This is a genomic window from Paenibacillus sp. FSL R7-0312 (assembly GCF_038004445.1).
GTDB lineage: Bacteria > Bacillota > Bacilli > Paenibacillales > Paenibacillaceae > Paenibacillus_AQ.
The window spans coordinates 1,553,816-1,784,501 of the sequence record NZ_JBBORE010000001.1; the positions used below are offsets into that span (position 1 = coordinate 1,553,816).

Genomic DNA, 230,686 nt, shown 5'->3' on the forward strand with positions numbered 1-230,686 from the left:
GTAAAAGGCAGCTCATCCGTTCTGAAGATAGGCACTAAGGTGAAGAACATCCGGCTGGTGGAAGGCGACCATGATATCGACTGCAAAATCGACGGGTTTGGTGCGATGAAGCTGAAGTCGGAGTTTGTCCGTAAAGCATAAAACAGAAGGACCGGTATCCGAACCCCAGCGGGCAGCAGATTCCGGTCCTTTTATTTCTTGGTAGAGGAGTAAGAATGTACTTGATGTTATAGAATTCTGCGGGCGGTAACGAAACGTTTCTTCCACTGGCTGCCGAAGGCCTCGATATGTACACCCAGCTCTTTGGAATAGGTATGCAGCATTTGATTATTTCCGGCATAGATAGCCACATGTCCTATATCCAGCCCCCGGGCGCTGAAGAACAGCAGATCTCCCGTGCGCAGCTCGTCCACTCCAACCTCAGTACCTTCCAGCGCCTGGTCATAAGACACGCGGGGAAGCTCAACCGACAGCGTGTCCGCAAATACCCGTTTCACAAAAGACGAGCAGTCGAACGTATCGGTCTGATCCGGCGAAGCCCCGAATACGTAAGGCGCATTCAGATATTTCTTCCCGTAGGCAATCAGTGCGTCCCCTTGCTTCTGCAGCAGAGAGGTGCTTCTGTAATCCGTATATTTCGGCTTGGAGGACAGATATCCGGTCACATGATCTTCCGTCCGCACCTCCAGCCAAAGGGCATTCACTTCGCGGATGACCTGGATTTTGCTGCCTGCGGGCAACAGACCAAGATTGGTGGCTTCACTCTCTGAGCCGGGGGAGCTGCGCAGATTAACCCCCCAAGTAACCGAGGTATTGTAGGCTGCGGCTGAAGAGATTAAGACGGAACCTGTGGCTGCTTCCCAGGTGACGGTGCTGCCCAGGGCTTCACTGACGAAGCGCAGGGGAATCATGCTGTAACCCTGCGACAGCTGCCCCGGTACGCTCAGGGCAAGCGGCTGTCCGTTCAGCCGGGCAGCGGCTGAACCAAGGGTATAGGTCAGGGTAGTGCCGCCTTTGGTTGCCGTCACGGTCTTGCTTGTATTATTCCAGGAGAGCTCGGCACCCTGGGCTTCAAACAGGTTACGCATGGGTACGAGCACCGTACCGCTGATATTCAGCGGCCGGGCTTCGGGCTGAAGCTGCTGCCCGTTCAGATAGATGGAAATGGGCTTGGGCGCAATTGCTGCATCTGCATGGACAGAGGCCGGGGCTAACAGGGTCAGCCCAAGCAGGGATAGGAATACAGTTCTTCTAGTTGTCATCGATGATCACCTTTTGGATAGATTTAACTCTATACATTGGACGTTGCCGGGGCGAAATGGTTCTGTGCCAATTGTTGGAAGGGAAGGCCGGGCCAAGGTGATTGGGCCAGGCTTAAATGAGTTGCTCTTGACTTCTGCCAGAATTCATCATAAAATCTAACCAGTTAGTTATAAATGGAGGTGGCAAGTATAGTATCATCAGAAAAAAAACGGAGTCCCAAAATTTACGATGCTGCCCGAACCAGAGGGATTATTCTTGATGCAGCCGAGAAGATCTTTGCCGAGCTTGGCTATTCAGCGGCACGGATTGATGTCATTGCGAAGGCGTCCGGGTACAATAAAAGTCTGATTTATCAGTATTTTGGCGACAAACTGGGCCTATATACAGAAGTCGTCAAACGCGCGGACCAGATTGGCGAACAGATTACAGGCGCGGTCATTAGCGGATTATTGAAGAATGAGAAGGTTGTATCGGACCCTGCGGCGTTCAGGAGCTTCCTGGAATCTTGGACCCGGGAGACGGTGTCCTTCCTTCTGGAGCACCGGAGTTACCTGAAAATTCTATTCTGGGAGGCCGCTGAAGACTGGAAGACCTGGAACCAGATCACCTATCGTCCGGACGATGCTATTCAAATGCATGAATTGGCCTTAGCTGCACAGAAGAACGGAATCCTCCGCCAGGATCTGGACCCGGCATTGTTTCCGATTCTGATTATGAATGTGACTACAGCTACCCTGCAGTCTTCTTCACGGTTTGAACATTTGCTAGGGACACTGGATTCCCCGCAGATGAGAGAAGAGACCACCCGGCAGATCGTGCAGTTTATTATCCATGGTGTTATGGAGCCGTCTTTGCTGTAAGAGACGGCTGTTCTTTTGGACAAATTATAAACAACTAGTTAGTTTTAAATTAGGAGCAGGAGTGATGTTTATGACCGCAATGATTCAGACTGAAGGGTTAACCAAGCATTTTGGCAGCAATCATGCTGTGAACGGACTGTCGCTGGAGGTGAACCAGGGCGAAATCTACGGCTTCCTGGGACTGAACGGTGCCGGCAAAACAACAACCATCCGTATGCTGCTAGGCATGATCCGCGCTGATTCCGGGTCCTCCTATGTATTCGGACAGCGAGTGGATGCGGGCAGTCATAAGCTGTGGGCGAAGGTAGGGTACATGGTCGAGACGCCCTACTCCTATCCTGAGCTGACCGTCCGCGAGAATCTGGAGATTATCCGCAGGCTGCGGGGTATCGCAGACCGCAGGGCCATTGACAGCATCATCGATAAGCTTCAGCTTACCGCTTACCGGGACCGCAAGGCGGGGACGCTCTCCCTCGGCAACGGGCAGCGGCTGGGACTCGCCAAGGCCATGCTGCATCATCCGCAGGTGCTGATTCTGGATGAGCCGACGAACGGGCTTGATCCGGCCGGGATTGTAGAGGTGCGGGAGCTGCTCCGGGAGCTTGCACTTCAGCACGGCGTAACGATTTTTATCTCCAGCCATATTCTCGGTGAGGTCTCCAGGCTGACGACGCGGATTGGCATCGTGCATCAGGGCCGGCTGCTGCAGGAGGCGGATGTGAAGGAGCTGCAGCATCTGCTCCGCAAGCGCCTGCTTGTGCAGACCCGGGACACGGCCAGTGCCCGGAAGAGGCTGATCCAGGCCGGATATACTGTGCAGGGAGCCGGACAGGGAACGCTGCTGCTTACGGATGACCGTGCTATCGCGAACCCGGACCACATCTCCAAGCTGCTTGTGTATGCGGATATGCCGCCCACGCTGATCCAGGTGGAGGAGGAGGATTTGGAGGCTTATTTTCTAAGAATGATTGAGGCTGAAGGAGGAATGAAAGGATGAGTCAATGGATATCGGCCTTGGGGGTAGAGGTGCTTAAGCTTCGCCGTTCCAGGCTGTTCTGGATCTCGCTTGCAGCCAGTATGATGGTGCCGGTCATGATCGGGCTGGTCTTCTCGGGGACGATTGGCTCCCAGAGCAGCTTCGAGGGTGAGATCAATATGGAGGGACTCCTGAAGGAGCTTGGTATTGTGATCTCTATGGGGGGCCTCATCGGATTCGGGTTTGTGTTCAGCTGGATATTCGGCCGGGAATATTCCGACCGCACGCTCAAGGATCTGCTGGCCCTGCCGCTGTCCAGATACGGGGTGGCTGCCGCCAAGCTGCTCGTTGCCGCAGTCCTCAGCATGGGGCTGGCGCTGCTGGTATTCATCGTCGGCTGCGTAACAGCAGGGCTTGTCGGCTTGGACGGATGGAGCCTGGAGGTCATTCTTCATGGCTTCGGCCGTTACGCGGAGGTCAGTCTAATGGTGATCTGCCTGAGCATACCTGTGGCGTGGATGGCTTGTATCGGCCGTGGTTATATGACTCCGCTCGGCGTGGTCCTGCTGACCATTGTAGTTGCCCAGTTCGGCGGGGCGCTCGGTATTGTGGAATATATTCCATGGGCTGTTCCCGGATTGTTCAGCGGCGCTTCGGGGGAGGAGAGCTCCCATCTGGAGGCGATTAGCCGTATGCTTCCGTATCTAACCGGCGGCATTGGCGTAATAGGCACTCTTGCCTGGTGGCGTTATGCCGACCAGACATAGAACAGGCGGATTTTTAGAAGATAATCAATACGTATCAATGGAGGGAAACTAAATGGAGAAGATACCAAAGGGAACCGTACTAATCATGGCTATTCTAATTATCGGGACTATGCTCGGGCTGCTGAATCAATCTTCACTGAATACAGCACTGCCGAATATTATGGGCGATTTCCAGGTGTCCACGAGTACTGCCCAATGGCTGACAACGGCTTTTGCACTGGTTACAGGCATTGTGGTTCCGATCACGGCTTTTCTGATTCAGAGGTTTACAACCAAGCAGGTCTTCGTCTTTGCCATGGGTATGCTGACCGCGGGAACGCTCCTGTGTGCGGTCTCGCCGAATTTCGGACTGCTGCTCACCGGAAGAATCGTGCAGGCCGTCGGAGTGGGCATCATGCTTCCCCTGGTGCAGACGTTAACGTTCATCCTGATCCCGGTTGCTAAGCGGGGGTTCACGATGGGGATGATCGGGCTTGCAATTAATTTCGCCCCGGCCATCGGACCTGTATTGAACGGCTGGCTGGTAGAGGATCATTCCTGGCGCTTGCTGTTCTATGTTCTGGCTCCTTACTCCCTGCTAATCACTGTCATTGGAGTCTTTCTCGTTAAGAATGTTACCCCGCAGGTGAAAAGTAAGGTGGATGCGTTATCCATGACGTTATCCTCGCTTGGCTTCGGCGGCGTATTATATGGATTCAGCGTCTCCGGCAGCAGAGGGTGGGGAAGCACGGAGGTGCTGTTCTCCCTGGCGATCGGGTTCATTGCGCTGGGCCTGTTCGTCTGGCGGCAATTGACCATGGAGAATCCTCTGCTGGAGCTGCGGGTATTCACCAGTCCTGCCTTTACGATGGCTACAGTGATCAGTATGATTCTGATGATTATCATGCTGAGCGCCCAGCTGCTGCTCCCTATCTACATGCAGACCATGCTTGGTTATACCGCGCTCAAATCAGGTCTCATGCTGCTCCCCGGTGCGATTCTCATCTGTATAATGTCGCCCATAGCGGGCAGGCTTTTCGATAAAATAGGTGCCCGGACGATGGTCATCACCGGACTCGGCTTGACGGTCCTCTCTGCCTTGCTGTTCTCGAATCTGACAGAGCATACGACCTATACGTTCCTGATGGCCGGGTACTCTCTGCGGATGGTCGGCGTCAGCCTGACCTTGCTGCCGGTCATCACCAGCGGGATGAATTCCCTGCCGCCTGCCCTGATCCGGCATGGGATTCCCGTGAACACCACGCTGCGGACCGTTGCCGGTTCCATCGGCACAGCGCTGCTGGTCACCATAATGACTCATAGCGGCGGCGGCCAGCAACCAACGGGAGATGTCCACAGCTTAATTCACGGGATGAATGTGGCTTCTATGGTAACAACAGGAGCCGCAGTAACTGCGCTGATCCTGGCCTTCTTCATCAAACGCAAGGAAGCCCCCGCTGAGATTCCGGCGAAGGGCGTGGCTGTGAAATAACCATTGTTGGAATGGGGATAGGATAGCCCTGGCTTAATAAAATACTTTGTGCTGCAAGAGATCGAGCGCCTGCTCGATCTCTTTGCGTTCTGCTGCCGTTATACCCGCAATACGCTGCTCGAACCGGGCTGCAATCTGCTGAAAGGCTTCATTCATCAGCGCTTCACCTGCGGCAGAGAGCGTGATCCCCTGCTTGCGGCGGTCATCCGGGTCAGTGATCCGGGTACAGACGCCCTTTTCGCTGAGCTTTTTCACTTCACGGCTCGTATTGGGCATCGACATCTGCATACAGTCACTGACCTCGCTGAGTGTTACCGGCTGGCTGACGGCGATGTATTCGAGAATTTTATATTGCAGCGGCGTTAAGGCCTCTGATTTCACATCTTTGGTTATATCGTTTGTTATTTGATGGACGGCAGCACTGAAGGCTACGAATTTCTGGAACAGCTGGTTATTGTCCATAAGATCACCTCAGAGGAAAACATACCAAATTAATTATCAAAAAACAATTATCATTTGACAACTAAAATAAATCTATGCTATGTTTTTGTTATCAAATGATAACTAAAGGGGAATACACTGATGAACACACTCGTTATTTATACACATCCGAACCACCGCAGTCTCAGCTATGCTTTTCTGCAGGAAGTGCTGCGCGGCAGCAAGGAGAATACGAAGATTAACGAAGTCAAAGTGCTTGATTTGTATGAGGCCGGATTTGATCCGGTGCTCGTGTTTAATGAGAATAAACGCAGACGCGATATGTACCGTGATCCGGAGCTTGAGGAATACAGGGAACAGCTGCTCTGGGCCGATCAGATTGTGCTGGTCTATCCGATCTGGTGGGGAAGACCGCCAGCGATGCTGATGGGGTACATTGACCGCATGTTCGCTTCAGGCTTCGCGTACCGAGATAAGGGAGGACTATTGCCGGAGGGGCTGCTCAAGGGGAAGAGCGTTATCTGCATCTCCAGCATGAAGGGGCCGGCCCACTATCCGCTGCTGTGGCTGAATAACTCACACAAGGCGCTGATGCGCAAGGCCCTGTTCAATTTTGTGGGCATCCGCAAGGTGAAGTTCTTCGAGTTCGGCAGCATGGAGAGTCCGAAGGGCAAGCAGAGCCGTAAGCTGGAGCAGATTTACCGCTATTTCAAGACGGTAGGCTGAATCGGGTCCCGTCTATAATTCCTTGTCCGCAGCTGCACCTGACTCAGAGTGCTGCTCTACGACCCAGTCGATGATTTTGCGGGCGATGCTGACCGGCGGCGGAATAACGGGTAATTGCTCCGTAGGGAACCATGCGGCATGATCAAGCTCTTCGCCGTCAACTGTTATTTCTCCGCTCTCATACTCTGCAAGGAAGCCTACCATCAGAGAATTGGGAAAAGGCCACTGCTGGCTGCCGAAATAGGTTATATTCTTGACCTTCAGGCCGACCTCTTCCATAGTCTCACGCCGCACACAATCCTCCAGGGTCTCACCCGGCTCGACAAAGCCGGCAATCAGCCCGTACATCCCGTTCTGGAAATGCGGAGCATGGGCGAGCAGAAGCTGATTATCTTTCAGAATTGCTGTAATGACGGCAGGCGCAAGCTGCGGGTAACTAACCAGCCCGCACTGAGGGCAGATCCGGGACCGCTCCGTCAGAGAGTGTGCGGTTTCAGTTCCGCAACGGCCGCAGAACCGGTGATTGCCGTCCCAGACCAGCAGCTGGAGCGCTTTGCCGGCAAGATGGAACAGGTCTTCCTCCAGCACTTCATATAAGGAGCGCAGCGGACGGAAAGTGAGGCCCGGCGGCTCGGGAGCTTCCGCGCTTACCTCTGAGGCATAGCAGGGGAGACCCTCGAAGGTGCCTAGGTAGAGTATGCGCAGCGGCGTGACCGCCAGCTCTTCAAGGGAGCGGGCCATAGGGATGCCGGGAGGGGAGGAAGGCTCCGTAACAAGCAGCTTGCCGGATTGGAAGATGAGCTGGCAGGCCTCGCCGGTGAATTCAGATTCCGGAGTCAATCCCGGAACATAGCGTGTATAGATGCTTTCTCTCTGTTTCTCCATTATGCAGAACCTTTCTGAAAGGGAATTTGTCTATTAAGAATAGCATGATAAGGGAAGGCTAACCATTCAGCGTTATGCGCATTCCATACCTGTCATCAGCTGATGAAACAATCCATTTGACATTTCGCCAACGTGTAACTACAATAGTTACAGGAGAGCAAATCACCTATGTTTACGGGAAATAACAACTGCTATTCAAATAAAAGATACCCATAATGGAGGAATTGAAATGAAAATCGCATTAACAGGAGCAACGGGTCAATTTGGTTCCATCGTAGCAGAGACATTACTGAAGACTGTACCGGCTGAGAATATTGTAGCCAGTGTCAGAAACCCGGAGAAGGCTGAGCAGTTGCAGGCACAAGGCGTTGATGTCCGCCATGGTGATTTCGATCAGCCGGAGACGCTGGATGCAGCGTTTGCCGGAGTCGACCGCCTGCTGATCGTCTCTGCAGATGGCGATAATGATACCCGGACCCGCCAGCACAAGGCGGCTGTGGATGCCGCTGTCCGCGCAGGGGTAGGCTTCATCGTCTACACCAGCGTAGCTGATGCCGATAACAGCTCCCTGTTCCTTGCGCCGGTACACCGTGCCACGGAAGAATTCATCCGTGAATCCGGCATTCCGTATGCCTTCCTGCGCAACAACTGGTATCTGGAGAATGAGGCAGGCTCCATTCAGGCTGCTAAGGCCGGCGCACCTTGGGTGACTTCCGCTGAAGGCGGCAAGGTTGGCTGGGCCACACGCAGTGATTATGCCCAGGCCGCGGCCGCCATACTGGCCGGTGAAGGCCGTGAGAATGTTGTGTATGAATTGTCCGGCGCACCCGCGACCCAGGCAGAGCTTGCTGCCATAGTCGGTGAAGTGCTGGGACAAGAGGTGAACGTGCAGCAGGTTGACGACGCAACCTACGCGAAGATCATGGCCGGTGCAGGCGTGCCCGAATTCGCGCTGCCGATCGTAGTTGCCATTCAGGGCGCCATCCGCGACGGTGCGCTGGGCATTGAGAGCAGCGATCTGGAGAAGCTGCTGAACCGTCCGCTTACCCCGCTTAGTGAAGGTGTACGCGCGCTGCTGGCTTGATTTCCTATCCGGGACGCCTTACTTTCAAAAGCATCCCCACTTGCTGATTACAGCGAGCGGGGATTTTTTGTGATCCAATAGTGATCCATACCTGAACTGCCCCCGTAACACTCATAACACTAACCTAAGGAGTGAAGCGAGATGAAGATGAAAAAATTAGTCGTACCCATGTTAAGCTTAACCTTAATGATGCCAGCACTTGCAGGTGCAGCAGAACCGACAACAGGGGCCATGAAGGCCTCGGTGAACACACCGGCGGCTGAACTTAGAGCAGGACTTGATTATTTGCTCTCTGAACATTTCACGCTGGCAGTAACGGCCATGACCAAAGCCTATGACGGGACAACGGATGCGGCTGCTGCCTACAAAGCGCTTGATCAGAACGCACTTGATATGCAGCCGGCTATTGCTTCGCTGTACGGCGATGCAGGCGCAGCTGAATTCGAGAGAATCTTCCGCGCCCATAATCAGTACACAGATGATTTAGTGAAGGCAACCAAGAACAAGGATGCAGCCGCAATGAAAACAGCGGAAGATAAAGTGAGCGGCTTCGTCAATGAATTCGGAAATTTCCTCGGTACAGCAACAGAAGGCAAGCTGCCGGCAGATACAGCGAAGCAGGTCATCCGCAGTCACGAGGATCATGTACAGGAAGTATTCAAAGATTATGCAGCGGGCGATTACCAAGGCGCCTATGAGGCCTACCGTGAAGGCTATGCAGAAATGTTCGGCATCAGTAAGGCATTGTCGGGCGCAATTGTCGCCCAGATGCCTGCCAAATTCGAAAGCACCAAGGCCGATACCAAAGCAGCTGATCTGAGATCCGCGCTCAATCAATTGGCTGGCGAGCATTTCGCCCTGTCGGTTCTGCAAATGCAGGAGCAATACGAGGGAAGAGCTGCTTCAGACGCGCTGATCCGGGCAGAAGCCATGAACACGGCTGACTTCAAAGCAGCGATTGCCTCCATCTATGGGGCAGAGGGTGCAGCGGCATTCGAGCAAATCTGGGTAACGAACCATGTCAATGCGCAAGCTGATTTTGTATCGGCAGTCAAAAATAAGGATGCAGCAGCCCAAGCGGCAGTAGAGGCGCGTATCGCCGGATTCACAACTGAATTCGCCGCGTTCCTTGATTCGGCAACCGCAGGCAACCTGCCTAAGGCTGCAGGCCAAGCCGCGCTGACAACCCATGAGAATCAGGTACAGCAGGTGCTTACGCAGTATGCAGCGGGCGACTACACCGCTTCTTACCAGACGAACCGCGAGGGCTATAAGACCATGTTCAGTGTCGGACAAGCGCTGGGCAATGCGATTGTAACGCAGTATAACGGCAAGTTCCAGGAAGCAGCAGTGCCCGCAGCACCAACTGATCCTGTAGCAATGACAAAGGTCTGGATGAAGGTAGGCAGCGGCGTCCTGAACATTAATGGCACCGTAACGCAAATGGATACAGAGCCCTTCATCTGGAGCGGCATGACCTACATTCCGCTTCGTTACCTGAGCGAGGGTATCGGGGCTGAAGTGAAATGGGATAAAGGGGCGCAGCAGGTCACGATTAAGGCAGGCAGCGACACACTGGTATTCTGGATGAACAAGGACTTCATGGAGGTTAACGGGATGAGACAAGCTGTTGGCGCCAAAGTATTTGTGAACGCCGACAACAGAACGGTCGTTCCGCTCCGCTTTATTACGGAGCTGCTGGGCTGGGATGTACAATGGGGTGGAGATAAATCCATCACGCTAACTAAAAGCATGTAAGGTGAGGCCATAAAACCCTTCAGCCTAACCGTAGATTTCCCGCAAACGGAGCACTTGAACAGTGCCCGCTTGCGGTTTTTTTTCGTGCGAAATCCATTTTTTACATTGACAACCTGTCCAGGCAACTATATATTTATCGATAATGATTCTCATTATCGCATAAAGTTGCACATTGTTTTTTGGGGATGAGGGGTCACTCCGCCGTTTAGTCAGCAGCAGCAGAACAAAAAAATACAGTATAAGATAAGGAAGGGTCCACGCATGAGCACAACAAGAAAGTTCTCTTTGAAAGCATTATTCATTCCATTTGCACTTACTATAGCGCTGGTTGGTTGCTCAAATCAGGAGTCTAATTCAACAGCTTCACCATCTCCGGCTGCAACTGCTGCGGCATCTGCTGAAGCGGCTGCTACAGAAGCACCAGCCTCCCAGGATGCTACGCAGTATCCGATTACGATCAAGCATGCGCTTGGCGAAGCTGTACTTGAGAGCAAGCCTGAACGCGTAGTCACCATTCAATGGGCGAACCATGATGTGGCGCTCGCGCTTGGCGTTGTACCTGTAGGCTTCTCGGCAGCGAACTTCGGCGTTCAGGATGACAGCGGACTGTTGCCCTGGACAGCAGATAAGCTGAAGGAGCTTAATGTAACCGATCCGAATGTGTTCCAGGATACCGACGGTCTTGACTTCGAGGCCATCTCGGATGCAGACCCGGATGTCATTCTGGCCGCATACTCCGGAATTACGCAGGAAGACTATGATACGCTTAGCCAGATCGCTCCGGTAGTCGCTTATCCGACGGCTCCTTGGGCAACCACTTGGCGCGAGCAGGTCCTGTTCAATGCAGAAGGGATGGGCATGAAGGCAGAAGGGGAGCAGCTGATCAAGGACACCGAAGCCCTGGTTAACGAAAAGGCGGGCAAATATCCGCAGATTAACGGTAAAAAAGTGGTTTGGGTAAACTTCTCTGCTGAGGATCTGTCCAAACTGCATATTTATACGCCTGTGGATTCCCGTGTCTCGTTCCTGTATGAGCTGGGAATGGTGTATCCGGAAAGCATTACCTCCCAGATTACGGACCCTACCAGCTACTCGTTGAGCTTAAGCGCAGAGAATGTGGAAGCCCTGTACGATGCTGATCTTATCGTCGGATATGGGAATGACGAATTGCTCAAGACACTTCAGGCAGATTCGCTGCTGGGCAAAATCCCTGCGATCGAAAGAGGTTCAGTTGCCTTCATCGACAGTGATACACCGCTGGTAGCAGCCGGTACGCCTAACCCGCTGTCCATTGCGTACACGATTGATGAATACCTTGCCTTAATTGGAGGAGCTATCGATAAAATAAATGAATAGTTCACCGCTTTCGGACGATAAACAGCTAAAATTGCATATCCCGAAGAACTTTACCCTGGTCCTGATGAGTTGCCTGGTATTGCTTGTCTTGTGCGTGATAGCCTCCCTTGTACTGGGAGCGCGTCACGTGGGGTGGAATGAACTGATCGATGGTTTATTTCATCCGGAGGTGGACAGCTATGGGGCAAACGTAGTCCGCAAGCGGATTTCCCGGACGGTATTCAGTTTAATGTGCGGCGGGGCACTCGGAGTATCGGGAGCGCTGATGCAGGCGGTTACCCGCAACCCGATTGCCGACCCGAGCATACTGGGAGTGAATACGGGGGCATCCTTGTTCGTGGTTTGCGGCATTGCGTTCTTGAACATAAGCTCCGCGAACCAGTATATATGGTTAGCTCTGGCCGGAGCTGCGATTACTGCTGTATTCGTATTCGGAATCGGCTCAATGGGACGTGGCGGAGCCACGCCCATTAAGCTCGTTCTGGCGGGTGCTGCCATAAGCGCTGCCTTATCTTCTCTGGTCACAGCCATCATGATTCCGCGTTCTTATGTTATGGACCAGTTCCGGTTCTGGCAGGTGGGGAGTGTCGGCTCGGGAACCTGGAGCAGCATTACGACATTTATCCCGTTCCTGCTCGCCGGTATGCTGATCGCGTTCATTACGGCTCCGGCCCTGAATGCGCTGGCACTGGGCGATGATGTGGCGACGGGTCTGGGTGTGCGGACAGGCACACTGCGGCTCATTGCGGCGCTTGCAGGTGTTCTGTTATGCGGTGCCGTTACGGCCCTGGCCGGGCCGATCGGCTTCATCGGCTTGTTATCAACTCACGTCATACGTCTTATCCTTGGATCAGACCTGCGTTTCGTTATCCCTATGTCAGCGGTTACCGGAGCCATTATTCTGACGATATCGGATGTAGGCGGCAGGCTTATTGGAAGCCCCGGGGAGCTTGAAGTCGGTGTAGTTACAGCGTTTGTGGGGGCACCGATCCTAATTCTATTAGCGATGAAATCGAAAGTGCGGTCATTATGACAAATCAGGCGATTGAATATATTATTGCAGGAAGACGCCGCAGACACCGCCGGGGCATACTGGTGACCAGCCTCCTCGCAGTCCTTGCACTTATTCTGTGCTGCGCGATGCTTCTGCTCGGGAACACGATCTATCCGGTGACAGATGTCATCCGGGCGCTCTCCGGAGAGGAGCTCAAGGGAGTCTCTTTTGCGGTGAATATCATCCGGCTGCCGCGGATGCTGGCGGGACTGTTCGCCGGATTTGCCTTTGGCATAGCGGGATACACCTTCCAGACGATGCTGCGTAACCCGCTTGCGAACCCGAATGTGATTGGCATTACGTCAGGCTCAAGCGCGGCGGCGGTGTATTGCATCGTCATACTTCACGCAAGCGGAGCGGTTATCTCCCTTGCTTCGGTAATTGCCGGTCTGGCCACGGTGCTGCTGATTTATGTACTATCCAGAGGGAAGACCTTCTCCATCGGGCGGTTAATCCTGATCGGGATCGGCTTGCAGGCTATGCTGGATGCTGTAATCTCCTATCTGCTGCTGATCAGCTCGGAGAAAGACGTTCCCTCAGCCATCAGATGGCTGACCGGCAGTCTCAACGGCTCACAAATGCGCGAGCTTCCGCCGCTGGTGATCATCGTAATCATCTGTACGCCAATCATCATCCTGCTGGGCAAGCATCTGAGTATACTGGAGCTTGGAGAACAATCGGCCACCTCGCTCGGCGTAAGCACAGATAAGACAAGAATTGCGCTGATTGTCAGTTCTGTCTGTATGGTTGCGATTGCTACGGCTACTACAGGACCAATTGCCTTTGTCTCCTTCCTGTCGGGGCCGATCGCGAAGAGACTGGTTGGAACAGGCTCCTCGAATATCCTTCCGGCGGGTCTTGTCGGAGTTAATTTGGTGCTGGCGTCCGATCTGATCGGACAATTTGCTTTTGAGTACAGATTCCCTGTAGGCATCATTACCGGATTACTCGGAGCGCCATATCTGATCTTCCTGTTAATCCGGATGAATCGAAAGGGAGAGTTATAATGAACAAGGCACATCATTTCGGGGCCGAGCAGCTCGTAGCGGGCTATGAGAATAGAACGGTTATCCACGGCGTAGACCTGGTGATCCCTGACCATAAAATCAGTGTGATTATCGGCTCGAACGGCTGCGGCAAGTCCACGCTGCTCAAAACAATGGCCAGACTTATCAAGCCAACGTCGGGTAAGGTTACCCTCGACGGCAAGCCGATCTCCAAAATGCCGGCCAAACCGCTGGCCCGGGTCATCGGACTGCTGCCGCAATCCCCCATTGTTCCGGAAGGAATCTCTGTCGCCGATTTGGTGGGACGGGGCAGATTTCCGCATCAGTCCCTGCTTGGCGGATGGTCCAGGAAGGATTATGAGGCCGTTGCCGAAGCGATGGAGATTATGAATATCACCGAATTCGCCAATCATAATATCGATGAGCTCTCGGGCGGCCAGCAGCAGCGTGTCTGGATCGCCATGGCGTTGGCCCAGCAGACGGATATCCTGTTTCTCGATGAGCCGACGACCTTTCTGGATATTACCTATCAGGTCGAGATTCTCGATCTGCTCACCGATCTGAACCGCAAGCACGGAACGACGATTGTAATGGTGCTGCATGATATCAACCTGTCCGCGCGGTATGCCGACCATATTTTCGCCCTTCACACAGGTAAGCTTGTCGCTGCCGGTACGCCTGCAGAGGTGATTACAAGCATGCGGGTCAAAGAGATCTTCGGGCTGGATTGCACGGTAATCGCAGACCCTGTCTCAGGCTCTCCGCTGGTCGTACCCAGAGGACGGTATCATGATAAGCAGGCGAATGCTCTAAAGTAAGGGACTGGCAGGCATCACATCCCTGCAAGGTCCCCGTTTCATACCAAGCTGTCCGACCGGTCAAACCGGAGGACAGCTTGTTGTGTATCCTTCCCCTTGTAGCTGTCAGACCGTTCCCTTATCATGAGAATGAAACAGGCAGCGGAAATTGAATCTGAACTATTGTAGGTGATCCTATCAAAATTTCCATCGAGCAAATCAGCAGGGAGCAAGAAGAGGAGATCCGCATCCGGTGCCATGAAGTCGATGAAGAGATCTCTGAAATCGTAAATAAGCTCAAGACAGAGACCCTCATCATAATGGGGTATCAGGAGGACCATCTCAGCCGCATCAAGCTCAGTGATGTCTATTATTTTGAAGCCGTGGACGGCAAAGTATTTGTCTACAGCGAGAACCAGGTCCATGAAGTGAAGCAGAAGCTGTATGAACTGGAGGAGCTGTGCAGAGACAAAAACTGCTTCCGCGCCTCCAAATCCACGATTCTAAACATCGCCAAGATTGCCAGTGTGCATCCGTCCCTCAGCGGCCGGTTCACTGCTTTGCTTGATAACGGGGAACGTGTAGTGATATCAAGACAGTATGTGCCGGCACTCAAACACAGACTTGGATTATAGGGGGAGGGATCACAGTATGAAGTTATCTGAATTTGTCAAAGACATCATCCGCGATTTTCTGATCATCTTCGCCTCCATCATGATTATCATTACAGTGCTGCGGCAGATTTTTATCCCGGAGCTCGCATTTGACCTGATATCGGTCTATACGATTATGGGCTTCTCCCTGCTTGGGGCCTTAACGGGAATCATTTGGTACACTCCACATGAGATAAGTGAGCGGGCCATGCGTGTTAGAATCGTTGTTCATTTTCTCACCCTGGAGATTCTGTTGATTGCCCTTGCCAGCCTGATCGGAGTTGTGACTGGTGTGCCCGGCGCACTCCTTCTTGCCCTCCAAATTGCCGTGGTATATGCCGTAGTCCGGGTGCTGTCCTATGGGAAGGATAAGAAGGAAGCAGAGCAAATTAACGAGAGACTTAAGGCTGTTAAACAAGAAATTCACGAGTAGTCCTGAAGCCAGTGCCCCGCTTTATGGGGTTATTCTGCATCTTATTGCCCTGTAGCTACAGCTTACCGTAAATCTATATACACCCTTTTCGCAGTTTTTTATGATGAGGTCATAACTTAACTGGAAGAGGAGAATCCCCCCCCCTATGCACAGCCGCGACATGCTCAAAAGCTGGATTAGAATCACCCTGTTTATCGTATTCGTTATTCTGACACTGTCCCCTGTTATCGATTGGAGCTTCAGCTGGGTACCGCTGGCAGCACTGCTGTTCATGTTTGCGCTAAAGGGTTCAATTGATCTTATCCGAAGTAAGGCGAAGTCCCGTACGCCCAAACGTTCATCCAGGGTGTGGAAAATCATTATAACCGCTGTGGCACTGCTGATCGCACTTATACCGCCCATTCTATTCCCGCAGTACCGGGCACCTGAAGTGACAGGGGAATATGAGGTCACAACGGCTGTTTACACGTATACGGACCCTAATCGGATTGAAGAATTTACGGATACCGGGGAGAACCGGTTGGTGAATGTGGAATTCTGGTATCCGGGCAATGCCGGGGGTACCTATCCGCTGGTGGTCTTTTCTCATGGGGCATACGGAATCAGGGAAAGCAACACTTCAACGTTTACGGAGCTGGCCAGTCACGGCTATGTAGTAGCTTCTATCGATCATCCTTATCATTCCTTTTATACACAGAGCGTGGACGGGAAGATCACTATGGTTAATGCAGATTATCTGCGGGAGGTTAACGATTCCAACAAAGAAGGCATCTACACGATGGAAGAGCTGTACGGACTTACGCAAAAATGGATGAAGCTGCGGACCGGGGATATGAATTTGGTGATCGATACGATCCTGGAGAAGGCAGTAAGTGATCAGGATCCTGTATATAAGCTGATCAATACTGAACAAATTGGCGTATTTGGCCATTCCATGGGCGGCGCGGCAAGCGTGGCACTCGGCCGGGAGCGCGGCGATGTGGATGCTGTCGTGAATCTGGATGCCCCGTTCTTCAATGAGCTTGTGTATAACCCTGAGATTAATGATCTGGCGGCAAAAGATGAACCGTATCACGTACCGCTGCTGAACATTTATACGGACGATGTGTGGAGACAGCTCGGGAAAAACTCGGCTTACGCGGCAAACGAAGTCGATAATCCAAACTTCAAGGATGCGTATACCGTTCATTTTCAAGGCGCCAAGCACTTAAGCCTAACCGATCTTCCGCTGTTCTCGCCGATCCTTGCGAATATGCTGCAGGGCGGGCGAGCCGATATCGATAAGTATTACTGCATTGAGACGATGAATGCGCTGATTCTGCAGTTTTTTGACTATACGTTAAAAGGGACTGGACAGTTTGAACCGCAGGCGGTGTACTGATAAGTGCATTTAGAACAGCTTACTCAAAACTCTCAGCAAATAGGAGATTTTCTTCAGCATATATGATGAATTCCTCAAACGTATAGTGCAGTTTGCCCTTCAACAATTACCCATGGTTCCTTGAGTATATAATAAATGTCCATATCCTTTAGCCTCCGAAATTATGTTTACGGGTACACTGGCAGGAACTAAGCGCTACAGGGTTATCCCCGGAAACATCGTTTGCTTCTCCACATTGATGAATCCTAAGGATCTATATAGGCCGGCCGCGCGGGTATTCAGTTCCCAGACCTCAAGCCGGGCAGTATTTAAACCGTTTGATGAGAAGTAATTGAAGATGTAATTCATAATCATTTTGGAACTGCCGGTTTCGCGGGCTTCGGGTACCACATATACCGTTTCAATATATCCGCAGCCATCCGTTGTTAACAAGTCCGCTTAATGATAGTTGTATTTGGTACAGAGGTCCCGGGTTATTGTCGCAGAGATTTATTGTTACCGCGAGTAGGTTAACGGTCTATTCCTGTATCACCTGGAGAGCCGGTATCCGCGCTGGTTATAATGCGCTCCCGATCAGCCCGTTAATCCCTTCCACCAGCAAGGCGGCATCCTTATCCTCCAGCCATTCCTGCGGGACCAGAAGATAATTGCCGGAGCTGCTCTTCAGATAGCTGTAGATGATCTGGGCCTCATCGATCTTATGGCGGCTCATTTCTTCTGTAGCTGCAATCAGGCTGCTGCTGCGGAAATGCTCCAATGCAGCAGAGGTAATCATCTTAGTAAGCTGTCCGCTGTCCAGCGCTTCAGTCTCCAGCCGGGTACGGTAGAGAATCACGCTGCCCTTGATAAGAATCAGCTTGTGGGACTGCTCGTCCACCGGCTCCAGCACGACAATATTCTTGTTCTCCCCGGTGAAGCCGATCACTTCCTCCTTGTGCAGCAGCGAGTGGACCGCCCCGAGGTAATCCCGGTACTTGGCAGCTGCTTCGAAGTCAAACCGCAACGCCGCCTCCTCCATCCGGGCTTCCAGTCCGCTTATGATTGAATTGCCGCTCCCGTTCAGCAGTGAAATGATCTGCCCAATAATCTCCTCATACCGGTTCAGAGCCTCACCACCCCCGCACATGCCGATGCATAAGCCCAGCGAATGGTTGAGACAGCGGGTAGTCCGGGAATGGGGGCTGCTGCAGAGGATTCTCTGCGATTCCTTAATGCCCTGTACAGCCCGCTCCACGGTGCTGCGGCTGGTGTAAGGACCATAGGAGAGACTATTTGCCTGTGTGCTGGGCTCATAGCCGACTTCGATCTGCCGGTACGGCGCAGTGTCCACGATGGAAATATAGCTGTAGGCGAGCGGATTTTTCATTTTGCGGTTGTACATTGGCTTGATCTCTTTGATCAGCTGGCATTCCAGCATGAAGGCTTCGAATTCCGTATCGGTCAGCCTGTATTCGAGATCGCGGATATGCTTGACGAGCTGCTTCACCTTGGGCGAGTGTCCTTTGTTATTGTAGAAATAGGACTGGACCCGCTTCTTCAGCTGCTTCGCTTTGCCGACATAGATGATATGTCCCAGACTGTCCTTCATCAGATACACGCCAGGCGATAAAGGGAGGTCTGCTACCTTTTCTGTTAGATTCGCGGGCATGGCGGCCGCCTCCGTTCGTCACATTCTTCAGTACCTTTAAGTATAAACCATGCCGCTGTTACCGGCGACTGGAAAAGCTCCATTCCCTGCACTACAATGGGTATAAAAATGGCTAAGCGCCTATCCAGGAGGTAATAAATATGAAATTCCGGACAACCGTTATACTGGGCGGCAAGACGGCAACGGGTATACCGGTTCCTGACGGGGCAGTGGCAGAGCTCGGGACAAGCAAGAAGCCGGCGGTGAAGGTAACGATCGGGGAGTATAGCTACTCCAGCACGGTGGCGACGATGGGCGGACAGTTCATGATTCCGCTCAGCGCGGAGCACCGCAAGGGCGCCGGTGTCAGTGCCGGAGATGAGATCGAAGTAGAGCTTGCGCTGGATACCCAGCCGCGTGAAGTGGAAGTGCCGGCTGATCTGGCTGCGGAGCTGGAGCAGCATGCCGGAGCGAAGCAGTTTTGGGATGGGCTCTCCTACACGAATAAACGGCGGTTTGTCCTCTCGATTGAGGATGCCAAGACGGCAGAAACGCGGCAGCGGCGGCTCAAAAAGACGATGGCGAGCCTAAGCGAAGGCAAGACGCAGTAGCAACCGTGTGACATAATCCACAAAGTCTCCCGGCTAAACCCTCTATCATTGAACTGATGAAAGAATGGGATCAAGTAAGCTGGGGGGCTGCTGATGAAGTATTCTATCGGTGAATTCGCGTCAATTCTAGGGGTGACGGCAGATACACTGCGCTTATATGAGAAACATGATATTGTCCGGCCGATGAAGGATCAGCATAACAATTACCGGTATTTCAATGATCTGGACGCGCGCAATTTACTGTCGAGCAGATGGTACCGGAGTATGCAGATTCCGCTTCAGGATGTGGCCGGACTGATTAATGACGCACCTTCCGAGCAAGTGGTGGAGTCGATAGCGGCTGCCGGAATGCAGCTGGAGGAAGAGATACGCCGCAACACACTGCTGCTGAATAAGATTCAGGAGATCCATGCCGAGCTTGGGGGGATCAGTGAATCCTTTTATACCTGCAGAATCAAGCAAGTGCCGGGTATGTACCGGATTCAGCAGACGAACAAGAACCATTTGCTGCAGAAGGAGGGTCTCAAAAGAACCGTCCAGGCCTGGATGGAGCTGCTGCCGTTCACCTTCTATTCCTTCCGTATTGAGAATACAGAATGCATCTATGGAACCGAAGAGCTGGATTACAGCTGGGGGCTTGCCCTGCTGGAAGAGGATCAGCAGAAGCTTGAGGTCTGCCTGAATGACAGTGTGGAGTATCTGGAGCCGGCAACCTGCATCTCTGCAGTGATTGCCAGCACCTATGAGGAATACCTCGAACGGGAGTCCTTCGGATTCATGCTGGATTATGCGAAGGCGCAGAGATATACGGTCAGCGGGGATATCAGCGGTAAAATCCTGTTTACAGAGCGCACGAACAGCGGCAACAAAACCTATCTGGAGATCAATATTCCGGCAAAACAAGCAGAAACGGAACCGCCCGCCTGCATACATTGAGAAATATTTCACATATAATTCATTGACCTTGGTGCTGTACCAAGGTTTACACTCTGTGCGTAGTCAGCAGTTCTTATAGAGAGAGAAGCGGGGCTGCACTAACCACACAGGGGGAGAAATAATGCATAAGCAAGCAGTACGGCCATTGTTAAAAGTAAGCGTATGTCTGATCCTGGTTCTGTCGCTCATCAGCGGCTGCAGCGGCAATAATTCAGCCGGACCGGCAGCATCGGAGCAGCCTTCATCATCACCGGAGGCTACGCAGCCGGCGGATACCAGTGCGGTACCGGAAACTTTTAAAGCGGGAACCTATAAAGCGGAAGCTGACGGCAAAGACGGCAAGATTCAGGTAGAAGTCACACTCAACGCCGAATCCGTAATCACGGATATCCAGGTGGTCAGCCAGAACGAAACGGCCGGCATTGGTGTGGAGGCTATCAATAAGATTAAGGAAGAGATTATTGCCGGCCAGACCTTGGCCATAGATGCAGTCAGCGGCGCTTCGGAGTCGAGCACGGCGATCCTGACAGCTGTTGAAGATGCGGTGAAGCAGGCGGGCGGCAACGTGGAGGCTTTTAAATCGAGAGCTGTAGTGAAATCGGGAGAAGGCAAGACGGAGCAGCTGTCTGCGGATGTCGTTGTTGTGGGTGCAGGCGCATCCGGCGTATCTGCGGCAGTCTCTGCAGCCGATAAAGGTGCAAAGGTCATTCTTATTGAGAAAACAGCTACGATTGGCGGAGCAAGTAATCTGTCCTGGGCAGGTAAGTTCTACAACTCTTCAGCCGCTGTCAGCAGCGGACTTAAAGTGGAAGTAGAGAAGGAGATTGGCGACTGGATCGTTAATAATCACTGGAGAGTAGACGCAGCGGCAATCCGCCAATACGTGACCCAGTCGGGTGAAACCTATGACTGGCTGACAGGCAAGGGCTACACCACTACCTTCCTTAACTTTGGCGGAGAACAGCTGCATATGTTACCGGCCTATGACACCCGCCAGGATCTGCTGAAGGCGATGCTTGCAGCATCTGTGGAAAAGGGCGGCGGACAGGTAATCACCGAAACAACAGCCCGGAAGCTGATTACAGGCAGTAATGGAGAGGTTACCGGAGTGGTTGCCGAGAAGGCGGATGGAACGGTGCTTGAGATCACCGGCAAAAGCATTGTCATGGCTACCGGCGGTTATGCCGGCAATAAAGAGATGGTCAAGGAAGCCTTCGGCTTCGAAGGCGTGAATGGCGGACTTGGACAGAATATCGGCGAAGGGCTGCAAATGTCCTGGGATATTGGGGCGAAGGTTCCCGATAACTTCGGGGGACAAATGCTTCACCAGACCTTGGCCAGAGCAACGGACAAGCTGAAGGCGGAATATGAGCCGTTCGAAGCCAGCTATCCGCTGATGCTCTCCTACCTGCCAACGCTGATGAATGTCGGCCCTTCCGGAGCGAGATTCCGAGATGAAGCGGCAACTCTTACCGCAGTAGCAGCGGCGAACACGAGTGCTTTTAACGGAGCTTATCATCTGGTTATCCTCTCGCAGGCGCAGATTGATGCCCTCAAGACCAAGGGGATGAATGGCTTGAAGGCACCCGGACTGCCGGGAATGCCGCCGGAATTCTATGCCCCTTACAAAGACAAATTCACGCTGGACCAGCCCTGGAAGGATGCGGATAAAGTATTCGAGTCCATGGTTGCCAACGGCGACGGCTTCAAAGGCAGTACCCTGGAGGAACTGGCGAAGAATGCGGGTATGGACGCTGCGGTATTCGCTGCTGACTTTAAGCTGTATCAGGAAGCGGCGAAGACCGGCATCGATACCGAGTTCGGCAAAGCGAAGGAATATCTGCTTCCCATGGGTGAGAGCGGCCCGTATTATGCAATTATTTCCGAGATCAACAATCTCTGCTCGGTGGGCGGCCTGCTTGTAAATACCAAGTTCCAGGTGCTGAATGACAAGCGTGTGCCTATCAAGGGATTATATGCCGTGGGCGTGGAGTCCGAAGGCGTACTCTTTAATGATACTTATGTAGGAAATGGCGTCGGACTTGGGTATTCCTTCACCTCCGGGCGGCTTGGCGGCGAGGATGCAGCGGCCGGGGCACTGGGCACAGAATAGAACGGTTTAAGTAATCTCCCTCTTTTCACCGATAAAGAGTTGTCCTGAACTTTTATCGAGAAGAGGAATGTTCGATGTATATTCCCATATCCCGGATTCAAGCCGCTTCACTGACCCGTTCACCGCATCAGGAGGCCCACGCTCCGGCAGAGTCGTCTGCGCTTAGTTTTTCGGAGACGCTGGCAGCTGTTGCTGCAGCCATTGAAGATCAGGCACGCAGAATCAGGAAGAAATACGGCCTGTCTGTCCGGATCACAGCGGTGTCCAAGGACGGGAGCAATAGTGCGGAAAGTGCGGGCAAGGGAGCCCGGGATGAGGTGCGGGAGATTGTAATTGCCCCGAATATCCTTCAGCAGATGAGCAAAGATCCTGTGACCTTAAGAAAAATATACAGCTACATCGATGAGTATGTCGCCAAAGATCACCTCTCTGCTGATCGTAGCCTGATCATCTACAGGGATGGTACTTGTACCCTGTCCCTTTCTGCCCCTTCACCGGATGAAGCAGGGAAGAGCAGCGGGGGCCCTGCCGGGCAACCTGGCCTGTGGAGTGGAAGCTCCACCCAGGACCGGCTGCAGCAGCTCGCCTTCATCCGGGCGCGGAGGGCAAACCGGCAGTCTTAATAGGGAGACACCTATATATTGATCTCAGAGTCCGCGGTTTGCGTGGATTCCGGGGTCTTTTTTTTAAAATATAAGAATTTATATGTTTTACGCTATAAATTATCCTTCTATTTCTCGCTGAAACGGTACCGTCCTTTAAAAGGACGGCAAAGCCGTTTCCACTTGTAAGGATGGCGCAGATGTGCCCGGTTGTACGAACACCAGCCTATGCCCCTGCATAGCATATAGCACTGAACCTGCTATAAGGAAGTGGAAAGGGGGCGCGTAGAATAATGGGTATCCAGCTTACGGCGATTCATTGGGTGTACTTAGTGTTTATTGTGTTCATTCTGGCGCTGCTGATCCGGCGGCGTGATACGACAATGATCTGTGTGACCGGGATTTTTGCGCTGGGTCTGCTGGCAACGGCTACGCTCAGTGGGTCGGTGTCTGGAATCTTCAATTCCTTTGTATATGCTACCAGAGAGCTGCTCGGCACCATTATGATCATCTCCATTATTGTGGCGATGAGCCGGATTCTGATTCTTACAGGCATCAACGAGACGATGGTATCCCCGCTCACCCGGTTTCTGCGCACACCAGCGATGGCCTATTGGGGGATCGGGCTGATCATGATGGTGACCTCTTTCTTCTTCTGGCCTTCCCCTGCGGTGGCCCTGGTCGGTGCGGTACTGCTGCCTGTTGCTGTCCGGGTCGGCCTGCCTGCACTTGGTGCAGCGGTGGCAATGAATCTGTTCGGGCACGGGATCGCCCTCTCCGGGGATTATATTATCCAGGGAGCGCCGAAGCTGACTGCGGATGCTGCCGGTCTTCCCGTATCCAGCGTCATGCAGGCAAGTATTCCGCTGGTTATCGTGATGGGTGTTGTAACTACTGTCACTGCCTTCTGGATGATGCGCAGAGACCAGAAGAACGGAACGTGGAGAGACGGCCTGGTCGCTGCCCAAGGTACAGCAGGGCCGTTGTCTGCAGCAGGACCGGGTGATGACAGGACGGTACTCATGAGCGCTGGTCTTCGAAAAGCGCTGGCCATCGCCATCCCGCTGCTCTTCCTTCTGGATGTGATAGCCATGTTCATGCTGCACCTGCAGGGCGGTGATGCTACAGCTCTGGTCGGCGGAACCGCCGTGCTGATCCTGATTGTCATTACCCTGCTGGCCCACCGCCGCCAGGGCCAGGGGCTGGAGAAAATCACGGCTTATCTCATTGAAGGATTCATATTCGGCTTCAAGGTGTTCGGACCGGTCATCCCGATCGCCGCCTTCTTCTATCTTGGCGACTCGGCCTTCACCGGGCTGTTCGGCCAGGTGCTGCCGGACGGCTCGCATGGCATCGTGAACGACCTGGGCGTTGCCCTGGCGGATCACGTGCCGCTGAATGGTGCCGTGGGAGCCGTGACGCTGACGGTGATCGGGGCGATCACCGGTCTCGACGGCTCCGGCTTCTCCGGCATCTCGCTGGCCGGCTCGATTGCCGGGCTGTTCGCCGCCGCGATCCATTCCGGCGCGGCGACCCTGACCGCCCTTGGGCAGGTGGCCGCCATCTGGGTCGGCGGCGGCACCCTGATCCCGTGGGCGCTCATTCCCGCCGCGGCAATCTGCGGCGTCAGCCCCTTCGAGCTGGCCCGGCGCAATCTGAAGCCGGTCCTGCTGGGGCTGGCGGCGACGACTCTCACCGCCATGTTTCTGGTGTAGGAAATGTCTGCATAAGAATACGCACTCCAATCCATCCTAGAGAAGAACAGAAACCGTGATTGAGGGGGAAGTATACTTATGAAGCATTACGAATCCAGTCTGCGGACGAACAGCACGGTGGATCAGGCGCAGGATTCTGTGACCAAGCTGCATAACGCTGTAACTCAGGCGTTAAGCCATCCGACAGAGCAGATGATTGACCAGGCAGAGAATAGCCTGGAGCATGCCGAGGAAGCCGTTCGCCATGCTCCCGAAGGATCAGTCGGCGGACACGGTGTAGACTTGACTGAAGATAGGCTGGCCGAAGAGAAACGCAGACTCGCTTCACTGGACGAACCTGGCGGCAAGGCCCGTGGCTAAAGCCAGAGTTAAAGCCTGAGCAATAGCCAACGTGATCTGCACCGAGTCTGAAGCTGGCCTAAATTCGGCAGGCTATTAAGCACCTGCGTTACTGGTGTAACAGGCATTTCCGGATTGACTCCGGGAATGCCTGTTTGCTATTTACCTACTTAGGGGCCAGCTTATGCTAACTTGTGCAATCATTTGGAGTGAAAAAGGTTATAAGGTATCAGGCACATCTATAATTTACATGAACCGGATCAGAGAGAGTCTACGTAGTAATACCACTAAGACGCAACAAACATGGCAAGACCATCATTCAAGGGAGGCATAAATATGTCAGAAGCTACTGATTCACGGGTACCGCTGGAGACACCGGAGACACTGCATGCCGAGCTTGCCCGGATTGCCAAGTGGGAGAAAGAGCAGAATAAGCTGATGATCTGGGACCGGATTACCCGCCTGCCGTTCAAGCTGCTTGATAAAATCACACCGAAGATTATTCATGAGAAGGTAGGCAAGCTGCTGGATGAGCTGGGCAGCTACATCCAGAATGGCGGCAACTATCTGGTTGCCGGGCGCAAGGTAGGCACGCTGATCGGGGAAGCAAGCGTGGCAGCCGGGGGTACGGGGAACGGGCCGTATCCGCTGGCCGTGATGGATGCGGCAGCGCTCCGGCTCTCAGAGAGGAGCCGGAATACGGCAACTGCCCAAGGGGCAACTACCGGCTTCGGCGGAATCTTCACCCTTGCTGCCGATATTCCGGCTGTGCTCGGCCTTTCATTGAAGGCCATCCAGGAGATTGGCCTATGCTATGGCTACGATCCGACAGATAAGGCGGAACGGATATTCACTGTGAAGGTGATGCAATTCGCATCCTCCGATATTGTCGGCAAGCGGACGATTCTGCGGGAGCTGAATTTGCAGGCCGGCGGGGACGGCAACATCATTGCCGGAACGAACGCGGCAGTCTCGAAGATTCAGGGCTGGAAAGAGGTTGTTATGGTATACCGTGACAATTGGGGCTGGAAAAAGCTGCTCCAGACGGTTCCGGTTGCGGGCATGTTCTTTGGCGCGTATCTCAACCGGAAGACGCTGGAGGATGTGACGGAGGCTGCCCGTATGCTATACCGCAAAAGACGGATTATCGCCAGGCTGGCTGAGCTGGAGCTGAAATAAGGGCTCTGATTGAAGCCGAACCGCGCATAAATGGCAGCGGGGCTGCCGGCAAGGCGGGCATGATGAAATAGAGGCAAGGATTACTGCCCTAGGGCTGCATTCCTTGCCTCTATTTCAGGGAAGCTATAAGGATTCAGCCGCCTATGGGGCAGTTGAACCGAACGCCAGCCCTTTTCCGCCTACAGGTATTAGCTTGACCGGCTCGACTCCGGCAATCAGCGGCATGGCCCGCTGGATCGTGGCACGGGTGGCCTCCAGGGCAAGGGAAGCAGCATGCGCTTCCGCACTGCTCCATACTTCTGTGACCCAGAGGATATCCGCCTCTGATTCCGAGAGGTTCACAATATACAGCTCGCATTCCTGAACAGGCTCAGCCGCCGCTGCGGCTTCCAGCAGAATGGCGGCCAATGCCTCCCGTTCACCCGGTTTAGCGGTGAATTTTGCATACATTCCAAATTTGCTCAACCTCATCACTCCAGCATGTAGATGTAGTTATCCGCTCCAATGGCGGAGTTGATCAACATTATTTTACCAGAAACAAGGAGTGGAGTGAGCTTGATCCTTACTCCTGCAATTACTATGATTGAGCTAATGGACAGGAGTGCGTATGTCCAACGGACTAACAGGGAGTGAACGAAATGAACAATAACGATCAAGAGCACAGCAGCCGGGCGTTAATCGGGCAGGCGGAATCCTTCATCACTGCATGTTACCAGGAGCTGGACAAGTCCGAGAGTGAGCGGGAGCGGCGTCTTGCAGATATACATGAAGAGGTGATCCTTACGGGCGCCTATATACATACGGAGGAAGAACTAACCCACGGGGCGAGGATGGCCTGGCGTCATAACAGCCGCTGTATCGGAAGGCTGTTCTGGCATTCGCTTACAGTGCTTGACGCGCGCGGGGCAGAGACTATGGAGGAGGTGGCCGAGGCGCTATTCCGGCATGTGGAGCATGCGAATAACGGCGGCAGGATCCGGCCGGTCATTACCGTGTTCCGCAGCGGAGAGCAGCCGGATAGAGCTATCCGGATCTGGAATCATCAGCTGATCCGTTATGCCGGCTATCCCGGGGACGGGGAGCAGCTGCGTGCCGGTGATCCGGCCTCGGATGAGTTCACTGCAGTCTGCCTGAAGCTGGGCTGGCAGGGTACAGGCGGGGATTTCGATATTCTGCCGCTCGTTATCAGCATCGGCGAGGAGGAACCCCGCTGGTTCCCTGTCCCGCCGGGACTTGTGCAGGAGATTCCGCTCAGTCATCCGGAGATCGAACGGTTCACGGAGCTGGGCCTGCGCTGGTATCCCGTTCCGGTAGTCTCGGATATGTGCCTGGAGATCGGCGGCATCCGTTACCCGGCGGCGCCCTTCAACGGCTGGTATATGGAAACGGAGATCGGCTCCCGGAATCTGGGGGATACAGAACGTTATAACCGCCTGCCGGCAGTGGCCGATCTGCTGGGCCTGGATCGTTCGACTAATACCTCGCTGTGGAAAGACCGCGCGCTGCTGGAGCTGAACCGCGCGGTACTGCATTCCTTCAAGCAGGCCGGGGTCAGTATTGTAGATCATCATACAGCGGCAGATCAGTTCGTCCGCTTCCAGGAACAGGAGAAGCGTCAGGGGCGCGAAGTATCTGGCAAGTGGGGCTGGCTGATCCCCCCGATGTCGCCTTCGTCCACGCCGATCTGGAATGATAATACCTTGAGAGATTTGCATCTAAGTCCGCGCTTCATGTACCAGAAGAAGGCGTACGCGGACAGGTTAAATGCAGCAGCGGGTCCATCCAGTGAAGCTGGCGGCTCTGCCTCGTTGCATGCGGAGACGGATGAACCGGCAGCAGAGTCTGAGCAACAGGGTGCTGCCGAAGCGATGACATGTCCTTTCCATCACCCCACTAACTCCGGTCCGTTAAAATAAATAATGATATGGAACAATTGGCTTAGCGCCGCGTGCAATCTCCCTGCACGCGGTTGAAATGGGGGCTGGTCCGGCAAAGCGCAATTCAGGCTGCACAGCTGTCAAGGGGAAAGGGCTTGGCTGTATGACGGCCGGAAATAGTTGCTTTTTCTCCACTTGCTCATGAACCGAGGAGCCCTTACGAGGAAAGCGTTGGAAAATCAGCACTTAATAAGCTGAAATAGATCAGAACGGAGGAAATACATCAAATTTAATTGCACTTATCCAACTGCTTACCTCGAATACTCCGAAACATCCGAATTAAGATACGTCTATCCAATTAATTAGGAAGTGGAGGTGTATCACCTTAATTTTCCATTTTCGCAGCTGATATTTGCAGCTGATAATACAAAGGGGGATTAGCCGGGAACGGTGAGTGAGGTCTAAATTAACCTTAGAGAGGTGCTGATTGGTGCTGATTCGCCTTCCGGGAGATTTTGTTCAGTAATTATTATTTTTCAGACTGTGGTTGATTATTTAAAGATTGAAGTATATACTGCTAAATAAGAGAGTGATTGATCAATAACCAAAAGACAGTCAAACGATCACCTATCATTCCGGCAGAAATGGAGACCTATATGAACAAGCAATCGGGCACTATCCGTTCCAGAGGAGAGGAGGCCGTTCCGGTAAACCGCAGGGAGCAGATTCTGGAGTCGGCTGTGGTTGTGTTTGCAGAGCATGGCTATTACCGGGCTACAACCGCGCAGGTGGCCGAGAAGGTGGGGATATCCCAGCCGTATATCTTCAAGCTGTTTAAGAATAAGGAGGAGCTGTTTATAGCTGCGCTGGAGCGGGCTTTTGAACGGATTCTCCGCACCTTCTCAGGGCTTCAGGCTCCTGCAGACCAGTTACTTGCAGAGGCCATTCAGGTATACGAGCAACTGATGGAGACCCATCCGAATGAGATTATTCTACAGGTGCAGGCCATCGGCATCCGGGATGAAGCTATCCGCCAGTCGATGCAGGCTGGAATTCTGGAGGTAGCCCGTCTGATGGAGAGCAAGTTCTCGGCAGCAGGGTTTGCGCATCCTGAGGTGGAGGTGAGCACCTTTATGGCTAACGGTATGCTCTGCAATATCGCCCTCACGCTGGGAATGCCGGAGCTGAAGCCGAAGCATCTGTAAGCATCGGTGCGGGCTGCAGGATGATCGGGTGTAACTGTGCATCGAGCGGAGTAGGTGGATTAAGCAATATTCAGAGCAACAGGTAAGCACGACAGTTAAGAGTCAGCCGCATAATCCCCGATCCAGCCGGATCATCATTTTTTAAGTTTAAGTAGTGACTGATCAATAACCAACAATGCAATGGAGAACAAGCAAAGAACAAGCAAAGCTTGAACGAAACTAAATAGTGTTAGGTGTCCATCATTTTCATTCTGAGCGCAGGTAAGCGGCCATGAATAAGATAATTTCAATGAGTCGCTTTAAGCTAAGCTATATACAATTTAAATTTATTATATAGTTAGTGATCAATCACTAATTGTGATTAATAATCAATAACAATTCATTCTAACAGGAGGAATTTCAAATGATAAATAAAGCGCTGGTACTGGGAGCAACAGGAGGGACAGGAACGGTGATTATTGCCGAGCTGCTTCGAAGAGGGATCGAGACTGTAGCCTTTGGGCGCTCCATGCCGAAGCTGGAACAGCTCGCGGCCAAGCTGGGGAATCCGGCAGGGCTGAGCCTGCAGACCGGTGATGTGTTCCGTGCGGATGATGTATTTAAGGTCGCGCGTGGGGCTGATGTTATTTTTCACAGTGCATCGGTGCCCTATCACGAAATGGCCGAGAAGTTGCTGCCGATGGGTGAAGCTGTGATGGAGGCCGCGAACCGGCTGGGGGTGAAGATAGTGGCTGTGGACGGGATTTATCCGTATGGCAGAAGAGTGGATGAGCAGCCGATTGCCGAGAACTATCCGAAGAATCCGCATACCCGCAAGGGGAAAATAAAGCTGGAATTCGAGCGGATGTTCTTCAGCCCGCGCTGGAGCGGCACGAAGGGAATGATTGTCCGCCTGCCGGATTATTACGGCCCCACGGCCAATGAAGCCTCTTACCTCGGATCAACGCTGGAAGCCATAGCTGCCGGTAGACCTGCGATGTTCATCGGTAACATGAATGTTCCGCGTGAATACGTCTATCTGCCGGATGCGGCAGTGATGATGGTGGAGCTTGCCCTCCGCGAGGAGGCCTACGGGCAGAACTGGAATATTCCTGGAGCCGGCGTGATCTCCGGCAAAGAGATCGTCCGGATTGCCCGCGAAGCGGCCGGAAGCTCGAAAGTGGTTATCCCCTTAGGCGCAGCAGGTCTGTCACTGCTCGGCCTGTTTGTACCGGTAATGAAAGAGATTGTCGAGATGCTGTATTTGACGAAGGAGCCGCTGCGGCTCAGCGGTGCGAAATACGAGCGGTTAGCCGGGCCGGTTCCGGCCACGTCTTTTGAACAGGGGATAACAGCGACGATCCATTCCCTCCAGAACCGTGCAGCCAAATAAGTGTAACTCCCCCTCATAAAACACAGGTTATCTGCAGAAGATAGAAATAGTCAGGTTTCCCAATCTGTGATACTATTTATTTCTATATACAATGAGGAAGTGAGCTTAATGATCAGCATTACCATTCCGGCACCGGAAGTTACTATTTTTAAGCAGGAGAACCCTGTGCTCAGCCATATTTACGGATTTACGGATTTTCACCTGATCACCCGCGAAGCTGGCGGCATCTTCATGTTCTACAATGACAAGGATGAGCTGCTGTTTGTAGGCAAGGCACGCAAACTGAGACCGCGGATCAAGAAGCACTTCGAAGATAACGTATCGGTCATGAAGCCACACCGTGACGAAGTTACCAAGATTGAAGTCTGCATCGTGGAAGACCCGGTCGACAGAGAAATTTATGAGACTTACATTGTGAACAAGCTTAAGGCGAAATACAATGTGGAGAAGGTACTGTATAAATAATAGTTTGGATGAAAAGCGTGGTCTCTGCAGACTGCGTTTTTTTGTTGTTCAGGAATTTGCTCTGGCTCTAGGGTGCTATGACAACACGCAGGCATAATCCGGGATTATCAGGCGCGTTGCAGTTCTTATTTTACGGGAACATCCAGTACAAATGGCAGGGGTGATTCGTCTTGAAATGAGCCGGGCAGCAGCTGGAAGGCGCGACTTGGGCCTTTGGATACATTTAGTAAAGTTAGATATTAAGGCTCACTAACGTATCCGCTAAATCAACTATAATGAACACGTACATGCTCGACATATTTTGACATTTATAATGAGGTGATTCTATAGATGGCGGCTCCGTTTTTTAAGAAGAAAGAAGCTGTGGACAAACCGGCCAAACCGGGTATGGTTCAAAAGGTTCAACTGGCCGAACTTCCGCCCGAAGATAGCGATAATTATGAGAAGGCTGAAAGTGCTCCCGCCCTCGTGTCCGTCGGCAAAGCGCAGCTGGATAAAAAGTCGCTGGACCTGATCTTCGCAGTAGAACAGATGATTCAGGCGAGAGCGCATGCTGAAACGAACAACCATGAGCTGCAGGACCGGCTGAATCACTCCAGCAGTCATGTGGAGAGGCTGGGACGGGATCTGAGGAACCTGAACAAGGTAATTGAAGAGCGGGAGAAGAGCATTCTGGAGCTAGAGCATAAGCTGGTGGAGAAGAATCTGAAGGTGGACCAGGTGCTGGAGGATTACCGTGAGCTGCACACGACCTTATCCGGGGAAATGGATGAGCTCAAGAGCACTATTGATCTGGAGCAGCAGAAATATGCCAATCTTGTACAAAAACATAATGATGCCATCTCCGAGAAGCTGAAGCGGATGAATGAGCTCGAAGAGAAGATCGGGCGCCTGGAGACAGAGAACAGTCACCTGAAGCAGAAATACGATACGGTCCGGCAGGAGAAAACCTACCTCTCCAGCATGATCAGTGATTTCACCAACCGCATGACCGTACCCTTTAGCGGAAACACTCCGCCGGCAGAGCGTAACGACAGCAACGGAGATACATAGGATTTATGCCAGTGCACCCGGCGATCGCTGCTCGGATGGTAGAGCTGCTGTCCCTTGAGCAGAGGCAGGGCGTCTATCAGATGGAGGTAGGTTTAACCCACAGCAGCGGTTCCGCCCGCCAAATACTATTCATCGATGAATATACATATGTGCAATTGAGTATGCTTGGTCCCTTCGCGGGTCAGCGTGTGCGTCTGTCTCTCTATCCCAAATGGGACCCCTTCCGCCGCAGCTTCTTCAGCTCCCTGATCAAAATGAACCAGACGTTTAGCGAAACGCTGTATTATGGCTGCTCCGAGGAGTATGCCTCGCAGCTTGTGAAGGCGCGGCAGGAGGAAGAACGTCCAGCTGAGCCCGGGCCTGCAGCTCATGTACCGTCACTTGAATTGCATCATCACAAACCTGGGCATGTGAGGCGCAGCCGCAGCCTGCGGCCTGCCCGGGCTATACTGCTGCGCGGCATTCTGTTCAGCTGCCTCATCGCATTGTTCCTGCTGCGCATGGACGGGAAGCTGTTCAGCAGCAGTGCAGAAGCCCATGAGGACCCGGTGCAATCGGCCGTAGCTGCTTCTGTACAATCGGCCGTAGCTGCGGACGTCAGCAGCAGTCCCCTTATTAATGTTATACCGGCGGTCCAGACGGTGGCCTACCAGAGCAGCGAAGTCCCGGCAGTCCCGGAAGAGGCCCCGGAAGATACTCCGGAAGATACCTCTGCAGCTGCTCCGGAGACTGCGGTTGAAGAGATAGAACTGGACGGGAATAGCTATGAATACAGCCTGCCTCAGGGTTATGTGGCTTTATCCTTCGACGATGGGCCCTCGCAGTACACAAGGCAGATTGTAGATATTCTGGACGAGTATGGTGTGGCGGCGAACTTCCTGTTTATTGGACAGAAGGCCAGCCGCCGCCCGGCAGAGGTCCGCTATGCTAATGAGCATGGTATGCCAGTAGGCAGCCATTCCTGGGATCATAGTGATATGACACGGAACAGCCCTGAGGAGAACCGCAAGAATCTGGAGCGGGCCAGCCGGGAATTGGAGTCGAACATGAACTCGGCGGTAACGATCTTCCGTCCGCCTTATGGTGCAGTCAACGATGAACTGGCCGCTGAAGCGAAGCGGCAGCATATGAAGCTGCTGCTCTGGAACCGGGATACCGAGGATTGGAAAGCCGATAATGCCCCGCAGGTCCTCCGTTATTTCCATACAACGGACCCGTCCGGCGGCATCTATCTGCTGCACGAGAAAGCAGTTACGGTCCAGGCGCTTCCTGAGATCATTGAGTATCTTCAGGCACAGGGACTAAAGTTCGCCGTCTTCAAATAAAAACCAGGAAGCGTATCCCGGATGGAGGGGTGCGCTTTTTCTGCGTATGTGCACGGAAAAGACCCGGAATCGGCAGTGTTTCCCCTTGTTTTAATAAACAAAATTTGAGACAATAAGTTATTGTTGTTGCTAATGTCCCCCGCAAGGTAGAATAGATTGATTGAACTTTAACGTTTTGAAAAGAGGATATGAAATGAATAAAGAATCCATTTATGGATTGACTTTGGAACAACTGACCGCCTGGCTGCTGGAGCATGGGCACAAGAAATCCCGTGCATCTGCTGTCTGGGAATGGCTATACCGCAAGCGGGTTACCAGCTTTGCAGAAATGACGGGGATGAACCCGGACTGTGTACAGCTGCTGGAAGAGCATTATGTCTTTCAGACGATGGAAGAGCATGTGAAGCAGGAATCGGCTGACGGCACTGTCAAATTCCTGTTCCGCTTACAGGACGGCAACCTGATTGAAACGGTGCTTATGCGGCAAAAGTATGGTCTGTCCGTCTGCGTTACCACTCAGGTCGGCTGCAATATCGGCTGCAGCTTCTGCGCAAGCGGGCTGCTGGCGAAGAGCCGCGATCTCACCAGCGGCGAGATTGTCGAGCAGATTATGAAGGTCCAGCTTGATCTGGATCAGGCCGGTCTTGGACAAAAGGTCAGCCATGTAGTCGTAATGGGCATTGGTGAGCCATTCGATAATTTCCGGCATCTGCTGAATTTCCTGATTACGATCAAGGATCACAAGGGTCTGGCCATTGCCGGCAAAGGCATTACCGTATCCACCAGTGGTCTGGCTGACAAAATCAGAGAATTCGCTGACGCCAATATGCAGGTCAATCTGGCGATCTCCCTGCATGCGCCGAATAATGAGCTGCGGACACAGATCATGAAGATCAACCGTGCCATTCCTATAGAGAAGTTAATGCCGGCGATTGATTATTATCTGGAGAAGACCAACCGGAGAATTACCCTGGAGTATATCCTGCTGAAGGATATCAATGACCGTGAGGAGCATGCTCTGGAGCTGGCCGAGTTAATCGGAGACCGGCGTCAGCTGGCGAATGTCAACCTGATTCCGTATAATCCGGTAGATGAGCATAGCCAGTATCAGCGGAGCGAGCGGGAATCCGTACGTGCGTTCTTCGACACGCTGAAGAAGCAGGGTGTCAGCGTCAGCACCCGGCTGGAGCATGGAGTCGATATTGATGCGGCCTGCGGACAGCTTCGCAGCAAGCAGATCAAGAAGACCAAGGGCAAAGCAGCGGAGACTGGCAGCGCCATTGTAGGATAAATGCAGCTTCTGAATGATATTATAAGAACGGTGCCGGTGATGGATTCACTTCGCACCGTTCTTTTTGTCCGGCCCTGTGTTACAATAATCTGGCAGCAGTGAATTGAGAAAAGAGGAATGCGACTTGTTGACATTTACAAGCTACACCGTGGAGAACGTAAGAGATCCTTTTGGTATACTAAGCGGCAAGAGATATGAATTCGTCGTTAATATTGATGTACCTGAGGATGATGAGCTGTACGTAGAGAACGGAGTTTCCGCCCGTGTGATTGTTAAAGTGGAAGAGGAGCAGACAAGCATTGTCAGCTACGATCTGCAGGAAACCTCGTCAGGCCAGTTGCTCGATTTCGATATGGAAGAAGACGAGGAAGCAGCACTGGTTCTGTTCTGTTCAGAGCATTTGCCTGAATAAGACTCGGCTGTAAGTAATGGAAGGAAACTGCTGAACCTAGCAGTTTCCTTTTTTTTCTATAAAGTGTTACAAGCAGCCTTCCACATAATAATGAATCTGCTTGTTCCACCACGGCCAGTCATGACCGGCATCATGCCCCCAGTAGTCGATCCGTGCGGGAATGCCTTTGCGTCCGAGCACATCCTGAAGCAGCCGGGTCTCATGCAGCATTTCGTCCTCATACGCGCCTTGTCCGACGCAGACGATGATGTTGCTGCTGCGGTACTGGTTCAGATAATAATCATCCGTCAGTCCCGGCAGATAATGCAGCGGTGAATTCAGGTAGATCTGCTCACTCATATAGTCGCCGAAGAAATAATAGGTGGAATAGACGCCGCTCAGGGCGATTAAGGTATCGAAATATTGCGGATAACGGAAAAAGAAGCTGGCACTGTAATAAGCGCCCATAGAGCAGCCTGAGATCAGAATGCGCTGATCGGCCCCGCCGTTGTTCTGCTTGCTCTGGTGGAGGATGCCGGGAATCAGCTCATGCGCGATATATTTATCATACTGCTCATGACGGTGGACCCGGTCCTCATTATTCCAGTGAGTGGAGAAGAAGGTCTCTTCATCAATACTGTCGCAGGCCCAAATCTGCAGCTTGCCCGCTTCAATGAAGGAGGAGAGCGTATCAATCATGCCCGAATCCTCATATTGATAAAAGCGTCCAAGCGAAGTGGGGAAGACGAGCATCGGTTTACCGGCGTGGCCGTATATTTTATATTCCATGTCTCTGCCCAGGTTGTGGCTGTACTCCTTATGGTAGCTTATCCTCATCCGTTAACACATCCTATCCCTCTTCTTGGTGAATATAACCTCTGATGTCCCTGACCTCCGAAAGCTCGGGTGAACGGAACTGATACGCACTGTTGCCCATGGCTCTGCTGAATACCTCTTCGATCTCGGCATAATTCACAATCTTCCCGCCGAATTCACGGTAGATGTCCTCGTGGCTGTGAGCGTAATGCTTATGACTTTTGCGGCTGGCATAGCCAGCGTAATATTTGCCTTCGTAAGGACCGCCGACCTCGTTGTGTACGATCATGCTGGCCCATTCTTTATAGACATCCACATCGTAGGCGAAGTTAATGGCATCGGTCATCCAGGCGCCCGGGGGACGCATATTCACTTCCAGGGCAATGATCCGGCCATCCTTATGTGATTTGAACAGCTCGATATGGAAGAACCGTTCCCGGATGTCAAAAGCCTTCAGAATACTCTTCCCGGCCTCTTCTACCTCAGGGCTGATATCTCTCAGACAGAAATAATAGAGGTGGTTATCCGTGTTGACGACTTCCATGACACTATTCTCGAACAGGTGGCTGACCGCGAACCGCACATTACCGTCAATATCCACCAGCCCGTCATAGGTGAGGATAACGCCATCGATGAATTCCTCAATAATAAAGGCTACATCCTCCGGCTTGGTGTCCAAAAAGTGCTGCAGCTCCTCTTCGTTATTAATCTTGTACGTATTGCTGGCACCGGAGCCGAGATCGGGCTTAACCACCAGCGGGAAGCCGGCGCTTTGGATGAAGCTCTCCACGCTTTCGCGCGTAGTCCCGGTGGAGAACTGTACGGTGTTTACACCGCTTTTATGGAAGAATTCTTTCATCTTGGACTTCTGCTTCAGGTTGGAGACGAAATCGGACTTGGTGCCGTAAATGTTGAAATCCGTGCGGATGGCGGCATCCTGCTCCAGCCAGTATTCGTTCAGCGACTCGAAGCGGTCAATCTTACCGTATTTATAGGTGAAAAAAGCAACGGCCCGCAGGATCTCCTCGTAGCTCTCCAGATTGCTTACTTTATAATACTCTGTGAGTGCCGACTTCAGCTTGTCCTCCAGCTGGTCATATTCGGCATCGCCAATCCCGAGCACCGTCGCCCCCTGCTGCTGCAGCTGGGTACAGAAATCAGCGCTGTTCTTAGGGAAATGCGGGGAAAAGAAGATAAAATTCATGCGGACCAGCCCCTTTGGCTAAAATATAATTCCGAGTTAAATTGTATGATTAATTCAATCTACCAGTTTCGTCATTATTCGTCAATCCTTAGTCTGGCTTTTGCTGCAGTTTCCGGTTGAGCCGGGCCAGCAGTCCGCTGAAGGTCTGGCAGTCCCCGGAAGACCAGTCTTCAAAAATCTGCTCATAGCGCTGCAGCCGGATATCCCGGGCCTCGGCAAACGTCTGCGCACCCAGCGCGGTAATCTGAAAATAGCTTGATCTTCCATCCTGCGGATCAGGCACCTTTACTACATAGTCCTTCGCCTCAAGGACGCTCGTCTGCCTGCTGATGGTAGAGGTATCGAGGCCGAATTCTTCGGCGAGCGCTTTAACGCCTACCTTATCGTGGTTCGACAGATGGTGGAGCAGGGTGTAGGAGGAGCGGTCCAGGCCGCCATGTTTTTTATCGAGCGAACCGAGGCGGATTAGCGTAATCAGCTCATGGTTCAGGGTTTCGAGGTTTTTATCAGTCTGTTCATCAGCCATAGTTAGTATCCGTCCTTTATGATTGAGTAATTCTTAAGGTCCAGCCTTATATGTCTCCATAATTATAAGTGATAATACAGCCCTTAGCGAAAGCTTCGTGTGGTTTATGAATGAATAATGAAACTGTAATGAAATAAGTCACATTGACTTTCAAGGGCATAGTTGTATAATACACATATATTTAATTGATTGTATCATACACCTATATTAGTGTGAAGCTAAGGTTTATAGTGGTGGCAGTGCAGAGGAGAGAGCATACTTGAGTAATCAGACGGCAAAAAATTCATCATTCTGGCTTATTATTCTGGCCATCTTTTTCGGTAATTTCATGGCTATTCTCAGTACAACAACGATTAACGTTGCGTTCCCGGTGTTTCTGAAAAACTTCCATGCCGAGATCAGCACAGTGCAATGGATGATTACGGGTTATCTGCTGGCTACCGGCGTAATTGCTCCGGTCGTAGGGTATTTCGGCGACAAGTGGAGCTATAAATATCTCTATGTGTTTGCCCTGTCAGGCTTCACCTTGTTCTCGGGGCTGTGTACCGTGGCCTGGGGTATTCATTCCCTGATTATCTTCCGGACCCTGCAGGGAATATTCGGGGGGCTGATTATCCCGACGACGATGACGATGATTTATCAGTTTATCGGGAAAGAGAAGCAGGCTTTCGCCATGAGCCTCTGGAGCCTGTCCTCCATGCTGGGTCCTGCCTTCGGGCCAACGCTCGGCGGCTGGCTCACCGGGTACTTCGGCTGGAAGTCGCTGTTCATGATCAATCTGCCGATCGGCATGATCGCGATTGTGGTAGCGCTGAAATGCCTGCCGTTCCAGCGTCAAACCGCCAGCAGCAGAAGCTTCGATCTGCCGGGATTCGTGACCGTGATTCTGAGCAGCGCTTTTATTATTCTGGCCTTCAATAAGGGGAATGCCTGGGGCTGGACCTCATGGAAGACCTTATCCCTGCTGCTGGTTGGCGCAGCGGCCTTAACCTACTTCATCCGCCGGGAGCTGTCGCTGCAGGAGCCGCTGCTGAACCTTAGGGTATTCAAGCATAACCGGTTCACCTACAGTCTGATCATCAACTGTATTATTACTGTTGCGTTATACTCGGGGACCTTCTTAATTCCGGTCTTCCTGCAGGATATCCAGCAATCCACTCCGCTGAAGACGGCGCTGGTGCTGCTGCCGGGCTCAATCGTGATGGCGGTCATGTCGCCGGCCGTCGGCAAGCTGTATTCCCGGATTGGCCCGTTCTGGCTCATTCTCAGCGGTATTCTGCTGCTGAGCGCTTCAACCTGGGAGCTTAGCCATATTACGCTGGCCGTTACACATACCCGTGTGGCGATGCTGATGGCCCTGCGCAATGTTGGCATTGCCCTGGCCTTCATGCCGGTAACGAATGCCGGGATGTCAGCCGTACCCAAGCAGATCACGGGGCATGCTTCTTCTGTGACGAACTGGGTCCGCCAGGCTACAGGCGCGTTGTCCATTGCCGTGTTCAGCTCCTTGCTCGCCTCCAGATCACTCGCCCATCAGCAGGAACTCAGCGGCGGAGCTTCTGCGGCAGGTGCACTGATCAAGGCGCAGGGAATGACCCTGGGCGTACAGGATATTTTCCTGATCGCTACAGGTGTTGGCCTGCTGGCAATTCCGCTGACCTTTCTGCTGAGAAGCGGAGACGGCAAGGCTGCGGCAGCTCCTGCGTCGCAGGCTGACGCGTGAAGCAGAAGGCGGGCGGCTACTGAAGTTATCGCCAGATACACAGCAAACCCGCCACGCCAGATTCTTGCCGGTCCTAGTGGAAGTTCTCCATTGTAGCGCTTTCTCTTCGCATGTTGGGCGGATATGAGTTAGAATACAATAAAGCGAGCAAATAATAGGAGTTGTAAATATGTCCAACAATGACGAAGTGTTTTTGACGAAAGAAGGGTTAGCCAAGCTCGAAGAAGAGCTGAGAGAACTTAAGGGAGCAGGGCGCAAGGAGCTTGCGGCCCGGCTTAAGCTGGCGATCAGCTACGGCGATTTGAAGGAGAACAGCGAATACCACTCCGCGAAGGAGGATCAATCCTTCATGGAGACACGGATCATGATTCTGGAGAAGATGCTGATCAAGGCGCAGATTGTGGATTCCAGCAATATGGATCTGAGCACAGTCAGCGTGGGCTGCATCGTTATTCTGAATGATGTGGAATACTCCGAAAAGATTGAATATAGAGTGGTAGGTCCCGCAGAGGCTGATGTGCTGGACAACAAGATTTCTTACGAAAGTCCGCTCGGCAAAGAGCTGATCGGCAAAAAAGTGGGCGACATTATCAGCGTCAATGCCCCGATGGGCGTCATCAAATATGAGCTGCTTGAGATTAAAATGCTGTAAACCTTAAATCCTGTAATTCTTAAATCCTGTACCCTGCTTTAATAAGGGTACAGGATTTTTTGTCTAAAGATATGAATTTATACGCTGCGCCTGATAACCGGTGGTGGAGGTAGAGCCAGTGGATCGAAATAGATGGAATTTCTCCACTTGCTTATGAGCGGAAGATTACCTGCCGGACAATAGTTGGAAAATCAGCACTTAATAGGCTGCATATAAATCAGAATAGAGAAAAGGCAGGAAATTAAATGACGTTAATCCACTTAATTGCGGCAAAGGATCATAAAAAGCCGAATTAAGATACGTTTTTCCAACTATTGCCTCAGTGTGGGATGCTATGCCGTCACTTCCAGGTGAATGTCAGGCACCTTGGCAGGGCGGGGGAGTAAGGTCTAATCTATCCCTTGGTAAGGTGCCGATTCTGCCCTTCGGGCGGAATTTGTTGCAAAGACTGCAAGCGGCGGGCTGCCATAGGCAGTTTCTATTAAGGATATTGATTCCGTGTCTTAGACGCTCCCTGCCGGGGGAGTTATAGTAGGGAGTAACTAAAGAACAGAGGGGTCCTGGCTTGTGATTCAGACTGTGCTATCGACACTTGTGGAGGTTATTGTGCCGCTGTCCATTCCGGTGGCCGCCGGGGCGCTGCTCGGACGTTATAAGAATCTCGACACGAAGCCCCTGCTGACGCTGTACCTGTATTTTCTCAGTCCGGCGATTATTCTGGATACGCTCGCTACGGCGGATATCTCGTTCGATGATGTCTATAAGACGCTCGCATTCTCGCTGCTGAATCTGTTTCTCTTATGGGGGCTGGCTACCCTGATCGGCAAAATCCTGAAGCTGGCTCCGCCGGAAGCCGCCGGCCTGACGCTCATCTCCACCTTCACGAACAGCGTCAATTACGGTCTGCCGCTGGTGCTGCTGGCCTTCGGCCAGCTTGGCCTGGACAAGGCCTCGGTCTATGTCATCGCCCAGATGGTGATTGTGAATACAATCGGCGTGTATTTTGCCGCCAGATCACAGTTCTCGGTGCGCAGCGCCGTGAAGTCGGTCTTCTCGCTGCCGGCCATCTATGCAGCCATGGTGGCCCTACTGCTACGGGCGCTCGGCCTGCATATGCCGCATGAGCTGGCTTCGGGCTTATCGATGGCCGCAGGAGCGTACTCGCCGGTAGTGCTGGCGATCCTCGGCGCACAGATGGTGAAGGTCCGGGCTGCGCATACGGAGCGCAACGTGCAGCTTGCATTCTGGACGGGGCTGACCGTCCGGCTGCTGCTGGCTCCGCTGCTGGCCGCGCTGGTGCTGCTTGCGCTGAATATTACGGGCACCTTATTCTCGGTGCTGCTGATTCTGGCCTCGATGCCGGTAGCCGTCAATTCCGTAGTGCTGGCCGAACGCTTCGGCAGCTCGCCTGCGCTGGTCTCGCGCTGTATTGTCTGGACTACGCTGGCGTCCTTCCTGGCTCTCCCAGTGTTGATTGCTGTGGTGGGCGGGTAGAGACAGAGCAGGCAACGTAAGGGCAAAGGGGCGAAGAGTAAAGAATGAGAGTAAAGAGTAAAGAGTAAGAGCAAAGAGTAAGAGCAAAAAGCTCCCCCTTCAGAGTGTGAAGGCGGGAGCTTCTACTATTATATTAAGAAGCACTAAAGAAATTAACGAAAAGCAAAAACAAAGCGGAGGGGGAATTTGGAATTGTAGGAGCGATAGCGACCGCTTTGTCACCGGATTTCTACCGCGAAAAGCGGTTCGAATCATGTGAATCTGGGGACAACAACGGCCGGAAGTCCAAATGTTCAGCGCAGTGACGACCAAGCTTCAAATTCAAATCTTAAGTGTGCCGTATATAGCAGTTATAATGCGTGCTGGACACCTGGCGGAACGCCTACCGCTTAGAAATCAAAATTGTCCGGATCGGGGCCGGTCCGCTGATCCCGATTGAGGCTGTCAATGCGCTCCATGTCGGCGCTGCTCAGCTCGAAATCGAACAGGGAGGCGTTCTCGATGATCCGCTGCTCTCTGGTTGATTTCGGAATGGTGACGATCCCATGCTGCAGATCCCAGCTCAGGATGATCTGGGCAACGGACTTGCCGTGGCTGGCGGCGATCTCAGCCAGCACCGGCTGATCCAGCAGCTGGCCCTGCATCAGCGGAGCCCATGCTTCCATCTGGATACCATGCGTCTTAGCGAAGCTCCGCAATGGCTGCTGGGACAGATAAGGGTGCAGCTCAACCTGATTGACCATCGGCTTGATCTCGGCATCCTGGAGAATATCCTCCAGATGATGAATCTGGAAATTGCTGACGCCGATGGCTTTGACGCGGCCTGCTTTATAGAGGGCTTCGAGCGCTCTCCAGGACTCCTTGTATTTGCCCTTCACCGGCCAGTGAATGAGATACAGATCAAGGTAGTCAAGGCCCAGCTTCTCAAGACTGGCCTCGTAAGCGGCAAGGGTCTCTTCATAACCAAGGTCTGCATTCCAGACCTTGGAGGTTATGAACAGCTCTTCGCGGGCCAGCTTGTTATCGGCCATAGCTTCCTTGACTGCTTGCCCCACTCCGCGTTCGTTGGCATAGACTGCGGCTGTATCAATGCTGCGGTAGCCGTGGGCAATTGCGGACTTCACCGCCTGCACCAGCCCGTCGCCGTCCTCTACCTGAAAAACTCCGAGTCCAACCCACGGCATATTCACGCCGCCCTGAAGTATAGTTGTATCTTGTAAATGCTGTGCCATATTGAATGACCTCCTGAAGGAATAGTGTAGTTAAAGGTAAGATAATAATTAGACAAGCGGAACATTCAATCCGCAGATCTGATTCGCTGATGACAGAATGAAAACATTAATTTCAAACTGGACGGGCAAAATGTTGTACGTAGTGCAGCTTTGATTCCCTGATATCTGGATTTTCTAAAGGATTGTTGTATTAAATACAATAATTTCTTCGATAAGCTGCTTACAAGACGAGAAATGCTGCCTTTTATCCAACAATCTTGAAATTTGCCCGGAATAAAAAGGGTAATGTTGTATTTTGGGCAGGATTTTAGGAAGCAAGGAGCTCTCCCCGCCATAGCCGGCGAGTTAATACGAGAAAGGGATTGCGGCAGCTATAGCCTAAATCAGACCATACATACCTCTTGACTGCGCACACTGCCTTTTGCGGCGTACACAGCATTGCAGGTTAAGCAGCTTCCGTCCGCTGCATACGCTCGTCTCTGTTCTCCAGCGCCCGGCTCCAGGCCGTGAGCAGAACGGCCCCGAAGACCATGACTGCGCCCACCCAGGCGGTGTGGATCAGTCCCATATGATCGGTGACCAGCCCGCCGAGATAGGCGCCGATGGCGATGCCTGCATTGAAGGCGGCAATGTTGACGGCAGAGGCGACATCTCTGGCGCCGGGTGCGAACCGGTCAGCCAGCATTACTACATAGACCTGCAGCCCGGGGACGTTCATGAAGGCGAGCAGCCCCATGAAGAAGATGGTGATCAGGGCAGCGGTCTTGAATGGAGCCGTGAAGGTGAAGATCAGCAGCACGGCAGCCTGCAGGGCGAACATATAGAATAAGGCGTTCATCGGCTTGCGGTTCGCTGCTCTGCCGCCGATCACATTGCCGATGGCAATGGCGATGCCATAGACGAGCAGGATCACGGCGACCGTCTTCTCCTGGAAGCCGCTGATCTCATGCAGCAGCGGGGAGAGATAGGTGAAGACGACGAACGTTCCGCCGTAGCCCAGGGCTGTAATGGCAAAAGCCAGCAGCAGGCGGCCGTTCGTCACCAGCTTAACCTGCTCGCGCAGCGGCGTACGGGTCCCCTTGCGGAGTCCGGCGGGTACCAGAATCAGATTGGCGATCAGCGCGAGGATGCCGATCACCACAATGGCGGTGAAGGCAGCCCGCCAGCCCAGCTGCTGTCCGAGGAAGGTGCCGAGCGGCACGCCGGTGACCGTAGCTACGGTAAGCCCGGTGAACATAATGGAGATGGCGCTGGCCCTGCGGTTCTCGGGCACCAGATCGGCGGCGATGGTGGAGGCGATCGACATGAACAGGCCATGCGAGAGGGCGGATATCACCCGGGCGGCCAGCAGAGTGCCGATTCCGCCAGCAGCGGCCGCAAGACTGTTACCGGCGATGAATACGAGCATCAGCAGGAGCAGCAGTGTTTTGCGGGAGACTCTTGTCGTCAGCGAGGTTAGCACAGGCGCACCGAAGGTTACGCCGAGTGCATAAAGAGTTACGGTTAATCCGGCGGTGGTCACGGATATATTCAGGTCATCAGCAATGAGCGGCAGCAGCCCGACACTGATAAACTCGGTTGTTCCTATCGCAAAGGCGCTGACCGCCAGAGCCAGCAGCGCGAGGGTACTTCTTTTTGTGTCCAGAGACATGTTCTTCACTCCTACTATGGTAATCACCGGCCGGTAAGTGCTATTATGGAGTACAGATACGCAAATGGACAGTACGTACTTTAAAGTACTATAGGTACCAAAAAGTACCCATAAACTACCCGCTGGCGACACATAAAGGGATGTACAGTGAGCATACAGGAGGCACTATAATGGCTAAAAAATATAATATTTCGGTCGAGGCTACGCTTGAAGTGATCGGGGGGAAGTGGAAATGCGTTATACTATGCCACCTGACGCATGGCAAGCTGCGGACAAGCGACCTGAAGCGGCATATGCCGAATATTACGCAGAAAATGCTGACCCAGCAGCTCCGCGAGCTGGAGCAGGACGGCATCGTCAACCGGATTAGCTATAATCAGGTTCCGCCCAAAGTGGAATATGAGCTGAGCGAATATGGACAGACGCTCGGGTCCATTCTGGATTCCCTGTGCGCCTGGGGAGAACAGCATATTATTAAAGAGTATGGCGATAAATTCGCCGTGCTTGAGGACAATGTGCTGAACAACAAAAAGGTGGAAATGCTGCCTGGCGGCGTGGAATAAGCGTGGAATAAGGCGCAGCAGACCTATGAGCGTACACAAAGAACCGTAAGTCTCCGGGGGGAGACTTACGGTTCTTTGATGTGCCTGGACTCCGGGAGTTCTGCTCAAAAGAATACGGTACAGTTGCGGAAATCATCAGATGGACTCGGCCCGTCTTAATCCGGTTGTCCTTCACTGACCTGAATCGTGAAGATGAAGACGGCACCTTGCTCAACATCCTGCTTAGCGTAGATTGTTCCGCCCATCAGATCGACCAGCATTTTGCAGATGGACAGCCCGAGTCCGGTACCCCCGAACTTACGGTTGATCGTAGCGCCGATCTGGGTGAACGGCTGGAACAGGTATTTCATTTTGTCCGCAGGAATGCCGATGCCGGTATCTTCAATAATGAACTCAAGCTCCATTACCCTATCCATCGCTTGCCGGAGATGAACCCCTACCTTAACGCCGCCCGAGTAGGTGAATTTGATTGCATTGCCGATCAGGTTGTTCAGTACCTGGCGCAGACGGTTGGGATCGCCTATGAGCAGTGCGGGAATAGCTGGATCAATGAAGGTCTCCAGGACCAGATTGCGTTCCTTGGCGAGTGCCCGGAAGAGATCAACGGTTTCCTTGATGCAGGAGTGGAGGTTGAACAGCTCATAGTCCAGCTCCATTTTGCCGGATTCGATCTTGGTGAAGTCCAGGATATGATTAATGACAGACACCAGTGCGTGGCCGCTTGTATGAATGATTTCGGCCATTTCCAGATCATCCGCCGCCAGCTCAGAGGTCCGCAGCACATCCGACATGGCAATAATTCCGTTCAGCGGTGTGCGGATTTCATGGCTCATCATGGCGAGGAAGCCGCTTTTGATCCTTAGAGCGACTTCGGCAGTGTCCTTCAGCTCGGTCAGAACGCTATTCGCCGCCTCCAGCTCCTGGGATTTAAGCTGCAGCTCTTTGCGGGTCCGATAGAGGCGGACGAAGCCGTCAATTTTGCTCTTAAGCACGATCGGATGGAAAGGCTTGGTCAGGAAATCTATAGCTCCGGCTGAATAGGCCATCATATAGTTCTCCAGCTCTGAAGTCAGCGCGGTGAGGAATATAATCGGGATGTCACGTGACTTTTGACGCGCTTTGATCCGCTTCGCCGTTTCGAATCCATCCATGTCCGGCATGAGCACATCCATAATAATCAGGGCGAACTCCTGCTCCAGCAGACATTTCAGGGCCTCCATGCCGGAGGTTGCACCAATCAGCTGATAAGGTGTGTCGGCCAGCAAAGCCTGCATAGACAGGAGCTCATCCGGCCGGTCATCGACAAGTAAAATATTAATAGGGTACTCCATAATTCCTCCTACTGAATCAACCATAATTTCAGCACACTCACCAGCTGTGTCGTATTGATCGGTTTGGATATATAATCGTTCGCTCCGGCCTGCAGGCATTTGACCCGGTCTTCCTCCAGGGCGCGGGCGGTCAGCGCGATAATTACCAGCTGGTCATACTCCGGTCTGAGCCGGATATGCCTCATGGTCTCGTAACCATCCATCTCTGGCATCATAATATCCATGAATACGAGCTCAACATCCGGGTGTGTCTCCAGATGCTCAAGGGCTTCTTTACCATTCTGGGCAAAGCTGATCTCCATATTATAACCTTCGAGCACACTGGATAACGCAAAAATATTACGCATATCATCATCCACAAGCAGTATGCTTTTTCCGGCAAACGCCGACTCCGGATTGTGCAGATTCTCGATCAGGCGCTGTTTGTCTGGCGGCAGATCGGCATGCTTGCGGTGCAGGTATAAGGCCGTATCATCGTAGAGCCGTTCCATAGACCGTACATTCTTGATGACAATGCTCTCGGCGTAGTGCTTGAGGCGCTGCTCATCGTTCTTGCTGAGATCCTTGCCTGTATAGATAATGACCGGCAGGGTTTGCAGCTTACGGTTGGTTTTGACCTGCTCCAGCAGATCGAAGCCGGAAATATCCGACAGGCCTAAGTCCAGCACCATGCAGTCAAAATGATGACTGGCCAGATGCTCCATCGCTTCCCTGCCTGTGCCGACCGCAATAATGTTCACATCGGGATGGGCGATGAATTCGACAAGGCTGCTGCGCAGAATCTTGTTGTCTTCAACAATCAGCAGGCTCTTCACCGGACGGCGGATATACGTCTCAATCTGCAGGAAGGCTGCCTCCAGCTCGGCATAATCACTTGGCTTCTTCCAGAAGGACAAGGCGCCCATCGCCAGGCTCTGCTGATTCTCCTCGGCTGTCGAGATGACATGCACCGGAATATGGCGCAGCTCCGGCCGGCTCTTCAGCCGGCTGATAATTGACCAGCCGTCCAGAACGGGAAGATGCAGATCCAGCAGGATGGCGTCGGGCTTGTAGGCATGTGCAAGCGCCAGACCCTGATCGCCCTGGAAGGCGACGATCGCCTTGAAGCCCCGGCTGCGCGCCAGTTCAAGCAGCATAGTGGCGAATTCCGCATCCTCCTCTATGATCAGCAGGAGGATGTCACCGGGGAGCAGATTGCCGCGGTCATCTTCCATCTCGGCATATTGCAGCAGCTTCGGATTCGAGATGGAAATATCGGGAACGAACGATTCCCGGAAAGCTGGATTCTCCCGGCTGTTGGTCTCGCAGCCCGGCATATCCGCAGTGGCTGCGGCTGCAAAGGTAGCGGCAGCCAGCGCCTGTGCGTCCTCTCCCGGCTCGACTGCAGGAATGATCAGCGAGAAGGTGCTGCCTTTGCCTTCAACGGAATCCACTTCAATTCTTCCGCCCAGCAGGGTAGCCAGCTCGCGGCAGATCGTGAGCCCAAGACCGGTGCCGCCGTATTTGCGGCTGGTGGTGCCGTCCGCCTGCTGGAACGCTTCGAAGATGCTCCCCAGCTTGGAGGCGGCAATGCCGATGCCGGTATCACTGACAGAGAAGATTACTTCTTCGCCGCTGGTGCGGATGGACAGGGAAACGGAGCCTTGCTCCGGGGTGAATTTAATAGCATTGGACAACAGATTATTCATGATCTGCTGCAGTCTGTGGCCGTCGGTCATCAGATGGTCAGGCAGCCTGCTGTCTGAATGGACATCGAACCGGAGATTCTTTTTCTTGGCCTGCTGTTCAAAATGGCGGAAGACGTGGTTGCTAAGGTCCTGCAAAGAGACCGGTTCAAGAACGGAGGTCATCTTGCCGACCTCCAGCTTGGCCAGATCGAGAATCTCGTCGATAAGCTGCAGCAGATCCTTGCCTGCAGAGAAGATGGTATGCACATATTCCAGCTGCTTCGCCTCAAGATTGCCTTCCTTGTTCTCGGCGAGAATCTGCGAGAGGATCAGCAGGCTGTTCAGCGGTGTTCTCAGCTCATGCGACACATTGGCAAGGAATTCCGATTTATACTGGGCAGCCAAGAAGATTTCCTGGGCCTGCGCCTGAATCTCCTCTTTCTGCTGTTCGGTAAGTTCAACTTGAAGCAGCAATTGGTCATGGGAGGCCGCGAGTTCTTCTTTCTGGGTCAGAAGCTCGTCGGCCTGAGCCTGGAGCTCGTCGGTCTGGGCCTGGAGTTCTTCCGTTTGAGCTTGAAGCTCCTCAGTCTGTGCCTGGAGTTCTTCCTTCTGATCCAGAAGTTCATTCGTTTGGGCCTGAAGCTCTTCAGCCTGATCGGCAATCTCGGCTTTTTGGCGTTCTGTAAGCTGGAGCTGCTTCTGCATATCGCGGTTCGCGGCAGATATCTCATCGGCTTGTGCCTTGATCTCTGTCGATTGCCGGCTGGTAATCTCCATTTGCTGCTGGAGCTCCAGATTGGAGGCGTACAGTTCTTCCGTCTGCTGCCTCAGCTCATCGGCCTGGGCTTCAATCTCGGCTTTTTGTTCCTCTGTCAGCTCCATTTGCGCCTGAAGCTCTTCATTGGAGGACAGCAGGCTCTCGGCCTGCATCTTCAGCTCTTCTCCCTGATCCTGCAGCTGATCCGTCTGCAGCCGCAGCTCCTCGGTTTGGGCCATAAGCTCTTCGGTCTGTGCCTCCAGCTCTTGGGTCTGTGCCGTCAGTTCCTCGGTCTGCGCTTCCAGCTCGTCCTTCTGCAGCCGGGTTTCGCTCAGCAGCTCTTCAATTCTGGCCACGCCGGCCAAAGTATTGATCAGCACCCCCATGTTTTGACCCGCCCGCTCGATCAGCTGATGCTCCTTATAACCGAACGGGTGCAAAGCGGCCAGCTCCATTACGGCGACCACTTCCCGCTCATGCATGATCGGAACTACGATAAGCGAAGATGGGGAAGCTTCACCCAGCGCGGAATGGACTTTGATATAATGCTCCGGAAGATCCTCCAGCACGATGGTCTGCTGATCCGCCGCGCATTGTCCGACCAGTCCGCTGCCCAGCTGAATGGGTTCGCGGCGGCCTGCCGATTCGTCAAAGGCATAGCCGGCTGCGAAGTTTAGCTGACCGCCCTGCTTCAAATATACGGCTCCATAGCTTCCGCCGACAGCGGCAGCCAGCCTGCCGATAAATACACGCGCTGCCGTCTGCAGATGCACCGATCCCTGAAGCTGCATTGCCATCTCTGACACTTGCGTATTAATCCAGGCCTGCTCCTCCGCTTTCATGCGCAGTTCGCGTTCTTCAGCGGACCTGTGGTGAAGATCGGCTGCCAGCTTGTAGTAAGAAGCTGCGAGCAGTCCGAATTCATCCTTGCGTACGGTTGCCGCGGCTGCAGGATTAATTGTCCCGTCGGCGATATCCCGGGAGATGTTGGTGATCCGGTCCAGCCCGTGGTCAATATTCCGGTGAATGCTGAAGATGAGGCCTATTCCAATCAGAATCCCGCCCCCGCTTAATCCATTAATGAAGATACGCGGAATGCCTTCCAAATAGAGTGAAGATATAATAATCATACTGCCCAGCAGCAGTATAGTAACCGATGTTGCTAACCAAACCTGTTGTTTAATCCTCATAGTTCGCCGCCTTTGTTCAGTTAATACTACTAAATATATATAAGTATACTTTTAATAGACGCCCGGCGATATAGAGGACACAGAGAAAACACCGGAAAACCTGGTTTTTACAAGGTTTCCGGTGTTATTTGCCAGTTTAAGCGTGATTGCATTTCCCGGCAGGCGGCGTCAGCGCCGCCGCCTGCCGCCCTGACGCCGCCGGGCAGCAGCCCGGTTCGAAGCAAGGCCGCCTGCACCGCCGCCGACCGCCTGCTGCTGCTTGGATCCGGGACTCTCGATGGCGGCATTGGTTCCGCCCGAGCTGTAGGTTCCGCTGCCGCTGCCGACCTGTGTGGCCGAGGAGCTTCTGCTGCCCCCCGGAAGCTTCACGGTCTGGTTGTTCACGACGATGACAATCTCCTTCCCCCAGCCGTGCGGATGAATCAGGGGGGCGTGATGTCGTCTGCCACGCTGTCCCTTACAGCCTTTATTGCCCTTACTGCCCCTGCTGCCTGTGTTCGCCGCCGTCCCCCCGGCTCCGACACTCTCCTGCTGGCGGGTATGGGGCGAAGCAATGGCTGCATTGCTGCCCGCTGCGCTGCTCCGGCCGGCGCCGCTGGCAATCTGTGTGGTATTGGCTGCGTTGGTATATTGGTTATTGATAACAAACACCAGCCGGCTGATGCCGGCCAGCGGGGTGCGGGTAACAATCCGCTGCTTCCCTTTTTGAATAATGACAGTTATCCGGTCTTTTTGCTTAGCCATCCGTATCATGCCTCCCTGCATAGGTTTTCCTTATCATTAATGCGCGGAGGAAGGAAGGGTGAGGAATACAGGCGCTGCGACCCCATAAACAAACGGTTGCCTAGTGAGCAGGGAGAATCGATGATGAAATACGCGTGTATTTCATGAAAAACTTTGAAATTCACAGCAAATATACTTAAAATTTTGCTTGTAAGGATCATACAGAGCGTGTAAGATATACGAAGGTTTTTAAAAACAGGCTTATCATAATACCTCATATAATCTTGGGAATATGGCCCATAAGTTTCTACCGGATGACCACTGTAATTATCCGACTATGAGTGAAATAGCGCATCTAGGGTTCCGTTTCTTGTGCTGCGGCAGAGGAAGGACTGGTCCAAGCGATGCGGACACGCTTATGTGTTACACCACTAAGGGACAAAAACCCAGAAGGACAGATTCACTTGAGAGAAACACTCAAGGGGATCTGTCCTTTTTATTTTAAAGGAGGAAGAATCGCTGTAATGAAAGTACTGGAGGAACGCATTAGACAAGAAGGCTTAATTTTATCGGAGACTGTGCTGAAGGTAGACTCGTTTCTGAATCATCAGGTGGACACGGAGCTTGCGCTGCAAATCGGGCAGGAATTCAAAGCTATCTTCGGAGATCAGCCCATTACCAAGGTGCTGACTGTAGAGGCCAGCGGCATCCAGTTCGCCATGGCTGCAGGCATTGCGCTGGGTGTGCCGTTTATTTATGCCAAGAAAAAGAAGGCTGTTACCCTCACCGAGGCGGTCTACTCCGCACCGGTGCATTCCTTCACCCGTCAGGAAGACTACCTGATCAGCATCTCGCAGAAGTATCTCGGACCTGGCGACAACGTGCTGATTGTCGATGACTTTCTGGCTACCGGTGCAGCGCTTATAGGCCTATGCGATATCGTGGAGGAGTCCGGGGCGCGGCTGATGGGAGTCGGCTGTGTCATTGAGAAGAGCTTCCAGGAAGGACGCAGCCTGCTGGAGCAGCGCGGAATTCCGGTACATGCCCTGGCGCGGATTGCTTCGATGTCTCCAGGAGAAGTTCACTTTATAGATAATCCCTGCACCGGCACTGCCCGTGCGGAAGAATTAATTAAGGAGAGTGCAGGATGCTAAGCAAACAGAAGATATTCGCCCTCGGGCTTCAGCATGTGCTGGCTATGTACGCCGGAGCTGTGATTGTGCCGCTGGTGGTCGGCGGGGCACTGAATTTGAACGGAACGCAGATGGCGTATCTGATCGCAGCGGATCTGTTCACCTGCGGACTGGCAACACTGCTGCAGATTATGGGCAGCAAATATTTCGGAAGCGGACTTCCCGTTGTACTCGGCTGTACCTTTACTGCAGTCAGCCCGATTATCGCTATCGCTTCAGGCTCCAATCTCCCGACAGCGTACGGGGCTATTATTATCTCCGGTCTGTTCGTTGTACTGGCAGCCCCGATATACGGGAAGCTGCTGAAATTCTTCCCTACAGTAGTAACCGGCTCCGTAGTAACGATCATCGGGCTCTCGCTGATCCCGGTAGCGATGAATAATGTGGCCGGCGGACAGGGCAGCGCTGATTTCGGCCAGCCCCGCAATCTGCTGCTGGCCCTGATTACACTGCTCGTAATTCTGGCGGTGAACCGCCTGACTACAGGTTTCCTGCGTTCCGTATCTGTACTGGTAGGCCTGGTTGTCGGAACCGTAATCGGCTATGCCATGGGCATCGTACATTTCTCTACAGTGACTACGGCCTCTTGGGTGAGTGTGGCCCAGCCATTCTACTTCGGCTGGCCGCAGTTCAGCATTACTGCGATCTTCACGATGATTATCGTTAATATTGTGTCCATGGTGGAATCGACGGGTGTGTATTTTGCCGTGGGCAAGGCTACAGACCAGCAGGTAGAACAGAAGCAGATCGTGAACGGCCTGCGTTCTGAAGGGCTTGCCATCATGCTCGGCGGATTGTTTAATGCGTTCCCTTATACGGCGTTCTCCCAGAATGTCGGCTTGCTGTCGCTGACCCGGGTGAAGACGCGCAATGTTATTTTTGCCGCCGGCGGAATTATGATCGTGCTCGGGCTGCTGCCGAAGCTGGCAGCGCTGACTACAGTCGTGCCGAATGCGGTGCTTGGCGGGGCGATGATTGTCATGTTCGGATCGGTTGCCGCATCCGGCATGTCGATTCTCTCGGATGTTGACCTGCGTAAGGATGGCAATCTGCTGATTGCCGCCTGTAGTATTGCTGTCGGTCTCGGCTCTGCTGTGCTGCCGTCCATGTTCGACCAGCTGCCGGAATTCGCCAGAATGCTACTGCAGAACGGAATCGTATCCGGGTCTCTGACAGCAATTATTCTTAATATCTTTCTGTCCCAAACCCAGGAGAGCACAGCTTCCGCAGTCGCAGCTCCGGAAGTAAAGTGAAATATTCCTAAAATTTTAATCTAATAAGATAAGCAGCCGATTCCGAAATAAATGGGAATCGGCTTTTTTAGTGCACTTAAGTAAATGGAATTTAATGTATAATTTATACATTGACAGCTAGAAGGGAATGGCATGGCGCATGAAAAAATATTGGCTGAGTATTCTAGGCAGTCTGGTGCTGGTGTTGATCATTCCATTGCTCTCTGTCCTCCAGACTTTCCATATAAACCGCGGAATGCCGCAGGCCCGGCAAGGTATGATCGATCTGCGCAGCTGGGACTTCGGCAAAGACGGTGTTGTGAAGCTGAACGGGGAATGGGAGCTGCACCGCGGCGCGCTGCTGATGCCTGAGGTGTTCTCCAAGGAGCGGAAGGACCCGGGCGTGCCTGCCGTGTCCGGAATGGTACAGGTTCCGGGGAAGTGGAATCCTTATATATCCGTCACCGGGGAACCCGCAGCCAAAGGGTACGGCACTTACCGTCTGCAGGCCAGGATTGCCTATGGGGAAGCCGTAGTGTACGGTCTGCGCACCAGCAACATCCGTACGGCAAGCCGGGTCTTCGTGAACGGGCAGGAGATTGGCAGCAGCGGCAGCCCTGCTCCCACGGCTTCTGAGGGGAAGCAGAATAATATACCCTATACGGGGTTTGCTTCGGTGACCGGAGATACCATGGAGATTATTGTACAGGTGGCGAATTACAGCTACTCCTCCGGAGGTATCGTTATGCCGATTGTCATCGGTAATCAGGGCTCTATTATGAAGCACCGCGAATTTGCGCTGTTTGTAGACGGCGGGGCGCTGTTCGGATTTATTATTCTTTCTCTATTCCTGCTGATGTTCTCCAAGGTTAGAGAGAGCCGGGGGGTCACCCTTTATCTGGGTCTATTCTGCATGGCGGCCTTTGTCTACATTCTGACCCACGGCGAGAAGCTGATCTCGGCAGGGCTTCCCGGGCTTCCGTATGAAATTGTGCTCAAGCTGCAGCTGGCTTCTTCCACGCTGGTCTACTATTATCTGCTGCGCTATGTCGCCAATTCCGTGAATTACCCGATGTCTATTGCGGTCATTAAGGCATCTAAAATGATTACGAGCATGCTGCTGCTGATCTCAATATTCATGCCGGCCTATCTATTCAGCTATCTGGAGGGCATGCTGCTGACCTGGGGTGCGGTAAGTATCGGCTTTGTGCTCTACTCTATGGTTCAGGGAACAAGGCGGAACCCGAAAAATATGTTCCTGATGATGGTCAGCATTGAGAGTCTCAGCGTCGTTATTATTTGCTACCTGGTCAGTTTTATGAACCTGTCATTCAGCTATTTCATAATCTCTTATGAAATTGTCCTGTTCGGGTTCGTTCAGGCGATTATTATGACCCGGCAATATGCGTCCTCTTTCCTTGAGGTGGGGCAACTGTCACGCAGGCTGCAGACACTGGATGGCTTGAAGGACGATTTCATCTCCGATACTTCCCATGAGCTCCGCAAGCCGCTGCAGGGAATGGTCAACATGGCCCAGACACTGGCGCAGGGTGCGGCAGGCTCCGTGAGCAGTGCCCAGAGTGAGCAGTTGCTCATGATTGTCTCGACGGGCAAGCGGCTGTCAGCCTTAATCAATGATATGTCTGACTTCGCGAAGCTGAATCACGGCTCGCTCTTTCTGCGCCGGCAGGCGGTGGATCTCCGCACCGCGGCTGTTTCCATCATGGAGGTGACGCGCCAGGTATACGGAAAGTCCAATCTTGAATTCCGCCTGGACCTGCCCGGGGAGCTTCCCCTGCTGGAGACGGATGAACAGCGCCTTGCTCAAATTCTGTATAATTTATTGGGAAATGCCGTCAATTATACGCCTCAAGGCGTGATAACGCTGTCTGCAGAGGTTAAAGAAGAGTATGTTGCCATTCTTATCACGGATACGGGGAAGGGGATTGCTCCTGAGCGTTTGCACTCCATCTTTGATGCCTATGATCCAAGCGGACCCGCAGCCCAGAAAGCCTACCGGGAAACCGGACTCGGTCTCAGCATTACCCAGAGGCTGGTTGAGCTGGCCGGAGGAGAGATAGAGGTGCATTCGGAGCTGGGGCACGGCTCTGTCTTCCGCTTCACACAACCCATCCTGCGGAAAAGCAAAGCGCTGCTGGAGCAGGAGTATCTGGATATTACCGGCTGGGAGGCGGCGGCAGTCCAACTGCCGGGAAAAGAACCAGTCCTGCCGCCGCCTGCGGAATGCTGCTTCATTCTGGTTGTGGATGATGATCCTGTCAATCTTCAGGTGCTGGTTAGTGTGCTGCAGCTGGAGAACCATTCGGTGATTACGGCCAGCAGCGGGGCTGAAGCTATAAGTAAAATACAGCAGTACCCTGAACTCGATCTCGTCATTGCAGACTGGGTGATGCCGGAAATACCCGGATTGTTATTATGCAAAACGATCCGTGAACGGTTTGTTCTGTCGGAGCTGCCGATTCTGGTGCTGATGGCGAGCAGCCGCCCCGAGGATATCCAGGCTGCGTTCGAAGCCGGAGCCAATGATTATCTGAGCAAGCCGGTGGAACTGCGTGAGTTCCAGGCGCGCGTGCAGACACTGCTCGATATGCGCAAGTCTGTCCGGATATCCGTTCAGGCGGAGATTGCCTTCCTGCAGGCCCAGATCAAGCCGCATTTCTTGTATAATGCGCTCAATGCGATCATCTCCGTATGTCCGGTAGACCCGGATAAGGCCACTGATCTGCTGCTGGATCTCAGCCAGTACCTGCGGAGCAGCTTTGACTTCCAGAACCGGGGACAGACCGTTCCTATTGAGAAGGAGCTGGGGCTGGTTCAGTCCTATCTCGCCCTCGAGCAGGCGCGGTTTGACGAGCGGCTGAATATCGAGTTCGATGTCCCGGACGATATTATGGGACTGGTTCCGCCGCTCAGCATTCAGCCGATTGTAGAGAATGCCGTCAACCACGGGCTGATGCAGAAGGAGGCTGGAGGGACAGTGCAGCTGTCGATTCAACTGCTGCCCGGCCAGCTTGTGGTTGCCATCAAAGATGATGGTGTCGGGATGTCTCCGCAGCGGATTGCGGAGGTTCTGTCAGAAGAACGGACAGAGGGCGGCATCGGACTGCGGAATATTCAGCGCCGGCTGCTCAAAATGTACGGAACAGGCCTGAGTATTCACAGTGTGCCCGGCCAGGGGACGGCGATATCTTATACAATTCCTAGATAAGCGACACTCGAGAACGATGACATGAGGTGAGTCCTTTCAATGAAAGCGATACTAATCGATGATGAAAAGCCTGCATTGCAGCATCTGGAGCGCCTGCTCCTGAAAGACGGACGTCTGGAGATTACCGGCAAGTATACTTCGGCAAGACGGGGACTGGAGCATCTGGAGCGGGAGAAGGCGGATATCGTCTTCCTGGATATAGGTATGCCTGAGATGAACGGGCTGGAAGCCGGCGAGTATATAGCCAGTCTGGACCGGAGCACGCGGATTGTCTATATCACAGCATACAGTGAGTATGCTATTGAGGCTTTTGAACTGAACGCCGCCGACTATCTGCTGAAGCCGGTAACCTCCCAGCGCCTGAGCAAAACGCTCGAACGCCTAGAGATTCGCATAGAGCAGAATGAAGCGCGTGTGGAGGCGCTCCCGGAGCCTGCAGCTGCCGTCAAACAGCTCTCGATTCTCTGCTTCAAACGTCTGGAGTTCATGGACAGCACGGAGCCTGGGCGCAAGATGCAGTGGAGAACCAGCAAAGCGCAGGAAGTGTTCGCCCTGCTGCTCCATAACCGCGGCCAATGGATTCTTAAGGATACCATTGTGGATTGGGTCTGGCCGGACTTCAAGCCGGAGAAAGCAGTAACCAACCTGCACACAACGGTGTACCATATCCGTAAGCTGCTTAAGGCCTGGGATATGGATGTGCGGGTTGAGTTCTCGCAGGAGCGTTACAGGCTGACCAAGGAGAATGTGCTGCTCGATCTGGAAGAATTCGAGCTGGGATACTGCAATACCTCTGTGGAATCGGAAGAGGAATGGGCGCGCAGAGAAGCGGTGCTGAGTCTGTACCGCGGAGACTATCTGGAAGAACATCATTATGACTGGGCAGAAACGCGGCGCAAGGAATTGCAGATCCGCTTTATCCGCATGTCGCTGCATTCGGCCGAATATGAATTATCCTCCGTACGTCCCCGGCAGGCACTGGACAGGCTGCTGATTCTGCAGGCACTAGACCCGTATTCCGATCAAATCTGCCGGCTGGTGCTGAGAAGTTACGCCGACCTGGGAGATTTCATCGGGTTTAGGAAACACTACGATAAGTATAAAGAACTGCTACAGCGGGATTTAGGCATCCAGCCGGATCATGTCATAGACAACTGGGTCCAGAAGGTGCTATAAATCAGCCGGTGGTATTCATCCTAAGGACATTGCCATTATTATTTGTTAGGCATAGAATTTAGTTGAGCCTGAACAGATAATATAGATAGGGATGGAGTGCTGGGGTACAGATATTCCAGGCTGCGCGAGTTGAAACGAAATAATAGCGGCAGCGTATCAGAAGCATAAGAGTGTTCAGAAGGGATTGGTATGGTGTGGATAATGGAATGAAGGTCATCCTGTTTGAGAAGATGCCGGAAGGAGACCTGCAGATTATTGAGGAGCGCGTCTGGAGCATGAACATGATCACGGCCCTGGAGCATGTGAATTATATAGTCGTAGGCGGCCGTGAGTTCGAGGCTGTAGAGGGCCGGCTGAATGTGGACGAAGGGAAGCTTGAGCTTCTGCTGGTTCCGATGCGTACCGAAGGTTAAGGAACATTATCAGGAAAGGAGGGCCCAAGTTGGCAAAAGACGAAAATGTTAAAGAACCTGCTGTAAGCAGGCTGTTCACCCCTGATGGCAAGCCGATCCGCGTATTGTCGACCTCGCTCGGCATTGCCCTGCTGGCCAATGCGTTATTTATTCCCGGAGGCGCTGGTGCCAGCGGGAGTACCGGCGGTACGGGGGATGAACCGAAGCTGGTATCCTGGTCTACCGAGGAAGTTAAGAATTATTTCGACAAGAATGTTGACTGGAATATTCCATATCCGGATGAGAATCGGGAGGAGACTGTCCAGGAAGGGCAGGGAGCGGTAACATCAGGCGGGACAACGGTAATTAACAACTATGGCGGTTATAACTCGGGATTCGGCTGGGATGATTTGCTCCTGTATCACATGCTGTTCAACAGCGGTTCGTTCTACTCTTCAAGAGGCTGGTACAATGACCGGCCGACTTATTACGGAGGCACACGTACTGCCTATAAGCCACCAACCTACAGCAGCGGCAGCTTCCAGAACAAGCCTGTAGCCGGATCAGTGGTGAAACCGAAGACTTCGACTTCATCGACCGGCTCCATCACCAGAAGGAACACCTCTTCGAAATCAGGCGGAATCGGCGGCACCTCCAGCGGGCTGGGCTCGAACAAATCAAGTTCCTCGACTTCGAAGTCCAGCTCAAGTAAAAGCTCCGGCAAAAGCTCAAGCAAGAGCGGCTTCGGCGGATGATTCCGGCAGAGAGCGTCTTCGAATATCTGGACCAGTCCGCTCTGGAGCGGGCACCCCGGGTACAGCAGCTGCATGAGCTGGGCTTCACCTGGGCTGACCTGGAGGAAGAGGAATATTGGCTGGATGCGATAGCTGTAATGCGCGGAGAGACCTACCGGGAACTGAAGGATGCCTCATCAGGACTGTGGATGGTTCTGGATAAGGCGGTCCGCTACGTCCATCTTAAGCATGACCTGTATGATCTGCTGGGAATTCCCCCGGTGCTGTGGCAGATGCTCGACGACTGCCCAATGCCTGAGCCGGGGCTGATTAGCCGGTATGCCCGGTTTGATTTTGCTGTAGCCGGAGACGGGACGATTAAGCTGCTGGAGCTGAATGCCGATACGCCGACCGGCTATGTGGAGGCCTCTATTGCTACGCCGTGGATCTGCGCAGAGGCAGGTATCGGGAATGCCAATGCCGCAATGAAGCAGCAGCTTGCTGCCGCCTGGGGCGCTGAACGTCCGGATACGGCAGCCTGTGTTGCCTATGGCAGCCATCAGGAGGATACCGGAACGATAGATGCACTGGCAGCACATAGCGGACTGGATATCCGCTGCGTCGATTGCCTGGACCTGTGGATTGATGAAGGTGTAGTGAAGGACGCAGAGGACCGGATCATTGAGCGGATGTTCGCGCTCTATCCGAAGGAGTGGATGGCTGTGGATGAAGGCGGCGACGCCCTGGCCTACGCCATCGAGACCGGGAAGCTCCAGCTGTTCAACGGTCCGCACAGCATCATCCTGCAATCCAAGGGGCTGATTGCTGCGGTATGGGGGATGTATGAGCTGGGCCTGCTGTTCAGCGAAGAGGAACGTCAGGTCATCTCCCGTTACATACTGCCTACGTATAATAAGGCGGTATTCTCCGAAAGCTTTGTGTCCAAGTCTGTCTTCGGCCGGGAAGGCGGGTCCGTGCGGATTTTTGATGACAGCGGTACGCTTGAAATAGAGGATGAAGAAGGCTATGACAGCAGCCAGCTGTTCCCGGTGGTCTATCAAAAAAGAGCCGAAATGGCCCGGATTCAGACCAGTGAAGGAGAGCTTCACCTGCTGACCGGCATGTTCGTGATTAACGGGAAGCCCTGCGGTCTGCTCGGCAGGGCTGGCGGACCGATTACAGGCAATGCCAGTCATTTTATCGCGCTAGGAGTGAGGGGGCTTGAAGATGAACAAGGGTAGAGAGGGACGTGCCGCCGGACGCAGAATTAGGGGCGGGGCGCTGACCGCAATGCTGCTTCTGGCAGTCATGCTGCTAAGCGCATGCTCAGGAAACAGTAACAGTGTGTTTCATACGGATACCGAAACAACGGACAGTGTATCGCGGGTACCGTGGGATTACCGGGTGGTCGAAGGCAAGGTAGGCGATCTGATCGGCAGCGACATGACCGTGCTGCCGGATAATGAGCTGCTGCCTAACGACGGCAATTATGCTACAGGCGATACCATATGGACGCTGCAGTTCATGGACGCTGAGCTCGTGACAGATGCCGATCAGAAGAACGATATCAAGCTGTCTTCCTGGACTACGCTTAAATCATACGGGGACCAGAAGACAGCAACGGAGGATCTGGCTAATCTCAAGGTATCGATCACAACTGATGTAGATCTTGTCGGGGTATACAAAACCCAGTATCAGGATAAAACCAGAAACTTTGCCGTACTTGAGCTGCCTTCCGGCAACCGGATCAAGCAGCCGATTGACGACAAGCGCTATACAGCACTCGAGAAACAAAAGACAGCCTCCGTAGTGCTGGAGGAAGTACATGATTTCGCCGACTATGATTCGGCCTATGCGAAATTCCGGGGGTGGGCTAATTGACGATTGTTATTAATCTGGTGGTTAGTATTCTGACCATTGTTCTGCTTCAGGTGCTGGGTATGGTTGTATTCACCCTGATGACGCCTTTTAAAGACATGGAGGAGCTGAAGAAGGGGAATGTCGCGGTATCACTGGCCTTTGGCGGCAAGTTTCTGGCCACGGCGATCATTCTTGGTGTGGCGGCCTATACGAATACCTCCATCTGGTTCATGATGCTCTGGTTCGCGGTGGGGTATGTGTGCCTGGTTGCCTCTTACTGGATCTTTGAGCTGTTCACTCCCGGGTTCCGGATTTCGGAGCAGCTGCAGAAAGGGAATGTTGCGGTAGGCGTAACACTCTGTATGGTCTTTGTCGGAACAGCGTTTGCGGTCAGCAGCCTGATTATTTAAAAGGACCGGCCTTACAGCAGGGCAGCTGCCGTACCTCGGATGTTGGGGCGGCAGCTGCCCGGCCGGCTTAAGCTAACTACCCGAAAGCAGGGATGAGCATTGCATTTTCTAATCCGAATTTCCGGCAAGCTGCTGCATCTAAAGAAGAAGTCCATAGCTCTGATCATCCTGGCATTCATCATTCTGAGTGCAACCACTGCGTTCCTGCTGGAGCCGGACACTTTTCATAACTGGTTCAACGCCTTTTATTGGGTAATGACCACAATGGCTACTGTAGGCTACGGCGACTATTTCGCCACTACAGCCATTGGTAAGGTATTTACGATATTCATATATATCTTTGGCATCGGACTGCTCAGTTTGGTCATCGGTAAGGTTATCGATGCCATGGGAGAGATGCAGCGCAGGAGAGGAGCCGGAACCTTGAACTTTCACGGGCATAATCATGTCATACTGATTAACTGGAGCCGTAAAACGCAGGCGGCTGTGGATGAAATTCTGTGTTATGACGCCAAGTGCAAGATCGTGATCATTGATGAGAACGGCCGGCATCCATTGGAACAGCTGGAGCAGGTTCACTTCATCAGCGGGGATGCTTCCAGTGATGATATTCTGCTGAAGGCGAACATCGGGAGCGCCAGAGCGGCGATCGTGTTCAGCGATACCCGTATAGACGAGGCCTCGCTGAGCGACGGCAAGACGCTGCTGATCGCCTCCAGTATTGAACGGATCGCCCCGCAAGTACATACCACCGTAGAAATCATGCAGGAGAAGAACATTCAGAACTTCAAGCATGTTCATGTGAACGAGTTCGTGCTCTCCCATGATGCCATCTCCAGACTCGCGGTAAGATCTGCCCTGCAGGAAGGCAATTCTGAAGTGATCACCCAACTGCTCAGCCGCCAGCATGGCGATGATATCTATGAGATTCCGCGCAGCAGTGCCTGGAATACCTATGGTGACGCCTTTCAGGCTCTGCTGCGGCAGGGAGCAACCCTGCTGTCCGACCGCAGTGACCTCGGCATTAACCGTAAGCTGGAGCAGCCGATTCCGGCCGATGCCAGACTCTATATTGTTGCCGATGAGGAGACTTACCGGAGAATTAAAACAGGCTAAAGTATATTGTAAACATAAGCAGGGCTGGTTGGGTCGATTTGATCCAGGCAGCCCTGCTTTTATTTGAATAAATGGAATTATCTATGATTTAGACACATAATGTTTGATAAAATAGTAAACAATGTGACATAAATTACCGTTATATTATTATGGCCAATATAAAGACTTGTCTTTTAAGGATGTGATGAATTGGGGAGTACACTCAGCAAGGCTGCTGCACTGGGAATATCGCTGCTTCTGATCACCTCATGCAGCGGTAATCAGGCCCGGCCCGTACCATCCGCGGCTACTTCTTCTCCGGCAGTTACTCCTGCGGGAACGAACGTGCCGGAGGAGCCGCTGCTTGACACAGCGGGTGAAGTACGGCAATTACTGAAATTCATAGATACGCAGCTCACTGGCCCCTACGGGGTATATACGAATTTGCAGGAAACCGGCGAATCGGCAGAGATGGCTACAGGCCATGAGGTTCTGAGCGAATCGGCTTCTCTTCTGATGAGGGCGGCCGTGCTTAACGGAGATCAGAAGAGATATGACCAGCAGTGGACGCTGGCCCGCGATACCTTCGATATGGAGGGCGGCTTCAGTTACAGGTTCAGTCCTAAGCAACAGAAGCAATACACCGTCAATGCAGCGGTAGACGACCTGCGGCTGATCGGCGCTCTGTATGAAGCAGGAGAGGTATTTAATCAGCCTGAGTATACGGAAGCAGCCGATAAATATGGCCGAAGATTCTATGATAATAATGTAAAAGATGGATACATGTATGATTTTTATGACAATATTTTCAAAACCACCAACGGGTTCGTAACTTTGTGTTATATTGATCTGAGTGTGTTGCGAAAATTGTCGATATCTAGCGAATTAAGCGGTATATTGTTGAATAATATGGGCGGAATTCTGGAAGACGGATATTTGTCCGACTCTTTCCCGTTCTATGAGACAAGATTTGATTACAAGACAGGCCAGTACAGTTCCGAACATATCAACACAGTAGAATCTTTGCTTACCATTCTTCATTTGACCGAGAGCAACCGGCAGAAGCCGGCGAGCATCCGTTATATCAAAGAGCAGGTTACGGCGGGCACACTGTACGGGCAGTATACGCGTGACGGCCAGCGGACGAATGATATCCGTTCTACGGCGATTTATGCGCTCACGGCCATGATCGGCGCTGTGCTGGGCGATCAGTCTCTCTACACATCCAGTATTGAACGGATGAATGAATTCAGAGCCGTGAATGCTGCAAGTCCGCTGTATGGCGGGTTCGGTGATGAGGCTGCCGGCCAGGCGTATTCTTTTGACAACCTGATGGCGCTCCTCGCTTATTCCTATTCCAACCCACAACAATAGTAACGAAGGTGAATCCGTATGATAGACAACCCAGTGAAAACATCAACCCGGCCCGGCATAACCCTTGCCAGCCTTCGGATTACCCCAGCGTTTGCCGCGGCTTTTGGCGTATTGCTCGTAACAGTCATCGCGCTCTTTACCGCTCCCTATGTGGGAATGGCAGATAACGGTGACTTTTTCCGGATTATATATAGCAATGGACTGTACTTCAACCTCCCGGATTATGACAGCCAGTATTTCGGGTATTTCGTCAAGCAGTTTGGAATCTACCAGTACTACAACGAGAACAGCTCGATGCTGGTCTCCTCCCAGTCCCTGTTTATCAAGCTGGCGCTGTTCGTCAATAAGCTGGTATTCAGCAAGGAAGTGTTCGATATCCGGTTTCAGGCCGCGATCTATACGCTCCTGTATGTAGCTGCTGTCTACTTGCTCATTGAAGCCGTTACGTTCAAGATGTCCCGGAAGCGGGGGATGATTGTTGCGGTTCTGGCAGTTTTTATCTTCGGGGACACGGGGTATACCGCCTACTTCAATTCGTTCTTCGGCGAAAGCCTGGTAATGGTCACGATGATTCTGGTGTTCGCCTCATGGCTGCTGCTGTACCGAAAACGATACAACGATTACGCCATGCTGGCGGTACTTCTGGTCAGCACGCTGATCCTAACGACCTCCAAGCAGCAAAATGCTCCTGTGGGCATGGTGATTTCCCTGCTCTCTATCTCACTTGTCTGGATCCGCCGGGATAAATTGTTCCGCTGGGTCACGCTCCTGTCCGCCGCCCTGATGATGTTCGCCGGTGTTGCCACCTATCTTAATATCTCCAAAGAGTTCGTGAATATTAACCAGTATCATGCCATGACCCGCGGAGTGCTAATGGAATCAGAGAATCCGGAGACCGCGCTTCAATCCTTCGGGATTAATGAACAGTACGCAATTCTCAAAGAGAATACCTATTATGATCAATACGGGACCGTGGATGTGAAATCGGATCTGCTGGAAAAGGATTTCTACAGCCAATACGGTTTCATCTCGATTCTGAAATATTATGTTACGCATCCGGACCAGCTGGGCTCGATTCTCGATACGGCTGCCGAAAGCGCCTATACGATCAAGCCCGCGGCGATGGGAAATTATGAGAAATCTGCTGGCAAGGAGTTCCGGGCGCAGAGTCATTTCTTCAATGTATACAGTACGCTGAAGGAGAAGCTGGCTCCCCGCACCTTTGCCTTCATCCTCCTCTGGATGGCTGTGATTACAGGTGTCTATATGCCTTCCTTCGTGAGCGCGGTCCGGGTGCGGGACTACCGGGGAATGCAGCGGCTGTTCGTGATTCTGGCTACAATGCTTGTCGGATTGTCCGGCATTGTAGTCTCCATTATCGGAGCCGGCGATGCCGATATTGCGAAGCATGAATTCCTGTTTACCTTAGCCTTTGACCTGATCACTTTCCAGGTCATATCGAGCGTCATTGGCCGCGGAATCTCCTCCCGGAAATCCATGCCGGCTGCACCGCCTTCCGTGCCGGCCCCAGAATATGCTGCCCTGAATAATGGGGTGAGCCTTTGAAACGCGGAGGGATCATCGTTCTACTGCTGCTCCTGGCTGGGAATCTCCTGCTGCCCGCCCCGGCTGCTTCCGCCCCGGCTGCTTCCGCCGCCGCGTCACCTGCCGCTGCGCAGCATATTCTGCTGCTCTATGACAGCCTGGCGAGGGGCACGGGGAAGGAAGGGAATGTGGCAGAGCTGCAGCGGCTGCTTGCCGCTTACAGTACACAGGTTACGCTTAAGAATATATCCGATTATGAGCAAGGCAGCCTGTCTGCCTACTCCGGAATGATCACCGTCATTAACAGTGCGGAGCTGAAGATTACGAATAGGGCTTACTTGCAGGACGCAGCAGGCTATAAAGGGTCGGTGATGTATGTCGGATACCAGCCGCCGGACCGGGTGCAGCAGGCCATGCAGCTGAAGACAGACGTGTGGCATGGAGCCAGCGCAAGCCTCTCCATCGGCGGATTCACCGGCATTCCGCTGGAAGTGGAAGAAATGCCTTATATCACTGCTTCACAGGGCGGCCGTACGTACGGCGGGTGGTCTTTTGAAGATGGCGGGGTGCAAATGCCCTACGCGGTAAGCCGCGGCGAATTTACTTATATGCCCTATCTGAAGCCTGGCGATTTAAGCAGCATGGCCGCGGCATATGTATTGAAGGATTGGCTGAAATCCTCCGCCCGGCCCCGTACGTATCTGGTGCTCAAGGAGATCTATCCCTTCTCCGATCTCGAGCTGCTTGAGCAAACGGCAGACAAGCTGTATCAGAGCGGAATTCCATTCATCGCCAGTGTCCGGCCGGTGTTTGGCAATACGGATTTTCCGGCGATGAAGCGGTATCTGGAAGCCCTGAGAACGGTGCAGTCCCGTAATGGGAGCATTGTTGTCAATGCTCCGGCGGTCAGACCGCCGATCAGCCTTAGTGACCGGTCGCTGCATGTCAAGATGAACAGCTTCATCAATGTGCTGGCGGAGGGCGGTGTAGCTCCGCTGGGTATGGCTGCAGAAGGCTACTGGACGTATGACAAGGAGTATTCTACGGCGGGTATGGGCTTCTTCGACTCGGCGGTACTCTATGCGGATGAAGAAGCCAGATATATGGAACAGACGGATACCTCGGTCACCTTCCCGTCCACCCTGTACAGCCTCCCACTGGAATTCCTGCAAGGGATCAGCAGGACCGGCAAGGCGATGCCGGAGCTTCCGCTGAATGCGGCAGTTACTGTCGACTTGCCTGAGGATGAGGCTGCACTGGACAGTCTGATGCAGAATCTGGAGGAAGAGTGGTATACGTTCGCCGACTATAAACGGGAGGCCCATAACGTTGTTACAGATATCAACACCATCGAATCAGCGGATGGGGTAATTTACATCAACGGCAACAATCTGAACGTCGACTATACCCCGCAGACAGTCGCAGCCGATTACCAGTACCAGGAGGAGCAGGCTACGAGCTTCAACAGGCTGTTCAGCGTGCAGAACCAGTTTTTTATTATTGTGATCCTGATTGCACTGCTCTTGTTCGGAGGGCTGCTTACGATCGGCTACAGGCTGTACCGGAGGAAATATTTGAAATAAGGAATCCGGAAAAATCAAACAACATTAGGAGAATAATATGACGGTCTCAGACGTGCTGATGGTCATTGCGGTGATCTGCATCTGGTCACTGCTGCTGGTGAATGTAGCGCTGATTATAGCGGGCTACCTGTACTATATTGAAACTGAGAATAAGGCAGTGCCGGAGATCAGGGGTGAGTATCCGATGGTGACGATTATGGTCCCTGCGCATAACGAGGGCGTGGTCATCAGCAAAACGGTGGAATCCCTGCTGGCGCTCGATTACCCGCATGACCGGTATGAGATCATCGTCATCAACGATAATTCCTCGGATAACAGCGCGGAGCTGCTTAGCGATATCCAGCAGAGGAATCCGCAGCGCAATCTGATCATCATTAATACGGATGCTATTAGCGGCGGCAAAGGAAAATCCAATGCGCTGAACATTGGCTTCACCCGCAGCAAGGGGGAGCTCATTGCCATCTATGATGCTGACAATACACCGGAACGCACCGCTTTGCGCTATCTTGTGGCTGAGATCATGAATGACTCCACCCTGGGAGCAGTCATCGGCAAGTTCAGAACCCGCAACCGCGATGCAAGCCTGCTGACCCGGTTTATTAATATTGAGACGCTGTCGTTTCAATGGATGGCACAAGCCGGCCGCTGGAAGCTGTTTAAGCTCTGTACGATTCCGGGAACGAATTTCATTATGCGCAGGTCTATTGTAGAGAGTATCGGCGGCTGGGATGTCAAGGCAATTGCCGAGGACACGGAGATTAGCTTCCGCATTTATATGATGGGGTACCGGATCAAGTTCCAGCCGAAATCGGTCACCTGGGAGCAGGAGCCGCAGACGGTGAAGGTCTGGTTCAAGCAGCGGACACGCTGGGCGAAGGGGAATATCTATGTCATTGTGAAGAATCTTCCGCTCCTCTTCGACCGGAAGGCGGCGAAGATCCGCTTCGATATCCTGTATTATGTCTCGATCTATTTCCTGCTCCTGATCTCGCTGGTCACCTCTGATGTTCTGCTTGTCCTTCATGCGATGGGGTACGTCCATACGACCATTGCCGGGCTCAGCAGCTTCCTGTGGCTGCTCGCCATTGTTCTATTCGTGGTCGGAATCTTCGTTACGCTGACAACGGAGAAAGGCGAGATGAGCCTGTCGAACCTGTGGATCATTCTGCTGATGTATGTTTCGTACTGCCAGCTGTGGATGGTGGTTGCCGCTTACGGACTGTATAACTATCTCAAAGACGTCATTTTCAAACGGGAAGCCAAATGGTACAAAACCGAGCGTTACTGAAGCGCCGGAGGAGAAGAAATAAGCGATACAGGAGATACGGAACATGATGAAAAAACAGATAATGATAGGGCTGATTTGCCTCTCCCTTTTCCTGGTTCAAATTCCTGCGGCACTGGCAGCAGCAGTGCTTCCCGGTGACGCCACGATGACTTACGAGACTTCATTTACGGGCAGTGAGATCTCTCTGACGGGCACAAGTTCCCAGCAGCAGTATTTCACAGTCATGGATTACTGGAACGTCGAGGCGGTGAACATCAGGCTGCATTTTCAGGTGTCACAGATTAATGCGGACCAGCAGTCAAGTGTGACACTGTCGCTTAACGGCATTCCGTTCTACTCCTTCAGACCGTCTACTGAGAATAACGGGGAGCAGAGCCTGAGCGTTCCAGCGCCCAAGGGCTTCCTTAAGGAAGGCAGCAACACACTAAGTATTCAGGGGAATCTGAAGACCGATACGGGGGATTATCAGCTCTGCAGTATAGACAATACGCAGGACAACTGGCTGCATCTGTTCAATACCTCCAATATATCCGTGAAGTACGTGCCTAAGGCGATAACGGGCGGGATTGCCGATTTCAGTGCCAGATTCTCAGGGATGGATACGGTGAAAAGAGGACAAAGCCTGCTGGCCGTGCCGGAGAATGCCACAGGGTCTGAACTGGAGAGCGCTACCTACGCCCTGACGGGCTTCGCCAAAGGCAATACGCTGAACGATAAGACGATTCCGCTGCTGCCCTACCGTGAGGAAGCCCTGAAGGACAAGCGTGCAGTAGTGCTGGTAGCGATGTATGATCATCTGCCGGGCCCGCTGAAGAAGCTGGTGAGCACTACAGCTGATCTTAGCACCCATGCCGTGATCCAGCTGGTGAACATGGATTCCTCACCGGTGCTGGTGGTTACCTCCAGGGATGAGAGCCTGCTGATCAAGGCCGGACGCTTCATGGCCAGCGGGGAGCTGCTGAGCCAGAGCAGCGAAGACCTGAAACTAGTGGATGATGCTACCGCTGTAGCAGACCCGGCGCCGCCCATCAGCTCGAATGTTACATTCACAGAGACTGGGGATAAGCTGACCGGACCGAATCATCAGGAGCAGACTTATTTCGTTTCGCTGCCGTCCAACCGCTCGATTGCGGATGACGGCAAAATCAGCCTCGATTTCCGCTATGCGGGGAATCTGGATTTTGAGCGCTCACTGGTGACGGTGAGCATCAATAATACGCCGGTCGGCAGCAAGAAGCTGACGAAGGAACTGGCTGACGGTGATGTGCTGACTCTGGATGTGCCGCAGAGCCTGAACATCTCCGGCAACTTCTCGGTCACGGTGGCTTTTGATCTGGAGATGGCGAATGCCATCTGTACACCGAATACGGAGCAGATGCCCTGGGCATATATCAGCAAGGAATCGATGATGCGCCTGAACACGAAGGACCGCACAGAGCTGCTGCTGAGCAACTATCCGTACCCGTTCCTGCGGGACGGCATCTTCAACCGTGTAGCGGTCGTTCTGCCGCAGGAGATGGACGACTATGCCTATAAGAGTCTGGGCAATATCTTCAACATGCTTGGCCAATACGCCGGAGGCAACACCGGCGATGTCCATTATTACAGCGATGATGTGGCTGCGGATAATCTGAAGGACAACAACATCATTGCCATCGGCACTTATAAGAACAACAAGGTGATCCGCGACAACAACGACAAGCTCTTCTTCAAATACAACAAAGACGGCTCGACCCTGCTGTCCAATGAGAAAATAGCGATCGAGGAGGAGTACGGGGCCGGCATCGGTACGCTGCAGCTGCTGGACTCACCCTACGAGAGCGGACGGGGCCTGCTTGCGGTTACAGCGGTCAGCTCCGAGAGCTACTACCTGGTCTCGAAGCTGATTGCCAGCGAGAAAGACCGCTGGAAGGTCTACGGGGACGGTGTGGCTGCAGATAAAGACGGCCAGGTTCATGCGTACCGCTTCAAAACCCTCTCAGGCGCGGCGAAAGAATCAACAGTGGCGCAGATTATTGAGCGTTCAGATGTGCTGGGCTTTGTGGTTGCGGCTGTTCTTATGATCACGCTGGTCATTGTATCGCTGCTGCTCCTGCTCCGCAAACATATGAAGAAACGTGGTGATAAGCGTGAGACGTAACCGCAGCAGCCTAATCTCTGATCTCGGGTTTCTGGCCTTCCTGGTCCTGATGTTTGCCTGCACCGTATTCATTGCCGGCTCTCCGGATCACTATATCCAGAACATCATTATTCTGAATGTGGCCTTCCTGCTGGCGCTGGTCACGTATTTCACCACGGTAACTGCGGGACTGACGCTGAATCTGGCGTTTATCTTCGGCTACGGCTTCTTCGTGGTCTATCAAACGGTGTCCGAAGGGGCATCGATTGGCGTAAATACGTACTTCTGGCTAATTATGACTCCACTGATTACAGTCGTCCTCTGGGTCTTCACGTCCAGCAGCCGTGAGCTGCAGGCCGAGAATGAGCGCCTGCAGAAGCGGACGGCCAATCTTGCCGCCGTGGATGAGAATACGGATCTGCGTAACAGTATTTCTTTTCAGAAGGATGCCAGCCTGTTCACCGGGATATCGACACGGTATCACATTCCGCTGACGCTGCTTGTCGTCAAGGTGAAATACTGGAATGAGATCCGCCGTCTGATTCCGGAAGAGCAGCTGTCCGAAGCGATCTATGATGTCTCCCAGCTCAGCCAGTCCAGTATCCGCACCAATGACGCGCTGTATCTGCTGGACAAGGAGGACGCCACCTGGGGGCTCCTGCTCTTCACAGACCGTGAAGGGGCCAAGATTGTCATTGAGCGGATTAAGCTCCGGCTGCAGGAATTGAATGATACCGAGTTCTCCGGCAAGTATAAAGTGAACCTGGGGCTGAAGATTGGGGCAGTGGAGTATGAGGCGGACAAGATTGAGAATCCACTGGATTTCATTGTCCAGGCTAAAAAGCAGCTGGAGTACGATGTATAATGCAGAGTAAGGTTACATGTTTGAGACCATTCTGACAGGAGGACATCATTATGGATTTGGGTCTTGAGGGAAAGTCGGTACTGGTGGCTGCCGCCAGCAAAGGGCTGGGGCTGGCTACCGCGCTAGAATACGCGCGTGAGGGAGCGAAGGTAACGATCGCGAGCCGGAGCCTCGCGCAGCTGGAAGCGGCGCGGCTGGCAATACTTGAAGCAACGGGGCAAGAGGTAGCGGTGGCAGAGATGGATGTGACCCGCCCGGAGGATATTGAACGGGCGGTCCAGACGGCCGCCGGATTCGGAGGCGGCCTCGATGTGCTTGTCACGAACGCCGGCGGGCCTCCGGGCGGCAGCTTCGGGGATATGGCCGACGCGGACTGGAGCGGCGGCTTCGAGCTTACGCTGATGAGCACGGTCCGCCTGATCCGTGAAGCGCTGCCGCATATGCGCAGCGCTGGCGGAGGGCGGATTGTCAGCATCAGCTCGGTCTCGATCAAGCAGCCGATCCAGGGGCTGATTCTCTCGAATGTGTTCCGCGCAGGGGTGAACGCGCTGAACAAGAGCCTGGCCACGGAGCTTGCGCCCGAAGGCATTCTGATCAACAGTCTGGCGCCCGGACGCATCGGTACAGACCGGATTCTACAGCTCGACGGCAAACGGGCGGAAGCGGTGGGGACTTCGCTTGAGCAGGTCCAGGCGGAGGCGCTGAAAGGGATTCCGCTCGGCAGAACAGGAACTCCGGAGGAGTTCGGTAAAGCGGCAGTATTTCTCGGTTCTTTTGCCAATACTTATATTACCGGCCAATCCCTGCTTATCGACGGCGGAATGGTGAAATCGCTCTAACGTATATCCCGGAGCCGGAGGGAAACAGCCTGGTTGCAGATGGTGGATAACCGATGGACAAACTGCCTTTTTTCCAGTTCAAAAGGTTGACTCACGGCCCGCTTTCACGTATGATAGTATGGCGTGTAAAAATCGGAAGATTTACGCATCTCCCTTCGTCTAACCGGAATTCTTAAATAGACCAAGAGATGGCTTCATAATACCATAGAAGTTGTATTAGTACGGAAAGGAGGTTATTACAATGAAAGAAGGCATACACCCTAAGTTCAACCAGGTTATCTTCTTCGATGCAAGCGTAGGCTACAAATTCCTGAGCTCGTCCACCAAGTCTTCCGGTGAAACGATGGAATGGGAAGACGGCAACACTTATCCAGTGATCCGTGTAGACTCCAGCTCCGCATCCCACCCGTTCTACACAGGTAAACAAAGAGATACCGAAACTGGCGGCCGTGTTGACAAGTTCAAACAACGGTTGGCACAGAAGAAATAATGGTATTCCTACTATAGAGGATATTCCCGCATCCATGCAGATGGTGAAGGAGTATCCTCTTTGTTTATGTACGCTTGTTTAAGCGGCCTGCATTGCGGGTATTAATGCTTAGGTGGGAAGTGGAAGGTATCAATTAGACGTTTGGAAGGGCATGCCTGCGTGTTTTCCGAAAGGTAGTTGATTAACCCATGTACTACTTGAAAAGACGGAGAAGATCGAGATTACGCCGATTCTACTCCGGTTTAGCACCCTAGCAACTGGAATCCTGCATAACTATAAATTCGCTTCTCACCTTTTGAAGACTCTACGGGCTGCCCGTAGGGTCTTCGTGTATGTTCAGGCATCTCCATGAAACGGCGGACGGACGGTTATACTTTGGGTACAGGTAGTATTTTTGGAAGAATGATTCATTTGTACGAAGGAGTAGGATATAATAAGGCAAAGTTATCTCAAAAATAGGAGAAATATGACATGCCGTGGATGCAGGGTTATCCGTTTTATTTAGTAATGGGCAGCGTTCTAAGTCTCTACATGGGCATCGGTTCTTTCAAGCACCGCCACACACCGGGAAGATGCTATTTATGGATATTGATGCTGCTGGTCAGTCTGATATTCGCGGCTACGGCCGGAGAGATTCTGTCGGATTCCTTTCAAGCCAAGCTAGGGTGGAAGAACATGCAGCAGGGCCCGCTTTTTTTGAGTACGATCTTTACCTATGCCGTTATTAAAGAGTATGTATCCCGTTCCTCTGAGGGTTTGGCCAAGAGGCTTATTTTCTTTTGTATTCCGGTCGTGCTCGATGTTGTGCTGATCTTCACCGATTCCTATCATCATCTGATGCGCAGCGAGGTGGGGCTCGCAACCGTGGCAGGTGTTACCGGAATTACTGTGAAGCCTACGGTGTTAAGTATGATCCTTATTGCGTATGACCAGCTGTTCGGGTTGTATGCTGTCTATTTACTGGCGATCTCCCTCCTGAATGCTCCGGCATATTATTTCCGCCGTAATCTGATGCTGCTGCTCGGGCTGGTGATTCCGGTACTGACGGTCTTTCTGCTTCCGCTGCTCAAAATTACGATTACCGGGTTCACTGCATTTACCTATCTTCCGCCCATCATCGTGGCGTACCTCTCCTTGTTCCGTGATCCGCGGCTATCCTTATATCCGCTTGCCAAGAATAAAATCTTCGAGAATATGAAAGACGGCATTGTGCTGACGGACCGCTATGACCATATTATTGATGTCAATGAAGCCGCGGATGCGATGCTCTCCGGGCTGCTGGAGGAGAAGGCGGAGACCTGGAGGGGCCGAAGCATACATCTGCTACTGAAGCAGTACGGGCAGATTTCGGACCATTATACCAAACGGTTGGAAGGTCAGTTCGAGATCGAGCCTTCCGGTAAGGACGGCGCCTGTTTCGGCGTCGCACTGATTGCCACAGAGCGGGCCCGCGCAGAAACCACAGGTATGCTGATGGTCTTCAGTGATCTCAGTGAGAAGAAGAGGTACGAACGCGAGCTGCTGCATCAGGCTACCGTTGATGATCTGACCGGCCTGTACAACCGTAGGCATTTCATGCGGCTGGTGCAGAATTATTCCGCGCAGCACGGGGCGGGAATGGCGCTGCTGCTGTTCGATATCGATGATTTCAAGTTAATTAATGATACATATGGACATCTGGCCGGAGATCTGGCGCTGGTAGATTTGTCCCGGAAGATTATGAAGGTGTACCAACATAACGGAATTTCCGGCCGGGTGGGGGGCGAGGAGTTCGCGGTCTGCTTCTTTGCCGGCAGCGAGGCTGAGGCCTTGAGAGAAGCGGAGAGTTTCCGCGCTGCCCTGGGCGAGCACATCGTCCTGCTTGACGGGGGGCACAGCATCCAGCTGACTGTCAGCATTGGCATAGCCTTCACCGAGCGCAGCGATGTGACCTTCGAGGACTTATACCGCGAGGCGGACGAAGCGCTGTATCAGTCCAAAGCCAGGGGCAAGAACAGAGTCACGCTCGGCCGCCAGCCCGCTGTGCGGCAGGCGGCCAAGGGTTAGCCGGTTACCCGGACATCATACAGCAAAGCCCCTGGTTTCTGCCGATGCAGAGGCCGGGGGCTTTCTATTGAACTATAGGCATAATATTCTTTAAGGCTGAACGGCCTGCACAACGATTTTGAGCGCGGTTCCGATTGGCGGCAGACTCCGGGTCATTACAGGGGAGTAGAAGCCCATAACCGTAATGCCTTGCACCAGAGCAGATGGTTCTACAGCTTCTCCGCTCCCGTTCACCAGCAGGGTATCCTCCGTCAGGCGAAGCACGATCTCGCTTTGCGACAGGTCGCTGAGGGCGCTGCCCTTGATGCGGAGGCTGAGTGAGCCGTCTTCGGCCCTGATGATCTCTTCAAGTGTGCCTTCCGTACCCAGCATATCGGCCTGAGCCTTGGTATCCTGGACAGTTATCCGGTAAGCGGGCGTCTGCGGCGGCAGGCTGCGGGTGGAGAACACTGCGTGCTCGGCCTCTATCGTCATACCGATCTGGAGATCGGCTAAGGACAGCTTGGTGCCGTCGGTCTTCTCATATAACGTATCTCCGCTGACATTCAGTACGAGCCCTGCGGTTCCGGTACCCTTAATCTGAATGGAGGAATTGCCGCCGGAATTCCGGATGGCGGTGATGACGCCGGTCTCAAGGACATGCTCTACGGCTGAAGTAATCACGATATTGTTCCCCTCCACACTAACGGTCTGATGCAGTACCTCACTTACAAAGGATGCGGGGACATACATTTTGTCTGCTTTAGTCAGCGGAGCGGTTCCGAGTGAGGTGTACATTTTATTAATCACATAGCGGTCTTCACCGTTCTTCACAGTTGTGTATATATTTCCTTTATTTAAGTCGGCAGCTTTGGTTGCCATGTTCCAGGTAATCTTGAAGCCCAGTGACTCAGCGACGGTACGTAGCGGAATCAGCGGCTCCTTGGTGCCCGAAGGCTGAAAGCCGGTCTCGGTGATGGCTGTGCCGTTAATGGCAATGGCATATGCGCTTAATGAGGCGCCGGCTTTGTTCTGGGCTGCTTTGGTCTGGTTCGAGCCGGTTGCTGCAGGGGCAGCGGAGACCACTCCGGTAGTGAGGGCCAGCGACAGCGTCAGGAGCGCTGCACTTGTTTTGAGAGAAGTTTTCATGGGACAGCTCCTTTGGGTATGTCAGTAGGTAAGTATGTGTTATTTCTCTAACGCTGGTTGGACGCATTATGTTGCACTGGATTACCTGGGCAGATATAGTAAAATGAAAATATTAACAATTGCTGATAGCAGGCACTGGGGGGCGCTATGGAGGATTTCAGAGATCGGCTGAGGGCTGTACAGCAGCAGCAGGACGGGCTTTTGAAAGAATACCAGGCTTTGATTGAGGAATATGAGAGCAGCGATCTGGTTCATGAGAACGAAGCGCTGAAGAAGGAGAATGAAGAGAACAAGCTGATCCTCAGGGAACTGAAAATTCAGGCTTCTATATTGCGGCAGGATAACTCCGAGCTGCGGACGGCACTGAGTGAGCAGATTCTGGAAGAGAAGCTGGGCATTCTGCGGGTATCGCGGCAGAAGCTGCAGACCTACTTTGGCTCGCAGAATAATGCCTACCTCGACAGGCTGACTTCCTTCGAGTTGGAGACCAGGCAGCGTATTGATGTCACGTTCAGACGTGCCAAAGCTGAGCTGGGGCAAGACCAGACGCAGATAGCCGCCATGCTGGGGGAAGTGCAAGGGAAGCTGAATGAGAGTATTCTGCTGCGCAGAAAGCGGCAGCGTGAGGTGGAGCAGTCACTGACAGGGGCGCTTGACAGCCGTATGGATGTCTTTGCCGCTGAGGGGGTCAGTGAGGAGACGCTGCTGCGCCGCCGCAAGCAGAACCGGATTGAAATGAAGATCGGGCTGAACTGGATCAACCGCCTGGGGATTCTGCTGCTGATTCTGGCAGTGGGGGCCGGATTCAGATACAGTTATTCCACCTGGTTCAATGATTATATGAAGGGCAGCGCCTTCTTTCTGCTAGGTGCAATCATGCTGGGCAGCGGCGAGTGGCTGTTCCGCAAAGGTAGAGGAGTCTTTGCCCTGGGTCTGATCGGGGGCGGGGTATCCGTACTCTACGGCTCGATCTTTTACAGCTATTTTTTATTGGAGATTATCGGTTTATGGGCCGGGATCGGTCTATCCGTACTGGTCACTCTATCCGCTGTGCTGTTATCGCTGCGCTATGAGTCGCGCACGATCTGTTCCATGGGGCTTGTCGGCGGTTATCTGCCGCTGTTCTCTTATATAGGGGCGTTCGGGCTGGAAGGCAGCGCAGTGTATGCGGCTATGGGGTATCTGTTCGTGCTGAACCTGCTCATTCTGCTGGTCTCCCTGCGCAAGCGCTGGGTTATTGTCAATTACATCAGCTTCCTGTTTAATATACCCTCCATGCTGCTGCTGATTAATCTGTCGGACAGCAATGCAGCGGGCATGCTCTGCGCTATACTGACCTTTGTCATGTATCTGGGCATCACACTCTGGTACCCGTTCAAATACAAGTCGAAGCTTGCGTGGCTGGATTTCTGCCTGCTGGGCTGCAATACGGCCATCAGCTGCGTAACCTTGTATATTCTTTTCCTGGATGCAGGTCTGGGCGAGTTCAAGGGCGCGCTTGCCTTGTTCTTCTGTCTGATGTACCTGGGGCTTGGCGTTCTGCTGGAGAAGCGGATGCCGCAGGAACGGGAGAGCAGACTGCTCTTCTACGCCACCTCTCTGACCTTTGCCGTACTGATGATCCCGTTCCAGTTAGGAACGGCCTGGTGGTCCATCGGCTGGCTGATTGAGGGAGTGGTTCTGACGGTCTACGGCCAGCTGTACCGCTTCAAGGCGGTGGAACGCTCGGGCTGGGGGATTCTCCTGCTCTGCCTGGGGACGTTCTTCGGCATTGACGGGCTGCTGCGGATATCCGAGCTAAGCCCAGTGGTCATCTACAGCAATCCGTATTTCGAGCTGAAATATACCTTTATTACTGCGGGGATGGTTACGGTAGCCTTGTTCTATGCGGTCCGCCATTCCCGGGAGGAGCTTCTGCTCCGCAGCTCACCTGCCGAGGTGCAGGGTGTAGTCTGGTTCAAATATGCGGCGATCCTGAATTTCTATGTATATCTGGTGTATGAAGCCTTGCGTCTGTACGACCGGGCAGTTCCGGAAAATATGGCGCACAGTACATTCTACAAGCTGCTGCTGGCAGCCATGCTCACGGCCGGCCTTGCCTATGGGCTGCCGAAGGTTAAGGTGCTCTATGATGCGGTGGTCGGCTACATGGTTATGCTGATGTACGGGATCACTTATGCTATCTGCATCGGCATTACGCTGGGGATGCCCAGCCTGCAAGGTGGATTGTCCGGAAGCTCCGGGGCAGATCTTCTGGTGCTGGGTCTGCTTATCCTCTTCAATCTGTTCGTGTGGTTCAGCGGCGGAAGACTGCTGCGGACAACGCTCCTGCGCGATTACAAGAATATGGAGCTGGTCCCGGTGGCTATGGGCATCTATCTGCTGGTGATGATTACTGCTTTCCTTGGTGTGCAGATCCGGCTGCATGATGGCGGACTGGCGTTCAGTCTGGTCTACCTGCTGCTCTCGGTGCTGTTCATTATGTACGGGTTTCGCAGGCGGTATTTGTACATCCGCCGTTTCGGGCTGGGCCTGTCACTGCTGGCAACCGGCAAGCTGCTGCTCTATGATCTGACCCTGCTGAACACCGGCAGCAAGATCATCGCTTATTTCAGCTTCGGACTCTGCCTGCTGGGGATTTCGTATCTATATCAGCGGGTATCGGCCAGAATGGAGGAAGCCTATGCGCTCGCAGAGAAAGACCAGCCGGAGAGCTAGGGCGGCAGTGCTGCTCGCGGTGCTGGGAGGCTTGCTGCTGTTCACCTCCGCTTATCCGGCGGAGGGCACGGCAGCGGCAACTGGCTTGGCGGAGAAGGCTGACAGCGGGCAGTGGAAGTTCTCGCGGGCCATCGGAATTCCTGAGCCGGCCCCTTATTATGAGGTATATCTGGATGAAGGCGTGTATGGATCGGCAGCGGAGGATTTGCGCGATCTGCGTATTACCAGCAGCACCGGCGAGCCGGTTCCTTATTATCTGGAGAGCGGAGAGGGAACGGTGGAGGAGCGCAGCACTGCCTATTCATCGATTTTGATCCGCCGGGCGGATCAAGGAGCGGACACCCTGCTGGATTACCGGATTACACCGCTTGCCGAGCATGTGGATATTCAGGGAAACAAGCTGGTGTTTGAGCTTCCGGATGAGTCTTTCCTGAAACATGTGGAGGTGTGGGGAGGTTATGACGGGAATGCCTGGGAGCCGCTGGCCAAAGGGGATTTGTACGCTACGAACGGGTTAAGTGCGGACAGCATTGAGCTGGAAGGCAGCTACAAGTTCAGCTTTTACCGGCTTGTAGTAAAGAGTAATCCGGAGGGATTGGATTTCCCCGGCCTGACCCTGGTGGACAGCAGCCGGGAGGTGAAGATGGCCGGATTCATGCGGCAGAAGACGCCGCAGTATGAGATCAGCCGGGTGGAGAACCGCACAGAGATCGTCATCAACAACAAGGACCGACTGAAGATTGCCAGGCTGACACTCGGCAGCACCGGGAATTTCTCGCGGCGGTATGAGCTGTATGACAGTGACGGTAAAAGGCTGCCGGTGGCGGGCAGCGGGGAGCTGTACCGGCTCGATTTCAAGGATACCCGGATTTCACGGACGGACATCCAGCCGCTTCACGCATCCTCCTCGGCTGCCCTGCGGATTATAATCTATAATCTGGATGATACCCCGATATCAATTAACGGCCTGAAAATAGAATATCTGGTGGACCGCCTTGTCTTTGCGGGAGGAGAGCAGGAGTCGGGACCGTATTCGCTGATCTACGGCAATGCCCTGGCACTTGCTCCGCAGTATGATATTATTAATTTCAAAGACCAGATTGCCGGGGACAAGCGGGTCACAGCTACGCTTGGTGCAGAGAATATGATACCTGAGGTACTGTCAGAGTCACCGGCACAAGGCGGATGGTTCCAGAGTGAATGGGGATTCAACCTTATTATTATCGTGGTCTCCCTACTGCTTATTCTCATCGTGGCCCGTAAGCTGGGCCGGACCAAATAGGAAGGGATGCCGTGTGTCTATGTACCAGACTTATATTTTTGACCTTTATGGAACCTTAATCGATATTGAGACAGATGAAGAGCATCCCGGGGTATGGGAGCGGCTGGCGCTTCATTTCAGCTATCACGGGCTGCGCACGCAAGGTGCGGATCTGCAGTCCCGTTTCCTTGCGGAGCGTGACCGTCAGCTTCAAGCCGCTGCACAGAAATGCCAGTTTCCCGATTTCGTCATGGAAGAGGTCTTCCGTGCCGTAGCCCGCGACTTAGGGGGGAACCCCGGGCAGGCCTGGCTGCATGAGACTGTCCGCTGGCTGCGGACCTTATCCATGAACCATATCGCGCTCTATGACGGAGTCCCGGAGATTCTCCGGACCTTGCGGTCGCGCGGCAAGAAGGTCTATCTGCTCTCGAATGGCCAGAAGACCTTCATTGAGGCAGAATTAACCATGCTGAACATTCTGCATTTATTCCATGGGATAGCCATTTCCTCTGAAGCCGGCGTAAGCAAGCCGGACCCGCTATTTTACCGGTATTTAGCAGATAACTATGGGGCCGAGCTAAGTTCGGCAATTATGATCGGCAACGATCCGCGTACGGATATTGCCGGAGCGGACATGATCGGCATTGATTCGTGTTATATTCATACAGCTTCCTCTCCGGATAACGTTCCGGTGAAGAGCACGGTGCAGATCTGGGATGGGGATCTGCGCAAAATTCCGGGCTGGAACCTGTAGAAATGAACTGGCAGAAAGAAGGCTTACCGCATGACTCTGATTATTATTGATATTACAGCTTCACTGGTGGTACTTGTTGCAGCGGCGTATCTGCTTATGACCCTCTATCCAGCGTTTGGACGGAGGGCAGGGAAGCAGGAAAAGGCGCTGAACAGCCGCTCGCTTAATTATAGCAAGGGCAAATTTGCCTATCCGCAGACGGCTGAACTCATCGGCGAGAGGGCTGGTGGTGGCGGACTGTCCATTCTAAAGGATTTCATTAAAGGCAATCCCCGGTCCAGACCGGCCGAGCCCTTGCAGCCGTTACCGCTGCAGCCTGCATCTATCGGGCAAGGCCCGGGCACCCGCGTTACCTGGTTCGGCCACTCTGCGGTATTGCTGGAGATGGATGGGGTTACACTGTTCCTGGACCCTATGCTGGGGAATGCGCCGTCCCCGTTTCCGTTCATCGGCGGCCGCCGTTACAGCAAGCAGCTGCCGCTGGAGATTTCCCAGCTTCCACAGATTGATGCGGTTGTGCTATCCCATGATCATTATGATCATCTGGACTACGGCACCATCCGCAAGCTTAAGGATAAGGTAGGCCTGTTCATTGTGCCGCTCGGAGTCGGCGCCCATTTGCGCCGCTGGGGAGTAAGCGGAGAGAAGATTCGCGAGCATGACTGGGGAGATGAGCTTACGTATGCAGGCCTGACCTTTACCAGCGCGCCGGCCCGGCATTTCTCCGGCCGGAGTCTGCTGGACCGCAACACCACACTGTGGTGTTCATGGATAATCCAAGGAGCGGATACGAAGCTCTTCTTCAGCGGGGACAGCGGCTACGGGCCGCATTTTGCCGAGATTGGACGCAAGTATGGTCCATTCGATCTTACGCTGATGGAATGCGGCCAATACGATCCGCGCTGGGCCGATATCCACATGCTGCCGGAACAGACGGTTGAAGCACATATAGATGTGCAGGGAGGTCTGCTTATTCCGGTTCATTGGGGGGCCTTCACCCTGTCGATGCATGACTGGACCGATCCGGTGGAGCGCATCGCAGCTGCGGCTGCAGCTAAAGGGGTACGGCTGGCTACACCAAGAATTGGGGAGACTGTAGTGGCTGGAGCTGCGGAGTATCCTGCTCTTCCCTGGTGGAGATGAGGCTGCGCGGCCTGAGGGGACTTGTGGTACAATCATTGTGCATAAATGCCAAGGAGCTGACTAACGAATATGAGTAATGAAGTGAATGAGCAGGAACTGGTGGAAGTGTTGTCTGCACAGACGAAGGTGGATCCGGCCGTGATCCGGCTGGTGCTGAAGCATGAGCAGGCCTTTATCAACAAAGCCAAGGCCAATGCCAAGGGCGAGATTGATATTGATAATGATGATCTGGTCGATTATGTTACTGCGCAGCGCGATGTTAAGCTGGACGAGCTGACCGTAGAGACTATCCTCGATGCGGAGATGGACTATCTGATGGACAAGGGACTAGCCGGATATATCGACTAAACCCTGTAGCTGCCGGGTGCGCGGTGCGGTTATTCATAGAGCACTGCGCGCCGGGTACGATATATTTCCACTTATTTTTAAGTAATTTTAAGTAATCCTTTGCTTTTAGAGAATTAGTGTGCTACAATGAAGTCAATCATAAATTTAACCCTTAATTCACATATTGTAAAAGGTTATCATTTGTGCGTATGAATCCTTTTCCAATGTGTGAATTTTTATTTGTTCGTACAATACGTAGGAATAAAAGGACATGTGTTAAATAAAACTTGGAGGTAATATCATGCAAACAGGTACAGTAAAATGGTTCAACGCAGACAAAGGTTTCGGTTTTATCGAGGTTGAAGGCGGAAGCGACGTATTCGTACACTTCTCCGCAATCACTGGCGACGGCTTCAAATCTTTGGACGAAGGCCAACGCGTTGAGTTCAACGTAACTCAAGGCGCTCGTGGACCACAAGCCGAAAACGTTGTAAAACTGTAGTATTAAAAATAGACTGCCCTTAACACAAGTTGAGGGCAGCTTTTTTTTTGAACAGGCCAGAACAAGCTACCATCCTGCCATAACAGTCCAGTTGGGCTGGAAATATGTCTTTATTCGAAGGATATGCTTCCGAAGCGAGCTTTGTACGAACCGAATCAGGAAGTATATGCTAACAAAGCTATTAGGAGGGGTACTTATGTATTTTCGTAAAAAAGCGCTGGAGGATCTTCCGCAAGAAGACACAGCCATTTGGTCCTGCACCAAGGAAGATTGCTCCGGGTGGATGCGTGATAACTTCGCCTTCCAATATGTCCCTACCTGCTGGCAATGCAACTCGCCGATGACCAGAAGCATGAAGATACTGCCTATGCTTGTGAATACGAATTTTGACATGAAGGCGATCAAGAAGGGCATTACCATCCGGTAATCTGCCAGTTCCTGAACGCTCTGTATAGAATCAGACTATAGCAGCAACACCATAGCAGTCAGTTCCCTGTGGGGAACGGGCTATTTTTTTTGTCTTGGCAGCGGATGGGTGTCCGGGGTTGACAATAGCGGGGAATCAAGGGATATTAGAGATGAGGATGAAGGATACATAATTGGAAAATGGTCTCAACGGCAAGGAGGTCGTGGTGTGGCTATGAACAAATATCTTAGGCTTCTTCTTCTGGTTATGATTATCTTGAATACAGTAAATATTAAATATCGCAATCCAGTTTTGCTTGTTGCCGTACCTGCTATAGCAATTATAATCTTTATTCTGGACATTTACCTGGAGCCCACCCGCCGGAAGGTGCTGATGTACAGCATCTGCGCCGCCCTGCTGGCTTTACTGTGGATAGCCCTGGACCGGGAGTGGATCACTCCGATAATGTTCATCTAGTCCCTTCTGCTGCAGCCCTTAAACAGCTCTGGAACAAGGAGCATTGCTTAAGGGCTCTTTGCTGCCCTGTGCCGGACAACTATTTTCTCTTGACAAACTACAGGAGTTTTGGAGAATAGAGTTGGAAACGCTGCCAAGGAAAGAAGGAATTCCGATGCTCCAGAGATTCAAAGAACTCAACACGCTGCGCAATCAAATATTCATCGGCTTTGTGCTGGTTATGCTAATCATTCTTCTGGTTTCAGGGGCGTTTGTATATGACCGGGTATCTATTCTGCTCAAAAATAATGCCGAGCGGCATATCCAGCAGACGGCGGTTCAGGCGAACGGACGGCTGAATGCGCTGATTGGCCAGATTGACAGCCTGATGGAGCAGGTGGCCAATCATCCTACGGTGCAGCAGCTGCTGCTGGAGGAGCTGAACGGCAATGAAGTGTCATTCAATCAACGGCAGTCTCTGCAGCAGATTATCTCCAGCTATCAGGCGTATATGCCGAGCGTAGGATCTCTAGAGCTGTATACCGCCGATTACCGGTTGCTCTTCCCGATTAAGGACGGCAGTCTGGGGACGAGAATCAACGAGCCCTATATCAGCGAAGCTAATATTCAGAAAGGGCGGCTGGTCTGGATCGGCGTCGATCCACATGACAGCCAGAGCCTGCTGGCCATCCGTCAGGTCAGCCTCATGGACCGCTGGTTCTCGCGGGGAGGGTATCTGATGGCACGTATCCAGCGCAGCTACTTCCAGCTGGACGATCCGATCTCCGGCAGTGACGGAGGCGAGTCTGTGCTGCTGGTGAATGATGAAGGCCGGCTCCTGGGCAGCAGTGGAACACCGGAGGCGGACCTGTTGCCGCTGCTGGAAAGTGTGGACCAGACGGTCAGCTTTCACGGCAAGGAGTATGTTCAGGTTAAGCTGCGCTCGGACAAGACCAACTGGACACTGCTTGTGCTGACTCCTGTCAGCTATGTCACCAAGGGGTTATCTGTGCTGCGGACGGTTCTGCTGCTGTCAGGGGGGCTGGGAGCCCTGCTTTTCCTGATTATGTCGTTTCTATTGTCAACGATGATCACAAGGCCGATTATTCATCTGATCCGGGCCATGCGCAAATCGCGCTTAGGCGTGCTGACGCCCAACCCGCAGAAGGTATCTACGATGGAGCTGCGGGAACTGAATTATACTTATAACGGCATGGTTGCCAATATGAATGATTTGATCCGGGTTGTCTATGAGAAGGAAGTATTACAGAGCCGGACTGAGCTCAAAGCGTTGCAGGCGCAGATCAACCCTCATTTTCTGTTCAACACCTTGGAAGCCTTTAACTGGTCGCTTGAGGAAAAGGGGGAGGAGGAATTGGCCGGATTGGTCGTAGTCATGTCCAGGCTGTTCCGCTATATTATTGGCCGTCCCAATAATAAAGAGGAGTGGGTTGCACTTAGTGAAGAGGTTGAACAGATCAGGCGTTATCTGAAGATCATGGAGATGCGGATGGGCGAGCGCCTGTCCTGGGATATTGTACTGGACCCAAGCGAGGCTGCTGTTCCGGTACCCAAGCTGCTGATTCAGCCGATTGTGGAGAATGCCATTCTTCATGGAGTGGAGAGCCGTGTCGGCAGCGGCAGTGTGGAGGTTATGATCACGCCATCACCCCGCGACGGCTGGACCTCGGTGAAGGTATCCGACAATGGGCCCGGCATGGATGAGGATACTCTGCGGGCGCTGCGCAATACACTGGAGGGCGGCCCGTCGATCTCCGCCAAAGGCAACGGGGTCGGCCTGGTGAATGTGCAGCGGCGGCTAAAGCTGTATTACGGGGAAGAGGGCATCAAGTCGGAGGGTCTGATGATTGAGAGCAAGGTATCCGAAGGGACCGTTATTACTTTTGAAATTCCAAGCAATGGAGGATATACCTATGAGCCTGAGCAATAGGACGATTCTGATCGTGGATGATGAACCGAGAACACGGCAGGGAATCAAGCAGACGCTGGAAGTATGGGCGGCAGGCCGGTATGCCGTGGAGACCTGCGACAACGGGGTTGAAGCGCGCGAGCGGCTGCGGCAGGAGCGGGTCCATCTCCTGATTACAGATGTGCGCATGCCCGAAGTAAGCGGACTGGATCTGATCCGTTCCCTGCAGGAATCAGCCTGGAAGCCCGTTATTATTGTCATATCCGGCTATGCCGAATTTGATTATGTGCAGCAGGCTATGCGGCTGGGGGCGGTCAACTACCTGCTTAAGCCGCTGGACAAGTCCGAGCTGCTGTCCGTGGTTGAGGATGCGCTGAAGCGGGAGGAAGAGCAGCAGCGCCACGTGAAGCTGGAGAAGCTGGTGGATCATAAGCTGATGGAGATTGACCCGGATCAGGCACGAATGGGGCAGCCGGTCAAAGATGCGATCGCCTATGTGGAGCAGCACCTGCATGAACAGCTGACAATGGCAGAGGTAGCGGGACTCATCCATCTGAATGCCAGCTACTTCAGCGTATTGTTCAAGGAGCAGGCCGGAGTATCCTTCAGCGAATATTTGGCACGTCTGCGAATTCAACGGGCTAAGGAATTACTGCTGCAGACCACACTCTCTATAGGGGAGATCGGGGAGCGTGTAGGCTATCGGACGGATAAGTACTTCATTAAGGTGTTTAAGTCGCTGGAACAGTTAAGCCCAAGCCGCTATAGGCATAAGATGAAGGGCGGATCGCAGGAAATCCATTAAATGTGGAATTTTAGCCAATAAGTGTAGTCTTATATCCCTCCGGGTACGATGCTAGAATTTGATTGGTAGCGATTACATCTGGCCGCGTAATGTGATATGGGAGGCTATAGCAATGTTGAGGAATAACATAATCAAGGGCCTGTTCCTGACACTTACATTGGCCCTTGTTCTAACAGGCTGCAGCTTTACACAGGATAATAATAGTGCGGAGGCAGCCACCAATGCTTCGGGCCCAAAAATAACGATTCATATGATGCACTTATGGCCGGCCGGCCTTTCCGCCCAGCAGAATAAGCTGGTTAGCCAGATCATCGGAGAATACGAGAAAGAGAATCCTAATATTATTATCCAGCAGGGCGTGCTGGAGAATGAACAGTACAAGAATAAGCTGAAGGTGCTCTCTGCCTCGAATGACCTGCCGGATGTAGGAATCACCTGGGCTGCGGGCTTCATGGAGCCTTATGTGAAGGGCGGATTATTCGCTCCGCTGGATGACATCCTGAATGGTACGCGGTTAAAGGGTAAATTCGTAACAGGCACTACCGAAGCCTATGTGGTCGATAATAAGACCTACGCACTGCCGATTGAGCTGAACATTTCACCGGTATACTATAATAAGGATATTTTTGCAAAATATAATCTCCAGGTGCCTGTTACTTACGAAGAGTTCAAGCAGACGGTAAGAACGTTATCCCATCATGGCGTGGCTCCGGTTGCCCTTGGCAACAAGGACCGCTGGACCGGCTCGCTATGGTATATGTACCTTGCTGACCGTATCGCCGGCAGTGATACACTGAAGCGTGCTACGAAGGGGACAAGCTACTTCGATGATCCCGGCCTGGTCCGGGCTGCGGCTGAAGTGCAGACGCTGGTGGATATGAACACCTTCAACAGCGGTTTCAACGGGCTATCCAATGATGAGGGCAAATCGGAATTCTTGAATGAGAAGGCGGCAATGTATCTGACGGGTACCTGGGAGCTTCCCAACTTCACGACGAATCCGGAGATCCCGCAAGACTTCAAAGATAAAGTAGGATTCTTCAAATTTCCGACTGTGGAAGGCGGAAAGGGTAATATCAACAGCTGGGTCGGAGGACCGGGTGTCGGACTGTTCGTAGCCGAAGCTTCCAAGGTTAAGGAAGCAGCGAAAGCATTTGTCGAATATTTCGTATACAAATGGGGGGAGGCCTCTGTAACCAGTGCGGGTGTAATTCCGGCGACCAAAGTGGATACCACGAATGAAGAGCTGCCGCAGCTGTATGTCGAACTGCTGAATGAATTAAACCATGCGAGCAGTATCACCTTGTTTGCTGATATCCAGATGAAGCCGAACGCCGCCCAGGTCCATCTGGATATGATTCAGGCGCTGTTCGGCAAAGCGATTACACCTGAGCAGTTCGCGGCCAAGCATAAAGAAGCTGTAGCCAAAGGAACCTGATAAGCGTACAACCGTATCACAAAGGGATGCCGATTAGCCGGATTACACGGCCGCGGCATCCCTTATTTGCGGAATCGGATGATTAGGGCAGTCAGACGTGTTGTCATAGTCTTCCTCATCCTTCCTGCCAAATCAATAGGATTATGTATTCAAAAGGCGGTCCGCCTGAGTCGCAGAGATCAGGGTGAACCGCCTGTTTGTTGTCGCAGGTTAATGCGCCGGCGCAGCGCTCAGCGGTTCTGCAGGTTCATGCTGGATCAGGCCGTGCTTCTCCCAGGCTCTGCTCTTCCAGCGGAAGTACATAATGACCGCCCGCACCCATTCATCGAATGCAGTGGTCAGCCAGACTCCGGCCAGACCGAGATCAAGCGTGAATACCAGGAAATAGCCCAGCGGCAGGCTCATGCAGACCATGGAGATCAGGCCCATGTAGACCGGAAACTTGGCATCGCCGGAAGCGCGCAGCGAGTTGATGATGACCAGGTTGCAGGTGCGTCCCGTCTCAAGGAAGAAGCTGAGCAGGATGACCTGGGCGCCCATAGTTATAATCGTTTGATTATCCGTGAACAGGCCCATTAGCGGTACGCGGAACAGAATGACAACCGCATCCATAATTACGGTGACCAGCAGCGCCCATTTCACACTGGAGAACACCCGCGAGTAAGCTTCCTTAGGCCGCCTTGCGCCCACGAGATGGCCGACAATGATCGAGGTGCCCATGGATACGGCTACGCTGAAGAGGAAGATATAGCTGGAGATGTTCAGCGCGTATTGGCGGGTAGCCATGGCTTCTGCACCCAGATAAGTGATATATAAAGTGAAGATCAGCTGGCAGCACTGATAGATCACCGATTCAAATGCGGACGGAATGCCGATTTTGAGAATCTGCCGCACATATTTTTTGGAGAGATGAATGTAATAGGTCCATTTGACCCGCACCTCCATGATCCGGTAGAGCAGCAGGAAGTAGAGGATCAGACAGATAAAGCGGCTGGTGAGCGTTGAAATTGCAGCCCCCTCTACACCGAGCGCAGGCAGTCCGAAATGTCCGAAAATCAGCAGATAATTGCCCCCGACATGGATCACATTCATCAGCATGGAGACGATCATCGTATGTTTCGTGAAACCGTGTGTACGGATAGTGGCAGCCAGGGCATTGAGCAGTGCCTGGAGGAAGATTCCGCCCCCGACAATATGCATATACGATTTGGCGTAGACGAGAATATCGCCCGTCACGTTCAGCGCGCTCAGCAGACTGCCTCCGAACAGCAGCAGAATTGTACTCAGAATAATTCCGACTGCAAGATTGAGTGTTATGGCATTGCCCGTTACCTTGGCTGCTTCTTTGGGCTGCTTGGAACCGAGATACTGCGACACGACAATGGCCGCGCCGTTCCCGATAACACTGAGCACGAGAATGGCTATGGCAATAATCTGATTGGCCGCCCCAACACCGGAGACGGCATCATCCGATACGGAGCTGATCATGAATGTATCTACACTCCCCATGAGCATAAACAGGAACAGCTCGAGGAAAATCGGCCAGGTCAGCTTAATTAAATTGAACTCTTTGGGTTTGTTTGCTTCCATAATAAACCTTACACCTTCTTAATGTTGAAATAAGATTGCTGCCGGAGAATTTGTAAATCTAATGTATGGTAGCACAGCTTATGTGAAAATGCAGTGAATTTAAGAAAATTCTAAATAAAATCAACCTTCGTTTTTCAAAAAGAGGCATCAGTGAGCCCGGCCCCCGCCCAATAGTATCCTTCAGGTAACTACATCACAATAAAGTGCCTACTTCCCTTATCGGCAGTATATACCTAAACTTAGTACATTACTTACTAAAATATATTAACGATGAGGAGATTCTAAACCTATGAAATTACAGCTAGCACTCGATCTGGTGGATATTGCTGGAGCCAAGGCCATTGTTGCGGAAGTGGCCGAATTTATAGATATTGTGGAAATTGGAACACCGGTTGTTATTAATGAAGGTTTGCATGCGGTAAAAGCGATCAAGGATGCTTTTCCGGCCCTGACCGTCCTGGCTGATCTCAAAATCATGGATGCCGGCGGCTATGAAGTGATGAAGGCTGTAGAAGCAGGGGCAGGAATCGTTACCGTGCTTGGCGTGTCCGATGATTCAACGATCCGCGGCGCGGTGGAAGAAGCGAAGAAGACCGGCGCAGAAATCCTGGTTGATCTGATCAACGTGAAGGATCTGAAGACCAGAGCCGCTGAAGTGGACGCGCTTGGCGTTGATTATGTCTGTGTGCACTCCGGATATGATCATCAGGCAGAAGGCAAGAATTCCTTCGAGGATCTGAGAGCAATTAAGAGTGTGGTTATAAAAGCGAAAACAGCGATTGCCGGCGGGATTAAGCTGGGCACGCTGCCTGAAGTGATTGCTGCGAATCCAGATCTCGTGATTGTGGGCGGCGGAATTACCGGCGAAGCGGATCAGAGAGCGGCTGCGGCGGAAATGAAGCGCCTTGTAAGCCAGGCCTAAGCAGCTATGGATACGCTGGATTACGCACAGGAAATTGTGAAGGAGCTGCATGGCTCGGTCTCCGGGCTGAACGCCGGAGAAGGCGAAGCCATGGCGGAGCTGTTGCTGCGCTCCGGGCAGATCTTTGTAGCCGGTGCCGGCCGCTCCGGCCTGATGGGCCGGGCGTTCGCGATGCGGCTGATGCAAGCCGGACAGGCAGCGTTTGTCGTCGGGGAGACGGTCACCCCGGGGATCAGCTCCGGCGATGTGCTTGTGCTTGGCTCCGGCTCCGGCGAGACCAAGGGGCTGGTATCTATGGCGGAGAAAGCCAAGGCTATCGGCGCAGCTGTAGTGCTCGTGACCATCACCCCGGATTCATCACTCGGGCGTCTCGCTGATTATATCGTCAAGCTGCCGGGCTCGCCCAAGGATCAGACAGGCGGGAGCTATGTTACGATCCAGCCGATGGCTTCCTTGTTTGAGCAGACGCTGCTGGTATTCTACGATGCCGTCATCCTACGGATGATGGAACATACGGGGCAGACCACCGGTAAGATGTTCGGTAACCATGCGAATCTGGAATAACGTAACGTAAAGCCAGCCTGTCCGGAACCTCCGGGCAGGCTGGCTGCATTCTAAGGGTGCCGGGGGTGGCGCTGCCGATGCTGATACTGCTGCCGGAATGGCAGCAGCACTGTCTAGTATGGCAGGGGCAAGGCCCTTATGCAGCATACAGACCGCGGGCCCTAGGCCAGCGGTCTATTACGTATTTATGGGGTCAGCCCCAGGGCGTCTTCCGGCGGTGTGCAGCCCCCGGGTGTATTGTAGTATGATATTAAAGAACGAAAGGAGGGACTTATATTGGCGACTGAGATTAAAGACCGTATCAATCTGAAGGAAATCAACTGCGAGAAGGAGCTTACGCTTGCTGTCATCGGCGGCAAATGGAAGCTTATCATATTGTGGCACCTGGGTCTGGAAGGAACCAAGCGTTTCAGTGAATTGAAGAAGCTGATTCCGCATATTACCCAGAAAATGCTGACCAATCAGCTGCGTGAGCTGGAGGAAGATCAGCTGGTATTCAGGCGGGTGTATGCTGAGGTCCCGCCGAGAGTAGAATACTCTATGACGGAGTATGGGCATACGCTGATGCCTGTGCTGCGCATGATGTATGACTGGGGCAAGAATTACGGGGAGAACGTCATTTGGAAAGATGACCCTGACCGCGACAGATCGATGAAATGAAATTCATATAGATTTAGACAAATGGAGGAGATGGATAATCATGCTGAAGACAGAATATAGCCTGCTGCTGGAGACGTTCAAGTTTGCAAACAGCATTGAATTGAAGAACCGTGTGGTGATGGCACCGATGACCAATTTCTCCTCGAATGAGGATGGAACCGTCTCAGGGCCGGAGCTTGATTATTACATCCGCCGATCCAAAGGGGCAGGAATGGTTATTACCGCCTGTGTATATGTATCACGCGGCGGGAAGGGCTTCCCGGGTGAATTCGGTGCTGACCATGACGGGCTGATTCCGAGCCTGCGCGGGCTGGCCGAGGCCATTAAGGGTGAAGGGGCGAAGGCGGTTCTGCAGATCTTCCATGGCGGGCGCCAATGCCCTCCGGCACAGCTGCCTGACGGGCAGACGGTCAGCGCAAGTGATGTGCCGTCCGAGCTTCCGGGCGGCGTGCAAGGACCGGTTCCGCGCGCACTGACGGATGAAGAAATTACCGGAATTATCGCTGATTTCGGAGAAGCTACACGCCGGGCGATCGAGGCCGGATTCGATGGTGTGGAAATTCACGGTGCCAACGGCTATCTGCTGCAGCAGTTCTTCTCCCCGCATTCGAATCGGCGCGAAGACCGCTGGGGCGGCGATCTGCAGAAGCGCCTGGCCTTCCCGCTGGCTGTTCTGCGCAGTGTCAAAGATGCGGTGAAGCGGCATGCACAGGGTGAGTTCCTTGTAGGGTACCGTTTCTCGCCTGAAGAGCCGGAAACACCGGGAATTACGATGGCTGATACCTTTGCGCTAATCGATGCACTGACAGGGGAAGGGCTTGATTATCTGCATGCTTCCCTGATGGAGCTGTGGTCGCTGCCGCGCCGGGGTACCGAGGACAGCCGTCCGCGGATCGAGCAAATTGTAGACCGCGTGGGAGGCAAGGCTCCTGTAATTGGAGTAGGCTCGCTCTATACCGCTGCTGATGCCCTGAAGGGTCTGGACAGCGGAATCAGCCTGGTCGCTCTGGGCCGTCCGCTCCTGATTGAACCGGACTGGGTTCAAAAGGTGGCCGAAGGGCGTGCAGCTGAGATTAAGACTGAGCTGGACCCTTCCGCCCAAGCTGAGCTTGTAATCCCGGACCCGCTCTGGAATGCACTGATTCATACGCCGGGCTGGCTGCCGGTGAAGCAGTAAATAGAAGGAGGGCGTCTGTCCTGCGTCTGTAACCAAATCATGACCTCTGGGTGCCTATATTTAAGGCTTCCAGAGGTTTTTTGCCATATTGGCATAAACGTGGAAATACATATATGATACAATTGTATTAATTAACGTAGCATCCTACAATGAGGAGTTTGCAGATATGAATGTACAGGGGAGAAACGATAGTTCCGGCGATGCGGATGAGATGAGGCGTGATGGAGAAATGGATTCTTTTCAGCGGACGCTTGAGGTCATCGGCGGTAAATGGAAAGGAGTTCTGCTCTACCAGCTAATCAGCGGTACAAAGCGGTTCAATGAACTGCGCAGACTATGTCCGGGAATTACCCAGCGGATGCTGGCCATGCAGCTGCGGGAGCTGGAGCGTGACGGTCTGGTTCACCGTGAGGTGTACCCGCAGGTGCCCCAGAAGGTAGAGTATTCTCTGACCGAGTGGGCCCGGGGCCTGGAATCCGGCCTGCTTAGTATCAAACACTGGGGCGAAGGATACAGGGAGGTGCTGGCCCAGAGTGGACCTGAGCTGCAGCCTGCCGGCGGCCGGGCCGGAGAAGACTCCATGGAAGCAGCTCTGCGCAGCACAAATACCCCCGGATAAGCGAGGTGCGCTTTACCCGGGGGTATTTGTGCTATGCGGGAGGCGTTAAGCTTTTTGCTCAGCCAGACGGGCAATCTCTACGATAACCTGAACAGCCTTCAGCATCACGTCTACTGAGGCGTATTCAAATTTGCCGTGGAAATTCTCGCCGCCGGTGAAGATATTCGGTGTCGGCAGGCCCATGTAGGACAGCTGTGAGCCGTCCGTTCCCCCGCGGATCGGGCGGATCACCGGCGTAATTCCCAGACCCTCCATCGCTTCGCGGGCGATATCAACGATGTGGCGCACCGGTTCGATTTTTTCACGCATATTATAATACTGGTCATTCATCTCCAGCACTACATTCTCTGCTCCGTAAGTCGACTTGAATTCATCCACAATGGCGGCGATATGGGCTTTGCGGTTCTCAAAATGCTCGCGGTCAAAGTCACGGATGATATAATGCAGCTTGCTGTGCTCGGCGTTGCCCTGCATGGAGATCAGGTGGTAAAAGCCTTCATATCCATCCGTGAATTCAGGCGCTTCACCGGCAGGAAGCCGGAGATGGAAGGCCATGGCGATTTTGGAAGAGTGGATCATCTTGCCCTTGGCCGTACCGGGATGCACGTTGACCCCATGGAAGCTGATTTTGGCGGCAGCGGCATTGAAGCTCTCATACTCCAGCTCTCCGAGCGGGCCGCCATCAACGGTATAGGCATAGGAAGCGCCGAATGCTGCAACGTCGAACTTATGGGGGCCGCGTCCAATTTCTTCATCCGGGGTAAAGGCGACTCTGATCTTGCCGTGTTTGATCTCCGGATGCGCGAGCAGATACACCATCGCCGTAACGATCTCTGCAATACCAGCCTTGTTATCTGCCCCCAGCAGGGTAGTGCCGTCGGTGGTAATCAGGGTATGCCCCCTGTAGCCGCTCAGCTCAGGGAAGCTCTGTGTGGTAAGGACGACGTTCAGCGCCTCATTCAGCACAATATCGTTCCCGTCATAGTTCTCAATAATCTGCGGCTTCACATTCGTGCCGGTGAAATCAGTTGCCGTATCCAAATGGGCCAGGAAGCCGATTACCGGAACATCCTTGTCCGTGTTGGCACGCAGTGAGGCCATAACATACCCATGCTCGTCCACTGTGACTTCCGTCAGCCCGATCTCCTGCAGCTCCTGTACCAGCTTATGGGCAAGCACCATTTGGCCGGGGGTGGAAGGGCAGGTCTCACTGTCCTCATTCGATTGGGTATCCATTTCAGCATAAGAAATAAAACGCTTGATCAGCTCTTGTTTCAATTCAGGTCATCTCCTCTTCATCTTCGTATGTCTATATTATCACGATCCGCCAGGGGTCTCATCCCCGTGCGGACTTCCGAAGAGAGAAATGTCTGCTTACGGCTGCCTTACCAGCGGCTGGCTTGCGATCAGCTTAGCCGAGAGCAGATAGCGGTCAGGAGCTGAACCGACGTAGGAGAAGGGATAGCAGGTGATCAGGGTAAGGACAGGTTCTTCGCTTGGCTTAATCGCTCCCCGGGCTTCTGCGTCTACAATCCTGCTCCCTGTGATTTCATAGGTGAACTTCCCGGCCGCCGTTTCGAGTTCAATGATATCGGACACATCCAGATCCCCAAGGCTCCGGAACACTGTGTCGCGATGTCCTGCCAGTACGCTGTTGCCGGGGGAGCCTATGGCTGCGCTTCCTTCGTCATGTCCTGCCCCTTTTTTTAGGGCTGTCCGTCCCGTCCCCTCCAGAATAGCCACCCGTTTGTCCAGCCTGGGAAAATAGATCTCTCCAATCACCTCCCCCTCCGTATATGCGGGATTGGCGCCTCCTTGTTCTACAGGGTTGCTGATCATACCGTCAGGCAGCGGGGTTTCTTCCTCTGTTGCCACCGGGAGCTGGGCTTCCTCCCTCTTTTTCTCCCAGGTTTGCAGGGCTTCGCGGGCTTCTGCGGGAGCTTTGAAGATCTGGACGGCCGAATACAGCATGACGCATAAAGAGAGTATGAAGATCAGCTTCACGGCTAAGGATATACCGGAACGCTTCTTCATACTCTCTCCTCCAGCCTTCTGTGAAATATTATTTCTTCGATCCCAGCTTGCGGATGACGATCAGACTGAGAATAGCTACAGCCATGCTGGCCAGAATCAGATTGTACCAGGGCTCTGCGGTATCCGGCAGCTTGCCGTCCTCATCCGGTCCGGCGAGCGGAAGCTCGTCATCGGTAAGGGTTACCCCATCCTCCGGTGAAGGCGCTGGTGTACTACCGGCGGTGACAGCTCCGGCGTCTGGCGTAGCAGACGGGCTGCTCCCTCCATTGTTATCCCCGCCGCCCAGCGGTACCGGTGCTTCACTTACAGTCACTTCATCAACTGCCGGTGTTGCCGCAGCGGTTGGTGAAGGGGGTGGCGTTAGGGCAGGTGCCGTGCTGCTGGATGGTGGATCCGTCGGTGCTGGCGTTGCAGTTGGCGTTGCAGTTGGGGTTGCTGTTGGCGTACTGCCGGGTCCGATTGTGGATTCCGGCGTTGGCGTAGCATTCGGTGCTGCCGTAGGCCCGGCAGTCGGTTCTCCCGTAGGCCCAGCTGTAGGGTCTGGTGTCGCGGTCGGTACCGGCGTTGCCGTAGGCTCAGCTGTCGGTGCAGGCTCTGCCGTAGCGGTGAATTCAAAGGCTACGCTCACCGTCTTCCCCTGAAATTCATTGCCGGCTTCAGGCGGGAATAACACGTCCATCTGGATGGCCTCTTGTGCAGCGCCCTCAAGCGAGCCGATAGTCACCCGGCCTTCTGCCTCGCTCATTATCCCTGTATAGATGATTACTCCCTCTTTTTGCAGGGTCATTTGCAGGATTTTGTACAATTCTGCGTCCCCGGAGAGGAATTTGAAGTCTACAGAATAATCAAACGGGTCATTTCCGTCGTTGATGACCGTATAGTCTGAAGCCATGGTATCTCCCGGCTGCATGTTGTTCATGGTCGCAGTGCTGGTCGTATGCGAATTCACGGTCAGCTTAATCGTGTCCTCAGCGCTGGCCCCTCCGGCATGCCATACGACACCAGCCAGCACGACTAGAATATAAGCGCCTAATAAGGACGCGCGATAGCTCTTCTTCACTTTCCCGCCCCTCTCTTCTGGGAAGTCATCTTTACTCTATTTCTAGGTCACTCGCCCGCCTACAACCCGTATTTCCTGGCCTATAACCGCCTAATTCTGCAGTTTCCAGCCACGATCCGCCGCAATTCATGCTTATTACGCATATTATGTCGTATAAAGTGGTTTTTGAAAGAACCACTACGAAACTGGGCGATAGTACTCGATAGAACGAACCTGAAGAATGCAATTACGCATTTGTTCGTTATAACGAATAACTACAGTATAATCAAATTTAAAGATAAATAAAAACAGTGAAATAGGCTTGAATAAGGTATAAATGAAGGTTTTATGTACATAATAATTTGTTTACTACAGTTTACTGCTGTTAACTCATTATTTCTCCGTATATTAATGATTAAGTAGTATTTTATAGAGAACGGTTCGTTGTTAATCTGTTAATGAAGAGTCTAGTGGTATTTCTTGCATACAAATAAGCCCATTTAAGCTACATGTGCGGATCTCTCCGTGTGTAGCTAAATGGGCCGGGTATTGAAAGACGGTTTCGGTTTATTGCTCCTGCAGCAGCTCGGATACCAGCTTATAAGAGTGCAGGCGTGCGGAGTGATCATAAATCTGTGATGCAATAATCCACTCGTCGGCAGCAGTCTCCTCGAGAATCTCCAGCAGCCGTTCTTTGATTAGCAAAGGATCACCTGCAATAGAATATTGCTGTTTGCTTAGCAGCATTGCTTTCTCCTGCGGCGTCCAGATTCCATCCAGGCTGTCCACCGGAGGCTGGAGCTTGCCGGTACGGCCGCGGATGATATTCAGGAATTGCTGCTGCTGTGAGGTAGCCAGTCTACGCGCTTCCTCCACCGTATCTGCGGCGGTTATTCCCAGTCCGATCATGACATGGGGCTTATCGAGCACTGCGGACGGCTTGAAGCTGCTGCGGTACAAATGCAGTGCCGGCAGCAGGTAATCCGGTGCAAAGTGACTGGCAAAAGCAAACGGCAGACCAAGCTGGCCCGCAAGCTGGGCACTGAAGCCGCTGGAGCCAAGCAGCCAGATCGGAATATTCAGTCCTTCACCGGGAACGGCGCGTACACCGAGCGGGCGGCCGCCTGCCCCGTTAGCGTCGAAATAAGCCCGGAGCTCGCTGAGCTGCTCGGGGAATTCGCTGCCGTCGCTGCCAAGACCTCGCCGCAGCGCTCTGGCAGCGGCCTGGTCGGAGCCGGGGGCCCGGCCGAGGCCAAGATCGATGCGTCCGGGATATAAGGACTCCAGCGTGCCGAACTGCTCGGCGATAACAAGCGGTGCATGGTTGGAGAGCATGATGCCCCCTGAGCCGACGCGAATACGCTTGGTTCCTCCAGCTACATGTCCAATCACAAGGGACGTGGCGGAGCTGGCAATGCCGGGCATATTATGATGCTCCGCCAGCCAGTAACGGTGGTATCCCCATTCTTCGGCATGACGTGCTAAATCAAGTGTGTTATGAAATGAATCCGCCGCTGTTCCACCCTCGCGAATAGGGGCTAAATCCAGCACGGAGAACGGAATGTCGTGCAATTGCTTCACCATAATCCCTCCCATAATGGATGCTTCAGCATCAGTAAGCAGTATTTGCAGCTATAGATTGATCTACCCGCCAATTATAACATGAAATAATATTATTTACACACTTTAAGTAAGCAGTGTGGAGGGAGAGGGGATATTACGGATGAAGGGGTATTACGGATGGAGGGATATTGCAGATGAAGAATCTATATCGCTTGATCCGGTATTCTTCCGGATCAGTCCCTGATTAGCACCCTATCAGCACCGGGCTCATTGCTTGATCTGCCGGCTGGCTGCGACGGCCCCTTATCCTAAGCATGTCTAGACTGAACTCAAGATTTCACGATAAAACTCCAACATAAACTCCAACATAAATTCCAACATAAAACTCCAACATAAACTCCAACATAAAACCAATCCTGACTAAGCCTTTATTCTATGATTATTTGAACTTCTAGGCGGCTACTGTTGACGCAGGAGTTTCCCGATTTAATCCGCTTTCTGTGGCAGAGATCCAGCAACTTATTGTAAATCCTGCACTAAATACAACATTTATCCTCTCCTATCGGTCCTAATCCAAAATTGTTGTACAAAAGGCAACATTTCACCTTGTTCAAGCGGCTCAGCAGGATTATTGTTGTATTTCATACAACAATCCGCCCGATCACCCGGATATCCATCAATCAAAGTTGTAATATGTACAACATTTATGTTTGCAGTTCTGCAGTGTCTAAAGTGTCTGTAGTTCTGCAGTGTCTGCAGTTCTACAGTATGTAAAATGCTTCCTAAGAAGTCCCCCACTCTGCTGCTGGAGAATTAAGTGTAAAGCATTGACGTGCTCCGCCAGTCCCGCAGTGACTGACCGGTAATTTGAATGGTTGTTGTCTTAAGTGCGGTTTATCTAACTGTATTTTGTGCAACTAAAGCGAACACTCATTGCGGTGCGGCATTCCGCACTCGGTACTCTCAACAGATATGCAGGCGTTGTTCAGCAAGCTAGATCAATATACGTAAGTTTATTCCTTATAGGTACAGAGATTAATGTGCTATAGCTACATAATGGTCTGCAGAGTAAGGGGCAGCAGTGAATTGAGAAGCTTTTCAGATGGGCGGAGGTGATTATGAAAGAGGCGTTGTCCAATAGCCAAATAGGCAAAATCCGCAGGCGGTGAATAGCATAAAGGAGAATAATTATCAGAAATGCCTTCCGGAGGAAGCAGAATGTAAGCGCATAACAAAGATCTTGCCAATTTACGGGAGCCTTGCTATAATCGCTTTGAAAAGCTTTTCTAAATAGAAACGGCTATCCTGTGCTTCAGGAAAGCCTATGCTTCCGGAGCAGCGATATTACATATCGGCTCAGGTATCCGTTTCAGCGAGAAAGATAAGGAACATTTATTGCGTAAGCATATAAACTCTTATCTTTATAAAAAGGAAGTCAGAAGCTATGAAGCCAACAATCAGAGATGTAGCCAGAATGGCCGGTGTATCCATCAGCACGGTATCCCGTGTAATGAATGCGCCGGACACGGTAGTTGAGAGTAAACGCAGCCGGGTGATGGAAGCCATAGAAGCGCTGAAGTATCAGCCTAATGCGTTTGCGCGCGGTTTGATTTACAAGAAGTCTTTTACACTGGGCCTGCTTATTCCCGATATTGAGAACCTGTATTTCGCGGGGGTGATCCGGGGGATGCAGGATGCCTGCATTAAGCTCGGCTATAGTCTGATGATCTGCAATACAGACCGTGACAAGGAGCGGACGCTGTCTTATATCGATACCTTCCATGAGAAGCAGGTGGACGGAGTCGTGTTCGCCAGTGATGTGCTGTACCCGGAGTATTATGAGAAGCTGGTAGGCTGCAGAATTCCGTTCGTGCTGGTCTCTTCCCACACTGATGAGTATGAGGTGGCTTCGGTGGAGGTCGATGATGAGAAGGCGGCGTATGATGCGGTGAAATTCCTGATTGAGCTGGGTCACCAGGAGATCGGAATGATCGGCTTCAATCATGATAACTCGGTGTCCGGGCCGCCGCGTGTTGCCGGATTCGTCAGAGCGCTCAGGGAATTCGGCTTGGAACGTAATGTGGAGAAGGTTAAATACGCCAATCACCGCTTTGAACAGGCGTATCAGGCATCGCATGAGCTGTTCAGTGAGTATCCGGAGCTGACTGCTGTATTCTGCGTAGCCGATGAGTTCGCCATGGGAACGATCTCTTATCTGAAGGACCGCAATATTCTGGTGCCGGGTCAGGTGTCGGTAATCGGTTTCGACAATCTGCGGATGTCCGGCATGTTCATTCCGAAGCTGACAACGATCGCACAGCCGATTTATCAGCTGGGTTACCGGGCTGCGGAGAAGCTGCATGAGTTATTAACGACCGGCTCTGTGGCTGTCATGAAAGAAAAGATGGAGCATAAGCTGATTGTAAGAGAATCCTCACGTGAGAAATGAAACCTGCTTGCGGGCGGGATTGAAGCGCTACTGCCTGGGTTATTGAGGGGCAGAGCGGTCTCTTTTTCTAAATTTGAAAAGCTTTTCATAGGAATTCAGCAGATTAATGTAAGTTGTTATGGTTAGTTGCACGGAAATCTGCTGAAAATACGGTTATCAGAGGCTGAACGCTGATGGGATACCGCAAAACAAAAATAAAAGATAGGAAAAGATGGATTTACAGTATTGGAAACGCATGCAGCATATGATATTATGGAAATGTAAGCGCTATATTAATGTTGCTGACTCAGAATCCATGACATTAAACGGTATAAATTATCATACTCTGAAAAGCTTTGCAAGGAGGTGGTCCAGTGCTCAGCCGGTAGTCATTCCGGGAATTAAGCTGACCTAATGCAGTCTCTAAAACAATTAAAGGGGATGTATGAAACCATGAAGAAAGCTCCAGGACGTAAACTGTCACTCGCTATGGTGCTGTGTTTATCCTTCACCATGATGCTCAGCGGATGCGGCGGGAATAACAATAATGCGGCACCGACGGAAGCCCCGGCGGCAACAGAAGCTCCGGCAGCAACAGCAGCAGATAACAACCAGGAATCGACAAATAATGCGGAGGCTACAGCTGCCGGCAGCCCGCTGGACTTAGCGATGAAGGGTGAATATAAAGGGACTAAGGTAACGATGTTCGGGCCGTTTGTGGACGCCGACCAGGTGAAATTTGAGAGCAGTATCAAAGAGTTCGAAGAAAAAACCGGCATTGATATTCAATATGAAGGCTCCAAGGAATTCGAAGCTACGATTAATATCCGTGTCGACGGCGGCAACGCTCCGGATATCGCTGACTTCCCGCAGCCGGGCCTCCTGGCTTCCATTGCGAAGACCGGCAAGGTAGTCGATCTGACGGGGGTGCTGGATCAAGAGAAGCTGACAGCCAATTACAATAAGAGCTGGCTGGATATGTCCACCATGGACGGTAAAGACGGCAAGATTATGGCTGGGATCTGGAACCGCAGCAACGTGAAGAGTCTAGTCTGGTACCCTAAGAAGCAATTTGACGATGCAGGATACACGGTTCCGCAGACTTGGGATGAGATGATGGCGCTGACAGAGCAAATTGCCAAAGACGGTGATCCTGCCTGGGCTATCGGTATTGAGAGCGGCGCGGCTACCGGCTGGGCAGCCACCGACTGGGTGGAGAACATCATGCTGCGCACCACAACTCCTGAGAACTATGACAAGTGGGTAGCCGGAGAACTGCCGTTTACTTCTCCTGAAGTGAAGAATGCAGTAGATGTGATGTCCAAAATCTGGATGAACAAGGATTATGTATACGGCGGCGCTAAATCGATCGTAACCACTGCTTTCGGGGATGCTCCGAAGCCAATGTTCGAGAATCCTCCCAAAGCCTGGTTCAACCTGATGGGGAACTTCATTACCAGCTTCTTCCCGGAAACCGCCAAGGTTGATGTAGATTATGACTGGTTCTACCTCCCGCCGATTGATGAGCAATACGGCAAGCCGGTACTTGTAGCAGGCGATATCTACGCGATGTTCAATGACCGTCCTGAAGTACGTGCAGTCATGGAATTCTTCACCACCGGTGAATCGATTAAGAGCTGGGTACAATCCGGCGGCGTAGTGGCGCCAATGAATGATGCCCCGCTGGACTGGTACCAGTCCGAATCCGACCGCCGGATGGCGCAGCTGGTGCAGGATGCTTCAACCCTGCGGTTTGACGGCTCTGACCTGATGCCCGGCAAGGTGGGTGCAGGCACGTTCTGGAAAGGCATGACCGACTATGTGAGCGGAACGGCTACTCTGGATCAGGCACTGGAGCAGATCCAGTCCGGCTGGAACAACTAAGGAGCGTGTAAGCGGGACTTAGGGGGACGAAAATGATGAAGAGGGGCAGGGCAGCAGTGATGAATCCTGCCCCTCTTTTTCTTGAAATATAAGAATTTATATGTTTCACACCATAATTTATCCTTCTATTTCTCGCTGAAACGATACCGTCCTTATAAGGACGGCAAAGCCGTTTCCACTTGTTAAAGAATGCTTATGTAGAGAGTTTTGCTGCGCAAAACTTATTAGGAGGAACTGATATGGATGCACAAATAAAGCCGGAGGCCGGTGCCCCAGGTACGCAGGCCAAGCAGAGAATCAGCGGCCGGGCGGTGCTTTTATCGCTGGGAGTGCTGCTCGCTAACATTGTGATCAATGGGCTGATCTTCTTGTTTTTCCGCGATTCTACGCTTAATCCGCTGCTAACTGCGGTGCTTGCCGTGCTATGGGGTGTACTGGGTGTATATCTGATCTATTACACTCTGACCTGGGCGGTTGAGCAATATCCCGATCGTATCCGCAGGAAAGTGCTGCCCTACGTATTTGTCGGACCCGCGGTTATTATTCTCGGCTGGCTGTTAATCCTGCCTGCGCTGCGGACCTTGTACTTAAGCTTCTTCAATGCTTCTTCGGAGAAGTTCGTCGGACTCAGCAACTATGCTGCAATCTTCAGCGACCATCTGATGGCGACCGCCCTGCGCAACAATCTGCTCTGGGTGTTCGTGGGGACGCTGGCCTGTGTATGCTTCGGGCTGCTTATTGCCATTCTTGCCGACCGCAGCAGTTATGAACGTATCGCCAAATCGATTATTTTCATGCCGATGGCCATATCCTTTGTTGCCGCAGGCGTGATCTGGAAGTTTGTCTATTATTATCAGCCGGGCGATGAGCAAATCGGACTGCTGAACGCAATCGTAACCTATTTCGGCGGCGAACCGCAGGCCTGGACGAGTATGCTGCAGCCCTGGAATAATTTCTTCCTTATAATTATCCTGATCTGGATGCAGACGGGGTTCGCGATGGTGATCTTCTCCGCTGCGATCAAAGGTGTTCCTGACGATATTCTGGAAGCCGCACGGGTGGATGGCGCCGGTGAGGTGAAGATTTTTTTCGGTATCATGATTCCGTTTATCTCCGCGACCATTCTGACGGTAACCACAACCATTATTGTCTTTACATTGAAAATATTTGACGTCGTCATGGTGATGACGGGAGGTCAATACGATACAGAAGTAGTAGCGACACAGTTCTACCGGCAATTCTTCATGTACCGCAACTTCGGTTACGGCTCAACACTGGCTATCGTACTCCTGATCGCGGTATTGCCTGTTATTCTTATTAATCTGCGTCAGTTCCGCAAGCAGGGGGGATTCTAATGGTCGGCAAAAAGAAAAGAAAAAGCAGCAAAACCGTTGTTAACCTGATACTGGGCGTCATCTGCTTCATCTGGATTCTGCCAACGTTCGGGCTCTTTGCCTCCTCCTTCCGTCCGGCTGCGGATATTCTGCACACCGGCTGGTGGAAGGTCTTCCCCCATCAGGAGTGGAAGGCCGGCGAAACGCTGCAGCTGTCCAAGGATGTGGATCTTCGGCAGCCGATTGAGGTGAACGGTAAAACCTACAGTGATGATCAGCTCAAAGCTGGTGTGAAGGCGGATGACAGCCGCCTGATCTGGGAGAACCGCAGAGCACGCACGGTCAATATGCAGGAGCAGGGCTGGAAGACTACGCCTGACCTGACGCTAGATAATTATAAGAATGTGCTGTCCGGCAAGGAATACAAGCTTAAGGAAGCCGACGGCAGTGAGACGGTGCAGAAGGGCAGCGGCTTATCGCAGGCGTTCTGGAATACGCTGACGATTGCCGTTCCGGCTACGGTGATTCCTGTGCTGATCGCTTCTTTTGCCGCATACGCCTTCGCCTGGCTCCGGTTCCCCGGACGCAAGACGCTGTTCGTTATCATTATCGCGATGCTGGTCATTCCGATACAGGTTGCGCTGATTCCGGTACTGAAGGATTACACGTCGCTCGGACTCAACGGCAGTTATCTCGGAATCTGGCTGGCACACACGGCCTTCGGCCTGCCGCTGGTTACGTACTTTATGTATAACTTCATCAGCCAGCTGCCGAAGGATCTGTTTGAATCGGCCTTCATTGACGGCGCCAGCCACTTTACCATTTTCAGCAGACTGATTCTGCCGCTCTCTGTGCCTGCGCTCGCCTCCATCGGAATCTTCCAGTTCCTCTGGGTATGGAATGATTATCTGGTGTCGCTGATCTTCATCGGCAACCAGCCGTCGGTGCAGGTGATGTCCATGAAGATCGCCGATCTGGTCGGCTCACGCGGCAATGACTGGCATTTGCTGACTTCAGCTGCGTTTATCTCCATGCTGATGCCGCTGGCGATCTTCTTCCTGCTGCAAAAGTATTTCGTCAGAGGTCTGATGGGCGGCTCGGTGAAGGGCTGAGCCCATGGCTCAGCGCAGGTGCCGGATGTACATGAGTACCGCCATTTCCGGCGGCAATGTAAAGAGCGGAGGTCTGTCCCCCGGAGATCAAATACGGGGGTCAGGAGAAATTCGCAATCAGGAGGAGAATATAGAGATGAAGATGAAGCCCTATGAACATCCGCCGGCATTATATCCTTACCGCGAGTGGAGTCTCGGTGAGGAACACTACGAGGATGAGTATAATCAGCGGAGCGAGAGCATGTTCGCGCTCGGCAACGGATATATCGGGATGCGCGGTAATTTCGAGGAAGGCTACCACGGCAAGGCGGGCACTTCCGTAGCCGGGAACTATCTGAACGGATTCTATGATTCTGAGCCGATTGTCTATCCCGAAGGGGCCTTCGGGTTCCCTTCCCGGAATCAGGCGATGCTGAATGTGACCGATGCGCGTATGATCGAGATCAGTATTGAAGGACATGACTTCCGGCTGGACCAAGGGAAGGTGCACCGGTATGAACGCCGCCTGGATATGCAGAGCGGTATTCTGCACCGGGAGGTGGAGTGGGAATCCCCAGCCGGCCACCGGGTGCTGCTGCAGATCCGCCGGATGGTGTCGCTTGCGCACAAGCATCTGGCCGCAATCGACTATGCAGTGACCGCGCTGAACTTCTCCGGCACGCTGAAGTTTGAATCTGCCGTGGACGGCGAGATCCGGCGGCCGGAGGCTACGGATGATCCGCGACTGGGCGCAGGTAGTGCCGAGCCCAGCCTGCTGCTGGAAGATACCGGCTACGATGCTGCCACCCGGAAGCTGTGGATGAAGCAGCGGACACGGCATACGCGGTTTGCGCTGCTGACCGCAGTCAGCCATGCGCTGCAGGCGAAATCCGGCCGCGAGATGAGCCACCAGCTGATCGGGCAGCGGATATCGGTATGTTATGCCGCAGCGGTGTGCAGCGGTGAGACCGTAAGACTCACCAAATATATAACCTATCACACCTCCAAGGATTACGTGGAGGAGGAGCTGCATAGCCGGAGTGACAGGGTGCTGGAGATGGCCGGAGAGCTTGGATTCACCGGTCTGGCCGGGGAGCAGCAGGAATATCTGGATACCTTCTGGGCGCATACGGATGTGGAGATCAACGGCGACCCGGCGCTGCAGCAGGGTATCCGCTTTAATGCTTTTCAGCTGCTGCAATCGGCAGGCCGGGACGGCGCGACCAATATCGGGGCCAAAGGCTTAACCGGAGAAGGCTATGAAGGCCATTATTTCTGGGATACGGAAATGTACATGCTGCCATTCTTCACCTTCACCCAGCCTGAAGTCAGCCGGGCGCTGCTGGAATTCCGCTATGCTACGCTCGGCAAGGCGCGGGAACGTGCGGCGGTCATGTCCCAGAAGGGGGCGCTGTATCCATGGCGGACGATTGACGGCGAGGAGAACTCCGCCTACTTCCCTGCCGGTACCGCCCAGGCGCATATCAATGCCGATATTGCTTACGGGCTGAAGCAATACGTGCTGGCAACGGGCGACACGGAATTCCTGGTTGCCCAAGGGGCGGAAATTCTGTTTGAGACCTCGCGCTTCTGGGCCGATCTCGGTCACTACAACCCCGCGCGCGGAGGTGCCTTCTGCATTGATGCTGTGACTGGACCGGATGAATATACGGCGATTGTGAATAACAATGCCTACACCAATCTCATGGTTCAGGACCAATTCATGTATGCCTATGAGACCGCCCAACTTCTGCAGGAGGAATATCCTGCTGACTATGAACGCCTGCAGCTGGCCATAGGACTGTCCATGGAAGAGGCGGAGGGCTGGAGGGAAGCCGCCGGAAGGATGTTTATTCCTTTTGACAATGATCTCGGCATCTATGCCCAGGATGATACGTTCCTGACGAAGCAGAAGTGGGATTTCGAGCATACGCCGCCGGATAAATATCCGCTGCTGTTGAATTATCATCCGCTGGTGATCTACCGCCACCAGGTGCTGAAACAGGCGGATCTTGTGATGGCCATGTTCCTGCTCGGGAACAAGTTCAGCCTGGCGGATAAAATCCGCAACTATAATTACTATGAGCCGCTAACCACCCACGACTCCTCCTTGTCGCCTTGTATTCACAGCATCATGTCTGCTGAGATCGGTGATTTAACCGGGGCATATGCCTACTTCGACCGCACTGTGCGGATGGATCTTGATGACATTAACCGCAACGCCAAGGACGGGCTGCATATGGCGGCGATGGCCGGCTCGTGGATGTCGATCGTGAACGGCTTTGGAGGGTTGCGGCTGTATGAAGGGGAGCTGAGCTTTGATCCGGCCCTGCCGGAGCAGTGGGAGAGCTACCGCTTCAAGATCACCGTGCGCGGGCAGCTTCTGGATATATTCGTTGATCGTGAGGTTGCCGTATATACGCTGCTGGCCGGCACGGGTCTTGAGATCCGGCATAAGGATCAGCTGCTGCGGCTGCTTCCGCAGGAGCCGGTGAAGATTTCGCTTGCGGGCCGGCTTCAGGCGGTAATCTTTGATCTGGACGGCGTCATTACCGATTCGGCTGAATACCATTATCTGGCCTGGCAGGCACTTGCCGATGAGCTGGGCATTCCCTTCAGCCGTGAGAAGAATGAACGGCTGAAAGGGGTCAGCCGGATGGAATCGCTGGAGATTGTGCTGGAGGGCAGCGGACTTGCGTTGCTGCCAGAAGCCGAGAAGCTCCGGCTGGCGGAGAAGAAGAACGATCATTACAAGCAGATGATCGACCGTATCACCCCGGCTGACCTGCTGCCGGGGATTCCTGAGCTGCTGGATTCCCTGCGCGAGCGGGGAATCTCTACGGGGCTGGCCTCGGCCAGCCTGAATGCGCCGCTGATTCTGGAGCGCCTCGGCGCAGCCCATTGGTTCCAGGCGGTCGCCGACCCGGCTGAGCTCCGGAAGGGCAAGCCCGACCCGGAGATCTTCCTCAAGGCGGCGGAGCTGCTTGGGGCCGCGCCGGGCAACTGCATCGGCGTGGAGGATGCGGCCGCAGGGGTCGCCGCGATCAAGGCGGCGGGCATGAAGGCCGTAGGCATTGGCAGCGCGGCGCAGCTGAGCGCGGCTGACCTGCTGCTGCCGTCTACCTCGGCGCTGGATGCCGGGAAGCTGCTGGAGCTGTGCGCACGGTAACCGGCAGAGCAGCGAACTTTCGGTGTTGAAACCGGTGTATGTACGGCATGTGAAGGGAGCCGTAGTATGCTGAAGTGCTCCGCTTTGCGGTTAAGAGAAATATTAGACGCCCGTGTTCTCCTTAGTTGGTGGGGGGAGCATGGGCGTCTTTGTTGAAATTCAAGAATGTATAAGTTTCACACGATTACTTCTCCTTCCTATTTCCCGCTGGAATGGACGGTCCTTATTAATGACGGCAAGGCTATTTCTTACGGGTTAAGGTTATTTATCGCTGAGCTATCCCAGCCCTGCTCCGGGAACATTTGCCGCAGGTGGTGCTTCATGTGATTCACGTATTCCTCAACCAGCCATTGCAGGGTGACTGTAGTACCGTCATTCCGGAGGAAAAGAAGGTTCAGCTGCTCAGCAGACAGTCGCGAAATTACGCGCAGGACCGACTGATTCAGGCTGATCCACAGGGTCAGCACTTCTTCATGCGGAGCCGAGGCATAATGCTGGGCATTCATCCATTCATTCTGGTCATAATAAGCCAGCTGCAGGGGCTGCGGCTCGTACTGAACCTTGATGAACCGGGTGAGATTGTTGATTGCCGAATCGCATAAATGTCCGAGTAGTTGCAAACAGGACCATTTTCCTCCCGGACGCGGTGCGGCGGATTCCTCTGGAGTAAGACGGTTATACGCAGCGGGTACTGCTGCCAGCAGCAGCTGCAGCTCTGCAATCATAGGCGTTAGCATCAAAACATCGCTTCCTTTCAACTATAAAGTGTGAATAGGATTGGATCAGGAGTCTATCCCTGAATTCAAATATAGACACTATATAGAGACTATTGAGAAACTATTGCTGTATTCCTCTAATCCCCGCCGGAAGTGGGCGGAAAGGGGAAATGAGGGGCATAAGTGCCCTTGATTTCGCCAGTTGCGGGCCTAAGGAGGAAATGAGGGGCATAAGTGCCCTTGATTTCGCCAGATGCGCGCGCAAGGAAGAAATGAGGGGCATAAGTGCCCTTGATTTCGCCAGTTGCGGGCCTAAGGAGGAAATGAGGGGCATAAGTGCCCTTGATTTCGCCAGTTGCGGCCCAAAGGAGGAAATGAGGGGCAAAAGTGCCCTTGATTTCCCAGGCTTCACCGGGGCGACCCAGAAGCAGCCTGAATGAAGCCATGCGTGGCGGCCTGGATATCTGCATGAGCTGCCCAGCAGGCCTTATATGTCATTTAACCGTATAAACTCCAGCCTGATTCACCCGTTAGGGTGACTTTGTGTCTGTGTCTGTGCCTATGCCCATGTCAAAGGCTAAGTCGTAGCGCCCTCCTCCAGCTCCACGGGCAGGATGTAGGCTGATTCGACGGGTTCGCCCTGTACCTGCAGCAGGATTAAATCGACGGCCAGCTTGCCCATCGCCTCCATCGGCTGGCGGATAGAGCTGATGGCCGGATACAGCAGGCTGCGCAGGGTGATGCCGTCATAGCCGATAATCCGCACATCTTCGGGAACGCGCCGCCCTCTGATCTGGCAGGCCTTCAGGGCACAGGCGGCAATGATGTCACTGCCGGCGAAGATGCCGTCCACCTCAGGAAGCTCGCGGAACAGCTGGGCCAGCAGCAGCTCATAGGCTTGGAAGTCGAAGCTGTTGTTGTCCGTATGCAGCGAAACGTACTGGGCGCCGTGCTGCTTCGCGGTTTCTTCGAAGGCGACGCAGCGCAGATGCGATAAGATATTCAGCTTGGGATGCCCGCCGATATGGGCCAGGCGGCGGCAGCCTTTTTCAATCAACAGGGTCGTGGCCAGCCGTCCTCCCGCGTAATTATCCGAGCATACATAAGGAATATCCGGCGAAATCTGCCGGTCAAAGGTAACCAGAGGCAGGTTCATCTGCCGGTAATCCTCTACTTCAAGCGTATGGCTGCCCATAATAATGCCGTCCACCCGGCTTGCTCGCAGCATGTTGATATACTCCTGTTCCTTCAGCTTGTCCTGCCACGAGTTGCACAGCAGTAGCTTGTAGCCTTCCCGGTAGGCATGTTCTTCAATATGACTGGTCAATTCCCCGAAAAAAGGCAGAGAGACATGCGGTATAATCAGTCCGATGATGTTTGATTTCGAGCGACTGAGGGAGCGGGCCAGTTCATTCGGGCGGTAATTGAGCTCGTCCATCGCCTGGTGCACCTTCTGCTTCAAATCTTCACTTAAGTAACCCCTGTTGTTCAATACCCGGGATACGGTAGTTGCCGATACGCCAGCCTTCAGCGCAACGTCTTTGATGGTCGGCATGGCCTGGCCTCCTGTCTAAACAGTCAACTGCAAATTCATTCTAACGTGAGCGCTGTTCTCTGTCCACAAAGGCCGCAGCTCCGCTCTATTTGTTGTTTATTAAAATATCGTTTCCCCCTATAATTATAAGAAAGCGGCAAATTTAAAAGATAAGAATTCATTTGCTTTATGCAATAAATGATCCTTATCTTTTACGCGGATACCGGCCGGTGCAGAATGGGGTGCTTTTTCCATTTAAAAAAGGGATGAGAAGTGGGTTTACCGAATTAGTATAATGTCGAAATTCCTCGTTTTATAATCGAAATCAGACTTTGAGATAGATGAACGGGAGTGTGCGAATGGGTGTAGATAAAATTTATCTCAGGTTGTTAAAAAGCTTGCTCTTGCCGCTGTTTGTCTTACTGTGTACGACAGAAGGCACACACGCCTACGCCGAAGAACTTCCCGCTCAGAATGTGCTGGTGCTGCATTCCTACCAGAAAGGTTTTGCCTGGAGCGATGAACAGAGTGCCGGCATTGAAGAACGCCTCAAGAGTGCAGCCGCTCTGCCTGTAATCTATGCCGAATACATGGATTGGAAACGGTATCCCAATCCGGAGAACCTCGAACACTTCTACGAAACGATCAAATTCAAGTATCAGAATATCCATATTGATGCAGTCCTCACCACAGATGATGCAGCCCTGAACTTTGCCATGAAATACCGCAGGGAGCTTCTGGATAATGCCCCGATCATCTTCAGCGGTGTCAATGAGCTGGGGGTGGCCGGCATCCCGGACACTCACAACATGACAGGTGTTATCGAGAAGATTGATCCTACGCGTACGATCCAAATGGCGCTGGAAATCAACCCTTCCGTAAAGAAGGTTTATGTTGTTTTTGATAATTCGGAGAGCGGATTGTCGACCGGCAAAATGGTCATGGATCAGATTGATGCGCTGAACCTGGGGCTGGAGATCCTCCCTATGAACCGATTTTCTGTTGAACAAATTAAAGCAACGGCATCCGCCCTGTCTCCGGACAGTATCGTGCTGATGACTACATACTATAGTGACTCTACCGGAAGGATTGTTGAGTTTGACAGGTTCTCAAGTGAACTGGGCAAGAGCAGCAGTGTTCCGGTGTACCATATTTATGATTTTGGACTAAACCACGGCGCCTTTGGCGGCAGTCTGATCAGCGGCAGAATTCAGGGCCAGACCTCAGCGGAGCTGGCGCTGCGCATCCTGCAGGGGGAGAGTGCGGTTAATATCCCTGTTGTGACTGACAGCAATGTCCGCAATGTATTTGACTACAACGAGCTTCAGCATTTCAGTGTACCGCTGGACAAGCTGCCGGAGGGCAGCGAAATCATTAACAAGCCGTTCTCCTTCTATCAGACCTACAAAGTGCTGGTATTGAGCATTATTGCCGCTTTTGCCGTGCTGCTGACCTTTATCTTTGTTTTATTATTCTATGTACAGCTCGTGAAACGGATCAGAAGCAATCTGGAAAAAAGCAATGAACGCTTCAGCCTGGCCACCTATGGGGCGGACGCGGTCATCTGGGACGTGGACATGTCCACGATGATCTATTACTTCTCGGACAGCTGGTACGAGCTGCTGGGGTATGAACGGGATGAGATCAATGAGACCCGCGGCGGCTGGAGAGACCTCCTGCATCCTGAGGATGCCGAGCAGGAGGACCGGCTGCGGACCCAGCATCTGGAGGGTCGTTCTTCGTATTACTACGCCGAATACCGGATGCGCAGCAAGTCGGGGGAATACAAGTGGTTCCAGGCCCGGGGCAAGGTGCTGCGTAATGCAGGCGGCGGATATATCCGGTTTGCCGGGTCGATGGTCGATGTCACCGACCGCAAAGGGTATGAGAGCAAGCTGCAGATGAGCTATCAGGAGCTGGAGTCTACCTATGAGGAGCTGACAGCACTGCAGGATGAGCTGCTGGAGCAGTATAACAAGGTGGTGGAGAATCAGGCGCTGCTGCAGACCAGTGAAGAGAAGTACCGCCTGCTGGCCTATAATGATGTACTGAGCGGCCTGCCGAACCGGCTGTCGCTGTCCGAAGAGCTGAAGAAATTTATTCAGGAGCACTCCGGCGGCCATGCGGCACTGTTCTTCCTGGACATTGATAATTTCAAGTACATCAATGATTCGATGGGCCACACCTTCGGCGATGAGCTGCTGGTGAAGGTCGGTGAGCGGCTGCTGGAGTTGTCCGACGGGCGCAGTAAGCATTTCCGCTTCGGCGGCGATGAGTTTGTGATTCTTTTCAAGGATGTAGACGGGTATAGTGAAGTGATCCGCTATGCGGACTCGTTGGTGCAGGGCTTCAAGGAGCCGTTTCAGCTGAGTGCCAGTGTTGTACATATCTCGGCCAGTATCGGGATTGCCCAATATCCGGAGAACGGCGTGAACGCGGAGGAACTGCTGAAGAATGCCGACATTGCCATGTATAAAGCGAAGGAAGCGGGCAAAGGCATTTATGTGATCTACGGGCGTGAGATGCAGCAGCATTTTGATGAGCGTATGATTATTGAGATGCATCTAAGAAACGCCATCTCCAATAACGAGCTCTCGCTGCATTATCAGCCGCTGGTGGATATCGGTTCGAACGAGATCTGGGGCTTCGAAGCCCTGATCCGCTGGAATAATCCGGTGCTGGGCTTCGTATCGCCGTTGTCCTTCATCAAGATTGCCGAGGATTGCCGGCTGATTGTGCCCATCGGGGAATGGGTGCTGCGCACCGCCTGCCAGTTCATCAAGGATCTGCAGAACCAGGGGTATACGGACTGCCATATCTCGGTTAATATCTCGGTCATTCAGCTGATGCTGGATGATTTCACGGACATGGTGCTTACGGTGCTGCGGGATACCGGACTTGCCCCGGAATATCTGGAGCTGGAGATTACAGAGTCGATCTTCATGGAATCCTTCGAGGCTATCAGCTCTAAGCTGGAAGCACTTAAGGTTAAGGGAATCGGCATCGCGCTGGACGACTTCGGAACGGGCTATTCTTCACTGAGCTATCTGAAGCAGCTGCCGATTACCACACTGAAGATTGATAAGTCCTTCATCGACAGTATCGATACCCCGAACAACATGTCGCTGGCCAGCTCCATTGTGACCATCGGCCACGATATGGGCCTGAATGTTACCGCAGAAGGGGTGGAGACCCCGGAGCAGCTGGCTTTTTTGGAGCGGACGAGCTGTGACAAGATTCAGGGCTATTATATCAGCAGGCCTATCCCGGAGAAAGAGGTCGCGGGCTGGGTGGCCGGACGGCGTGCGGGCTGAAGCAATAAGTATACGAAATGTACTCCGTTTGTAGTATAGGTATGTAATATAAAAACAAAAAGGAAACCTCCTTTTAGCAAGGGAGGCTTCCTTTTTCTTTTTTCGCAAAGTGGGGTAGAGGGCTATCCCGTCTCCTAAATCCTCTACTTCAGCAGCTTCCGTGCCAGCTTGACCTTGTTGCCGTATGGCGGATAGACAATCCCGAAATCCAGTCTCGTGCTTCGCTTAACAATGCTCTTACGGTGGGAGAAAAGCTCAAAGCTATGCTTGCCGTGATAGCCGCCTATCCCGGAATTCCCCACACCGCCGAACGGCAGATGGGTGCTGGCTACATGGGTAATGGTATCATTCACACAGCCGCCCCCGAAGGAAACGCTGCCCATTACCTGCTCTTCGACCTGCTTATCCTCAGTGAACAGATAGAGGGCGAGCGGCTTGGGGTGATCGTTGATACTCCGGATAGCTTCGCTAATCTGGCTGTATTCCATAATCGGCAGCACTGGTCCGAAGATTTCATCCTCCATCGAGGCATCGCTCCAGGAAGCCGGGTAGATCAGGGACGGCTCGATGTAGAGATCCTCCGGCACAATGCTGCCGCCCAGGATCAGCTTATCGCGGTCCTGCTCAAGCATCTTTTCAATCCGCCGCAGCTGGCGTTCATTCACAATCCGTCCGTAGTCTGTGTTATGCCGGATATCCGTTCCGTAGAATGCGGTGATGCTGTGTTTGATCCGCCCGATCAGCTCAGCTGCAACATCGCTATGGACCAGCAGGTAATCCGGGGCGATACAGGTCTGCCCCACATTGATCAGCTTGCCCCACACGATCCGTTTGGCCGCGGCCTCCAGATTGGCGGTCTTGTCGACAATGACCGGACTTTTACCGCCCAGCTCAAGGGTTACAGGCACCAGATTCTTCGCTGCCGCCTCCATGACAATTCTGCCTACAGGCACGCTGCCGGTGAAGAATATATAATCGAATTTCGCGTGAATAAGCAGATTTGTCGTCTCTTTCTCACCCTGCACCACCCGGATATATGCGGGGTCAAAGGTCTCCCGGATCATGTCTTCAATGACTGCCGAAGTAGCCGGGGTACTCTCGGAAGGCTTCAATACCGCGCAGTTGCCGGCGGCAATGGCCCCGATCAGCGGCTCAATCAGCAGCTGGAACGGATAATTGAAGGGTCCGATGATGAGCGCGGTCCCGTAAGGCTCTGCTATAATTCTGCTCTTCGCCGGGAACATGTGCAGCGGTGATCTTACCTTAACCGGCTTCATCCAGCGCCGGAGATGCTTCATCATATAGCCGATGCTGTCCAGCGTGAAGCCGATCTCCGTGGCGTAGGCCTCGAATTCACTCTTACGCAGATCCTTATTCAAGGCGGCGATAATCCGGGGCTCGCTGCGCTTGATAGCGTCCTTCAGCTTCTGCAGCTGCTCCAGGCGGAAGCCGGGGGTTCTCGTGATTCCGCTGCTGAACCATTGTCTATGCTCTTCCAGCAGCTGGTCGATATGGGGTGCGGTTAATTGCAACATGCTTGCATCCTCCTCGGGTGAATCTATAGGGTTCGTCTAGTCTAGCCCGGTTTGCTCTGCACCGGGGATCTTCACAGATTGCCTGCTGTAGAGGGCAGGCTCAGGAGGTAATCATTCATCCGGCTTCGGTCCAGCAGCGTGATTTCACTGCCCTTGAAGTCAATCCAGCCCTGATCGCGCAGGAATCCAAGCTCCCTGGACAGTGAAGGACGGGCGGTATTCAAATGCCCGGCCCATTCTTTGCGGCTGAAGGGGAGCTTCAGCGTATCGGAGGCCTGCTGCGTGCCTTGCTCCAGCAGGAAGTCTATAATCCGGCGCCGCAGCGGCCCGGCGGACAGGTTCTCGATTTTCCGGTTAACAAGCACCAGCCGTTCGGACAGATTCTCAATGAAGCGGGTGAGGATATCTGTGTCTGCTGCGAATATTCGTAGCAGCTCCTGCTTGCCGATGAACATCACCTTGCAGGGTCCCGTTGCTGTTACCGTGGCGGGGGCTACATTATCCCTGCGGAATAACACGGCCTCCCCGATGGTCTGTCCTTCCTTGAGGTGGGCGATGGTAACGCTGCTGCCGGTGGAATGCGTCTTCTGCACCTCGACCCGGCCGGAGAGCAGAATTCCCAGCCGGTCTGCCGGGTCGCCTTCGGCGAGGATGATGGCATTCCTGCGGTAAGTGCTGACGGTGTAGGCCAGCGTATGCAGCAGCAGTTCGATCTCTTCTGCGGACTTCCCGCGGAATAACAGGCAGGCTTGCAGCGCGGCAGGCTCCAGTTTCATACATTTCCTCCGAATTCATAATAATCGGTAACATCCGTTACCGATTGATAGACGAAAGTCTACTACAATTACTGGTAACTGTAAAGGCGGGACGCAGCGCTGTCCTGTCCAGCTATCCAATTCATGATGAGGAGTGAATGAGTAATGAGCGACATGTTTTGTTTTCAGTGCCAGGAGGCAGCCAAGGGAACGGGTTGTACGATTCAGGGAGTATGCGGCAAGACCAGTGATGTAGCCAATCTGCAGGATCTTCTGGTGTATACGCTCAAGGGTATTGCGGTGTTCGCACGCAGCGGCCGTGAGCTGGGCATTACCGATCCGGTCACAGAGAAATTTATTATTGAGAGCCTGTTCGCTACGATTACCAATGCTAACTTTGTTCCGGAACACTTCACTGCGAAGATCCGGGAGGGGCTTGCCCTGCGGGATAAATGGCGCAGCAGAATTACGGCTGCCGGAGTGATCGCGTATCTGTCAGAACATGATGCAGCGCTATGGAGCGCCGGTACGGACGGGGAACTGATGGATAAGGCGGCAACCGTGGGTGTGCTTGCTACAGAGCATGAGGATATCCGCTCTCTGCGTGAGCTGCTCACCTATGGTCTTAAGGGAATGGCTGCATACATGGAGCATGCGGCGGTGCTGGGATTCTATGAAGCGGGTGCACATGCTTTTATGGAAAAAGGCCTGACGGCCGTGCTGGATGATACCCTGAGCGGGGGCGAGCTGACTGCCCTGGTCCTGGAATGCGGCAAATTCGGTGTGGATGTGATGGCGCTGCTCGACCGTGCGAACACGGCAGCTTACGGCAGTCCGGAGATTACCAAAGTGAATATTGGTGTGGGTACGAACCCCGGCATTCTGATCAGCGGACATGACCTCAAGGATATGGAGGAATTGCTGAAGCAGACGGAGGGTACAGGAGTCGATGTGTACACGCATAGTGAGATGCTGCCGGCCCACTATTATCCGGCCTTCAAGAAATACAGCCACTTCGTGGGTAATTACGGCAATGCCTGGTGGAAGCAGACTGAGGAATTCGATAGCTTCTGTGGCCCGGTTCTGATGACTACGAACTGTATCGTACCGCCAAAAGAAAGCTATAAGAACCGGTTGTACACAACAGGCAACACAGGTTATCCGGGAGTTCAGCATATTGCAGCAGGAGCAGACGGGGTCAAGGACTTCTCGGCTCTGATTGAGCAGGCCAAAGGCTGCAGTGCTCCGGTAGAAATCGAGACAGGTGAGATTATCGGCGGCTTTGCCCATGCGGCAGTGATGAATGTGGCCGATCAGGTAGTCGGGGCCGTCCAGAGCGGCGCAATCAAACAGTTCTTCGTGATGGCGGGCTGTGACGGACGGATGAAGAGCCGGAGCTATTATACGGACTTCGCGGCGGAGCTGCCTGAGGATACAGTGATTCTCACTGCAGGCTGTGCCAAATACAAATATAATAAGCTGGCGCTTGGCGATATTGGTGGAATTCCCCGCGTGCTGGATGCCGGCCAGTGCAATGATTCCTACTCCCTTGTGGTCATAGCGCTGAAGCTGAAGGAAGTCTTCGGCCTGGACGACATTAACGATCTTCCGATCTCCTACAATATTGCCTGGTATGAACAAAAGGCGGTAATTGTTCTGCTGGCACTGCTGCATCTGGGTGTGAAGAACATTCACCTCGGCCCTACACTTCCGGCATTCCTGTCACCTAATGTAGCTAAGGTGCTGGTAGACAGCTTTGGTATCGGCGGCATTACCACCGTACAGGAAGACATGGAGCGGTTTATTGCAGCGGTGTAACACAGAATGCTGACCTTCTAACCTGCAGCGCTAAGTCTCACAAGACTATCGGATGGCCGCTTTTGCCGGGAATTTCCTGAGTTATCCATTATTCGTGACAGAGATCTGGTAATATTCAAAAATCCTGCATGGCATACAACATCTTGCCCGTTAAACCGGCCCAAATCTAAAATTGTTGTATAAAAGCAGGAATTTTCCTGCTTCATGCGGCTTAGCGGAACAATTCTTGTATTTCATACAACAATCCTTCGCCACACCCGGCTATCAATGAATCAAAGTTGCAAAACGTACAACAAATATGTAACGCACAAAAAAAGCGGGCCCATGGTATACCGGGAACCCGCTTATTTGTGTATGAGCCGACAGCTGTTACGGCAGCCGGTAGACGGCGAATGGCTCCCCGCTGCGGAAGGAGGCGCTGGCCTGATCCAGCTTCTCAAGCGTTGCCGCATCCGGCCGGACGGAGAGGCTCTGCAGGTTATGCTGTACCTGCTCCACCCGGGTGGCACCGACAATCACCGTGGAGACGGCCGGCCTGCTCATCAGCCAGGCCAGAGACAGCGCCGCCGGTGAAGTGTCCAGCTCTTCCGCTATACTGCTAACCTGCTCCCCGAGCGAGATGCGTTCTGGGGTAAGGAAGCGGCGGAAATTCGGGTCGGTTTCCGCTCTGGAACCGGCAGGGGCACTGCCGGTATATTTGCCGGTGAGAATGCCGCCGGCCAGCGGGAAGTACGGGATGATGCCCAGTCCCTGATCCAGACACAGCGGAAGCAGCTCTGCTTCAGGTGTGCGGTCGGCCAGCGAATAGCTGCACTGGATGGAGACATATTTGGCCCAGCTGCGCGCTTCGCTGATGCCCAGCGCCTTCATCAGCTCCCAGGCAGCATAATTGGAGGCCCCGATATAACGTACTTTGCCTGCAGAGATCATATCATCGAGGGTGCGCAGCGTCTCCTCCAGCGGGGTATAGGGGTCGAAGGTGTGAATCTGATACAGATCTACATGATCCGTCTTCAGCCGCCGCAGGCTGCCTTCCAGCTCCTGCATCAGATGGCGGCGGGAAGAGCCGCTTCCATCAGGCCCGTCATGCTTCGGAAGGCCGGCTTTGGTAGCCAGAACGGCAGCATGGCGTCTGCCCTCAAGCGCGAGGCCGATAATCCTCTCTGACTCGGAGCCGGCATAGATATTAGCGGTATCGATGAAGTTGATTCCCTGATCCATGGCGGCATGAATAATGCGGATCGAGGTCTCCTGATCGGCTCGTTTGCCGAACGAGTTGGTTCCAAGACCCAGTGCAGATACCTGCAGGCCGCTATTTCCGAGACGATTATATTCCATGTTAATCACTCCTTATCGGTATCGTTAATCAGGCCGGCTGCGGCCGGAGACGGCGGAGCGGCTTCATTGCCGGAGAACAGCTGCAGTGCAGTATCAATAAATAATTGAACGGCAATAGAGGTCTCCTCCAGGGAATGGACGGCGATATGAATGTCGCGGTAAGCATCAGGCGCCAGCTCCCGGACCACGACATTCGGCGGCAGCGACAAGAGGGAGAGCTGTGACATCACACCGACGGCGAGCCCCTCCTTAATCATATTCAGTGCGGTAATGTAGCTGTTGACCTCGTATTTCACATTCAGCCTGCTTCCGGCCCGGTTGAATAAGTCCACTACCGGAGGCTCGTAGCCCGACCGGCAGAGCAGCATAGGCTGAGCTTCCAGATCCTTCACGCAGATGATCTGCTTGTGCCGAAGCTCGTGATCCCCGGGCAATACGGCGTAGAGCTTCTCCCGGAACAGCGGCAGGGAGGCGAAATCTTCGACCGGCGGAATCATCAGGCCTGCGTCAATGAACCGTGATGCCAGCCAGTCCTTCACCTCGGCGACCGAACCTTCATATAATCTGATCTCAATTCCGGGGTATTTGGCAGTGATGGCACTGATAATCTTCGGGACAAAATAGGCAGCGGCAACCGGAAAGGCGCCGATGCGGATGAGGCCCTTCTCCAGGCCTTTCTCGGCGGCAAGCTCCTGATCTATCTTATCGAGGCCGCTGAGGATTCCGCGGCAGATAACCAGAATCCGCTTGCCGATATCCGTCAGCATCAATCCGCTGCGCCGGTCGCGCAGCAGCAGCTTCACGTCCAGCTCGGCTTCGAGTGCGGAGATGGCGCGGCTGACTGCGGGCTGGGTCATATTCAGCTCAAGACCTGCCTTGGTGAAGCTGCGGCTCTCAGCGATTAAGACAAATAGGCGAATTTGAGTGTTATTCATATCTAATCTGGTATGCCCCTCATGATTATAATTCATTTCAATTATGACTGAATCTATTGTATCATTTGGGAAGAAATCAGAACAAGAGGTGAACTCATGCAGAAGCGGAAGCAAACCATTGGCTTATTAGTGTTCCTGGTTATTGTCTGGGGCATCAACTGGCCGCTCTCCAAAATTGCCTTAACGTATGCCCCGCCCTTGCTGTTCGCCGGAATCCGAACGGTCATTGCCGGTATTATACTAATCATCGCGGCGCTGCCGAAGCGGAAGCAGCTGCATTTGCGCCAGCTCTGGCCCGTCTATCTGGTGTCAGCATTCCTCAGTATCGTCTTCTACTATGGCTTCCAGACGATTGGCCTGCAGTATGTGCCGTCCGGATTATTCTCGGCCATTGTATTCCTGCAGCCGGTGCTGCTCGGAATCTTTGCCTGGATCTGGCTGGGCGAGCGGATGTACGGGCTTAAGATCGCCGGCCTCGTAATCGGCTTCCTCGGGGTAGCCTCGTTAAGCCTTGGGGGATTAACCGGAAGTATCTCGCCTATAGGCGTACTGCTGGCCTTGGCCAGTGCACTCAGCTGGGCGCTGGCTACGGTCTATACCAAACGCAATGCAGCCAGAGTAGATATGCTGTGGATGACCGCGATGCAGATCATGATCGGCGGGGTAATCCTGCTGGCGGCAGGCTCAGCTTCGGAGAGCTGGGCGGATATTAGCTGGAGTAGTACTTTTATAATAAATACATTGTTCATCGCGGTCTTCGTGATTGCGCTGGGCTGGTTGGTATACTTCAAGCTGATCAATGAAGGAGAGGCCGGCAAGGTAGGCTCGTTCACCTTTCTGATTCCGCTGATTTCCATCGGCTCCAGTGTAGTCTTATTGCATGAACAGATTACGTTGAATCTGGTCATCGGTATGCTGCTGATTGTGAGCAGCATTATTCTGGTGAATGTCAGGCTGGGCCGGAATGCCGGGAGTGTCCTGCAGACCCCGGTACCCGGTCTGGGTAAGGAATAAACAAACGGCTGCTCCCTCAGAAGAGGGGCAGCCGTTTATGTTTGTCAGGGGTTACATTACAGCAGGCTTAGACCGTTTCTGCGTCCGCGTCCCGCAGGATCAGTTCTCCGCCGGACTCCAGGATACTGTTATGGGAACGGGCGATATTAATGAAGGCATGCTCCTCCTGGAGCAGTTCAATGTCTTCACACAGATTACGCAGCAGCCGGGAGAAGCTGTTCAGAACACTGTCAGTGATAAACTCGGTGAACTGCCCCGGATGGGTAAAAACCTCCAGCATCTGCTTGAGCTGATCCGTACCGGGCTGGGGGGCACCTTCCATGCACAGCAGTGCGGATTTAAGATCGCTGATCAGGCACTCTATATGGCTGTACTTATCCTCCAGCAGCAGCATAACCACCAGACCGTATTTCACGGATTGCTGGCGGGATTCTACATTCTTGGCCAGCAGACGGGCGGCTTCCCGCAGTCCGCCGACTTCAGTCAGCAGCAGACTGGAGAAGCGGTGCAGGCGGTGCTGGTGTACGCCGGCAAGTCCTGTATGCAGGCTGCAGCCGGTTACTTGACCGCTTATATAGATGCTGCCGGTAGCCGTAATTGTAGATTGGCAGACGTTGCCGTAGACATACACATTCCCTAACGCCTCAATACACATAGGGCCTTCAATATCTGAGGGTACAACGATGTCACCTGCAAATATAATCTCACCGGCCGTTGCCGCCATTTCCTTGGTGATGAGGCATAGGGCAGGGAAATCGCAGGTTGTGACGCTGCCGGAGTCTCCGCAGATGCGGGGTCTGCCCGTACGCAGAGCCGCGATCTCTCCGTTTGGAAGCAGCTGTGCATGGTCTCCGGCTGCGAAATAAATATCCTGGGGTGGAGGTGGAGGCAAGACGCCTCCTTCTACGTCAAATCCGGGAATTCCCTCTTCTGGCGGCAACTTGCGGGCAAAGACCTCTCCCTCTCTGGCGAAGGGGGCTCCCGGAAACCGGAGATAATCTAAGAAATCTGCAGCTTCCGCAGTTCTTCCCTCCCGGAGCATTCCATTGCCTGTGAGCGTATGCTCCGGGAGGGACAGCTGCAGCCTTGATTTCTTGCCGGGCAGCGGGGCTCTCCCTTCTACGATACAGACTGGGAGATATGTAGGGTTGTTCAGTTCGGCGTATAGGGCCGGGATATTCAGATTCCGCAGAATGGAGCGGTTATCCAGCGAAGAGAGAATCTGTTCTATAGTGAGCGTGGACAGCAGCATCGCCCGGTTAGGTTCAGCCCGGACTGCGGCTTCGAAGGAAGCCGGGCAATTAACCAGATTCCAGGCGTACTTTTCTGCACGGTACAAGGTGAAATGCACTTTGAGCTTGTCAGGTGAAACGGTAATCTGATACTGTGGCTTCTCGCAAATTTCCCAGGTTATATGATCCGCTGAGGTCACCTCAGTAGGCTCTGTAACGGTCTTCCAGTTGATCTTCAGCACTACAGGATGCACAGCGGAGATCCGGGCTGGCTTGCCGCCAGAGAGCGGGGGAGTAATGAAGATCTGATTATTCTGCACAAGGATAATTCCATCCTTATCTCCATTCATCCCGCCGGAAGTCTGGCCCTCCACAGAGAAAGAATCCAGGAATCCCGTACGTTCAAGCATCAAGGATTCCACGAAATCATATCGGGTTGGTTCGATGAATTGCTGCGGCATTAGCTTAACCTCGCTTTTTCGTATAATCAATGGCATTCGTACAGAAAAGAGCATCATAAAGCCTGGGGGATCTCCCGGTGACTGATGGCTTACGTGGTCTCTATTGGCAGCCTGGCGACCATAAACGCGGATTCTCTGCATTCTTAGGCCCATTGCTTTGCGTCCTACCCTTTCAGGAAGTTTGCCTTTAGAAATAGATCAATGATATACACTCAGCATGAGGCGATTTAAATCGACTGTAATCGACAAAAAAGGTCATAACTGGTTCCTGCGCTGCAGGAACTTCTGCAAACAAGCTTAATTCTAGTACTTAAGGAGCTATTTTTCAACTCTATTCTGCCAATTTATCAATAATCTTAAAATGTGCAGCTCTAAGTTGTCTGGAAAACTGGTTTCCCAGCGCTTACAGCTTATGGGAGGACCCCTTCTGCAAGAGCCCTTGTTGCTCAAACCCTACTGCTAATTGAATTATTGTACAACAATAATATATTTCCGCCCTATGACTGCCAATAATCCGCTAAAAATCAATGCGTGTAACTTCCAGTTGAACCGGGAGGGCATAGTGTCGTTACGGGAACAAATCATGAGGATGGGAACTAAATCTGATTCGGCTTTACCGCACAGGAAAAAGGGACTCTCCCAAGCCTATAGCTTATGGGAGAGTCCCTTCTGTATGAATCGTATCGCGCTCGCCGGTGCAGCCTTGGCGGGCTGCGCGCCAGCTGAGATTGCCGCATAATCAGCGCGTTCAATCTCTTCAAGAATCCGGTTCAGATGCGAGAACACCGCGCCAAGATCACGGAATGCGGCGAGCGGGCATTGACCCTGCAGCTCAGAGAACCAGGCCAGCTGCACATCACGGGCGCGGCGAAGGCTCTCGGGGAGCGAACGTCCGCATTCCGCATCCGACAGCGTCCGGGTACCATATAAGGCAATGCAGTCTGCCGTTGCCGTCACAACCTCTGTCATCCAGTCGGCTGCGGCATAATGGGCAGGAAGCAGGGAGAGCTCTTCGGAAATTCCTTTGACGTAGGAATGCACCCTGCTAAGATGGGAGGTAGCCTGTGACAGTGTACCGAGCTCTTTGCGGCACTGGTAATGGGAGAGCGTGAAGTGAAGCTCGTTCTGCAGTTGCTTACTCTTGCCAAGCAGTTCACCGGAAAGCTTAAGCGCGGTCAGTGCCTGGGCAGCATCCCGTCCGCCGGACGTCAGGCCGGTTAAGGCATCGGACAATGTCAGGCTGCCCCTCAGTGCCAAGTCCTTGACCTTGACGAACCCCTTGGGCGGAACGATAATCATATTTATAATTAAGGCAATCAGCACGCCGATCAGGGTCTCGGCGACTCTCCAGACGATGTACCCATCCTGATAGAAGGTGAGCGCCAGGACGGAAGTGACGCCAACCTGCGAAACGGCCTGGATATTAATCCGGCAGGCGGTGGCTACGCCTATACCGAGCAGCAGCATCAGCAGAATCGAGAGCGCACCAACATCGAAGAAGCGGCCCACGACCAGGCTGGCGATTCCGCCTAGCACAATACCGAGCAGCCGGTATGCCCCTTTTTCAAGCGAGGCTTTGACACTGCTCTGGGTGATAAGAATCGCCGCCAGCGGCGCAAAGTACAGATAACGGTCGCCATACAAGCTGTGTACCGCGAGCCAGGATAGTGATGCAGCAAGGGTAACACGTATCATATAAAGGGATAATCCGAACTTCTCAAGGCGGTCTTGTAACCCCTCGTTCATGGTAGTCATCTTCTTTCGCAAATGTAAGAAAAATTTTATGTTTTTCAGCCGTTTTCATTATAGCACCTCAAAACAGGCCACGCCGGGTCCATTTTTTACGAACTTGTTAAGTTTCTGTACTGCAATTAATAATGTAAGCTATCGCATATATCGAATGATTCCTATATGCTATATATATTGAAGTCTGTCGAACAAAGGGAGGAAATGTCACTTATCCGCGCTGAGGATGCTGCTTATGGATTGTCTCCCGCAATAAGCGGGTAAAATAGGTTGTACTACATAAGGTAGGGAGGTTGTTAGCTATAGCTACCCAGGAAGGCACTATTATTTCTTTTGATCAGGTTATTAAGCAATATGACGATGAAGAGGCTGTATTAAAAGGCGTGAGCTTCGAAATTGAACGTGGTAAATTCTATACACTGCTGGGCCCCTCGGGCTGCGGGAAAACGACCATTCTGCGTTTGATTGCCGGCTTCGCTGAGCCGACTGAAGGTTCCATTTATCTGAACGGCAAAATCATCAACCATATTCCCGCCAATGAGCGGCAGGTCAATACGGTATTCCAGGACTATGCGCTGTTTCCGCACCTGAACGTATTTGAGAATGTGGCTTTCGGACTGCGGATCAAGAAGCTTAAGAAGGATGTTATTAATCAAAAGGTGCAGGAGGCGCTGCGCTTCGTCAATCTGGTCGGCTATGACCAGCGGGCGATAAATGAGATGTCCGGGGGACAAAGACAGCGTGTCGCAATTGCGCGAGCGATTGTCAACGAGCCGCAGGTACTGCTGCTGGACGAGCCGTTGTCCGCGCTCGACCTGAAGCTGCGCACGGAGATGCAGTATATTCTGCGGGAAATGCAGCAGCGGCTGGGCATCACCTTCATCTTCGTTACCCATGACCAGGAAGAGGCGCTGGCGATGTCCGACTGGATCTTCGTCATGAACGGCGGAAAGATTGAGCAGAGCGGTACGCCGAACGATATCTACGATGAGCCGATCAACCGCTTCGTGGCGGATTTCATCGGCGAGTCGAACATCGTGCCGGGCGTAATGATTGAGGACTATGTAGTTGAATTTAACGGCCACCGGTTCGAGTGCGTCGATGCCGGCCTGAAGCCGAATGAGGCGGTGGAGATCGTCATCCGGCCGGAGGATCTGGAGATTGCCACAGTAGAAGCGGGAAAGCTGAAGGTGCGCGTGGATTCCCAGTTGTTCCGCGGGGTACATTATGAGATCAGCTGCTATGACGGCTCAGGCCATGAATGGCTGGTCCATTCCACCCGCAAGGCGGAGGTAGGCAGCGAAATCGGGCTGTATTTTGATCCGGAAGCGATCCATGTTATGCGTTTCGGCGAAACGGAGGAAGAGTTCGACAAACGTCTGGAGGCTTACGGCGAGGTGGAGAGCGATGAAGAGTAAGGGCAAGTCGTACTACCTCATCCCGTATTACCTGTGGATTGCGTTGTTTGTTATTGCACCGGTGCTGCTGGTTGTCTATTATTCCCTGTTCGATCTGGACGGGAAGCTGACGCTGGACAACTACGTCAATTTCTTCACGCCGGTATATATGAGAATGATGCTGAATTCCTTCTGGTATGCTTTTCTGATCACACTGTTCTCGCTCTTGGTGGCATACCCGGCTGCTTATCTGCTGACGCGCACGAAGCACAAGCAGCTGTGGCTGCTGCTGATTATTCTGCCGACATGGATCAATCTGCTGCTGAAGACATATGCCTTCATCGGGATCTTCGGCACCTTCGGCCCGGTTAACAATTTCTTCGATTTAATGGGGATAGGAGAGCAGCAGATTCTCTTCACGGGCTTCAGCTTTGTATTTGTATCCGTCTATATCTTCATCCCGTTCATGATTCTGCCGATCTTCAGTGCACTGGATGAGATGAATCTGTCGCTGGTCGATGCGGCGCGCGATTTGGGTGCCTCCGGGTGGACGACGTTCCGGCGGGTTGTGTTTCCGCTGACGATCTCCGGGGTCCGTTCCGGCGTTATGGCGGTATTCATTCCGGCGCTGTCGCTCTTCATGATTACACGACTGATTGCCGGCAACCGGGTAATTACACTCGGCACCGCGATTGAGCAGCATTTCCTGGTCACACAGGATTGGGGCATGGGCTCTACGGTAGCGGTATTCCTGATCGCCATTATGGCGCTGTTCATGATTCTTACGGGCAGCTCGCGGAAAGGGGTGCGCGGGTGAGAAACAAAAGCAAAAATAAAAACGGGATTGCCAATATCTATCTGGTGCTGGTCTTCCTTGTTCTGTATGCGCCGATTTTCTATCTGATGTACTACTCGTTCAACAGCGGCGGCACCATGCATGAATTCGAGGGCTTCACACTGGATTATTACCGTGAGGTCGTTGCTGATACCCGGCTGATGATTATTGTGATTAACACGCTGGTGATCGCGCTCCTGTCTTCGGCGATTGCGACACTGATTGCGATCATCGGAGCACTGGCAATCCAGCATGTCCGCAGCCGCCGGGCCAAGAACACGCTGCTCTCGCTGAATAATGTGCTGATTGTCAGCCCGGATGTGATTATCGGAGCCTCGTTCCTGATCCTGTTCACCATTGTCGGGATCAAGCTTGGCTTCACCTCCGTTCTGCTCTCGCATGTGGCGTTCAGTATTCCAATTGCCGTCATCATGATCCTGCCCCATCTGCAGGAGATGAGCCTGACACTGACTGACGCTGCCCGGGATCTCGGGGCTACGCGCCGCGATGTGCTTACGAAGGTAGTTCTGCCGATCATCAAGCCGGGGATTTTCAGCGGGTTCTTCATGGCGCTTACCTATTCCCTGGACGATTTCGCGGTAACCTTCTTCGTAACCGGTAATGGATATTCCACACTGTCGGTTGAAATCTATTCCCGGGCACGCCAAGGGGTCTCATTGTCGATTAATGCATTGTCGACGTTGATCTTCCTCTTCACGATTCTGCTTGTAGTAGGTTACTACTACCTTAACCAGCGGAAGAGCCGCCCGCCTATGCAGATTGCAGAACCGGTTGCCGAAGCGGGGGTGCCTAGATGAAACAGCTGGTAAATACGTTTCTGGCGATTCTGATCGTGGCATTCGGGCTGATGTTCCTGGCCTCCAGGCTGAACTCGGCCGAGGGCTATTCCGGCGGCAATACGCTGACGATCTACAACTGGGGTGATTACATCGATCCTGAGCTGCTGGAGCAGTTCCAGGAGGAGACCGGCATTACGGTGATCTACCAGACCTTTGACTCTAATGAGGCGATGCTGACCAAGGTTGAGCAGGGCGGTACGGTCTTCGATGTCGTGGTCCCTTCCGACTATGCCATTGCCAAGATGCGCGAAGAGAACCTGCTGCTGCCGCTGGATCACAGCAAGCTTCCGAATCTGGCCAATATCGGGTCCGAATTCATGGATCTGTCCTTTGATCCCGGTAACCTGTATTCGGTGCCTTATTTCTGGGGGACGGTAGGTATCATCTACAACCCCGAGATGACGGAGGGCATCGATTTCAGCAGTTGGGATTCGCTCTGGGATAAGCGGCTGGACAATAATATCTTCCTGGTCGATGGAGCACGCGAGGTGATGGGCATGGCGCTGAACAGTCTGCACTATTCCGTCAATGACAGGAATGAAGAGCATCTGCAGGAGGCGTTGGCCAAGCTGAACCGGCTGTCGCCGAATGTGAAGGCGATCGTCGGCGACGAGATCAAGATGCTGCTGGCGAACGAGGAGGCGGCTGTCGGAATCGTCTGGTCCGGCGATGCTTCGGAGATTATGGATGAGAACGACAAGCTGGATTACGTAGTGCCGGAGGAAGGCTCGAACATATGGTTCGACAACATGGTCATTCCGCGCGGCGCAGCCAATATCGAAGGGGCACATAAGTTCATCAACTTCATGCTCCGCCCGGATGTGGCGGCGCAGAATACGGAATATGTCGGCTACTCTACGCCGAACGTTCCTGCCCTGAAGCTGCTGCCGGAGGACATCTCCGGCGACGAGCGCTTCTACCCGCCCGCCGAGATCACAGACCGGCTGGAGGTCTACGATAACCTCGGTAAGCGGATGCTTGCCCATTATAACGAGCTGTTCCTGAAGTTTAAGATGAATAAGAAGTAGGTTGCCGGTCATTGAGTGCCCGCATGCGGAGGTTTCGCATGCGGGTGTTTTTTTGCTGGGGAAGGGTAGGGGGAGCTTCTGCAGAGCGGGATGGCTGGCAGGATGGGATAGAAGGATGGGGCTGGAGGGATAAGGCTAGAGGGATTGGGCTAAAAGGGCGAAGTTGGGGGGGAGAGAAAGGAGGGAGGCTAGGGCTTGAGGGAGAGAGGGGGGAAGCTGGAGGGATAAGGCTAGAGGGATTGGGCTAGAAGGGTGAAGTTGGAGGGAGAGAAAGGGGGGCAAAGGCTAGAGGGATTGAAGAGAAAGTGTTAGCTGGAGGGCTGAGGCTAGAGGAAGGGGGAGAAGGACGAAGCTAAGGATGAGATTAAAGGGAGGGTGAGAAGGATGAAGCCGGAAGGCTAGGGTCAGAGCACTGGTGAGGGGCATGACTTGTTGGAGAATTGTATGGCCCTCACCGGCTACTGAGGCAATAGAGGCAGTATTAGTTGGATTTTCTACACTTGCTGGTGAACGAATGAACCCTGCGAATGCAGCAGGTGGATAAACAGCACTTAAATTATTACATCTTACCCCAAGTAGCTGAAATCACCCAAATTAGTTGCTGTTTTTCCACTTGCTTGGCCACGATCCTACGAAATCGATAAATTAAGATACCTTTTTCCACTTACTGTTACAGCAGTTGATTCGCGGCACTACAGCCTACAGCCAGCAGCGGGTTCAACGATCCACCTGAACGTTGCTGGCGGTTCTGGTTATTTTCGGATACATGTTACTGGGCAAACGTCTAGCGGACAAAGTATAGTGGAGATCCACTTGTGTTGCAATGTTCGTCTACGTCAGTGTATGGCCCGCAACGGGTCGCATTAATGCTGGTCCGCAGCCCCAGCCCGCAGCCGTTACATTAAATTTGGTCTGCTGCGGAAACGCAAGTAGATTGCTCCGTATGCAGATTAATTAATATATTCAAGCACACTGCGCTTCAGCTCATACCGTGCGGTCCGTTCCTGATTACTGGTGGGGACGGGAAGAAGCCAGCCTTTGTCAGCCAGGTTGTGTAACGTCCGGACTGCGGTTCCGTAATCGACAGAGAAATGTTCCTTCACATCCTGCGGGCGGATGGGCCGGGACAGATGGATAATCAGCCGGATTACCTCCTGCTCCATTAGCTGTACACGTGACACAGGTGCCTCGGCAGGCTGATATCTGCCCAGTACGAGCCGCAGCAGGGTCATACAAAGCTCAGGGCGCTGCTCAACATCATCGTACGCGAATGAAATCACATGATAGCCCATGGCGTACAGGAAAGTTTCCCGGTTAAGTTCGCCGCAGTATTTAGTCCGGTCCATATCGCGTACATGTGAGGCATAGCCTTTGATCTCGATCAGCAGCTTCACGTATCCCGGTAACCAGGCGAAATCTGCAAAATACGATCTTCCCCGCCAGTCCATGACCTCGTATTCTGGATGCAGCCCTTCAAAATGTCCCCGCAGCGGCCACCAGACTTTATTCAGAAACAGGATCTCGGCATGCCTATGCCCCCGCTCCAAGCGCGCCCGGCGTTCTCCTTTAGGTCTGCTGCCCAGATGCCCGTTGATAAACTGCAGATGTGCTTCTTCAAATGTCATGATTCTCAAGCCTCCCCCGAAAATAGAAAACGCCCCGGCTCCCCCAATTGGGGGAAAACCGGGACGTTCTTCGTCTCGCTGTTATTAAGCTTGGATATGGCTAGAATGACAGCATGAAAAGCCTTTATTTCACGCCGATCCGCATCCGGTAGCTAATCAGCACCTGCAATGTCCGGCCCCGGAAGTAGTTCTTAACCTCTGCCGAGAACTCGGCAATATCTTGCTCAAGTGAGGCCGGGCTAAGCTTCAGAACCGATTGCATTCCGCCTTGGCTGAGGGCCAGGCCGATATAGCGCTCTGCATTGCAGGCTTCTGTGTTGTGAAAAACGATTTCTCGCGCGTAAGTGAAACATCCGCTGGCATTGATCCGGCCCAGATGTCCTTCCTTATCCCACTTGCGGGCCTGATCCGAATCAGGCTGGAGCTCCTTAAGCAGGGCGTCTGAAGTGGCAATCAGCCTATTGTAACGGGCTTCAATAGCAGGGTTCAGTACCAGAGGCCAATCGCAGTCATAGGCTGCGAACACTCCGCCGGGACGCAGACAGCGGGAGATTTCCTGAAGTGTGCTGGCCGGGTCCATCCAGTGGAATGACTGCGAGCAGGTGATGATGTCGACGCCCTCTGAGGCGAAGGGAAGCTGATTGGAGTAGCCTTGGATAAAAGACAAAACCTGCGCCCCGTTGTCCAGACGGTCCAGCTTCTCCTGCGCTTTGCCCAGCATATCCGGGTTGGGCTCCACTCCGGTTACAGAGTCGGCGGCGTCTTTCCACAGGAAGGTGGACAGACCGGTGCCGCAGCCTATATCAGCGACCACGGCCGGACGGCTGCCCAGGTAATTACTCAGCAGCTCAATAACGAGCGGCGGCGCTTCGGGCCGGTAACGGTCGTATTCATCCTGATATCCCAAGAAGCGGTCAATATTAGGCTTGCTGTTACCTGCAGGAATCATAGGAATCAGCCTCCATATGAGTTGTGTTTGTGCTTTATCATAGATAGTCTAAGCGTCAATATTCAAAAATCCGGATAAACATAGGCGGATAAAAAGCTAGCAACTTCTGAGCTAGCGCAGCAGCTCCGGATCAATGGCAGGCACGAGACCCTCAGCGGCGGCGCGGGTTAGCAGGGCAGAGATTGCCGCGTAGCCGTCCTCGCCCAGGTTCATCGTGAACTCGTTGACGTAAAGATCAATATGCGATTTGGCTACTTCCGGGGAGAGCTCCTGGGCATGGCTCAGGACATATTCCTGGCAGTCCAGGGGATGATCCCAGGCATACTGTAAAGAGCTGCGGATCCAGCCGGTAATGGCCTCGTGGTCCAGATCCCGGCGGGCGATGATTGCGCCCAGCGGAATAGGCAGGCCGGTGTCGCTTTCCCACCAGCTGCCGAGGTCAGTCAGCAGGTTAAGATTATAGGACGGGTAGGTGAAGCGGGCTTCATGAATGACCAGCCCGGCATCAATCGTGCCATTCTGTACAGCAGGCATGATTTCATCGAAGGGCATGACGACGATCTCAGCCGGGCCGTCCGGCACCTGCTGCGCAGCCCACAGCCGGAAGAGCAGGTAGGCGGTGGAGCGCTCACTTGGCACGGCTATTCTGCGGCCGGATAGCTGACGCGGATGTTTGATGGCATCTGCACCTTTGCGTGTCAGTACGAGCGGGCCGCAGCCCCGTCCAAGCGCACCGCCGCAAGGCAGCAGCTTGTACTTATCCAGCACCCAGGGAAGCGCGGCGTAGGAGATCTTAAGGACTTCCGGACCGGCGCCGTCTGCCGCGAGGCCGTTGGTGATATCGATATCGGCAAAGGTTACCTCCAGCTTGGGTGCATTCGGCACCAGACCGTGCGCCCAGGCATGGAATACGAAGGTATCGTTGGGACATGGAGAAAAAGCAATATGAAGTTCGGTTGTCATTACAGCACCTCCAGTAGAATAGCCGCTGCCGCTGTGAGGGCGTCCAGGGCTTCTTTGATCTTCCACGCGGCCCGGTCGCGCGGGCCGACCGGGTTCGAGATCGCGCGCAGCTCCAGCGCTGCGATTCCCAGGGCCTTGGCGGCCACGGCGACCCCGTGGCCTTCCATCGCTTCCGCCGCCGCCTGCGGATGGCGCGCGGCAAGCTCCGCGGCCGTCCCGGCGGTGCCGGTCGCGGTCGACACGGTAAGCACGGTGCCCGTGCTTACCGTGAGCCCGGCCGCTGCCAGCGCGGCCGCAAGGGCCTGGACCGTGCCGCCCGGCGCAGGCACGGACACGCTGCCGAAGCCGAGCTCGGCAGCGCTGCGGAAGCCCTCCGGCGTCTCTGCGCCGAGGGCCGCGTCAAGCATCTCGCTGGCGACGACCAGCGAGCCTACGGGTGCACGGCCGGGGAAGCCGCCGCCGATCCCGGCGCTGATGACGCAGCCGTAGGAGCCGGCTGCCAGAGCGGCGGCGGTGCCCGCCGCCGCCGCAGCGGTGCCGGCTCCCGCTGCGATGACATGGAACCTGCGGCTGCCCTGCAGGCCGCGCAGGACGGCATCCCGCTCGGCTGCGACAGCGGTTACGATCAGCACGCGCGCCGCGCGTGCTTCTTGCGCTGCAACAAGGTCCGCGGCGGTCTGCGAATTCAACTCAACCTTCGCTTCCATAATCTGCCTCCCTTTATATGTTTGTATCTAAAGATCTTCGATAAAACCGCTTGCCGGGATTCTGTTCCTTCAATTCATCTTTACCTTTGAAAGTCTACGCCGTTTCTGAGAACAGGTCAAATTCGCAGGGGGTGTTCTAACGGAATCTCCAGACGTGTATAACGGCAGATACAAATGCTATTCCGAACAGTATTTCTTTGGCTATCGGACTGGAAAATATTGATCTTATGTTGAAAAAAATGTGTTCTATGCGCAAAGATATAACAGGATGTTGATAATCGTTTTTTCAAGAATAAGTGTTAAAATAAAGGATAAGAGGAAAAAATATACGTAAAAATTCCATGAGTCCGAGATTGGCCGGATTTGTGAGCAGTGAATGCAGGTATATAAGGATGTGGAAAATTGGAGCATATACTGATAGTTGAGGATGAGAAAGAAATTAACGGTCTGCTTCGCTGCTTCATATCGGAACACGGTTATTTGACTACTTCTGCGTATAACGGATTAGAGGCCCTGCAACTTATTCAAAGAGAATCTTATGATCTGATTCTGCTAGACCTGATGCTGCCGTATAAGAGCGGAGATCAGCTTCTGTGTGAATTACGGGAACATTCTGCAGTACCAGTGATTGTGATCTCAGCCAAGGATACAACGCAAACCAAAATTGAGCTTTTACGGATCGGGGCAGATGATTATATCACTAAACCTTTTGATCTCGATGAGACCCTTGCGCGGATAGAAAGTAATTTACGGCGGAATAAAATGAACCAGGATACTGCGGGAAACAGATGTTTAACCTATCAGGATATTCAGCTCGATGAGATGAAGCATAATGTAGAGGTTAAGGGTCGCGAGCTTGCGCTTACAGCCAAAGAATATGGAATTCTTGAACTGCTTATGAAACATCCGGAGAAAATATACTCCAAAGCCAATCTGTTCAAAAGCATCTGGAATGAAGAATATATGAGTGAAGACAATACACTAAATGTTCATATTAGCAATATACGCAATAAGCTGAAGGCAGCCAGTCCGGATAAGTTATACATAGAAACCGTTTGGGGAATAGGCTACCGCTTGTATAAAACAGACTAGAACCGGTTGATTATTATATGCCTTATTATGAAGGAACCGTTTGCTCATGGCGCAAGCGGCTCTTCCTGTTGGGAGCAAAAGCTCGCATGAACCATAACTTTAAGAATTCTTTAAAGAGATCCCGGAGGAAATTAAGAATTTCTTTAAGATTACCTCTTACTATAGTCAGTAACGGTAAATATATACTTAATGCTTAACCGTAGAACTGGAGCGTGACAGACATGAGTGACATCATCCTTACGACCAACAATCTCACCAAGAAATATAATCATACATTGGCCTTGGATAATATTAATCTGAACATTGAAAGAGGAAAGATGTATGGCTTCATTGGTCAAAATGGGGCTGGGAAAACAACGCTGATCCGCCTTATTGTAGGGTTATCCTTTCCGACAAGCGGCGAGTTGTACCTGTTCGGCAAGACAGGGAAGCAGGCGCTGCAAGAGCAGCGTAAACGGATCGGCTGTATGGTTGAAACGCCTGCTCTATATCCCAATATGACTGCTGTGCAGAATCTGGAAGTCCAGCGGATTCAGCGGGGAATACCCGATCGGCATGTTATCAGGGAGACGCTGGAGCTGGTCGGTCTGGATGATCATCTTACTGGCAGAAAAGCGGTCCGTAATTTTTCTCTGGGAATGCGCCAGCGGCTGGGTATTGCGATTGCCTTGCTGCATGACCCTGAACTGCTTATTTTAGATGAGCCGATTAATGGGCTAGACCCCATGGGGATCGCCGAAATGCGGATCTTGCTGAAACGCTTAAATGCGGAACGCGGGACCACGATATTGATATCGAGCCATATCCTTAACGAGCTTTATCAGACGGTGTCGCAGTATATCCTTATTAATCAAGGTGTCCTGATTGAAGAATTAACACAAAGCCAGCTGAATGAGAAGTGCAAACGCCATATTGCGCTGCAGACCAATCATGTAGAGAATGCCCTGCTTGCTTTAGAAAACCGGCTGCATATCAAAGATTATCAGGTTATGCCTGACGGAACCATTAAGCTGTATGATCACTTGGATGACATGGAAGGCATCTCGTCCACATTAATGAAGGAAGGCGTCCTGATTACGGGGATGACAATGGCTGGAGATACTCTGGAAAGTTACTTCCTCGACCGTATTGGAGGAGAGAAGCATGCATTGTCTCATTAAAGCAGAAATTTACAAGCTGGTGCATGACCGGAGCTTTTTTATCCTTTTGGCTTTGTCTATAGTACTGGGCGGCTTCCTTATGCTGGATCAAGGAAAACTTACCGGATATGAGAGTGTATTTGCGTCCTTGTATAATGCACCTATATTAATGCTGCTGACATGTGTATTTGGGGCGCTCTACATTGGAAAGGATTTTGCAGACCACACGCTGCATCACATGATTTGCGCTGGGCATTCACGGAACCATGTATTTCTTAGCAAAACGATCCTATTTGTAGCGGGGTCGAACATGATTTTACTCCTTCAGCCGATCCTTAGTATCGCTCTTAATGCCGGTATTTACGGGTGGGGGCACCAATCTTTCGGGTCAGATCTGAAGGAGATAATAAAATTATTTCTTACAACAGCTGTATTGAACGCGGCTATGTGCGGAATCTCCCTACTGGCGGCATTCATATGTAAAGATGTTGGTAAAACCTTATCCATTCCAGCGCTGTTTTATTTTTTGACCATATTCCTGTTAAACGGCCCGAACGCGAAAGAAATTGCGCGGTTTATTCCCCTGGGGCAGCTGAGACTGTTAATCGGGGATTCTTCATCGACAGGAGCGGCTCTGCTGGTCGGAATAATTTTTTTAGGCTGCTTCTGCGTAGCGACCGGCAGGATTTTTAACCATTCGGAACTTTATTAAAGGGGGGGATGCCATGAATAATCTTATGCAGATGGAATGGTACCGCATAAAGTACAATAAATTTTTTGTCGGCTGTGCGCTGCTGAGTATCATTTACGGACTATTTGCCAGCAAAAGCTATATTGCCGATTTGACCACACATAAAGACGCTATAGGGATCTTCTATGCCATGGTTTATGACTCCACTGTCTGGCTTGTATTGTTCTCTGCTATCGTGGCTCTGATGATCGGTCATGATTTCACTAACCGCACGATTCACCTGGAGGTTGTAGCAGGTCATTCCAGAATAAAAATCTTCTTCAGCAAATGTCTTATCTATTTAGCCGTGTTTAACCTCTTAATGCTGCTGGGTCCGGTGGTGGGTAGCATAAGAATGTCTTTTCAGCTGGGCTGGGGAGATTCATGGAATCATGATGCTTTGTATATCCTGCGGGTAATCCTGTTTTCGTTATTGCTGAACAGCGCGGTATTTTCAGTCTGTATATTTTTTGCCTTCATATTCAAGGATTCTGCTAAAACGGTATCTGTATCGATGATTGTTCTGTTTATCAGCGCTATGTGTATCGCCTATGCCGGGCCGATGGGCTGGTATGATGTTGTACCGTGGCTGCGGTTTCTGCCGATGAATCAAATTAGAGCATCTTTAGCCTATTCTCTCTCCCTGGTCCAGGCGACAGAGATTGCACTTTCCGGGATAGTGTACCTGCTGTTGTTCATCGCACTTTCATTTCAGAGGTTCAATACTTGTGAACTCAAATAGGGACGGGGAAGGAGGCGTAATAATCCATGATGTATATTGTTGTTCTGCTCACGGTAATGCTTGCGGTGCTTATGTTTCGCCTCTTTTCGTTGAAAAGGCAAATACGCAATGTCACTAAACAGATGGTTGAACTGTCATCCGGGACTATTGAAAAGAAGTTGAATATTTCATTAATAGATAAGAATTTGAATGTGCTCACTGCAGAAATAAACAAGAACCTGACGAAGCAGCGTGAGCTCCGTATTAACATGGCACGAAGCGGCAATCATCTGAAAGAATCCATAGCTAACATCTCCCATGACCTGCGCACACCGCTGACCTCGATGATTGGCTACCTCCAGCTGTTGCAAAAAGGGGCTATAACACCAGAGCAGCGTGAGCAAATAGGAATTGTTTTGCGCAAGGGCCATCATCTGCAGACATTAATTAAATCATTTTATGAACTGGCTGTATTGGATTCAGAAGAAATTCAGCCGAAGTTCAAGAATGTGAATTACTCTAATGTGATTATGGATAGCGTTGTGGAGAACGCCGCCATGTTTGAAGAGCGGGGGCTGCATCCGCAGATAACGCTCCCGGAAGATAGCGTGTTTGTCTGGACGGATGAGGATATGCTGCGGCGTATCCTACAGAACTTGCTTGATAATGCAGCAAAGTATGCCACAGGCGAGATCAGGATCACCCTGCTGAAGAATAGTAAGACAGAATTGATGATGACGAATACGATATCAAGTCCGAAAGAGGTTGATCCGGCACGGCTGTTCGACCGCTTCTATACTTCAGATGTATCGCGAAGTGTAGGGAGCACAGGGCTAGGATTGTCGATCGTCAAAATTCTAATTGATAAAATACGCGGAACGATCAGTGCTGAGTTATCTGGAGACCACCTACAGATCAAAATTGTATTGTGAAGGTCTCATAGAAAAATGTATGGAGATGACATAGATGCTCAAGATAGGAATATGTGAGGATGAACAAAACGTCCTTAATCAAATTAGCTGTTGTATTCAAGAAGCTTTAAACAATGAAATAGAATACAGCATCAAGGAATACAATTTCGGAATGGCCATGCTAAAGGACAGAGAAATTTTTGATCTGGTGATTCTAGATTTAGATATGTCGGGCATGAACGGATATGAGCTGGCACAGGAAATCCGGGAGCTTGATACAGAAGTGAAGATAGTATTTATAACCAATTACTCAATCTACAAAGATTATGCGTTCTCAGTTCATGCTTTTGGCTATCTGGTTAAACCGGTTAATCGTGATATTCTTTCTGCTATACTCCGAGATACCGTTAAGTACATTTCGCCGAGAAAAAAAGACACTCAACAGGTTAAATTTTTGTTCAAGGAAGGTGTGAAGTCGTTTCACCTCAAGGAAATATTATACTTTGAGTATATGAACCGTGACATACATCTACAGACACTAAGGGATAAAGAATACATAATCCATAAAGAAAAGATATCTAATATTTCGAAGAAAATGAGTCTATATGATTTTGTGGTTCCGCATAAGAGTTTTGTAATTAATCTGAACTATGTTAATTATGTAAAGGGGTACAATATCTATATTACGAACGGGGATATTATTCCGTTGTCACAGAGTAATTCTACAGCTTTTAGAAAAAAGCTGGATATTTTTCTCCAGAAGCAAGTAAATGAGTAAAGGGGGCGTTTCTATACGTAATGGGGTCTAAATTTTTGTACACCCTATACTGTTGACAGATTCTACAGTATGCTGTATATTTATCTTAACTTAAAGATAATTAACTTAAAGATAAACGCAAACACGAAGGAGGTGCACATTATGAGCGGAACTAATGACACAACAAACACAGCAGGTACAGCAGCTGAAGGAAGCATCGATCAGGAGCAGGCGGCATCACTGAAACTATTCGTTGTTCTGTCCAAGGCTTACAAGAGCCTGATGGATCAGGCGGTGAAGGATATGAAGAGCCACGGGCTGGCATCGGCGGAGTTCATGGTGCTGGAAGTCCTGTATCATAGAACGCGGATTCCACTGCAGCAGATTGGCGAGAAGATTCTGGTCACCAGCGGGAGCATCACCTACAACATCGATAAGCTGGAGAAGCGCGGACTTCTGAAGCGCGTTCCATGCGAGGACGACCGCCGTGTAACTTATGCCGAGATTACGGAAGCGGGGCGCGAGCTGTTCGATGATATTTTTCCCCGTCATGTCAGTTCCATACACAGCCTGATGGGCGGGCTGGACAGTGAAGAGAAGGCTCAGGCCACTCAGCTGCTGAAGAAGCTGGGCAAGGGTGTATAGAAGACGGACAGCGCAGCAAGTTGAAGAACTGGCCGGAGCCCAATAGATGACAGTCAGCTTTAGCAGCGGGATGAGGCATTGATGATCAAGCTAAGTCCCCGGATGCGGGCAAATTATATATAGATCAGCAGGACCCAAAATTTTTTACCTAATATCTTAACGTTAAGATAATTAAAATCGAGAGAATGGAGAGTGTTTAAAATGGTTAGTGTAGGTTTATTGTTGATGAGATTGGTAATTGGTGTAGCGTTTATCGGGCATGGTGCACAGAAGCTGTTCGGTTGGTTCGGCGGCTACGGCCCCAAAGGTACAGGCGGCTGGATGGAGTCGATCGGCATTAAGCCCGGCGTACGCATGGCGGTGCTGGCAGGACTGATGGAGCTGGTCGGAGGACTGCTGTTCACACTAGGTCTGCTGACCCCGGTGGCTGCTGTGCTGATTGCCGCAACCATGCTTGGTGCGATTGTCAAAGTCCATGCTCCTAACGGGTTCTGGTCTACGGCTAACGGGATCGAGTTTCCATTGACGGTGCTTGTGGTGGCGGTCGGGGTGGCCCTGGCGGGTCCGGGTTCGATTTCACTTGATGCACTTTTCTTTAAATAATAGCCGGTACGCCAGGCAGCCTGCTCCACAGACAGCGGGCGGCTGCCCAGGGCGGACGTCAAGATAGCATTCTCATTTTACGAAAGAACAGATGGTACAACACACCCAATTTCAGGAGGTAATAATCATGACTATGCAAACTGCAGGAATTCATCATATCACCGCTTTTGTAGGAGACGCTCAGCGCAACGCTGATTTCTATGCCGGAATTCTCGGATTGCGACTTGTCAAAAAAACCATAAACTTCGACGCACCCGACGTCTATCATCTCTACTTCGGCAATGAGCAGGGTGCACCGGGCACCATTATTACCTTCTTCCCCTGGTCTACCGGACGCAAGGGCAGAATCGGCGGCGGTCAGGTGGGCGTAACCACTTATGCTGTGCCGGCAGGCTCCATCGGGTTCTGGGAGCAGCGGCTGGCCGCTTATCAGATTCCGGTTACCAAGGTAAGCCGGATCGGCGAGTCTTATCTCTCCTTCGCGGACTACGACGGTTTGCGGATTGAGCTGGTGGAACGTGAAGAGGGTTCCTTGAGTACCTGGTCCTTCGCCGGAGTACCTGTAGAACATGCGATCAAAGGCTTCGGAGGTGCTGTTCTCTACAGCGCTGCCCCGGACAAAACAGCAGATACTCTCTCCCGTACGCTGGGAATGGAGCGGATTACTGAAGGTGACGGCTACATCCGGTACAGAGCTGCCGGTGATATCGGGAATATCATCGATCTGAAGACTACCCCGGTTCCGCAGGGGGCTGGCGGCACAGGTACCGTCCACCACATCGCCTGGCGCGCCAAAGATGATGCCGAGCAGCTGGAATGGGGCCGCCGCGTACAGAGCCACGGCTACCAGCCGACTCCTGTGCAGGACCGTCAGTACTTCAATGCCATCTACTTCCGTGAAGAAGGTGGAATCCTGTTCGAGATTGCGACCGATCCTCCCGGCTTTGCCCGTGATGAAGCGCCGGACGCGCTGGGACAGAAGCTGATGCTTCCGGCATGGTTTGAGCCGCACCGTGGGGCGATTGAAGAGAACTTAAGTCCCTTCGAAATCCGCGAAATCGGGGTGAAGCAGATATGAGTATGACTCATGTATTCCATCAAGGTACGGATGTAACTCAGCCGACGCTGGTATTATTCCACGGCACAGGCGGCAACGAGCATGACCTGCTGCCGCTGGCCGAACTGCTGGCTCCCGGCGCATCCGTGCTGGGCATCCGCGGAAATGTACTCGAGAACGGCATGCCGCGCTTCTTCCGGCGGTTGGCTGAAGGGATTTTCGACGAGGAAGATTTGATCTTCCGCACCCATGAGGTGAAGCAATTCCTGGATGAGGCTGCAGCGAAGTACGGATTCGATGCCGGCAATCTGGTTGCGGTGGGTTACTCCAACGGTGCGAACATCGCCGGCAGCCTGCTCTTCCATTACGGAGGCCTCTTCCGCGCGGCAGTGCTGCTGCATCCGATGGTTCCGCTGCGCGGCCTTGCAATCCCGTCGCTGCAGGGGGTTCCGGTCTTTATCGGGGCAGGAACCAATGATCCGATCATCCGCTCTGAAGAGACACGTGAGCTGGAATCCCTGCTGAGCGGCGCGGGAGCCGAGGTCACCTCGCACTGGGGCAATCAGGGACACCGGCTGAGCGCCGCCGAGGCTGAAGCGGCCAGGGACTGGCTGGCCGGTCTCACAGCTTCCGGAGAATAAATATAAAATAGTATGTGCACCGCCTGCGGGGGCTGCTGATCAGTGACATAATCGGCTGGCCGGCTCCTGCAGGCGGTTATTTGCGATATAAAGGTATAGGCCCGATACATTTACTCCCCTTCTATTCCCCGTTAATGCATAAAAGCATTGAACTTTCAGGCTGTGATCGGGTAGTATGAAGAATAAAAAACGGACCTGAGCAAAAACGGATTTGCTGTCTTTTAAAGGGGTGCCAAGAGAAAGGTTGCGTCACTATTCATGATTAAGCAAAATCATATTTCAGGTCTGGCGGAGGGTGGGCCGTCCAAGAAACAGCGGCTGCAGCTTGCAGTCATTCTGGGGGCTATCGCCACGATTGGTCCCCTGTCCATTGATATGTATCTGCCGGCTCTGCCTGCACTAAGCATTCATTTCACCACCAGTCCGGCCATGGTGCAGCTCAGCCTGACCTTCTTCCTGCTGGGGCTGGCCTCGGGCCAACTGGTGGCCGGACCGCTCAGCGATGTCCATGGACGCCGTGTTCCGCTCTTTATAGGTATGGTGATTTACGCGGTATCTTCACTGCTCTGTGCGTTCAGTCCTTCAATCGGGCTGCTGGTGTTTCTGCGGTTCATCCAGGGGCTGGCCGGCTCGGTAGGTGTGGTTATCTCCCGGGCGGCAGTCCGCGACATGTACAGCGGCTCGGAATTAACCAAGTTCTTCTCGCTGCTGATGATTGTCAACGGGCTGGGGCCGATCTTTGCTCCTGTCATCGGGGGGCAGCTGCTGAGAGTAACCACCTGGCAGGGCGTGTTTATAGTCTTGTTTGTGTTCGGACTGCTTTTTGCGGCCATTATTCTGCTGCGCCTGCCGGAGACATTGCCCAAAGAACGCCGGATCAAAAGCGGGCTCAAAGGGACCCTGCTCACCTTCTGTATCCTGCTCGGCAATGCCAAGTTTATGGGCTATGCCCTCTCCCAGGGCTTTGTTACAGCGGCTATGTTCGCCTACATTTCCGGTTCTTCCTTCGTATTGCAGATTATTTATGGGGTATCCCCGCAAATGTACAGCCTGATCTTCGCAGTTAACGGGCTCGGCATTATTATCTCCGGGCAGATTGCCGGCCGGTTGTCCGCAAGAGTAGGGGAGCGCAAGCTGCTGATTAGCGGCCTTCTGCTCTGTACTTTCGGCGGTGTCCTGCTGCTGGTTACCCTCCTTGCCGGAGGCGGGCTGCTGCCGATTCTGGTCTGCCTGTTCGCCGTGGTCTCCAGTGTGGGTCTGGTGAGTACAACCAGCTTCTCACTTGCCATGCAGGATCAGGGGGAAACGGCAGGCAGCGCCTCTGCACTCCTGGGTCTGCTTCCCTTGCTGCTGGGCAGCTGTGCGGCTCCGTTAGTCGGACTTGGCGGCAGTGATTCTGCATTGCCGATGGCGCTGGTCATCGCAGGCGCAGGAATTCTGTCCATTTTATCTTACCTGCTGCTCTGCAAAAGGGCGGACAAGCCATGAGCCGCAAGGATCTCACCACCCTGCTGCTGCTTGCCTTTGCCTGGGGAGCTTCCTTCCTGTTCATGCGGATCGCCTCTCCCGAATTGGGGCCGGTCTTCACGACCGAGCTGCGTGTTACGCTTGCCGGAGCAGCCCTGCTGCTCTATGCGTTAGTGACCCGGCGCAAGATGGGCATCCTGAAGCACTGGAAGCAGTTCCTGCTGCTCGGGGCCATTAATGCCGCGCTACCGTTCACCTTGATTTGCATGGCTGAGTTGCATCTGAGTGCTTCGCTGGCGGCAATCCTTAATGCCACGACCCCGATGTTTGCGGCCCTGGCCGCCTGGGGAACCCGGCAGGAGAAGCCCGGCCTGGCCAAGTCGGCCGGCCTGGTCATTGGTCTAATTGGCGTAGCTGTTCTGGTCGGCTGGAGTCCGGTACCGCTCACAAGTACAGTTCTCTTGTCAGTGGGGTACTCGCTCTGCGCCGCATTGTGCTATGCATTCGGAGGATTGTATGCTTCACGTGTGGGTTCCGGCCTCACGCCGCTGGCGCTTGCTGCCGGACAACAGCTGGGTGCAAGCGTGGTGCTGCTGCCGCTGGCGGTGATTTTTGCCCCGGATCATCTGCCCTCGGCCGCTGCTGTATACTCCGTACTAGGTTTGTCGCTGATTTGTACCTCGGTGGCTTACCTGCTGTACTTCCGCCTGATCGCGAGCATCGGTCCGGTCAAGACCGTCAGCGTCACATTTCTCGTGCCTGTATTCGGCCTGATGTGGGGAGCCATCTTCCTGCATGAGCCGGTCTATGCCAATACCCTTGCCGGACTGGTTATCATCCTGCTGAGCGTAACACTGGTTAACCGGAAGCTGCGCAGGTCTTAGGACAACAGACATTCAGCAAACTTTCAGCGCATTTTAACGTTCTTCTGGGGTGAGAGGGCTATATTGAAGAGGTGAAGGGAGGGATAGGCATGAATATTTCATCCGTATCCGCATCAACGTCCACCTCGTATTCGTCCTCCAGTGCAACGGACACAGCCGCGCTAGAGAAGCAAAAGGCAAAGCTGGAAGCTGATCTTGAGAAGGTAAGTTCAAGTAAAGACGACGAGAAGACCAAAGAAACCAAGACCAAACAGCTTGAGCAGCAGATCAAGCAGATCGAAGCGCAAATTGCCCAAAAGTCACAGGGGACAAGCAGCTCCTCTTCGGCCGGAAGTGCAGCTGTACCGCCAGAGAAACCTGCTGACAGCAGTAAGCTGATGGCGGCATCTGCGCAGGAAATTGCGACGGCAACTACAGATCGCGAAGGTAGATTTGACATTCGGGTATAACCCGGCTAACCAGCATGCCTGAGAAGAGGACCGCAATTGCCAGGGTGCAACAAGAAATAGGCATCCGGACTGATCGCAGTCCGGGTGTCTATTTTTTGTATCCCATTATTTTGTATCCCAGGATCAATCAACCTTCGGTTTTCCGCTGAACTCAAGCTATTCCTCTGGTTATTGCTACTCTGCAGTGATTTGCACTTTGCCGGCTGTCTAACTCTGGTGAACATACAACCGTTATACGGGTCATCTGCTGCTACGGACACAAGTCCGTGTCCATTGATCTCATGCGCCACCGCAAGGATACCCCAAACGGGATTATGGAGTACGTTTTCCTGTGTCTGCTGGAGTGGGCGAAGTCGCGGGGGTTCCGCAGCTTTCATCTGGGTCATGCCCCACTGCCTGGTGCCGGCAGGAATACCGGAGCGCTGCGCGAGGAGAAGGTGGCCCGCCTGGTCTTTGAACGCGGCGGGCACTGGTACGGATTCTCCGGCCTGCGGCGGTATAAGGAGCAATTCGGGCCGCAGTAGGAGCCGCGGTATCTGGCCTATCCTGCATCGCTTACCCTGTACCCTTTAACCCTCGATCTGGTGAGACTGGTTTCGCGCCATCCGGGTCCGGAGGATAAGGAATAAGAGCTGGACGATTCTCCTGAAATGGAGGATACTAATTTTACCAGCAACCGGACTGCAGAACAGGCAACTATAGAGTATAGATCATTTCGGGAGGGCTCCTGTTCTTAGCGGAGCCCTCTTTCTTGGGCTTGAAGCTGTAACAAGGAGGCTAAGTCAGCCAGTAAGGACAGGGCAGGGCAAGCCAGGGTTGCGGGATAATTTGAGGAGGCGGCTGTTATGGGGAATGCAGTAATGGAAATTATGGAGAAACGCAAGTCTGTGCGGACTTATGAAACCACACCAATTGATACAGCAGCCCATGCCTCCATTATGGAGTATCTGGATAAGGAAGAGAATTTGCGCGGTCCTTTTGGCGGGATATCAGGGATTGAATGGATCTGGGCCAAAGGCGGGGCGGGGGAAGGCAAGGGCATGAAGCTGGGCGCTTACGGGATCATTGTGAATCCGCAGGCTTATCTGGTAGGCTCCGTGCGTAACGGGAAGCTGGAACTGCTGGAGTTCGGATATACCTTCCAGAAGCTGATTCTTTTTGCGACCGGGCTGGGTCTTGGAACCTGCTGGATTGGTGGAACCTTTAACCGCAAATCCTTTACGCGTGAGCTGGAGCTTGCCGAAGGGGAGATTATTCCCTGCATTACGCCGCTAGGCTACGCGCGGGAGAAGCAGCGCCTGCTGGATACCACGATGCGGTATGTGGTCAGAGCCGACAATAAGAAGCCTTGGCAGGAGCTCTTCTGTGACGGTGATTTCAGCAAACGGCTGACACCGGAAGCCGCGGGGAAGCTAGCCGTCCCCATCGAGATGGTCCGGATCGGCCCGTCAGCCTCCAACAAGCAGCCCTGGAGACTTGTCTTGTCTCCAGACCGGCAGCAGTTACATTTCTACTTGGAGCATACGCCTAATTACAGCGGCAATAAGCTCGGGTTCCAGATGCAGCGGATTGATATCGGCATTGCCGCCTGCAATTTCGAACTGGCCTGCCGGGAGCTGGATATCCCAGGCACCTGGACCATTAATGATCCAGGTATAGAAGCCGGAAGTCCGAATACGGAATACATGCTCAGCTATACACTTAGCTGATCCGGGCAACCCACCACAGCAGGCCCGCTGCCGTCAGGATACATAGCGCAACCAATGTATCGCGCTTGTTCCAGGCCAGCTGATAGACAGGAGTCCGCTGCTTGGCGGGATCATACCCGCGCGATTCAACGGCTGTAGCCAGCTCGTCGCCCATGCCCAGGACAAGGATCAGCAGGGGCACGATGATCAGGGCAATCTGCCGCGGGGACCAGCGCGCCAGTCCGCGGGCCCGTCTGCCGCGCGAGCTCAGCGCCAGCTGCAGCTGTGTCAGCTTGCCGAGAATCCAGGGCACGAACTGCAGCGTCACGGACACAGCCAGCGACCAGTTGCGGGTCCGGATTCCAAGATGTCTCAGCGGAGCAATTCCCCATTCCAGCCCTTCGCGCAGCGGAGTGCCGGTAGTGGTCTCCGTGAACAGGAACCCGAGGACGATCAGCAGCAGAAACCGCAGCACGCTGATTCCTCCGCGCTGAAGTCCGGCAGAACTGAAGCTGAGCGGACCCATGCTGAAGCCGGGTGAGTTCCAGCTGAGCCCGGACAGCAGCCAGAGGAACAGGAACATGAGGAGGAACGGGCGGAAGAAACGGAAGGCTCTCCGCCAGGAAATTCCGGCCGAAACCGTGAGGCCGGCCAGCAGGCTGGCAGCCAGCAGCAGCGGGAGGAAGGTGTCCATCCCCAGCACGGTCAGTGATCCGGTAATCATCCCCAGCCATTTGACCCGGGGATCCAGTCCCTGCCAGCGTAACCGGCCAGGGGCTTGTTTGAATGATGTTGATGCAGATAACACCGTCTCTGCGACGATTTTCAGGGGAGGGGCACTCTGGTCCTGTGTCCCTTCACCGTGATCCCTCTGACGGTTATCCTGGCCGTCCGGCACAGGAGCTGCAGGGATGTTCGCCGGGGGGCTGACATCCTGCGGAACGGGCAGAGGCTGCTTATCCAGTCCGGTGAGCAGCTCCTCCAGATTGTCCGGCAATGCTTCAAGCCAGCCGCGTTCAACAAGCCTGCGGCCTATCGAGGCATAAGCCGGAGGCGTAAGTCCGGCACCTCTAAGCAGGCCGGGATCTGCTGTCAGTGCCGCAGCAGGGCCATCATAATGGACTGCGCCCTGCTTCATCACGATCACCCCGTCGGCAATCGGCAGAAAGCTGTCCAGATCATGTGTGCCGATGATCAGAGTCAGGCCGCTCTGCCGCAGCTCCTGCACCATTTCCAGCAGCGACTGTGCCGCCAGCGGGTCCAGTCCTGCGGTCGGCTCATCGAGAATGAGAAGCCCGGGCCGGGAGGCTATGGCTCCGGCAATGCAGACCCGCCGCTTCTCGCCTCCGCTAAGCAGGAAAGGGGAACGTTCGGCGAACACCTCATAAGGCAGCCCGGTGCGCGCGAGGGCGCTGCGGATGATGTCCGTCCGCTGTACCTTAGGCACGCCGCGCTGCGTCAGGCCGTATTCGATATCCTTATGGACGCTGTCCGCGAACAGCTGGGTCTCCGGCTGCTGGAATACCATAGCAACAGCCTCCCCGGCCTTGCGGTCCGCAGGCTTCGTATCCTCATGAATGATATTGCCGGATGCCGGCTGCTCCAGCCCGGCGAGCAGGCGCAGCAGAGTGGACTTGCCGCTTCCGTTAACTCCGCAGAGCACGGTCAGTGTGCCTGTGGAGATATTCAGGGAGATATCCTGCACGGCGTACTTGCCGTCGTAATGTAAGGAGAGATGCTCTGCCCGAATCCTCATAGCATCGCCTCCAGCTGCGGCTCGGTCAGCGGGAGCAGATGAAGCGGCCAGTTCTGTCTCTGCAGCAGTCTCCCGATGCGGACCACGGGCGATGGAGCCCATCCGAGCGCATCCGGCAGGCCGGAGGCGTAGAACAGGGTGCGCGGATCGCCGTCATAGAGCAGCCGGCCCTCGCCCATAACGGCAATGCGCGGGCTCTCGGCCAGTTCCTCCATCCGCTGCGTGACCCAGAGCACAGTTGTGCCGCTCCTCCACAACCGCCGGGCCAGCTCTAGAATATCCTGCCTTCCCACCGGGTCCAGCATGGAAGTGGCCTCATCGAAGATGATCATGCCGGCTTCCAGGGCAAGGCAGCAGCCGACAGCCAGGCGCTGGCGTTCTCCGCCGGATAGACTGGCGACATCTGCATCGGCTTTGTGGGCCAGTCCTACCTGCTGCAGAATATCATAGATTCGCGTAATCATCAGATTCCGGTCCAGTCCGCGGTTCTCCAGCCCGAAAGCGATGTCCTCAAAGGGCGTAGAGCCCACCGTCTGTGCTTCTGGATTCTGAAATACAAGCTGGACCTGCTGCTTCACGTCCGCGCGGTTCTGAGGCGAGCGCAGATCCAGCCCGGCGACGGACAGACTGCCTCCTGACGGGGGGATCAGCCCGTTGAAGGTGCGGACCAGCGATGTTTTACCGCAGCCGTTGGCTCCTGTGAGCGCAACCCATTCTCCCCGTCCAATATGGATACTAATCCCTTGCAGAACCGGGCGCCTGTGCTGGCCATCCCGTAAAGACAAGGTCAAATTATGCGCCCTGATCATCCTCATGCCCGCTTTCCTTACAGCTCTAGTCAACAATCGCTCCCCATTATAACAAAGATTTAAGGATTGATGTATCCGGAGGGGGATGATATAGTGATCCTAAAAAAGGGGGTACTCCCGGCAATGAAGAAATGGACGACCCGCGGCCTGATATTCAGTGCATTATTCGGCGCAGTAATGATTGCTCTGAGTTTTTTAAAGATCTCTCTGCCTTTTTCTACTGTACCTATTACTATGCAGACCCTGGCTGTCATGCTGGCCGGTTCTATTCTGGGAGCACGCTACGGCACCCTCGCCGTACTGATCGTGATCGGACTTGCTGCTGCGGGCTTCCCGGTGATGGGCGGAAGCGGCGGACTCGCGGTGCTGGTTGGCCCGACTGCTGGTTATATTTTCTCCTGGCCGTTCGTAGCCTGGCTGATCGGCTTCTTCGCCCAGCGTATTAAGCAGGATAAATATACTTTCGTGAAGTTGCTTGCGGCTAACTTTATATTTGGTGCGCTGCTTGTCTATCCTGGCGGCGTATGGTGGCTGGCCCACTCTACCGGCATGGACTCGCTCTCCAAGGCGTTAACTGCAGGCATGTGGCCGTTCATTCCGGGCGACTTGACCAAGGCAGTACTATGCTCTGCCGTAGTGACGGCTGTGTGGAAGGTGTATCCGATCGACCGTATTTTAAACAGTGATTCCGGTGTCTGGGCAGACGGGGAGAAGTCAACCGTCATTCGTTAGCCGCTGTGGCTGGTTGAGGCTGCTAATTGGCTGGCTGAGATGGCGAACGGCTGGCTGAGGGTGGCGAATAGCTGGCTGAGGTGGCGAATAGCTGGCTGAGGTGGCGAACGGCTGGCTGAGATGGCGAACAGCTGACTGAGGCTGGCGAACGGCTGGCTGAGGTGGCGAACAACTGGCTGAGGCTGGCGAACGGCTGGCTGAGATGGCGAACAGCTGACTGAGATGGCGAACAGCTGACTGAGGCTGGCGAACGGCTGGCTGAGGTGGTGAACGGCTGGATGAGGCTGGCTAATGGCTGGCTGCACGGAGCAAAGAGGCGATTTCGCTGCCGTATGGCAGGGAGTCGCCTCTTTTATTATTATTTAGAAAATTATGATGTCCGTCTGTAGTCGATAAAACGTGCAAGATGTCCTGGTTACGCTTCTTTGGAGCTTGGAGCCAATCCGCTTGAAGGACAAATTTGTTCTTATATCAGGAAACTTCACCGAATCCCCCGGGAGTCGGCAGCACGGTGAAATCAAAGGGATAAATCCCTCTAATCACACCCGGACGTTGACCAAAGGAGGAAATGAAGAGCAAAAGTGCCCCTGATTTCACCGAATGCGGGCAAAAGGAGGAAATGAGGGGCAAAAGTGCCCCTGATTTGGCCGGATGCGGGGCAAAAGGAGGAAATGAGGGGCAAAAGTGCCCCTGATTTGGCCGGATGCGGGGCAAAAGGAGGAAATGAGGGGCAAAAGTGCCCCTGATTTCACCGAATGCGGGCAAAAGGAGGAAATGAGGGGCAAAAGTGGGAATGAAGGGCAAAAGTGCCCCTGATTTCACCGCCTGTCCTCGTCACTCCCCGCCCGCCCAGCCTGTCCTCGTCTGCCCGCCCGCCGCCTGTCCTCGCCAGTCCATTGCCCGCCCCGGCTGTGCACCGCCCGCCAAGACTCCAATGCTCACTCTTTCACGCAGACGTCCTCCGGCTCGGGATCAGGCAGAGCCCAGACGGAGACGCTTCCGCCATTCACCGGGAATACCGCCCAGCCGTCCTCTCCGATGCTGACAGTTTCCTGGCGGTTGCCGGTCAGATCCTCCCATACTTCCCCGCCGCGCTCTTCGCCGGCGAACATCCGCTTCTCTCCGTTGTCCCCGTTCGAGATTACTACGGCGCAGCCGGAGCCTTCGATCTCCGGAACGCCGCGCCGCACCCAGCCGATGGTGTTGGGATGGTCGAAATAGTCATCCTGGTCGCCGTAGGCTTTGTTGTAACGGGCACAGAGCAGAGGATCGATGGCGTCCTTCTTGCCCTGCATTGGCGCCGGGCCGCCGATGCCGTAATAATCGCCATAGAAGACAACGGGGTATCCGTCCCTCCGCAGCAGAATCAGGGCGTAGGCACTCTGCTTGAACCAGTCGCCGACCCATGATTCCAGCGCCTCATGCGGCTGGGAATCATGGTTGTCGACGAAGGTGACGGCATTCTCCGGATGCGTCTGGACCAGCGTATCGTCGAAGATATGCGTCAGATCGAATTCCCTGCCCGCAAGCGCAGCCGAGTAGAGCTTGTAGTGCAGCGACACATCGAACAGATCAATCTGGTAATCCACTGTGTTCAGGAATTCGCGGCAGGCTTCCAGATTGGAGTTCCAGAATTCGCCGACAATGTAGAAGTCTTCGCCGCGTTTCTTTTTCATCTCCGCCGCAAATTCCTTGATAAATTCATGGTTGATATGCTTAATAGCATCCAGGCGGTAGCCGCTGCACTGGAGGGTGTCGACCAGCCATTTGCCCCAGTTCAGCATTTCGTTCTTCACGTCTTCATTGCTGTAATCAATGTTGGCGAACATCAGATAGTCGTAATTGCCGAATTCGTCATCCACATTCTGATTCCAGCCTTTGTTCGTCCCATCAATCCGGAATACGCCGTTCCGACTTGCCTTGGCATCGAAATCGGTGCCGTTGAAGTGGGTGTGGTTCCATTTGAAGCTGGAGTACTCATCCCCGCGCCCCGGAAAATCAAACTTGGTCCAGCCTTCAATCTCAAACGGCTGGGAAATATCCTTATTACGGTCGTTAGGATCAACTTCGATGACCTCAAAGACCTCTGTCTCATCCGCTCCGGCCTTATGATTCATGACCAGATCCACGTAGACGGCGATGCCGTTCTTCAGACACTCGGCAATCGCATCGACCAGTTCCTGCTTCGTACCGTATTTCGTGCGCACGGTACCCTTTTGATCAAATTCGCCCAGATCATATAAATCGTATACGCCGTAACCGGTATCTTCGGCGGAGACACCCTTGGTTACAGGTGGGACCCATACGGAATCAATTCCGGCAGCCTTCAGTTCAGGGGCCATTTGGGCGAGGCGTTTCCAGTGCTCTCCGTCTGCGGCAACATGCCATTCAAAAAATTGCATCATTGTATGATTTCTCTTCATTCCTGATTAGCCTCCTTAAGGGTTGTGAAACGAATGGAATAATACTTGGGTCTGTTGCTTCAGCAAGGAGTAGAAGAGATTTTATGTAGACCTCCGAACCTCAGGTGAATAAGTCCAGCTGGCGCGGGGCCAAACCGCCGTCAATCCCAAGCAGGGACTGCAGCTCCTGCGCATTGGGGGTAGCATCGCCGGCGGAATTATTATTGAAGACTACGTAGATTTCACGGCAGGTTTGCTCAAGTTCAATCAGACGGCTCTGCCACTCTATCAATTCTTCGGTGCTGTAACGGTACAGATAGCGCAGCTTGCGCCAATCAGGGTGACTGCTCTGGTTCCAGCCTCCGGTATTGCGGCCGTGCAGCCGCACATAGGTGATATCCGGCGTAGTAGCGACTGGTACAATCGGGATTGAGCCTGAACCAGCCTGCGGCTCATCGGCTACCGTATGAATCCAGCCCTCCTGCTCCAGGAACTGCAGGGTTCTGCTGCGCAGCTCAGGACTGTACCAGGAATCGTTGCGGAATTCGATGGCGGAGGGTACATCCAGCATTCTCTCCTTAATCTCGCGCAAGAATTCCACATTGTCCTTGGTGCAGTCGAACCAGGGCGGGAACTGGAATAGGGTCATAGCCAGCTTGCCTGCCGAACGCACAGGAGCGATGGAGGTATGGAAAGCACGGTACATCTCCTCCGGCGTATCGTAATAATTTTTTTTATTACGGAGATGTCCGGTCATTCCCTGGTAAGCCTTCACGATGAACTTGAACTGCTCCGGCGTCTGGTTAACCCACTTCACGTAATTTTTGACCGGTTGTACGGCATAGAAAGAACTATCGATCTCAACGATGGAAAAATAAGCGCTATATGCAGAAAGCCGGTCGGCGGGTTTGATTTTGCCATACAGCTCCTCGTGGTCTCCGAAGCCGGTAAGCCCGATCTTAATCATAGAACGCCCTCCTTGCATCAGTCTACTCTATGCCAGTTTCAACACTGGCTATCTCTTATTAAACTGAAAACCCGTCAAAGCAAACAAGGGCATTGATTAATGCCTGAAACTCAGGCAACCTGAAGACAGGAATTGGAGAAAAATTACCGTGAATGAAAAACCCCTAATGGTGCTGTTATCACCAAAAGAGGAAGAGGATATACTTCGGCAGAATGCCTTTTATTCTGCTTACCCTACCCCTTAAGGTATAGCTATGGAAAGGAAGTTGTGTATGGAACATAAGTTTCAGGAGCTAAGTCCGCATATTCTTATCATGCATGCGGAGCATGACACGGACCGCCCGATCCTGGCGGCCGTCACCGGCTCACGCCGGACATTGCTGATGGATGCGGGGAACTCCCCCGCCCATGCGGAGCTGTTCCGGGAAGAGCTGGCAAGAAGGGGCTGGCGTCAGCCGGATCTGCTGGCCTTGACGCACTGGCATTGGGACCACACCTTCGGGATGACAGCCTGGAACGTCCCTGTGATTGCGCATGAAGAAACGGCGCGGGTACTTAACCGGCTCGCAGGGCTGAGCGGAAGTGATGAAGAGCTGGAGCGCCTGGTGCAGGAGGGGACCATCAGTGAGGGAAGTGCAGAGCATATCCGCCTGGAATATGGCTCCCCGCGGGTAATTACCGTGTGTACGCCGGATCTTATATTTAACGGAAGCATTACTGTAGATCTGGGCGGAGTCACTTGTGAGCTAAACCATGTAGGCGGTGATCATTCAGACGATTGCTGCGTGCTGCATGTTATAGAAGATAAAGTTCTTTTCCTGGGAGATGCACTGGGACCATCCGTATATGGCGGGCCGCGCCGATACAGCAGCACCGGATTCCTCAAGCTGCTGGAGCGTATCTACGGCTATAAGGCCGCCCTGCTTGTAGAATCACATGGAGTACCAATGACAGAAGAGGAATTCCGCGCAGACCTGGTACCTTGGGAACGTCTTGCCCGGATTGTAGATGTCTTCGGGGATAACCGTGAACGGGTGCTGCTGGAGCTTAAGGCGTATCTTCAGCTGGAGGAGCTGCCGCCGGGTTTATTACGGAGTGTGGAATATTTCCTGGAGGGCGCAAGGTGATACTCCGCAGCCGAAGCCGAGACTAATCCCCAAAAGCAACCACTTGATTCAGCTTCTCCAAGTCATGCGGATTAAGCTTGAGTGTGGATACCGGCACGCCTGTGCCTCCGTAAATAAACGGGTAACGGAAAAGCCCTCTGTCCAGAATATAGGGCAGGGGAAGTACCATGGAAACATTGCCAACGGTAGAGCCGGTTATCTGCTCAACCTCTTTAGGCTTAGCGCTGTACGAATCTGTCTTTCATGATGGAGGATTTCAAACTCCACTTGCTTGGCCTCTAATATTTCTGTTAACTTATCCACGACATTCCATCCTCTCTGGTACCCAAAAAGCATTTTCCCAACAATAACACTACCCCCGTGCTGAGGATTCTCTCCGAGCATGAGGGTAGTGTTATTGTTATGAATTTATACGGGTTTGAAATGCGTGATCGCAGAACCACTGGACAAGTGAACGGCATTGCGGCCGTTACGCTTGGAGGTGTAGAGCGCATGATCGGCTTCGGAGAGCAGCTCCTCCAGCGATATATTACTGCGGAAGGCTTCCACTACACCGAAGCTTGCCGTTACATTGATGGACCCGGACAGCGTGTAGAAAGCGCTGCGCTCGATATCCCCGCGGATTTGCTCTGAGATGACCGCCGCCTGCTTCAAGGGAGTATCCGGCAGACATAAGACGAATTCCTCGCCTCCATAACGTCCGAAGATATCCTTTTCCCGCACATGCCGGCTGCATACACCCACTACATGCTGCAATGCCATATCGCCATATTGGTGTCCGTAACGGTCATTGATGCTTTTGAAGAAATCGATATCCAGCAGAATGATCGAAAAGGGGGCGGAGCGTTCGGCCGCTTCCTCCAGCAAGCCCCGGCTCAGTTCCATGAAATGCGTCCTATTATAAATACCGGTAAGACTGTCGATGGTGGCCAGCTGCAGGAGCTTCTCCTGGAGCAGTGTCCGTTCAGTGACATCGATCAGCATAATCATCCGTCCGGCCAGATGCCCGTCATGCTTCTGCACCGGGGAGGAGCGAATCTGGTAATAACGGACATCCTCCCCCATATTCCAGACAAGCTCCTGCTCCTCGCTGTCCCCGGGATTGGAATTCATCACATAATCGACAGCTTCCTTGCCGGCGGGAAGGAACAGCTGTGCCAGTGGCCTGCCGATTGCGGAGGCATCGAGATCCTGCAGCATCCCGGCTGCGGCCCGGTTGTAATCGACAAGCTTGTCCGAGAGGTCCATGACCAGCACGCCGTCCCGCATGCTCTCGAACAGATTCTCGCGGGCAATGGGCGCGGCGGTAAGCATACCCCGGGAGAGAATAGCCCATATATACAGGGTGGACGTTACACTCATGATTACGGGCACGGGGTCCATTCCATACGGGGTCGCATCTATCAGGTAGAGGAATGCGCCCAGCGCAGGCAGAAACTGCCCGATGAAGATGATCACCATCTGCCGCAGGTAAGCCCGCTTCATCCGGTTCCAGCGCCAGAGAATAAGGCACATGCCGGCCAGCATGCAGCCGAAGGTCAGACTGCCTTGCACGATATACCAGGGCCCCATAACGATATCGATTAGCGGCGTAGGGGCACCTTCCCGGAAATGCATGGATTGATAGAACAGGTGATGGGACTCGTTGGTCCATACGAGCATAGTAGAGATCACGGGCACCGAATACAGGACGGTCAGCAGTTTTTTGGAAATCAGCCGCTCCAGACCTACGAAGTGCATAATCATCAGCAAACTGGAGGGGGCGATATAAGGCATACCGAGGTACTCCAGCTTAACCCACAACGCAATTTCCTGCATGGTGCTGCCGGAGAGTTCCAGCGCGAACCCGAAGGTATATATCGCCGAAGCAGCTGAGCTTACAATGAAAGCTTTTAGACCGGAGAAATCTGTCTTCCTATAATAGGCAAACAGCGCCAGCAATGCGCTCAGCACACCTGAGATCGAGACGATGACTATATAGTTGGAAATCATGGATTCCATGGGTAGCGCCTCCATGTGTAGGAATAGGCTTTGAACATTGGCTAAAGGTCTCCTCTATAAGAGTAGATATAGTTAAATGATATCACACATCTGCATAGATAACAGTTGGCAGGAATCCGGCAACAGAGGGTGAGAATACATACTAACTTTATCGGCACAATTCTAGATTATTAACAATACAAACGGGCTCCTGGACAAAATGACGGAATTTCTCAGAGTCCATTTTACGATTTGTCTAATGTGGGTCTGCAGAGCAAAGTGTAAGATGTTAGTTAATCGAACACGGAATAAGAAAAAAGGCGTTTTTTCACAACATATGTGTTATGTTATTTAACATAAAATAGATTCAGGGATGAAGGGGGAGCTGGGAATGTCATTAGTAGCGACGAAAATTCCTGAAATACAGCTGGAGAGCGTCGAGATGCGGTATCAGACGGAAGCGGCTGACGTGCTTGCGCTGCATCAGGTAAGTTTTGATATTGCCAAAGGAGAGTTCGTGTCCCTGCTGGGGCCTTCCGGATGCGGTAAAACCACACTGCTGAGACTGATGGCAGATCTTATAACACCAACAGCCGGAAATATCATGGTGGCCGGGAAGACGGCGAAGGAAGCACGGCTGGCACAAAAGTATGGGATTGTCTTTCAGAGTCCGGTGCTGTATGACTGGCGGAAGGTCAAACATAATATTACGCTGCCGCTGGAGCTGATGGGCGTTAAGAAATCGGTCCGCGAGGATAAAGCGCTGGAACTGCTGGATCTCGTGGGATTGCAGGGGTTCGCTGATAAATATCCCTGGCAGCTGAGCGGAGGGATGCAGCAGCGCGTAGCCATCGCCAGAGCACTCTCGATGGAGCCGGAAATTCTGCTCATGGATGAACCCTTCTCTGCGCTGGACGAATTTACCCGCGAACGCCTGAATGAAGAGCTTCTCTCCGTCTGGAGCAAGGTCCAGAGCACGATTGTATTCGTCACTCATAGCATCCCTGAATCCATCTTCCTGTCAGACAGAGTATTCGTGCTATCCCCGCATCCGGGAAGACTGTCTGCGATTGTTGATATTCCGCTGCCGCGCCCGCGGACGGCGGAGATGAGAAACAGTCCTGAGTTTTTTGAACTGATCGCCCGCATCCGCGACAGCTTCGAAGGGGTGTAGGCATGAAGCAGAACAGTGCGTTTATGCGGGAGCGCGTGCTGCCGCTGTTCGTCTGGATCTTTGGTTTGCTGGTGGTCTGGGAGGCTGTCTCATGGTGGCTGCTGAACGTAGCGAAGACGCCGCTGGCCCAGTCCAAGCTGCCTTATGTTCATGAAGTGGCCGCAACCCTCTGGAAGTATAGCGGGACGCTCCTGAAAGAGGGCGGGGCCACCTTCGGCAACGCTGGTGTCGGATTTCTGATCGGAGCGCTGGCCGGGGTCATTCTGGCAGTGCTGATGAGCCTGTCGAAGACAATAGAACAGCTTGCCTTCCCTTATGCCATTGCTTCGCAGATGATTCCAATCCTTGGCCTGGCGCCGATTATCTACGGCATTGTACGCGACGAGCAGGTGTCGCGGATTATTATATCCGGGTATATCACCTTTTTCCCAGTGGCGCTTAACATGCTGCGCGGACTGCGCAGTGTGGATCTATCCGCACTGGAGCTAATGCATTCCTATGCCGCTAAGCCTTGGGCGGTCTATTGGAAGCTGCGTTTCCCCGCAGCGCTGCCGGGTCTGTTCAGCGGCCTGAAGATTGCTGCACCGCTGGCTGTAACGGGAGCTATTCTCGTTGAGCTGATGGGTGCGCAGCACGGCATCGGTGTAATTATGCTCCGCAATCTCTACTACGGCCCTTCTCATACGTATATGTTCTGGTCCACGGTACTGGTCGGCGCCCTGCTCGGCATGGCAAGCTACTGGCTGATGAGCCTGGCCGAACGTCTGGTGGCGCCATGGCAGCCGGAATTCCGTCCCAAAGGAGGGAGCCGCTGATGGCAAACAATTCTGTACGCGATATCCCATTCATTACTTCTGCCGGCGCGGAGGCGGGTTCTGCTCCGAATTCGGCATCTAACAACGGAACTTCATCAGAACCAGGGAAGTCTAAGAATCCCCGCCGTCCCTTTCGGCGGCTGAATCCCGGAATCATCCTTCCCCTCCTGGCCGGGGTGATATTCCTGGTGTTGTGGGAATATCAAGTGTTTCACCGAATCTTCGATTTGAAGAAATATCAGCTGCCGCTGCCCTCGGCCATAGTTGAAGCTATGCGGGATAACTTCAGCCTGCTGCTCTCTTACACCGGATACACCCTCGCAGAAGCCGTCCTTGGCATGCTGATTGGTTCAGCCTGCGGCTTCCTCATTGCACTGGCCGCAACGGCCTGGCCCCGCTGGGGCGGGGGCAGCCTGACAATGGTAGCTGCGCTGAATGCCGTGCCGATCGTGGCGCTTGCCCCGATCATGAACCTGTGGTTCGGTGACGGCATCGGCTCACGGGCCGCTATTGTTACTGCGACCACGATGGCGGCTATGGCCATTAATGCCTACAAAGGCATGGCGGCTGTTGATCCACTGGCCCTTGATCTGATGCATTCTTATGCAGCGGACAAACCGGCGGTATTCCGCTATCTGCGGATTCAGAACAGCCTGCCCTATGTATTCACGGCGCTGAAGATCAACGCTACGGCGAGTATGATTGGAGCCATTGTCGGGGAGTTCTTCTTCTCCTCGCGGGGACTCGGCTATCTGCTCTCCAACTCCATTAAGGTGGCCAAAATGCCGCTGGGCTGGTCCTGCATTGTGCTGGCAGCCATTGCCGGAGTGATCTTTTACCTGGCCGTTGAACGGCTGGAGAAGGTATTCATCAAGTGGCATCCCTCCCAGCGTGCGTAACACCTGCAACAACCGTAACACCCTGTACCTGTTACATCCGGCTTCTGCGCTGACGGGATATAGAGAAGCTGTCAACGCATGACCGTATGCATAGAGCACCACGATGGCAACCATGCTGTGTTTGGCCGGATTACAAAACTCAATTTGGTAGGGGGAGTTGCTGAGATGAACGGTAAAAAAAGCAAATTTCGTGGCGGGTTAATGATGGCGGCGGTTATTATGATGATTTCACTGCTGGCAGGCTGCGGCGGCAATAACAATACTGCCCCGGCGGCAGAGGCGACAGCGGGCAATGCGGCTGCGGCTTCACCGGAAGCGGCGGCAACTACAGAACCGGCGGCGGATCCGGTTACCGTGAAGCTGCAGCTCAAGTGGGTACCACAGGCGCAGTTCGCCGGTTACTTCTTAGCTCAGGACAAAGGCTATTATGCAGAAGAAGGGCTAAATGTCGAGATTCTGCCCGGCGGTCCGGATATCGTGCCGGAGCAGCAGGTGGCCGGCGGTTCGGCGGACATCGGCGTAGACTGGGTGGCGAGTCTGCTGACGAGCCAGGAGCAGGAAATGCCGCTGGTGCAGATCGCCCAGATCTTCCAGAAGAGCGGACTGGTGCTGGTATCCAAGAAGGACGCGGGTATCGCTACACCGGCTGACCTGAAGGGCAAGAAGGTCGGCAACTGGATGGGCGGCAATGAGTTTGAGATTCTGGCACTCTTTGATAAATACAAACTGGATTCTAATAAAGATCTGAACTTCACCAAGCAGGGCTTCACCATGGACCAGTTCCTCAGCGGTGAGATTGATGCAGCTTCGGCCATGACCTACAACGAATATCAGGTGGTGCTGGAATCAGGTATCAAGGCAGAGGACCTGAGTGTAATCGACATGAATGACGAGGGTGTGGCGATGCTCGAAGACAACCTGTTCGCCAACAAGGAGTGGCTGGAAGCCAATAAGGAGACGGCAGCCAAGTTCGTCCGTGCTTCTCTCAAAGGCTGGGCAGATGCGATAGCCGATCCAGAAGCGGCTGTGGACAGTGTAATGAAGCTTGCGGAAGAAGGTAGTACGTCCCGCGAGCATCAGCTGACCATGATGACTGAAGTTGCCAAGCTGATTCAGCCGGAGGGCTTCGATGCTTCCAAGATGGGGTATACGGATGCAGCGGCATTCCAGCAGACAGCTGATATTGCGCTCAAATTCGGAGTAATCAAGACAGCATCTGATGTGAATGCAGCCTATACGAACGAAATTGTTGAGATGGCGGCAAAATAACCAAATTCCTTGCTATATATAGTGAGTTTAAGAATCAGCAGGGCATCATTCTTAAGTTCAGCTTATATAGCTATAATAGATGGCCGCCCGGGCACGGCGGTCATCTATTATAATAAGCAGCCCAGAATATGGAAAGAGGTGCAGACTATGTCTCTGCTCGTGGGGCAGGCCGGTAAAGTGAAGAACTATGTGAATGGTGCTTGGGTGGAATCCTCATCCGGGCAGGAAGAGGAAGTATTCAATCCGGCAACGGGCGAAGTGATTGCTTATGTGCCGATCTCCAGCCGTTCAGAGCTGAACGTTGCTGTGCAGGCAGCTTCAGTGGCCTATGCATCGTGGAAAAGAGTAGCTGTTCCTCGCCGGGCCCGCTATTTCTTCCAGTACCAGCAGCTGCTGGTACAGCACTGGAAAGAGCTGGCGGAGCTGATCACGCTGGAGAACGGCAAAAGCCTGGAGGAGGCGCTGGGCGAAGTGCAGCGCGGCATCGAATGTGTGGAATTTGCTGCAGGCATTCCCACACTGATGATGGGCAGCCAGCTGCCGGATATCGCCACGGGCGTGGAATCCGGGATGTACCGCTACCCGCTGGGGGTAATCGGCGGCATTGCCCCGTTCAACTTCCCGATGATGGTGCCCTGCTGGATGTTCCCGCTGGCCATTGCCTGCGGCAATACCTTTGTGCTGAAGCCCTCCGAGCGGACGCCGCTCCTTGTGGGCCGGCTGACAGAGCTGTTCGCTGAGGCGGGATTTCCGCCGGGCGTACTGAATGTCGTGCATGGTACACATGAGGTGGTGAACGGCCTGCTGGAGCATGAAGAGGTGAAGGCAATTTCCTTCGTCGGCTCGCAGCCGGTGGCGGAATATGTATATAAGCATGGCACAGCCCACGGCAAGCGGGTCCAGGCGCTGGCCGGGGCCAAGAATCATTCGATTGTGCTGCCCGATGCGGATCTCGACAATGCGGTAAAGAACATCATTTCCGCAGCCTTCGGCTCGGCCGGTGAGCGCTGTATGGCCTGTTCGGTGGTCACGGTGCATGAGGCAATCGCGGACGAACTGGTGATCCGTCTGAAGGAGGCGGCCGACGGGCTAAAGATCGGGGACGGCAAGGAAGACGGCGTGTTCCTGGGGCCGGTTATCCGGCAGTCGAACAAGGACCGGACGATAGCCTACATCGAGACCGGGCTTGCCGAGCAGGCTGAACTGGTGCGGGACGGCCGGAAGGACGCTGCAGCAACAGGCGGCGGCTATTTCATCGGCCCGACGATCTTTGATCATGTGCAGACGGGCATGACGATATGGCGTGATGAAATCTTCGCGCCCCTGCTGTCTGTAGTGCGGGTTAAGGATCTGGCGGAGGCGATAGCCGTCACGAACGAGTCGCCTTTTGCCAATGGAGCCTGCATCTATACCGATAGTGCCAAGGCGATCCGTGAGTTCCGCGAAGAAATTGATGCCGGGATGCTGGGGGTCAATCTGGGCGTACCTGCCCCGATGGCGTTCTTCCCGTTCTCAGGCTATAAGAAGTCGTTCTATGGAGATCTGCATGCTAACGGCCGGGACGGCGTTGAATTCTACACCCGCAAGAAAATGGTCACCGCGCGTTATTAGTTGATTCGTTCAAATATCAAATGGGATTTTCGAGAGGAGAGAGTGCCGTGCAGAGCCTGGGCAAAGAAAGCGAGCAGTTGCTCAAGAAGGATCAACAGTACCTATGGCATAATATTACGCCATACAGCGAGAAGAACCCGCCGATGATTGCCGCATCAGCAAGCGGTTCATGGGTTACCGATATCGATGGCAACCAATTTCTGGACGGGATGTCCGGGCTATGGTGTGTGAATGTCGGGTACGGGCGTAAGGAGCTGGCGGAAGCGGCCTACAATCAGCTGCTGACGCTGCCGTATTTCCCGCTGACACAGAGCCATATGCCGGCGATCGCTCTGGCGGAGAAGCTGAACGAATGGCTGGAGGATGATTATGTCATCTTCTTCTCCAACAGCGGCTCGGAAGCCAATGAAGCTGCCTTCAAAATCGCCCGCCAGTACCAGCAGCAGATTGGCCAGCATTACCGTCATAAATTCATTGCCCGTTACCGCGGATATCACGGAAGCTCGATGGGCTCCCTGTCGGCCACCGGCCAGGCACAGCGCAAATACAAATATGAGCCGCTCAGTGGCGGATTCCTGCATGTGGCTCCGCCTGACAGCTACCGCCGTCCTGAGGGGATGACCGAGGAAGCGTTCAACCTTCAGAATGCACAGGCTATTGAGGATATGATCATCTGGGAGGGCGTAGAGTCGGTCGCGGCGGTGATTATGGAGCCGGTCATTACCGGCGGCGGCGTGATTGTGCCGCATCAGGTCTACCTGGACAGGGTGCAGGAGATTTGCCGTACCCACGGTGTGCTGCTGATCATCGATGAAGTGATCTGCGGCTTCGGACGGTCCGGCCGTAAGTTCGGCCACCACAACTTCGGAATCAAGCCGGATATTGTCACGATGGCCAAGGGGCTGACAAGCGCCTACCTGCCTTTGTCGGCCACGGCGGTACGCAAGGAGATCTATGAGGCCTTCAAGGATAGCAGCGATGACTACGGCCACTTCCGTCATGTGAATACCTTCGGCGGCAATCCGGCTGCCTGTGCGCTCGCGCTGCGTAACCTGGAGATTCTGGAGCAGGAGAATCTGGTGGAGCGCGCCGCCATTCTGGGCAAAAGGCTGTCCGATGAATTCGCTAGTCTCCAGGATCACAAGCTGGTAGGTGACATCCGCAGCTTCGGGCTGGTGATAGGCATCGAGCTGGTTGCGGATAAAGCCACCAAACAGCCTGTTGACCTCAGCATCGTCAAGGGTATTATCGCGGAATGCAAATCCAAGGGGCTGATCATCGGCAAGAACGGGGATACGGTAGCGGGCTTCAATAATGTCCTCACGTTCGCTCCTCCTTTATCCTCCACCGATGAGGATATTCAGTTCATTATCGACACCTTCAAAGCTGTGCTGAACGGGAGCTGGGCAAACTGAACTTCTCCGGGTACAGGAACTGGTAAGCCCGCAGGGCCACCTGAATGGAGATTCGGTTCTCCGGAAGCATGAAGTCCTCGCCGAGCAGCTCGGTGATTTTGTCCAGCCGGTAGTAGAGGGATTGCCGTACAATGAACAGATTCCGCGCGGCAATCTGCTTGGAGCCGTCATGGTCGAGGTAGACGCGCAGTGTCAGCATCAGTTCGCTGCCCTTGGCCTCATCGTGGTCGATCAGCGGGCCGAGATAGCTGCGGATGAAATTCTCCAGCGTCTTGCCGTCGTTCAGGCTCAGCAGCAGCTGGAAGACGCCGAGTTCTTCATAGAACAGAATGGGCTTCTGGTAACAAGAATAGAGAGACAGCGCTTGTACGGCTTCCTGGTATCCGGCATGGGCATGCTTCAGACCTCTGTGGGACTTGCTGACTCCGGTAACGAGCTGCAGGTCCTTCAGCTTCTCGTCCGAGCGGATATGCTGCAGGGAGTCGAGCGCCTGCTGCAGCCGCAGCTTGCCGGGCAGCTTGGACTGGATGTCCAGGGCGATGACGGTCAGCCGGTTATTCTTCAGTGTAATCAGCGGACGGAGGGAGTACTTCTCGAAGATCGAGCGCAGAATGAGCGAGAGATGGAAGGTGATCGATTCCCAGTCATTCTCCGAGCTGTTCCATTTGACGTCACGCGGGTTCTCAATCTCGATCAGGCATACGCGGTACGGCAGCTCGTTAACCACATTGAAATCGGGTCCGACCAGCCCTTTGATCCGGTTATCATCCTGGCCGCGGCCGCTAACGAGCTCATCCACCCATAGATTCTCGGAGAAAAGCTTCCGTTCCTCCATATACCGCGTGCGCAGCAGCTCCTGGGCGATCGACAGGGAGGCCGAATCGAGCAGCAGGCAGTCGAATTCCTGCGGCTTGTGATTGCAGACCATCAGGATATAGGCCCAGGTCTGGTCTAAGGCTCCGACTGGCTTCAGGGCAATGGACTTATGGCCGTACTCACGGATATGCGGTGCGGCATCCGGTTGAACGCCCTCCATTTCTTCGCTGAAGGTCTCGAAGAAATTCAGCAGCGGCTGTTGCTCCTCGGGCGGCAGGGCCGGGAAGAAGAGGGGTTTACCTTGAATCTGCATATAGACAATCTGCGTGCGGGTGCTTTTGCATAGTAACTGCAATACCTTAAGGGTCCCCTGGGAGGTCAGCGTCAGACGGTGGAATTCGCGGGAGATGCTCTCCAGCTCCTGCAGCATGCGGTGATGGCGGTTGATGATGAGGGAATGCAGATCGAGCGTGATATCTACAAAACGTACAGTGCGGGTAAACTGGATCAGCGGGAAGTCGTGACGGCCCGCCAGATCAATCATTTCCTGCGGGATCGAGCTGAAATACGCTCCAAGCTCAATGCATAAACAGGCTGCGTTCTTATCGATCAAATTCTGCATAAAAGATAATGAAGCGGCTAAATCAGTGCTTGCACTCATCCCGGTGGTCAGAATCATCTCTTCTCCGTGAATCAGGCTGTCGAAGCTTGAGCTCTCCAGCACATGCACCCAGCGGACCGCCCGGTTCAGGCCGTTTCTTCCTCCAATCAGCTCGGCTTCCGCAAACAGCGGTCTCTTCAGTGCATCGCGGATCGTAAATACAAGTTCCCAATCCATAAGCTTCCCCCTCGCTTGAATGTATATCTTGCAGCCCGCCTGCGCGGCTTCCTCATTCTCAGCACATTCTCACAGGTAAAAAATAGAGTTTTGAAATTAGACAATGTGTCTAATGTAACGAAAAATCGAATTGACTATAGTTTTAATATAATATGTCAGGAAATATGACTCAATATTTAATTTTAGGGTGTTGATGTTGGCTTAGAGTTTATTTTACTACAATAATCCTGATAAGTAAGTAAAATATTAAGGCAATTATCGTAATAATGTTATATTATATAACACAAACCTGATTCGAATGCGGAAGCTATCATACAAAAGGAGGGATAACCGATGGAGCAGGCTTCACCGTTAACATTCACACCTGAACTATTCATGCGTAATTTTGCCGAGGCTGAGCCGGGACTTACCCGCAAAGGTGCAATCGAGGAATCCAACCGCTGCTTGTATTGTTATGATGCCCCTTGTATCAAGGCCTGTCCGACCAGCATTAATATCCCTTCCTTCATCAAAAGAATCGCCACCGATAACCTGAAGGGGTCGGCGCAGACGATTATGGATTCCAATCCGGTAGGTGCCAGCTGCGCCCGCGTATGCCCTACTGAAGAGCTGTGCGAGGGTGCCTGTGTCCTGAACGACGCTTCGGCGCCGATTCAGATTGGCCTGCTGCAGCGTTACGCTACTGACTGGGCGATCAGCAGCGGCGTTCAATTATTCAAGGCAGGTGTCCCCAACGGTAAAAAAGTCGCCGTGATCGGCGGCGGACCGGCCGGGCTGTCTGCAGCCAGAGAGCTGGCGCGGGAAGGCTTCCAGGTGGTGATCTATGAAGCGAAGCAGCTGGCAGGAGGCCTCGATACGCACGGGATCGTATCCTTCCGGCTACCGCAGTCTATCTCCCTGTGGGAAGTAGAGCAGGTAGAGAAGCTGGGTGTAGAGATCCGCACCGGAATGAAGGTCGGAGTGGATATCTCTGTAGAAGAGCTGAAGGCCGGGTATGATGCTATTGTGCTGGCTGCAGGCATGGGCTATGTCCCTCCGCTGGGCATCGAGGGCGAGAAGCTGTCCGGTGTCTATGATGCGATAGAACTGGTGGAAACCACGAAGACCGGGATTCCTACCCTGGAGCTGATGGGCCGGCGCGTTGCTGTCATTGGTGCAGGCAACACGGCAATTGATGCGGCTACCTGCTCCGTGCGGCTTGGCGCAGCGAACGTGAAGATGGTCTACCGCCGGACCCGTACGGAGATGACGGCCTATGACTTCGAATATGAATTCGCTAAGCAGGAAGGCGTGGAGTTCAGCTGGCTGACCCTGCCGAAGCGGATTGTCGGGGACGGGCTTGGGAATGTTACCGGTCTGGAATGTGTGCAGATGAAGCTGACGGGTGAGACCGGTCCGGATGGCCGCCTTGCTCCGATGCCGGTGGAGGGCTCAGAATTCATCCTGCCCGTGGACGCTGTAGTTGTAGCGATCGGGCAGAAGCGGCGGATTGACCTCATTGAAGCGCTGGGCTTGGAGCATCACCGGGGTGTAGTGAAGATTGACGGGGCAACCGGGCGTACCTCTGATCCGCAGATCTATGCTGCCGGTGATATCGTCTTCGGTTCCGGTGCAGGTGAAGCGATGGTTGTCTCCGCCGCCCAGCAGGGCAAGGATGCCGCCTATGCGATTGTGAAGCAAATGTCGGGTCATCAGGACAGTGTGGTTGGCTCTGCGGTATAGATTTCATAAGACAGGGAGGGAATATCAATGGCAGATCTCAGTATTGATTTTGCAGGAATCAAGTCACCGAATCCGTTCTGGCTGGCCTCTGCGCCGCCTACCAATACAGGTTATCAGGTGCAGCGTGCCTTCGAAGCGGGCTGGGGCGGTGCGGTGTGGAAAACGCTGGGCGAGCCGGTCATTAACACCTCCTCGCGGTTTGCTGCCGTTCATTTTAACGGGCAGCGTGTAGCGGGCTTCAACAATATCGAGCTCATTACCGACCGTCCGCTGGAGGTTAACCTCAAGGAAATCTATGAGACGAAGAAGAGATTCCCGAACAATACGATTATCGCTTCGCTGATGGTCGAGCCCAAGCAGGAGAAATGGCATGAAATCGTCAAGCGCGTCGAAGCGGTCGGCGTAGACGGCCTTGAGCTCAACTTCGGCTGTCCGCATGGGATGGCCGAGCGTGGAATGGGCGCAGCCTCCGGCCAGCAGCCCGATCTGGTGCAGGCGCAGACCGCCTGGGTCAAGGAAGTGGCGACAACACCGGTCATTGTGAAGCTGACGCCGAATATCACCGACATTACGGTCGTAGCCCGGCATGCCGTCAAGGGCGGCGCGGATGCAATCAGCCTGATCAATACGATCAACAGTCTGGCCGGAGTGGATATTCACAGCTGGAACACGATCCCGAATGTCGGCGGACAGGGTGCACACGGCGGCTACTGCGGTCCGGCAGTGAAGCCGATTGCCCTCAGCATGGTGGCGGAATGCGCCCGCGACCGCGCAGTCGGTGTTCCGATTTCAGGAATCGGCGGCATCTCCACCTGGCAGGATGTCGTAGAGTTCATGCTGATGGGCTCCACCGGCATTCAGGTGTGTACGGCGGTTATGCATCATGGCTTCCGGATTGTGGAGGAGATGATCGACGGCCTGAATAATTACCTGGATGAGAAGGGCCTGGCCTCTGTGATGGAGCTGATCGGCAAATCGGTGCCCAAGTATTCCAACTGGGGCGATCTCGACCTTAACTATAAAGTGGTTGCGCGGATTAACGAGGATAACTGCATTAACTGCAATAAATGCCATATCGCCTGCGAGGACGCTTCGCATCAATGTATCGACATGCTTACGAATGCCGAAGGCAAGGCGATTCTGCAGGTGCGTGAGGAAGATTGTGTAGGCTGTAATCTGTGTTCGATTGTCTGCCCGGCAGAGGGTGCGATTGATATGGTTGCACTGGATAGCGGAGCGGCCCCGATGACCTGGAATCAGCGTAATCAGGTCATTAGCGGATTAAACGGTTCTTATTCGGAAGTGGAGGTGGGTTAAGATGAAGAAGATCATCAAGAACGGCATTATCGTCACAGCAGCGGATACTTATACAGGGGATGTCCTGATTGAAGATGGGATCATCACCGGAATTGGCCTGAACCTTGAAGCGCCGGGAGCAGAGATTGTCGACGCTTCCGGCTGTTACGTATTTCCGGGGGGAATTGACCCGCATACGCATCTGGATATGCCTTTTGGCGGTACCGTCACTGCTGATGATTTCGAGACCGGCACGATTGCCGCCGCCTATGGCGGAACCACAACGGTTATCGACTTCTGCCTGACCACCAAGGGCCAGCCGCTGCAGCAGGCGGTAGACACCTGGCATAACAAGTCGCAGGATAAAGCAGTCATTGACTACAGCTTTCACCTGATGGTCTCAGAGCTTAACGACAAGGTGCTCGGCGAGCTGCCGCAGATTATTGAGAAGGAAGGCATCACTTCGCTGAAGGTGTTCATGGCTTATAAGAACACCTTCCAGGCTGATGACGGTGTGCTGTACAAGACACTGCAGGCCGCCAAGCGTGAAGGTGCGCTTGTAATGGTGCATGCCGAGAACGGCGATGTGATCGAGTATCTGGTGGATCAGGCGCTGGCCGCCGGCAACACCGATCCGATCTATCATGCGCTGACCCGGCCTCCCGAGCTGGAGGGCGAAGCCACCGGCCGGGCCGCATATTTAACGGGGCTGATGGATTCGCAGCTCTATGTGGTGCATGTCACCTGCGCCGAAGCCGCCTGGAAGATCGCGGAAGCACGCAAGAAAGGGCTGCGCGTCTACGGCGAGACCTGTCCGCAGTATCTGGTGCTGGACCAGTCAGCGCTTGAGAAGCCGGACTTCGAGGGTGCGAAGTATGTCTGGTCTCCTCCGCTGCGCGAGCAGTGGAATCAGGACGTATTATGGGATGCGCTGTGGAGCGGCACGCTGCAGACGATAGGTTCTGATCAGTGCTCTTTTAACTTCAAGGGACAGAAGGATCTGGGACTGGGTGATTTCTCGAAGATTCCGAACGGCGGGCCAACCATCGAAGACCGGTTCAGCGTACTCTACTCTGAAGGTGTGCAGAAGGGCCGCATTTCACTTAACAAGTTCGTGGATATTATCTCCACCTCCAGTGCCAAGCTGTTCGGCCTGTTCCCGCAAAAAGGCACAATCGCTGTAGGCAGTGACGCAGATATCGTCATCTTCGATCCGGCTGTAGAAAGAACACTGTCCGCAGAAACCCATCATATGAATGTGGATTATAATGCTTTTGAAGGTATGCAGGTTCAGGGCGAGCCGGTGTCTGTGCTCAGCCGCGGAGAATTCGTTATCCGCGACAAGGCGTTCGTCGGTACGGCCGGTGCGGGCAAGTATTTGCACCGCAAGCGTTTCGAGGCTGAAGCGTCCCGTCCGGTCCAGGCGGAAATCAGCGAAGGAGTGATCTGAGATGTCGGCATTCGAGGAGTTCGACCAAGAGCGGCAGGCGATTGACAGCCTCCTGCTGCAAGGATATACGGTTACCGGCATCTTCGAGGATCTGGACGGGGCGAAGGTCCGATTTATCCGCAGGGAGCCGGCCGGAGAACCGGTAGAGCTGCTGCTGCTTACAGCAGATGCACGCAAGCATGTGACGACGCTGATCTTTGGCGGCAGCAAGCCAGCGGCTCCGATTGAAACCCACACGTAAATCAACATATCGGATAGAGGGGCTGCGATCCTGGGATCGCGGCTTTTTGCCAATATTATCGTGACTGCAGTTCCTGCATTCTATAATAAAGACAGCCGGATCGCCCCTGAACATGGGCTGACCGGCTGTCTTTGCAGTAATTATTCGTGTCTGTATTCCTGCCGCAGGATAGACATGATCTGCAGCGATTCGAAGCCTTCCTCAGTTCGTACACATTCGCGCAAGATGCCTTCCGGTTTGAAGCCGGCCCCTTCATAGACATGCTGTGCTCTGGCGTTATAATCTTTGACGTCCAGCCACAGCCGGTGAGTATCTGTATGGGTGAAGACCCAGTGGGTCAGCAGCTTCAGTGTCATTGTTCCATAGCCGCAGCCCTTGGTCTCAATGACAATCCGCTGGATACAGATCGTGAGGTTACGGTCCTGAATTCCTGTAAGGATCACGTAACCTGCCGGTTCCCCGGCTGAGTCTTGAACAATCAGGTGCATAATATCTCCGTCATCCAAAGCTGCTGTGTGCTGATCCCTACTCCACTGGCCGATGAACCGGCGGTTTAGCTCAGCCCCTTCGGCATCCAGGACAAAGTCGAGATCTTCCAGGGTTGTTGCCCGTAACTTTATAATTTCTGAATGCAGCATAACAATCCACCTGCTTCCTGAGTATGTATACAGCTATAGTACAGGAAGGAGAGCCGGCTGCCAATTTGAAGTGTATCTGAAGCTGGATCTGGTTTTGATGGGTACTTCGCTACGCCAGACGGTTGGTTGACTCCAGTGAGAAGACGGAAACGGACGGGGATTGGGTGATTTCAACAGGCACGGGAGCGATTTCGTTAACATCGGGTGAGTAGAGATAAAAGCTGTTGCCCGCCTCAGAAGTTCGGATTCTGGTGAATTCATTCGCAAGGCTGATGGTCGAGGAGGACGCAAGCGTCTGTTCTCTGACCCGCAGCTTGAAGGTTATCAGCGTCTGGTCTACAGCCGGAATGAAGCTTAGCTTATTGGCAGCTTCGACTTGAATATCAATTCCGCGCATAGTGGTATTCATTCCGATATAGATGCTTCCGTCAACCGGGTTCTGGAAATTGAACTGGAACATATTATTCACTTCGTCACCTGGGGTAAAGTTCCTTTCAGTATAGACTGACTGCTGCGTGTATTCGGAGTTGTCGAATACCTGGCTGTCATATTGCACAATGAAGTTGAAATAGCTGTAGCCATGGTCATTAGGAGCGAAATCCCGCAACAGCAACAGCACGGTTACTTCTTCCCCGGGTAAATAAGAGCTTTTATCCGTGGCAACCTCTACAGACATCGCAGGAGTTGTACTATCTACAGTAACATCATGAATGATCGACATCATAAGTGGAAGCAATCGGGTGTTTTTGACAACTTTTTTGAATCCGGTCCATTTATTCATTATATAACCTCCATAGCTCTAATCATGGGTCCTGTGTCTGAATTAACTTGTGTAAGGCTATGGTAACAATTGTCACTGATAAAACACTGATAAACGTCGAATGATGACGTAAAATATCGAAACTATGAGCACAAAATATACATATTTTCGCTAAAAAGCAGCCTGGGCAGGAGGCCGGAGCTGCTTTTTTAGTGTGCTTTAATCTATTTATCTATGAACATGCTTCAGCATTTATTTGCCCAGCCGCTGGTAGACCTCCATGAACCATTCCGGCAGGTCATCGCCCGTCTCGGCTTGGTAGGAGTCTCTGAATTGGGTGAATTTTCGCTGCGCCCTCAGAGGCTTGCCGATTTCATAATAAATGGAGATCAATTGCAGGGCATAGCTCTCATCCAGCGGCTCCAGCTCGGTCAGGCGCACGGCATAATCTTCCGCTTCATAATGACGCCCGGCCTGTATCAGCTCCAGGGTAAGCTGCTCCAGCAGCTTGAGGTAGAGACGGCGGTATTTGTCGCGGGAGGAATAGACCCAGAGGCTGTCCAGCGATTGCAGCAGGTCCCCTTTGTACTGGGCGGCAGCCTCGCGCATCTCCTCCAGCTGATTGTTCTGCAGTGCGAGCGTGGCTGCCTCCATGAATCTTTCGGTATCGCCTTCGATCCCCCTGGATTCCAGCCGGTAGTTTTCCCTGTCGAAGGTCAGCTCAATACTGTCCTCCAGTGCAGCCTTCTTTAAGGTTTTGCGGATCTGATAGACAGTGGTGTGCAGATATTGCTTGCCCTTCTCATAGTTCCATTGCGGAAACACATCATTCAGAATTACGCTTACGCTGCCCTGTCTGTGAATCCATAGATAGGCGAATAACTCCTCCGCCTTATGAGTGCTCCATTTCACGGCTCCCTGTGGACCGGTCAGCTCATAACCGCCAAGAAGGCGGAAGGCCGTTTCGGCACTTCTTGTCCCGGTGGCGACGGGAAGCATACGCTTGGAGAGTATCTTGTTCCACGTCTTGAGCAGGCGGGAGGGGTCTACGGGCTTCAGCAGATAATCCACCGCCGACAGCTCAAAGGCTTCGACGGCATAATTCCGGTACGCTGTCACGAATACGATATCCGTGTCCGGTGAGAAGGGCAGCAGCTTCTCGGCAAAAGCCAAGCCGGACAGCTCAGGCATCTGGATGTCCAGAAATAGAATGTCAGGTTTATGTTCTACAGCAGCCGTAAAAGCTTCGCGCGGATTATCATACACAATAACAGAGGGAATGCCGTCACACTGAAGCAGCAGCTCACGCATCTGCTCCAGCGCTGGCCATTCGTCGTCAATAACCATTACAGATATACTCAGGAGACCTCATCCTTCCATGGGATTGTTATAAGTACCTCAATACCCCCGTTGCTCCCACGTGAAATGACAAGCGGATAGCCGAACTGTGTCAGCAGCCGGCGGTTGATATTCCGCAGGCCGATTCCGGTGCCTTCTCCATGTGGAGAACGGTAGCCCTCGTTCATCCAGGAGGAGAGCTGCTCATCGCTCATTCCCTTACCGTTATCGGCGACAGTAATGAGGATGGAATTGCCTTCCTGTCTGGTGGAGAGGATTACGGTTCCGCCATCAATCCTCTCCATCAGTCCGTGGCGTACGGCATTCTCCACGATCGGCTGCACAATCAGCGGCGGCAATGAGAATTCACTGACTTCAATATTATATTGGGCATTCAGCCGTTTCCCGAAACGGGCCTGCTCCAGTGACAGATAAGCCTCAATCAGTTCAAGCTCCTTCTCAAACGGAATCGCCGTTTCCTGATTGCTGAAATCAAAGCTGCCGCGCAGAAAGTGGCTCAAATCGTACAACAAATGCCGGGTTTTCTCATTGTTGCGTGTGCTCATCCAGATGATCGTATTAATGGCATTGTAGAGAAAATGCGGTTTGATCTGCGCGCGCAGCATCGCGATCTCCGAACTTAGCCGGTCGGATACCGATCGTCTCAGCTGTACCAGGGTATTGACGCGCCCCTTGAGATCGCTCCAGGCATAAGGCTTATGGATGAAGTCGTTAGCTCCGGCACGGAAGGCCGCCTCATTGAAGTGAAGCTGCTGTCCGGCAGTGGCCATCAGGATCGGCAGATCCAGAGGCGTGTAAGTCTGGCGGATCCTCCTGCACAGCTCTAGGCCCGACATTCCCGGCATCATGACATCGATGATGCAGAGGTCGAAATCACGGTCCTCTGCAAGCAGTGCCAGTGCGTCATTGCCGCTGCCCATACTGGAGATCGTATAATTCTCCAGCGACAGCAGGTTGGTCAGCGCCTTCAGATTGGCATAATCGTCATCCACAATCAGAATGCGGGGAGCGTAGGGGCCAGCCTGTCCGGTGGAGTGTGTTACTAGGGTGGTTCTGTACTTCCACTCTTCATCGACAGCTTCCGGAGGCGACTGCACCGGTCTAAGCAGTAGCTGACGGTCTTCCGGCTCCTCCTTAACGGCAGCGTCAGCCTGCCTGGCGGGGAGTGTGAAGGTGAAGCTGCTTCCGCGGCCAAGCGTGGAGGACACGGTAATCTTTCCCCCGTGCAATTCTACAAGCTTACGGGTAATGGCCAGACCCAGGCCCAGTCCACCAGTCTCCAGCGAATCGGCTTCGTTAACCTGCTCATAATCACGGAAGATGCTCTCCAGCTGTTCCTGGGGAATGCCCCGGCCGGTATCGGTGACCGTAACCGATATGGAATCATCCAGCTGAGCGGCCTCAATAATCACGCTGCCGCGATCGGTGAATTTCAGCGCATTATCCATCAGGTTGTAGAGGATCTGCATCAGCCGCTGTTCATCGGCCTGGACCAGGAACGCACCCGGCGGAATGCGGTTCTTGATACGGATCTCACCGTTTTTATTTAGAAACTGGAAGACTTCAATTACAATTTTCGCAACGCCCTGAATATCCACAGCACCCCAGTGCAGGGTGATGCGCTGCCGCTTGATCTGTTCATAATCTAGGATATCCCTGACCAGGAAGGCCAGCCGTCTTCCGGTTCCGAGGATCAGCCGCATATCCTCACGCTGTGAAGGGGTAAGCGGCCCGCCGGCGCCCTCATACATAGACAGTGAGATATTGATGATAGCATTCAGCGGTGTACGCAGCTGGGTCGAAGTCTTGAGCAGGAACTCATCCTTGTCCCTGTCCTTGCGTTCGAGCTGAAGGGAGAGCTGCTTGATCGTCTGATAGGCATGTGCATGCCGTGCAGACAGAAACAAACCCTCGGCAAGAACGAAGATGGGGCCGGACACCGGAGGGATAGCATATAGTCCTGTGCCCAGAAACAGGTTGGCGGAGAGCGAGGAGGTGAACATGATCGCAGCGACTACACCGATGAGCAAATAATAAGAACCGGTCTCCCGCCGCCAGGCAGCCTTCGCCATAACATAGAAGGTATAGCAGGCGGAGATGAGGCTGAAAATCAGCAGTATACTTGCGACGCGGGAGTAAACAGTAATTGTACTTGTAAGGACAATCAGGCAGAAGCCTAGTGAATAAATAAGGGTAATCCACCGGAAAAGCCGGGAATAGAGAGAAGGAAACAGGGAATAGGTATAGCTGGATACGAAATAGAATCCGATCACACTAGACATCGCCTGCAGCTTGCTGAATCCCTCGTAAGAGATCGAAGGGAAGTATTCAAAAAGCAGCTTCTCGCTGTGTGTCATCATGTAGAGGGCAATAGTGAAGCAATACATGGCCAATTGTAGGGAAGAGTTATCCTCCTTACGCTGCAACCCCTGTCCGAAGAAGTAGAGTCCGATAAAAGCAAAACCTGCCACCAGAAATATATCGTAGGTGCTGTTGCGCTGGTCCATGGCTCCTATAGCAGCAGGAGTGCCAATCCGGATAGACTCGGCAATTCCTCCGTTGGTATAAGTGAAGTTGGACACGTGAATCAGAATCTCAGCCTTATTGTTCTTGGCGCTGAAGGTAAGAGAATACGGGTTATTCCGCGGTTCAGTGTTCTGACGGGATATGCCCGGTATTCCACTTCCCTCCAGAAGGTTGCCGTTCACAAATACCAGACTGGCAAAGCGGATGCTGGTTACCTTGAGCGCAAAGGCGGGGATATCCGGCGGGAGCTGGACCAGCAGACGGTAAGTGGCATACCCATAACGGGAGAATCCGCTAGCTTCAGTACGCGGGGTCCAAGTCCCGGGCACGGTCAAATAAGCTGGCGCTTCCGCAGTCCTGGAGAGGTTCTCCTGCGGGTCCAGCAGTTGTTGCCAGTAGAATTCCCATTCTCCATCCAGCGGGAAGACAGCAGAATCATCGAAGGTACATGTGGACAAATCTATATAACCGGGATTCCGGCTAGTACATTCAGAAGCGGAGTTGTCGAGCAAGGGTACCAGGGCAGATGCGGCAAGCAGGCAGATGCACAGCAGGGCGAGCGTTCTTTTGGCCAGCAGACTATAATCAAATGGTTTCATGAAGACCTCACTTCGGGCTGACTGATAATTCGACAGGATAAGAGTATATCCAGGTTCATGCCGACTCTGTTACTAGTTGATTTCATCATATCCCCGGCAGCTTATGCTTGTCTAGTCAGTTGACGTTTTAGCGTCAGGCGGACAGAAGTATTGTATAATTGAAACTCAATGCTATGTATAACTTGCAACTATTCCAGAATGTAATGAGGAGAGCTGAGTAAATGTTCTTTTTAGATATAATGTCATGGCTGACCGAGGAGCGGCTGCGGACTCTGCTGGAGCAGTACCGCTCGCTCGGGCCGCTGCCCGGAGTGGGTCTTACCTTCATGAAATCATTCGTGCCGCCGCTGCCGACCATCGCGATTGTGGGGCTTAACGGAGCAGTATACGGCTTATGGCTCGGGTTCCTGTATTCCTGGATCGGTCTTGTAGCGGGGTGTGTAACTACCTTCCTGATTATCCGTAAAATCGGCAGCCACCGCTACCTGCGCAAATGGGCCGAGCGGCCCAAGGTCGCCAAAAGCATGACCTGGGTCCGCCAGAGCGGGTTCAGCTATGTTTTTCTGCTCAGTCTGTTTCCGGTAGGGCCATTCGTAGTCATCAATATGGCTGCCGGGCTTGCTGCCATGCGTCTTCGCTCCTATCTGATTGCCCTCTGCGCCGGCAAAGCCATTATGGTATTCGCGGTCTCCTACATCGGCAATGATGTGGACCGGTTCATCCGTCATCCGGGAGAGATGGTCTACGTGCTGCTGTTTATCGGGGTGTCGCTGTGGGGGGTTAAGGCGATTGAGTCCAGATTCGCCCGGATGGCCCGGGAACGGGAATCAAGCAGCAAACCGCTACAGAGAGAATAATTCGCGGATCTCGCCGCCAGGTTCCCTGGTATCCCCGGAGTGAAGCCAGCTGTTGGTGGCAGGATTATAGCGGTAGTCGCTGCTCCATTCGCCGATGCGGCTGACGATGGAACGGACGGCGAAGGCCATATGCTCCACCTCCCGGTCAGTCATGACCGGGTGCAGGGACAGGCGGACCCAGCCCGGCTTCAGTGACTGGTCACCGGCGAGGATCGCCTGGATGAACGCCTGCGAATCCGCAGGGTCCAGCCCGAGCAGCTGATGGCCGTACGGGCCGGCGCAGGAGCAGCCTCCGCGCGCTTGAATACCGAAGCGGTCATTCAGCAGGCGGACGGCGAGATTGTAGTGGATCTCCTTCAGCGTGAAGGAGATGATCCCGTGGCGCTCAGCTTGCGCGCCTGCTAGTACAGAGCAGCCAGGAATCTGCGCAAGCTCCGCGAGCAGCTTCCGGCATAGCTCCTGCTCCCGGACGACCATATATTGTCCGGGTCCATTCATCTGATCCTTCAGTCTGATGCACAGCGCTGTGCGGATAGCCTGAAGGAAACCGGGGGTGCCTCCGTCTTCGCGCACCTCCACGTCAGCAATATAGCGCCGCCCGCCCCAGCGGTTGACCCATACCACGGTGCCACCGCCGGGTTCATCCGGCACACTGCCGGTGCTAAGTGCGGAATCAAACAGCAACACTCCGCCTGTTCCGGGGCCGCCGAGGAATTTGTGCGGAGAGAAGAAGATGGCATCCAGCTTCTCCTGAGGAGATACGGGATGCATGTCAATCCGTTCATAAGGTGCGCTCGCGGCAAAATCGACAAAGCAAACCCCGCCATGCCGGTGCATGAGCGCGGCAAGCTGATGGTAGGGTGTCTGGATGCCGGTCACATTGGAGCAGGCGGTGAAAGAGCCGATTTTGAAGCGGCGGTTCCGGTAGCGGAGCAGTAGCTCCTCTAACTGCTGAAGGTCAACCTGCCCGCCCGGCCCGGATGGAACGGTGACCACATCGCCGATGCCTTCCTGCCAGGGCAGCAGATTGGAATGATGCTCCATATGACTGACGAAGATAACCGGGCGTTCCTCCGGCGGGCAGACGTAGTTCTGCTGCAGCCATTCCGGCAGCTTCAGGCCCATGAGCCGCTGCAGCTTGTTCACCGCTCCGGTAGTGCCGTTGCCGCAGAAGAGCAGCACATCTCCGGGACCGGCATTCACATGCTGCCGGATGATCTGCCGGGCTTCATTATAAGCCAGGGTCATCGTTAGCCCTGTAGTATTGGAATCGGTATGCGGATTGCTGACATAGGGGCCGAAGCTCTCCTGCATTCTGCGCTCGATCGGCTCGTAGAGCCGACCGCTGGCCGTCCAGTCGGCATACAGCAGCGGCTGGCGGCCGTACGGGGTAGTAATCATATGACGGTTTCCTATGGTATGCTCGCGAAAAGCCGCGAAATGCTCCTGCAATGATGGCGGCGCCTCTGCTGCACCGGCGTGACGGATACTCAGCACGGATAATCCCTCCAGACAATGAATCTGTGGTCGCGGATACGGAAGGGGACCGTCCTTGGAGGGATGGCGGTACCGCCCTAATATAACGACGGCAAATCCGTTTCCGCTTGCCCTCAGTATATGCCCGTGCCCGGAATTAGGTTAAAGCCCATGCCGGACCTAATGCTGCTTAGATGAAAAGCTGAATATCACTTTCCAGCGCGTCCTTCAGGTACGCGGCAGCATCGATAATCTCCACCTCAGGCAGAAGCTCCTCGGGCTTGAAGCCCATAATTTCCACCGAGAGCTTGCAGGCATAGAACTTGATGTTCTTTTTGCGCGCCCCCTTAAGGAAGTGAATCAGCTTCGGTGCCCCTTGATCCTCAATCATCTCCTCCAGCATCAGCTTGCCTAGGCCGCTGAAGTTCATCCGCGAGAGCGGCAGCTGCTCCGGCCCTTTGGGCGTAATAACATCCATCAGCTTCTCGTAGATACTCTTGTCCTCCAGCGTCATTGTCTCCGGGTCCCGGATGAGGAACAGCCCCCAGAATGAGAAGAACATCGTAACCTCTACCTCAATATCCCTAGCGGCATTCGCCAGAATCAGCCCCGCCATGGCTTTGTCATATTCTCCGCTGAACATCAGCAGATTTAATTTTTTACCCATACGTTAACCCTCCATTAGTATTCATAGAATGTCATTAGTATGGTTGTACGGAGGTAAAGTATGCCTGCTGAACGTAAAGTGGTAATTAATGTAATTTAAAGCAGTGACGTGTATAGTTCAATTCCAGAATGAAAGGAAATGATGGGAAACTGCCGGAGATGGAGATATAATCAAGGAAAGCTGCAACAGGAGACGGAATTCAGTGAATATGGATACGGACGGGCAGGTGGGGGCAAAGATATGACCGATACTATTGTTGGGAATACCCTTGGTATATTTTCCTTATGCTTGACTATCAGTTTTGCCACAAAAAACATCGTCGTTAACCGTCAGAAGAATAACCTTTATTTGTGTGCGGCGGTTACGACGATTTGTTTGCTGCTGCTTGAGACTGCAACGGTCTATCTGGAGAATAACAGGAGTGCAAGCTATGTAATCCTCTACCGGATGATCAACAGCCTGGGCTTTTCACTCAGTCCCCTTGTACCCTTTTTTTTGCTGTGTTTGAATAGCATCGGCAAGAGTAGCACCCTTAAAGCTCTGCTGTTGCGGATACCGCTCCTTATCAATGCTGTAGTCTGTGTACTGAGCTGCTGGACGGGTTGGGTTTATTATGTAGATGCTGCAGGCCATTATACGCGAGGAGACCTCTTTCTGTTGCCGGCAATCGTAAGTATGTATTACATCATTGGCCTCATCGCAGCTATTCTGAGAACCAATGCAGAATACGAATGGGAGAATAACAAGGTTTTGCTGCTCATTTTGCTCGTACCCGTCTTATGCATGGTGATTCAGATTATTTATACCGGTTTCATCATTATCTGGGCGAGTGTCGCGATATCCCTGTTGATGTACTATATCTATCTGCGTGAGCTGCAGTTTACTTATGATGCACCTACGCTGATTAAGAACCGTTCTGCTTTTGAAAAGGATATGGAGCATAGCGGGAAGGCCAGCGAGCAAGTGGTGGTCGTAGTGATTGATCTAAATCACTTAAAGACAATCAATGACTGCTTTGGACATACTGCTGGAGATGAAGCCATTGTGGATTGTGCTAACGTGATTAAACAGAGCTTCAAAGGAATCGGCAGACCCTTCAGAATCGGCGGTGATGAGTTTTGTGTGCTGTGCAAGGACATGCCGGTGGAGGCCGTGGACAAGGCTTTATATCAAATGGATCACGCAGCAAAGGATATCAACCGGAACCGGAGATTTCCTCTTGTGCTTGCGTACGGCTACTCCGTTTTTCATACAAGGGGCCGGGAGGATATTCATACAGTATTCACTTATGCTGACCGGGCAATGTATGAGCATAAGGCTAGACTCAAGAGGGATGTGTAGGATCGCCTGGCAACAGCGGGGGGAGCTGCCGGAAGTATTTATAAATGGGGAAAAGAGGGGCTGTCCCATAAGTGGATTTTTTACGAGCAGAGACAGACCCTTCCTCTTTTTCAAAAACCCAATAAAGTCAACAGAGCAGCGATCCTCCCGTTATTGGAGGATCGCTGCTCTGCGTTTTTTGTCATTGGCAGCTTGCATCAGCAGATTATGGGCAAGAGAAAGCCTCCCGACTTCAAGCGTCACTTTTTCCATGCCGCGAAGCAGAAACCTTCGGAAGCCACGGTTGTTCTTCAGTTGTCCAAACACGCTTTCTGGTTCTGTTATTCGGCGGATGGCCAAGGCGTAACCTTCTTCACTCCGTAGAATCTCCCGAGCCTGACTCTGGTGCCGCAGTCGTTCCAAACTGACGACTACTTCTCGATTTCCTTCGGATTTCGTACATCGTTCCTTCAGTGGGCAGTTCTCGCAGCTCTGGCTACGGTAATGACGTTTTCGAATCTTATATTCATTCTTGAGCGTTTCCTTGCTTTCATTGCGGAAATGTAGCGTTTGTCCGGCAGGGCAGGTCCATGTATCTTTGGTTTCGTCATACGTCCATTTCTCTATCTTTCCGTCGTTCTCTTTCCACGCTTTGCTTTTTTCTTTGTGGTAACTGCCGTATTTGACCACAGCCTTCACGTGTTCGTTTTCCAAATACGCATAGTTCTCTTCACTACCGTAGCCGGCATCCGCAATCACCGCCTGCGGAAGTCTCCCCAGGATCTGCCATACCTTTTCCATGTGTGGTTGTAGACAACGGGTATCGGTCGGTCTTTGGTGTAAACTATACGCCAAAATAAACTGGTTTTCGGTTCCAATCTGTACATTGTAGCCGAGTTTGAGTTGAGCGTTTCGCATGTGATCTTCCTTCATCCGCATGAAGGTGGCATCCGGGTCCGTCTTACTAAAGCTGTTTCGGTCCCCGAGCAGGTTTTGGTATTGCTCATATTTCAGCAGTCTCGGTAACAGATCCTTACGGAGCCTCTGAACCGCTTTTTTCATGGGCTTGTCCTTAGGTTTCTCCAGCAGTTGCGACTCTAGCGCATGGGTCATTTGTTCAAGTTTCTCGCTGTCGATCTCGGCGGACTCGCCAAGCTCGCTCAGGTCTTGGCCGCGGTGTTTCTGTTCTTCTTGTTTCTCTGCAGCCTCAATGTTGGCAAACAAGGCATGTACCTTTTCTTGCAGCTTCGCCTTATGTTTACTGACGGCTTTGCCCCACACGAAGGTATAGCGAATCGCATTCGCCTCTATTTTTATGCCATCTACAAAATAATGCTCGAAGGAGATGTATTTCTCGTCCGCCAGAAACTGAAGCACAGCGGTAAAAACCGTTTCAAGGACGTCCTTCATCCGTTGAGAACGAAAGCGGTTGAGCGTGCGGCAAAGTTGGTCCATTGTATATTGAATGTACAAAAGAAACCTCTCCTTTGAAATGGTTGGTCGCACTTCCATTTTACCAAAAGAGTGGTTTCTTTTGCATTTATATAAATATTGTTGTCCATTTCCCGCTTAAACAGCGGAGAGGACGGAACGATTGTGGAAAAGCGATAGCGTTCGCCTTGGTCTCCGGATTTTCACCGCAAAGGGGAATGAAAAAAATCTGGAGAGCACAGCGATTGGAGCAACGGTCCGTTCTCGGAGCGTCCTCACCGAGCGCAAATGTCTATCCAACTCCAAAACAAGGGGCGTGTATCAGCAACACTCAGCTGAAGAACAGACGGCTGTAATTCAGGCTGCTGTTCCCTGAGCGGAAGGCACCTGGTGTCTGGCCGGTAAGCTTATGGAATACCTTAATGAAGTAACTGCCAGAGGAATAGCCGACCTGACCCGCAATGGCTTCGATGCTGCAGTCTGTTGTTCTCAGCAGCTCCACGGCATGCTGAGTGCGGACCCGGTTCAAATAGTCATTGGGGGTAACACCCACTGCCTTGCTGAAGGTCCGCAGCAGATGGAATTTCGAGAGGCCCAGCTTCCCGGCGAGCTGCTCCTGGCCGATCATAGAGCAGTAATTCGCTTCGATGAACCGGACGCATTCCCGGATGGCGGGCGGCCAGCCGGCCGCGTCGCGCGGACCGCCGGAGGTATGCCTGCCGAGCTCCATCATGAATTGATGAAGCAGCGAGGAAGCCGAGTAGGGATCGGTAATCCGTCCGGCGTGGGCTTCACGGACGATATCGCGCAGCATGCGGACCGGCGGGCTTCCGGAATCCAGGGCCGGGGTTGCCCCGATTCTGGATTTGATATCATTCCAGAGCGGCAGCAGCGGCTCCGGCCGGAAGAGCAGGAAATAGAACTCCCACGGCTCCGTGCCGCCGGGATGATAATACCGGTGGCTGCCGGGAATCTCAGCCATGAAGGCCTGTCCGGGGCCGATGCTGAAGCTCTCCCCGTCAAGCTCATAGATCCCGTTTCCCGAAACGGTGTACTGGAAGAGCAGCAGCGGACCATCGCTGCGCTCCAGGCCGTTCCAGTGATACTCCGGGCTCAGCTCAACCGAATGCCCGGCTGCAAAGAGATTCAGCAGCGGCAGCCGGTCCGGCTCACTGAAGCGGAAGCCGTAGATGCCCAGTTCGTTTGTATTGCTCACAGCTCCTCCTCCTTTTTAAAAAAAGCCCCCACGCGGGAGCTTCAAATTCAAATATAAGAATTTATATGTTACACGCTATTAATTATCCTTCTATTTCTCACTGAAACGGATACCGCCCTTCAAAAGGACGGCAAAGCCGTTTCCACTTGAAAGATTAGTATGTTATTCTCTGGTGCTGTCCTGCTGCTCTGCTGCGGACTCAGCCTGACGGGCGTTATCATAACGGCGGGCGGACAGCCAGATGCTTCCGGTAAAGAGCACGATCAGTCCAAGAATAATTCCGAAACGCCAGTCTCCTGCTTTGAAGTTCAACTGGAGGACCGTAAGTACCAATGCGACCTGGGTCCAGACGAGTGTGCGTTTGCGGAAAGCTGTAAGTTCTCCGGCCATCTTCGGCATGCCGCGGATAATGCGGTAGGCAAGTATAGCCAGGATCAGCGCAAATATAACAGTTCCGGCAATTTCGCCGGTAGTCAATCCATTCATGTTCTCATAATCCTTTCGTCTTTCGGGTTAAAATCAGTCTTACCTTTATTATAACGATCCCCCGTTTATGAAGCCAGCTTGCGGATTTCGTCGGCAGGCAGCGGAGGGAAGAACAGGAATCCCTGAATATGCGGGCAATCATGCTTCACCAGGAAGGCGAGCTGCTCCGGTGTCTCTACCCCTTCGGCAATCAGGTCATAGCCAAGCTGCGAGGCGACAAAGACGATGGATTTGATGATGGTCTCGTCAATGGAACTGACACCGATGCCGGTGATGAAGGTACGGTCAATTTTGATTTTGTTCACGGGAAAATGCTTCAGGTAATTCAGTGAGGAATATTTCGTGCCGAAATCGTCAATGGAAACGATGATTCCGTGATCGCGCATCTGCTGCAGCAGCGGATAGTGTTCTTCCAGCAATGCGGTGCTCTCTGTAATCTCGAATTCCAGCACATTGGTATCCAGTCCGTACTGGTCAAGCACGGAGAGCAGATTCTCGATCAGATTGCGGTTGTAGAACCAGCTGTTGGAGATATTAATGGATGTCCGCAGCAGCGGAATCCCCAGTTTTCTCCATTCGCAGAGCTGGCGGCATACCTCGCGCAGCACCCAGTCGGTCAGCTGGATCATCAGTCCGGCTTCTTCCACGGCGGCGATGAAGGTACCCGGTCCGATCAGACCCTTCTCGGGATGGTTCCAGCGGATTAGCGCCTCCATACCGATCATTTTACCTGTGACTGCATTGATCTGCGGCTGATAATACAGCACGAATTCCTCCCGCTCCAGTGCAGAATGCAAATACTTAGCGATCATCGTCTTCTGCTCCAGCTTCTCACGCAGCTCCCAGTCGAAGATGAAGAAGTTGGTGTCTTCCTGTATCTTGGCCTGGTACATGGACATATCCGCGAATTTGAGCAGATCATCTTTATTCTTCGAATGCTCAGGGTACAGGGAGATGCCGATGCTGGTGGACAAGCTGAGATGTGCTCCGGAGATCAGCAGCGTCTGCGAGATTATTAAGCTAATCTGTTCGGCAACTACAGGGATTTGCTCATGCGGCAGGTCAGGGAAGATCATGACGAATTCATCTCCGCCGGTACGCGCGAACAGCTTGAAGGGCAGATCACCGGATTTCAACCGGCCGGCCAGTGTCTTAATCACCTGATCTCCTGTAGAGTGCCCAAGCGTATCATTGATCTCCTTAAACCGGTTCAAGTCGAAAAAGAATAAGCTATAAGTCTGAGTCGGGTCAGAACATTGCAGCAGCCGCTCGAATTCATCCATGAAAAACCGCCGGTTCGGTATCTCTGTCAGACTGTCGTAATGCGCCAGCTTTTCATACAGACGCTTGGAAATACGCAAATCACGGGTCCGGATGCTGACTACCCGCTCCAGCTCACGGTTGAACCGGCTCTGATGCCAGAAGATATAGAGAATGAAGGCAATCACAAGCAGGAAGGCAATATCGATCCACAGTACGCTGCGGAACACTTGCCATTTCTTGTAGGTGGGCAGGGAAATCCCCATCAGCCAATGCTGATTATAGGCCTGAACAGGAACGGTAAGCTGCAGTTCATCTGCATGGGATTCATTGCCAAAGAGGAACGTGTGGTCCTCGGCTGTAACATATATATTGCTGTCCTCGAGCGCAAGCTGGTTCACAATGTTATCAATCTTCACTGTAACCGAGACGATGCCCTGGAAAGAGTTGTCTTTGTAAATTGCTTGCCGGATTACCATTCCATAGCCGCCTTGGGCTAGTGTACGGGGCCCGTCTACCGTAATGCCGCGGGAGCGTATCGTTTCTTGGATCATGCCGGGGGAGGCCAGGGAGGCATCCAGCAGCAGGCTTTTGCCCAGAATCGCTGTATTGCCTTCAAGAGGGTAGAGGTAGCGGATAAGACCGTCAGGAGCGATCATAATGTTCGTGACATAGCTTGAGTTGTTGTTGTGTGCCGTTACCAGATAGTTATTAATGAGTGCGGGATCAGCATCGAAGCCGACCGTTTGAATAAAGGAACTTACGCCTTTGACAATTGCCACTCTCTCCTCAATATTTGAGGTCAGCATGACTGCCTGTGAGGACAGATCGGCCTTCTCAGCCCTGTATTCCCGGTTCACGGACAAGGAATAATAATAGAACAGCGAGAGCTGCAGGACGACTAAGAAGCCGACAATAATCGTTAAAGGCTTTTTATTAATGAAAGCCATGGATTGCCTCCGATACCCGAAAGATTAAAGCAGTAGATTTGCTATTCATAAAAAGCGGTTCCTGCACCGCAGAAAAATGTCGAGATATGTCGTAGGTGTCTCTATAGCATGTCATTTTTATCGTCTTTGCGCAAGGAAAAACCTAACAAACAGCCGTGTAAATTCAAAACGGATAAACACCTTCTGCCTGGGGCAGCAAGTATTTATCCGTTGCTCTTAAGATTGGAGCCCAAGTAGCTTGAGCCTGAACCTGTAATTATTTCTTGAAGATGCCCAGCGGTGCGCCGATCGGCAGGAAAGTACGTCCGAAATGAGCATTGAGCACAGATGCGCCGCAGCCGTAGAGGGATACAATTCCGATAGCCATTTCCGCAACGGCAGCCAGCTTGTGGAAGAATTCCGCAGCGACTCCGAAGGAATCCATAGCGAGGCCGAGGAACAGGAAGTCGATGAGAATGAAGATGACCAGCAGGACGCGGTTCGCTTCAACAGCGCCGAGCGTCATGAACAGGGTGAACACAAGATATCCTACAAAAACAAATCCGAGCTGCTTGGGATCAACGCCTTCTGCCAGCACCGTACCGAATACCCCGAGCTTGATCAGCCAGCTTGCGCCCATGCCGAACCAGAAGAATGCATAGGCACCAAAAGCGGTCATGCCAAAGGTGTTGTTGTGCTTGGCATCCTGAATGGATGCGAACAGCTGGGCGAAGGCTCCGAGGAAGATAGCCCATGGAATAGCGTAGCTTAGACCTGTTGTGATTTCGAGCTTTTGTGAAGAAGCGACCAAGGTGACGATAGCCAATCCGAACAAGCCGATGGCGCTGGGGTCGGCGGTGACGATTTTGACGGATTGAGTTGTTTGCGGTTGCGCTGACATAACAATTAAAGCCTCCAATTTTCATAATTGTTCGCATAGGATAACAGCACCCGGAGCGGGTGCTGTTATCAGCTTGCCTATCATATCATATACCCGGTAGCTTGCCTATAAAATTACTGCTTATTTTGACTCCGAAAAGTAATTTTTCTGCGCCAAAAAAGAATAAAGCGCCGTGACCTGAAGAGGCCTGCTGATATAGTATCCCTGCAGCTCGTCACTGCCCAGCTCGCGCAGCATGTCGAACTGCTCCTTATGCTCTATACCTTCGGAGACTACCCGCAGCCCGAGGTTATGGCTTAGCTCAATAATTGCCTTGACGAGCACATCACCCGGCGGGGCCGGAGACATCTCGGAAACGAATGAACGGTCAATCTTAATCACATCGACAGGGAAGCGGCGAAGATAGCTTAAGGAAGAGAAACCTGTGCCGAAATCATCAAGCGAGATCCGGAAGCCGTGGGCTCTAAGCTGCTGCAGCGACCGGAAGATGCTGTCCCCGGAGACCAGAACGCTCTCTGTAATCTCCAGCTCCAGACTTGACGCAGGCAGCTCATACTCATGAAGCAGATCGAGCAGCAGTTCAAGAAGACCGGGCTGCATCAGCTGCAGAGCAGAGATATTGACTGCGGCGGTGACTTCCAGGCCCCGGCTGCGGAATTCACGCATATCGGAGCAGACCTGCCGCAGTACCCAGCCGCCAATGCCGACAATCGAGCCGCTGCTCTCCGCCAGCGGGATGAACTCGGCCGGTGAGATGCTTCCGTAGCTCGGACTGGTCCAGCGCAGCAGTGCCTCCACCTTCGATACCTGCAAAGTACCTGCACCAAGGATAGGCTGATAATGCACCTCGAACTCGTTCGCCACTGCGGCTGAGAGCAACTGCTGGGCCAGGACCTTCTTGCGCCGGATCCCTGCCTCAAGACCCTCTGAATACAGAAAGATGTTATTGCGGCCTGTCTCCTTGACATGGAACATGGCCAGATCAGCCTGTTTGACCAGATAATCGGCATCTTCACCGTTCTGCGGATAAATGCTGATACCGATACTGGCCGTATTATATAGAAGATGTCCCTTAATATGGTGCGGCATGGAGAGGGCCGCCTGAATCTGCGACAGCTGCGTATGAATGCTCCCGGCATCGGCGATATCGGAGAGCAGTATGGTGAATTCGTCCCCGCCAAGCCGGGAGACCACATCGTGTTTGCCGACAACCTGTGAGATCCGGAAGGCCGTCTCCTTCAGGATGGCATCCCCGAAATCATGGCCCAGAGTGTCGTTCACCGTCTTGAAATGATCCAGATCAATAAATACCAGGGCAATCTGCCGGTTGATTGCTTTGGCCCCGGCGATGGCTTCATTCAGCTTGGCAAAAAAGAGTGAGCGGTTAGGCAACTGGGTCAACGGGTCCAGCAGGGATTGCTGCCGCAGCTCGTCCTGCACCTGTTCAAGTGAATCGATCATCCGGTTGAATTCAACCTCCACTTCGCCGAATTCATCCCGCCCGGTGCTGGGAATCCGGATAGACAGATCCTTGCTGCTGCCGATAGCGCGGATATTTCTTATCAGCGATGACATCCGGTTCAGAATAAACCGGTTGACGAATAGCATGCTTGCGGCAAGCAGCAGCAGCATGGAGATGAAATAGAGCCTGCAGAAGGTGCCTATGGACTTCAGTCCGCTATTGTAGAGCTGCCGGGGCTCCTTCAGGGAGATGATCAGGCCCGGATCACCGAACAAATCATTCACCGCCGTATGAATCGACATCATATCGTCCGAGACCAGGCGGGTCCAGGTCGGCTGGCCTCCGCTCTCCGCAAGCATCGCAGAGGTGGCGCGGGACACATGAATAGTTGAGAGGGTGTCCTTCCAGATATGCGTATTCTCTTCCGGGTGTAGCATTCTTCCGGCAACGGCCGTTCCAATCACTGCCTTGTCACTGCTGCTGCCGGCAATGGGCGTGAGCGTAATCAGCATAGGACCCTTATCCAGAATAACAACGCCGCTCCTGCTCTCTTCGGTTCCGGTGAAAGCAGGCAGACGGCTGTGGATCAGCTTGAAAAGAGTGAGCTGTTCCTGTGTCAAGGGGGTAACACTTCCTAATGCCAGATCGTAGGAGCCGCCGTATATTGGACTGCCGTTCAAATCCAGCAGGGCGATCATATCGAAACGGTTGATTTCATAGGTGGTCTGATCTAAGCTGCTGGGGGTGGGGGCAATACTGCCGGATAAGGCCGGGCCGTTATTTCTTACGGATTCCATGAACCTGTAGGTTTCTTCCCCCACGGAGTAATTTAGTAGTCCGGTCTTCATGTCCTGCAGTTCTTCATTATAGGAAGCCACAGCTTTGTTCAAGTTGCGCTGCAGCTGCGCCTCGTCCAGCTTCTCGAAACGGTTAAGCAGAATCATGTGAAGAAGCAGGTAGGTAGTGCCTATTCCGAGTACGGCTACAAAGCCAATGAAGATCATTATTTTTTTGCGGAGTTTCATGGTGTTCCCCTTTAATATTTTAGACTTAATAGGAAATAAGTACCATCTATAATAGTGTACCACGATTAGGGAATATTTTGCAGCGTAAATCTCCCCAAAGTGTCGAAATTTGATGTATAATAATTTAATGATAATTATTATCAAATAATAATTGAAGGAGATAATCCTTGGCATGATGGAAAAATGGACGATATTTAAGAAAGCCTCACGGTTTGGAGTTATTCCCGTTATGCTTATACCTGTTGTCTTGGGAACGGTCGGGGCATATGTATGGCAGGGAGTATTCCATCCGTTTTTGTTTGTTATAACCTTTGTCGGAGCGGCTGCGGCACACTTATTCTCCAACATGGTGAATGATTTATGGGACTTCCGCAACGGAACCGACACGGAGGCGCATAATACACCTGAGGCCATTTCTACGAATTCCGGTTTCTTGTCCGGAGGAATGATGCGGGAGTCGCTATTTGCGCTTCTGACCTGGGGTCTGCTGGCCGTTGCAGTCGCCTGCGGATTACTGCTTAGCTTGTACAGCGGCTGGGAGATACTATGGTTTGTCGCCGGCGGTGCACTGATCGCTTATTTCTACGTCGCGCCGCCGCTGCGTTTCGGCTACCGCGGCAAGGGCTACAGTGAGCTTGCTATCTTCCTTGCGTTCGGATTGATGCCTGTTCTGGGCGCCTATTTCGTTCAGACCGGGGAATTCAGCCTGAAGCCTGTCCTGCTGTCTCTGCCGATCGGGCTTCTGACAACGCTGCTGCTGTTCAACCACCACTTCCTGCACTGGAGAGCTGACCAGCAGGCCGGCAAGCGTACGCTTGTTGTAGTATGGGGCGAACGCAGAGCATTGATTTTCTCTCATGTGCTGCTCTATACCTCATATGCATCCCTTATTGTTTGTGTACTGCTTGATGTACTGCCGGTGTATGCGCTGCTCGCCTTGCTGACGGCCATTACACCGGTGCATGTCTACCGCAACCTGCAGCCGCAGAATGCATCTGCCGCTTATCTGCCGCTCATGGGCGCCTCACAGCGGGCCTCTGTGCGCTGCGGGTTAATCATGGCGGTGGCACTGCTCATTCAGGGACTGGTCTGAACCGGGAATTTACTACATTACAGAAAGCGGGAAAACCCATGGACAAGAACAAACCAATTAGTGAAGAAGTGCAACCGGCTGAGGTTAAACAAACTGTAATCGGAGATTTTCATACCATTCTGACTGAGGGTAAGGTCTGGAGAACCGGCGGCTTCACGCTGCCTGACGGCTCGTTCTGGGCTTACCGTGAACCGGAAGCTGTAGTGATTGTACGTAATGGATATCTGTATGTGCGGGCTCAGCTGAGTCGCCAGAACGACCATGTGCAGATTCTTGATAACGCCAAGCATATGTATTATTCGGCCCAGCCGGTAGAAGTGCCTGAAGAGGGGGAAATCAGCTTCGAGCTGCAGATCCGTGCCCGTACGCAGGGGACAGCGCCGGGCGATCTGTATGACGGCTATGTTTCGCTGAATTTACTTGATTTCACGACAGGTGCCGCGCTTGATTTCTTCGCCGGCAACGATAAATATGCCAGTGTGTATGGAATTCTGCCGTTTCCGGGTGTAACAGTACCCGAGACCGGAGGAACCAAATACTTCTGCATTTTCACAGAGGATACCGGCTTCAAGGCGCGTGAATTCAATACTTACAAAATCACTTACCACCGGGGTAAAAACGAGGCTGTATTCTTTGTGAACGGTCAAGAGGTGCGCCGCGAGCAGAATGTGCCGGTTAAATTCAACAGCTTCACTATCGCTTTGGGCATTATGACCGAGAAGGATCTGACGCCGGAGGGCAGCGTATCCGCACACGGGCAGACGGTAATTGCAGAATGGTCACCGGTGACCGTTACAACCTCTGCAAAGTAACAGTGCGCATCTAACAGATAAGGATGATTGGCCGTGAATATAAAAATTTTCTTCAAGTTTGTCGAGCTGCCAACGAAGGTAGCCAGTATGCTGCCGCTGCTGCTGGGAACACTCTATGCCTTATACCGGTTCGAGGACTTCTATATCCTGCGCTTCGCGATGATGTTTGTATCGCTCCTCAGCTTCGATATGGCAACAACGGCGATCAATAACTACTATGATTTCAAAAAAGCGGCAAAAACCCACGGCTACGGGTATGAAACCCATAATCCCATCGTCCATTACAAGCTGAAGGAAAGCACGGTGGTGGCGACGATCGTCACCCTCCTTGTACTTGCGGCGGGCGGCGGGATCGCTCTGGTCTCCCAGACGGGACTGATTGTATTTCTGCTCGGCGGATTGTCCTTCCTAATCGGCATCCTGTATTCCTTCGGGCCGATTCCAATCTCGCGGATGCCGCTGGGGGAATTGTTCTCCGGCCTGTTCATGGGTTTCGTCATTATCTTCATCTCGGCATACATTCACTCGGATCAGGCTGTGGTAACCCTCCTGCTTCAGGGGAACTGGATCAGTCTGCACATTAATTTCCTTGAGGTACTGTATCTGTTCTGGTTCTCGGTACCGGCCATCCTCGGAATTGCCGGCATCATGCTGGCTAACAACATCTGCGATATTGAGGATGATATGGATAACCGCAGATATACGCTGCCTGTGTATATCGGACGCAAAAATGCGCTGTTGCTGTTCGAGCTGCTCTACTATGTTTCTTTTATTGATCTGATCGTGCTGGTCCTGCTTGGTGTGCATCCGGTACTGGTGCTTCTGCTCCTGCTGACACTGATTCCGCTGCGCCGCAATATCGCGCGGTTCCAGCAGGAGCAGCATAAAGGTACGACCTTCATTCTGTCCGTCAAGAATTTCATGCTCATGAGCGCGGCAAGAATCATAGTGCTGGGTATAGCTGTTATATGGGTCTCCATATGGCCTGCTTAGAGGTATACCCGATTCTATGATATTGTGTTTATAGGGGATACGCGGAAGAACTTATATAAGGAAGGTGTATAACTATGACACAGAAGCTTCGTTGGGGAATTATGGGCTGCGCGCAGATCGCCACAGGATCAGTAATGCCGGCCATCCAGGAGTCAGAGACCGGAGTGATTACGGCGATCGCCAGCCGGGGGCTTGAGAAGAGCAGCGCTGCTGCGGCCGAGTTCGGTATTGGGAAGGCTTATGGCAGCTATGAAGAACTGCTGGCCGATCCGGATGTCGATGCGGTCTATATTCCGCTACCGAATCATCTGCACTATGAATGGGTGATCCGCGCGGCAGAGGCAGGCAAGCATGTCCTGTGCGAGAAGCCGATTGCCCTGGACAGCCGTGAGGCAACCGGGATGGTGGAGGCTTGCCGGAAGGCGGGAGTTCACTTGGCGGAGGCTTATATGTACCGCCATCATCCGCGGATCACTGAGCTGCAGGAGATCATAGCGGGCGGTGAGATCGGGGAACTGCGTTCCATCCGCGGCACGTTTACCTATAACGGTGTAACGGATACTTCCAATATCCGCTTCAAGTCTGCCTGGGGAGGAGGATCGCTGTATGATGTCGGCTGCTATCCGCTCACAGCGGCGCGGCTGCTGTTCGGTGCAGAGCCGGAGGCCGTAACTGTGCAGGCGCTCTTCTCACCGGAGCATGATAATGTAGACATGATGGCCTCCGGCCTGGTTGAGTTCCCCGGCGGGCGGAGCCTGATCTTCGATTGCGGCATGTGGGCGTATAACCGCCAGCTGCTGGAGGTGCTTGGCACAGAAGGCCGGATCGAAATCCCGATGCCGTTCAACGCCAGGTTCGACGATGCACAGTTCTTCGTGTATGGCAGCAGCGGAGAGCCTCGGCTGGTGGAAGCCTTCGGAGCCAATCCGTACGTGCAGCAGGCGGATCATTTCGCCACAGCGGTCTTCAGCGGCAAGCCCTGGATCGCCGAAGAGGACCCGGTGCTTAATATGAAGCTGATTGAGAGCTGCCTGGAATCTGCCCGGAAACGGGAAAGAATCAGCTTGGTGTAGCCGGCAGGAATCAGCGCTTGCCATTTGCAATCAGGAATAATCATTTTTCCTCAAGAAAAAGGGATACCGCCGCAGGAAGCAGTATCCCTTTTTTGCGTATTTATATAATTACATAAGCAGGCCAATTCATGTATTTTATACAACAATCCTCCGGAACACCACGGTAACACCCAATCAAAGCTGCAATTCGTACAACATTTCTGCCTATGCAGTCATGTGTGTTGCGATAACTCATAGGTAGTAGGTGTTAAAATTTGCTAAAATAGGGACAACAGCTAAAACATAATTTGAAGATGATGGATGTGCATGCCGAAGGGAGAGAGGGTAGTGGGTTATACAGAAGAACCGGTCATTTCAATTGAAGGTCTATGGATGAATTACAGTGACAGAATGGTGCTGCGGGGAATTGACCTGGAGGTATACCGGGGACAGATTATCGGATACATCGGCCCCAATGGCGCCGGCAAAAGTACCACGGTCAAAATCATGCTGGGGCTCGTGGAGGGCTATAGCGGGACGGTGCGCATTTTTGGCAGAGATATCTCAGACGGGGACACGGCCTACAAAAGAAGAATCGGCTATGTGCCGGAGGTGGCGGAGCTATATGACAGCCTGTCTGCCCGGGAATATCTTACTTTTATCGGAGAGCTGTATGGCATGAAGAAGGCGGATGCTGAGCTCAAGGCGGAGAGACTGATGGGCCTGCTGAACCTGGATAAGGCCTACGACATGCGGATTGCCTCCTACTCCAAAGGGATGAAGCAGAAGGTGCTGCTGATTGCCAGCATGCTGCATGACCCGGATATTCTGTTCCTGGATGAGCCGCTCAGCGGTCTGGATGCCAACAGTGTAATGGTGGTGAAGGAGATTTTTGCAACACTTGCGGCAAGGGGCAAAACAATCTTTTATTCGTCGCATATTATGGACGTGGTGGAGAAGATCAGCAGCCGGATTATTCTGCTGGACGGGGGAGATATCGTTGCGGACGGAACCTTCGCGCAGCTGCGGGAGCAGAGCCGGGAGGGCTCGCTTGAGGAGATTTTCAATCAGCTGACCGGATTTGACAAGTACAGGGATATCGCCAGTGAGTTCGTTGCTGTGATTGGAGAGGGTGCGCCGCATGCGTGATTTCTTTGTACTGAAGCTGCTGGACCGGATGCAGTGGATATTTAAGGTCCTCGGAGTCGATTATGCCGTACTGCGCCGCATTCTTCAGGTTAAGCTTACGATGGACGGCCGGCGGACACCAACGATATTCTCCGGATCGCAGGAACCCAAGCTGAATATGGAAGGCTCTCCGTTCCGGGTACAGTGGCTGTATCTGCTGCTCGGGCTGATGCTGATCGCGCTGGTTGTACCTGCAGACAATTATATTCTGACCATGAGCCTGATGTTCAGCATAGTGATGTTCATGATCACAACGACGCTGATATCTGATTTCTCGACAGTCATGCTGGATTTGCGGGACAAAAACATCCTCTTCTCCAAGCCGGTGGACCGCCGGACGCTAAACATGGCCAAAAGCATCCATATTCTGATCTATCTGCTCACGTTAACCCTGACCTTCACCGGCCCCTCGCTTCTGTTCTCGTTATTCCGGCACGGGGCACTGTTCTTCTTCCTGTATGCTGCGGAGATCATTCTGATGGACGGCTTCATTCTGGTGTTTACCGCACTGGTTTATCTGCTGATTTTAAGGTTTTTTGACGGTGAAAAGCTTAAGGACATCATCAATTATGTGCAGATTATTCTGTCCGTTGGTGTAACTGTCGGTGCTCAGCTCGTATCTCGCCTGTTTAATATCACAGAGTTCGGCCTCAGCTTCACTCCTGCGTGGTGGCACTTCGCGCTGCCTCCCGTCTGGTTCGGGGCTCCGTTTGAGCTGCTGGTTGGGGGAGCGGAGGGCAGGCATCTAACTATCCTGGCCGTACTCGCTCTCGCAGCTCCTATCGTGTTGTTTGCAGCCTATATCCGGCTGATGCCGCTGTTTGAACGCAGTCTCCAGAAGCTGGCTGAACAAGGCGCTTCAGGGCAGGGCAACGGGCGGATATCCCGCAGGCTATCAGAGATAACATGCCGGAACAAGGTAGAGGCGATGTTCTTCCGCTTCACCTGGTCGATGATGAAGCACGAGCGCGAATTCAAGCTTAGGGTATATCCAACTGTAGGCTTGTCCCTCGTGCTGCCTTTTATCTTTATCTTCAATCAGGTGTGGAGCGGGGATCTGGCAGCCATCAGAGGCTCCAGATCGTTCCTGTTTATCTATTACAGTGCTCTCCTGATGATGACGGCGGTACAAATGCTCCGCTACTCCACCAGCTATAAAGGCGCATGGATCTATAAAGTAATCCCCCTGCCGGGAACCGCTATGGTGTACCGCGGGATGCTGAAGGCAGTGGTGCTTAAGCTGCTGGTGCCTTTGTTTACTCTGGAGGCAGCTGTGTTCATCGGCTTGTTCGGGTCCAGGATTATTGCTGATATGGCAGCCGTACTGCTTGCGTTGCTGCTGTATTCGGTGCTCTGCTTTCTTCTGTTCCCCAGGGCGCTGCCGTTCTCGGAGAAGTATGAAGCAGCGCGGCGGAAGGAATTCACCGGCAGTGCTTTTGTGCAGCTGTTCGTTCTGGCAGGACTGGCCGGGATACATTATGTATTCACTTTAATTCCTGCGGGAATATACATCTATCTGGTAATTCTGGCAGCTGCAAACGCCTGGATATGGCACCGGGCCTTCCTGCCGGAGGATTCGCGCAGCGGCCGGCTTCCAACCCTTCGGGCGGGGGGCTGAAGCCAAATATGGACATTTTTTGCCGACACTAAAAAAAGGGTCTAAGTTCCAGTATTTACTTAGACAGTCTGCCAAATAAAAGGTAAAATACAGCTAAAGTTATATTTCAGGGATCGCCTATAATCTTTATGCACTCTTCCATTTATCTACTATTCGTATATTGATTTTTAACTTGAGATTAACACTGAAAACGACGATGATAATAAAACCGGTGAAGAGGTCAACTATGGATCAAATGGGAATCCACTATAATATTTGGATTGTTTTACTATCTTTTGCGCTTGCTGCAACTGCGGCATACTCTGCGCTTAATCTGATTTCGCAGGTGTCCCATTCTACTGGCCGAGTCAGGCGCCTTTGGCTGCTCTCTGGTGCCTGCGTGCTGGGAAGCGGAATCTGGGCCATGCATTTTGTAGGCATTATGGCCAGCCATCTCCCTTTCAAGGTCAGCTACCATCCAGGTACAGCTGTTCTGTCCCTGCTCGTCAGTATGTTGTCCTGTTATGCGGCACTCCAGATAGCGACGGCTTCCCGCCAGAGATTGTGGCGGTTTCTTATTGGGGGTGTAATACTGGGCGGCGGTATCTCAATCATGCATTATATCGGAATGTCCTCCATGGAAATGGAGGTAAAGGTTCATTACGAAATTAAGGAACAGGCCTTGTCTGTTCTGATTGCTCTGCTGGCCTCCTACATCGGAGTATTTATGTTTCGCAAATTCAAGGATTATAGAGGATTTAGCCGCTGGAAGCTGTATTCAGCGTTGATCATCGCCCTTGCGGTTACCGGAATGCATTATACCAGTCTGTCAACCAGCCATCTGCAGTATGATAACTGGCTGGGCACGAACCCTGCACTCATGGAGGCAGATGTCATTCTGCTGACCGGCATTTCGCTGGTTACCCTGCTTATGCTGGCACTCTCCGGCGGAGCTGTTTTTCTGGACAGGCATGTCCTGGAGCGTATGGCTTACCATGATCCGCTTACTGAACTGCCGAACCGGCACGGACTGGAGCGTTATTTCAAGGATGATTTCTTCGGAGGGATCTCGGGAGCCGTGTTCTTCGTTGACTTGGACCGCTTCAAATCCATTAATGATACGCTCGGACATGATATCGGCGACCTGCTGCTGCGGGAAGTATCCGAACGGCTGACCTGCTGTGTGGGCGGGAAAGGCAAGGTCTTCCGGCTCGGCGGCGATGAATTCCTGATTGCCCTGCCCGATTGTACGATTGGAGCAGCGGAGGAAGAAGCGCAGCATATTCTGCAGGAGCTTAAGAAGTCTTATAGCATCGAAGGCAATGAACTGTATGTAACCGCCAGCTTAGGGATCAGCATGACTCCCGCGCATGGAACGGACCGTTCGGCGCTAATGAAGGCTGCAGATACAGCCCTGTATACTTCCAAGGACTCGGGCAAGAACAAGTTCAGTGTGTTCGATCTGGAAATGAACCGTCATCAGGTACGGCGGATGTCGCTGGAGAAGGATCTGCGTAAGGCGCTGGCCCGATCGGAGTTCATGGTTGTCTACCAGCCGAAGTGGGATTCACTGATGAATGTTACCGTAGGTCTTGAAGCCCTGCTGCGCTGGAGACATCCGGAGCATGGAATTATCTCTCCGGCTGAATTCATTCCAATTGCCGAGGAGACGGGCCTGATTGTGCCGATTACCTACTGGATGCTCCATGATGTATGCGGACAGAATATGCTCTGGCATAAGGCGAAGGTGGCGAATGTAGCGGTTTCGATCAACATGTCAGCCCGGATGTTTGAGAACGGCAGTCTGTACGATGTGGTGGAAGAAGCACTGTCGCGTGCTGGTCTGGAGCCGCATTTCCTTGAACTTGAGATTACAGAGTCCATTGCGATGAACAACATGGAAGAAACGGTTGCCCAGCTCTCTAAGCTGCGTAATCTCGGAGTAAGAGTCTCGCTGGATGATTTCGGAACAGGCTTCTCTTCCCTGGGCAATCTGGATGAGATTCCGGTCAATACACTGAAGATTGATCAGGTATTCATCCGTAAGAGCAAGATGCACTCCAAGAAAGCAATTATCAGTAATATCATTGCCATAGCCAGCAATCTTAATATGGAGGTTGTTGCCGAAGGCGTAGAGACTACAGAGCAGATTGAACTGCTGCAATCCCTGGGCTGTAGAGTGATGCAGGGCTTCTACTACGGCCGGCCGATGCCGGTCAATGAACTGGGCCAATGGTTCATAGAGAATACAGCATAATGTATGCCGATTCATTCGAAATAAAAGGCTGTCCCGGCCGTGGAGCATTCCACGTTCGGGACAGCCTTTTTTTGAAAGAGAAGAATTTATATGCCCGGGTCCCCGGATAGTACCTGAATAATCTCGGAAGCCAAGGTCCCGCTTCATGGGGCGATTTTGAAGTTCTCGACCAATACCTGCAGCTTCTCGGCGAGGGAGGAGAGGAACGCTGCGGAGGATTCTACTTCCTCCATGGCGGCAAGCTGTTCCTGGGAAGTGGCCGATAAGGTCTCTGCACCTTCAGCAGTCTGGTTAGAGACGTCTACAATCTTCTGGATAGCAGTTACAAGGCCGTCGGAGATCAGCGCAAGCTCACGGACGGTTGCCGAGATCTGCTGGCTCTGCGAAGACATATCGGAGACGGAGGTCTCGATCTCTGAGAAGGAATGTCCGGCAGCGATGATCATCTCTTTGCCTTGATGCATCTCTTCCGTGGAACGTTTCATAGTCTCTCCGGCTTTGTCCATCTGATTCACAATGAGACTGACCAGTTCACCGATCTGACCGGCAGACTTCGCCGAACGTTCAGCCAGCTTGCGGACAGAGCCTGCCACAACGGCGAATCCCCGGCCTTCCTCCCCGGCACGGGCCGCTTCAATGGCTGCATTCAGGGATAACAGATTTGTTTCTTCGGCAATACTGGCAATCGTACCTACAATATTCTCGATCTCCTTGGAATGGCTGCCAAGCGTTTGAATAATGCCGGAAAGATCGGAGATGCTTACGCTCACAATCTCCATCTGGGATGTGGTCAAATCCATAGACTCCCGGCCTGTCCGGGCTTTCTGGGCATTAACGGCGGCATTGTTCATCGCGCTATCCGCATTGTCGGCGATTTCGGTAATGAAATGCGACATTTCCTGTACGGCTTTGTAGCTGCCTTCGAGATTCTGCAGTTGCGTATGTGCACCGTCTGCCAATTCGAGGGTAACATTGACGCTGTGTTCCCCGGCGCGGTTGGTCTCCTGCGCGCTGGCGGAGAGCTCCTGGGAGGAGGAGGCGACCAGCATCGAGGTATCATTAACCTGTGTAATCAGATTACGCAGATTCAGGGTCATTTCATTGAAATCGCCCGACAGCTTCCCGATCTCATCTCTGCTCTTGAGGAGTAGAGGTTCCCGGCTAAGATCACCTTTGGCTACGGTGTTTACGGAAGCGGACAGTTTGGTGAGCGGGTTCACCATCCGGCGAATCATCAGATATGCGGCAAATATGGCCACAATGAGAATCGAGCTCCCGATAATGAAGGGCTGAGTAATAATATCCATTGTCCGCGTCTGAATCAGCGGGCCGTCAAAGTTAATAGCCATCAAGGCAATGATTGGTTTGGTAGGGTCATGGTCCTGATAAATGGGGCCGTAGCCGGTTTTAAGCGAGGTTCCTTGATATGTATATACTTTGGAGTATGCGGAATGCTTCATGGTGGTAATCGTTTCTTTATCTTCATCGGAGAAATAGAAGGGATCTCCGGCTTTATAACCTCGTTCTTTGAACCGGGCATCAGCGGCCAGCACTTTGCCGTCGAGCGAGAGGATGAACGCTTCTTTAAAAATAGGTTTATGTTCATTAATCCAGCCTATGCGGTCCTCAATGGCACTTAACTTGCTAGTATCGCCTGCAGCCAGAGCGGCTATATCGGCGGGATCAATAAGGCCGGTAGTTATATTGGCGCAGCCTACCAGTTCAATTCCTGCGGCTTCATCGATTTGCTTGTAAGCAGCATTATAACCGAAAAAGCCAATGGATGATCCGACCAGAAGCAGTACAATCAGCATCATCCACGTTAATTTTGTTGCCAATTTCATAAAAATAATCACCAGCCCTGACTCTAAGTATATTAAGTGAGTTCTTATCACTGCTACGATTATAGCGCATCGCTGATGCCAAGGCATCAGCCAGAATAAAGTATTTTTGTGTCGGAGAATGATGATTTGTGTAAACGAAAAGCATTGAATCTGTAGCCAAGATAATGGTACGCTTGGAATAAGACAAACGGACTGGGAGCTGAAGGGATGACGCAAGATATCAATCCGTTGATCGAACGCGTGGGCATATCCATGTGGAAGGTGCAACGCAAAATAATGTCGCAGATGTCCCTGCATAAGGAATTAGGGTTAACGGTTCCGCAATTTGGACTGTTGCATATGATCGCTCAGGAGAAACAGGCACGGGTTATTCAGCTGGCCGATAAAATGGAGGTGAAATCCAGTGCGGTCACGGTAATGCTGGACCGTCTGGAACTGCTGGAGCTGATTGCGCGCGTTCCCGATGAGAACGACCGCCGGGCGGTAATCGTGACGATAACGGGTAAGGGGCAAGGAGTTCTGGAAGAAGCGCAACACCGGTCGATGCTGCTGCTGGAAGAGCATTTATCCATACTTGAGCCAGAAGAGCTCGAGAATTTCGCACACTATTATTTGCTGCTGGAGAAGCAGGAACGATAATCCTTGAACAGTGATAGCAGCCATGGAGTATATACAATAAGCCAGCCCCCTAATTTCGGGAGGCTGGCTTATTTCTGTAGGTTCTATGACAGACTCAGAACTATTCTTCAGCCGGTTCTTTGTCCGGCAGCTGTGTAACATAGCTGTCCGACAACTGGCGCAGCCGTAAGGCACGGGTATATTCATCCTCGGTGCCGGCCGGAGCATGACCGCCGCTCGCAAGCGGATATTGTGTATTATCCTCAAAGCTGTTGCCGGGAATCAGCAGGCCGGAGCTGGCGATAAACGAGCCAGTAGGCAGATAATACCGCTGAGGCAGCAGATTGTAAGACTGGCTGAGCAAATCCTGGCCGAAATGAATATTGTTATCCATCGATACACCCAGCAGGCTGGCAGCAGTAGGCATAATATCCACTTCTCCGCCCACCTGCTCAAGTGTCTGCGCCGCCAATCCCTTGCCGTGAACGAGCAGCGGGATATTCAGCATATTCGCATAGGCATAATCATAACCGTAGATTTCCTTCATTAATTCCTTATCGTCGTGATCAAGCGAGTAGATGGGCAGTCCCATATGGTCGCCGTAGACCATAATCAGGCTGTTATCCCATATTCCGTCCGCCTTCAGTTCATCTACGAATTGCCCGAAGGCATAATCAGCATAATTCTGCGACCGGATATAGTCTCCGACGAACGTGCCTTCATAACGTTCAGGCAGCTTCATTTTGTACTTTTCTGCAGGGATAGTGAACGGATGATGCGCAGACATGGAGATCACCTGTGCGTAGAATGGCTGTCCCCCGTCTTTCATTTCCTTCAGCTTATCAGCAGTTTTGCTGTAGAGCATTTCATCGGAAGCCCCGAAGAAGAAGGTGTCTTCGTCCCCGAAGAACTTGTGATCGTAATAATGCTCCCAGCCCAGTGAGCTGTATAGCTCGCCGCGGTTCCAGAATTCCACATCATTCGTATGGAAGGTGGCTGTCTGATATCCGTTGGCCTGCAGCAGACGCGGCAGACTTGGCACTTCCTTATCCACATAAGACATTGTAGCTGCACCCTGCGGAGGAATGTAGAAGGATGAGTTAACTACGAATTCTGCATCTGAAGTATTGCCCTGGCCGACCATCTGATAGAAGTTGTTGAAATACAGGCTGTCTTCCATCAGGCGGTTCAGATTAGGTGTGATTTCCTGTCCGTCTATCTTAAGGCCCATCAGGAAAGTCTGAAAGGACTCCAGTTGGATAATAATCAGATTCTTGCCCTTGGCAGCCCCGGCATACGGGGATACTGCTGAAGAATCAATTCCCTTAAGCTGATTAATGGTGTCCTGCGTAATCTCGCTGGCATTTACGAGCTCTGGTTTATCTTGAGCAAAGATAGTATATGCTTCATAATTAAGGATACCCATTTCCTGGGCCTTCTTGATCTCGTTCATGCTTGCTTTGTTGGGAAGAATATTGAACAGGCAGAGTCCGAGTGAAACAGCGAACAGGACGACATGCAGCATTCTTCCGTTGTGGCGGTTGATGGTATCCTTCTTGTAATTGCGTCCGTTCTTGTTAATGAAGAAGTAGAAGCCAAGGACGATAATGTCGGTGAAGATCAGCAGATAATAAGGGTCCATGAGTGAGAATACACTGTTGCGCACCGCAGTGACCTGGTTCACCTGCTCTGCCGCATGGTAAGTGACAATAACCCCGTAATATTTGAAGTACATAATAGCGGCAAAAAAGATGGCGGTAACCAGCAGATTAACCGTCATGTAATATCCGAGTTTCCGTTTGGAGGCAAAACGCTCAATCAGGAAGAAAAGTGCCCAGACAAAAGGGATTTCAGTCAGTACCGATTTCCAGAACTGCAGGTCTTCAAAAATGACACCCCAGGCTAAAAGGCTTTTAAGGACGAAAATAATGGAGAAGAACACAAATGGCTTGAGCAACCATCGTTTGATCGTTACGGATGACACAGCTTCGCCTTCTTTCTTAAGAATAAACATGTTTCCCGGCTGGGAGGAAACAGCAGCATGAGGACAAAAGAATACCATTATTAATAAAGCCTATTATGCAGCGCCAGGCAAGGAATGTCAAAAATCAGAAACCGCCGTATACCCTTTGGGGAAAGCGTAAAATCAATCCTGAATGAATCCAAGGGCCGGTAATGCCCTCAGGCAGGCTTAAATCCTTGATAACGGACGAAAATGACATCTGAGTCAAAAGAATAAACCGGGAATTAATGGAGGTGTTGCAAGATGAGCTATGCAGAAATCGCGTTGTCCGTGAGGGCACTGGTGGAATATGCTTTCAGCAGCGGCAGTCTGGAGCCGGGATTCCGCAGCGGTACGGCTATGGTGGAGGGTACGCGCAGCCATCAGCTGATTCAGAAGCAATATAAGGAAGCGGACCGCAAAGAGGTATATTTAAAAACGGAGATTCCGCATGGGGATCTGCTGTTCATCATCGACGGGCGCTGCGACGGCCTGCTTGCAGCCGGGGACGGCAGCCTGACTGTGGAGGAGATCAAATCCATCGCCGGAACGCCGGATTCCGCGTTGGAAGGACGGGAGGTACACTGGGCACAGGCTTTCATGTATGCCTATATCCTCACGCAGGATCTGGATCTCCCGGCAATACAGGTTAAGTTAACCTATGTACAGCGGGGAAGTGAGGAGCAGTACAGCCTATACAGGGAAATGACCCGCGAAGAGCTGACAGCCTTTGCTGAAGAGACGGTAGCCAAGTATGCGCCATATGCTGAAATGATGGTCCGCTACAAGGCGAAGAGGGGAGAGAGCATCCATAGCTTGTCGTTTCCGTTCTCGGGTTACCGGCCCGGCCAGCGTCATTTCGCTGCTGCAGTCTACACTTCGATTGCAGAGGGGGCCAATCTCTTCGCGCAGGCACCCACAGGCATCGGCAAAACGATGTCCACCCTGTTCCCGGCAGTCAAGGCCCTTGGAGAGGATAAGGTGTCCGGCATCTTCTATCTGACCGCCAAGACAGTTACACGGATTGCGGCACAGGAGGCGGTGATGATGCTGAACAGCCGGGGGCTGCATCTGCATGTGATTACGCTTACGGCCAAGGAGAAGGCGTGTTTCCGTGAGGATGGAAGCTGCGGCGCGGATTCCTGTCCTTTTGCCGAAGGCTACTATGACCGGATCAATGCCGCCATGCTCGATATGCTGGAGAACGAAATGCTGATGACGCGCGAGATCATTGCCGCGTATGCCCGAAAGCATGAGGTGTGCCCGTTCGAATTCTCTCTGGATGCCGCCTACGCCTGCGACATTGTTATCTGCGATTATAATTATATCTATGATCCCCGGATCAGCCTGAAGCGGCTGTCCGAGGAGCGGAAGAAAAAAACAGTGCTGCTTGTGGATGAAGCGCACAATCTGGTAGACCGGGGGCGGGAGATGTACTCCGCCTCGCTGACCAAGGCGCCGTTCCTGGCACTTCAGCGGCAGTACAAAACAGTGAATCTGCGGCTAAGCAGCGCGGCGAAGGCCGTAAATGCCTTCTTCATTGCGCTGCGTAAAAGCTGCGGGGACAAGGGGGCTGGAGAATGGAAGGAGTATCACGCAGAGCTGCCGGAGCTGCTCGAGCTTTTCGCTTCCGAAGCCGAACTGGAGCTGCTGCATTCTTCCTCGCTGATCACTCCGCCGGCGGAGGGGGAAGCCGGCAGCCTGCTGGATACGTACTATGCGGTGCAGGGGATGCTGCGTACGTTCAAGACCTATGATGAGCGTTACATGACCTATGCGGAAGTGCGCAGCGGTGATGTGTACCTGAAGCTGTTCAATCTCGATCCGTCGCATTTGCTGCAGCAGATGGGTGGGAGCTTCCGCAGCCAAATCCTGTTCTCAGCCACGCTCTCGCCGCTCTCCTATTACAGGGATATGATCGGCGCAGATGAGGAGGACTATAGCCTGAGCCTGTCCTCGCCTTTTCATAAAGAGCAGTGGCAGGTATCTGTGCTTCCGGTATCCACCCGCTACCATGACCGGGACGCCTCCTTACAGCCGCTTAGCGATGCGCTGAAAGGGATGGTCTCAAGGAAAGGCAATTACCTGGTCTTCTTCCCCTCTTATCTCTATTTGAAGAATGTATATGAAGTGTTCACTGAGAAATACCCTGAAGTCGCTACCCTGCTGCAGGGCAGCGGGATGAGCGAGACCGAGCGGGAGAACTTCCTTGCGGCGTTCCGCCCGGACAATCCGGATACCCTGCTCGGCTTTGCTGTGCTGGGCGGGATTTTCTCCGAAGGGGTGGATTTGCCGGGTGACCGGCTGAATGGTGTGATGGTGGTCGGGGTCGGCCTGCCGCAGGTAGGGCTGGAGCGCAATCTGCTGCGGAGCTACTTTCAAGCGCAGGGCAAGAACGGATTCGATTACGCCTATGTCTACCCGGGCATGTGCAAGGTGCAGCAGGCAGGGGGCCGGCTGATCCGCAGCGAGAACGACAGCGGCATTATTGTGCTGGCGGATGACCGTTTTCTCCAGAGTTCTTACCGGCAACTGCTCCCCGAGGAGTGGCGGGACTACTTTGTCATGGCATAAGCGGGTATAATCGAATGAAAAGGCATTCATAGACAACAGGAGGTAAGGACATGACGCTAAATATCGGAATAGTCGGAACAGGGTGGTTCTCCAAGGTGCATGCGGATTTGCTGGTAGGGATGGAGGATGTATCATTGAAGGCCGTCTGCGGCAGCAGCAAGCCAAAGGGCGAGGACATGGCCCGTCCTTACGGAGCCGAGGGCTATGGGGATATTATCGAGATGCTGGATGCGCACAAGCTGGATGCCGTCTATATCTGTGTGCCTCCACAGTCACACGGGGCGATTGAACGGACGCTGATTCGAAGGGATATCCCTTTCTTTGTTGAGAAGCCGCTGGGCTCAAGCACGGCCATTCCGGCCAGCCTGCTGCAGGATATTAAGGAGCATCAGCTGCTGACTTCTGTCGGCTATCATTTCCGGTATCAGGAGAACATCCAGCGGCTCAAGCAATCGCTTAGTTCGGATAAGGTAGGGATGATCGTCGGAGAATGGATGGGCGGTATGCCGGGCGTGGCCTGGTGGCGCAACCAGGAGCAGTCCGGCGGACAATTCACGGAGCAGACTACGCATATCGTCGACCTGCTGCGTTATCTGGCCGGTGAGGTAACGGAGGTCTATGGGATGTTCGGCAACCGGATTATGCATGAGAAGCATGAAGGGGTGACTGTGTCCGATGTGGGTACAGTGTCCCTGAAGCTGGAGAGCGGCATCATTGCCAGCATCTCCAACACCTGCGTGCTGCCTGGAGAAGTAGGTAAAGCGGGCATCAGCTTCTACAATGATAACGGAATGCTCGACTGGAACCCGGAACGTCTGCTGGAAGTCCGCAGCGGAGCCAGCAAGGAATTCAAGAACACTGGTAACCCCTACGCGGTGGAGAGCGAAGCATTCCTGCATGCTGTGCGGACCGGAGACCGTTCCCGCATTCTCAGCGATTATGAGGACGGATATAAGACCTTGAAGGTGACCTGCGCAGCTTATGCCTCCGCACAGAGCGGATTGCCGGTGAAGCTGTAGGAGGCATGTATGGTTACTATGTAGAAAAAAGACCCGCAGCATGGCTTTCGCCGTTGCTGCCGGTCTATGGCCCAAGCCGGGGCGGCCTAGTGGAGGAAAACCGCGAGCAGTGCCGGCGCAAGCCCGATAGAGAACAGCGCCGTCAGAATCATCGCGATACTGGAGATGGTGCCGGTCAGCGAACTCAGCTCGAAGGCTTTGGACGTGCCGGTACCATGCGCTGCGGTTCCCAGCGATACCCCGCGCGCAATTTCATTGTCAATGCGGAAAAGGCGGAGCACGGACGGTCCCATCATCGTTCCCAGTACACCGGTCAGAATGACGAAGACCGCTGTAATGCTGGGAACACCGCCGATGCTTTGTGAGATGCTCATGGCGATCGGTGTGGTCACCGAGCGAGGCACCAGACTGGTTGCCAGATCACCGCTAAGATGCAGCCATTTGGCCAGCAGCATGGATGAGATCACGGCAATAACCGTTCCTGACAGCACGCCTGCCGCAATTTCGGCGGCGTGCTTTTTGAGTACCTTGAAGTTTTTATGGAGTGGGATCGCAAAGGCGATAGTCGCCGGTTGAAGCAGGTCCGATAGCCATTTGCCTCCCGCATTGTAAGATTCATAGGAGCTGCCCGTCATCAGCAGAAAGGCGATGATCAGCAGCGGTGTAATAATCAGCGGGGAAGTGTACATTTTGCCGCTGGAGGCATAGATGCGTTTGGCCAGGAGGTAGACAGCGACGGTGAGACCAAGAAATAATAATCCGGTTATCATGAGCTTCTACGCTCCTTTATTCTATAAATTGCACCCGTGAGTACCCCGGAGCCGGCCATTACAGCAAACGTACCTACGAGTACAACCGCCAGCACCTGCAGACCGTCTGCCTCGAGCAGCTTCGAGTATTTCATAACACCTATAGCGGAAGGGATGAAGAACAGCAGCAGCTCAGCAAGCAGCCAAGAGGCGCCAACCTCTACCCAGTTCAGCCGGATCACACCGGATTCCAGCAGCAGAAATAAGAGAATCATCCCGATAATGCTTCCGGGAAGCGGAATATGCAGAAATGAGGTTAACGTATTCACCAGCAGGGAGAAGACGGTAAGTCCGGCTACCTGCAGTAAGCCTAAGGCGATCTTTTTCATAGCGATTACTTCCTTTCGTCTTACTGAAAGTTTACATCCTTTTCTTTCATAGGTACAATGAATAGATTGAATATCTCACATTCTTTTCATCTATATATGGAGGTTACCGGTATGGACATCAGACAACTGGAGTATTTCGTACAGGCGGCCAGGCTGAATAGCTTCTCCAGAGCGGCGGAATCGCTGTACATTACCCAGCCCACGATCAGCAAGATGATCCGCAATCTGGAGATTGAACTGGGGGCGGATCTATTTTACAGGGAAGGCAAAAGCATCCGTCTGACAGATGCAGGCGAGCTACTGCTGGTTAAGGCGCAGAATATTGTAGAGTCCTTCACGAGCCTCTCCTCGGAACTGGATAGTCTGCGCAATCTGAAGCAGGGTCATATCCGCATTGGACTGCCTCCTATGGTAGGTGCCAGTTTCTTCCCTGCTGTCATCGGGGAATTTCACCGCCGTTACCCGGAGGTGACGATAAGGCTGCATGAAGACGGCGCCAAAAAGGTAGAGGATGATGTGGAGGCCGGCCTGATTGATATCGGGGCGATTGTATTGCCTGTCAACAAAGCCAAGTTTCACTGCTTCACCTTTGTGGAGGAGAAGCTGCAATTGCTGGTTCCCGCAGGACACCGTTTGGACGGGGTGCAGAATGTGCAACTGAAAGAGCTGGCAGAAGAGGAATTCGTGCTGTTCCGGGAGGACTTCGCCCTGCATGACCGGATTATTTCGGAATGTGTCAAAGCAGGCTTCCAGCCTAAGGTAGTCTATGAGAGCTCGCAGTGGGATCTGATCAGCCGGATGGTAGCTGCAGGAATGGGCATTGCGCTACTGCCGGAGACCATATGCCGGGATATGGACCGTTCACGGATCGCTGTCATCCCAATGACCGAGCCTGTGATTCCCTGGCAGCTGGGGATGATCTGGCGCAGAGACCGTTATCTGTCCTTCGCCGCTCGGGAGTGGATCGCCTTCGCGATGAAAGTGCTCGGGGAACTGTAAACGACATTTTTTTCTTTTTTTTCAAAATATGTTTTTTGGCATCATGAATTATGATAAGGGAGAAGTTGATAGAGAGAAGGTGAGTAACCGTGAACCTTTACCAGAATTCTTCCGATAACCAGAGCAGGGATTACAGAGAAGATGAGCTGTTTCTTACTATAGAGAACTTAAGAAGTGAATTGCTGGAGGTGGCCCAGGAGCGGAGTCTGAGTGATCATGCGGTTCTGGAACTCAGCCAGCGGCTGGACGGATATATTGTACTGGCCCAGAATCTGATGATGGAGAGTCTGCGCAGCCGCAAGAACGGGGCAGCAGGGTACACCAAGAACACCATAAACCAGCGGATCAGAAATAAAGCTGCCTTGCAGCAGTAGTCTGAATTTATACAATAACTCCAGTTAGCGTCTGGATGTTGAGGTCTCACTATGTGGGGCCATTTTGTTGTGCTTTCAATAGTCATCACCTATAATGGCAATAAATAGAAGGGGTACAAGTGAATCCTTGAGGAGGTGCCGGGTGGAGGCGAAACTGACTACGCTACGAACAGAAATTGAGAAAAATTTATCCCGCTCGGGCCATAATCTTGCCTCATTTGCCAAAATATCCGGACTGAACCGCGGCAGTCTCAGTGCGATCCTTCATGGTAATCCGCCTAAGCCGGTTTCTCTGAGACAATTGGATGCGATGACCCGGGCCTTCGGATTCCCGGAGGGCTGGCTGTATCCGCTATTTGTGGAAGAGTGCTTTAGTGAGGACAGAATTTCACGCCGCCGTATGGAGCCTTTTTTGGTCCGCTGTGCCGAAATTGGCAAGCAGCAGTGTATTGATGAAGTCTTGAGCAGGATTATGGAATATCCTAAACCGCTGGATATCATCTATACGGTAGCGGAGAGGCTGTTCTGCAGCGGCAAGACACAGGAATCGGTCGTGTTCTACAGGCTTATTGTAGAGAATGAGCCGGATAGCTACTCGGAACGGATGGCCATCAGCCAGTATCGTATGTTCAAATCCCTGCAGTCTACACCTGATGTGGACATGGAACAGAAGCTGCGCGCTGTAATCCGCTTTGAGCCGTTCCGCGGTCTGCTTCCCGAGGACATGCAGCTGGACGGGCTGCTTAAGCTGGCGAAGGTATGCTTTGCATTGCACCGCTGGAAGGATGTAGAGAAATATGCCGATGAGCTGAGAGCATTAACCCATGGGATCTACCGGGAGGAATTGCGCAGAAGCAAGGGGAAACGGGTGGAGGCTTTCCAGGCGGAACGCCCGCTGGTAGTCTATTATGGCCATGGCTATCTATTGAAGGCTTCGGCGCTTACTAAGCAGGGAGAATATGAGCAGGCCAAGAAATACACCGCCGGGTATGCAGATCTGGGATGGTTTGAGCTGCTGGATGATGAAGGGCGCAGTGCCGTGGATAGCTTCCGGCTGTTTGCTGTAGCCAATGGCTTTACCCTTGAGATATTAATGGGCAATACTTCGGAGCTGCCGGCATATATAGCTTTTCTGGCAGAGCATCCCGGTGAAATTCTATCCGGCATGGTCATTATTCTGGAGTCGGCCAACCGTTTCGGATTCTCTGCAGACGCTGTGCTGTCACGCTTTTCCAGGGAGATGCTGCGTTTTGAACAATTTCAGGACCCGATTAATGTAGACCGTGTGTACCGTCTCTATTACCAGATAGCCATGTATTATATCTCCCGTAAACAGTACTCCAAAGGAATTGACTATATTATTCAATGTCTGCGGCTAACCGTCAGGCTGAATAGCGGAAAGGACTTCATTAATTGTGTGACCCTGTTCGAATTGAACAGGGACGCCTCCTCCGACACCCAGCAGACCGCTTACAGGGAGCTGCTACGGGAGGTAAGACAGCGTGAGGAAATTACTGATCATGAGAGCCCCCGTTTTGGCGTAGTTTAACTTTATCATTGCCTTATCTAAGGATCACTCCCCGGCCATCCGTGTCGCGGGAGCATTTATGCGTAATTATGTGAAAAAAGCACAAACATCCGTCAACCTACGTTCTTCAATCTGTAATAATTGATAGCGAATTCAGGAATTGACAAAGTATTGCCCGGAAAATATAATTAGGTAGCCTAATTAATATAGTGTTTAATTATTTGTATACCTAACTAAAAAAGAGGTGGGAACATTGGGATAAATAGAGAAGATGAAAATTCAGTCGGACACAAGCTTTTCTCCGCACTCCGGCAGCTGCGCAAAGGCCACCTGTATCATTCCGTGGAGGGTCATAAGCCAAGTGAGATGACTTTATTGATATGTATTGCACGGGCGTCCCATTCATCTGATGTAGGACTCAAGGTTTCTGAAATCAGCCGCTTTCTGGGACTGACTCCGCCTACGGTCACACAGCTGATCAACAGTCTGGAGGCTAAGCACATGGTGGAACGGCAAGCCGACGTCTCCGACCGGAGAGTGGTACGCATCAAGTTGACGGAACAGGGGAAAATTATTACCCGCAAGGCCAAGAAGCATATGGACGCCACGCTTAACAAAATGGTGGAGTATCTGGGTGAGGAAGAGTCCGATCAGCTGGCAGAGCTGCTGCTTAAAGTACATGCCTTCATGAAAGACAATCCACCGCCAAATCTAGACCGGTTACAAATGAACGGAGATGAGAAACTTGATTAAATTACTAAAGCATTTGAGACCCTTCCGATTGGCAATAGCCGCAGTACTGATTCTTGTATTCCTGCAGTCCATGGGAGATTTGTATCTTCCGACCCTGATGAGTGACATTATTGATAGGGGGATTGTGAACGGCGACCAGAATTACATCTGGAGAATCGGCGGCTTCATGCTGCTCGTAGCGGCCGGCGGTGCAGCCTGCTCCATTGTTGCCAGCTATCTGTCGGCTAAGATAGCAGCGGGCTTCGGTAAGAACACCCGGTCACGGATGTTCAACCATGTCGAGAATTTCACGCTGCATGAATTCGACAAGCTGGGTACGGCTTCGTTGATTACACGTACTACCAACGATATTACACAAGTCCAGACCGTATTAACAATGATGCTTCGCATGATGATTGGTGCTCCGATGATGATGATCGGCGGGATTATTATGGCGGTGTCTGAGGATGCCAAGCTCTCGCTGATCTTTGTAGTGGTGATTCCGCTGCTGGTTGGAGCGATCTTCTTCATTGGAATGAAGGGACTTCCGCTGTTTAAAGCCATCCAGATCAAGCTGGACAAATTAAACCTTGTGCTGCGAGAGCATTTGACCGGTATCCGCGTCATCCGCTCGTTCAACCGGATTGAGCATGAGAATAAGCGGTTTAGTCTGGCCAATGCAGATCTGACGGATACTGCAATCAAAGTGAATAAAGTTATGGCCGGACTGATGCCGCTGATGATGATCGTAATGAACTTCTCCATGATCGCTATCCTCTATTATGGTGGAATCCGGATTGGAGACGGTGATCTCCAGGTAGGTTCACTGATGGCCTTCATTCAATATGCAATGCAGATTATGTTCTCCCTCATCATGGTTTCAATGATGTTTGTCCTGATTCCAAGAGCCTCTGCCTCTGCACTGCGTATCAATGAAGTCCTCGATATGCAGCCTGAAATTACAGATCCGACAACTGCAGACCTGAAGACTACAGCTACGGCTACCCATGCGGACGGCCGTGACGGAATGCGTGGTTTTGTGGAGTTCGACAATGTAACCTTCTCTTATCCGGGGGCTGAACAGCCTGCACTGTCCGGGATTACCTTCAGTGCACGCCCCGGCGAGATTACAGCTATTATCGGCGGAACAGGGTCAGGTAAATCAACGCTGCTAAACATGATTCCAAGATTCTATGATGCTATTGAAGGTTCGATCCGCGTCGATGGAGTGGATGTACGCCAGATGACGCAGGAGGATCTGCGGAGTAAGATCGGTTATATCCCGCAAAAAGCCGTGCTGTTCACCGGTACCATTAACGAGAATATCCGTTACGGGAAAGAGGACGCTACGGACGATGAAATCCTTCATGCCGCCAAGGTGGCCCAGGCCTATGATTTCGTAACGGCCATGAAGGACGGTTTCAATTCGGAAATCTCCCAGGGTGGAGGCAATGTCTCCGGCGGCCAGAAACAGCGTTTGTCCATAGCCCGTGCACTGGTACGGAAACCGGAAGTGTATCTGTTTGATGACAGCTTCTCGGCGCTTGACTTCAAGACCGATGCCAAGCTGCGTGCTGCCCTTAAAGGCGAGACTACAGAATCTACAGTCCTTATTGTCGCACAGCGTGTCAGTACGGTTATGGATGCAGACCGGATTATCGTACTGGATGACGGTGAGATTGTTGGAATGGGCACACACCGTGAGCTGCTGGATAACAATGAGGTGTACCGCGAGATCGTATCCTCGCAGTTGTCAGAGGAGGAAATAGCATGAGTGAGCAGAATAAAAACATGAAACCGCCGCAGCGTTCAGGTGGCGGCTTCGGACCAGGCGGAGGACCCGGCGGTCCGGGCATGAGAATGCCGGCTGAGAAAGCCAAGGATTTCAAAGGAACGCTGCGGCGCCTGACCCGGTATTTGCGCCCGCGCCAGGTTCAGCTGATTATTGTGTTTGTGATGGCGATTGCCAGTACCATATTCAGCATTTTCAGCCCTAAAGTAATGGGTAGAGCTACCACCAAATTGTTTGAAGGCGCCTATGGCAAGCTGATGGGTGTACCTGGAGCGGAGATTGATTTTGGCTATATTAATGATATTCTGATTCTCCTGGCCGGACTGTATCTGTTAAGCGCATTGTTCAGTTATATACAGCAGTATGTAATGGCCGGTGTGGCGCAGAAGGTCGTCTATGATATGCGTGAACAGATCAACAGCAAGCTTGAACGGCTGCCGCTGAAGTACTTCGATTCCCGGACACACGGGGAAATATTAAGCAGGGCGACCAATGATGTAGACAATATCAGTACTACCCTGCAGCAGAGTTTGACCCAGCTTATTACGTCCATTGTGACGATTATTGGTGTCATAGTAATGATGCTGACCATCAGCCCGTGGCTAACGTTGATTACCATAGTAACACTGCCGCTGAGCTTCGTGGTCATTATGCTGATCACCAAACGCTCACAGACCTATTTCATCGGCCAGCAGAAGTCGCTGGGACAGCTGAATGGTCATGTTGAGGAAATGTATACCGGACACCGTATTATCAAAGCGTTCGGACGCGAGAAGAACTCTTTGAAGGACTTCAACAAAATTAATGATGACCTGTACAATTCCGGCTGGAGATCCCAGTTCATCTCCGGGATTATTATGCCGCTGATGATGTTTATCGGGAACCTTGGCTATGTGCTCGTCTGTGTGGTCGGCGGGATCTTCGTAACCAAAAAAGCAATTGATGTCGGGGACATCCAGGCCTTCATCCAGTATTCGCGCCAGTTCACAATGCCGATTACGCAGACGGCCAATATCGCCAACATCATCCAGTCCACCATCGCTTCGGCGGAACGTGTATTTGAACTGCTGGATGAAGAAGAGGAAGTTCCTGAAGTGGGGACTTCACTTGCGAAACGTCCAGTGGATGCCGAAGAGGGCTCCGTGGAATTCCGCCACGTGAAGTTCGGCTACAAAGAGGATGCTATCCTCATTGAAGACATGAATATCGAGGTCAGCCCAGGACAGACCATTGCCATTGTAGGTCCAACCGGAGCCGGCAAAACGACCCTGATCAACCTGCTGATGCGCTTCTATGAGATCAGCGGCGGGGAGATTGTGATCGATGGTGTCAACATCACCAATATGAAGCGCAGCGAGCTGCGCAGCAAGTTTGGTATGGTGCTCCAGGATACCTGGCTGTTCAACGGCACCATCCGTGACAATATCGCTTATGGCCGCGAAGGGGCTACGGAAGCTGATGTGGTCCGGGCAGCCAAGGCTGCGCATGCCGACCACTTCATCCGCACGCTGCCGCTGGGCTATAACACGATCCTGAACGAGGAAGCCTCGAACATCTCCCAAGGGCAAAAGCAACTGCTTACCATTGCCCGGGCAATCCTGGCTGATCCTTCAATCCTGATTCTGGATGAAGCCACCAGCAGCGTCGATACCCGCACGGAGGTGCAGATCCAGAAGGCTATGAATACGCTGATGAACGGCAGAACCAGCTTCGTCATCGCTCACCGCCTGTCCACCATCCGTGATGCGGATCTGATTCTGGTTATGAATCAGGGCAGCGTGATTGAGAAGGGCACCCACCTGGAGCTGCTCGAAGCAGGCGGCTTCTACGCCGACCTCTACAACAGCCAGTTCTCCGGGGATGATCTGCCGGACGTGGGCTAAACGGTATATGACCGCGGGTAAACTGTAGAGATTACTCCAAACATCTCTTCTAAAATGTACTGTGAAGATGTATTTTAACAATCGGCTGTATCCCTCAGCTTAGCTCATAGCCCCGGCGTTCACTGCAGGCAGTCTGCGTGAACGCCGGGGCTTTTACTATATACGGTCAGTTGAGCTGGAGTTAGGTGGCGGTAAATGGACTATTCGCTTAAAAATCCTGCATAAAATACAACAATCCCCTCGTTAAATCGGTCTAAAATCAAAATTTTTTGTACAAAAGGCAACATTTCGGGCAGAATCATGCCGCGCGGCTTAAGTAGAGCCATCTATTTTCCCTTGGGTATCATATACTAGTTTCCAGATAATAATAGAAATAGAGACAACGGTGCTCACCCGTTCTAGACGTAATGAATCAGGGGTTTCTTGAGGCAATGTCGTCTACTGTAACTCTTACTATCTATTGCTTTAGAAAAAAGGTTTGCTTAAAATTTTTAAGGTATATATGATAAGGATAGTAAAATGACCCGCGGCTCATTTTGGGCTTGCGGATGGGAGAGAGGATGAAAGGAATGTCAGGCTACGGTAAATGGGTAGCAGGAGGCAAAACAAAATGGATTACCCTTCTGGTGTGGATTGCAGTTGTAGGGGCTTTGACTATGATCTGGCCTTCGGTGAACTCGCAGGTTGTCAATAACGCGCCCAACCTGCCGGAGGATTCGCAATCTGTCCGCGCAGCAGCGCTTGCGGAGGCAGAATTCCCTGCCGGAAGCGGCGTACCGGCCTTGCTGGTATGGCATCGTGAAGGCGGATTGTCAGAGGAAGATCTCCTACATATAACTGCTGTATACTCCAAGCTTGAGCAGCAGCCGCTCGCGCATCAGAACTTCGTTCCGCCGCTTGGTCAGCTGCCGCCACAGGCGCTGCAGGCTTCACTGTCGGAGGATAGAAGTACAATCGTCACACCAGTGCTGTTTGACAAGAAGGCAGACAGTGAACAGCTCGGCGAATCACTGACCGAGATGAAGACGCTGATCGGCGCTGAAACTGGCACAGACCCTTCTGCAGCCAAGCAAGACAGCGGCGATTTAAGCCTTAGGGTTTCCGGTCCAGTCGGGATATCGGTAGATGCAACAGGCTTATTCAAGAATGCTGATGTTGCACTGCTGATCGCAACCGTAATACTGGTGCTGGTCTTCCTGCTGCTGATCTACCGTTCGCCGATTCTGGCATTGATTCCGCTGGTTGCAGTCGGCTTTGCTTACGGTGTAACCAGCCCGCTGCTTGGCAAGATGGCAGAGGAAGGCTGGATTACGGTGGATTCGCAGGCCGTATCTATTATGACGGTGCTGCTCTTCGGGGCGGGGACAGACTACTGCCTGTTTATGATTTCCCGGTTCCGCCAGATGCTGAAGGTTGAGGAGAACAAGGGGCGTGCACTGCTGAGTGCAATCACCCATTCCTCCGGAGCGATCGCCATGAGCGGATTCACAGTTGTGCTTGCGCTCTTCGCGCTGCTGCTGGCCAAATACGGGGCGTACCACCGCTTTGCGGTTCCGTTCAGTGTCTCTATTCTCATTATGGGGATTGCCAGTCTGACGCTGGTTCCGGCACTATTGGCTATCTTTGGTCGAACCTCGTTCTTCCCGTTCGTTCCGCGCACTCCGCAAATGGAGATTGAGCGGGCCAAGGCCAAGGGGAAGCCGGTACCGCAGCCGAAGAGTTCACCCAAAAAAGGAATCGGGTATCTTGTCATTTCCCGGCCATGGGCGATCGTGGGAGTAACCGTGGTGGTATTGGGCATCCTGGCCTCGTTCTCCAGCGGAATTAAATTCACCTATGATATCCTATCCTCCTTCCCGAAAGATATGGAATCGCGTGAAGGGTTCGACCAGATCGGCAAGCAGTTCTCTCCCGGAGAGCTGGCACCGGCCAAGCTGATGGTGGATACAGAGGGCCTGCGCGGCGGAGAAGATCTGAAGGTCATCCTGGGCGGCCTGTCCTATGTGGACGTGGTATCTGATCCGCAGCAGGGGGCCGTTAATAAGAACATCACTGCCTATGATATTGAATTCAAGGCTAATCCGTATTCCATCGAGGCGATGAATCACATTCCGGCACTCCAGGCTACTGTAGAGCAGGCCCTGGCGGAGTCGGGAATAGAGAACGCGCAAGATAAGGTATGGATTAGCGGACAGACCGCTACCCAGTATGATACCAAGGAGCTCGGGGAACGGGATACTGATCTGATTATACCGGTGGTTATCGGGATGATTACAGTGCTGCTGCTGATCTATCTCCGATCTGTAGTGGCGACCATTTATCTGGTAGCTACGGTAATTCTCTCCTTCTTCTCGGCACTCGGTCTGGGCTGGATTATTATTCATTATCTGCTCGGTGCAGATGCAATTCAAGGCGCAATTCCGCTCTATTCCTTCGTCTTCCTGGTAGCGCTGGGCGAGGATTATAACATCTTCATGATCTCGAATATCTGGAAAAAGCGTAAAGCTATGCCGCTGAAGCAGGCCATCGCCGAAGGCGTGAACGAAACCGGATCGGTAATCACCTCCGCCGGCCTCATTCTGGCAGGTACCTTCGCTGTATTGGCGAGTCTGCCGATTCAGGTGCTGGTGCAATTCGGTATCATCACCGCGATTGGCGTGCTGCTCGATACCTTCGTGGTCCGGCCGTTCCTGGTTCCGGCCATCACCGTGCTTCTGGGCCGCCGGGCCTTCTGGCCGGGCAAGCATCAGGACGTGGGCGAGTCTCCGGCAACAGGCCGCGAATAACCGGGTTGTGAACTACAGAAGCAATAACAGGGATGCCCCGTCAAGCCTTAAAGGCTGCGGGGCATCCCTGTTGTGTATATGCGTATAACGGCTGGATTCAGTTACCGGGAGTTCGGCTGAGTAGCAGCTCATACTTGTCGAGTGAGGCGCCGACAATGGCTTCATTCCGGCCGGCCCCGCGGTGCGAATCGCGGAAGGCGGGACTGGACGTCCAGCCGCTTAGGGCTTCCTCGCTCTCCCAGACAGTACAGATCTTCAGCTCCTCCACGCCTTCTTTGGGCGCGCCCTGCCAGACCTCCATGCGGATAAATCCGGGCATGCTCTGCACCCCATTGTCTGCCCCAAAACGCGAGGCCAGTGCTTCGCCATGTCCTTCTTTGATCTTAATCGTGTTGGTTACTACCAGCATGCCAAGTCCTCCTCATAGGGTGTGGGTGTAATCTGCCATTGTTATTGCGGATTAGTCGTCCAGATGCCAGCGGTCTTCAGGAAGACGCGGTCTGGAAGCTTCAAGGCAGCGAGCGTCAGCTCGGCCACATCCTCGGGCTGCATCATCCGGTCTTCATCACCGATCTTCAGGCCGGCACCGGTGGCCAGACCTGTGTTGACGGTGCTGGGGGTTAGTGCCACGACACGGATATTATGCTTGCGGACCTCCATCGCCAGCGCTTCCGTCATACCCATCAAAGCGAATTTGGAAGCACAATAGGCTGAGCCTGTAGCGAAGCCGCGTTCTCCTGCCGTAGAAGAGATATTGATGATGTTACCGCTGGAACGTTCAATCATAGCAGGCAGTGCCGCACGGGTTACATAATAAGTGCCGAACAGATTGATCTGCATATGGCGCTCCCAGTCAGCAGGGTCCATCTCCAGGAAGGTGCCAAACTGGGCAATCCCGGCATTGTTGATAAGCGCGTCGAACGGGCCAAGGTCATTCTGCAGGGCCACAACCGCCCGCTCTGCTTCCTCACGCACCGCAATATCAGCTACAGCAATGCTGACCTTGATGTCATATACCTCAGTCAATGCCGACTTCAGTGCCTCCAGATCTGCTGAAGTTCTGGAGATAAGCCCCAGGTTAGCGCCTTCTTTAGCGAGTGCCATCGCGAGAGCTTTGCCGATCCCTTTACCTGCACCTGTAATTACAATACTGGTTCCTCTTAAATCCATAACCTGTCGTCACGCTCCTTAAGATAGAAAGTTCTATATATTGGATGAACATAAGCCTATTATACCTGAGCGGACAGAGACAATCACGCCGGGACAGGCGAAGAGGGACAAGACAGTCCATTCTAATTGTATGCTCTGTACACTACTTTATATGAAGCAGGCTTACTGCTTGGCTGTGAGGTTCTTAAGCGGGACTGTGGCCGGTCCTTCGATCACATCGCCCTCATAAGAGAAGCGGGAGCCGTGGCACGGGCAATCCCAGGAGCGTTCCCCGTTATTCCACTCGCATTCACAGCCCATATGTGTGCAGGTTCTGTCCACGAGATGCAGCTTGCCCTCAGGGTCGCAGTAGCCGCCAACCCGTTTGCCGTCATGGAAAACAACGGCCCCTTCATCCGGTGCAAGATCTTCTGTTTTTTTATGGATAATCTCCACTTTTCCGGCTACAAGCTCTTTGGCGACCGAGAAGTTCTGCACGATGAAATTTTTGATGCCCGGATTAGCTTTGAAGCGTGTCGGATCGTACAGCTCTGTATAAGGGTTGCTGCTTCCCAGGATCCCATCTGCAATTAGGCGTGCAGCCAGCGTCCCGCTGGTCATTCCCCACTTGGCGAAGCCTGTGGCAATATAGATTTCTTCATCCTCCGCCCGCTTGCCGATGTAGGGGACCCGGTCCAGAGTGATGAGATCCTGCGCCGACCAGCGGAAGGGAATGCTGCGAATGCCGAGCAATTCTCCCGCAAACTTCTCCAGATTCTCATAGTGGCCGAAGGTACAGATGCCTTGTCCGGTCTTGTGGTTATTACCGCCGACGATTACGAGCTTCCGCCCGTCCCATTCCACCGCGCGCAGCGAGCGGGTAGGTTCACTGGCACTCAGGTACATGCCGCCCTCATAATCAGCTTCCGGCTCAATAGCCAGACAATAGGACCGCTCCGCGTGCAGCCGCGAGAAATAGAGGGAGCCTCCATCATAGAATGGGAAATGGGAGGCGGACACGGCATGGCGGCATTTAATTTTGAACTTCTCCCCTTCGGTATAGAGGGTGAGATGCCCGTCCGTATCGACCTTTTCCCCGATCATCGTATGCTCATATACCTTGCCGCCCTTGTCCAGCACGACCTGCAGCAGCCCCTTCAGGTACTCCAGCGGATGAAAACGGGCTTGTCCAGGCAGCTTGATCGCACCGCCTGCTCTCAGTGGCAGCGAAACCTGGTCCAGCCATTCTCCCGGCAGTCCAAGCTTACTGTATGCCTCGAATTCAGCAGCCAGCTGCTTGAGCGTCTTCTCATCTCCCCTATCGGCATACAGATACGCAGCTTCCCGCGTCAACCCGCAGGACAGCCCCACTTCTTCAGCCGTAGCGATCATCCACTCCAGCGCTTCACTGTTTGACTGGAAATAGAGCCGGGCCTGTTCCTCCCCAAAGTGCTTCAGCAGATCACTGTAGATCATTCCGTGCTGGGCGGTGATTTTGGCGCTGGTGAAGCCGGTGGTGCCGCCAAGGATCTCTCCCGCTTCGAGCAGAGTGACCTTATACCCTGCCTTGGACAGCAAATAAGCTGTCGTAATACCCGTAATGCCTGCTCCGACAATGGCTACATCTGTGACATGATCTTCCGCAAGCTCCGGAAAAGAGGGCAGTTCTGTACTGCCCCTCCATAATGATTCCGGAAATTGCGGAAGACCTTGCGAGCGGTGATCCTGTGAATTCATGAAGTGATCCCTCCATTAGTCATTATTCATTTCATTTATTACCACACTCCCGGCAAAAGAAACGCCTCGATCCGGCAGCGGGTGTATGAAATGAGGGCGACAGTGCCAAAATAAGGGGAAGTTCCCGGCAATTCGGGCCTGGAGGGAGAATGATCCATGTCAGGACAAGTGCATAAGCAGGGAGTGACCCTGGAATGGATCAGGGGACAGCTGAGCGGTTTCGGTGACCTTGAGGACAATATCATGGCTGTTCCCTCGGGAGAGGTCAGCCTGCTGTATATCAAGAGTATTACGGATGGACTGACGGTCAGCCGGAATATCGTGAAGCCGTTCTACGAGATGGGCAATCCGTCAGCGTACTATAATTACATCGCGGACTATCCCGGGAGTGAGGAAGTTACGGAGGGGACGCGCGCGCTGGATCTTCTGCTAAGCGGTTATGCCTGTATAGGCAGCTCTGGCAAGCTCTGCTTCTTCGATGCGCTCAAGATTGAGGTCAGCAGTGTCAAGGAGACTATTACGGAGAGTATCAGCCAGGGACCTTCCGATGCGCTCAGTGAGAGTCTGGCGGTTAGTCTGAACCTGATCCGGCGGCGTTATCAGTCTTCCGAACTGAAGATGGAATTCACCATTATCGGCAACGTGTCCAAGACCAAGGTGGCTATACTCTATGACGAGAGCAGAGTGAATCACGATGTTCTGGCCGAATTAAAAGAGAAGCTGGACACGCTGAAGCTGGATGTTCTGCAGGCTGCCGGTGAGCTGGAGAAATATATCAGCAGCGATAAGCTGCGCATTTTTCCCAAAACGATTGTTACAGAGCGGCCCGACCGGGTGGTATTCAATTTAGCTGAAGGCAAAGTAGCGGTGCTGCTGGATACCACAGGGTATGCGATTGTGCTTCCTTCGATCTTCAATGATTTCTTCACGGCCATGGATGACAAGATTCAACTGCCTTTTGTAGGGCGTTTCTTAAAAATGCTGCGTATTCTCGGTGTGGCCATGACGCTGTGGCTGCCGGCCCTGTATATTGCCTTTACCTCCTACAATCCAGAGATTGTTCGTGTGCAGATTGCCCTCTTAATCGGGGGGAGCCGGGCTACTGTGCCGTATCCTTCTTTTGTCGAAGTCATTCTTATGATGATCATGATGGAATTTCTGACGGAAGCGAGCTTGCGGCTGCCCAGAGCCATTGGCCCGACGGCCACAACGGTTGGAGGTCTGATTCTGGGACAAGCCGCCACTGCAGCAGGGCTGATCGGCAATATTATGATTATTCTCGTATCCGTAGTGGCGATATCGAATTTCCTGATTCCCCTCAATATGATGAGCTTCTCCATCCGCGTCCTGAAATATTTCTTTGTCATGGCGGCAGCGGTGCTGGGACTCGTTGGTGTTGTCGTCTGCCTCGTAGGCTTTACCATGTATTTATGCAGCCAGCGCAGCTTCGGCCAGCCGTATTTCAAGTTGTTTTTTCTCGATACGCTGGGAACTGCATTGAGGAAGAAAGGCGGTAGACAATGAGGGCCAAGAGCCGCTATTTCTATTGCCTTTTTCTCATGAATACCCTGATCAATATCGTTAATTTCACCCCCCGGGAGCTGATCGATGCCCGCTTCGACGGTGCACAGTCCTCCATTCTCGTTGCAGTGGCTGTGGGCACTTTATTCATCTACCTGTTCACCAAAGTCATTAATAAATTTCCTGGGCAGGGACTGCCGGAAATCTTCGGATCTGCGTTGCCAAAGCTGCTGGCTTCTCCGCTGATTTTGGTATATGCGGTGCTCTGGTATATGGCGGGGGCGCTTATCCTGCTGTCCTTCGTGGATATTACACTGCGGTTTATCAGTCCGGATACAGGTCCTTATGCGGTAATGTTTGGGTTCCTGGCGCTCGTCTGCCTGTGTTCCCGGATAGATTCACTGTCACTTCTCTATGGACTGGAGGTTACGCTTGCCATCACCTTGCCCTTAATCCTGTATACGATGGTCAAGGCAGTGATTAATCCGGATTTCAGCTGGGACGCTGTGCTCCAGGTAATGACCCATTCCTTGCATGCTCCGGATATGAACAGCCTGGCAGCAGCGACCTTTACGTTCAGCGGCTACATTAATATGGCGGTATTCAACCGGGTATTTCATGGGCTGAAGCTTAAGCATATATGGATCCTCAGTCTGGAAGGTTTCCTGATGCTGCTGGTCACTTTTTTCGTGCCTATAGGGTATCATGGGACAATCGGTATCGAGCGGCATGTGTATACCTGGTTCACGACGGCGGACAGTATCCGTGTTGAAGCTTTTTTGATCGAACGCATGCTGTATATCTTCTATTTCGCCTACAGTACCTTATCGCTGGTCAGTGCCATTATCCAGTGGCATGTCGGCAAAGAGCTGTTCCTTAGCCTGCTTCCCTCCACATCCGGGAAGCCTAAGACAAAGCTCTGGCAGGAAATTGTTATCCTGAGCCTGTTTGCTGCAGGAGCGGTTGCCCTCTTGCGTCTGGATCAATACAACCTTAATATGCTTGGTGTATTCCTGCTGCATATCCGCTGGTACGGAGAGCTGCTGATGGTTGGATTGCTGTTCTGGTGCTACTGGGTTGTGAGGGGGCGGAGAGCATGAGAAGCATGCGTGGCAGAGTCATCCTTCTCCTGCTGCTGGTGTGTATGGTATTGACAGGCTGCAATTTCAAAGATATTGACCGGAGAATATTTGTAGTAGCCATCGGGATAGACCCCGGTAAGGAGGAGGGGACGTTCAAGGTAAGCCTGAAGCTGGCTATCCCTCAAGGGGATGTTACCAAGATTGATGAGAAGATGCTGATCGTCACTGAAGAATCAGAGAGCATCTCTGAAGCGCTGCGGAGAATGAAGTCCAAAGTAGAGAAGGAGCTGGACTATGTCCACTGCAAGACGCTGATTCTGGGCGAGCAAATCGCCGCCAAAGATATCCGGCATGTGACAGACTGGGCGATGAGGCGCAGAGATATCCAGTCGATTCTTAATTTTGCGGTAGGAAAGCCGGGAGCGCTTGAAGTGCTGCAGGTCAAGCCGCCCTCTGAGCGTATTCCGTCCAACTCGCTGATTCTGGCTATGAGCGGACAAGGCACAGAGTCGCCTTTTATCTCGAGTGTATACTCCTATCAGCTGATGCGGAGTATTTATGAGAAGGGTATAGATCCCATACTGCCGATTATCGAGGCACAGGGGAAGGAGCAGTTCCTGATCGACAAGATTGCTCTGCTGGATAAGAGTAAGATCAAGCTTGTCCTCTCACCTGATGAGACCCGGCTGTTCAATTTGCTGTCCCGTTCCAATCTGCGCACGAACTTTCCCGCCCGTTTAGGCGACGGAATGTATCAGTACTATACGGAGAGCAGTTCTTCCAGCTACCGGATTGTGACGAGGCAGGATGGGGAACCGGCCATTCGCTACCAAATTAAAATCCGTGCGATCCTGGAAGAGAACAGTACGGTGCAGATGATCACTCATCATATGCTGCAGAAGATTGCCGCCGCCGGAGGGACGGAGCTTAGCCAGGCTGTTACTGCATTGCTCCTGAAAATCCGGGACAGCGGAATGGATCCCTTGGGCTGGGGGCTGCATTACGGGGCACGACACTGGAATAATGACACGGAAATGGCGGTATGGGAGAGCCTGTATCCCCGTCTGAAATTCGAGGTGAAAGCCGACGTGGAAGTGAAATACTCGGGAATGATCAAATAGTGTCCCGTGCATTGACGCTTCCAGCATCAGGACTTATACTTGATCTAAAAACAAGTTAGAGGATGATAAAGATGAGAACGCTGAACTTAACCTCTCAACGTCAGGCCGTGTATGATATCGTCCGTAATTCCCATGACCATCCTACTGCTGCCGAGGTAATGAACCGGCTTGTAGAGCAGGGGCATAACCTGGCCTATGGGACCGTCTATAATTCATTGCGGTATCTTTCGGATAAACAAATGATCCGTGAACTGAAGCTCGGAGAGGCAGCCAGCAGATATGATGCCCGTCTGGACGACCATCAGCATATTATCTGTGAAATCTGCGGTGCCGTGGATGAAGTGATGAGTCAGGTTCCGCAGGCGTGGATCGACACGGTAGCGGAGGATACGGGGTATTCAATCACCCATACACATGTTGTATTTGGAGGCGTATGTCCAGCCTGCCGGAATAAGAATTCGCACTAGTGAAAAGAATAAATATAACAAAAGACCGTTTTCATAAAAACGGTTTTTTGCTATGTATCTATGAAAATTATTAAGCAACATATGAGAATAATAATGAATTCTTGAAGAAAAGAGGATTTCCAGCGGCGATATTTAATTATATATTGAGTCTGCAGATTTATCGTGCTTAAGACCCATAAAGAAAGAGAGTGTGAGCCCATCATATGAATAAAAAGGCGCGTCTGACCATCCGCACGAAGCTAATTCTTACATATTTGCTTGTTTTGCTTGTACCTAGCATCATTATAGGCTGGCTGACCTATCAATCTGCCAGCAGTGAAGTCGGGGAGCAGCTCACCCAAAATGCCACGGAAAGTGTAGTGGCGGTTAACGAGATTATCGATGCAAACATTCAATCCAAAATTGCTGATATTAACTACTTTGCTGCACAGCTCACGGCGGACTCTATTAACAATGAAGCGGCGGGGGCGGCCGCGCCTGTACTGGAGGCCAGACTTAAGGAGTATGCCAAACTGCATTCCGATGTACTTGATATTTATGCCGGAACCAGTAAAGGCAAGGGTATCCGTGCGGCCGATATCCAGCTGCCGGACGGCTATGACCCGCGCAAGGAGAACGCTTATATCAATGCCCTTAAGCATGGCAGCGGGATTGTGATCTCTCCGGTATTTCAGACCGTGAATAAAGAGTCGGCCATTGCTATTTCAGCAGTGCTCGAAGGCGGGAACGGGGTAGTGGGTCTGGATCTGAACCTGTCTTCGCTGGCTGATCTGACAGATATCAAGGTAGGCGAAGAAGGCTATATACTAATTATCGACAGCAGCAAGAAATTCCTGGTTCACCCGACTGAGACTATTGGCGAGGAGTCCTCGCTTGATTTCGTGAAGCAAATGTTCGAAGGTGAGAGCGGCAGCTTTGATTATGACTATAAAGATTCATCCAAGAAGATGACCTTCATGGTGAATGAGCTGACCGGCTGGAGAATCGGGGGGACGATCAGCAAGAATGAGATTACCCGTGCGACGAGTGATATCCGGGAGACGGTATTCATTGTAATCTCTGTTTCTGTACTGCTGGCGCTGGTCCTTATCTACCTCAATGTCTCATCGATCCTGAAGCCGCTGGTGCGGCTGCGCAGAGCGACAGAGCTAATCGCCGGGGGCGATCTGTCGCAGGATATCGGGGACTTCCGCAGAGATGAGATTGGCCTGCTGGCTGAGAATTTCCGCCTGATGGTCGGCAATCTGCGGCAGATGATTATCGGTGTACAGGAGATGACCGACAATGTCTCCTCATCCGCAGAGGAACTGACAGCGGGGGCCGAGCAGACTACCAAAGCGATAGAGCATGTTACGATAGCGATTCAGGAGGTAGCGGCCGGAACAGAACGCCAGGTTAACAGTGTCAATAAAGGAATGATAAGTACGGCTGCCACTACAAGCGAAGTAGAGCATATTTCGGGGTTTATGGAGCAAGTATCGGCGATGATGGACAAGACCTCGCTCTCTGCTTCGGAGGGGAATGAATCTGTAATCAGCGTAGTCGATAAGATCAACGGGATTCATGAAACGGTAGAGGAGCTGGGCGGGGTCATTGATAAGCTTAATGAGCGGACCGGACAGATCCAGGGGATTGTCGGTGTAATTACCGGGATCTCGCGGCAGACCAACCTGCTGGCCCTGAATGCTTCCATTGAAGCGGCCAGAGCAGGCGAGCAGGGCCGCGGCTTCGCGGTTGTGGCTTCAGAGGTGCGCAAGCTGGCTGAAGAATCAGAGAAGTCGGCAAGGATGATCTCCGAACAGATTACTTCCATTAATGCGGAGATGATCCAGGCTACAGCTACCATGGAGTATGCGAAGAACCGGGTATCCGAAGGCATTATGGCGGTCGATACGACCGGACGCTCCTTCTCACGGATCCGCAGGGCGGTTAAAGGGGCGGCGGAGAAAATTGAAGCGATGAATGGAGCTGTGCATACGCTGACGGAAGAAGCGGATAGTATGGAGAAGGCCATCGGAGAGATCCGCGGGATCACCGAGGAGGCGGCAGGCAATACCGAAACTATCTCTGCTGCTGCCCAGCAGCAGCTGGCATCAGTGGAAGAGATCGCGTCTTCCTCGGCAGATCTGAGCCATCTTGCCGATGAACTGCAGCGGCTGGTCGGCAAATTCAAATTATATCCGGGAAATCAGGCTCCGGGTGCAGCGGATACCGTCCGGCAAGGTAGCGGTGGTTCCGGAGACCAGCGGAGTTCCTGAAGCTAAAAATGCGCTGCGGTCTTCCCTTTTACCTCCTTTTGCAAGTATACTGATAAGCAATAATATGGGGTGACGAAGGAGAGAAGCATTCATGGCAGAGCAATTGAAGGGCATTACCATTGCCCTGGCGGGTCCGCGCAAGGCGGAAGAAATGGCAAAGCTGATACAGAATATGGGTGGGACTGCGCTGCACCGTCCCGCCCAGGGGACGTCATTTCTGGATGATGCTGCACTGCGTGACGGGCTGACCGCCTGGACAGACCAGCCGCCGGACCTGGCAGTTCTGACGACCGGAATGGGACTCGACGCATTGTTCGAGATGGCCGCGAAGCTGGAGCTTGCGGACCGCTTCCTGGAAGTTCTCTCCGCTTCACCTATTGCTGCGCGCGGCTATAAGACAGTCAATGCCTTGAAGAAGCGGGGGCTGGAGCCCGTGGTGCGCGACGATGACGGCAGCACCAAAGGGCTGATCCGCGGTTTGCAGGATTGGGATTTACAGGGCAAGCGGGTCAGACTGCAGCTGCACGGAGAGTCCGCCCCGCATCTGGTCCAGTGGTTGGAGCATGCGGGAGCAGAGGTCAGCTGGGTACAGCCGTACCGGTACACGCAGCCGGAGCCAGGAGCGTTGGCCCTGCTGCTGGCGGATATTACAGAAGGCCGGGTGAATGCGGTAGCCTTCACAAGTGCTCCGCAATTCCGTTTCCTGGCGCAGTATGCGCGGGACCAGGGCAGGCTGGAAGAACTCGTTCAGGCATTCGAGGATAAGGTGCTGGCTGTATCTGTCGGCCGTCTTACCTCTGAAGCCCTCAAGGAAGAGGGCGTGAAGCGGATCATTATGCCGGAGCATGAACGGATGGGCAGCATGTTCGTAGAGCTGGGCCGGTATATCGCGGCTTCCCGGTAACCGGTAGCACCCGGCCGGGCGGCACAGGAATAGGCAACGTTCCACTACAAAGATAAAGAAATAAGGAGGAGGAGACCCATGGATAAGAGAAAATGCCTGTTACTTGGCGATTATACCCACCCGAGGTTTCACCCGCTGCAAGGCGTAGACAAGCAGGTCAGCGAGATTCTGAATGATCTTCTGACCGTACAGTGCTCGGAGAATAAAAAGCTGCTGTTAAGCGAACATTTGGCAGGATATGATCTCTGCATTGCATATAACGAATTATGGAACGAAACCGTATCTCCCCAGCAGACGGCGGGTTTGCTGAGTTATGTAAGCGGCGGCGGCGGCCTGATTGTCCTGCATACCGGTGTTTCGCTGGCGAAGCGGTATGAGCTGGCACATCTGATCGGCGGCAGATTCACCGGACATCCTCCCTATACACCGCTGAATTTCAAGGTGCGGGAACATGATATCACCGAAGGCATTGAGGATTTCCAGCTCGATGAAGAGCCGTACCGTTTCGAGTTCGACCCCTTCACCGATAAGAAGATTCTGCTTGAATATGAAGCGGACGGGGAATTGCTGCCTGCGGCCTGGTGCCACAGCTACGGTCAGGGACGGGTTGTCTATCTGATGCCCGGCCATCATGAGCCGTCGTTCCGACATCCGGCAGTCCGCCAGCTGATTCTGCGCGCAGCCACCTGGGCGGCACGGATTCCCAGATAACCCGGACTTTTATGAAAGACAGTATATATTTTCGGTGTCCCCGCAAAGTACCTGAGTAATCATCGAAGATTTGGCCCCACTTTGTGGGGTTATTTTGTGAATTGGCCCGCTAAGGGGTATACTCTAACCATAACTGGAATCTTTGGGAGGGAAGTACCATGAGTGATTTGTTCAAGAAAGCAATCTCTTTAGGAGTGGGCCTCACCATTGTCAGCAAGGAAAAGGTTGAAAAGGTCGTAGATGAACTCGTCAAGCGGGGCGAGCTTGCGCCATCGGAATCCAAGGCACTGGTTGACCGGCTGGTGGAGCGCGGTGAAGAAGAACGCGGTACCTTCAAATCCGCTGTACATGAGCAGGTTCAGAAGGTGCTAAGGGAGCTCAAGGTGCCTGTTCAAGGAGACATTGCCGGACTGGAATCGCGCATCGCTGTGCTTGAGCGCCGCGTGGCCGAGCTGGAGGGCCATACGGCTCCCCGCACCCAGGAGGATGTCGTGCCGGAAACGCACACGGAATAAATGGCAGTCCGCATAAGACATGCCGGCCGGTACCGGGCAATAGCCATGGCGCTTATGCGTCATGGCTTCGGCTATATGGTGGAGGAACTGGGCCTTTATCATCTTCTGTCCCTTCCGCGCCGGATTATTACGCAGGAGGTTCACGAAAGTGTAACACTCGGGGAGCGGATCCGCCGGGTGCTGGAGGATCTGGGGCCGACGTTTGTCAAATTGGGCCAGCTCGCCAGTACACGTTCCGATCTGCTGCCGGATTCAATTATACAAGAGCTTATTAAGCTGCAGGACAATGTGCCGCCGTTCTCGGCGGAGACGGCCCGCAATATTATCGAGCAGGAACTCGATCAGCATATGGATGCGGTCTTTGAGTACTTCGAGAACAATCCGCTTGCTGCAGCTTCCATCGGTCAGGTGCACCGGGCCGTCCTGCACGGCGGCCAGAGTGTCGCGGTCAAGATTCAGCGTCCCGGTGTCATGCGGACCATGAGCCGGGATCTTGAAATTCTGCTGGATTTAAGCGTCCTGGCTGAGCGGAAGATGGACTGGGCCAAACAATACGGATTAACCCGGATGGTCGAGGAGTTCTCCCGTGCCCTGATGGCCGAGCTTGATTATGCCCAGGAAGGGCGCAACGCCGAACGTATAGCCGGGCATCTGTCTGCCCAGGATAATGTATATATACCGGCCATCTATTGGGATTTCAGCTCCACACGGGTGCTGACGATGGAATACGTGGACGGAATTACGCTGAACCGCCGGGATGAGCTACTGAACAAGGGCGTCAAGCTCAAGACTATTGCCCAGCAGCTTGTAGAGATGATGCTGAACCAGATTTTTATCCATGGCTTCTTTCATGCCGATCCGCATCCGGGCAATGTCATGGTGCTGGAGGACGGCAAGCTGGCTTTGATTGATTTCGGGATGGTCGGGCGGCTGAGCGAGGAAATGAAGGATGGGCTGTCCGCGCTCGTGATCGCACTGATGCGCAAGAATACCGATTCGATGGTACGTGCCATTCTGCGGCTGGGTGTGATTCCGGAGGATGCCGACCGTATGGCACTGCACGATGATATGGACCGGCTGCGGGAGCAGTATTATGATATCCCGTTCAAGCAGGTCAGCATCGGCAAGGCGCTGAATGATCTGTTCAGCATTGCCCGCAAGCACCAGCTGGTTATTCCGCCGGATCTCGCGATGCTGGGTAAGACGATGCTGACGCTGGAGGGCATGGTCGCCAGCCTCGATCCGGCCTTCAGCATAGTGCAGATGGCCGAGCCGTTCGGCAGGCAGCTGGTGAAGCAGCGATTCAGCGGAAGCCGGCTTCAGCGCAAGCTGCTCGGCGGAGTAGCCGATCTTGCCGAGAGTCTGGTGGAGCTTCCTGCCCAGGCCCGGCAGCTCTCCGCGCTGCTCAGCAAGGGGAAGCTCAAGGTGGAGATTGGGGTCCCTGAGCTCCAGAATCTGGAGCACAAGTTCAGCCGGGTCGGCAACCGGCTCTCCTTCAGTATCGTGCTGCTGGCCTTCAGCATTATTATGGCCGGTCTGATTGTGGCTTCCTCTCTGCGCGGCGAGCCTTCGCTGCTCTGGGATTTCCCCATCGTGGAGATCGGCTCCGTCATCGCTATGCTGATGATTGTATGGCTGCTGTTCTCCATATTCAAATCAGGAAGATTCTAGCGGGATAAGCCCGGGAAATAATTATTCTTCCCCAGATGCACACAAGCGGCGCGAAATCAAGTACAATATATTAAGATAACTTGCCCAAAATTAAAGTGTAATGGAACGCAAATGGAGTGCCGTCTGAATGTCCGGTGGATCGCTGCTGCCCCAGAAACCGAACTTCGACTGCAGCCTTGCGGGCCAGTGGAACGGAAGGGCTCCGGCAACGGGGTTCTTCCGCTTTTGTTTGATACGGATACCTGAGAGCGATAACTGGACTGGCTGTCCTGGCACAGCACACTATGCAGGATGGTGCAGCCGTTGCCGCCTGATAACGGGCTTATGCCGCAGGCAAAGCCTTGTGAATGCGTACATTACTCCGATAAATGGATGAATATAAGTTATGAAGTGAAAACTTAGGGAAAATAGTGAGGTGGAGCAATTGCCGGGTTTTAAAGAATTAGGAGTTTCTGAAGTACTAAACGATCTGCTCAAGGGGCAGGGAATCGTGAAACCGACGCCGGTGCAGGAAGAAGCGATCCCGCCGCTCGTAGAGGGTCTGGATGTTATCGCCCGTGCTAAGACGGGAACAGGGAAGACGCTGGCTTTCCTGCTGCCGATTATGGACAAGATCCGGGTAGAGGCGGCTTATCCGCAGGCGCTTATTCTTGCGCCGACGCGTGAACTCGCACTGCAGATTACCGAAGAAGCGCGCAAGCTGGCGCGGCATACGGGAGTGAAGATTCTGGCAGTCTATGGCGGACAGGATGTGGAGAAGCAGCTCCGCAAGCTGGAAGGCGGCAGACATCTGATTATCGGAACGCCGGGACGGCTGCTGGATCACCTGCGCCGGGAGACGCTGGACCTTGGCGGCGTGAAGATGCTGGTGCTGGATGAAGCGGACCAGATGCTCCACATGGGCTTCCTGGAGGATGTAGAGACGATCATTACGGCTGTGCCTTACCGCCGCCAGACGATGCTGTTCTCTGCGACAATGCCGGACCCGATCAAACGGCTGGCTGCGAATTATATGAAAGAACCGCTCGATATCATTATCAAGAGCGGGTCTCCAATTCCGCTGGACAATATCCGCCAGCAGGTGGTGGAATGCTCTGACCGCAATAAGGAAGAAGCGCTTATTGCCCTGATTGAGCGGGACCGTCCGTATCTGGCTATTATTTTCTGCCGGACCAAACGCCGGGCCATCAAGCTGAACGAAGCGCTGCAGGCAGCCGGGTATGACTGCGACGAATTGCACGGCGACTTGTCCCAGGGCAAACGCGAAGCCGTCATGAAGCGGTTCCGCGATGCCAAGCTGCAGCTGCTGGTTGCTACGGATGTAGCAGCCCGCGGGCTTGATGTGGAAGGCATCACCCACATCTTCAACTACGATCTTCCGCTGGATGCGGACAGCTATATTCACCGGATCGGCCGCACGGGCCGCGCCGGAGGCAAGGGCCTTGCGATCACGTTCTCTTCGCCGCGTGAACGCGCCGGGCTCGAACTGATCGAGCACGGCATTTCCCAGCGGCTGGACCGCCGCCGGTACGAGAAGGATGAATTCGGCGTTGGCGAATTCACCTCTGTGCAAGGCGGCGGCTCGCCGCGCGGCGGGCGGCAGAGCGCAGCGCCTGAAGCGGCGCGCGCTGGACGCGGCGGCCGCGGGCAGGGCCGCAGCGGCGGTGCTCCGCGCGCGGAAGCCGCAGGGCGTCCGGGCGGACGCGGTCGCGGCGGCAAGGAAGCAGGCGGCTGGGGTGCGCCTGCGGAAGGCGGAAGCCGCAGCCGTAAGGACGCGGCAGGCGGTGGCGGCAAGCGCAGCGCGTACAGCGCGGCTGCGGCTCCGCGGGGCGGCGACTCCGCCGGCAAGAGCGCGGCGAAGCCAAGACCGGGCGGCGGCTACGGCGCCTTCGCCAGCGGCGGCGACAGCAGCCCGGCTCCGGGTTATGCCGCTGGAGCGAATGCCGCAGGCGGACGCGGCGGCAATAAGGGTGGCGGTGCCAGAAGCGGCGGCCCGAGCAGCGGCTACAGCACCAATGTATCCAGAGGCGCGGATGCCGGCGGATTCAGCTATGGTGCTCGAAGGGCGCCGGCTCCGGTGCCGGGTACAACCCGGGCGGAGCGAAGTCGAGCCCGAAATTCCGGGCGCATGTAGCCCGCAGCAATGAAGGCGGCGGCTCAGGCGCGCCCGCTACCAAGGGCGGCGGCTCACGCGGCGGTTATAGTGCCGGCGGCGGCTCCAAGGGCGGCAAAGGCGGCTTCAGCTCGGGCGGACGCAGCAGCGGCGGAACCTCATCGCGCGGCGGACGCAGTGGCGGCTCCGGCGGCGGTTCACGCGGCGGACGCGGCTCATCCAGATAAAGGCGCTTTACATTCATAAGTGAAACTTGTTACCATAGGGCGGTTAGCGTATCGGCTAATTGTTCTATGGTAATATTTGTTTTAAGGGGCTACTGCACATTTATCAGCCCGGACTGAAACATTTCGGCCCTTCAGCCTGTCTAATAAATGCATGAACAGCTCCGCTTCACATCAGAAGAAGATCTGTACGGGAAGCTGG

The 230,686-nt window shown here is 53.0% G+C and carries 192 protein-coding genes, 3 pseudogenes and 2 riboswitches (1 of these 197 only partly in view); of the genes and pseudogenes, 137 read left to right on the plus strand and 58 right to left on the minus strand.

Annotation, left to right across the window (positions count from 1 at the left end):
• A protein-coding gene (locus tag MKX70_RS06770; RefSeq protein ID WP_039295098.1) for a zinc ribbon domain-containing protein YjdM crosses the window boundary here: on the plus strand, positions 1 to 141 show its 3' end. 201 nt of this gene lie to the left of the window's left edge; 141 of the gene's 342 nt are visible here — the last part of the coding sequence; its start codon lies beyond the left edge, outside the window; it ends in the stop codon at positions 139 to 141.
• Between the two features lie 86 nt (positions 142 to 227).
• Here the strand turns inward: MKX70_RS06770 and MKX70_RS06775 are convergent, their stop codons facing one another.
• Positions 228 to 1,262 carry a C40 family peptidase gene (locus MKX70_RS06775; RefSeq protein ID WP_340839735.1) on the minus strand — a complete coding sequence of 345 codons (1,035 nt, stop codon included), beginning with the start codon at positions 1,260 to 1,262 and terminating at the stop codon, positions 228 to 230.
• A 180-nt stretch (positions 1,263 to 1,442) separates the two neighbouring features.
• On the opposite strand from MKX70_RS06775, the gene MKX70_RS06780 reads away from it, so the two are divergent.
• The 4 genes from MKX70_RS06780 to MKX70_RS06795 all read left to right on the plus strand — a co-directional run bounded on the left by MKX70_RS06780 (position 1,443) and on the right by MKX70_RS06795 (position 5,337).
• The gene (locus MKX70_RS06780) at positions 1,443 to 2,123 is read left to right on the plus strand and encodes a TetR/AcrR family transcriptional regulator (protein WP_340781636.1); all 681 of its coding nucleotides are present in this window, start codon (positions 1,443 to 1,445) and stop codon (positions 2,121 to 2,123) included.
• A 70-nt stretch (positions 2,124 to 2,193) separates the two neighbouring features.
• Positions 2,194 to 3,120 (plus strand): ABC transporter ATP-binding protein, encoded by a 927-nt coding sequence (locus MKX70_RS06785; protein ID WP_340839736.1) that lies wholly within the window; start codon positions 2,194 to 2,196, stop codon positions 3,118 to 3,120.
• Complete coding sequence (locus MKX70_RS06790; protein WP_340839737.1) at positions 3,117 to 3,866, plus strand: ABC transporter permease; 750 nt, start codon at positions 3,117 to 3,119, stop codon at positions 3,864 to 3,866. Before MKX70_RS06785 ends, MKX70_RS06790 begins: the two co-directional genes overlap by 4 nt.
• Before the next feature lie 52 nt (positions 3,867 to 3,918).
• Complete coding sequence (locus MKX70_RS06795; protein ID WP_340839738.1) at positions 3,919 to 5,337, plus strand: DHA2 family efflux MFS transporter permease subunit; 1,419 nt, start codon at positions 3,919 to 3,921, stop codon at positions 5,335 to 5,337.
• 33 nt (positions 5,338 to 5,370) lie between these two features.
• Here the strand turns inward: MKX70_RS06795 and MKX70_RS06800 are convergent, their stop codons facing one another.
• Positions 5,371 to 5,799 carry a MarR family winged helix-turn-helix transcriptional regulator gene (locus MKX70_RS06800; RefSeq protein ID WP_042240825.1) on the minus strand — a complete coding sequence of 143 codons (429 nt, stop codon included), beginning with the start codon at positions 5,797 to 5,799 and terminating at the stop codon, positions 5,371 to 5,373.
• Between the two features lie 120 nt (positions 5,800 to 5,919).
• Here MKX70_RS06800 and MKX70_RS06805 point away from each other — a divergent pair, with 120 nt between their 5' ends.
• The gene (locus tag MKX70_RS06805) at positions 5,920 to 6,504 is read left to right on the plus strand and encodes an NAD(P)H-dependent oxidoreductase (RefSeq protein ID WP_042140449.1); all 585 of its coding nucleotides are present in this window, start codon (positions 5,920 to 5,922) and stop codon (positions 6,502 to 6,504) included.
• Between the two features lie 12 nt (positions 6,505 to 6,516).
• On the opposite strand, the gene nudC is transcribed toward MKX70_RS06805, so the two are convergent.
• A complete protein-coding gene (gene nudC / locus MKX70_RS06810) occupies positions 6,517 to 7,389 on the minus strand; it encodes an NAD(+) diphosphatase (protein ID WP_340839739.1) in 873 nt (290 codons plus the stop codon).
• Positions 7,390 to 7,618: 229 nt separating this feature from the next.
• Between nudC and MKX70_RS06815 the strand changes: the two genes are divergently transcribed.
• The 9 genes from MKX70_RS06815 to MKX70_RS06855 all read left to right on the plus strand — a co-directional run bounded on the left by MKX70_RS06815 (position 7,619) and on the right by MKX70_RS06855 (position 16,912).
• Complete coding sequence (locus MKX70_RS06815; RefSeq protein ID WP_340781640.1) at positions 7,619 to 8,473, plus strand: SDR family oxidoreductase; 855 nt, start codon at positions 7,619 to 7,621, stop codon at positions 8,471 to 8,473.
• Between the two features lie 141 nt (positions 8,474 to 8,614).
• The gene (locus tag MKX70_RS06820) at positions 8,615 to 10,231 is read left to right on the plus strand and encodes a copper amine oxidase N-terminal domain-containing protein (protein ID WP_340839740.1); all 1,617 of its coding nucleotides are present in this window, start codon (positions 8,615 to 8,617) and stop codon (positions 10,229 to 10,231) included.
• 261 nt (positions 10,232 to 10,492) lie between these two features.
• Positions 10,493 to 11,587 carry an iron-siderophore ABC transporter substrate-binding protein gene (locus MKX70_RS06825; protein ID WP_042240819.1) on the plus strand — a complete coding sequence of 365 codons (1,095 nt, stop codon included), beginning with the start codon at positions 10,493 to 10,495 and terminating at the stop codon, positions 11,585 to 11,587.
• Entirely contained in the window at positions 11,580 to 12,620 is a 1,041-nt protein-coding gene (locus tag MKX70_RS06830; protein ID WP_042240817.1) for a FecCD family ABC transporter permease, read from the plus strand. The genes MKX70_RS06825 and MKX70_RS06830 overlap by 8 nt, the downstream gene beginning before the upstream one ends.
• The gene (locus MKX70_RS06835) at positions 12,617 to 13,648 is read left to right on the plus strand and encodes a FecCD family ABC transporter permease (protein WP_042140444.1); all 1,032 of its coding nucleotides are present in this window, start codon (positions 12,617 to 12,619) and stop codon (positions 13,646 to 13,648) included. Before MKX70_RS06830 ends, MKX70_RS06835 begins: the two co-directional genes overlap by 4 nt.
• Positions 13,648 to 14,466, plus strand: coding sequence for an ABC transporter ATP-binding protein (locus MKX70_RS06840; protein ID WP_340839741.1), 819 nt, complete (start codon positions 13,648 to 13,650; stop codon positions 14,464 to 14,466). The genes MKX70_RS06835 and MKX70_RS06840 overlap by 1 nt, the downstream gene beginning before the upstream one ends.
• Before the next feature lie 299 nt (positions 14,467 to 14,765).
• Positions 14,766 to 15,080, plus strand: coding sequence for a LytTR family DNA-binding domain-containing protein (locus MKX70_RS06845; protein WP_340839742.1), 315 nt, complete (start codon positions 14,766 to 14,768; stop codon positions 15,078 to 15,080).
• 16 nt (positions 15,081 to 15,096) lie between these two features.
• On the plus strand, positions 15,097 to 15,531 hold the full coding sequence (locus MKX70_RS06850) for a DUF3021 family protein (RefSeq protein ID WP_042240800.1): 435 nt from the start codon (positions 15,097 to 15,099) through the stop codon (positions 15,529 to 15,531).
• Between the two features lie 145 nt (positions 15,532 to 15,676).
• Entirely contained in the window at positions 15,677 to 16,912 is a 1,236-nt protein-coding gene (locus tag MKX70_RS06855; protein WP_340781647.1) for an alpha/beta hydrolase, read from the plus strand.
• Positions 16,913 to 17,107: 195 nt separating this feature from the next.
• On the opposite strand, the gene MKX70_RS33390 is transcribed toward MKX70_RS06855, so the two are convergent.
• Positions 17,108 to 17,344 carry a GNAT family N-acetyltransferase gene (locus MKX70_RS33390; protein ID WP_445323644.1) on the minus strand — a complete coding sequence of 79 codons (237 nt, stop codon included), beginning with the start codon at positions 17,342 to 17,344 and terminating at the stop codon, positions 17,108 to 17,110.
• A gap of 124 nt (positions 17,345 to 17,468) precedes the next feature.
• Positions 17,469 to 18,560: a GIY-YIG nuclease family protein gene (locus tag MKX70_RS06860; RefSeq protein ID WP_340839743.1), complete on the minus strand. Its 1,092-nt coding sequence runs from the start codon at positions 18,558 to 18,560 to the stop codon at positions 17,469 to 17,471.
• Positions 18,561 to 18,700: 140 nt separating this feature from the next.
• Between MKX70_RS06860 and MKX70_RS06865 the strand changes: the two genes are divergently transcribed.
• The 7 genes from MKX70_RS06865 to MKX70_RS06895 all read left to right on the plus strand — a co-directional run bounded on the left by MKX70_RS06865 (position 18,701) and on the right by MKX70_RS06895 (position 26,034).
• Positions 18,701 to 19,150 carry a YdeI/OmpD-associated family protein gene (locus tag MKX70_RS06865; RefSeq protein WP_340839744.1) on the plus strand — a complete coding sequence of 150 codons (450 nt, stop codon included), beginning with the start codon at positions 18,701 to 18,703 and terminating at the stop codon, positions 19,148 to 19,150.
• Positions 19,151 to 19,243: 93 nt separating this feature from the next.
• Positions 19,244 to 20,086, plus strand: a complete 843-nt coding sequence (locus MKX70_RS06870; protein WP_340839745.1) for a MerR family transcriptional regulator — start codon at positions 19,244 to 19,246, stop codon at positions 20,084 to 20,086.
• A gap of 121 nt (positions 20,087 to 20,207) precedes the next feature.
• Complete coding sequence (locus tag MKX70_RS06875) at positions 20,208 to 22,199, plus strand: FAD-binding protein (RefSeq protein WP_042240784.1); 1,992 nt, start codon at positions 20,208 to 20,210, stop codon at positions 22,197 to 22,199.
• A gap of 74 nt (positions 22,200 to 22,273) precedes the next feature.
• Positions 22,274 to 22,822, plus strand: a complete 549-nt coding sequence (locus tag MKX70_RS06880; protein ID WP_340781657.1) for a hypothetical protein — start codon at positions 22,274 to 22,276, stop codon at positions 22,820 to 22,822.
• A 272-nt stretch (positions 22,823 to 23,094) separates the two neighbouring features.
• Positions 23,095 to 24,516 carry a hypothetical protein gene (locus tag MKX70_RS06885; protein ID WP_042240779.1) on the plus strand — a complete coding sequence of 474 codons (1,422 nt, stop codon included), beginning with the start codon at positions 23,095 to 23,097 and terminating at the stop codon, positions 24,514 to 24,516.
• Between the two features lie 78 nt (positions 24,517 to 24,594).
• Positions 24,595 to 24,876, plus strand: a complete 282-nt coding sequence (locus tag MKX70_RS06890) for a hypothetical protein (RefSeq protein WP_042240778.1) — start codon at positions 24,595 to 24,597, stop codon at positions 24,874 to 24,876.
• Between the two features lie 315 nt (positions 24,877 to 25,191).
• A complete protein-coding gene (locus tag MKX70_RS06895) occupies positions 25,192 to 26,034 on the plus strand; it encodes an EcsC family protein (RefSeq protein ID WP_042240775.1) in 843 nt (280 codons plus the stop codon).
• A gap of 141 nt (positions 26,035 to 26,175) precedes the next feature.
• Here the strand turns inward: MKX70_RS06895 and MKX70_RS06900 are convergent, their stop codons facing one another.
• Positions 26,176 to 26,499: a putative quinol monooxygenase gene (locus MKX70_RS06900; protein WP_039294950.1), complete on the minus strand. Its 324-nt coding sequence runs from the start codon at positions 26,497 to 26,499 to the stop codon at positions 26,176 to 26,178.
• 173 nt (positions 26,500 to 26,672) lie between these two features.
• Between MKX70_RS06900 and MKX70_RS06905 the strand changes: the two genes are divergently transcribed.
• The 8 genes from MKX70_RS06905 to MKX70_RS06940 all read left to right on the plus strand — a co-directional run bounded on the left by MKX70_RS06905 (position 26,673) and on the right by MKX70_RS06940 (position 35,034).
• Positions 26,673 to 27,950 (plus strand): nitric oxide synthase oxygenase, encoded by a 1,278-nt coding sequence (locus MKX70_RS06905; protein ID WP_042240772.1) that lies wholly within the window; start codon positions 26,673 to 26,675, stop codon positions 27,948 to 27,950.
• Positions 27,951 to 28,567: 617 nt separating this feature from the next.
• A complete protein-coding gene (locus MKX70_RS06910) occupies positions 28,568 to 29,116 on the plus strand; it encodes a TetR/AcrR family transcriptional regulator (protein WP_042240770.1) in 549 nt (182 codons plus the stop codon).
• A gap of 403 nt (positions 29,117 to 29,519) precedes the next feature.
• On the plus strand, positions 29,520 to 30,488 hold the full coding sequence (locus MKX70_RS06915) for an NAD-dependent epimerase/dehydratase family protein (protein ID WP_340839746.1): 969 nt from the start codon (positions 29,520 to 29,522) through the stop codon (positions 30,486 to 30,488).
• Between the two features lie 108 nt (positions 30,489 to 30,596).
• Positions 30,597 to 30,953, plus strand: coding sequence for a nucleotide excision repair endonuclease (locus MKX70_RS06920; protein ID WP_197073008.1), 357 nt, complete (start codon positions 30,597 to 30,599; stop codon positions 30,951 to 30,953).
• A 330-nt stretch (positions 30,954 to 31,283) separates the two neighbouring features.
• Positions 31,284 to 32,006 (plus strand): hypothetical protein, encoded by a 723-nt coding sequence (locus MKX70_RS06925; RefSeq protein WP_042240764.1) that lies wholly within the window; start codon positions 31,284 to 31,286, stop codon positions 32,004 to 32,006.
• 5 nt (positions 32,007 to 32,011) lie between these two features.
• Positions 32,012 to 33,331: a polysaccharide deacetylase family protein gene (locus tag MKX70_RS06930; protein ID WP_052416794.1), complete on the plus strand. Its 1,320-nt coding sequence runs from the start codon at positions 32,012 to 32,014 to the stop codon at positions 33,329 to 33,331.
• A gap of 193 nt (positions 33,332 to 33,524) precedes the next feature.
• Complete coding sequence (gene rlmN / locus MKX70_RS06935; RefSeq protein ID WP_042240763.1) at positions 33,525 to 34,622, plus strand: 23S rRNA (adenine(2503)-C(2))-methyltransferase RlmN; 1,098 nt, start codon at positions 33,525 to 33,527, stop codon at positions 34,620 to 34,622.
• A gap of 124 nt (positions 34,623 to 34,746) precedes the next feature.
• On the plus strand, positions 34,747 to 35,034 hold the full coding sequence (locus tag MKX70_RS06940) for a DUF6509 family protein (RefSeq protein WP_042240761.1): 288 nt from the start codon (positions 34,747 to 34,749) through the stop codon (positions 35,032 to 35,034).
• 66 nt (positions 35,035 to 35,100) lie between these two features.
• Here MKX70_RS06940 and MKX70_RS06945 read toward each other — a convergent pair whose 3' ends face one another.
• The 3 genes from MKX70_RS06945 to MKX70_RS06955 all read right to left on the minus strand — a co-directional run bounded on the left by MKX70_RS06945 (position 35,101) and on the right by MKX70_RS06955 (position 37,559).
• On the minus strand, positions 35,101 to 35,850 hold the full coding sequence (locus MKX70_RS06945; RefSeq protein ID WP_340839747.1) for an esterase family protein: 750 nt from the start codon (positions 35,848 to 35,850) through the stop codon (positions 35,101 to 35,103).
• A 13-nt stretch (positions 35,851 to 35,863) separates the two neighbouring features.
• Positions 35,864 to 37,033 carry an ATP-grasp domain-containing protein gene (locus MKX70_RS06950; protein ID WP_340839748.1) on the minus strand — a complete coding sequence of 390 codons (1,170 nt, stop codon included), beginning with the start codon at positions 37,031 to 37,033 and terminating at the stop codon, positions 35,864 to 35,866.
• 88 nt (positions 37,034 to 37,121) lie between these two features.
• Positions 37,122 to 37,559 (minus strand): MarR family winged helix-turn-helix transcriptional regulator, encoded by a 438-nt coding sequence (locus MKX70_RS06955; protein WP_340781666.1) that lies wholly within the window; start codon positions 37,557 to 37,559, stop codon positions 37,122 to 37,124.
• 259 nt (positions 37,560 to 37,818) lie between these two features.
• Between MKX70_RS06955 and MKX70_RS06960 the strand changes: the two genes are divergently transcribed.
• The 3 genes from MKX70_RS06960 (at position 37,819) to MKX70_RS06970 (ending at position 41,428) form a co-directional block, all read left to right on the plus strand.
• Positions 37,819 to 39,282, plus strand: a complete 1,464-nt coding sequence (locus MKX70_RS06960; RefSeq protein WP_340839749.1) for a DHA2 family efflux MFS transporter permease subunit — start codon at positions 37,819 to 37,821, stop codon at positions 39,280 to 39,282.
• A gap of 169 nt (positions 39,283 to 39,451) precedes the next feature.
• On the plus strand, positions 39,452 to 39,934 hold the full coding sequence (gene greA, locus MKX70_RS06965) for a transcription elongation factor GreA (RefSeq protein ID WP_042240755.1): 483 nt from the start codon (positions 39,452 to 39,454) through the stop codon (positions 39,932 to 39,934).
• 567 nt (positions 39,935 to 40,501) lie between these two features.
• Positions 40,502 to 41,428, plus strand: a complete 927-nt coding sequence (locus MKX70_RS06970; protein WP_042240753.1) for an AEC family transporter — start codon at positions 40,502 to 40,504, stop codon at positions 41,426 to 41,428.
• 389 nt (positions 41,429 to 41,817) lie between these two features.
• Here MKX70_RS06970 and MKX70_RS06975 read toward each other — a convergent pair whose 3' ends face one another.
• Positions 41,818 to 42,660 carry an aldo/keto reductase gene (locus MKX70_RS06975; RefSeq protein ID WP_042240751.1) on the minus strand — a complete coding sequence of 281 codons (843 nt, stop codon included), beginning with the start codon at positions 42,658 to 42,660 and terminating at the stop codon, positions 41,818 to 41,820.
• 445 nt (positions 42,661 to 43,105) lie between these two features.
• Complete coding sequence (locus MKX70_RS06980; RefSeq protein ID WP_042240749.1) at positions 43,106 to 44,311, minus strand: MFS transporter; 1,206 nt, start codon at positions 44,309 to 44,311, stop codon at positions 43,106 to 43,108.
• Between the two features lie 170 nt (positions 44,312 to 44,481).
• Between MKX70_RS06980 and MKX70_RS06985 the strand changes: the two genes are divergently transcribed.
• Positions 44,482 to 44,874, plus strand: a complete 393-nt coding sequence (locus MKX70_RS06985) for a winged helix-turn-helix transcriptional regulator (protein ID WP_197073007.1) — start codon at positions 44,482 to 44,484, stop codon at positions 44,872 to 44,874.
• Between the two features lie 155 nt (positions 44,875 to 45,029).
• On the opposite strand, the gene MKX70_RS06990 is transcribed toward MKX70_RS06985, so the two are convergent.
• From MKX70_RS06990 to MKX70_RS07000, 3 genes are all read right to left on the minus strand, one after another.
• Positions 45,030 to 46,205 carry an ATP-binding response regulator gene (locus tag MKX70_RS06990; protein WP_340839750.1) on the minus strand — a complete coding sequence of 392 codons (1,176 nt, stop codon included), beginning with the start codon at positions 46,203 to 46,205 and terminating at the stop codon, positions 45,030 to 45,032.
• Positions 46,206 to 46,213: 8 nt separating this feature from the next.
• Positions 46,214 to 49,819, minus strand: a complete 3,606-nt coding sequence (locus MKX70_RS06995; RefSeq protein ID WP_340839751.1) for a response regulator — start codon at positions 49,817 to 49,819, stop codon at positions 46,214 to 46,216.
• 168 nt (positions 49,820 to 49,987) lie between these two features.
• The gene (locus MKX70_RS07000) at positions 49,988 to 50,563 is read right to left on the minus strand and encodes a hypothetical protein (protein ID WP_445323646.1); all 576 of its coding nucleotides are present in this window, start codon (positions 50,561 to 50,563) and stop codon (positions 49,988 to 49,990) included.
• Between the two features lie 233 nt (positions 50,564 to 50,796).
• Positions 50,797 to 50,900, plus strand: a riboswitch (purine riboswitch).
• Positions 50,901 to 51,066: 166 nt separating this feature from the next.
• Here MKX70_RS07000 and MKX70_RS07005 point away from each other — a divergent pair.
• The 19 genes from MKX70_RS07005 to MKX70_RS07095 all read left to right on the plus strand — a co-directional run bounded on the left by MKX70_RS07005 (position 51,067) and on the right by MKX70_RS07095 (position 74,012).
• Positions 51,067 to 51,696, plus strand: a complete 630-nt coding sequence (locus tag MKX70_RS07005) for a xanthine phosphoribosyltransferase (protein ID WP_042240744.1) — start codon at positions 51,067 to 51,069, stop codon at positions 51,694 to 51,696.
• A complete protein-coding gene (locus MKX70_RS07010) occupies positions 51,690 to 52,988 on the plus strand; it encodes a nucleobase:cation symporter-2 family protein (protein ID WP_042240743.1) in 1,299 nt (432 codons plus the stop codon). Before MKX70_RS07005 ends, MKX70_RS07010 begins: the two co-directional genes overlap by 7 nt.
• Positions 52,989 to 53,127: 139 nt before the next feature.
• Positions 53,128 to 56,196 (plus strand): hybrid sensor histidine kinase/response regulator, encoded by a 3,069-nt coding sequence (locus MKX70_RS07015; protein WP_340839752.1) that lies wholly within the window; start codon positions 53,128 to 53,130, stop codon positions 56,194 to 56,196.
• Positions 56,197 to 56,235: 39 nt separating this feature from the next.
• The gene (locus tag MKX70_RS07020) at positions 56,236 to 57,372 is read left to right on the plus strand and encodes a response regulator (RefSeq protein WP_340839753.1); all 1,137 of its coding nucleotides are present in this window, start codon (positions 56,236 to 56,238) and stop codon (positions 57,370 to 57,372) included.
• 206 nt (positions 57,373 to 57,578) lie between these two features.
• The gene (locus tag MKX70_RS07025; protein ID WP_042243779.1) at positions 57,579 to 57,785 is read left to right on the plus strand and encodes a hypothetical protein; all 207 of its coding nucleotides are present in this window, start codon (positions 57,579 to 57,581) and stop codon (positions 57,783 to 57,785) included.
• A gap of 29 nt (positions 57,786 to 57,814) precedes the next feature.
• Entirely contained in the window at positions 57,815 to 58,519 is a 705-nt protein-coding gene (locus MKX70_RS07030) for a hypothetical protein (protein WP_340839754.1), read from the plus strand.
• Entirely contained in the window at positions 58,516 to 59,739 is a 1,224-nt protein-coding gene (locus MKX70_RS07035) for a glutathionylspermidine synthase family protein (RefSeq protein ID WP_042240730.1), read from the plus strand. The genes MKX70_RS07030 and MKX70_RS07035 overlap by 4 nt, the downstream gene beginning before the upstream one ends.
• Entirely contained in the window at positions 59,726 to 60,379 is a 654-nt protein-coding gene (locus tag MKX70_RS07040; RefSeq protein ID WP_042240727.1) for a hypothetical protein, read from the plus strand. The genes MKX70_RS07035 and MKX70_RS07040 overlap by 14 nt, the downstream gene beginning before the upstream one ends.
• Complete coding sequence (locus MKX70_RS07045) at positions 60,376 to 60,768, plus strand: DUF350 domain-containing protein (RefSeq protein WP_042240724.1); 393 nt, start codon at positions 60,376 to 60,378, stop codon at positions 60,766 to 60,768. The genes MKX70_RS07040 and MKX70_RS07045 overlap by 4 nt, the downstream gene beginning before the upstream one ends.
• A gap of 99 nt (positions 60,769 to 60,867) precedes the next feature.
• Positions 60,868 to 61,884, plus strand: coding sequence for a potassium channel protein (locus MKX70_RS07050; protein WP_340839755.1), 1,017 nt, complete (start codon positions 60,868 to 60,870; stop codon positions 61,882 to 61,884).
• Between the two features lie 189 nt (positions 61,885 to 62,073).
• Entirely contained in the window at positions 62,074 to 63,237 is a 1,164-nt protein-coding gene (locus MKX70_RS07055) for a hypothetical protein (protein ID WP_340839756.1), read from the plus strand.
• Between the two features lie 18 nt (positions 63,238 to 63,255).
• On the plus strand, positions 63,256 to 64,803 hold the full coding sequence (gene wsfD / locus MKX70_RS07060; protein ID WP_340839757.1) for a glycan biosynthesis hexose transferase WsfD: 1,548 nt from the start codon (positions 63,256 to 63,258) through the stop codon (positions 64,801 to 64,803).
• A complete protein-coding gene (locus MKX70_RS07065; RefSeq protein ID WP_042240714.1) occupies positions 64,800 to 66,365 on the plus strand; it encodes a hypothetical protein in 1,566 nt (521 codons plus the stop codon). The genes wsfD and MKX70_RS07065 overlap by 4 nt, the downstream gene beginning before the upstream one ends.
• A 37-nt stretch (positions 66,366 to 66,402) precedes the next feature.
• A complete protein-coding gene (locus MKX70_RS07070) occupies positions 66,403 to 67,653 on the plus strand; it encodes a glycosyltransferase family 2 protein (RefSeq protein ID WP_042240711.1) in 1,251 nt (416 codons plus the stop codon).
• Positions 67,654 to 67,696: 43 nt separating this feature from the next.
• Positions 67,697 to 69,793 carry a cellulose biosynthesis cyclic di-GMP-binding regulatory protein BcsB gene (locus tag MKX70_RS07075; protein ID WP_340839758.1) on the plus strand — a complete coding sequence of 699 codons (2,097 nt, stop codon included), beginning with the start codon at positions 67,697 to 67,699 and terminating at the stop codon, positions 69,791 to 69,793.
• Positions 69,783 to 70,637 carry a diguanylate cyclase domain-containing protein gene (locus MKX70_RS07080; RefSeq protein ID WP_042240708.1) on the plus strand — a complete coding sequence of 285 codons (855 nt, stop codon included), beginning with the start codon at positions 69,783 to 69,785 and terminating at the stop codon, positions 70,635 to 70,637. Before MKX70_RS07075 ends, MKX70_RS07080 begins: the two co-directional genes overlap by 11 nt.
• A 50-nt stretch (positions 70,638 to 70,687) precedes the next feature.
• On the plus strand, positions 70,688 to 71,476 hold the full coding sequence (locus MKX70_RS07085) for an SDR family oxidoreductase (RefSeq protein ID WP_340839760.1): 789 nt from the start codon (positions 70,688 to 70,690) through the stop codon (positions 71,474 to 71,476).
• 241 nt (positions 71,477 to 71,717) lie between these two features.
• Positions 71,718 to 71,966 (plus strand): type B 50S ribosomal protein L31, encoded by a 249-nt coding sequence (locus tag MKX70_RS07090; RefSeq protein ID WP_039304788.1) that lies wholly within the window; start codon positions 71,718 to 71,720, stop codon positions 71,964 to 71,966.
• Positions 71,967 to 72,437: 471 nt separating this feature from the next.
• Complete coding sequence (locus MKX70_RS07095; protein ID WP_340839761.1) at positions 72,438 to 74,012, plus strand: sensor domain-containing diguanylate cyclase; 1,575 nt, start codon at positions 72,438 to 72,440, stop codon at positions 74,010 to 74,012.
• Between the two features lie 90 nt (positions 74,013 to 74,102).
• On the opposite strand, the gene MKX70_RS07100 is transcribed toward MKX70_RS07095, so the two are convergent.
• Positions 74,103 to 75,140 (minus strand): copper amine oxidase N-terminal domain-containing protein, encoded by a 1,038-nt coding sequence (locus MKX70_RS07100; protein WP_340839762.1) that lies wholly within the window; start codon positions 75,138 to 75,140, stop codon positions 74,103 to 74,105.
• Positions 75,141 to 75,287: 147 nt separating this feature from the next.
• On the opposite strand from MKX70_RS07100, the gene MKX70_RS07105 reads away from it, so the two are divergent.
• From MKX70_RS07105 to MKX70_RS07155, 11 genes are all read left to right on the plus strand, one after another.
• Positions 75,288 to 77,858, plus strand: coding sequence for a DUF2339 domain-containing protein (locus MKX70_RS07105; protein ID WP_340839763.1), 2,571 nt, complete (start codon positions 75,288 to 75,290; stop codon positions 77,856 to 77,858).
• Positions 77,824 to 79,140 (plus strand): hypothetical protein, encoded by a 1,317-nt coding sequence (locus tag MKX70_RS07110; RefSeq protein ID WP_340839764.1) that lies wholly within the window; start codon positions 77,824 to 77,826, stop codon positions 79,138 to 79,140. Before MKX70_RS07105 ends, MKX70_RS07110 begins: the two co-directional genes overlap by 35 nt.
• Positions 79,141 to 79,159: 19 nt before the next feature.
• Positions 79,160 to 79,873 (plus strand): HAD family hydrolase, encoded by a 714-nt coding sequence (locus MKX70_RS07115; RefSeq protein WP_340841628.1) that lies wholly within the window; start codon positions 79,160 to 79,162, stop codon positions 79,871 to 79,873.
• 30 nt (positions 79,874 to 79,903) lie between these two features.
• A complete protein-coding gene (locus MKX70_RS07120) occupies positions 79,904 to 81,016 on the plus strand; it encodes an MBL fold metallo-hydrolase (RefSeq protein WP_340839765.1) in 1,113 nt (370 codons plus the stop codon).
• Between the two features lie 69 nt (positions 81,017 to 81,085).
• Positions 81,086 to 81,364, plus strand: coding sequence for a hypothetical protein (locus tag MKX70_RS07125; RefSeq protein ID WP_340781691.1), 279 nt, complete (start codon positions 81,086 to 81,088; stop codon positions 81,362 to 81,364).
• Between the two features lie 280 nt (positions 81,365 to 81,644).
• Positions 81,645 to 81,845, plus strand: a complete 201-nt coding sequence (locus MKX70_RS07130; RefSeq protein WP_019914790.1) for a cold-shock protein — start codon at positions 81,645 to 81,647, stop codon at positions 81,843 to 81,845.
• 196 nt (positions 81,846 to 82,041) lie between these two features.
• Positions 82,042 to 82,272 carry a cold-shock protein gene (locus MKX70_RS07135; RefSeq protein WP_039304815.1) on the plus strand — a complete coding sequence of 77 codons (231 nt, stop codon included), beginning with the start codon at positions 82,042 to 82,044 and terminating at the stop codon, positions 82,270 to 82,272.
• A gap of 207 nt (positions 82,273 to 82,479) precedes the next feature.
• Positions 82,480 to 82,728, plus strand: coding sequence for a hypothetical protein (locus MKX70_RS07140; RefSeq protein WP_340839766.1), 249 nt, complete (start codon positions 82,480 to 82,482; stop codon positions 82,726 to 82,728).
• A 154-nt stretch (positions 82,729 to 82,882) separates the two neighbouring features.
• Positions 82,883 to 84,658, plus strand: a complete 1,776-nt coding sequence (locus tag MKX70_RS07145; RefSeq protein WP_340839767.1) for a cache domain-containing sensor histidine kinase — start codon at positions 82,883 to 82,885, stop codon at positions 84,656 to 84,658.
• Positions 84,642 to 85,442 (plus strand): response regulator transcription factor, encoded by an 801-nt coding sequence (locus MKX70_RS07150; RefSeq protein WP_340839769.1) that lies wholly within the window; start codon positions 84,642 to 84,644, stop codon positions 85,440 to 85,442. Before MKX70_RS07145 ends, MKX70_RS07150 begins: the two co-directional genes overlap by 17 nt.
• A 112-nt stretch (positions 85,443 to 85,554) precedes the next feature.
• The gene (locus tag MKX70_RS07155) at positions 85,555 to 86,880 is read left to right on the plus strand and encodes an extracellular solute-binding protein (protein WP_340839770.1); all 1,326 of its coding nucleotides are present in this window, start codon (positions 85,555 to 85,557) and stop codon (positions 86,878 to 86,880) included.
• Between the two features lie 210 nt (positions 86,881 to 87,090).
• On the opposite strand, the gene MKX70_RS07160 is transcribed toward MKX70_RS07155, so the two are convergent.
• Positions 87,091 to 88,470, minus strand: coding sequence for an MATE family efflux transporter (locus tag MKX70_RS07160; protein WP_340839771.1), 1,380 nt, complete (start codon positions 88,468 to 88,470; stop codon positions 87,091 to 87,093).
• Positions 88,471 to 88,759: 289 nt separating this feature from the next.
• Here MKX70_RS07160 and hxlA point away from each other — a divergent pair, with 289 nt between their 5' ends.
• From hxlA to MKX70_RS07185, 5 genes are all read left to right on the plus strand, one after another.
• Complete coding sequence (hxlA, locus tag MKX70_RS07165; protein WP_340839772.1) at positions 88,760 to 89,392, plus strand: 3-hexulose-6-phosphate synthase; 633 nt, start codon at positions 88,760 to 88,762, stop codon at positions 89,390 to 89,392.
• Between the two features lie 6 nt (positions 89,393 to 89,398).
• Positions 89,399 to 89,956 carry a 6-phospho-3-hexuloisomerase gene (gene hxlB / locus MKX70_RS07170; RefSeq protein ID WP_340839773.1) on the plus strand — a complete coding sequence of 186 codons (558 nt, stop codon included), beginning with the start codon at positions 89,399 to 89,401 and terminating at the stop codon, positions 89,954 to 89,956.
• A gap of 276 nt (positions 89,957 to 90,232) precedes the next feature.
• Positions 90,233 to 90,616: a winged helix-turn-helix transcriptional regulator gene (locus MKX70_RS07175; protein WP_042140377.1), complete on the plus strand. Its 384-nt coding sequence runs from the start codon at positions 90,233 to 90,235 to the stop codon at positions 90,614 to 90,616.
• 40 nt (positions 90,617 to 90,656) lie between these two features.
• Entirely contained in the window at positions 90,657 to 91,793 is a 1,137-nt protein-coding gene (locus tag MKX70_RS07180) for an NADH-dependent flavin oxidoreductase (RefSeq protein WP_340839774.1), read from the plus strand.
• Positions 91,794 to 92,004: 211 nt separating this feature from the next.
• A complete protein-coding gene (locus tag MKX70_RS07185) occupies positions 92,005 to 92,412 on the plus strand; it encodes a winged helix-turn-helix transcriptional regulator (RefSeq protein ID WP_340841629.1) in 408 nt (135 codons plus the stop codon).
• 45 nt (positions 92,413 to 92,457) lie between these two features.
• Here the strand turns inward: MKX70_RS07185 and pepT are convergent, their stop codons facing one another.
• From pepT to MKX70_RS07205, 4 genes are all read right to left on the minus strand, one after another.
• On the minus strand, positions 92,458 to 93,690 hold the full coding sequence (gene pepT, locus MKX70_RS07190) for a peptidase T (protein ID WP_340839775.1): 1,233 nt from the start codon (positions 93,688 to 93,690) through the stop codon (positions 92,458 to 92,460).
• 96 nt (positions 93,691 to 93,786) lie between these two features.
• Positions 93,787 to 94,446: a sortase gene (locus MKX70_RS07195; protein WP_340839776.1), complete on the minus strand. Its 660-nt coding sequence runs from the start codon at positions 94,444 to 94,446 to the stop codon at positions 93,787 to 93,789.
• A gap of 28 nt (positions 94,447 to 94,474) precedes the next feature.
• Complete coding sequence (locus MKX70_RS07200) at positions 94,475 to 95,506, minus strand: hypothetical protein (protein WP_340839777.1); 1,032 nt, start codon at positions 95,504 to 95,506, stop codon at positions 94,475 to 94,477.
• Between the two features lie 546 nt (positions 95,507 to 96,052).
• Entirely contained in the window at positions 96,053 to 97,069 is a 1,017-nt protein-coding gene (locus tag MKX70_RS07205; protein ID WP_340839778.1) for an LLM class flavin-dependent oxidoreductase, read from the minus strand.
• 1,423 nt (positions 97,070 to 98,492) lie between these two features.
• Here MKX70_RS07205 and MKX70_RS07210 point away from each other — a divergent pair.
• The 5 genes from MKX70_RS07210 (at position 98,493) to pgmB (ending at position 106,954) form a co-directional block, all read left to right on the plus strand.
• Positions 98,493 to 99,497, plus strand: coding sequence for a LacI family DNA-binding transcriptional regulator (locus MKX70_RS07210; RefSeq protein ID WP_340839779.1), 1,005 nt, complete (start codon positions 98,493 to 98,495; stop codon positions 99,495 to 99,497).
• 432 nt (positions 99,498 to 99,929) lie between these two features.
• Positions 99,930 to 101,360, plus strand: a complete 1,431-nt coding sequence (locus tag MKX70_RS07215; RefSeq protein ID WP_340839780.1) for an ABC transporter substrate-binding protein — start codon at positions 99,930 to 99,932, stop codon at positions 101,358 to 101,360.
• Between the two features lie 239 nt (positions 101,361 to 101,599).
• Positions 101,600 to 102,715: a carbohydrate ABC transporter permease gene (locus MKX70_RS07220; protein ID WP_340839781.1), complete on the plus strand. Its 1,116-nt coding sequence runs from the start codon at positions 101,600 to 101,602 to the stop codon at positions 102,713 to 102,715.
• Entirely contained in the window at positions 102,715 to 103,806 is a 1,092-nt protein-coding gene (locus MKX70_RS07225; protein ID WP_039304866.1) for a carbohydrate ABC transporter permease, read from the plus strand. Before MKX70_RS07220 ends, MKX70_RS07225 begins: the two co-directional genes overlap by 1 nt.
• Positions 103,807 to 103,837: 31 nt before the next feature.
• Positions 103,838 to 106,954 (plus strand): beta-phosphoglucomutase, encoded by a 3,117-nt coding sequence (gene pgmB / locus MKX70_RS07230; RefSeq protein ID WP_340839782.1) that lies wholly within the window; start codon positions 103,838 to 103,840, stop codon positions 106,952 to 106,954.
• Between the two features lie 248 nt (positions 106,955 to 107,202).
• Here pgmB and MKX70_RS07235 read toward each other — a convergent pair whose 3' ends face one another.
• Both MKX70_RS07235 and MKX70_RS07240 read right to left on the minus strand, forming a co-directional pair.
• On the minus strand, positions 107,203 to 107,691 hold the full coding sequence (locus tag MKX70_RS07235; RefSeq protein WP_340790071.1) for a DinB family protein: 489 nt from the start codon (positions 107,689 to 107,691) through the stop codon (positions 107,203 to 107,205).
• 556 nt (positions 107,692 to 108,247) lie between these two features.
• On the minus strand, positions 108,248 to 109,225 hold the full coding sequence (locus tag MKX70_RS07240) for a LacI family DNA-binding transcriptional regulator (RefSeq protein ID WP_340839783.1): 978 nt from the start codon (positions 109,223 to 109,225) through the stop codon (positions 108,248 to 108,250).
• Between the two features lie 338 nt (positions 109,226 to 109,563).
• Between MKX70_RS07240 and MKX70_RS07245 the strand changes: the two genes are divergently transcribed.
• Positions 109,564 to 112,518 carry an ABC transporter substrate binding protein gene (locus tag MKX70_RS07245; protein ID WP_340839784.1) on the plus strand — a complete coding sequence of 985 codons (2,955 nt, stop codon included), beginning with the start codon at positions 109,564 to 109,566 and terminating at the stop codon, positions 112,516 to 112,518.
• A 143-nt stretch (positions 112,519 to 112,661) separates the two neighbouring features.
• On the opposite strand, the gene MKX70_RS07250 is transcribed toward MKX70_RS07245, so the two are convergent.
• Positions 112,662 to 114,053 (minus strand): aldehyde dehydrogenase, encoded by a 1,392-nt coding sequence (locus MKX70_RS07250; RefSeq protein ID WP_340839785.1) that lies wholly within the window; start codon positions 114,051 to 114,053, stop codon positions 112,662 to 112,664.
• A gap of 71 nt (positions 114,054 to 114,124) precedes the next feature.
• Positions 114,125 to 114,829 (minus strand): Crp/Fnr family transcriptional regulator, encoded by a 705-nt coding sequence (locus MKX70_RS07255; RefSeq protein ID WP_340781728.1) that lies wholly within the window; start codon positions 114,827 to 114,829, stop codon positions 114,125 to 114,127.
• A 144-nt stretch (positions 114,830 to 114,973) separates the two neighbouring features.
• Between MKX70_RS07255 and hcp the strand changes: the two genes are divergently transcribed.
• Positions 114,974 to 116,626 carry a hydroxylamine reductase gene (gene hcp / locus MKX70_RS07260; protein ID WP_340839786.1) on the plus strand — a complete coding sequence of 551 codons (1,653 nt, stop codon included), beginning with the start codon at positions 114,974 to 114,976 and terminating at the stop codon, positions 116,624 to 116,626.
• Between the two features lie 369 nt (positions 116,627 to 116,995).
• Here the strand turns inward: hcp and MKX70_RS07265 are convergent, their stop codons facing one another.
• Entirely contained in the window at positions 116,996 to 117,964 is a 969-nt protein-coding gene (locus MKX70_RS07265; RefSeq protein ID WP_340839787.1) for an aldo/keto reductase, read from the minus strand.
• A 5-nt stretch (positions 117,965 to 117,969) separates the two neighbouring features.
• The gene (locus MKX70_RS07270; RefSeq protein WP_340839788.1) at positions 117,970 to 118,899 is read right to left on the minus strand and encodes a LysR family transcriptional regulator; all 930 of its coding nucleotides are present in this window, start codon (positions 118,897 to 118,899) and stop codon (positions 117,970 to 117,972) included.
• A gap of 96 nt (positions 118,900 to 118,995) precedes the next feature.
• Between MKX70_RS07270 and MKX70_RS07275 the strand changes: the two genes are divergently transcribed.
• A complete protein-coding gene (locus MKX70_RS07275; RefSeq protein WP_042140364.1) occupies positions 118,996 to 119,913 on the plus strand; it encodes a DMT family transporter in 918 nt (305 codons plus the stop codon).
• A gap of 67 nt (positions 119,914 to 119,980) precedes the next feature.
• On the opposite strand, the gene MKX70_RS07280 is transcribed toward MKX70_RS07275, so the two are convergent.
• Positions 119,981 to 121,606, minus strand: a complete 1,626-nt coding sequence (locus tag MKX70_RS07280) for a flagellar assembly protein A (protein ID WP_340839789.1) — start codon at positions 121,604 to 121,606, stop codon at positions 119,981 to 119,983.
• Positions 121,607 to 121,708: 102 nt separating this feature from the next.
• Positions 121,709 to 121,802: riboswitch (cyclic di-GMP riboswitch) on the minus strand.
• A 449-nt stretch (positions 121,803 to 122,251) separates the two neighbouring features.
• Positions 122,252 to 123,352, minus strand: a complete 1,101-nt coding sequence (locus MKX70_RS07285; RefSeq protein ID WP_340781734.1) for an FUSC family protein — start codon at positions 123,350 to 123,352, stop codon at positions 122,252 to 122,254.
• A gap of 293 nt (positions 123,353 to 123,645) precedes the next feature.
• Between MKX70_RS07285 and MKX70_RS07290 the strand changes: the two genes are divergently transcribed.
• From MKX70_RS07290 to MKX70_RS07305, 4 genes are read left to right on the plus strand one after another with little or no spacing between them, the layout of a single operon-like run.
• Positions 123,646 to 124,770, plus strand: coding sequence for an ABC transporter ATP-binding protein (locus MKX70_RS07290; protein ID WP_197073006.1), 1,125 nt, complete (start codon positions 123,646 to 123,648; stop codon positions 124,768 to 124,770).
• Positions 124,760 to 125,566 (plus strand): ABC transporter permease, encoded by an 807-nt coding sequence (locus MKX70_RS07295; RefSeq protein WP_340781735.1) that lies wholly within the window; start codon positions 124,760 to 124,762, stop codon positions 125,564 to 125,566. Before MKX70_RS07290 ends, MKX70_RS07295 begins: the two co-directional genes overlap by 11 nt.
• Entirely contained in the window at positions 125,563 to 126,402 is an 840-nt protein-coding gene (locus MKX70_RS07300) for an ABC transporter permease (RefSeq protein WP_042240597.1), read from the plus strand. The genes MKX70_RS07295 and MKX70_RS07300 overlap by 4 nt, the downstream gene beginning before the upstream one ends.
• Complete coding sequence (locus MKX70_RS07305; protein WP_340781736.1) at positions 126,399 to 127,472, plus strand: ABC transporter substrate-binding protein; 1,074 nt, start codon at positions 126,399 to 126,401, stop codon at positions 127,470 to 127,472. The genes MKX70_RS07300 and MKX70_RS07305 overlap by 4 nt, the downstream gene beginning before the upstream one ends.
• 950 nt (positions 127,473 to 128,422) lie before the next feature.
• Here MKX70_RS07305 and MKX70_RS07310 read toward each other — a convergent pair.
• The 4 genes from MKX70_RS07310 to MKX70_RS07325 form a co-directional block, all read right to left on the minus strand.
• Positions 128,423 to 129,097, minus strand: coding sequence for a hypothetical protein (locus MKX70_RS07310; RefSeq protein WP_340839790.1), 675 nt, complete (start codon positions 129,095 to 129,097; stop codon positions 128,423 to 128,425).
• Between the two features lie 124 nt (positions 129,098 to 129,221).
• A complete protein-coding gene (locus tag MKX70_RS07315) occupies positions 129,222 to 130,046 on the minus strand; it encodes a class I SAM-dependent methyltransferase (RefSeq protein WP_340839791.1) in 825 nt (274 codons plus the stop codon).
• Positions 130,047 to 130,157: 111 nt separating this feature from the next.
• The gene (locus MKX70_RS07320; RefSeq protein WP_340781739.1) at positions 130,158 to 131,009 is read right to left on the minus strand and encodes a 1,4-dihydroxy-6-naphthoate synthase; all 852 of its coding nucleotides are present in this window, start codon (positions 131,007 to 131,009) and stop codon (positions 130,158 to 130,160) included.
• Positions 131,009 to 131,716, minus strand: a complete 708-nt coding sequence (locus MKX70_RS07325; RefSeq protein ID WP_340781740.1) for a futalosine hydrolase — start codon at positions 131,714 to 131,716, stop codon at positions 131,009 to 131,011. The genes MKX70_RS07320 and MKX70_RS07325 overlap by 1 nt, the downstream gene beginning before the upstream one ends.
• A gap of 402 nt (positions 131,717 to 132,118) precedes the next feature.
• On the opposite strand from MKX70_RS07325, the gene MKX70_RS07330 reads away from it, so the two are divergent.
• From MKX70_RS07330 to MKX70_RS07400, 15 genes and pseudogenes are all read left to right on the plus strand, one after another.
• Positions 132,119 to 132,808, plus strand: a complete 690-nt coding sequence (locus MKX70_RS07330) for a response regulator transcription factor (RefSeq protein WP_042240584.1) — start codon at positions 132,119 to 132,121, stop codon at positions 132,806 to 132,808.
• Positions 132,809 to 133,029: 221 nt separating this feature from the next.
• Positions 133,030 to 133,968 carry an ABC transporter ATP-binding protein gene (locus MKX70_RS07335; protein WP_042240581.1) on the plus strand — a complete coding sequence of 313 codons (939 nt, stop codon included), beginning with the start codon at positions 133,030 to 133,032 and terminating at the stop codon, positions 133,966 to 133,968.
• Positions 133,952 to 134,659, plus strand: a complete 708-nt coding sequence (locus MKX70_RS07340) for an ABC transporter permease (protein ID WP_340781741.1) — start codon at positions 133,952 to 133,954, stop codon at positions 134,657 to 134,659. The genes MKX70_RS07335 and MKX70_RS07340 overlap by 17 nt, the downstream gene beginning before the upstream one ends.
• A 13-nt stretch (positions 134,660 to 134,672) precedes the next feature.
• Positions 134,673 to 135,419, plus strand: coding sequence for an ABC transporter permease (locus tag MKX70_RS07345; protein ID WP_052416786.1), 747 nt, complete (start codon positions 134,673 to 134,675; stop codon positions 135,417 to 135,419).
• 26 nt (positions 135,420 to 135,445) lie between these two features.
• Positions 135,446 to 136,330, plus strand: coding sequence for a sensor histidine kinase (locus tag MKX70_RS07350; RefSeq protein WP_340781742.1), 885 nt, complete (start codon positions 135,446 to 135,448; stop codon positions 136,328 to 136,330).
• Positions 136,331 to 136,364: 34 nt separating this feature from the next.
• Positions 136,365 to 137,087, plus strand: a complete 723-nt coding sequence (locus MKX70_RS07355) for a LytR/AlgR family response regulator transcription factor (RefSeq protein WP_340781743.1) — start codon at positions 136,365 to 136,367, stop codon at positions 137,085 to 137,087.
• Between the two features lie 141 nt (positions 137,088 to 137,228).
• The gene (locus MKX70_RS07360; protein WP_042240572.1) at positions 137,229 to 137,711 is read left to right on the plus strand and encodes a MarR family winged helix-turn-helix transcriptional regulator; all 483 of its coding nucleotides are present in this window, start codon (positions 137,229 to 137,231) and stop codon (positions 137,709 to 137,711) included.
• A 201-nt stretch (positions 137,712 to 137,912) separates the two neighbouring features.
• Positions 137,913 to 138,314, plus strand: a complete 402-nt coding sequence (locus tag MKX70_RS07365; RefSeq protein WP_039308226.1) for a DoxX family protein — start codon at positions 137,913 to 137,915, stop codon at positions 138,312 to 138,314.
• Positions 138,315 to 138,441: 127 nt separating this feature from the next.
• Complete coding sequence (locus tag MKX70_RS07370) at positions 138,442 to 139,392, plus strand: ring-cleaving dioxygenase (protein ID WP_340839792.1); 951 nt, start codon at positions 138,442 to 138,444, stop codon at positions 139,390 to 139,392.
• A gap of 2 nt (positions 139,393 to 139,394) precedes the next feature.
• A complete protein-coding gene (locus MKX70_RS07375; protein ID WP_340841630.1) occupies positions 139,395 to 140,012 on the plus strand; it encodes an alpha/beta hydrolase in 618 nt (205 codons plus the stop codon).
• 258 nt (positions 140,013 to 140,270) lie between these two features.
• Positions 140,271 to 141,500 (plus strand): multidrug effflux MFS transporter, encoded by a 1,230-nt coding sequence (locus MKX70_RS07380; RefSeq protein WP_340839793.1) that lies wholly within the window; start codon positions 140,271 to 140,273, stop codon positions 141,498 to 141,500.
• A complete protein-coding gene (locus tag MKX70_RS07385) occupies positions 141,497 to 142,363 on the plus strand; it encodes a DMT family transporter (protein ID WP_042240557.1) in 867 nt (288 codons plus the stop codon). Before MKX70_RS07380 ends, MKX70_RS07385 begins: the two co-directional genes overlap by 4 nt.
• Positions 142,364 to 142,452: 89 nt before the next feature.
• Positions 142,453 to 142,812, plus strand: coding sequence for a FlxA-like family protein (locus MKX70_RS07390; protein ID WP_042240553.1), 360 nt, complete (start codon positions 142,453 to 142,455; stop codon positions 142,810 to 142,812).
• A gap of 251 nt (positions 142,813 to 143,063) precedes the next feature.
• Positions 143,064 to 143,441: pseudogene (locus MKX70_RS07395) on the plus strand (phosphatidylglycerol lysyltransferase domain-containing protein); the annotation flags it as partial.
• A gap of 216 nt (positions 143,442 to 143,657) precedes the next feature.
• Positions 143,658 to 144,521: a nitroreductase family protein gene (locus MKX70_RS07400; protein ID WP_042240547.1), complete on the plus strand. Its 864-nt coding sequence runs from the start codon at positions 143,658 to 143,660 to the stop codon at positions 144,519 to 144,521.
• Here the strand turns inward: MKX70_RS07400 and MKX70_RS07405 are convergent.
• Together MKX70_RS07405 and MKX70_RS07410 are read right to left on the minus strand one after the other, a co-directional pair.
• A complete protein-coding gene (locus MKX70_RS07405; RefSeq protein WP_340839794.1) occupies positions 144,514 to 146,256 on the minus strand; it encodes an ATP-binding cassette domain-containing protein in 1,743 nt (580 codons plus the stop codon). The two genes, MKX70_RS07400 and MKX70_RS07405, sit on opposite strands and share 8 nt — an antisense overlap.
• Positions 146,253 to 147,071 (minus strand): energy-coupling factor ABC transporter ATP-binding protein, encoded by an 819-nt coding sequence (locus tag MKX70_RS07410; RefSeq protein WP_042240543.1) that lies wholly within the window; start codon positions 147,069 to 147,071, stop codon positions 146,253 to 146,255. The genes MKX70_RS07405 and MKX70_RS07410 overlap by 4 nt, the downstream gene beginning before the upstream one ends.
• An 87-nt stretch (positions 147,072 to 147,158) precedes the next feature.
• Between MKX70_RS07410 and MKX70_RS07415 the strand changes: the two genes are divergently transcribed.
• Positions 147,159 to 147,797, plus strand: coding sequence for a biotin transporter BioY (locus tag MKX70_RS07415; RefSeq protein ID WP_231637745.1), 639 nt, complete (start codon positions 147,159 to 147,161; stop codon positions 147,795 to 147,797).
• A 938-nt stretch (positions 147,798 to 148,735) separates the two neighbouring features.
• On the opposite strand, the gene MKX70_RS07420 is transcribed toward MKX70_RS07415, so the two are convergent.
• Positions 148,736 to 150,220: an alpha-amylase gene (locus MKX70_RS07420; protein ID WP_340781751.1), complete on the minus strand. Its 1,485-nt coding sequence runs from the start codon at positions 150,218 to 150,220 to the stop codon at positions 148,736 to 148,738.
• Between the two features lie 100 nt (positions 150,221 to 150,320).
• Entirely contained in the window at positions 150,321 to 151,166 is an 846-nt protein-coding gene (locus tag MKX70_RS07425; protein WP_340839795.1) for a DUF72 domain-containing protein, read from the minus strand.
• 271 nt (positions 151,167 to 151,437) lie between these two features.
• Here MKX70_RS07425 and MKX70_RS07430 point away from each other — a divergent pair, with 271 nt between their 5' ends.
• On the plus strand, positions 151,438 to 152,292 hold the full coding sequence (locus tag MKX70_RS07430) for an MBL fold metallo-hydrolase (protein ID WP_340839796.1): 855 nt from the start codon (positions 151,438 to 151,440) through the stop codon (positions 152,290 to 152,292).
• Between the two features lie 22 nt (positions 152,293 to 152,314).
• On the opposite strand, the pseudogene MKX70_RS07435 reads toward MKX70_RS07430, so the two are convergent.
• Both MKX70_RS07435 and MKX70_RS07440 read right to left on the minus strand, forming a co-directional pair.
• Positions 152,315 to 152,503 (minus strand): annotated as a pseudogene (locus MKX70_RS07435) (hypothetical protein); the annotation flags it as partial.
• A gap of 197 nt (positions 152,504 to 152,700) precedes the next feature.
• Positions 152,701 to 154,293 carry a histidine kinase N-terminal 7TM domain-containing diguanylate cyclase gene (locus MKX70_RS07440; protein WP_340839797.1) on the minus strand — a complete coding sequence of 531 codons (1,593 nt, stop codon included), beginning with the start codon at positions 154,291 to 154,293 and terminating at the stop codon, positions 152,701 to 152,703.
• A gap of 370 nt (positions 154,294 to 154,663) precedes the next feature.
• Between MKX70_RS07440 and MKX70_RS07445 the strand changes: the two genes are divergently transcribed.
• The 6 genes from MKX70_RS07445 to MKX70_RS07470 all read left to right on the plus strand — a co-directional run bounded on the left by MKX70_RS07445 (position 154,664) and on the right by MKX70_RS07470 (position 161,455).
• Positions 154,664 to 155,446, plus strand: a complete 783-nt coding sequence (locus MKX70_RS07445; RefSeq protein ID WP_340839798.1) for an ABC transporter ATP-binding protein — start codon at positions 154,664 to 154,666, stop codon at positions 155,444 to 155,446.
• Between the two features lie 2 nt (positions 155,447 to 155,448).
• Positions 155,449 to 156,261, plus strand: a complete 813-nt coding sequence (locus tag MKX70_RS07450) for an ABC transporter permease (protein ID WP_042240520.1) — start codon at positions 155,449 to 155,451, stop codon at positions 156,259 to 156,261.
• On the plus strand, positions 156,261 to 157,160 hold the full coding sequence (locus tag MKX70_RS07455) for an ABC transporter permease (RefSeq protein WP_340839799.1): 900 nt from the start codon (positions 156,261 to 156,263) through the stop codon (positions 157,158 to 157,160). Before MKX70_RS07450 ends, MKX70_RS07455 begins: the two co-directional genes overlap by 1 nt.
• Before the next feature lie 165 nt (positions 157,161 to 157,325).
• A complete protein-coding gene (locus MKX70_RS07460) occupies positions 157,326 to 158,429 on the plus strand; it encodes an ABC transporter substrate-binding protein (protein ID WP_340839800.1) in 1,104 nt (367 codons plus the stop codon).
• 147 nt (positions 158,430 to 158,576) lie between these two features.
• Positions 158,577 to 160,040: a CoA-acylating methylmalonate-semialdehyde dehydrogenase gene (locus MKX70_RS07465; protein ID WP_340839801.1), complete on the plus strand. Its 1,464-nt coding sequence runs from the start codon at positions 158,577 to 158,579 to the stop codon at positions 160,038 to 160,040.
• Positions 160,041 to 160,087: 47 nt separating this feature from the next.
• Entirely contained in the window at positions 160,088 to 161,455 is a 1,368-nt protein-coding gene (locus MKX70_RS07470) for an aspartate aminotransferase family protein (RefSeq protein WP_340839802.1), read from the plus strand.
• Here the strand turns inward: MKX70_RS07470 and MKX70_RS07475 are convergent.
• Positions 161,421 to 163,109: a PucR family transcriptional regulator gene (locus MKX70_RS07475; protein WP_340839803.1), complete on the minus strand. Its 1,689-nt coding sequence runs from the start codon at positions 163,107 to 163,109 to the stop codon at positions 161,421 to 161,423. The genes MKX70_RS07470 and MKX70_RS07475 overlap by 35 nt on opposite strands.
• A 333-nt stretch (positions 163,110 to 163,442) precedes the next feature.
• On the opposite strand from MKX70_RS07475, the gene MKX70_RS07480 reads away from it, so the two are divergent.
• Genes MKX70_RS07480 through MKX70_RS07495 form a run of 4 tightly spaced genes read left to right on the plus strand, consistent with a single transcriptional unit; the run spans position 163,443 to position 167,818 of the window.
• A complete protein-coding gene (locus MKX70_RS07480) occupies positions 163,443 to 164,831 on the plus strand; it encodes an NAD(P)-dependent oxidoreductase (RefSeq protein WP_042240507.1) in 1,389 nt (462 codons plus the stop codon).
• A gap of 27 nt (positions 164,832 to 164,858) precedes the next feature.
• The gene (gene preA, locus MKX70_RS07485; protein WP_042240504.1) at positions 164,859 to 166,148 is read left to right on the plus strand and encodes an NAD-dependent dihydropyrimidine dehydrogenase subunit PreA; all 1,290 of its coding nucleotides are present in this window, start codon (positions 164,859 to 164,861) and stop codon (positions 166,146 to 166,148) included.
• A 1-nt stretch (position 166,149) separates the two neighbouring features.
• Complete coding sequence (gene hydA / locus MKX70_RS07490; protein WP_340839804.1) at positions 166,150 to 167,577, plus strand: dihydropyrimidinase; 1,428 nt, start codon at positions 166,150 to 166,152, stop codon at positions 167,575 to 167,577.
• A gap of 1 nt (position 167,578) precedes the next feature.
• Complete coding sequence (locus MKX70_RS07495) at positions 167,579 to 167,818, plus strand: hypothetical protein (RefSeq protein ID WP_042240499.1); 240 nt, start codon at positions 167,579 to 167,581, stop codon at positions 167,816 to 167,818.
• 140 nt (positions 167,819 to 167,958) lie between these two features.
• Here the strand turns inward: MKX70_RS07495 and MKX70_RS07500 are convergent, their stop codons facing one another.
• The 4 genes from MKX70_RS07500 to MKX70_RS07515 form a co-directional block, all read right to left on the minus strand.
• Positions 167,959 to 168,456 carry a GNAT family N-acetyltransferase gene (locus MKX70_RS07500; RefSeq protein ID WP_340839805.1) on the minus strand — a complete coding sequence of 166 codons (498 nt, stop codon included), beginning with the start codon at positions 168,454 to 168,456 and terminating at the stop codon, positions 167,959 to 167,961.
• 109 nt (positions 168,457 to 168,565) lie between these two features.
• Positions 168,566 to 169,237: a hypothetical protein gene (locus MKX70_RS07505; RefSeq protein WP_042240494.1), complete on the minus strand. Its 672-nt coding sequence runs from the start codon at positions 169,235 to 169,237 to the stop codon at positions 168,566 to 168,568.
• Between the two features lie 231 nt (positions 169,238 to 169,468).
• Entirely contained in the window at positions 169,469 to 170,563 is a 1,095-nt protein-coding gene (locus tag MKX70_RS07510; protein WP_052416781.1) for a response regulator, read from the minus strand.
• An 11-nt stretch (positions 170,564 to 170,574) separates the two neighbouring features.
• A complete protein-coding gene (locus MKX70_RS07515) occupies positions 170,575 to 173,700 on the minus strand; it encodes an ATP-binding protein (RefSeq protein WP_052416780.1) in 3,126 nt (1,041 codons plus the stop codon).
• Between the two features lie 221 nt (positions 173,701 to 173,921).
• Between MKX70_RS07515 and MKX70_RS07520 the strand changes: the two genes are divergently transcribed.
• Complete coding sequence (locus MKX70_RS07520; protein WP_042240488.1) at positions 173,922 to 174,557, plus strand: TVP38/TMEM64 family protein; 636 nt, start codon at positions 173,922 to 173,924, stop codon at positions 174,555 to 174,557.
• On the opposite strand, the gene MKX70_RS07525 is transcribed toward MKX70_RS07520, so the two are convergent.
• Complete coding sequence (locus MKX70_RS07525) at positions 174,543 to 176,054, minus strand: aminotransferase class V-fold PLP-dependent enzyme (protein ID WP_340839806.1); 1,512 nt, start codon at positions 176,052 to 176,054, stop codon at positions 174,543 to 174,545. The genes MKX70_RS07520 and MKX70_RS07525 overlap by 15 nt on opposite strands.
• A 169-nt stretch (positions 176,055 to 176,223) precedes the next feature.
• Complete coding sequence (locus MKX70_RS07530) at positions 176,224 to 176,700, minus strand: DsrE/DsrF/DrsH-like family protein (RefSeq protein ID WP_042140320.1); 477 nt, start codon at positions 176,698 to 176,700, stop codon at positions 176,224 to 176,226.
• Positions 176,701 to 176,940: 240 nt separating this feature from the next.
• Between MKX70_RS07530 and MKX70_RS07535 the strand changes: the two genes are divergently transcribed.
• Positions 176,941 to 178,041, plus strand: coding sequence for a GGDEF domain-containing protein (locus MKX70_RS07535; RefSeq protein WP_340839807.1), 1,101 nt, complete (start codon positions 176,941 to 176,943; stop codon positions 178,039 to 178,041).
• Positions 178,042 to 178,191: 150 nt separating this feature from the next.
• Here MKX70_RS07535 and MKX70_RS07540 read toward each other — a convergent pair.
• The 6 genes and pseudogenes from MKX70_RS07540 to MKX70_RS07565 form a co-directional block, all read right to left on the minus strand.
• A pseudogene (locus tag MKX70_RS07540) lies at positions 178,192 to 179,460 on the minus strand (IS1182 family transposase); the annotation flags it as partial.
• Between the two features lie 322 nt (positions 179,461 to 179,782).
• The gene (locus MKX70_RS07545) at positions 179,783 to 180,667 is read right to left on the minus strand and encodes an AraC family transcriptional regulator (protein WP_340839808.1); all 885 of its coding nucleotides are present in this window, start codon (positions 180,665 to 180,667) and stop codon (positions 179,783 to 179,785) included.
• Between the two features lie 162 nt (positions 180,668 to 180,829).
• Entirely contained in the window at positions 180,830 to 181,153 is a 324-nt protein-coding gene (locus tag MKX70_RS07550) for a hypothetical protein (protein WP_042240478.1), read from the minus strand.
• A gap of 65 nt (positions 181,154 to 181,218) precedes the next feature.
• Positions 181,219 to 183,363: a putative bifunctional diguanylate cyclase/phosphodiesterase gene (locus MKX70_RS07555; protein ID WP_052416779.1), complete on the minus strand. Its 2,145-nt coding sequence runs from the start codon at positions 183,361 to 183,363 to the stop codon at positions 181,219 to 181,221.
• 256 nt (positions 183,364 to 183,619) lie between these two features.
• On the minus strand, positions 183,620 to 184,243 hold the full coding sequence (locus MKX70_RS07560; protein ID WP_039305570.1) for an acetate uptake transporter: 624 nt from the start codon (positions 184,241 to 184,243) through the stop codon (positions 183,620 to 183,622).
• 120 nt (positions 184,244 to 184,363) lie between these two features.
• Entirely contained in the window at positions 184,364 to 186,730 is a 2,367-nt protein-coding gene (locus MKX70_RS07565) for a bifunctional diguanylate cyclase/phosphodiesterase (protein ID WP_052416778.1), read from the minus strand.
• 172 nt (positions 186,731 to 186,902) lie between these two features.
• On the opposite strand from MKX70_RS07565, the gene MKX70_RS07570 reads away from it, so the two are divergent.
• The 7 genes from MKX70_RS07570 (at position 186,903) to MKX70_RS07600 (ending at position 195,722) form a co-directional block, all read left to right on the plus strand.
• Complete coding sequence (locus MKX70_RS07570; protein ID WP_231637741.1) at positions 186,903 to 187,823, plus strand: prenyltransferase; 921 nt, start codon at positions 186,903 to 186,905, stop codon at positions 187,821 to 187,823.
• A gap of 38 nt (positions 187,824 to 187,861) precedes the next feature.
• Positions 187,862 to 188,635, plus strand: a complete 774-nt coding sequence (locus MKX70_RS07575) for a DUF6081 family protein (protein WP_042140312.1) — start codon at positions 187,862 to 187,864, stop codon at positions 188,633 to 188,635.
• Between the two features lie 33 nt (positions 188,636 to 188,668).
• Positions 188,669 to 189,628 (plus strand): 1,4-dihydroxy-2-naphthoate polyprenyltransferase, encoded by a 960-nt coding sequence (locus tag MKX70_RS07580; protein WP_042240474.1) that lies wholly within the window; start codon positions 188,669 to 188,671, stop codon positions 189,626 to 189,628.
• A 74-nt stretch (positions 189,629 to 189,702) separates the two neighbouring features.
• Positions 189,703 to 190,701, plus strand: a complete 999-nt coding sequence (locus MKX70_RS07585) for a Gfo/Idh/MocA family protein (RefSeq protein ID WP_042240470.1) — start codon at positions 189,703 to 189,705, stop codon at positions 190,699 to 190,701.
• Positions 190,702 to 191,073: 372 nt separating this feature from the next.
• Positions 191,074 to 191,829 carry an ABC transporter ATP-binding protein gene (locus tag MKX70_RS07590; protein ID WP_231637931.1) on the plus strand — a complete coding sequence of 252 codons (756 nt, stop codon included), beginning with the start codon at positions 191,074 to 191,076 and terminating at the stop codon, positions 191,827 to 191,829.
• Positions 191,822 to 193,486 carry a hypothetical protein gene (locus MKX70_RS07595; RefSeq protein ID WP_042240464.1) on the plus strand — a complete coding sequence of 555 codons (1,665 nt, stop codon included), beginning with the start codon at positions 191,822 to 191,824 and terminating at the stop codon, positions 193,484 to 193,486. Before MKX70_RS07590 ends, MKX70_RS07595 begins: the two co-directional genes overlap by 8 nt.
• Positions 193,487 to 193,712: 226 nt before the next feature.
• Positions 193,713 to 195,722: a putative bifunctional diguanylate cyclase/phosphodiesterase gene (locus tag MKX70_RS07600; protein ID WP_042240462.1), complete on the plus strand. Its 2,010-nt coding sequence runs from the start codon at positions 193,713 to 193,715 to the stop codon at positions 195,720 to 195,722.
• 143 nt (positions 195,723 to 195,865) lie between these two features.
• Here MKX70_RS07600 and MKX70_RS07605 read toward each other — a convergent pair whose 3' ends face one another.
• On the minus strand, positions 195,866 to 197,566 hold the full coding sequence (locus MKX70_RS07605) for a methyl-accepting chemotaxis protein (RefSeq protein WP_340839809.1): 1,701 nt from the start codon (positions 197,564 to 197,566) through the stop codon (positions 195,866 to 195,868).
• Between the two features lie 207 nt (positions 197,567 to 197,773).
• On the opposite strand from MKX70_RS07605, the gene MKX70_RS07610 reads away from it, so the two are divergent.
• A complete protein-coding gene (locus MKX70_RS07610) occupies positions 197,774 to 198,205 on the plus strand; it encodes a MarR family winged helix-turn-helix transcriptional regulator (RefSeq protein WP_042240457.1) in 432 nt (143 codons plus the stop codon).
• A 100-nt stretch (positions 198,206 to 198,305) separates the two neighbouring features.
• Here MKX70_RS07610 and MKX70_RS07615 read toward each other — a convergent pair whose 3' ends face one another.
• On the minus strand, positions 198,306 to 200,198 hold the full coding sequence (locus MKX70_RS07615; protein ID WP_042240455.1) for an LTA synthase family protein: 1,893 nt from the start codon (positions 200,196 to 200,198) through the stop codon (positions 198,306 to 198,308).
• A 252-nt stretch (positions 200,199 to 200,450) separates the two neighbouring features.
• On the opposite strand from MKX70_RS07615, the gene MKX70_RS07620 reads away from it, so the two are divergent.
• Both MKX70_RS07620 and MKX70_RS07625 read left to right on the plus strand, forming a co-directional pair.
• Positions 200,451 to 202,760 (plus strand): ATP-dependent DNA helicase, encoded by a 2,310-nt coding sequence (locus MKX70_RS07620; protein ID WP_340839810.1) that lies wholly within the window; start codon positions 200,451 to 200,453, stop codon positions 202,758 to 202,760.
• Positions 202,761 to 202,810: 50 nt separating this feature from the next.
• Positions 202,811 to 203,779: a Gfo/Idh/MocA family protein gene (locus MKX70_RS07625; protein WP_340839811.1), complete on the plus strand. Its 969-nt coding sequence runs from the start codon at positions 202,811 to 202,813 to the stop codon at positions 203,777 to 203,779.
• An 86-nt stretch (positions 203,780 to 203,865) separates the two neighbouring features.
• Here MKX70_RS07625 and MKX70_RS07630 read toward each other — a convergent pair whose 3' ends face one another.
• Positions 203,866 to 204,549 (minus strand): CidB/LrgB family autolysis modulator, encoded by a 684-nt coding sequence (locus MKX70_RS07630; protein WP_081956731.1) that lies wholly within the window; start codon positions 204,547 to 204,549, stop codon positions 203,866 to 203,868.
• Positions 204,546 to 204,917: a CidA/LrgA family protein gene (locus MKX70_RS07635; RefSeq protein WP_039305543.1), complete on the minus strand. Its 372-nt coding sequence runs from the start codon at positions 204,915 to 204,917 to the stop codon at positions 204,546 to 204,548. Before MKX70_RS07635 ends, MKX70_RS07630 begins: the two co-directional genes overlap by 4 nt.
• Before the next feature lie 111 nt (positions 204,918 to 205,028).
• Here MKX70_RS07635 and cidR point away from each other — a divergent pair, with 111 nt between their 5' ends.
• The 7 genes from cidR (at position 205,029) to MKX70_RS07670 (ending at position 215,011) form a co-directional block, all read left to right on the plus strand.
• Entirely contained in the window at positions 205,029 to 205,916 is an 888-nt protein-coding gene (gene cidR / locus MKX70_RS07640; RefSeq protein ID WP_042240446.1) for a cidABC operon transcriptional activator CidR, read from the plus strand.
• Positions 205,917 to 206,005: 89 nt separating this feature from the next.
• On the plus strand, positions 206,006 to 206,290 hold the full coding sequence (locus MKX70_RS07645; RefSeq protein ID WP_042240443.1) for an aspartyl-phosphate phosphatase Spo0E family protein: 285 nt from the start codon (positions 206,006 to 206,008) through the stop codon (positions 206,288 to 206,290).
• A gap of 142 nt (positions 206,291 to 206,432) precedes the next feature.
• Positions 206,433 to 207,839, plus strand: coding sequence for a DNA-binding protein (locus MKX70_RS07650; protein WP_340839812.1), 1,407 nt, complete (start codon positions 206,433 to 206,435; stop codon positions 207,837 to 207,839).
• A 345-nt stretch (positions 207,840 to 208,184) separates the two neighbouring features.
• Positions 208,185 to 208,571, plus strand: a complete 387-nt coding sequence (locus MKX70_RS07655) for a MarR family winged helix-turn-helix transcriptional regulator (RefSeq protein WP_052416776.1) — start codon at positions 208,185 to 208,187, stop codon at positions 208,569 to 208,571.
• The gene (locus MKX70_RS07660; RefSeq protein WP_042240435.1) at positions 208,564 to 210,324 is read left to right on the plus strand and encodes an ABC transporter ATP-binding protein; all 1,761 of its coding nucleotides are present in this window, start codon (positions 208,564 to 208,566) and stop codon (positions 210,322 to 210,324) included. The genes MKX70_RS07655 and MKX70_RS07660 overlap by 8 nt, the downstream gene beginning before the upstream one ends.
• Entirely contained in the window at positions 210,321 to 212,225 is a 1,905-nt protein-coding gene (locus MKX70_RS07665; RefSeq protein WP_042240430.1) for an ABC transporter ATP-binding protein, read from the plus strand. Before MKX70_RS07660 ends, MKX70_RS07665 begins: the two co-directional genes overlap by 4 nt.
• Before the next feature lie 560 nt (positions 212,226 to 212,785).
• Positions 212,786 to 215,011, plus strand: coding sequence for an MMPL family transporter (locus tag MKX70_RS07670; RefSeq protein ID WP_042240427.1), 2,226 nt, complete (start codon positions 212,786 to 212,788; stop codon positions 215,009 to 215,011).
• Between the two features lie 97 nt (positions 215,012 to 215,108).
• On the opposite strand, the gene MKX70_RS07675 is transcribed toward MKX70_RS07670, so the two are convergent.
• The 3 genes from MKX70_RS07675 to MKX70_RS07685 form a co-directional block, all read right to left on the minus strand.
• Positions 215,109 to 215,420, minus strand: a complete 312-nt coding sequence (locus tag MKX70_RS07675; RefSeq protein ID WP_042240425.1) for an antibiotic biosynthesis monooxygenase — start codon at positions 215,418 to 215,420, stop codon at positions 215,109 to 215,111.
• Positions 215,421 to 215,461: 41 nt separating this feature from the next.
• Positions 215,462 to 216,181 carry a 3-ketoacyl-ACP reductase gene (locus tag MKX70_RS07680; protein WP_039305517.1) on the minus strand — a complete coding sequence of 240 codons (720 nt, stop codon included), beginning with the start codon at positions 216,179 to 216,181 and terminating at the stop codon, positions 215,462 to 215,464.
• A gap of 162 nt (positions 216,182 to 216,343) precedes the next feature.
• Positions 216,344 to 217,897 carry an FAD-dependent oxidoreductase gene (locus MKX70_RS07685; protein WP_340839813.1) on the minus strand — a complete coding sequence of 518 codons (1,554 nt, stop codon included), beginning with the start codon at positions 217,895 to 217,897 and terminating at the stop codon, positions 216,344 to 216,346.
• Between the two features lie 156 nt (positions 217,898 to 218,053).
• Between MKX70_RS07685 and MKX70_RS07690 the strand changes: the two genes are divergently transcribed.
• The 10 genes from MKX70_RS07690 (at position 218,054) to MKX70_RS07735 (ending at position 230,281) form a co-directional block, all read left to right on the plus strand.
• A complete protein-coding gene (locus MKX70_RS07690) occupies positions 218,054 to 219,421 on the plus strand; it encodes a spore germination protein (protein WP_042240419.1) in 1,368 nt (455 codons plus the stop codon).
• Entirely contained in the window at positions 219,418 to 220,518 is a 1,101-nt protein-coding gene (locus MKX70_RS07695) for a GerAB/ArcD/ProY family transporter (protein ID WP_042240417.1), read from the plus strand. Before MKX70_RS07690 ends, MKX70_RS07695 begins: the two co-directional genes overlap by 4 nt.
• Complete coding sequence (locus MKX70_RS07700; protein ID WP_052416775.1) at positions 220,515 to 221,621, plus strand: Ger(x)C family spore germination protein; 1,107 nt, start codon at positions 220,515 to 220,517, stop codon at positions 221,619 to 221,621. The genes MKX70_RS07695 and MKX70_RS07700 overlap by 4 nt, the downstream gene beginning before the upstream one ends.
• Positions 221,622 to 221,692: 71 nt before the next feature.
• The gene (locus tag MKX70_RS07705; protein WP_039305505.1) at positions 221,693 to 222,088 is read left to right on the plus strand and encodes a Fur family transcriptional regulator; all 396 of its coding nucleotides are present in this window, start codon (positions 221,693 to 221,695) and stop codon (positions 222,086 to 222,088) included.
• A gap of 203 nt (positions 222,089 to 222,291) precedes the next feature.
• Positions 222,292 to 224,346 carry a methyl-accepting chemotaxis protein gene (locus MKX70_RS07710; RefSeq protein WP_340781780.1) on the plus strand — a complete coding sequence of 685 codons (2,055 nt, stop codon included), beginning with the start codon at positions 222,292 to 222,294 and terminating at the stop codon, positions 224,344 to 224,346.
• Positions 224,347 to 224,437: 91 nt separating this feature from the next.
• Complete coding sequence (locus MKX70_RS07715) at positions 224,438 to 225,250, plus strand: uroporphyrinogen-III synthase (RefSeq protein ID WP_042240415.1); 813 nt, start codon at positions 224,438 to 224,440, stop codon at positions 225,248 to 225,250.
• A 78-nt stretch (positions 225,251 to 225,328) separates the two neighbouring features.
• Positions 225,329 to 225,961, plus strand: a complete 633-nt coding sequence (locus MKX70_RS07720) for a ThuA domain-containing protein (protein WP_042240413.1) — start codon at positions 225,329 to 225,331, stop codon at positions 225,959 to 225,961.
• Positions 225,962 to 226,119: 158 nt separating this feature from the next.
• Positions 226,120 to 226,476 carry a phasin family protein gene (locus MKX70_RS07725; protein ID WP_042240409.1) on the plus strand — a complete coding sequence of 119 codons (357 nt, stop codon included), beginning with the start codon at positions 226,120 to 226,122 and terminating at the stop codon, positions 226,474 to 226,476.
• A complete protein-coding gene (locus MKX70_RS07730; protein WP_042240406.1) occupies positions 226,477 to 228,147 on the plus strand; it encodes an ABC1 kinase family protein in 1,671 nt (556 codons plus the stop codon).
• Positions 228,148 to 228,571: 424 nt separating this feature from the next.
• Positions 228,572 to 230,281: a DEAD/DEAH box helicase gene (locus MKX70_RS07735; protein ID WP_340839814.1), complete on the plus strand. Its 1,710-nt coding sequence runs from the start codon at positions 228,572 to 228,574 to the stop codon at positions 230,279 to 230,281.
• Positions 230,282 to 230,686: the final 405 nt, after the last annotated feature.

What these genes read in the sequence shown, in the direction of transcription:
- MKX70_RS06775 (WP_340839735.1), bottom strand. Translation starts at nt 1,262, where the DNA reads ATGACAACTAGAAGAACTGTATTCCTATCCCTGCTTGGGCTGACCCTG.
- MKX70_RS06785 (WP_340839736.1), top strand. Translation starts at nt 2,194, where the DNA reads ATGACCGCAATGATTCAGACTGAAGGGTTAACCAAGCATTTTGGCAGC.
- MKX70_RS06790 (WP_340839737.1), top strand. Translation starts at nt 3,117, where the DNA reads ATGAGTCAATGGATATCGGCCTTGGGGGTAGAGGTGCTTAAGCTTCGC.
- MKX70_RS06795 (WP_340839738.1), top strand. Translation starts at nt 3,919, where the DNA reads ATGGAGAAGATACCAAAGGGAACCGTACTAATCATGGCTATTCTAATT.
- MKX70_RS06800 (WP_042240825.1), bottom strand. Translation starts at nt 5,799, where the DNA reads ATGGACAATAACCAGCTGTTCCAGAAATTCGTAGCCTTCAGTGCTGCC.
- MKX70_RS06805 (WP_042140449.1), top strand. Translation starts at nt 5,920, where the DNA reads ATGAACACACTCGTTATTTATACACATCCGAACCACCGCAGTCTCAGC.
- nudC (WP_340839739.1), bottom strand. Translation starts at nt 7,389, where the DNA reads ATGGAGAAACAGAGAGAAAGCATCTATACACGCTATGTTCCGGGATTG.
- MKX70_RS06815 (WP_340781640.1), top strand. Translation starts at nt 7,619, where the DNA reads ATGAAAATCGCATTAACAGGAGCAACGGGTCAATTTGGTTCCATCGTA.
- MKX70_RS06820 (WP_340839740.1), top strand. Translation starts at nt 8,615, where the DNA reads ATGAAGATGAAAAAATTAGTCGTACCCATGTTAAGCTTAACCTTAATG.
- MKX70_RS06825 (WP_042240819.1), top strand. Translation starts at nt 10,493, where the DNA reads ATGAGCACAACAAGAAAGTTCTCTTTGAAAGCATTATTCATTCCATTT.
- MKX70_RS06830 (WP_042240817.1), top strand. Translation starts at nt 11,580, where the DNA reads ATGAATAGTTCACCGCTTTCGGACGATAAACAGCTAAAATTGCATATC.
- MKX70_RS06835 (WP_042140444.1), top strand. Translation starts at nt 12,617, where the DNA reads ATGACAAATCAGGCGATTGAATATATTATTGCAGGAAGACGCCGCAGA.
- MKX70_RS06840 (WP_340839741.1), top strand. Translation starts at nt 13,648, where the DNA reads ATGAACAAGGCACATCATTTCGGGGCCGAGCAGCTCGTAGCGGGCTAT.
- MKX70_RS06845 (WP_340839742.1), top strand. Translation starts at nt 14,766, where the DNA reads ATGGGGTATCAGGAGGACCATCTCAGCCGCATCAAGCTCAGTGATGTC.
- MKX70_RS06850 (WP_042240800.1), top strand. Translation starts at nt 15,097, where the DNA reads ATGAAGTTATCTGAATTTGTCAAAGACATCATCCGCGATTTTCTGATC.
- MKX70_RS06855 (WP_340781647.1), top strand. Translation starts at nt 15,677, where the DNA reads ATGCACAGCCGCGACATGCTCAAAAGCTGGATTAGAATCACCCTGTTT.
- MKX70_RS06860 (WP_340839743.1), bottom strand. Translation starts at nt 18,560, where the DNA reads ATGCCCGCGAATCTAACAGAAAAGGTAGCAGACCTCCCTTTATCGCCT.
- MKX70_RS06865 (WP_340839744.1), top strand. Translation starts at nt 18,701, where the DNA reads ATGAAATTCCGGACAACCGTTATACTGGGCGGCAAGACGGCAACGGGT.
- MKX70_RS06870 (WP_340839745.1), top strand. Translation starts at nt 19,244, where the DNA reads ATGAAGTATTCTATCGGTGAATTCGCGTCAATTCTAGGGGTGACGGCA.
- MKX70_RS06875 (WP_042240784.1), top strand. Translation starts at nt 20,208, where the DNA reads ATGCATAAGCAAGCAGTACGGCCATTGTTAAAAGTAAGCGTATGTCTG.
- MKX70_RS06880 (WP_340781657.1), top strand. Translation starts at nt 22,274, where the DNA reads ATGTATATTCCCATATCCCGGATTCAAGCCGCTTCACTGACCCGTTCA.
- MKX70_RS06885 (WP_042240779.1), top strand. Translation starts at nt 23,095, where the DNA reads ATGGGTATCCAGCTTACGGCGATTCATTGGGTGTACTTAGTGTTTATT.
- MKX70_RS06890 (WP_042240778.1), top strand. Translation starts at nt 24,595, where the DNA reads ATGAAGCATTACGAATCCAGTCTGCGGACGAACAGCACGGTGGATCAG.
- MKX70_RS06895 (WP_042240775.1), top strand. Translation starts at nt 25,192, where the DNA reads ATGTCAGAAGCTACTGATTCACGGGTACCGCTGGAGACACCGGAGACA.
- MKX70_RS06905 (WP_042240772.1), top strand. Translation starts at nt 26,673, where the DNA reads ATGAACAATAACGATCAAGAGCACAGCAGCCGGGCGTTAATCGGGCAG.
- MKX70_RS06910 (WP_042240770.1), top strand. Translation starts at nt 28,568, where the DNA reads ATGAACAAGCAATCGGGCACTATCCGTTCCAGAGGAGAGGAGGCCGTT.
- MKX70_RS06915 (WP_340839746.1), top strand. Translation starts at nt 29,520, where the DNA reads ATGATAAATAAAGCGCTGGTACTGGGAGCAACAGGAGGGACAGGAACG.
- MKX70_RS06920 (WP_197073008.1), top strand. Translation starts at nt 30,597, where the DNA reads ATGATCAGCATTACCATTCCGGCACCGGAAGTTACTATTTTTAAGCAG.
- MKX70_RS06925 (WP_042240764.1), top strand. Translation starts at nt 31,284, where the DNA reads ATGGCGGCTCCGTTTTTTAAGAAGAAAGAAGCTGTGGACAAACCGGCC.
- MKX70_RS06930 (WP_052416794.1), top strand. Translation starts at nt 32,012, where the DNA reads ATGCCAGTGCACCCGGCGATCGCTGCTCGGATGGTAGAGCTGCTGTCC.
- rlmN (WP_042240763.1), top strand. Translation starts at nt 33,525, where the DNA reads ATGAATAAAGAATCCATTTATGGATTGACTTTGGAACAACTGACCGCC.
- MKX70_RS06945 (WP_340839747.1), bottom strand. Translation starts at nt 35,850, where the DNA reads ATGAGGATAAGCTACCATAAGGAGTACAGCCACAACCTGGGCAGAGAC.
- MKX70_RS06950 (WP_340839748.1), bottom strand. Translation starts at nt 37,033, where the DNA reads ATGAATTTTATCTTCTTTTCCCCGCATTTCCCTAAGAACAGCGCTGAT.
- MKX70_RS06955 (WP_340781666.1), bottom strand. Translation starts at nt 37,559, where the DNA reads ATGGCTGATGAACAGACTGATAAAAACCTCGAAACCCTGAACCATGAG.
- greA (WP_042240755.1), top strand. Translation starts at nt 39,452, where the DNA reads ATGTCCAACAATGACGAAGTGTTTTTGACGAAAGAAGGGTTAGCCAAG.
- MKX70_RS06975 (WP_042240751.1), bottom strand. Translation starts at nt 42,660, where the DNA reads ATGGCACAGCATTTACAAGATACAACTATACTTCAGGGCGGCGTGAAT.
- MKX70_RS06980 (WP_042240749.1), bottom strand. Translation starts at nt 44,311, where the DNA reads ATGTCTCTGGACACAAAAAGAAGTACCCTCGCGCTGCTGGCTCTGGCG.
- MKX70_RS06985 (WP_197073007.1), top strand. Translation starts at nt 44,482, where the DNA reads ATGGCTAAAAAATATAATATTTCGGTCGAGGCTACGCTTGAAGTGATC.
- MKX70_RS06990 (WP_340839750.1), bottom strand. Translation starts at nt 46,205, where the DNA reads ATGGAGTACCCTATTAATATTTTACTTGTCGATGACCGGCCGGATGAG.
- MKX70_RS06995 (WP_340839751.1), bottom strand. Translation starts at nt 49,819, where the DNA reads ATGAGGATTAAACAACAGGTTTGGTTAGCAACATCGGTTACTATACTG.
- MKX70_RS07000 (WP_445323646.1), bottom strand. Translation starts at nt 50,563, where the DNA reads ATGGCTAAGCAAAAAGACCGGATAACTGTCATTATTCAAAAAGGGAAG.
- MKX70_RS07005 (WP_042240744.1), top strand. Translation starts at nt 51,067, where the DNA reads ATGAAAGTACTGGAGGAACGCATTAGACAAGAAGGCTTAATTTTATCG.
- MKX70_RS07010 (WP_042240743.1), top strand. Translation starts at nt 51,690, where the DNA reads ATGCTAAGCAAACAGAAGATATTCGCCCTCGGGCTTCAGCATGTGCTG.
- MKX70_RS07015 (WP_340839752.1), top strand. Translation starts at nt 53,128, where the DNA reads ATGAAAAAATATTGGCTGAGTATTCTAGGCAGTCTGGTGCTGGTGTTG.
- MKX70_RS07020 (WP_340839753.1), top strand. Translation starts at nt 56,236, where the DNA reads ATGAAAGCGATACTAATCGATGATGAAAAGCCTGCATTGCAGCATCTG.
- MKX70_RS07025 (WP_042243779.1), top strand. Translation starts at nt 57,579, where the DNA reads ATGAAGGTCATCCTGTTTGAGAAGATGCCGGAAGGAGACCTGCAGATT.
- MKX70_RS07035 (WP_042240730.1), top strand. Translation starts at nt 58,516, where the DNA reads ATGATTCCGGCAGAGAGCGTCTTCGAATATCTGGACCAGTCCGCTCTG.
- MKX70_RS07040 (WP_042240727.1), top strand. Translation starts at nt 59,726, where the DNA reads ATGAACAAGGGTAGAGAGGGACGTGCCGCCGGACGCAGAATTAGGGGC.
- wsfD (WP_340839757.1), top strand. Translation starts at nt 63,256, where the DNA reads ATGATAGACAACCCAGTGAAAACATCAACCCGGCCCGGCATAACCCTT.
- MKX70_RS07070 (WP_042240711.1), top strand. Translation starts at nt 66,403, where the DNA reads ATGACGGTCTCAGACGTGCTGATGGTCATTGCGGTGATCTGCATCTGG.
- MKX70_RS07075 (WP_340839758.1), top strand. Translation starts at nt 67,697, where the DNA reads ATGATGAAAAAACAGATAATGATAGGGCTGATTTGCCTCTCCCTTTTC.
- MKX70_RS07085 (WP_340839760.1), top strand. Translation starts at nt 70,688, where the DNA reads ATGGATTTGGGTCTTGAGGGAAAGTCGGTACTGGTGGCTGCCGCCAGC.
- MKX70_RS07090 (WP_039304788.1), top strand. Translation starts at nt 71,718, where the DNA reads ATGAAAGAAGGCATACACCCTAAGTTCAACCAGGTTATCTTCTTCGAT.
- MKX70_RS07095 (WP_340839761.1), top strand. Translation starts at nt 72,438, where the DNA reads ATGCCGTGGATGCAGGGTTATCCGTTTTATTTAGTAATGGGCAGCGTT.
- MKX70_RS07100 (WP_340839762.1), bottom strand. Translation starts at nt 75,140, where the DNA reads ATGAAAACTTCTCTCAAAACAAGTGCAGCGCTCCTGACGCTGTCGCTG.
- MKX70_RS07105 (WP_340839763.1), top strand. Translation starts at nt 75,288, where the DNA reads ATGGAGGATTTCAGAGATCGGCTGAGGGCTGTACAGCAGCAGCAGGAC.
- MKX70_RS07110 (WP_340839764.1), top strand. Translation starts at nt 77,824, where the DNA reads ATGCGCTCGCAGAGAAAGACCAGCCGGAGAGCTAGGGCGGCAGTGCTG.
- MKX70_RS07115 (WP_340841628.1), top strand. Translation starts at nt 79,160, where the DNA reads ATGTACCAGACTTATATTTTTGACCTTTATGGAACCTTAATCGATATT.
- MKX70_RS07120 (WP_340839765.1), top strand. Translation starts at nt 79,904, where the DNA reads ATGACTCTGATTATTATTGATATTACAGCTTCACTGGTGGTACTTGTT.
- MKX70_RS07125 (WP_340781691.1), top strand. Translation starts at nt 81,086, where the DNA reads ATGAGTAATGAAGTGAATGAGCAGGAACTGGTGGAAGTGTTGTCTGCA.
- MKX70_RS07130 (WP_019914790.1), top strand. Translation starts at nt 81,645, where the DNA reads ATGCAAACAGGTACAGTAAAATGGTTCAACGCAGACAAAGGTTTCGGT.
- MKX70_RS07135 (WP_039304815.1), top strand. Translation starts at nt 82,042, where the DNA reads ATGTATTTTCGTAAAAAAGCGCTGGAGGATCTTCCGCAAGAAGACACA.
- MKX70_RS07145 (WP_340839767.1), top strand. Translation starts at nt 82,883, where the DNA reads ATGCTCCAGAGATTCAAAGAACTCAACACGCTGCGCAATCAAATATTC.
- MKX70_RS07150 (WP_340839769.1), top strand. Translation starts at nt 84,642, where the DNA reads ATGAGCCTGAGCAATAGGACGATTCTGATCGTGGATGATGAACCGAGA.
- MKX70_RS07155 (WP_340839770.1), top strand. Translation starts at nt 85,555, where the DNA reads ATGTTGAGGAATAACATAATCAAGGGCCTGTTCCTGACACTTACATTG.
- MKX70_RS07160 (WP_340839771.1), bottom strand. Translation starts at nt 88,470, where the DNA reads ATGGAAGCAAACAAACCCAAAGAGTTCAATTTAATTAAGCTGACCTGG.
- hxlA (WP_340839772.1), top strand. Translation starts at nt 88,760, where the DNA reads ATGAAATTACAGCTAGCACTCGATCTGGTGGATATTGCTGGAGCCAAG.
- hxlB (WP_340839773.1), top strand. Translation starts at nt 89,399, where the DNA reads ATGGATACGCTGGATTACGCACAGGAAATTGTGAAGGAGCTGCATGGC.
- MKX70_RS07180 (WP_340839774.1), top strand. Translation starts at nt 90,657, where the DNA reads ATGCTGAAGACAGAATATAGCCTGCTGCTGGAGACGTTCAAGTTTGCA.
- MKX70_RS07185 (WP_340841629.1), top strand. Translation starts at nt 92,005, where the DNA reads ATGAGGCGTGATGGAGAAATGGATTCTTTTCAGCGGACGCTTGAGGTC.
- MKX70_RS07195 (WP_340839776.1), bottom strand. Translation starts at nt 94,446, where the DNA reads ATGAAGAAGCGTTCCGGTATATCCTTAGCCGTGAAGCTGATCTTCATA.
- MKX70_RS07205 (WP_340839778.1), bottom strand. Translation starts at nt 97,069, where the DNA reads ATGGTGAAGCAATTGCACGACATTCCGTTCTCCGTGCTGGATTTAGCC.
- MKX70_RS07210 (WP_340839779.1), top strand. Translation starts at nt 98,493, where the DNA reads ATGAAGCCAACAATCAGAGATGTAGCCAGAATGGCCGGTGTATCCATC.
- MKX70_RS07215 (WP_340839780.1), top strand. Translation starts at nt 99,930, where the DNA reads ATGAAGAAAGCTCCAGGACGTAAACTGTCACTCGCTATGGTGCTGTGT.
- MKX70_RS07220 (WP_340839781.1), top strand. Translation starts at nt 101,600, where the DNA reads ATGGATGCACAAATAAAGCCGGAGGCCGGTGCCCCAGGTACGCAGGCC.
- MKX70_RS07225 (WP_039304866.1), top strand. Translation starts at nt 102,715, where the DNA reads ATGGTCGGCAAAAAGAAAAGAAAAAGCAGCAAAACCGTTGTTAACCTG.
- pgmB (WP_340839782.1), top strand. Translation starts at nt 103,838, where the DNA reads ATGAGTACCGCCATTTCCGGCGGCAATGTAAAGAGCGGAGGTCTGTCC.
- MKX70_RS07235 (WP_340790071.1), bottom strand. Translation starts at nt 107,691, where the DNA reads ATGCTAACGCCTATGATTGCAGAGCTGCAGCTGCTGCTGGCAGCAGTA.
- MKX70_RS07240 (WP_340839783.1), bottom strand. Translation starts at nt 109,225, where the DNA reads ATGCCGACCATCAAAGACGTTGCGCTGAAGGCTGGCGTATCGGCAACT.
- MKX70_RS07245 (WP_340839784.1), top strand. Translation starts at nt 109,564, where the DNA reads ATGGGTGTAGATAAAATTTATCTCAGGTTGTTAAAAAGCTTGCTCTTG.
- MKX70_RS07250 (WP_340839785.1), bottom strand. Translation starts at nt 114,053, where the DNA reads ATGTTGCAATTAACCGCACCCCATATCGACCAGCTGCTGGAAGAGCAT.
- MKX70_RS07255 (WP_340781728.1), bottom strand. Translation starts at nt 114,829, where the DNA reads ATGAAACTGGAGCCTGCCGCGCTGCAAGCCTGCCTGTTATTCCGCGGG.
- hcp (WP_340839786.1), top strand. Translation starts at nt 114,974, where the DNA reads ATGAGCGACATGTTTTGTTTTCAGTGCCAGGAGGCAGCCAAGGGAACG.
- MKX70_RS07265 (WP_340839787.1), bottom strand. Translation starts at nt 117,964, where the DNA reads ATGGAATATAATCGTCTCGGAAATAGCGGCCTGCAGGTATCTGCACTG.
- MKX70_RS07270 (WP_340839788.1), bottom strand. Translation starts at nt 118,899, where the DNA reads ATGAATAACACTCAAATTCGCCTATTTGTCTTAATCGCTGAGAGCCGC.
- MKX70_RS07275 (WP_042140364.1), top strand. Translation starts at nt 118,996, where the DNA reads ATGCAGAAGCGGAAGCAAACCATTGGCTTATTAGTGTTCCTGGTTATT.
- MKX70_RS07280 (WP_340839789.1), bottom strand. Translation starts at nt 121,606, where the DNA reads ATGCCGCAGCAATTCATCGAACCAACCCGATATGATTTCGTGGAATCC.
- MKX70_RS07285 (WP_340781734.1), bottom strand. Translation starts at nt 123,352, where the DNA reads ATGAACGAGGGGTTACAAGACCGCCTTGAGAAGTTCGGATTATCCCTT.
- MKX70_RS07295 (WP_340781735.1), top strand. Translation starts at nt 124,760, where the DNA reads ATGAAGAGTAAGGGCAAGTCGTACTACCTCATCCCGTATTACCTGTGG.
- MKX70_RS07305 (WP_340781736.1), top strand. Translation starts at nt 126,399, where the DNA reads ATGAAACAGCTGGTAAATACGTTTCTGGCGATTCTGATCGTGGCATTC.
- MKX70_RS07310 (WP_340839790.1), bottom strand. Translation starts at nt 129,097, where the DNA reads ATGACATTTGAAGAAGCACATCTGCAGTTTATCAACGGGCATCTGGGC.
- MKX70_RS07315 (WP_340839791.1), bottom strand. Translation starts at nt 130,046, where the DNA reads ATGATTCCTGCAGGTAACAGCAAGCCTAATATTGACCGCTTCTTGGGA.
- MKX70_RS07320 (WP_340781739.1), bottom strand. Translation starts at nt 131,009, where the DNA reads ATGACAACCGAACTTCATATTGCTTTTTCTCCATGTCCCAACGATACC.
- MKX70_RS07325 (WP_340781740.1), bottom strand. Translation starts at nt 131,716, where the DNA reads ATGGAAGCGAAGGTTGAGTTGAATTCGCAGACCGCCGCGGACCTTGTT.
- MKX70_RS07335 (WP_042240581.1), top strand. Translation starts at nt 133,030, where the DNA reads ATGAGTGACATCATCCTTACGACCAACAATCTCACCAAGAAATATAAT.
- MKX70_RS07340 (WP_340781741.1), top strand. Translation starts at nt 133,952, where the DNA reads ATGCATTGTCTCATTAAAGCAGAAATTTACAAGCTGGTGCATGACCGG.
- MKX70_RS07345 (WP_052416786.1), top strand. Translation starts at nt 134,673, where the DNA reads ATGAATAATCTTATGCAGATGGAATGGTACCGCATAAAGTACAATAAA.
- MKX70_RS07350 (WP_340781742.1), top strand. Translation starts at nt 135,446, where the DNA reads ATGATGTATATTGTTGTTCTGCTCACGGTAATGCTTGCGGTGCTTATG.
- MKX70_RS07355 (WP_340781743.1), top strand. Translation starts at nt 136,365, where the DNA reads ATGCTCAAGATAGGAATATGTGAGGATGAACAAAACGTCCTTAATCAA.
- MKX70_RS07360 (WP_042240572.1), top strand. Translation starts at nt 137,229, where the DNA reads ATGAGCGGAACTAATGACACAACAAACACAGCAGGTACAGCAGCTGAA.
- MKX70_RS07365 (WP_039308226.1), top strand. Translation starts at nt 137,913, where the DNA reads ATGGTTAGTGTAGGTTTATTGTTGATGAGATTGGTAATTGGTGTAGCG.
- MKX70_RS07370 (WP_340839792.1), top strand. Translation starts at nt 138,442, where the DNA reads ATGACTATGCAAACTGCAGGAATTCATCATATCACCGCTTTTGTAGGA.
- MKX70_RS07375 (WP_340841630.1), top strand. Translation starts at nt 139,395, where the DNA reads ATGACTCATGTATTCCATCAAGGTACGGATGTAACTCAGCCGACGCTG.
- MKX70_RS07380 (WP_340839793.1), top strand. Translation starts at nt 140,271, where the DNA reads ATGATTAAGCAAAATCATATTTCAGGTCTGGCGGAGGGTGGGCCGTCC.
- MKX70_RS07385 (WP_042240557.1), top strand. Translation starts at nt 141,497, where the DNA reads ATGAGCCGCAAGGATCTCACCACCCTGCTGCTGCTTGCCTTTGCCTGG.
- MKX70_RS07390 (WP_042240553.1), top strand. Translation starts at nt 142,453, where the DNA reads ATGAATATTTCATCCGTATCCGCATCAACGTCCACCTCGTATTCGTCC.
- MKX70_RS07400 (WP_042240547.1), top strand. Translation starts at nt 143,658, where the DNA reads ATGGGGAATGCAGTAATGGAAATTATGGAGAAACGCAAGTCTGTGCGG.
- MKX70_RS07405 (WP_340839794.1), bottom strand. Translation starts at nt 146,256, where the DNA reads ATGAGGATTCGGGCAGAGCATCTCTCCTTACATTACGACGGCAAGTAC.
- MKX70_RS07410 (WP_042240543.1), bottom strand. Translation starts at nt 147,071, where the DNA reads ATGAGGATGATCAGGGCGCATAATTTGACCTTGTCTTTACGGGATGGC.
- MKX70_RS07420 (WP_340781751.1), bottom strand. Translation starts at nt 150,220, where the DNA reads ATGAAGAGAAATCATACAATGATGCAATTTTTTGAATGGCATGTTGCC.
- MKX70_RS07425 (WP_340839795.1), bottom strand. Translation starts at nt 151,166, where the DNA reads ATGATTAAGATCGGGCTTACCGGCTTCGGAGACCACGAGGAGCTGTAT.
- MKX70_RS07430 (WP_340839796.1), top strand. Translation starts at nt 151,438, where the DNA reads ATGGAACATAAGTTTCAGGAGCTAAGTCCGCATATTCTTATCATGCAT.
- MKX70_RS07440 (WP_340839797.1), bottom strand. Translation starts at nt 154,293, where the DNA reads ATGGAATCCATGATTTCCAACTATATAGTCATCGTCTCGATCTCAGGT.
- MKX70_RS07445 (WP_340839798.1), top strand. Translation starts at nt 154,664, where the DNA reads ATGTCATTAGTAGCGACGAAAATTCCTGAAATACAGCTGGAGAGCGTC.
- MKX70_RS07450 (WP_042240520.1), top strand. Translation starts at nt 155,449, where the DNA reads ATGAAGCAGAACAGTGCGTTTATGCGGGAGCGCGTGCTGCCGCTGTTC.
- MKX70_RS07455 (WP_340839799.1), top strand. Translation starts at nt 156,261, where the DNA reads ATGGCAAACAATTCTGTACGCGATATCCCATTCATTACTTCTGCCGGC.
- MKX70_RS07460 (WP_340839800.1), top strand. Translation starts at nt 157,326, where the DNA reads ATGAACGGTAAAAAAAGCAAATTTCGTGGCGGGTTAATGATGGCGGCG.
- MKX70_RS07465 (WP_340839801.1), top strand. Translation starts at nt 158,577, where the DNA reads ATGTCTCTGCTCGTGGGGCAGGCCGGTAAAGTGAAGAACTATGTGAAT.
- MKX70_RS07475 (WP_340839803.1), bottom strand. Translation starts at nt 163,109, where the DNA reads ATGGATTGGGAACTTGTATTTACGATCCGCGATGCACTGAAGAGACCG.
- MKX70_RS07480 (WP_042240507.1), top strand. Translation starts at nt 163,443, where the DNA reads ATGGAGCAGGCTTCACCGTTAACATTCACACCTGAACTATTCATGCGT.
- preA (WP_042240504.1), top strand. Translation starts at nt 164,859, where the DNA reads ATGGCAGATCTCAGTATTGATTTTGCAGGAATCAAGTCACCGAATCCG.
- hydA (WP_340839804.1), top strand. Translation starts at nt 166,150, where the DNA reads ATGAAGAAGATCATCAAGAACGGCATTATCGTCACAGCAGCGGATACT.
- MKX70_RS07495 (WP_042240499.1), top strand. Translation starts at nt 167,579, where the DNA reads ATGTCGGCATTCGAGGAGTTCGACCAAGAGCGGCAGGCGATTGACAGC.
- MKX70_RS07500 (WP_340839805.1), bottom strand. Translation starts at nt 168,456, where the DNA reads ATGCTGCATTCAGAAATTATAAAGTTACGGGCAACAACCCTGGAAGAT.
- MKX70_RS07505 (WP_042240494.1), bottom strand. Translation starts at nt 169,237, where the DNA reads ATGAATAAATGGACCGGATTCAAAAAAGTTGTCAAAAACACCCGATTG.
- MKX70_RS07510 (WP_052416781.1), bottom strand. Translation starts at nt 170,563, where the DNA reads ATGGTTATTGACGACGAATGGCCAGCGCTGGAGCAGATGCGTGAGCTG.
- MKX70_RS07515 (WP_052416780.1), bottom strand. Translation starts at nt 173,700, where the DNA reads ATGAAACCATTTGATTATAGTCTGCTGGCCAAAAGAACGCTCGCCCTG.
- MKX70_RS07520 (WP_042240488.1), top strand. Translation starts at nt 173,922, where the DNA reads ATGTTCTTTTTAGATATAATGTCATGGCTGACCGAGGAGCGGCTGCGG.
- MKX70_RS07530 (WP_042140320.1), bottom strand. Translation starts at nt 176,700, where the DNA reads ATGGGTAAAAAATTAAATCTGCTGATGTTCAGCGGAGAATATGACAAA.
- MKX70_RS07535 (WP_340839807.1), top strand. Translation starts at nt 176,941, where the DNA reads ATGACCGATACTATTGTTGGGAATACCCTTGGTATATTTTCCTTATGC.
- MKX70_RS07550 (WP_042240478.1), bottom strand. Translation starts at nt 181,153, where the DNA reads ATGAATGGATTGACTACCGGCGAAATTGCCGGAACTGTTATATTTGCG.
- MKX70_RS07555 (WP_052416779.1), bottom strand. Translation starts at nt 183,363, where the DNA reads ATGGCTTTCATTAATAAAAAGCCTTTAACGATTATTGTCGGCTTCTTA.
- MKX70_RS07560 (WP_039305570.1), bottom strand. Translation starts at nt 184,243, where the DNA reads ATGTCAGCGCAACCGCAAACAACTCAATCCGTCAAAATCGTCACCGCC.
- MKX70_RS07565 (WP_052416778.1), bottom strand. Translation starts at nt 186,730, where the DNA reads ATGAAACTCCGCAAAAAAATAATGATCTTCATTGGCTTTGTAGCCGTA.
- MKX70_RS07570 (WP_231637741.1), top strand. Translation starts at nt 186,903, where the DNA reads ATGATGGAAAAATGGACGATATTTAAGAAAGCCTCACGGTTTGGAGTT.
- MKX70_RS07575 (WP_042140312.1), top strand. Translation starts at nt 187,862, where the DNA reads ATGGACAAGAACAAACCAATTAGTGAAGAAGTGCAACCGGCTGAGGTT.
- MKX70_RS07585 (WP_042240470.1), top strand. Translation starts at nt 189,703, where the DNA reads ATGACACAGAAGCTTCGTTGGGGAATTATGGGCTGCGCGCAGATCGCC.
- MKX70_RS07590 (WP_231637931.1), top strand. Translation starts at nt 191,074, where the DNA reads ATGAATTACAGTGACAGAATGGTGCTGCGGGGAATTGACCTGGAGGTA.
- MKX70_RS07595 (WP_042240464.1), top strand. Translation starts at nt 191,822, where the DNA reads ATGCGTGATTTCTTTGTACTGAAGCTGCTGGACCGGATGCAGTGGATA.
- MKX70_RS07600 (WP_042240462.1), top strand. Translation starts at nt 193,713, where the DNA reads ATGGATCAAATGGGAATCCACTATAATATTTGGATTGTTTTACTATCT.
- MKX70_RS07605 (WP_340839809.1), bottom strand. Translation starts at nt 197,566, where the DNA reads ATGAAATTGGCAACAAAATTAACGTGGATGATGCTGATTGTACTGCTT.
- MKX70_RS07610 (WP_042240457.1), top strand. Translation starts at nt 197,774, where the DNA reads ATGACGCAAGATATCAATCCGTTGATCGAACGCGTGGGCATATCCATG.
- MKX70_RS07615 (WP_042240455.1), bottom strand. Translation starts at nt 200,198, where the DNA reads ATGTTTATTCTTAAGAAAGAAGGCGAAGCTGTGTCATCCGTAACGATC.
- MKX70_RS07620 (WP_340839810.1), top strand. Translation starts at nt 200,451, where the DNA reads ATGAGCTATGCAGAAATCGCGTTGTCCGTGAGGGCACTGGTGGAATAT.
- MKX70_RS07625 (WP_340839811.1), top strand. Translation starts at nt 202,811, where the DNA reads ATGACGCTAAATATCGGAATAGTCGGAACAGGGTGGTTCTCCAAGGTG.
- MKX70_RS07630 (WP_081956731.1), bottom strand. Translation starts at nt 204,549, where the DNA reads ATGATAACCGGATTATTATTTCTTGGTCTCACCGTCGCTGTCTACCTC.
- MKX70_RS07635 (WP_039305543.1), bottom strand. Translation starts at nt 204,917, where the DNA reads ATGAAAAAGATCGCCTTAGGCTTACTGCAGGTAGCCGGACTTACCGTC.
- cidR (WP_042240446.1), top strand. Translation starts at nt 205,029, where the DNA reads ATGGACATCAGACAACTGGAGTATTTCGTACAGGCGGCCAGGCTGAAT.
- MKX70_RS07655 (WP_052416776.1), top strand. Translation starts at nt 208,185, where the DNA reads ATGACTTTATTGATATGTATTGCACGGGCGTCCCATTCATCTGATGTA.
- MKX70_RS07665 (WP_042240430.1), top strand. Translation starts at nt 210,321, where the DNA reads ATGAGTGAGCAGAATAAAAACATGAAACCGCCGCAGCGTTCAGGTGGC.
- MKX70_RS07670 (WP_042240427.1), top strand. Translation starts at nt 212,786, where the DNA reads ATGAAAGGAATGTCAGGCTACGGTAAATGGGTAGCAGGAGGCAAAACA.
- MKX70_RS07675 (WP_042240425.1), bottom strand. Translation starts at nt 215,420, where the DNA reads ATGCTGGTAGTAACCAACACGATTAAGATCAAAGAAGGACATGGCGAA.
- MKX70_RS07680 (WP_039305517.1), bottom strand. Translation starts at nt 216,181, where the DNA reads ATGGATTTAAGAGGAACCAGTATTGTAATTACAGGTGCAGGTAAAGGG.
- MKX70_RS07685 (WP_340839813.1), bottom strand. Translation starts at nt 217,897, where the DNA reads ATGAATTCACAGGATCACCGCTCGCAAGGTCTTCCGCAATTTCCGGAA.
- MKX70_RS07690 (WP_042240419.1), top strand. Translation starts at nt 218,054, where the DNA reads ATGTCAGGACAAGTGCATAAGCAGGGAGTGACCCTGGAATGGATCAGG.
- MKX70_RS07695 (WP_042240417.1), top strand. Translation starts at nt 219,418, where the DNA reads ATGAGGGCCAAGAGCCGCTATTTCTATTGCCTTTTTCTCATGAATACC.
- MKX70_RS07700 (WP_052416775.1), top strand. Translation starts at nt 220,515, where the DNA reads ATGAGAAGCATGCGTGGCAGAGTCATCCTTCTCCTGCTGCTGGTGTGT.
- MKX70_RS07705 (WP_039305505.1), top strand. Translation starts at nt 221,693, where the DNA reads ATGAGAACGCTGAACTTAACCTCTCAACGTCAGGCCGTGTATGATATC.
- MKX70_RS07710 (WP_340781780.1), top strand. Translation starts at nt 222,292, where the DNA reads ATGAATAAAAAGGCGCGTCTGACCATCCGCACGAAGCTAATTCTTACA.
- MKX70_RS07715 (WP_042240415.1), top strand. Translation starts at nt 224,438, where the DNA reads ATGGCAGAGCAATTGAAGGGCATTACCATTGCCCTGGCGGGTCCGCGC.
- MKX70_RS07720 (WP_042240413.1), top strand. Translation starts at nt 225,329, where the DNA reads ATGGATAAGAGAAAATGCCTGTTACTTGGCGATTATACCCACCCGAGG.
- MKX70_RS07725 (WP_042240409.1), top strand. Translation starts at nt 226,120, where the DNA reads ATGAGTGATTTGTTCAAGAAAGCAATCTCTTTAGGAGTGGGCCTCACC.
- MKX70_RS07730 (WP_042240406.1), top strand. Translation starts at nt 226,477, where the DNA reads ATGGCAGTCCGCATAAGACATGCCGGCCGGTACCGGGCAATAGCCATG.